Source organism: Halopseudomonas salina, assembly GCF_008641105.1.
On the sequence record NZ_VTTI01000008.1, the window covers coordinates 1 to 186,327 of the forward strand.

Annotated in this window: 140 protein-coding genes, 2 tRNA genes, 1 other RNA gene and 5 pseudogenes; 65 read left to right on the forward strand and 83 right to left on the reverse strand. The window is 58.1% G+C overall.

All coding sequences use genetic code 11. The features are described from left to right. Positions 1 to 395 precede the first annotated feature (395 nt). From pssA to FZF01_RS13375, 4 genes are all read right to left on the reverse strand, one after another. Entirely contained in the window at positions 396 to 1,229 is an 834-nt protein-coding gene (pssA, locus tag FZF01_RS13360) for a CDP-diacylglycerol--serine O-phosphatidyltransferase (RefSeq protein WP_150278704.1), read from the reverse strand. A gap of 129 nt (positions 1,230 to 1,358) precedes the next feature. Continuing rightward, positions 1,359 to 2,375, reverse strand: coding sequence for a ketol-acid reductoisomerase (gene ilvC, locus FZF01_RS13365; protein ID WP_150278705.1), 1,017 nt, complete (start codon positions 2,373 to 2,375; stop codon positions 1,359 to 1,361). Between the two features lie 47 nt (positions 2,376 to 2,422). Continuing rightward, positions 2,423 to 2,914 (reverse strand): acetolactate synthase small subunit, encoded by a 492-nt coding sequence (gene ilvN / locus FZF01_RS13370; protein WP_150278842.1) that lies wholly within the window; start codon positions 2,912 to 2,914, stop codon positions 2,423 to 2,425. Next, the gene (locus FZF01_RS13375; RefSeq protein ID WP_150278706.1) at positions 2,914 to 4,638 is read right to left on the reverse strand and encodes an acetolactate synthase 3 large subunit; all 1,725 of its coding nucleotides are present in this window, start codon (positions 4,636 to 4,638) and stop codon (positions 2,914 to 2,916) included. The genes ilvN and FZF01_RS13375 overlap by 1 nt, the downstream gene beginning before the upstream one ends. Before the next feature lie 426 nt (positions 4,639 to 5,064). Between FZF01_RS13375 and FZF01_RS13380 the strand changes: the two genes are divergently transcribed. Beyond that, a complete protein-coding gene (locus tag FZF01_RS13380; protein ID WP_188434470.1) occupies positions 5,065 to 5,496 on the forward strand; it encodes a DUF4124 domain-containing protein in 432 nt (143 codons plus the stop codon). Between the two features lie 34 nt (positions 5,497 to 5,530). Here FZF01_RS13380 and FZF01_RS13385 read toward each other — a convergent pair whose 3' ends face one another. From FZF01_RS13385 to mrcB, 3 genes are read right to left on the reverse strand one after another with little or no spacing between them, the layout of a single operon-like run. Next, positions 5,531 to 5,863, reverse strand: a complete 333-nt coding sequence (locus FZF01_RS13385) for a YqcC family protein (RefSeq protein ID WP_150278710.1) — start codon at positions 5,861 to 5,863, stop codon at positions 5,531 to 5,533. Then, complete coding sequence (locus tag FZF01_RS13390; RefSeq protein ID WP_444542568.1) at positions 5,860 to 6,483, reverse strand: tetratricopeptide repeat protein; 624 nt, start codon at positions 6,481 to 6,483, stop codon at positions 5,860 to 5,862. The genes FZF01_RS13385 and FZF01_RS13390 overlap by 4 nt, the downstream gene beginning before the upstream one ends. 24 nt (positions 6,484 to 6,507) lie before the next feature. Then, complete coding sequence (gene mrcB, locus FZF01_RS13395) at positions 6,508 to 8,829, reverse strand: penicillin-binding protein 1B (RefSeq protein WP_150278712.1); 2,322 nt, start codon at positions 8,827 to 8,829, stop codon at positions 6,508 to 6,510. Between the two features lie 123 nt (positions 8,830 to 8,952). On the opposite strand from mrcB, the gene FZF01_RS13400 reads away from it, so the two are divergent. From FZF01_RS13400 to FZF01_RS13410, 3 genes are all read left to right on the forward strand, one after another. Further along, positions 8,953 to 10,500 (forward strand): bifunctional aminoglycoside phosphotransferase/ATP-binding protein, encoded by a 1,548-nt coding sequence (locus FZF01_RS13400; protein WP_150278713.1) that lies wholly within the window; start codon positions 8,953 to 8,955, stop codon positions 10,498 to 10,500. A gap of 209 nt (positions 10,501 to 10,709) precedes the next feature. Continuing rightward, positions 10,710 to 10,976: a TfoX/Sxy family protein gene (locus FZF01_RS13405; RefSeq protein ID WP_150278843.1), complete on the forward strand. Its 267-nt coding sequence runs from the start codon at positions 10,710 to 10,712 to the stop codon at positions 10,974 to 10,976. A gap of 194 nt (positions 10,977 to 11,170) precedes the next feature. Beyond that, on the forward strand, positions 11,171 to 11,965 hold the full coding sequence (locus FZF01_RS13410) for a cyclic nucleotide-binding domain-containing protein (RefSeq protein WP_150278714.1): 795 nt from the start codon (positions 11,171 to 11,173) through the stop codon (positions 11,963 to 11,965). A gap of 193 nt (positions 11,966 to 12,158) precedes the next feature. On the opposite strand, the gene FZF01_RS13415 is transcribed toward FZF01_RS13410, so the two are convergent. Genes FZF01_RS13415 through FZF01_RS13425 form a run of 3 tightly spaced genes read right to left on the reverse strand, consistent with a single transcriptional unit; the run spans position 12,159 to position 14,833 of the window. Further along, positions 12,159 to 13,022 carry a ChaN family lipoprotein gene (locus FZF01_RS13415; RefSeq protein ID WP_150278716.1) on the reverse strand — a complete coding sequence of 288 codons (864 nt, stop codon included), beginning with the start codon at positions 13,020 to 13,022 and terminating at the stop codon, positions 12,159 to 12,161. A 9-nt stretch (positions 13,023 to 13,031) separates the two neighbouring features. Beyond that, positions 13,032 to 13,796 (reverse strand): heme ABC transporter ATP-binding protein, encoded by a 765-nt coding sequence (locus FZF01_RS13420; protein ID WP_150278717.1) that lies wholly within the window; start codon positions 13,794 to 13,796, stop codon positions 13,032 to 13,034. Further along, positions 13,796 to 14,833 (reverse strand): FecCD family ABC transporter permease, encoded by a 1,038-nt coding sequence (locus tag FZF01_RS13425; protein ID WP_150278844.1) that lies wholly within the window; start codon positions 14,831 to 14,833, stop codon positions 13,796 to 13,798. Before FZF01_RS13425 ends, FZF01_RS13420 begins: the two co-directional genes overlap by 1 nt. A gap of 86 nt (positions 14,834 to 14,919) precedes the next feature. Here FZF01_RS13425 and FZF01_RS13430 point away from each other — a divergent pair, with 86 nt between their 5' ends. Next, positions 14,920 to 15,258 (forward strand): Rieske (2Fe-2S) protein, encoded by a 339-nt coding sequence (locus FZF01_RS13430; protein WP_150278718.1) that lies wholly within the window; start codon positions 14,920 to 14,922, stop codon positions 15,256 to 15,258. Positions 15,259 to 15,281: 23 nt separating this feature from the next. On the opposite strand, the gene sfsA is transcribed toward FZF01_RS13430, so the two are convergent. Beyond that, on the reverse strand, positions 15,282 to 15,983 hold the full coding sequence (gene sfsA, locus FZF01_RS13435) for a DNA/RNA nuclease SfsA (RefSeq protein WP_150278845.1): 702 nt from the start codon (positions 15,981 to 15,983) through the stop codon (positions 15,282 to 15,284). Positions 15,984 to 15,997: 14 nt separating this feature from the next. Then, complete coding sequence (locus tag FZF01_RS13440) at positions 15,998 to 17,161, reverse strand: pyridoxal phosphate-dependent aminotransferase (protein ID WP_150278719.1); 1,164 nt, start codon at positions 17,159 to 17,161, stop codon at positions 15,998 to 16,000. 243 nt (positions 17,162 to 17,404) lie between these two features. On the opposite strand from FZF01_RS13440, the gene dksA reads away from it, so the two are divergent. The 12 genes and pseudogenes from dksA (at position 17,405) to FZF01_RS13495 (ending at position 31,436) form a co-directional block, all read left to right on the forward strand. Next, positions 17,405 to 17,848 carry an RNA polymerase-binding protein DksA gene (gene dksA / locus FZF01_RS13445; protein WP_150278720.1) on the forward strand — a complete coding sequence of 148 codons (444 nt, stop codon included), beginning with the start codon at positions 17,405 to 17,407 and terminating at the stop codon, positions 17,846 to 17,848. Positions 17,849 to 17,931: 83 nt separating this feature from the next. Beyond that, the gene (gene gluQRS, locus FZF01_RS13450; protein ID WP_150278721.1) at positions 17,932 to 18,828 is read left to right on the forward strand and encodes a tRNA glutamyl-Q(34) synthetase GluQRS; all 897 of its coding nucleotides are present in this window, start codon (positions 17,932 to 17,934) and stop codon (positions 18,826 to 18,828) included. A 130-nt stretch (positions 18,829 to 18,958) separates the two neighbouring features. Beyond that, positions 18,959 to 19,135, forward strand: coding sequence for a hypothetical protein (locus FZF01_RS13455; RefSeq protein WP_150278722.1), 177 nt, complete (start codon positions 18,959 to 18,961; stop codon positions 19,133 to 19,135). Further along, on the forward strand, positions 19,119 to 22,070 hold the full coding sequence (locus tag FZF01_RS13460; RefSeq protein ID WP_150278723.1) for a sensor histidine kinase: 2,952 nt from the start codon (positions 19,119 to 19,121) through the stop codon (positions 22,068 to 22,070). Before FZF01_RS13455 ends, FZF01_RS13460 begins: the two co-directional genes overlap by 17 nt. Before the next feature lie 35 nt (positions 22,071 to 22,105). After that, a pseudogene (locus tag FZF01_RS19785) lies at positions 22,106 to 22,372 on the forward strand (response regulator); the annotation flags it as partial. Between the two features lie 180 nt (positions 22,373 to 22,552). Beyond that, positions 22,553 to 23,542 (forward strand): annotated as a pseudogene (locus tag FZF01_RS13465) (sigma-54 interaction domain-containing protein); the annotation flags it as partial. 820 nt (positions 23,543 to 24,362) lie between these two features. Then, positions 24,363 to 25,742, forward strand: a complete 1,380-nt coding sequence (locus FZF01_RS13470; RefSeq protein WP_150278725.1) for a polynucleotide adenylyltransferase PcnB — start codon at positions 24,363 to 24,365, stop codon at positions 25,740 to 25,742. Then, positions 25,739 to 26,242, forward strand: coding sequence for a 2-amino-4-hydroxy-6-hydroxymethyldihydropteridine diphosphokinase (folK, locus tag FZF01_RS13475; protein ID WP_150278726.1), 504 nt, complete (start codon positions 25,739 to 25,741; stop codon positions 26,240 to 26,242). Before FZF01_RS13470 ends, folK begins: the two co-directional genes overlap by 4 nt. A 175-nt stretch (positions 26,243 to 26,417) precedes the next feature. Next, entirely contained in the window at positions 26,418 to 27,212 is a 795-nt protein-coding gene (gene panB / locus FZF01_RS13480) for a 3-methyl-2-oxobutanoate hydroxymethyltransferase (protein WP_150278727.1), read from the forward strand. Positions 27,213 to 27,217: 5 nt separating this feature from the next. After that, positions 27,218 to 28,069 carry a pantoate--beta-alanine ligase gene (panC, locus tag FZF01_RS13485; protein ID WP_150278728.1) on the forward strand — a complete coding sequence of 284 codons (852 nt, stop codon included), beginning with the start codon at positions 27,218 to 27,220 and terminating at the stop codon, positions 28,067 to 28,069. Between the two features lie 171 nt (positions 28,070 to 28,240). Then, entirely contained in the window at positions 28,241 to 30,181 is a 1,941-nt protein-coding gene (gene acs / locus FZF01_RS13490) for an acetate--CoA ligase (RefSeq protein WP_150278729.1), read from the forward strand. Positions 30,182 to 30,254: 73 nt separating this feature from the next. Then, the gene (locus tag FZF01_RS13495) at positions 30,255 to 31,436 is read left to right on the forward strand and encodes an acetyl-CoA C-acetyltransferase (RefSeq protein WP_150278730.1); all 1,182 of its coding nucleotides are present in this window, start codon (positions 30,255 to 30,257) and stop codon (positions 31,434 to 31,436) included. A 17-nt stretch (positions 31,437 to 31,453) separates the two neighbouring features. Here FZF01_RS13495 and FZF01_RS13500 read toward each other — a convergent pair whose 3' ends face one another. Next, complete coding sequence (locus tag FZF01_RS13500) at positions 31,454 to 31,864, reverse strand: DUF2784 domain-containing protein (RefSeq protein ID WP_150278731.1); 411 nt, start codon at positions 31,862 to 31,864, stop codon at positions 31,454 to 31,456. A gap of 12 nt (positions 31,865 to 31,876) precedes the next feature. Then, positions 31,877 to 32,245, reverse strand: a complete 369-nt coding sequence (locus tag FZF01_RS13505; RefSeq protein WP_150278732.1) for a DUF1622 domain-containing protein — start codon at positions 32,243 to 32,245, stop codon at positions 31,877 to 31,879. A gap of 397 nt (positions 32,246 to 32,642) precedes the next feature. Here FZF01_RS13505 and FZF01_RS13510 point away from each other — a divergent pair, with 397 nt between their 5' ends. Further along, positions 32,643 to 33,962, forward strand: coding sequence for an acetyl-CoA C-acetyltransferase (locus tag FZF01_RS13510; RefSeq protein WP_150278733.1), 1,320 nt, complete (start codon positions 32,643 to 32,645; stop codon positions 33,960 to 33,962). Then, on the forward strand, positions 33,962 to 36,097 hold the full coding sequence (locus FZF01_RS13515) for a 3-hydroxyacyl-CoA dehydrogenase NAD-binding domain-containing protein (RefSeq protein WP_150278734.1): 2,136 nt from the start codon (positions 33,962 to 33,964) through the stop codon (positions 36,095 to 36,097). Before FZF01_RS13510 ends, FZF01_RS13515 begins: the two co-directional genes overlap by 1 nt. On the opposite strand, the gene FZF01_RS13520 is transcribed toward FZF01_RS13515, so the two are convergent. Then, positions 36,094 to 37,530: an MFS transporter gene (locus tag FZF01_RS13520; protein ID WP_150278735.1), complete on the reverse strand. Its 1,437-nt coding sequence runs from the start codon at positions 37,528 to 37,530 to the stop codon at positions 36,094 to 36,096. The two genes, FZF01_RS13515 and FZF01_RS13520, sit on opposite strands and share 4 nt — an antisense overlap. 112 nt (positions 37,531 to 37,642) lie before the next feature. On the opposite strand from FZF01_RS13520, the gene FZF01_RS13525 reads away from it, so the two are divergent. After that, positions 37,643 to 38,659 (forward strand): hypothetical protein, encoded by a 1,017-nt coding sequence (locus FZF01_RS13525; protein WP_150278736.1) that lies wholly within the window; start codon positions 37,643 to 37,645, stop codon positions 38,657 to 38,659. Positions 38,660 to 38,723: 64 nt separating this feature from the next. After that, entirely contained in the window at positions 38,724 to 40,601 is a 1,878-nt protein-coding gene (locus FZF01_RS13530; protein WP_150278737.1) for an acetyl-CoA hydrolase/transferase C-terminal domain-containing protein, read from the forward strand. Positions 40,602 to 40,635: 34 nt separating this feature from the next. Here FZF01_RS13530 and thpD read toward each other — a convergent pair whose 3' ends face one another. Beyond that, positions 40,636 to 41,595 carry an ectoine hydroxylase gene (thpD, locus tag FZF01_RS13535; protein WP_223825528.1) on the reverse strand — a complete coding sequence of 320 codons (960 nt, stop codon included), beginning with the start codon at positions 41,593 to 41,595 and terminating at the stop codon, positions 40,636 to 40,638. 510 nt (positions 41,596 to 42,105) lie between these two features. On the opposite strand from thpD, the gene FZF01_RS13540 reads away from it, so the two are divergent. Then, positions 42,106 to 42,690: a hypothetical protein gene (locus FZF01_RS13540; RefSeq protein WP_150278738.1), complete on the forward strand. Its 585-nt coding sequence runs from the start codon at positions 42,106 to 42,108 to the stop codon at positions 42,688 to 42,690. A gap of 68 nt (positions 42,691 to 42,758) precedes the next feature. Further along, the gene (locus tag FZF01_RS13545; RefSeq protein ID WP_150278739.1) at positions 42,759 to 43,451 is read left to right on the forward strand and encodes a pseudouridine synthase; all 693 of its coding nucleotides are present in this window, start codon (positions 42,759 to 42,761) and stop codon (positions 43,449 to 43,451) included. Here the strand turns inward: FZF01_RS13545 and FZF01_RS13550 are convergent. Further along, positions 43,427 to 44,701: an MHYT domain-containing protein gene (locus FZF01_RS13550; protein ID WP_150278740.1), complete on the reverse strand. Its 1,275-nt coding sequence runs from the start codon at positions 44,699 to 44,701 to the stop codon at positions 43,427 to 43,429. The genes FZF01_RS13545 and FZF01_RS13550 overlap by 25 nt on opposite strands. A 288-nt stretch (positions 44,702 to 44,989) precedes the next feature. Continuing rightward, a complete protein-coding gene (locus tag FZF01_RS13555) occupies positions 44,990 to 46,000 on the reverse strand; it encodes a helix-turn-helix domain-containing protein (protein WP_223825522.1) in 1,011 nt (336 codons plus the stop codon). Positions 46,001 to 46,116: 116 nt separating this feature from the next. Between FZF01_RS13555 and FZF01_RS13560 the strand changes: the two genes are divergently transcribed. Next, complete coding sequence (locus tag FZF01_RS13560; RefSeq protein WP_150278741.1) at positions 46,117 to 47,103, forward strand: sterol desaturase family protein; 987 nt, start codon at positions 46,117 to 46,119, stop codon at positions 47,101 to 47,103. An 18-nt stretch (positions 47,104 to 47,121) separates the two neighbouring features. Here FZF01_RS13560 and FZF01_RS13565 read toward each other — a convergent pair whose 3' ends face one another. Further along, positions 47,122 to 47,535 (reverse strand): PaaI family thioesterase, encoded by a 414-nt coding sequence (locus tag FZF01_RS13565; RefSeq protein WP_150278742.1) that lies wholly within the window; start codon positions 47,533 to 47,535, stop codon positions 47,122 to 47,124. Positions 47,536 to 47,671: 136 nt separating this feature from the next. Next, complete coding sequence (locus FZF01_RS13570) at positions 47,672 to 48,031, reverse strand: hypothetical protein (RefSeq protein WP_150278743.1); 360 nt, start codon at positions 48,029 to 48,031, stop codon at positions 47,672 to 47,674. A 153-nt stretch (positions 48,032 to 48,184) separates the two neighbouring features. Between FZF01_RS13570 and FZF01_RS13575 the strand changes: the two genes are divergently transcribed. Next, complete coding sequence (locus FZF01_RS13575; protein ID WP_150278744.1) at positions 48,185 to 48,361, forward strand: DUF6435 family protein; 177 nt, start codon at positions 48,185 to 48,187, stop codon at positions 48,359 to 48,361. Between the two features lie 241 nt (positions 48,362 to 48,602). Next, a complete protein-coding gene (locus FZF01_RS13580) occupies positions 48,603 to 49,256 on the forward strand; it encodes a DsbA family oxidoreductase (RefSeq protein WP_150278745.1) in 654 nt (217 codons plus the stop codon). 69 nt (positions 49,257 to 49,325) lie between these two features. On the opposite strand, the gene FZF01_RS13585 is transcribed toward FZF01_RS13580, so the two are convergent. Continuing rightward, on the reverse strand, positions 49,326 to 49,616 hold the full coding sequence (locus FZF01_RS13585; protein ID WP_150278746.1) for a hypothetical protein: 291 nt from the start codon (positions 49,614 to 49,616) through the stop codon (positions 49,326 to 49,328). A gap of 217 nt (positions 49,617 to 49,833) precedes the next feature. Between FZF01_RS13585 and FZF01_RS13590 the strand changes: the two genes are divergently transcribed. The 3 genes from FZF01_RS13590 (at position 49,834) to gabT (ending at position 52,537) form a co-directional block, all read left to right on the forward strand. Continuing rightward, positions 49,834 to 50,424: a M23 family metallopeptidase gene (locus tag FZF01_RS13590; protein ID WP_150278747.1), complete on the forward strand. Its 591-nt coding sequence runs from the start codon at positions 49,834 to 49,836 to the stop codon at positions 50,422 to 50,424. A gap of 25 nt (positions 50,425 to 50,449) precedes the next feature. After that, positions 50,450 to 51,004, forward strand: a complete 555-nt coding sequence (locus FZF01_RS13595; RefSeq protein WP_150278748.1) for a pyridoxamine 5'-phosphate oxidase family protein — start codon at positions 50,450 to 50,452, stop codon at positions 51,002 to 51,004. A gap of 255 nt (positions 51,005 to 51,259) precedes the next feature. Next, entirely contained in the window at positions 51,260 to 52,537 is a 1,278-nt protein-coding gene (gene gabT / locus FZF01_RS13600) for a 4-aminobutyrate--2-oxoglutarate transaminase (RefSeq protein WP_150278749.1), read from the forward strand. A gap of 73 nt (positions 52,538 to 52,610) precedes the next feature. On the opposite strand, the gene FZF01_RS13605 is transcribed toward gabT, so the two are convergent. Next, positions 52,611 to 54,101, reverse strand: a complete 1,491-nt coding sequence (locus tag FZF01_RS13605; protein ID WP_150278750.1) for a protein adenylyltransferase SelO — start codon at positions 54,099 to 54,101, stop codon at positions 52,611 to 52,613. Positions 54,102 to 54,303: 202 nt separating this feature from the next. Here FZF01_RS13605 and FZF01_RS13610 point away from each other — a divergent pair, with 202 nt between their 5' ends. After that, positions 54,304 to 55,173 carry an ion transporter gene (locus FZF01_RS13610; RefSeq protein WP_150278751.1) on the forward strand — a complete coding sequence of 290 codons (870 nt, stop codon included), beginning with the start codon at positions 54,304 to 54,306 and terminating at the stop codon, positions 55,171 to 55,173. Positions 55,174 to 55,185: 12 nt separating this feature from the next. Here FZF01_RS13610 and FZF01_RS13615 read toward each other — a convergent pair whose 3' ends face one another. Both FZF01_RS13615 and FZF01_RS13620 read right to left on the reverse strand, forming a co-directional pair. Further along, positions 55,186 to 55,467, reverse strand: coding sequence for a DUF503 domain-containing protein (locus tag FZF01_RS13615; protein ID WP_150278752.1), 282 nt, complete (start codon positions 55,465 to 55,467; stop codon positions 55,186 to 55,188). Positions 55,468 to 55,492: 25 nt separating this feature from the next. Beyond that, positions 55,493 to 56,419: a DUF1853 family protein gene (locus FZF01_RS13620; protein ID WP_150278753.1), complete on the reverse strand. Its 927-nt coding sequence runs from the start codon at positions 56,417 to 56,419 to the stop codon at positions 55,493 to 55,495. Between the two features lie 88 nt (positions 56,420 to 56,507). Between FZF01_RS13620 and FZF01_RS13625 the strand changes: the two genes are divergently transcribed. Further along, entirely contained in the window at positions 56,508 to 56,972 is a 465-nt protein-coding gene (locus FZF01_RS13625) for an EVE domain-containing protein (RefSeq protein ID WP_150278754.1), read from the forward strand. 27 nt (positions 56,973 to 56,999) lie between these two features. On the opposite strand, the gene ylqF is transcribed toward FZF01_RS13625, so the two are convergent. Together ylqF and FZF01_RS13635 are read right to left on the reverse strand one after the other, a co-directional pair. Then, the gene (gene ylqF / locus FZF01_RS13630) at positions 57,000 to 58,010 is read right to left on the reverse strand and encodes a ribosome biogenesis GTPase YlqF (RefSeq protein WP_150278755.1); all 1,011 of its coding nucleotides are present in this window, start codon (positions 58,008 to 58,010) and stop codon (positions 57,000 to 57,002) included. Positions 58,011 to 58,089: 79 nt separating this feature from the next. Next, the gene (locus FZF01_RS13635; RefSeq protein WP_373286453.1) at positions 58,090 to 58,617 is read right to left on the reverse strand and encodes a DUF421 domain-containing protein; all 528 of its coding nucleotides are present in this window, start codon (positions 58,615 to 58,617) and stop codon (positions 58,090 to 58,092) included. Positions 58,618 to 58,888: 271 nt separating this feature from the next. On the opposite strand from FZF01_RS13635, the gene FZF01_RS13640 reads away from it, so the two are divergent. Further along, the gene (locus tag FZF01_RS13640) at positions 58,889 to 59,326 is read left to right on the forward strand and encodes a DUF2231 domain-containing protein (RefSeq protein WP_150278757.1); all 438 of its coding nucleotides are present in this window, start codon (positions 58,889 to 58,891) and stop codon (positions 59,324 to 59,326) included. Next, a complete protein-coding gene (locus FZF01_RS13645; protein ID WP_150278758.1) occupies positions 59,323 to 60,615 on the forward strand; it encodes a PQQ-dependent sugar dehydrogenase in 1,293 nt (430 codons plus the stop codon). The genes FZF01_RS13640 and FZF01_RS13645 overlap by 4 nt, the downstream gene beginning before the upstream one ends. A gap of 36 nt (positions 60,616 to 60,651) precedes the next feature. On the opposite strand, the gene FZF01_RS13650 is transcribed toward FZF01_RS13645, so the two are convergent. From FZF01_RS13650 to FZF01_RS13660, 3 genes are all read right to left on the reverse strand, one after another. Continuing rightward, the gene (locus FZF01_RS13650; protein WP_188434469.1) at positions 60,652 to 61,695 is read right to left on the reverse strand and encodes a hypothetical protein; all 1,044 of its coding nucleotides are present in this window, start codon (positions 61,693 to 61,695) and stop codon (positions 60,652 to 60,654) included. A 122-nt stretch (positions 61,696 to 61,817) separates the two neighbouring features. Then, on the reverse strand, positions 61,818 to 62,738 hold the full coding sequence (locus FZF01_RS13655) for a transglutaminase-like domain-containing protein (protein WP_150278759.1): 921 nt from the start codon (positions 62,736 to 62,738) through the stop codon (positions 61,818 to 61,820). A gap of 160 nt (positions 62,739 to 62,898) precedes the next feature. Next, entirely contained in the window at positions 62,899 to 63,951 is a 1,053-nt protein-coding gene (locus FZF01_RS13660; protein ID WP_150278760.1) for an AraC family transcriptional regulator, read from the reverse strand. A gap of 208 nt (positions 63,952 to 64,159) precedes the next feature. Between FZF01_RS13660 and FZF01_RS19790 the strand changes: the two are divergent. The 5 genes and pseudogenes from FZF01_RS19790 to FZF01_RS13680 form a co-directional block, all read left to right on the forward strand. Further along, positions 64,160 to 64,513: pseudogene (locus FZF01_RS19790) on the forward strand (4Fe-4S binding protein); the annotation flags it as partial. Between the two features lie 1,218 nt (positions 64,514 to 65,731). Beyond that, a complete protein-coding gene (locus FZF01_RS19615) occupies positions 65,732 to 67,876 on the forward strand; it encodes a molybdopterin oxidoreductase family protein (protein ID WP_223825529.1) in 2,145 nt (714 codons plus the stop codon). 134 nt (positions 67,877 to 68,010) lie between these two features. Next, positions 68,011 to 70,119, forward strand: a complete 2,109-nt coding sequence (locus tag FZF01_RS13670; RefSeq protein WP_150278762.1) for a putative bifunctional diguanylate cyclase/phosphodiesterase — start codon at positions 68,011 to 68,013, stop codon at positions 70,117 to 70,119. A gap of 269 nt (positions 70,120 to 70,388) precedes the next feature. Then, positions 70,389 to 71,519 carry a sensor histidine kinase gene (locus FZF01_RS13675; RefSeq protein ID WP_150278763.1) on the forward strand — a complete coding sequence of 377 codons (1,131 nt, stop codon included), beginning with the start codon at positions 70,389 to 70,391 and terminating at the stop codon, positions 71,517 to 71,519. A 58-nt stretch (positions 71,520 to 71,577) separates the two neighbouring features. Next, on the forward strand, positions 71,578 to 72,450 hold the full coding sequence (locus FZF01_RS13680; protein WP_150278764.1) for an MOSC domain-containing protein: 873 nt from the start codon (positions 71,578 to 71,580) through the stop codon (positions 72,448 to 72,450). A 6-nt stretch (positions 72,451 to 72,456) separates the two neighbouring features. On the opposite strand, the gene FZF01_RS13685 is transcribed toward FZF01_RS13680, so the two are convergent. Further along, positions 72,457 to 74,349 carry a putative bifunctional diguanylate cyclase/phosphodiesterase gene (locus FZF01_RS13685; RefSeq protein WP_150278765.1) on the reverse strand — a complete coding sequence of 631 codons (1,893 nt, stop codon included), beginning with the start codon at positions 74,347 to 74,349 and terminating at the stop codon, positions 72,457 to 72,459. Positions 74,350 to 74,513: 164 nt separating this feature from the next. After that, positions 74,514 to 75,212 (reverse strand): nitroreductase, encoded by a 699-nt coding sequence (locus FZF01_RS13690; protein WP_150278766.1) that lies wholly within the window; start codon positions 75,210 to 75,212, stop codon positions 74,514 to 74,516. Between the two features lie 242 nt (positions 75,213 to 75,454). On the opposite strand from FZF01_RS13690, the gene FZF01_RS13695 reads away from it, so the two are divergent. Beyond that, a complete protein-coding gene (locus FZF01_RS13695) occupies positions 75,455 to 76,909 on the forward strand; it encodes a catalase (RefSeq protein ID WP_150278767.1) in 1,455 nt (484 codons plus the stop codon). A gap of 174 nt (positions 76,910 to 77,083) precedes the next feature. On the opposite strand, the gene FZF01_RS13700 is transcribed toward FZF01_RS13695, so the two are convergent. From FZF01_RS13700 to rlmE, 16 genes and pseudogenes are all read right to left on the reverse strand, one after another. Beyond that, positions 77,084 to 78,325: a hypothetical protein gene (locus FZF01_RS13700; protein ID WP_150278768.1), complete on the reverse strand. Its 1,242-nt coding sequence runs from the start codon at positions 78,323 to 78,325 to the stop codon at positions 77,084 to 77,086. Between the two features lie 177 nt (positions 78,326 to 78,502). Beyond that, a complete protein-coding gene (gene pnp, locus FZF01_RS13705; RefSeq protein WP_150278769.1) occupies positions 78,503 to 80,611 on the reverse strand; it encodes a polyribonucleotide nucleotidyltransferase in 2,109 nt (702 codons plus the stop codon). A gap of 87 nt (positions 80,612 to 80,698) precedes the next feature. Then, positions 80,699 to 80,968 carry a 30S ribosomal protein S15 gene (gene rpsO / locus FZF01_RS13710; RefSeq protein WP_150278770.1) on the reverse strand — a complete coding sequence of 90 codons (270 nt, stop codon included), beginning with the start codon at positions 80,966 to 80,968 and terminating at the stop codon, positions 80,699 to 80,701. 400 nt (positions 80,969 to 81,368) lie between these two features. Continuing rightward, entirely contained in the window at positions 81,369 to 82,289 is a 921-nt protein-coding gene (truB, locus tag FZF01_RS13715) for a tRNA pseudouridine(55) synthase TruB (RefSeq protein WP_150278771.1), read from the reverse strand. A 4-nt stretch (positions 82,290 to 82,293) separates the two neighbouring features. Next, positions 82,294 to 82,680, reverse strand: a complete 387-nt coding sequence (gene rbfA, locus FZF01_RS13720; protein ID WP_150278772.1) for a 30S ribosome-binding factor RbfA — start codon at positions 82,678 to 82,680, stop codon at positions 82,294 to 82,296. 123 nt (positions 82,681 to 82,803) lie between these two features. Next, positions 82,804 to 85,350, reverse strand: coding sequence for a translation initiation factor IF-2 (gene infB / locus FZF01_RS13725; RefSeq protein WP_150278773.1), 2,547 nt, complete (start codon positions 85,348 to 85,350; stop codon positions 82,804 to 82,806). 60 nt (positions 85,351 to 85,410) lie between these two features. After that, entirely contained in the window at positions 85,411 to 86,892 is a 1,482-nt protein-coding gene (gene nusA, locus FZF01_RS13730) for a transcription termination factor NusA (protein ID WP_150278774.1), read from the reverse strand. Between the two features lie 53 nt (positions 86,893 to 86,945). Beyond that, positions 86,946 to 87,401 (reverse strand): ribosome maturation factor RimP, encoded by a 456-nt coding sequence (gene rimP, locus FZF01_RS13735; RefSeq protein ID WP_150278775.1) that lies wholly within the window; start codon positions 87,399 to 87,401, stop codon positions 86,946 to 86,948. Positions 87,402 to 87,567: 166 nt separating this feature from the next. Beyond that, positions 87,568 to 87,644, reverse strand: a tRNA-Met gene (locus tag FZF01_RS13740). 101 nt (positions 87,645 to 87,745) lie between these two features. After that, positions 87,746 to 87,830 (reverse strand) — tRNA-Leu (locus FZF01_RS13745). A gap of 12 nt (positions 87,831 to 87,842) precedes the next feature. After that, entirely contained in the window at positions 87,843 to 88,241 is a 399-nt protein-coding gene (secG, locus tag FZF01_RS13750) for a preprotein translocase subunit SecG (RefSeq protein ID WP_150278776.1), read from the reverse strand. Beyond that, positions 88,241 to 88,999, reverse strand: coding sequence for a triose-phosphate isomerase (gene tpiA, locus FZF01_RS13755; protein ID WP_150278777.1), 759 nt, complete (start codon positions 88,997 to 88,999; stop codon positions 88,241 to 88,243). Before tpiA ends, secG begins: the two co-directional genes overlap by 1 nt. Before the next feature lie 82 nt (positions 89,000 to 89,081). Then, positions 89,082 to 90,422 carry a phosphoglucosamine mutase gene (gene glmM / locus FZF01_RS13760; RefSeq protein WP_150278778.1) on the reverse strand — a complete coding sequence of 447 codons (1,341 nt, stop codon included), beginning with the start codon at positions 90,420 to 90,422 and terminating at the stop codon, positions 89,082 to 89,084. Positions 90,423 to 90,470: 48 nt separating this feature from the next. Beyond that, positions 90,471 to 91,343, reverse strand: a complete 873-nt coding sequence (gene folP / locus FZF01_RS13765) for a dihydropteroate synthase (RefSeq protein ID WP_150278848.1) — start codon at positions 91,341 to 91,343, stop codon at positions 90,471 to 90,473. 132 nt (positions 91,344 to 91,475) lie between these two features. After that, a pseudogene (ftsH, locus tag FZF01_RS13770) lies at positions 91,476 to 93,300 on the reverse strand (ATP-dependent zinc metalloprotease FtsH); the annotation flags it as partial. 174 nt (positions 93,301 to 93,474) lie between these two features. Then, positions 93,475 to 94,101, reverse strand: a complete 627-nt coding sequence (gene rlmE / locus FZF01_RS13775) for a 23S rRNA (uridine(2552)-2'-O)-methyltransferase RlmE (RefSeq protein WP_150278780.1) — start codon at positions 94,099 to 94,101, stop codon at positions 93,475 to 93,477. 108 nt (positions 94,102 to 94,209) lie between these two features. On the opposite strand from rlmE, the gene yhbY reads away from it, so the two are divergent. Beyond that, positions 94,210 to 94,524, forward strand: coding sequence for a ribosome assembly RNA-binding protein YhbY (gene yhbY, locus FZF01_RS13780; protein WP_150278781.1), 315 nt, complete (start codon positions 94,210 to 94,212; stop codon positions 94,522 to 94,524). A 4-nt stretch (positions 94,525 to 94,528) separates the two neighbouring features. Here yhbY and FZF01_RS13785 read toward each other — a convergent pair whose 3' ends face one another. From FZF01_RS13785 to carA, 4 genes are read right to left on the reverse strand one after another with little or no spacing between them, the layout of a single operon-like run. Further along, the gene (locus FZF01_RS13785; RefSeq protein ID WP_223825523.1) at positions 94,529 to 94,945 is read right to left on the reverse strand and encodes a DUF4149 domain-containing protein; all 417 of its coding nucleotides are present in this window, start codon (positions 94,943 to 94,945) and stop codon (positions 94,529 to 94,531) included. Further along, positions 94,942 to 95,418: a transcription elongation factor GreA gene (gene greA, locus FZF01_RS13790; protein WP_150278782.1), complete on the reverse strand. Its 477-nt coding sequence runs from the start codon at positions 95,416 to 95,418 to the stop codon at positions 94,942 to 94,944. The genes FZF01_RS13785 and greA overlap by 4 nt, the downstream gene beginning before the upstream one ends. After that, positions 95,418 to 98,633, reverse strand: a complete 3,216-nt coding sequence (gene carB / locus FZF01_RS13795) for a carbamoyl-phosphate synthase large subunit (protein WP_150278783.1) — start codon at positions 98,631 to 98,633, stop codon at positions 95,418 to 95,420. The genes greA and carB overlap by 1 nt, the downstream gene beginning before the upstream one ends. A gap of 26 nt (positions 98,634 to 98,659) precedes the next feature. Next, a complete protein-coding gene (gene carA, locus FZF01_RS13800) occupies positions 98,660 to 99,796 on the reverse strand; it encodes a glutamine-hydrolyzing carbamoyl-phosphate synthase small subunit (protein WP_150278784.1) in 1,137 nt (378 codons plus the stop codon). Between the two features lie 326 nt (positions 99,797 to 100,122). On the opposite strand from carA, the gene FZF01_RS13805 reads away from it, so the two are divergent. Continuing rightward, complete coding sequence (locus FZF01_RS13805) at positions 100,123 to 100,881, forward strand: hypothetical protein (protein WP_150278785.1); 759 nt, start codon at positions 100,123 to 100,125, stop codon at positions 100,879 to 100,881. A 21-nt stretch (positions 100,882 to 100,902) separates the two neighbouring features. Here the strand turns inward: FZF01_RS13805 and FZF01_RS13810 are convergent, their stop codons facing one another. Together FZF01_RS13810 and FZF01_RS13815 are read right to left on the reverse strand one after the other, a co-directional pair. Continuing rightward, a complete protein-coding gene (locus tag FZF01_RS13810; RefSeq protein ID WP_150278786.1) occupies positions 100,903 to 101,547 on the reverse strand; it encodes a response regulator transcription factor in 645 nt (214 codons plus the stop codon). Positions 101,548 to 101,575: 28 nt separating this feature from the next. Then, on the reverse strand, positions 101,576 to 103,042 hold the full coding sequence (locus FZF01_RS13815) for a sensor histidine kinase (protein WP_223825524.1): 1,467 nt from the start codon (positions 103,040 to 103,042) through the stop codon (positions 101,576 to 101,578). A gap of 155 nt (positions 103,043 to 103,197) precedes the next feature. On the opposite strand from FZF01_RS13815, the gene FZF01_RS13820 reads away from it, so the two are divergent. The 4 genes from FZF01_RS13820 (at position 103,198) to FZF01_RS13835 (ending at position 108,455) form a co-directional block, all read left to right on the forward strand. Next, on the forward strand, positions 103,198 to 104,817 hold the full coding sequence (locus tag FZF01_RS13820; RefSeq protein WP_150278787.1) for an acyl-CoA synthetase: 1,620 nt from the start codon (positions 103,198 to 103,200) through the stop codon (positions 104,815 to 104,817). Positions 104,818 to 104,894: 77 nt separating this feature from the next. Continuing rightward, complete coding sequence (locus FZF01_RS13825) at positions 104,895 to 106,280, forward strand: xanthine/uracil/vitamin C permease (RefSeq protein ID WP_150278788.1); 1,386 nt, start codon at positions 104,895 to 104,897, stop codon at positions 106,278 to 106,280. Between the two features lie 25 nt (positions 106,281 to 106,305). Next, the gene (locus FZF01_RS13830) at positions 106,306 to 107,544 is read left to right on the forward strand and encodes an OprD family porin (RefSeq protein WP_150278789.1); all 1,239 of its coding nucleotides are present in this window, start codon (positions 106,306 to 106,308) and stop codon (positions 107,542 to 107,544) included. 44 nt (positions 107,545 to 107,588) lie between these two features. Then, entirely contained in the window at positions 107,589 to 108,455 is an 867-nt protein-coding gene (locus FZF01_RS13835) for an MBL fold metallo-hydrolase (RefSeq protein WP_150278790.1), read from the forward strand. 70 nt (positions 108,456 to 108,525) lie between these two features. Here FZF01_RS13835 and dapB read toward each other — a convergent pair whose 3' ends face one another. The 4 genes from dapB to grpE all read right to left on the reverse strand — a co-directional run bounded on the left by dapB (position 108,526) and on the right by grpE (position 113,206). Continuing rightward, positions 108,526 to 109,332, reverse strand: coding sequence for a 4-hydroxy-tetrahydrodipicolinate reductase (dapB, locus tag FZF01_RS13840; RefSeq protein ID WP_150278791.1), 807 nt, complete (start codon positions 109,330 to 109,332; stop codon positions 108,526 to 108,528). A 13-nt stretch (positions 109,333 to 109,345) separates the two neighbouring features. Further along, positions 109,346 to 110,488, reverse strand: a complete 1,143-nt coding sequence (gene dnaJ, locus FZF01_RS13845) for a molecular chaperone DnaJ (protein WP_150278792.1) — start codon at positions 110,486 to 110,488, stop codon at positions 109,346 to 109,348. A 126-nt stretch (positions 110,489 to 110,614) separates the two neighbouring features. Continuing rightward, on the reverse strand, positions 110,615 to 112,537 hold the full coding sequence (gene dnaK / locus FZF01_RS13850; protein ID WP_150278793.1) for a molecular chaperone DnaK: 1,923 nt from the start codon (positions 112,535 to 112,537) through the stop codon (positions 110,615 to 110,617). Positions 112,538 to 112,627: 90 nt separating this feature from the next. Continuing rightward, a complete protein-coding gene (gene grpE, locus FZF01_RS13855; RefSeq protein ID WP_150278794.1) occupies positions 112,628 to 113,206 on the reverse strand; it encodes a nucleotide exchange factor GrpE in 579 nt (192 codons plus the stop codon). A 176-nt stretch (positions 113,207 to 113,382) separates the two neighbouring features. Here grpE and recN point away from each other — a divergent pair, with 176 nt between their 5' ends. Beyond that, on the forward strand, positions 113,383 to 115,056 hold the full coding sequence (recN, locus tag FZF01_RS13860; RefSeq protein ID WP_150278795.1) for a DNA repair protein RecN: 1,674 nt from the start codon (positions 113,383 to 113,385) through the stop codon (positions 115,054 to 115,056). Between the two features lie 80 nt (positions 115,057 to 115,136). On the opposite strand, the gene fur is transcribed toward recN, so the two are convergent. Next, a complete protein-coding gene (gene fur, locus FZF01_RS13865) occupies positions 115,137 to 115,541 on the reverse strand; it encodes a ferric iron uptake transcriptional regulator (protein ID WP_150278796.1) in 405 nt (134 codons plus the stop codon). 92 nt (positions 115,542 to 115,633) lie between these two features. On the opposite strand from fur, the pseudogene FZF01_RS13870 reads away from it, so the two are divergent. Further along, positions 115,634 to 116,005, forward strand: a pseudogene (locus FZF01_RS13870) (outer membrane protein assembly factor BamE); the annotation flags it as partial. Positions 116,006 to 116,096: 91 nt separating this feature from the next. Here the strand turns inward: FZF01_RS13870 and FZF01_RS13875 are convergent. The 3 genes from FZF01_RS13875 to FZF01_RS13885 are packed head-to-tail and all read right to left on the reverse strand — an operon-like array spanning position 116,097 to position 118,256. Next, positions 116,097 to 116,390, reverse strand: a complete 294-nt coding sequence (locus tag FZF01_RS13875) for an RnfH family protein (RefSeq protein ID WP_150278851.1) — start codon at positions 116,388 to 116,390, stop codon at positions 116,097 to 116,099. 4 nt (positions 116,391 to 116,394) lie between these two features. Beyond that, complete coding sequence (locus FZF01_RS13880; protein ID WP_150278798.1) at positions 116,395 to 116,832, reverse strand: type II toxin-antitoxin system RatA family toxin; 438 nt, start codon at positions 116,830 to 116,832, stop codon at positions 116,395 to 116,397. 20 nt (positions 116,833 to 116,852) lie between these two features. Then, positions 116,853 to 118,256, reverse strand: coding sequence for a sodium-dependent transporter (locus tag FZF01_RS13885; RefSeq protein ID WP_150278799.1), 1,404 nt, complete (start codon positions 118,254 to 118,256; stop codon positions 116,853 to 116,855). Between the two features lie 112 nt (positions 118,257 to 118,368). Here FZF01_RS13885 and smpB point away from each other — a divergent pair, with 112 nt between their 5' ends. From smpB to FZF01_RS13900, 3 genes are all read left to right on the forward strand, one after another. Further along, positions 118,369 to 118,851, forward strand: a complete 483-nt coding sequence (gene smpB, locus FZF01_RS13890) for an SsrA-binding protein SmpB (RefSeq protein WP_150278800.1) — start codon at positions 118,369 to 118,371, stop codon at positions 118,849 to 118,851. 79 nt (positions 118,852 to 118,930) lie between these two features. Continuing rightward, positions 118,931 to 119,319: a transfer-messenger RNA gene (ssrA, locus tag FZF01_RS13895) on the forward strand. A gap of 285 nt (positions 119,320 to 119,604) precedes the next feature. Next, a complete protein-coding gene (locus FZF01_RS13900) occupies positions 119,605 to 120,864 on the forward strand; it encodes an MATE family efflux transporter (protein WP_150278801.1) in 1,260 nt (419 codons plus the stop codon). Between the two features lie 45 nt (positions 120,865 to 120,909). Here FZF01_RS13900 and FZF01_RS13905 read toward each other — a convergent pair whose 3' ends face one another. Further along, positions 120,910 to 121,887, reverse strand: a complete 978-nt coding sequence (locus tag FZF01_RS13905; protein WP_150278802.1) for a potassium channel family protein — start codon at positions 121,885 to 121,887, stop codon at positions 120,910 to 120,912. Between the two features lie 123 nt (positions 121,888 to 122,010). On the opposite strand from FZF01_RS13905, the gene FZF01_RS13910 reads away from it, so the two are divergent. Together FZF01_RS13910 and FZF01_RS13915 are read left to right on the forward strand one after the other, a co-directional pair. Continuing rightward, entirely contained in the window at positions 122,011 to 122,991 is a 981-nt protein-coding gene (locus tag FZF01_RS13910) for an arsenic resistance protein (RefSeq protein ID WP_150278803.1), read from the forward strand. Between the two features lie 3 nt (positions 122,992 to 122,994). After that, on the forward strand, positions 122,995 to 123,648 hold the full coding sequence (locus tag FZF01_RS13915; RefSeq protein WP_223825526.1) for a class I SAM-dependent methyltransferase: 654 nt from the start codon (positions 122,995 to 122,997) through the stop codon (positions 123,646 to 123,648). On the opposite strand, the gene FZF01_RS13920 is transcribed toward FZF01_RS13915, so the two are convergent. Next, positions 123,645 to 124,412, reverse strand: coding sequence for an FCD domain-containing protein (locus FZF01_RS13920; protein WP_150278804.1), 768 nt, complete (start codon positions 124,410 to 124,412; stop codon positions 123,645 to 123,647). The genes FZF01_RS13915 and FZF01_RS13920 overlap by 4 nt on opposite strands. A 319-nt stretch (positions 124,413 to 124,731) precedes the next feature. Here FZF01_RS13920 and FZF01_RS13925 point away from each other — a divergent pair, with 319 nt between their 5' ends. The 3 genes from FZF01_RS13925 to FZF01_RS13935 all read left to right on the forward strand — a co-directional run bounded on the left by FZF01_RS13925 (position 124,732) and on the right by FZF01_RS13935 (position 130,510). Beyond that, positions 124,732 to 126,426: an L-lactate permease gene (locus FZF01_RS13925; protein ID WP_150278805.1), complete on the forward strand. Its 1,695-nt coding sequence runs from the start codon at positions 124,732 to 124,734 to the stop codon at positions 126,424 to 126,426. A gap of 81 nt (positions 126,427 to 126,507) precedes the next feature. Next, on the forward strand, positions 126,508 to 127,653 hold the full coding sequence (gene lldD, locus FZF01_RS13930; RefSeq protein ID WP_150278806.1) for an FMN-dependent L-lactate dehydrogenase LldD: 1,146 nt from the start codon (positions 126,508 to 126,510) through the stop codon (positions 127,651 to 127,653). Positions 127,654 to 127,696: 43 nt separating this feature from the next. Further along, entirely contained in the window at positions 127,697 to 130,510 is a 2,814-nt protein-coding gene (locus FZF01_RS13935) for an FAD-binding and (Fe-S)-binding domain-containing protein (protein WP_150278853.1), read from the forward strand. A gap of 33 nt (positions 130,511 to 130,543) precedes the next feature. Here the strand turns inward: FZF01_RS13935 and FZF01_RS13940 are convergent, their stop codons facing one another. The 3 genes from FZF01_RS13940 to FZF01_RS13950 all read right to left on the reverse strand — a co-directional run bounded on the left by FZF01_RS13940 (position 130,544) and on the right by FZF01_RS13950 (position 149,085). Further along, on the reverse strand, positions 130,544 to 132,178 hold the full coding sequence (locus FZF01_RS13940) for a ShlB/FhaC/HecB family hemolysin secretion/activation protein (RefSeq protein WP_150278807.1): 1,635 nt from the start codon (positions 132,176 to 132,178) through the stop codon (positions 130,544 to 130,546). A gap of 42 nt (positions 132,179 to 132,220) precedes the next feature. Beyond that, positions 132,221 to 148,270 carry a leukotoxin LktA family filamentous adhesin gene (locus FZF01_RS13945; RefSeq protein WP_188434467.1) on the reverse strand — a complete coding sequence of 5,350 codons (16,050 nt, stop codon included), beginning with the start codon at positions 148,268 to 148,270 and terminating at the stop codon, positions 132,221 to 132,223. A 101-nt stretch (positions 148,271 to 148,371) separates the two neighbouring features. Continuing rightward, positions 148,372 to 149,085 carry a SapC family protein gene (locus tag FZF01_RS13950; RefSeq protein ID WP_150278809.1) on the reverse strand — a complete coding sequence of 238 codons (714 nt, stop codon included), beginning with the start codon at positions 149,083 to 149,085 and terminating at the stop codon, positions 148,372 to 148,374. A 358-nt stretch (positions 149,086 to 149,443) separates the two neighbouring features. Between FZF01_RS13950 and FZF01_RS13955 the strand changes: the two genes are divergently transcribed. The 3 genes from FZF01_RS13955 to FZF01_RS13965 are packed head-to-tail and all read left to right on the forward strand — an operon-like array spanning position 149,444 to position 152,724. Next, a complete protein-coding gene (locus FZF01_RS13955) occupies positions 149,444 to 150,076 on the forward strand; it encodes a methyltransferase (RefSeq protein ID WP_150278811.1) in 633 nt (210 codons plus the stop codon). 15 nt (positions 150,077 to 150,091) lie between these two features. Continuing rightward, positions 150,092 to 151,990 carry a DUF294 nucleotidyltransferase-like domain-containing protein gene (locus FZF01_RS13960; protein WP_150278812.1) on the forward strand — a complete coding sequence of 633 codons (1,899 nt, stop codon included), beginning with the start codon at positions 150,092 to 150,094 and terminating at the stop codon, positions 151,988 to 151,990. Next, the gene (locus FZF01_RS13965) at positions 151,987 to 152,724 is read left to right on the forward strand and encodes a 3'-5' exonuclease (protein WP_150278813.1); all 738 of its coding nucleotides are present in this window, start codon (positions 151,987 to 151,989) and stop codon (positions 152,722 to 152,724) included. The genes FZF01_RS13960 and FZF01_RS13965 overlap by 4 nt, the downstream gene beginning before the upstream one ends. Before the next feature lie 91 nt (positions 152,725 to 152,815). Here FZF01_RS13965 and FZF01_RS13970 read toward each other — a convergent pair whose 3' ends face one another. Further along, positions 152,816 to 154,477, reverse strand: a complete 1,662-nt coding sequence (locus FZF01_RS13970; RefSeq protein ID WP_150278814.1) for a BCCT family transporter — start codon at positions 154,475 to 154,477, stop codon at positions 152,816 to 152,818. Positions 154,478 to 154,753: 276 nt separating this feature from the next. Further along, a complete protein-coding gene (locus FZF01_RS13975; RefSeq protein ID WP_150278816.1) occupies positions 154,754 to 154,945 on the reverse strand; it encodes a hypothetical protein in 192 nt (63 codons plus the stop codon). Between the two features lie 89 nt (positions 154,946 to 155,034). On the opposite strand from FZF01_RS13975, the gene ggt reads away from it, so the two are divergent. The 4 genes from ggt to FZF01_RS13995 are packed head-to-tail and all read left to right on the forward strand — an operon-like array spanning position 155,035 to position 159,118. Beyond that, positions 155,035 to 156,789, forward strand: a complete 1,755-nt coding sequence (gene ggt / locus FZF01_RS13980) for a gamma-glutamyltransferase (protein ID WP_150278817.1) — start codon at positions 155,035 to 155,037, stop codon at positions 156,787 to 156,789. Positions 156,790 to 156,848: 59 nt separating this feature from the next. After that, positions 156,849 to 157,850, forward strand: coding sequence for an amidoligase family protein (locus FZF01_RS13985; RefSeq protein ID WP_150278818.1), 1,002 nt, complete (start codon positions 156,849 to 156,851; stop codon positions 157,848 to 157,850). Further along, a complete protein-coding gene (locus FZF01_RS13990; RefSeq protein ID WP_150278820.1) occupies positions 157,847 to 158,518 on the forward strand; it encodes a gamma-glutamyl-gamma-aminobutyrate hydrolase family protein in 672 nt (223 codons plus the stop codon). The genes FZF01_RS13985 and FZF01_RS13990 overlap by 4 nt, the downstream gene beginning before the upstream one ends. A 6-nt stretch (positions 158,519 to 158,524) precedes the next feature. Then, positions 158,525 to 159,118: an IMPACT family protein gene (locus tag FZF01_RS13995; protein WP_150278821.1), complete on the forward strand. Its 594-nt coding sequence runs from the start codon at positions 158,525 to 158,527 to the stop codon at positions 159,116 to 159,118. An 11-nt stretch (positions 159,119 to 159,129) separates the two neighbouring features. Here FZF01_RS13995 and recD read toward each other — a convergent pair whose 3' ends face one another. The 4 genes from recD to FZF01_RS14015 form a co-directional block, all read right to left on the reverse strand. Beyond that, a complete protein-coding gene (gene recD / locus FZF01_RS14000) occupies positions 159,130 to 161,175 on the reverse strand; it encodes an exodeoxyribonuclease V subunit alpha (RefSeq protein WP_150278822.1) in 2,046 nt (681 codons plus the stop codon). After that, a complete protein-coding gene (gene recB, locus FZF01_RS14005; RefSeq protein WP_150278823.1) occupies positions 161,168 to 164,800 on the reverse strand; it encodes an exodeoxyribonuclease V subunit beta in 3,633 nt (1,210 codons plus the stop codon). Before recB ends, recD begins: the two co-directional genes overlap by 8 nt. Beyond that, positions 164,797 to 168,312: an exodeoxyribonuclease V subunit gamma gene (recC, locus tag FZF01_RS14010; RefSeq protein WP_150278825.1), complete on the reverse strand. Its 3,516-nt coding sequence runs from the start codon at positions 168,310 to 168,312 to the stop codon at positions 164,797 to 164,799. Before recC ends, recB begins: the two co-directional genes overlap by 4 nt. 105 nt (positions 168,313 to 168,417) lie before the next feature. Beyond that, complete coding sequence (locus tag FZF01_RS14015) at positions 168,418 to 169,767, reverse strand: glutamine synthetase family protein (RefSeq protein ID WP_150278826.1); 1,350 nt, start codon at positions 169,765 to 169,767, stop codon at positions 168,418 to 168,420. A 177-nt stretch (positions 169,768 to 169,944) separates the two neighbouring features. Here FZF01_RS14015 and FZF01_RS14020 point away from each other — a divergent pair, with 177 nt between their 5' ends. Further along, positions 169,945 to 171,633 (forward strand): VOC family protein, encoded by a 1,689-nt coding sequence (locus FZF01_RS14020; RefSeq protein WP_150278829.1) that lies wholly within the window; start codon positions 169,945 to 169,947, stop codon positions 171,631 to 171,633. A gap of 63 nt (positions 171,634 to 171,696) precedes the next feature. Here FZF01_RS14020 and FZF01_RS14025 read toward each other — a convergent pair whose 3' ends face one another. Together FZF01_RS14025 and FZF01_RS14030 are read right to left on the reverse strand one after the other, a co-directional pair. Then, a complete protein-coding gene (locus FZF01_RS14025; RefSeq protein ID WP_150278830.1) occupies positions 171,697 to 172,935 on the reverse strand; it encodes a saccharopine dehydrogenase family protein in 1,239 nt (412 codons plus the stop codon). A 46-nt stretch (positions 172,936 to 172,981) separates the two neighbouring features. Then, complete coding sequence (locus tag FZF01_RS14030; protein ID WP_150278831.1) at positions 172,982 to 174,079, reverse strand: carboxynorspermidine decarboxylase; 1,098 nt, start codon at positions 174,077 to 174,079, stop codon at positions 172,982 to 172,984. A gap of 307 nt (positions 174,080 to 174,386) precedes the next feature. Between FZF01_RS14030 and FZF01_RS14035 the strand changes: the two genes are divergently transcribed. Continuing rightward, a complete protein-coding gene (locus FZF01_RS14035; protein WP_150278832.1) occupies positions 174,387 to 176,351 on the forward strand; it encodes an alkyl/aryl-sulfatase in 1,965 nt (654 codons plus the stop codon). 61 nt (positions 176,352 to 176,412) lie between these two features. On the opposite strand, the gene FZF01_RS14040 is transcribed toward FZF01_RS14035, so the two are convergent. The 4 genes from FZF01_RS14040 to glnT form a co-directional block, all read right to left on the reverse strand. Next, positions 176,413 to 176,973, reverse strand: coding sequence for a porin family protein (locus FZF01_RS14040; protein WP_150278833.1), 561 nt, complete (start codon positions 176,971 to 176,973; stop codon positions 176,413 to 176,415). A gap of 129 nt (positions 176,974 to 177,102) precedes the next feature. Continuing rightward, on the reverse strand, positions 177,103 to 177,714 hold the full coding sequence (locus FZF01_RS14045) for a TetR family transcriptional regulator (RefSeq protein WP_150278834.1): 612 nt from the start codon (positions 177,712 to 177,714) through the stop codon (positions 177,103 to 177,105). Between the two features lie 60 nt (positions 177,715 to 177,774). After that, positions 177,775 to 178,872, reverse strand: a complete 1,098-nt coding sequence (locus tag FZF01_RS14050; RefSeq protein WP_150278835.1) for a putative urea ABC transporter substrate-binding protein — start codon at positions 178,870 to 178,872, stop codon at positions 177,775 to 177,777. Between the two features lie 100 nt (positions 178,873 to 178,972). Beyond that, entirely contained in the window at positions 178,973 to 180,334 is a 1,362-nt protein-coding gene (glnT, locus tag FZF01_RS14055; protein ID WP_150278854.1) for a type III glutamate--ammonia ligase, read from the reverse strand. A gap of 151 nt (positions 180,335 to 180,485) precedes the next feature. Between glnT and FZF01_RS14060 the strand changes: the two genes are divergently transcribed. Beyond that, positions 180,486 to 181,511, forward strand: a complete 1,026-nt coding sequence (locus FZF01_RS14060) for an alpha/beta fold hydrolase (RefSeq protein WP_150278836.1) — start codon at positions 180,486 to 180,488, stop codon at positions 181,509 to 181,511. Positions 181,512 to 181,588: 77 nt separating this feature from the next. Here the strand turns inward: FZF01_RS14060 and FZF01_RS14065 are convergent, their stop codons facing one another. Genes FZF01_RS14065 through cysP form a run of 5 tightly spaced genes read right to left on the reverse strand, consistent with a single transcriptional unit; the run spans position 181,589 to position 186,116 of the window. Continuing rightward, positions 181,589 to 182,203, reverse strand: coding sequence for a class I SAM-dependent methyltransferase (locus FZF01_RS14065; protein ID WP_150278837.1), 615 nt, complete (start codon positions 182,201 to 182,203; stop codon positions 181,589 to 181,591). Positions 182,204 to 182,243: 40 nt separating this feature from the next. After that, a complete protein-coding gene (locus tag FZF01_RS14070) occupies positions 182,244 to 183,341 on the reverse strand; it encodes a sulfate/molybdate ABC transporter ATP-binding protein (protein ID WP_150278838.1) in 1,098 nt (365 codons plus the stop codon). Further along, positions 183,338 to 184,210 (reverse strand): sulfate/thiosulfate ABC transporter permease CysW, encoded by an 873-nt coding sequence (cysW, locus tag FZF01_RS14075; RefSeq protein ID WP_150278839.1) that lies wholly within the window; start codon positions 184,208 to 184,210, stop codon positions 183,338 to 183,340. Before cysW ends, FZF01_RS14070 begins: the two co-directional genes overlap by 4 nt. Positions 184,211 to 184,214: 4 nt before the next feature. After that, positions 184,215 to 185,078 (reverse strand): sulfate/thiosulfate ABC transporter permease CysT, encoded by an 864-nt coding sequence (gene cysT, locus FZF01_RS14080; protein WP_150278840.1) that lies wholly within the window; start codon positions 185,076 to 185,078, stop codon positions 184,215 to 184,217. Positions 185,079 to 185,090: 12 nt separating this feature from the next. Continuing rightward, positions 185,091 to 186,116, reverse strand: coding sequence for a thiosulfate ABC transporter substrate-binding protein CysP (gene cysP, locus FZF01_RS14085; protein WP_150278841.1), 1,026 nt, complete (start codon positions 186,114 to 186,116; stop codon positions 185,091 to 185,093). Positions 186,117 to 186,327: the final 211 nt, after the last annotated feature.

Below are 186,327 nucleotides of genomic sequence, written 5' to 3' on the forward strand. Positions count from 1 at the left end.
GCTTAACCAAGGTGGCGTATATTACGCTAACCTTCTAATCTGTCAAGCATTTTTGTGAGAAGTTGTTCATCACGTTTATGCTTGCTGGTCCCGAGATCAAAACCCTTTCTCGTGACCGGGAGGCGAATTCTACAGGAGTTTTAAGCCCCGTCAACCGCTTCCTTGAAACTTTTCAGATCTCTCTGACTTACCCGAATCAGCGATCGTGCTGCTGGCCCGGTGAGCGGCGTATTCTACCGCCTCAATCCACCCTGTCAACCCCTAAATTATCGCTAACTTATTGATTGTAAAGCGCTTTATGCAAAGCGCCCTGACTGGGCAGACGCGCATTATAGGGGATAGAAAATAACCGTCAACTGATTTCTGACGGTTATTTCATGCCGGGCGGTAAACCCCTATGCCTCGGAAGCAGGCTTCTGCTTCTGACGCCAGCGCCACAAGGCCTGGGCCGGACCGGACAAGCTGTAAGCGATGAAGATGAACCAGAGTATCCGCGACGGATCGGTTGAAATGATTGCGAACACCAGCACCACCAGGAGAATGACGAAGAACGGCACTCGGCCTTTCAAATCAAAATCCTTGAAACTGTAGTAACGGACATTGCTGACCATCATCAGACCCGCCAACGCGGTAAGCAAACCCACCAGAAAGCTGATATCGCCGCCATCAATACCGAAATCGCTGAGAGCCCAGACCATGCCGGCTACAAAGCCAGCACCTGACGGACTGGCCAGCCCCGTAAAGAATCGCTTGTCTTCATCACCTACGTGAGTATTGAAGCGCGCTAGACGCAACGCCGCTCCGGCGACGTAAATGAAAGCAAATATCCAGCCTACCTTACCCAGATCGCTTAGCGACCAGCTAAAGACAACCAGCGCCGGAGCAACACCGAAGGCGACCATATCGGAAAGTGAATCGAACTCCGCTCCAAAGGCACTCTGCGTATTGGTCATTCGGGCTACCCTGCCGTCCAGTCCGTCCAGCACCATCGCCACAAAGATCGCAATTGAGGCGTTGGCGAAATTGCCATCCATTGCACTGACAATAGCGTAGAACCCAGAAAACAGCGCCGCGGTGGTAAATAGGTTGGGCAGCAGGTAAATCCCCCGGTGCCTGACTTTCTCGCCGCCCGGACCTGGAACTTCCTCGATATGCTCATCAATGGGCAACATGTTATGTGCCGCTTGCATGTCGTCGTCGGTGGAATGCTGCTCTTGCTTGTCCGTCATGTATTTACCCTGAAAACGTTATCGTGAACACAGTGTGGCAACTGATCACGTGGTTTGCCAGTTATGGAGAGGGCAGGCACAAAAAACGCGGCCGTGGCCGCGTTCTTCGTCTGCTGCATCAAGGATGCATCAGTTCTTGCTCTTGTCCACGATCTTGTTCGCGGAGATCCAGGGCATCATGCCACGGAGCTTCTCGCCAACCTGCTCGATCGGATGCGCTGCGTTGATGCGACGGGCAGCAGTCATCGAAGGATAGTTGTGCGCACCTTCGGCGATGAACATCTTGGCATACTCGCCGCTCTGAATACGCTTGAGTGCATTGCGCATGGCTTCACGGGACTCGGCATTGATGACTTCCGGGCCTGTGACGTACTCACCGTACTCGGCATTGTTGGAGATCGAGTAGTTCATGTTGGCGATACCGCCTTCATACATGAGATCAACGATCAGCTTCAGCTCGTGCAAGCACTCGAAGTAAGCCATTTCGGGCTCGTAACCGGCTTCAACCAGCGTCTCGAAACCAGCCTTGACCAGCTCGACTGCGCCGCCACAGAGAACTGCCTGCTCGCCGAAGAGATCAGTTTCAGTTTCGTCTTTGAAAGTGGTTTCGATAATACCGGTACGACCACCACCTACACCTGAGGCGTAAGACAGGGCCAGATTCTTGGCGTTGCCGGAGGCATCCTGGAATACTGCGACCAGATCAGGAATACCACCACCCTTGGTGAACTCGGTGCGAACGGTGTGACCTGGCGCTTTCGGCGCGATCATGATCACGTCCAGATCCTTGCGCGGCACGATCTGGTTGTAGTGGATCGCGAAGCCATGGGCAAATGCCAGGGTGGCACCCTGCTTCAGGTTCGGTTCAATCTCGTCACGGTACAGCTGGGACTGAAACTCGTCCGGAGTAAGAATCATGACAACATCGGCAGCCGCAACAGCTGATGGCACATCGCTGACTTTCAGACCATGGGCTTCGGCCTTGGCGACCGAAGATGAACCTGGACGCAGACCAACGGTCACGTCGACACCGGAATCATTGAGGTTGCAGGCGTGGGCGTGGCCCTGTGAACCGTAACCGATGATGGCTACTTTTTTGCCCTGGATGATGCTCAGATCACAATCTTTATCGTAATAAACGTGCATGAAATTCCCCTGTTTCTAGGCAGACCCTATCCGGACCTGCTGTGTGATTAGATACTCAAGACCTTTTCGCCACGGGCGATACCCGAGACGCCGGTGCGTACCACTTCGATGACGGTGGTTGGCCCAATCGCTTCGATAAAGCTGTCCAGCTTATCGGTGGTGCCCGCCAGCTGCACGGTGTACACGCTGCTGGTCACATCGACAATCTGTCCACGGAAGATATCGGTCGTGCGTTTGACCTCCGCGCGCTGTGCACCAGTCGCTTTTATCTTCACAAGCATGAGCTCGCGTTCGATATGCGCCCCTTCGGACAGATTCACCAGCTTGACCACCTCGATCAACTTGTTGAGGTTCTTGGTGATCTGCTCGATCACCTCGTCGTGCCCAACCGTGGTAAGGGTAAGGCGCGACAAAGTCGGATCTTCAGTCGGCGCTACGGTCAGCGTCTCGATGTTGTAATTCCGCTGAGAGAACAGGCCCACTACGCGGGACAAGGCGCCTGGCTCGTTTTCGAGCAGAACGGATATTATATGTCTCATCATGTGCGCTCCGTCTTGCTCAGCCACATATCGCGCATCGAGCCATCCTTGATATGCATAGGATATACGTGCTCGGAGTCGTCAACCCGGATATCCATGAACACCAGACGCTTGGTGTTGGCAAAAGCCTCTTCCATTGCCGGCTTCAGGTCCTCAGGCTTCTCCACACGCATACCAACATGTCCATAGGACTCGGCCAGCTTGATGAAGTCCGGTAGTGACTCCATGTAGGAATGCGAATGGCGGCTACCATACTGCATATCCTGCCACTGGCGAACCATGCCAAGAGCCTGGTTGTTCAGGGTAATGATCTTTACCGGCAAGTCGTATTGCAGACAGGTCGACAGCTCCTGGATATTCATCTGGATACTGCCTTCACCGGTCACACAGGCAACCTGCGCATCGGGATAATGCAGCTTGATACCCATTGCCGCAGGCAAGCCGAAGCCCATGGTGCCCAGACCGCCCGAGTTGATCCAGCGATTGGGTTTGTCGAAGGGATAATACTGCGCAGCGAACATCTGATGCTGCCCCACGTCGGAGGTAACATAAGCATCACCCCGGGTGACATCCCAAAGGGTTTCGATAACGGATTGCGGCTTGATTATCGAGCCGTCGCCCTCGTCATAGGGGAACATCCGGCCTTCGCCACGCCATTCCCGAATCTGTTTCCACCAACTGGCCAGCGACTCCTTGGCCGGACGCAGGTTGTGCTCCTTGACCATGGCGACCATCTCGGTCAAAACGCTGTCTACCGGGCCGACTATAGGCACATCCGCGCGAATGGTTTTGGAGATGGACGCAGGGTCGATATCCACGTGCACGATCTTGGCATTTGGGCAGAACTTGCTTGCACCGTTGATAACCCGATCGTCAAACCGCGCACCAACGCAGAGAATCAAATCACTGTGATGCATGCTGACGTTTGCGGTGTAGCTGCCATGCATACCCAGCCAGCCGATAAATTGCGGGTCGGTACCCGGATAAGCACCCAACCCCATCAGCGTATTGGTAACCGGCACACCCAGTTCACGGGCCAGCTCAGTCAGTTGCGCCGCTGCGCCACCAAGGATGACGCCACCACCAGAATAGATAATCGGCCGCCGGGCCTCGACCATCAGATCCAGAGCCTTGCGGATCTGGCCGGAATGACCACGTACCGCCGGATTATACGAGCGCAGCTTCACCTTTTTCGGGTAGCTGTACTCGAACTTCTCGGCGGGATTGGTCATGTCCTTGGGAATATCCACAACCACAGGACCAGGTCGACCGGTTTGTGCGATGTAGAAAGCTTTCTTGATCACCTCCGGAATTTCCCGCGGATCCTTGATCATGAAACTATGCTTAACGATGGGACGAGAGATACCGACCATGTCGGTCTCCTGGAAAGCATCAGTGCCGACCATATCGCTAGCAACCTGACCGGACAGGATCACCATGGGAATGGAATCCATGTACGCCGTCGCAATACCGGTAATGGTATTGGTTGCACCAGGGCCTGATGTCACCAGCACAACGCCGGCCTTGCCGGACGCACGCGCGTAACCGTCGGCCATATGCGCGGCTGCCTGTTCGTGGCGCACCAGAATATGTTCGACTTCGTCCTGACGGAAAATCGCATCATAGACGTGTAACAGGGCACCACCGGGATACCCGTAAATATACTTAACACCCTCGTCACGCAATGAGCGGACGACCATCTCAGCGCCGGATAAAAGCTCCACTTTAGAATCACCTCTAGCTCGTCACCCGTCTGGGACGGGCAACAGGGTACCTGTTTACTGCTCGGCAGAGCATTGACAACGGTGGTTGCCATGCATCAGCTTGACTACGTGCAATGGAGGCAGACCCTGTTGGTGCCGGGTCTGACTCACCCAGCGCGAGGTAGCGCGTGCGGGTGCCAGGCCAGGAGCTGGCGGATTTCGCCACCTGGTTTGAGCAACAAAGCAGCCTGATTCGGTAACCTGTTGGGCACCAATACCAGCCTGCTCATGTGAACCACGAATTGTTTACACTCAGGCGCCACAAGTCAAGCCAAGTTGGACGAAAGCATGATATCCGACACGGCCTGGACAGAGACCTCTGGTCAATCATTCGGGGTCGGTTATATTAGGCGAGCCAGAAGCCCTCAACACACGGATGGACAGGATATGCACAAGACGCTAATCGCACTCACTTTCGGCCTGCTGAGCAGCGTCGTTGCTGCCGAACAAATGTATCGCTGGATTGATGACCAGGGCGTACCACAATTCGGGCAGCAGCCACCCGAAGGCAAAGCCTATCAACGGATGGACATCAGCTCACCGCCCCCACCCGGCGGCACATTGCGCGCACCGGCGCCGCTACCGAAAAGCGCTGACAGTGAGGCGCAAGCGGAGGAAGACCCTAGCACCACTGATGAGGCGCTGGCTGCCAAACGCGCCGAGCAGTGCGCCAAGATCCGCCGCAATCTGCAGACCATGGAGCGAAACCCTCGTCTGAGTAAGACAACTGATGATGGTGAAACCGTTCGAATAGGGGAAGAAGAGCGCCAGGAAATGATGGAACAGGCTCGCTCAGACCTGGAAGAGTTCTGCAATTGATAATACTGACACTCCGAGCCATCTATCACTCAGATCACTCCAGGTTGCCTGCCAACTGATCGATGCGTGCGAGAAGTGCCAATAAATCGGCCTGCCTGCGCCCCAGGTGCCGGAACGCTTGCTCGCCCATCGGCGTTACCTGGCAGCCACCGGGTAACGCAAGCCCCTGATCGGCAAGCAATCGCAATCGGGGTATGAACACCCATTGCAGCCACTGCTCGAAAGCCATGGTATCCACGCAAAAAGGCTGGGTACTGGCCAGCTGGATTCGGGAAGGCGCCTGCAGCGACCACAAATCCAGACTATACAGCTCACGTTCCAGCTCTTTCAGAGCCAGACATATTTCCGACCAGACAGCTTCTCTCACAACGCTACGCGTGCCCGCTGGCGAGCTTCGGCCGCACCCGCCCCGTTACCCTGCTGCTCACGCGCTTTGGCAATCAACTCCCACAACCCGGCTTGCAATGCGGGACGGCCGGAAGCGTAACTGAGTCCACGCTGGGCCACCTGTTCGGCCTGAGGAGCATCACCCTGCGCCAACCGCACCTGCGCAAGACGATAGAACACCTGAGGCTCGCGCGGTGCGATACGCATGGCACGTTCGAGACTGGAAGAAGCACCACCCAGATCACCTCGTCCTTCCTGGTCACGAGCAGCGGTCAACAATGCCAGCACCGGGCCGTCAAGTTGCTCGTCCTGCTGTAATGCCGAGCCCGTCGAAGGACTCTGAACACTCCCCTGGCCCTGCGTCTGAATATCGACCGGATACGACTGAATGGCCTGCGACCCCCCGGCCTCATCCGGCACCATGACAACGACACCACTGTCTGCGGGCCGCTCAACCTGCTGTGGAGGCGGCATCCCGGGCGAGTAGGTAATGTCTTCGCTGGATACCGGTCGACCGGAGTCGACCACCGGAACCGTACCTCCGGTACCAGCGCACCCCACCAATATTGTCGCGATGGCCAGCAGGCCGGGAAGTCTCATCTGCATTACTGTTTCCTCATTGTTTTACTGCAACCAGCCACGAATAGTGTCCATCAAGCGGTTGGCTCCGTCCTTCAATCCTTCCTCACTCAGTATCGGGTTGCAACCCGGGCCGGGTAACGGCTGATAGCCTGCCTTGAACGGCATCTGCACGCTGCCTTCACAACTCGGATCACTGCCCATTCCCGTCTCGCTATCTACCCAGGCCATGACCACACCCTGTACCGGGGCACTGCTGAGTCCCCTGGGATTGGCCTGGGCCATAAAGCCGCTCCAGACCTGCAAAGCACCGGACGCCCCGGTCAAGCCGGTATTACTGTTATCGTCTCTTCCAATCCAGCTGACCGCCAGCAGGTCGTCCGAGAAACCGGCGAACCAGCTATCACGCAGATCATTGGTGGTACCCGTCTTGCCAGCCAACCGGATGTTGCGATCAATCTGGTTATAGGCTGATCTGCCGGTACCTTCTGTCATGACCCGGGTCATTGCCTGCTGCAAGAGGTAGATACTGGCAGCATCAAAACGCTGTTCTACCTCGAAGGGATAACGCCGCAGCGGATCCCCCTCCGTCGTCAGTACGTTGCGAATGGCCCGCAATGGCGTATTGAACCCGCCACTAGCCAGCGTCTGGTACATGTCTGTTACCTGCATCGGCGTCATCGACCCGGATCCAAGCAGCATGGATGGAAATGCCGGCCAGTCATGCTGAACGCCCATTCGCCTGATGGTATCCAGCACCTCGGCAACACCTACATCAACGCCCAGGCGCACTGCCGCCTGGTTATAGGAGTGGCTAAGCGCTTCATGCAAGGGTACCCATCCATGGGACTTGCGATCGTAATTCTGAGGCGACCATGTCTGACCAGGTTCGGCCTGCAGGGAAATGGGTGCGTCCTCGACCAGCGTGGTCAGCGCGTACTCCTGAGGCCGCTCTAGCGCGGTCAGATAGATCGCCGGCTTGACCAATGAACCGATGGGACGTGAAGCGTCCAGCGCTCGGTTGAACCCCTGGAAGCGTGGATCAGTACCCCCCACCAGCGCCAGCACCTCGCCGCCCTGGGCACTTGTGACCACCATTGCCGACTCAAGCGGACTGGCCGCATCAGCAGGCGTCAAACGTTTAACTGTCGCCTGGACCGCCTGCTCGGCTTTCTTCTGTAATAACGGATCGAAGCTGGTAAAAATACGCAGGCCTTCGCTGGTCAGATCCTCGTCGCGGTAGTCCTCCCGCAGCTGGCGCTTGACCAGATCCATGAAAGCGGGATAACTGGTATCTGCCATGCTGCCGCGCACAGAGATGTCCAGGGGCTTGGCGATTGCCTCGCTGGCCTGCTCTGCGCTTATCATTCCCTGCTCGGCCAGCATTCCGATCACCAGATCACGGCGGGCCTTAGCGCGCTCTGGATGGCGACGCGGGTTGAACATTGACGGGCCTTTGACCATACCCACCAGCAATGCCACCTGGTGCAATTGCAGCTCGTGCAGGGGTTGAGCAAAATAGTACTGGCTACCCAAACCGAAGCCATGCACCGCTCGGCGCCCATCCTGGCCAAGAAAAACCTCATTCAGATAGGCCTCGAGAATGTCTTCCTTGGAGTAATGCGCTTCAAGCAAGACCGCCATGATCGCTTCGGTACCCTTGCGGATCAGACTGCGATCACTCGTAAGATAAAAATTCTTCACCAATTGCTGGGTCAGAGTGCTACCACCCTGCACCACACCGCCAGCCCGGACGTTGGCATACATTGCCCGGGCAATACCTCTTGGAGAGACACCGAAGTGCTGGAAGTAATCACGATCTTCCACAGCCACCAATGCTTCAACGAGAAAAGGCGGTGTCTGCTCGAGACGAATGAGAATCCGGTCTTCGTTATGAGCCGGGTAGATGCCACCTATCAACAAGGGCTCTAGGCGGCCCATTACCAGCCCCCCGTTACCGGCCAGACTCGTCACCTGACCGCCCTGAAACTGCAACTTCAGCAATTGTGCAGGCTCAGTCCCCTCGAAAAACTGGAAGCCGCGAGTGTAGACATTGACGCTGTTGCCATTGACTGAAATCTGACCAGGCTGCCTGGCAGCCGTGGCCCTGCGATAGCCCAATGCACCCAGCTCAGTAAGAAAATCGTCGCGACTCAGCTTCTGACCGGCAAACAGCTCCAGCGGCCGAGCAAATACCTTGGCAGGAACAGCCCAACGTTTACCCGTAAACTTCTCCTGTACCACCGCGTCCAGGTAAATGGTCAGGCCCGCGAGCAGCACCAGGCCCACCAGCACGAGTTTGATGAACAGCCCGGACCAGCCATGCCAAAGCCCTTTCTTTTTGCTGCTAGCGCGTTTTTTAGCCATAACCCTCTGCACTTAAGTAAACAGCGTCATCGACCTGTATCGATAATCGCATCTGTTTGCGGTTGGCCAGAGCCCGACCAACCCGCATAATGACCTTTTTGCCTTTCAAAGCAAGGATACACCGTGAGCCAGACACTGCTGAAAGCCCTGCAGAACCCCGACCTCTTCGACCACCCGGTTACCAGTTTCACATTGATGGAAACGCATATTTCCTGGGTCTTGCTGACTGGTGACTATGTTTACAAGATAAAGAAACCAGTCAATTTCGGTTTCCTGGATTATTCCACACTCGACCGTCGCCAGCATTTCTGCCATGAAGAAGTACGCCTCAACCGCCGGCTTGCACCTGAACTCTATCTCGACGTGATCAGCGTTCATGGCAGTGAAAACAAGCCCAACCTGCATGGCGAAGGCCCTGTTGTCGAATACATGGTCAAGACCCGGCAGTTCCGCCAACAAGACCTGCTCGGCAACATGCAGCGGGCCGGTCAGCTCGAAGCACGACACATCGACAGCCTGGCTCAAAAGCTGGCTGGCTTTCACCAACACATCGAGCGCGCGCCCCTGGAAACACCATGGGGCGAACCGGACAACCTGCATGCTCCGGTGGCAGAAAACTTTACCGACATTCGCGGCCTGATTTCCGAACCAGCTGACCTTGAACAACTCGAACAGCTGGAGCAATGGGCGCATAGTACCTTCCAGCGCCTGACTCCCAAATTCTCCCAACGCAAAGCTGAAGGCTTTATACGCGAATGTCATGGTGACATCTATCTCGACAACGTCACCCTGATAGACGGAGAGGTAACCCTGTTTGACGGAATAGAATTCAACGATGCGTTCCGCTGGATTGATGTCATGAGCGATGTCGCTTTCATGGCCATGGATCTGGAAGACAGGGGCCTTAACAACCTTGCCCAACGGTTCGTCAATGGCTATCTGGAGCACACTGGCGATTACGCCGGCCTGGCACTGCTCGACTACTACAAGGCCTATCGGGCAATGGTTCGCGCCAAGGTGGCCCTGTTACGCCTGACTCAGCCAGATGTCAGCGAAGTGGAACGCAAGGAAGTGCTCGCCCGTTACCACAGCTATGCTGACCTGGCTGAGCGTTACACCCACGTACCACAGCGGTTCGGCATCCTTACCCAGGGCGTGGCTGGCTCAGGTAAAAGCACCATAGCCCTGCACTTGGTACAACAGCTGGGGGCCATTCGTCTGCGCTCGGATACAGAACGTAAAAGACTGTTCGGCACCCGAGGCAGCGGTAACCTGGATGCAGGGTTGTATTCAACCGATGCCAGCGAGAAGACTTACGCCAGGCTGGCAAATCTGGCCACTCAGGTCCTGGCTGCGGGATACCCTGTGGTTATTGATGCGGCCAACCTCAAGCAGTCCCAGCGCGACGCGCTGCGTCTCGCCATCGAGGATCAGGGTGTACCCTGTCTGATATTGCAGTGCACGGCCGCCCTGGAAGTCCTCGAGGAACGCATCAGCAAACGGCAAAGCGAGGCGACCGACCCCTCCGACGCGGACATCAGAGTCGCACGGCACCAGCTCGAACACATGGAAGAGCTGACAGAGGACGAAAAGCTATGCAGCATGAGCGTTGCCACTGATGTGGAAGACAGTCTGGAGCAACTGGTAAACCAGCTACGCGAGCGGTTCTAGTTGTTCCAGCGACGTGGCTGTACCTATCAGCCACGTCGCACTACACTCCTTGCTGGGAACCAATAAAAAGAAGCCCAGACCATGCATACAGAAAAAGTCCAAGGCCGCGACGAAAACGTCCGTGCCTGCATTACCCCGCCAAGGTGTTTTCGAGCATCTTCCAGATACCATGAGTACCCTGCCCACCAGGCGCAAGGGGGCAGATCATGATCGATGATGAGCTCCTGGCCATGCGCAATCTCGGCAAGACCTCCGCCCAATGGCTGCACGCCACAGGCATCCACGATCGCGACGAACTCGATCGCCGGGGCCCCGTCGGGGCCTATTGCGCCGTGCGTGAAAGAGGCTTTCGGGCATCCAAGTCATTGATGTTCGCCATAGCCGGCGCGCTGCAAGGCGTGCACTGGAATGACCTGGACCCGGAATACAAAGAGCAATTGCTCGAGCAGCTGAAACAACGCCAGGCAAATCATTGATTCGGCGTAAATTGCGCTGGAGCCAAGGGTGCGGCACGCTGAATAGTTGAAGCTGATCACGCTCACGACAATTTATATTGGCAGTAGCAGAACCCACTGCAGTATCTTAATGCCAACGGCCAAGATTTCCCGAGCTCGTGCGACTTTCAGCTGCAGGTCTTGCCGAAAACAGGAAAACAAAAAGGAATTCGCACATGTATCTCATCGGTGACCAACCCCCCTACGCAGAAAAACTCATCAATGCGCTGCAGCTCATACCCGAGCAGCTGCTGGATGGGCTGTCACCGTGCGGGGAGCCCATATCCCTTGATGCAGTAAACGATCTGTACGAACACGTAGGCAATAATCGCATCTATCTGCTTCAATCCGGCCTGCTACATGCGGTTATCGAAGACAAACCCCTGTTCTACATTCAGGAGGGCGACCTGATCGGGTTACGTCAGGGCCTCAATACCGCCCCCTGCACCTACCGCAGCGACGAACCATTGATACTGGTCCCCTACGATCGCGAACTGTTGTTCAAGCACATTCATGGCAACAGCCAACGACAGGAACAGTTCACCCAGTATATCCTCGGCCAGGCGGCCCTGATGTCTGACGCGCTTGCCTACAGCCGCCCCCCTGAGGTACGCCCGGTAACCGGTTTTCAGCATTTCCCGGCCGGCGCCGAACTCATTCGTCAGGGCGACGATGCGGATCATGTATTCATTATTACCGAAGGTCACGCCGAGGCCTTTGTGCAGGGTATAAAGGTAGGTGACGTGCAGAAGGACGAAATTTTTGGCGCGATGGCCCTGTTTACCCGCGAGAAGCGTTCGGCGACCGTAATCGCCAGCGCTCCGACAACGGTAATGATGATCCCCAAGGAACAGTTTCTCGCTCTGATGCAAAGCAATCCGCGAATTGCCCATAGCCTGATCGAAAGCATGGCTCGCAGAATAGATCTGATGAACAAGGAACTCACCCAGTACAAACAGGCTACCCGCTAATTACTGCACAACGCTTGACATGCGAATGAGAATCTATATTATTAGCAACAAGTCGTCGCGAGATGACTTGTTGATAGCAGCTTGCTCCAAGCCGTTATCTCCTCATCAGGCTAATCACGGATTAGGCCCGCTCAATGAGCGGGCCATTTTTTTGGCTGATTAACTGATCAACAGAACAGTGCGATCGCCAGCTCTACTCCCATTGCGCACAGTAATCGGTTTCCGGTAGCGCCGCCGTCAACCAGATAAAATCTGCCTGCGTCCTGTCCGGTAACGGAGCTCCGGCTTCCACCAGGATCACGACCAATGGCACCGCAGGCCCATCTGCCGGCCAATACAGGGGCACGCCGAGGTCCTTGCGCACGTGATAACTACCTGCCAGCAGCAATGCAGGCGTCGGTGCTTCCAGCAACTGCTGCGCCATTCGCTGATCACGACCCTGTTGGATAGCCAGCATCGCGGGCAACTGGTCTTCGGGCATCTTTCCGCAATGGGCGGTAGCGATGGTTTCATTGAGTAGCTGTAGCGCCTCGGTGCTGTAAACGTCAGTCTCTAACGCAGGTTCCTGGTAGATTGCGCGCATCTCCTCTTTGGTAAGATTTGCTCCCAACAGACGCTCCGGGTTAGCCAGGCCCCACTTGACCAGCGGGCCGTATAAATTCCAGTCCCAACCGGGACTCCAGTCCAGTTTATCGTGCAGGACTGTATCGTCATTGTCGGCCCTGCCCTGCAATTCGTCTGCCGCCGCCTGCTGCGAGGGGTCGATCATTTCCATCAGCAGGGCGCCCTGGGAACGATTGCTGTGCAATTTCTGCAGGAGCCACAACTGCAAACGGTGGTGATCGGGATTGTCGTGTTTCTCTCCAACCAGCACATGGGGAGCGGAAGCCAGGCTCTCGACCAACATGGCCGGAGTCAGCCAGATACCGTTCGCTGTATCCAGCACCTGACCCAGGTGCGGGTCATTCAGCCCTTCCGGACTGACCCAGTCAGGCAACTGCTGTGCCTGCACCGCGAAACTGCAAACGCATAACCACACCAGGAGCAAACGGCGCATCGCGATACCTCAGCTGATAATTAATGGGCAATCCAGTTGCGGATGGGGTGCGACCTGTACCTCGACACCAAACACCTGACTGATCCGCTCTGCCTTGAGCACATCCCAGGGGGTACCCACGGCAGAAACCCCTCCACGATCAAGCAGTAGCAACCTGTCAGCGTAGCGTGCCGCCAGATTCAAATCGTGCAATACCAACAATACCGCATTGCCGCGCCCGGCGAGCTCACGGGCTTGTTGCAGAATCAGTCGCTGATGGGCCAGGTCCAGCGAGGCAGTAGGCTCGTCGAGTAGCAGGCAGGCAGGCTCCGCATTACTCCATATCTGCGCCAGTACCCGAGCCAGATGCACCCGCTGGCGTTCGCCACCAGACAAAGCAAGGTAGCTACGCTGACGCAAATGCGTGATGTCGGCTGCATGCATCACCTCTGCGGCTATACGCGCATCCTCGTCCCGCCCGCTGGCGTGGGGCAGCCGACCGAGCAGCACAACCTCCTCAACACTGAAGGCAAACGCGAGCGAGGAAGCTTGCGGCAATACGGCAAGACGCTGCGCGCGCTGGTTGGCGGCCCAGGACTCCAAGGGCCTGTCTGCCAGAAGAATATCGCCAGCAGCGCGGGGCAGCTCGCCGCTCAGGGTAGCCAGTAGCGTACTTTTCCCGGCCCCGTTGGTGCCCAACACCGCCAGCACTTCCCCAGCCTGCAGGCGGAAATCAATACCAGCAACAACCTGGCAGCCACCCCGCGCACAACTGAGCCCCCGAACTGCCAGCATTACCACCCCCGGCGCTGTGAGCGCAGCAACAGGATCAGAAAGAATGGCGCACCCAAAAGCGCGGTGAGAATCCCAATCGGCAGCTCCGCCGGTGCAATCACCAGCCGCGCCACCACGTCAGCCAGCAGCAGCAAACCGCCACCCAGCAGCATTGACCCAGGCAGTACCAGGCGATGATCAACGCCCAGCATCAAACGAATCAGATGCGGCACCACCAAGCCGACAAACCCGATCAGGCCCGCTACCGCCACGCAGGCCCCCACTCCCAGGGCAGTCAGCAGGATCAGCTCACGCTTGACCCGCTCAACGTCGACGCCCAGATGCCGAGCTTCGGACTCACCAAGCAGTAAAGCGTTAAGTGCGCGAGCCTGACGCGGCAATCGCCAACATATCAGTGCGCAACACAGCGCAAGTGCAAGGACCCGTGGATAGCTTGCCGAGCCCAGGCTACCCATGTTCCAGAAGGTGAGCGTGCGTAGCATACGGTCATCGGCCAGATAACCCAGCAGACCGATAAGCGCGCCGCTGATCGCGGCGATTGCGATACCGGCCAGTAACATGCTGGCGACCGAAGTGCCTTGAGCCGTCTGCCCCAATCGATACACCAACAGCGTAGTGACAACCCCTCCGCCAAACGCTCCGATAACGGTTGCGTAGGGCAGTAAAGCATCAGGCATGGCGGAAAACAGCCAGCCCCCCAGCACAATAACGACAGCCGCGCCGAGTGCCGCACCACTGGAAACGCCTATCAGGCTGGGATCGGCCAGAGGGTTGCGAAACAGTCCCTGCATAACAGCTCCGGTCAGCGCCAGCGTTACGCCGACCAGCAATCCCATCAGTGTGCGCGGCAACCGGATCTGTTCGATGATCACTTGAACTTCGCCGGGTGCCTCAGTCAACCCCAGCATGTTCCCCAAAGCCGCGAGGGTATCCAGCGGCGCTACAGTGACCGCCCCCAGCCCGAGTGACAATAGAATAGTCGACAGCAGAAAGATAAAAAGCACTGTGAGAATGGCTGGGCGCATCCGCGCATGCATAATCATCAGCGTTTCACCGACAATCTGCAGGGCCGGAGTAGTCTGCGAGACTGGCGGCGGCATGCGCCGGCGGAGATAATGGATCCATGACTGACAATGATGATTTTCTGCCCGCCCCCCTGTGTCGTCTCGACCAGCTCGCCGACCCCGGCAGTCTGGGAGTGGAACGCGATGGCGAAATGCTGATGGTGATACGCCAGGGCAACCGTGCCTACGTTTACGTCAACCGCTGCCCCCATCGCGGTATCCCCCTGGAGTGGGTCCCCAATCAGTTTCTCGACAGCTCCGGCAGACTGATCCAGTGTGCCAGCCACGGCGCGCTTTTTCTGCCGGAAAACGGCGAATGTGTCGCCGGTCCCTGTGCTGGCGCGTACCTGCAACCGCGCCGCTGCCATATCGGCAATGGTCAGGTCTGGCTTGACTGAACGCCCATGTCCGTCGCTCTGGCTCATATCTCCACCGGCAGTTGACCTGCCACTTCCAGGCCATGCGGTGAGGGGACTACCGACCAGGCGATGACCTCCACACCCTGGGCTACAGCCTGACGCAACAGCCGACCGTATTCGGGGTCTATCTCATCGGCGGGCCTCACCCACTCGATGCCAGAATGCATGACACAGAACAGCAGGCAGGCACGCCTGCCATTGGCGGCCAGGCTGGTCAGCTCGCGCAGATGCTTCTGCCCCCGCAGACTGACGGCGTCCGGAAAAGCGCCGCCGCCCGCACCCACCGCCATGGTTACGCTCTTGACCTCGACCACACATTCCCCCGGATCGCTGAGCAGAAAGTCGAAGCGGCTCTCGCCGCCTGGCAGCCTGACCTCCGGCCGCACCACACGATAGCCCACAAGTGGCGTGATCAGATCCTGCGCCAGCGCGGCAGCCACCACCTTGTTGGCCCGTGCACTGTGAATACAGGCCAGACCACCAAGCGGTGTTTCAACCAGCTCCCAGCTACCCGGCAGCTTGCGCCCGGTCTTCTGTTCCAGGCGCACCCAGACGGAGCTGCCCGGCTCGGCACACCCTTTCATTGATCCCGTGTTGGGACAGTGCACGGTCATTTCGCGGCCATCATCCAGGCGCACATCGGCGAGAAAGCGTTTATAGCGCTTGAGCAGGATGCCGCTGTGCAGGAGGGGTGAAAATGGTATCGATGTTGCGGACATTATCTGAGACCCCGCTCCAGACGCTCGACTGCCTGCCCGAGTCGATCGAGGGATGCGGTGTAAGCGAAACGTACATGCTCATGCTGGCGATAGTCACCGAAGTCCAGACCCGGTGTAATCGCCAGATATTCGCTTTCAAGCAAGCGCCGACACAGCGCGCTGCTGTCTGCGGAATGCCTGCTGATGTCGGCATATAGATAGAAGGCGCCCTGCGGGGTGGTCGGTATCCCGAAACCTAGATCACGCAGCGCAGGAAGAAGAAAATCCCGGCGAGCCTGAAAAGCTTTCCGACGCTCCTCGCAAATGGCTTGAGTTTCCTCTTCGAACGCCGCAAGCGCTGCCCACTGAGCCATGTGGGGCGCACAGATGTACAGATTCTGAGCCAGCTTCTCCAGTTCGGGAATCGCAGCCTCGGGGGCGATCAACCAGCCCAGTCGCCAACCGGTCATGCCGTAGTACTTGGAAAAACTGTTGAGCACGAATGCATCCGGCGCCACCTCAAGCACCGAGCTTGCCTCACAGTCGTAGGTCAGGCCATGGTATATCTCGTCAACCACCAGATGCCCACCCAACCGTCTGACTGTATCGGCCATTCCACGCAACTGGGGCTTGCTCAGCAGAGTACCTGTAGGATTGGCTGGAGAGGCCGCCAGTACCGCTGAACAACTGTCATCCCAGTGCTGCTCGATCAACTCGGGAGTCAGTTGGTAAGCGCTCTGCGGCCCAGTGGGTATCATCTTCGCATTGGCTCCGAGCAGGCGCAGAAAATTGCGATTGCAGGGATAGGACGGGTCGGCCATCACCACACTCTGTCCCGGATCAACAAGCAGCGAGGCTATCAGCAACAGAGCTGCCGAGCCTCCGGGGGTGACGACCACTCTACCTGGATCGACCTGCACACCGTAGCGGTGCGCATAGGAAGCGGCGATAGCCTCGCGTAACGCTGGCAAGCCCAATGCCGGCGTGTAGCCGGTATGTCCGTTGTCCAGGGCAGCCTGCCCGGCGCGAATAATCGGGGCAGGGGTTGCAAAATCGGGCTCGCCGATCTCCATGTGGATCACGTCGCGACCCTGCGCTTGCAGCGTCTTGGCCCGCGCCAGCACACTCATGACATGAAACGCCTGAATATCCCGCGTCCGCTCTGCCCACCCCTGCCTGCGCATGCCTGCTCCTGAATCTGTGATCGTTACCTGCGTCGAGACTGCGGATGATACCCGTCCAGCCCCGGCCCGGCAGCCTGTTTACACTGACTTGCATCAACTGAACCAACCATCTGACGGCAAACAGTAGCGCGGTTGGTCAGGTTCTGGTAGTTTTGCCGCCTTGCATGCCACTGGCTGCACCCTCAGGCCATCCGCGACGTGGGCCTGGCACAGAAAGATAGAGCAAAAAAGTGAGGGGTCCTCATGCCCAGCAATGCCAAAGAAAAAAGTTCAATGTTGATCCGTGGGTTCGCACCCTATAAGGAAAAGAAAGGCGAAGAGTATATGAACGAGCAGCAGCTCGAGCATTTCGCCGCCATTCTCAACGGCTGGAAGCGCGAGCTGATGGAAGAGGTAGACCGCACCGTGCATCACATGCAGGACGAGGCTGCCAACTTCCCGGATCCGGCCGATCGCGCCAGCCAGGAAGAGGAGTTCAGCCTTGAACTGAGAGCCCGCGACCGCGAGCGCAAGCTGATCCGCAAGATCGATCAGACCCTCGAGCGCATCGAGGATGACGATTATGGGTTCTGCGATTCATGCGGTGTCGAGATTGGTATTCGTCGCCTTGAAGCGCGGCCAACCGCCACGCTATGCATCGACTGCAAGACGCTGGCAGAAATCAAGGAAAAGCAGGTAGGCAGCTGATACGCCGCCTGTTAACCAACCCTGCCCGTCATCGGCGCCAGGGTTGGCAGCGTTCCTTTGCCTGCTGAAACAGGCCACCTGCCATGACTTTCCAACAAGAACCCTACGTCGGCCGCTTCGCTCCGACCCCCAGCGGTCACCTGCATTTTGGCTCGCTGCTCGCCGCTCTCGCCAGCTACCTGGACGCACGCCACCAGCGTGGACGATGGCTTGTGCGTATGGAAGATCTGGATACTCCCCGCAACATGTCCGGCGCTGCAGAACACATACTGCAAACGCTAGAGGCCCATGGCCTGATCCGGGATGGCGACGTGCTAGTCCAGAGCCAGCAAACCGAACGTTATCAACAGCAGATCAATAGCTGGGTTGGCCAGGGCCTGGCGTATTACTGTAATTGTTCGCGGGCCGACCTCGCGGTATTTGGGGGCGTGTATCCCGGTACCTGCCGCGGGCGTAACCTGCCTCCCGCCGATGACCATGCGGTGAGGTTACGGGTAACAAATGACCCGATCGTTTTTACCGACCGCTTGCAGGGCAGAGTCACCCAACACCTGGAAAGCGAGATAGGCGACTTCGTGATCCGACGACGCGATGGTGTGGTTGCCTACCAGCTCGCCGTGGTAATGGACGATATAACCCAGGGCGTTACTCATATTGTACGCGGCGCCGACCTCCTCGACTCAACGCCCAGGCAGCTGTGGATTTACCAGTTACTCCAGACTACCGCACCTGAATACCTGCATATTCCCCTCTTGATGACGCGGCGCGGGCACAAGCTCAGCAAGCGCCTGAATTCAGCTGCGATCGAAGACTCTCAGGCACCGGCGAGCCTCTACTCGGCCCTGCTGGCACTCCGGCAACAGCCGCCCGCCGAGCTTCAGAACAGGCCGGTGGCCGAGGTCCTCGCCTGGGCAATCGAACACTGGCAGCCAGGCCAACTGCCCGCCGTGCGTGAAATCATGGTGCAAGACCCGCAATGAGCGAGCTCGCTGAACATCGCGGAGCTTGGCAAGCAAGGCCGGCCTGATTACCCTATTACCTCATTCAACCCGTCGCCGGTGGCGCTCGGGCAACCCACGGCAGTGCGCTGTCGTCGATCTCTGGATGCCCATGTATATCTACCGCCTGGTACTCTTGCTGGTGATCGGCATATACCTGTTCTCGCCCGCCATCATGGATTGGTGGATCGAGCCGCAGGGTGCCTGGTATCGCCCCTATATGCTCTGGTTGATCCTGATCATTGCCGGCATTGTGCTGCAGAGTCCGAAAGATGCCGATGAGCTTTGAGCTGAGCCACCTGCTGCTGGTCAGCATCCTTTATCTACTCACGTTATTTGGCGTTGCCTGGGTAACTGAAAGGGGCATGCTGCCGCGGGCGCTATTGCAGCATCCTGCGGTTTACACCCTGTCGCTGGGGGTTTACGCCAGTGCCTGGGCTTTCTACGGCACGGTCGGGCTGGCCTATGAGTACGGGTATGGGTTTCTTACCTACTATCTCGGCGTATGCGGTGCTTTCCTGCTGGCCCCGGTACTACTGGGACCCATCCTGCGTATCACCCGCACGTACCAGCTCTCGTCCCTGGCAGACCTCTTTGCCTTCCGTTTCCGCAGCACCCTGGCTGGCACCCTGACGACACTGTGCATGCTGATTGGCGTGTTGCCACTGCTTGCGCTGCAGATACAGGCAGTCGCTGACTCGGTACAGATTCTCACCCAGGAGACCGGGCAGAATGCAGTGGCTCTGGGCTTTTGTGTACTGATTACCCTGTTCGCAATCCTGTTCGGCGCGCGTCACATTTCCACCCGGGAAAAGCATGAAGGCCTGGTCATGGCCATTGCCTTCGAATCCCTGGTCAAACTGGTCGCCATCGGCGCGGTAGGGCTGTACGCCCTTTACGGTGTTTTTGGCGGCCCAGCCGGCCTCGAGTCCTGGCTCGCCTACAATCAGCAGGCACTGCAAACATTGCACTCACCTCTGCAAGAGGGCCCCTGGCGCACCCTGCTTCTGGTTTTCTTCGCCGCCGCCATCGTCATGCCGCACATGTATCACATGGCCTTTACCGAAAACCTCAACCCCCGGGCCATGGCCACGGCAAGCTGGGGGCTGCCCCTGTTCCTGTTGCTGATAAGCCTTGCCGTACCGCCGATTCTCTGGGCCGGCCTGCACTTGGGCATCCCCACCAATCCTGAATATTTCACCCTGGGTCTGGGTGTGGCTGCCGGGGCCGACTGGCTGACGCTGCTTGCGTTCATCGGCGGGCTGTCAGCGGCCAGCGGCCTGATCATCGTGGTTACCCTGGCCCTTTCGGGCATGGTACTCAACCACCTGGTTTTGCCTGTCTACCAGCCCAGCGCCGAGAACAACATCTACCGCTGGCTGCTCTGGACCCGCCGCACGCTGATCGCGGCCATCATCATGGCCAGCTACGGCTTCTATCGTCTGCTTGGAGCTGAGCAGGACCTGGCCAATCTGGGTATTGCCTCCTTTGTCGCCACGGTTCAGTTTCTGCCCGGCGCGCTATCGGTTCTTTACTGGCAGCAGGCCAACCGCCGGGGCTTCATCGGCGGACTGATTGCCGGCATGCTGGTCTGGGCAATCACCCTGCTACTACCTCTTGTCACCGAGGTAACCGGACTGCAGATTCTCGGTCAGACACTGAGCTTCAATGCCGACACCTGGCATCTGGCAGCCATTGCCTCACTGGCCGCAAATATCTTCGCATTCACCAGCATATCGCTGTTCACCCAGCGCTCGCGCGAGGAACAGAGTGCAGCCGAAGCCTGTTCGGTGGATAACGTCAGCCGCCCACAACGCAGGGAGCTGATCGCCGATTCACCCCAGGAGTTCGCGCAACAGCTGGCCAAGCCGCTAGGCAACAAGACCGCGCAACAGGAAGTAGAACAGGCCCTACGTGATCTGCAGCTACCCTTCGACGAGCGCCGCCCCTACGCATTGCGGCGTCTTCGCGACCGACTCGAAGCCAACCTGTCTGGACTGATGGGCCCCAGCGTCGCACAGGAAATCATCAGCACCTTCCTGCCCTTCAAGCTGGCCCGCGAGGGTTACATCACCGAAGACATTCACTTTATCGAGAACCGGCTGGAAGACTATCACTCGCGCCTTACCGGTCTGGCTGCGGAACTCGACGGTCTGCGGCGCTACCATCGTCAGACCCTGCAGGATCTGCCCATGGGCGTGTGTTCGCTGGCCAAGGATAACGAAGTGCTGATGTGGAACCGCGCCATGCAGGCACTTACCGGCATCAGCGCGGAGAGCGTAGTGGGCTCACGCCTGGACGATATAGAAGCACCCTGGAACGAGCTGCTCGGACGCTTCGTCAGCGACCAGTCAGCCCATTTGCACAAGCAGAAACTTGTCGTAAAAGGACAGACGCAATGGCTGAACCTGCACAAGGCAGCCATTGACGAGCCTGGTAACGTTGTCAGCAGCGGCCTGGTATTGTTGATCGAGGATCAGACCGAGACGCAAATGCTCGAGGAGGAACTGATGCACTCCGAGCGCCTCGCTTCCATCGGTCGCCTCGCCGCAGGCGTGGCCCACGAAATAGGTAACCCGGTTACCGGTATCGCCTGCCTGGCGCAAAACCTGCGGGAGGAATCGGACCAGCCCGAGGCCAGGGAAATGGCCGACCAGGTAATGGAGCAAACCCGACGCATTTCCCGAATTGTCCAGTCTCTGGTCAATTTTGCACACGTCGGCAGTCGCCACAATAACAGCAACGAGAGAGTCGATCTGGCGAGCTGTACCAGCGAGGCCATTCATCTACTGTCACTCAATCGTCAGGGCCCCGAGGTTATTTATGTTAACCTCTGTAACCCCGAACATGTGGTCGCTGGTGATAGCCAGCGCCTGGTCCAGGTCCTGATAAACCTGCTGGGCAATGCCCGGGACGCCAGCAACAATGCCGACACGATTACCATTTCAACCCGGCAGAACGAGCATCAGGTCCTGCTGCATGTCGAGGATCAGGGCAGCGGAATAGACAAGGCGATCATGGATCGGCTGTTCGAGCCATTTTTCACCACCAAGCAACCAGGGACAGGAACAGGGCTCGGATTGGCACTGGTCTACTCGATTATCGAAGAGCACTATGGACAAATAACCATAGACAGTCCGGCAGATCCCATACTCCAGCGCGGCACGCGATTTATCATCACCCTGCCCCGCTACAGCGTTTTGAGCAACGGTGCCAACGCCTGAAGTCCATTCGGCAAGGCATCGAGCACGAGGAACCTATGTCACATATCTTGGTTGTAGAAGATGAGGCAATCATCCGCTCGGCACTACGGCGCCTCCTTGAGCGGCACCAGTATCAGGTCAGCGAAGCTGGATCCGTTGCCGACGCAGTTAACCAGTTCGATCTCGGCACCTTCGACCTGGTGATCAGCGACTTGCGCCTACCCGGTGAGCCCGGCACGGAAATGATTCGACGAGCGCCCGACACGCCGGTGCTGATCATGACCAGCTACGCCAGCCTGCGGTCAGCCGTCGACTCGATGAAACTTGGCGCGGTGGATTACATAGCCAAGCCCTTCGACCACGAAGAAATGCTGCAGACCGTTGCCCGAATCATCAAGGACAGCCAGGAACGCCGTAACCCGCCCCAGGTCCAACCTGCGACAGACGCGGAGATTTCCAGCTCCTCCGCTACGCAACAACCTGCAGTCGCCAAGGGCTCGAGCATGGGAATCATTGGCACCAGCCCGCCAATGCAGCTCCTGTTCAAACGTATCGGCAAAGTTGCACCTACCGATTCCACTGTACTCATTCAGGGTGAATCCGGCACCGGCAAGGAACTGGTTGCCAAGGCCCTGCACGAGCACTCGCGACGAGCCAAGGCACCGATGATTTCCGTCAACTGCGCCGCCATTCCGGAAACCCTGATCGAGTCCGAGTTGTTCGGTCACGAGAAAGGCTCCTTTACCGGCGCTACTGCCGGTCGCACGGGTCTGGTTGAAGCTGCCGATGGCGGCACACTGTTCCTCGACGAGATCGGCGAACTACCCCTGGAAGCGCAGGCGCGTCTGCTGCGCGTACTCCAGGAAGGCGAGATACGCAGAGTCGGCTCTGTTCAATCTCACAAGGTAGATGTACGCCTGGTAGCAGCGACGCACCGCGACCTCAAGACACTCGCGCGCCAAGGGCTGTTTCGCGAGGACCTGTATTACCGTCTCAACGTGATTGAACTTCGGCTTCCGCCGCTACGCGAGCGAGGCGAGGACATCATGCTCATAGCCGAAGCGCTGCTCGCACGCGCCGCGAAAAACATAAACCAGAGTGGTCTGCACTTCAGCGCAGAAGCCAAACAGGCCATCAGCCTGCATACCTGGCGCGGCAACGTCCGAGAACTGGAAAATGCAGTCGAGCGCGCGGCCATACTATGCGATGAGGACGAAATCTCTACAGAGCTTCTGGGCATAGAACTGGATATCGAGCACGAGCGCGCGTCCCAGGCAGCGAATGCGCTGCAGACCATGAGCCATGAGCAGAGCGTCAGTAGCGAACCAACCGAAGATCTGTCGCTCGAAGACTATTTCCAGCATTTCGTACTCGAGCATCAGGATCGAATGACCGAAACCGAGCTGGCCAATAAACTGGGCATCAGCCGCAAGTGTCTTTGGGAAAGACGGCAACGACTTGGTATCCCGCGTAAGAAAACCGCCAACTCCTGAGCTACCTCCCAGGTTCTGGCAAGCGCTTTGGCTCAACGCTTTTCGCTTGTCAGACAGAGTGTTACCCGTTAACCGATCCTAAACCGGGCAAGTGTTACCCCCAACCCGCCCCGCCGTAACACTTGTACGGGTTGATAGGTAACGTCACCCGCCTATCAAGCCTTGAACAAAACACCATAAAATCCTAAGCTCTTGTTTTATAAAGGATTGCAAAAGTTGGCACGACGAATGCTTTATATCTGGCACAACAAAAATAAAAACCAAGCAAAACACAATAAAAATAAGATCTGACTACACACACAATAAAAACAAGACGTGAGAGTCGCAGCAAACTGATTTTTTTGGAGAATGTGTACTTGCCGTGCGGACAGGATGTCCGTCTGGATAGAAGAATAAAAGTTGCCTGAGCAACCCGACAATCCAGAGCCAATGATAGGCCTCGTGTTTTGACATAAGCTTCCAAAGCAATCCGTTTGTTTTGGGCAACCCGGGATGGGTAACCACTATAGCGGCGTTGCCGCTTCTGCCTAAAAAGAAAATCGCTGTTATAAAAACAAGAATAATAAAACCATTGGGGGGAGTGCATGCTCCCCTTGAGTTTATCTGCTTACCCCCTCCGTTATGCCCCAATTTCCGCACTTAATTTAATTTCCGAACCATTCAGGCTAGAATGCACCAGTCAAGTCAGGCCAAGCGCTGACCCGAGCCTATCTGCGCGTTCAATACAGCGTAGAGCTCCTCTGTCCGTTACCCCTGACATTCATGCTCACTACAGCCCCATGAAACCGGGTTGAAAAATGCCGGTGGAAAGCCTGAACCTATGATTCGTAAGTTGTTGAAGAAACTGCCAACGCCCTTTGGCCGTCAGGTCCACAGGCGCACAACGCCGTCGGTCATCCCCGCCAGTCAGCACAGCCTGCGGCGAGAACGGCTGAGCAAGAACGCAGTCAATGTCGTCGAACGGCTCCAGCAAGCGGGTTATCAGGCATTTGTTGTCGGCGGCTGTGTCCGCGACTCCCTGCTCAACATGTCCCCGAAGGATTACGATGTAGCCACCAGCGCTACCCCGGAGCAGGTACGAGCCACGTTTCGCAACGCACGACTCATCGGCAGGCGTTTCAAACTGGTGCATGTTCACTTTGGTCGTGAAATCATTGAGGTGGCCACCTTTCGCGCCAACCACGCGGATGACGAAGCAGGCGAACCCCAGAGCGACGACAAGTCCCGCCAAAGCGAGTCCGGCCGTCTGCTGCGTGACAATGTCTACGGGAACTTCGAGCAGGACGCCCAACGTCGCGATTTCACCATCAATGCCCTGTATTACGATGTCAGCACAGGTTATATCCATGATTATGCCAATGGCATGCATGATATACGTAATGGATTGATACGCCTGATTGGCGACCCAGAACAGCGCTACCAGGAAGACCCTGTGCGCATGCTGCGCGCCGTACGCTTCGCCGCCAAACTGGACTTCGAGATCGAACCGCACAGCGCCGCACCGATTCCGGACATGACCGATCTGCTGTTCGATATACCGCCTGCACGTCTGTTCGACGAGTCGCTGAAACTACTGATGAGCGGCCAGGGCGAAAAGACGTTCGACCTGCTGCATTATTACTATCTGTTCGAGCCCCTGTTCCCGGATACCGAAGAAGCAATTGAAGCGAATCCGGATTACAGCCTGGCGCTGATCCGCCAAGCCCTGCGCAATACCGATGATCGCATTCGCGAAGGACGGCCCGTCACTCCGGCGTTTCTTTTCGCTGCCCTGCTGTGGCCAGCGCTCGCGCCACGCATCCAGGCTCTGGAAGCCCAGGGCATCCCGACCATACCGGCCCAGCAGCAGGCAGCCCAGGATCTGCTGACCGAGCAATGCCAGCATATTGCAATCCCCAAGCGGTTCAGCGTGCCCCTGCGCGAGATCTGGGATATGCAGCCTCGCCTCGAACGCCGCAGCGGCCGACGGGCCGACCAACTGCTCGAACATCCTCGCTTCCGTGCTGCCTACGACTTCCTGTTGCTGCGCGAAACAGCGGGCGAACAGACCGACGGCCTCGGTCATTGGTGGACCCTTTATCAGGAAGCCTCACCGGACCAGCGCCGCAAGATGATCAGCGCACTGGATGACAAGGCCGCCAGCCCAAAGCGCCCACGCAACCGCAAGAAGCGCAAACCCAGGACCTCGGCAGACTCATGAGCCTGCGCTGTTACGTCGGCCTTGGCAGCAACCAGGCGGAGCCGGCAAAGCAATTGCAGCTCGCCTGCAAGGCGCTGGACGGTCTACCAGAAACCCGTTTGCTGAGCTGTTCGCAGCTATACCGGAGCAAACCCATGGGCCCCCAGGACCAGCCTGATTATCTCAACGCAGTCGCCCTGATCGAGACCAGCCTCGCACCACTGCTCCTGCTGGACAAGCTGCAGCAAATCGAGCAACAGCAGGGTCGTGAACGCAAAGCCGAGCGCTGGGGCCCCCGCTCACTGGATCTGGACATGCTTCTGTACGCAAATCAGCAGATAGACACTGACCGCCTGCGGGTGCCTCACTACCACATGCATGCCCGCCCTTTTGTGCTTTATCCCTTGGCTGAACTGGAGCCTGACCTGATAATGCCTGACGGCACTCCTTTGCAACACCTCTTGAAAAAATGCCCCCCGCTGGGCATAGAAGCCCTTGCTGATATGCCTGCACAAGGGTAAAAGATGTTTCCCGAAAACAGACACCAAGTTGCGCTCCACCATGCGCCTATGCACCAGGACTATACTGCCGGCTATAACGTCAGGATCCTGAGCAACCAGAGCCCAGGCTGTGACACAATCCAGCCCAAGCCCAAACGCCCGACGCCTCGCCGAGGCCGAACCAATGGAATCAGCCATGCCTAACGTAACCCTGACAACGCTGAGCAAGCTCAAGCAGACTGGTGAGAAGATCACCTGCCTCACTGCCTACGACGCCACCTTCTCGCAACTGGTCAACGAGGCCGGGGTGGAAGTGATCCTGGTTGGTGACTCACTGGGAATGGTATTGCAAGGCAATGACAGCACTCTGCCTGTGACCGTGGCTGACATGGCCTACCACACCCGGGCTGTAAAGCGTGGCAACAGTAGTGCTCTGATCATGGTCGACCTGCCGTTCATGTCCTACCCCAACGTAGACCAGGCGTTGGCCAGCAGTGCTCAACTGATGCAGGCTGGTGCCCATATGGTCAAACTGGAGGGGGCCGGGTGGCTTGCACCCATCATCAAGGCCCTGGTACAAAATGGCGTACCCGTTTGCGCCCACCTGGGCCTGACTCCGCAAGCGGTGAACCTGCTCGGGGGTTACAAGGTACAAGGGCGTCTTGATGAGCAGGCCCAGGTAATACTCGATGACGCCAAGGCGCTGGAAGCTGCCGGCGCGAGTATGTTGCTGCTCGAATGCGTTCCCAGCGTCCTGGCCAACGCTATTACCGAAGCGGTATCGGTACCGGTGATAGGTATTGGTGCCGGCAGTGGTACTGACGGGCAGGTGCTGGTAGTACACGACATGCTCGGCCTGACACGGGGTCACCGTCAGCCGCGTTTCGTCAAGAATTTCATGCTCGACCAGCAGGACGTGCCCGGCGCATTGCGCGCCTACGTCGAAGCAGTCAAGAAAGTCGAATTCCCCGCCGCCGAACACGAGTTTTAACGACGATGAACACCCTGCACACTATCGCTCAGTTACGCGCAGCGCTTAACCGGGCCCGCCAGGATGGCAAGCGTATTGGCCTGGTACCCACCATGGGCAACCTGCATGCGGGCCATGTCACGCTCGTTGCCAAGGCGCGGCAGCGTACCGACTTCGTGGTCGTCAGTATTTTCGTTAATCCTCTGCAATTTGGCGTTGGTGAGGATCTGGACAGCTACCCACGCACCCTGGAAGAGGATCAGCGCAAGCTGTTGGATGCTGGCGCGGATCTGGTGTTTGCTCCCAACGTCAAGGAAATGTATCCGGAGGGTATGGCCGGCCACACCCGCATCAGCGTGCCTGTGGTGTCCGAGGGGCTTTGCGGCGCCAGCCGACCGGGGCATTTCGAGGGGGTTGCCACGGTCGTGTGCAAGCTGCTCAACATTGTCCAGCCCGATCTGGCGGTATTCGGTCAGAAGGATTTTCAGCAACTGGCTGTCATCCGCAAGATGGCCCACGATCTCTGCCTGCCCGTGCAGGTTATGGGTGAACCCACAGTACGCGCCGATGACGGCCTGGCATTGTCATCACGTAACGGCTACCTCAGCGAGGAAGAGCGCAAGATTGCTCCTGTTCTGTTCCAGACCCTGCAGGACACAGCCAAGGCCATCCAGGCAGGAGAGCGGGACTATCCAGCTCTGATCGAGTGCGCGCGCCAGCGTCTCGCAGACGCCGGTCTGCGTGCCGACTACCTTGACCTGCGCGATGCCCTCACCCTTGACCCGGTCAATACCGGCACCCGTGACATGGTGATTCTGGCAGCCGCCTACCTGGGCAAGACACGACTCATCGACAACCTTCTGTTCCAACAGGACTGATCTCTCCACTCTCTTGAAGCCCTTTTTTGCCGCTGAACAGGCCACCGCTACACTCCTTGTGGCGACCTCGTATCAGACCAAAGAAGGGTTGAATTGCCTGCGGTAATGGCCGACGCTTAAAGCAAGAATGCTTCCGGCTGTGCCGCAGAAAATAACAAGAGGACCCGAGTCATGTACAAGATTGAAAACCATAAGGTATCCGACGCCGCCCGCTCGAATACACACGTCGATGAAGCCGGTTACAACCGGATGTACAAGCAGTCGATCGAGCAACCGGACCAGTTTTGGGCAGAGCAGGCTGAGCGCTTTCTGACCTGGGACAAGCCCTGGAGCAAGGTGCACGAAAGCGACATGACAAAGGGCGAAGCCGCCTGGTTTATCGACGGCAAACTCAATGTCAGCACCAATTGCATTGACCGCCACCTGGCCACCCGTGGCGACCAGACAGCCATCATCTGGGAAGGCGACGACCCGTCCGAGTCGCTGAATATCACCTACCGCCAGCTGCACGAACACGTTTCCCGACTGGCAAACGTACTGCGCGCCCGTGGCGTCAAAAAGGGCGAGCGCGTCTGCCTGTACATGCCAATGATCCCCGAGGCGGCCTATGCCATGCTCGCTTGCGCACGTATCGGCGCGGTGCATTCCGTGGTATTCGGCGGCTTCTCCCCGGATGCCGTGCGTGATCGTATCAACGATTCCGACTGCCAGGCTGTGATCACCGCTGATCAGGGCGTGCGCGGAGGCAAGAATGTGCCACTCAAGCAGAACGTCGACAAGGCGTTGAAGGAATGCCCTGGCGTACACACCGTGGTGACTGTCAAACGCACCGGTGGCGACATTGGCTGGAACGAGAACCGCGACATCTGGTACCACGAGGCCTGCGCCGCGGTCAGTGCCGAATGCGAACCCGAGCCGATGGACAGTGAAGACCCGCTATTCATCCTCTACACCTCAGGCTCTACCGGCAAGCCCAAGGGCGTATTGCACACTACCGGTGGCTATCTGCTAGGCTCGGCGATGACCCACCACTACGTGTTCGATTACCACGAGGGCGAAGTTTACTGGTGCACCGCGGATGTGGGCTGGATCACCGGCCACTCCTATATCGTTTATGGCCCCCTGTGCAACGGCGCCACTACCTTGATGTTCGAGGGCGTGCCGACCTACCCGGATGCCTCACGCTGCTGGCAGATCGTCGACAAGCACAAGGTCAACATCTTCTATACCGCGCCCACCGCTATTCGTGCACTGATGGCTCAGGGCAACGAGCTGGTTACCGGCACATCCCGTGAAAGCCTGCGCCTGCTGGGCAGTGTCGGCGAGCCGATCAACCCCGAGGCTTGGGAATGGTACTACCACGTAGTTGGCGAAATGCGCTGCCCGATTGTGGACACCTGGTGGCAGACCGAAACCGGCGCGATCATGATTACCCCCCTGCCGGGTGCCACTGATCTCAAGCCCGGTTCGGCCACACGTCCCTTCTTCGGTGTAGAGCCAGCCCTGTATGACCCCGAGGGCAACGAGCTGGAGGGTGCTGCCAGCGGTAACCTGGTAATCAAGCGGTCATGGCCGAGCCAGATTCGCACCGTCTACGGCGATCATCAGCGCCTGGTCGATACCTATTTCAGCGCCTACAAGGGTGTGTATTTCACCGGTGACGGCGCCCGACGCGACGAGGACGGTTATTACTGGATTACCGGCCGCGTGGACGACGTTCTCAACGTATCCGGTCACCGCATCGGCACCGCCGAAGTGGAAAGTGCCCTGGTACTGCATGACTCGGTAGCTGAAGCGGCCGTGGTCGGCTGCCCCCATGACATCAAGGGCCAGTGCATCTATGCCTATGTGATGCCCATGCGTGGAATAACGCCGAGCGACGAGCTGGTCAAGGAACTCAAGGCGTTCGTTGCCGAGCAGGTGGGCTCCTTCGCCAAGCCCGATTTCATCCAGTGGACGCCCGGGCTGCCGAAAACGCGCTCAGGCAAGATCATGCGCCGCATTCTGCGCAAGATTGCCTGTGATGAGCTCGAGACCCTGGGCGACACTTCGACACTTGCTGATCCAGCGGTCGTCGAGGAACTGATCGAGCATCGACTGAATCGCGCATGAGACACATCTTGTCCTGACCTGGCGGGCCCTCTATGCTTGTGCCCTTTAAAGCATTCGCATAGAGGAATCGCCCATGCAAGATGTCGTAATTGTCGCCGCAACCCGCACTGCCATCGGCAGCTTTGGCGGTCAGTTTGCCAATATCCCCGCCCATGAACTGGGGGCGACGGTCATTCGCGCCTTGCTGGAAAAAACCGCTATCGATCCTGCGATAGTCGATGAAGTCATTCTCGGCCAGGTACTCACCGCCGGCTGTGGCCAGAATCCGGCCCGCCAGGCAGCCATTCACGGCGGCCTGCCCTTCAGCGTTCCCGCTCTCAATCTGAACAAGGTCTGTGGCTCCGGTCTCAAGGCGCTGCATCTGGGCGCCCAGGCAATCCGCTGCGGGGATGCAGATGTGATCATCGCCGGTGGCCAGGAATCCATGAGCCTGTCGCCCCATCTGATGCCCGGCTCCCGAACCGGTTTGCGCATGGGTCACGGCAAGCTCATCGACAGCATGATCCATGATGGTCTATGGGACGCTTTCAACGATTACCACATGGGTATCACTGCCGAGAATCTGGTCAACAAGTATCAGATCAGTCGTGAAGAACAGGATGCCTTTGCCGCCGCCTCGCAGCAGAAAGCGGTCGCCGCTCAGGAAGCCGGCCATTTCGATGCCGAGATCACGCCCGTCAGCGTTCCCCAGCGCAAAGGCGAGCCGCTGCAGATAGTGCGCGACGAGAATCCCCGCGCCGGCACCACTGCCGAGTCACTGGGTAAGCTGCGTCCGGCTTTCCAGAAAGATGGCAGTGTCACTGCTGGCAACGCCTCCGGCCTGAACGACGGCGCCGCCGCGGTAATGCTTATGAGCGCAACCAAGGCCAAGGAACTGGGTTTGCCAGTATTGGCGCGCATTGCCGCCTACGCCAACGCCGGGGTGGATCCGGCCATCATGGGGATTGGCCCGGTTTCAGCTACCCAGCGCTGCTTGCAGAAAGCTGACTGGCAGATTGCCGACCTTGACCTGATCGAAGCCAACGAGGCCTTTGCTGCGCAAGCGCTGGCGGTCGGCCGTGAACTCAAGTGGAACGCCGACAAGGTCAACGTCAATGGCGGTGCGATTGCGCTGGGCCATCCGATTGGGGCCTCCGGATGCCGGGTGCTGGTTACCCTGCTGCATGAGATGATGCGGCGCGATGCCAAGAAGGGTCTGGCTACATTGTGTATCGGTGGTGGTCAGGGTGTAGCCCTGGCGCTGCAGCGCGACTGAATGTCCGGCGCTGCTGGCTAGAGCCTGTCGCCCTTGAAACGTGGCGGGAACAGCCAGCAGCAGGCCAGCACCAACGCGCCAAACAGACTGTAAACCAGAATGAAAACCCAGGCCGGCAGGTCAAAATACAACACCGACTGAAGCCAGTATTGGATGAAACTGCCGGCGTAGGTAATCTCTCCTCCCTGTTCACGCAACCACATTTCAAGCGTGGTCAGTGGACAAACTATCCCCAACCAGGCCTCAGCGACCACGATTGCAATAGTCGCCAGATGTGCCAAACGGAACCACAGGTTGTTAACCCAGCGCCAACCGCGCAGGTTCCCACCAATAATGATCACCAGGCCCAGCACAACGAATGCAACCAGTCCAATATGGATAGCCAACACCAGATTGGCCAGGGTCTGGTAGGGAAATGACTCAGTCAAGGATCGCTCCACTCAGAGAGGCTCACTCTTCTCTCTTTCTGGCTGCCATGGCCAACGCCCGGTCAGTTCCACGTCCAGGGTAAAACTCAGGAACGTGCGCACCATAACAATCAGCGCCAAGGTGCCGACTGACTCGAAGGTAAGATCCACCGTCACGGTCATGATAATGTCCGCGGCCACGAGAAATTCAAGACCTAATAGAATGCCTCGCCCCAGCCTCTGTCGTACCTCCTGGAACACACCTCTGGCATCGTATTGCTTGGCTATGTGATAGCCGGCAACCGCGATGGAATACACAGCGGTCAGGGTAATGATTCCAATCCCCAGAAGCTCAATAATGGAAACAGCCCATTGGGCGACCAGGATAACGCTGTCATGCATAAAACCTCCGTGCCCCGCGGGTATTGAATCTGCCCGTAATCCATAACACGAATGTCGGCGGCAGTCATTCAATCCGGCAGTGCAACCATGCCAGGCAGGTTCCAGCGACCTGGGTAGATCTTGAATCAACCAGATACCCTGGGTTGGTTACCAGAATGTACTTCACGTGCGCATCAGCGACTCCTGAGGCGAATCAAACCCGTAAAAAGCCGGCCCTGGCGTTGGGACCAGAGCCAGCCACCTACCTGAATGCTGACTGATCCTGGCGGGAAAAGTTTCAAGCACGGTTCGCTGGGGGCCTATCACTTCTTGTTGCCTCCCAGGAACTTGCTAGCCTTTGGGTAGCCACACTTACAAGAACAGTCCTCCGGATTGGTTAACCTAAAAGGAAAGTTCAATGGCAACTCGCGATCAGACCGCCGCCGCGGAGCCGGTTTATATTATCGACGGTGCTCGCACGCCGTTTCTCAAGGCACGCGGCAGGCCCGGACCTTTCACCCCTGTGGATCTCGCAGTGCAATGCGGCCGACCCCTATTGTTGCGCCAATCCTTCGCGCCGGACGCCTTTGATCAGGTGATCCTGGGCTGCGTCAACGTGATTTCCGAGGAAATGAATCCAGCGCGAGTGGCGGCCCTGCGTCTTGGCCTGGGCGAGGACATGCCAGCGTTCACCGTACAGATCAACTGCGGCTCGGGTATGCAGTCCATCGACACCGCTGCCAGATACATCCGTGAGGGCAGTTCAGATCTGATTCTGGCGGGCGGCGCCGAGGCCTTGAGCCATTCACCTTTGCTGTTACGGCAGGATGCCGTGGAATGGCTAAGTGACCTGCAGCAGGCCAAGAGTGTGGCCGCAAAGATGCAGGCAGCCAGCCAGTTCCAACCAGGCATGTTGAAACCTGTCATCGGCATCGAACGGGGCCTGACCGACCCCATCGTCGAGCTAAATATGGGCCAGACCGCCGAGGTGGTCGCGCACCTGTTTGGTATCACGCGCCAGCAGGCGGACGAATATGCACTGGAAAGTCACCAGCGTTTGGCCCACGCCCAGGATGAAGGCTGGCTGGATGACGAAGTAGTACCTGCCATGTCCAATGACGGGGAGTTCTATCGTGCCGATGACGGGGTGCGCGCGGACAATAGCCTGGGCGCACTGGCGAAACTCAAACCCGTCTTCGAGCCACCCCATGGCCAGGTGACTGCAGGCAACAGCTCCCAGATCACCGATGGTGCTTGCTGGGTCATTCTTGCCTCCGAAAAGGCAGTGAAAGAGCACGGACTCAAGCCTATAGCCAAAATCGTCGACAGCCAGTGGTCTGCCCTGGATCCGAAAATCATGGGCCTGGGGCCCGTACTGGCTGTCACCGAGATGCTCAAGCGCAGCGGTCAGACCAGGGATGATATCGATCTCTGGGAGATCAACGAAGCCTTCGCGGCGCAAGTGCTGGGGTGCCTGGCAGCGTGGGAAGATCCCGAATTCTGCCGCAGCGTATTGGGGCTGGATCAACCCTTCGGCCCGATAGACCGGGAGCGGCTGAACGTCGACGGCGGCGCGATAAGCCTCGGCCACCCGGTAGGTACCAGCGGCAACCGTATCGTTCTTCACCTGGTCAATGCCATGCGCCGCAAGGGGCTCAAACGGGGTATTGCCACCGAATGTATCGGCGGCGGTCAGGCCGGGGCCATGTTGATTGAAATGCTACAGGAGACAAGCTGATGACAGGCAAGGTCTATCCCGCGCTGGCTCAGCGTGATCGAGAGTTGGGTCCTTTCAACGCGGCACCGCTGACGTCGGATGGCGAGCGGCAACATTGGCATTTCAAACGCGATGATCACAACGTCGCCTGGCTCCTGATGGACAAGGCGGATTCCAGCGCAAACGTACTGTCCGAAGAGCTGCTGCGCGAGCTCGACGGGATACTGGATAAGCTCGCAAGCGACAGACCCGCGGCCCTGGTGATTCGCTCCGCCAAGGCCAGCGGCTTCTGCATGGGGGCCGATATTTCCCAGTTTCGCCATCTCGCCAGTCAGGATGAGGCGGTAGCGAAACTGAACGAGGCCCACCGCGTAGTGCAGAAACTCGCCGACCTGCCGTGCCCGACGATAGCTGTTATTCACGGAGCGGCGCTGGGGGGCGGCCTGGAGCTAGCGCTATGTTGCGATTATCGGCTGGCGGTGCCCGGGGCGAAGTTCGGCACACCGGAAATTCAACTGGGTCTGCATCCCGGTCTTGGCGCCACCGTGCGCCTGCCCGCACTGATCCCGCCGATTGATGCCATGACCATGATGCTTACCGGCAAGACGGTACATGATCGCAAAGCCAAGTCGCTCGGGCTGGTAGACCAGTTGGTGGAGGAGCGTCACGTAGCCGCGGCGGTCACTGCCGCGGTGCAGGGCGAGATTGACCCATCCGAGCAGAAGGCCTGGAACAGCAAACCCTTCGAACACGCTATACCTCGCCAGTTGGCGGGCAAGCGAATGCGCTCCCAGGCGGCCAGCAAGGCGCCCCCTGAGCATTATCCCGCGCCAGAAGCGTTGATCGAACTGTGGGAAGAGCACGCAGACAATCCGGAAAAGATGCTGCACAAGGAAGTCGAATCCTTCGCCCGGCTGCTGCAGACCCCCACCTCGCAGAACCTGGTAAGGGTGTTTTTTCTGCGTGAAAAACTCAAAGCCCAGAGCAAGGCGGGCCTTGAGGAAGATCGGGATCTGCCCGAGCTGCGCCACATCCATGTGATTGGCGCCGGCGAGATGGGCGGCGACATCGCCGCCTGGTGTGCCCTGCAGGGTCTGCGCGTCACCCTGTTTGACATGAAACCCGAGGTGATTGCCAAAGCCGTAGGCAAGGCAGCCAAACTCTGCGATAGCAAACACCTCTCCCCCGCACGTACCCGGGATGTGCTCGACCGGCTGATCCCTGATCTGGCCAATCACGGTATCCGCCATGCGGACCTGGTGCTCGAAGCGGTGCCAGAGGATCTGGAGATCAAGCGCAAGGTCTACGCCGAAGTTGAGCCCCAGCTCAAGCCCGGCGCCATTCTCGCGACCAACACGTCGAGCATTCAGCTTGAGCAACTGCGTGAAAACCTGCAGAAGCCAGAGCGTCTGGTCGGGATTCACTTTTTCAACCCGGTAGCCAGCATGCAACTGGTCGAAGTCGTCGCCCATGACCAGGTCAGCGAGAGTACCTTGGCCCAGGCGCGACATTTCGTCGGCCGCATAGACCGGTTGCCGGCACCGGTCGCCAGCGCGCCAGGGTTTCTGGTCAACCGCGCACTGACGCCCTATCTGGTGGAGACCATCTGCCTGCTGGATGAGGGTGTCGACGCAGAGGCCATCGATCAGGTAGCCCTGGATTTCGGTATGCCGATGGGCCCGGTCGAACTGGCAGACCAGGTAGGCCTGGATATCTGCCTGGATGTGGCAGCCATGTTGCGCGAGCGACTGGACACCGAGCAACCAGCCACGCCCGACTGGTTCTCTCGCAAAGTCGAAAAAGGCGATCTGGGACGCAAAACCGGCAAGGGGTTATACAACTGGGAGGACGGCAAACCGCAGAAGCGCGATACATTCGATCCCGCGCCTGAAGACACCCTGGATCGGCTGATCCTGCCGATGCTCAATGCCTGCCAGGCGTGCCTTCGGGAGAAGGTGATAGAGAACGAAGACCTGCTGGATGGCGCGATGATATTCGCCACCGGTTTTGCGCCTTTCCGCGGCGGTCCGATGCACTACGCCCGTGACCGCGGCACCGAGGACATTGCTGCTCGCCTCCGCCATTTGCAGGACAAGCATGGCCAGCGTTTCCAGCCGGACCCGGGCTGGGACCAGCAGGAAACCGCGAGCGCCTAGGGCGCCACCTGTGAGGAGACCGCATCGCGCGCGGCGATGGCCTGCGCGGTGTGTTCCTGCCGGGCCCGGTCAATACCGTAAAAGAAATACGCGCAGACCGAGGCGAAGCCGAACAAACAGGCTGAAAGATTCAGCAACGCCAGCCGCGTGACCTCTGCCAGCGTCACCTGACTGGGCTCGGCCTGCACTGGAAAGGCGATCAGGTCCAGACCCACGCCAGCGACCAGATAGCCCACCGCAGCTGCCAGCTTGCCGGTAAAGGCCACGGCGCTGAACAGGAACCCTTCCTGGCTGCGGCCGGTGCGGAACTGATGCTCCTGCGTCACATCGGCCATCATCGAGGCACCCGAAATCATTGCCAGCCCCGCCGCCACTCCTGAAATAAACAGCACGCAGAAGATCAATGGGACAAAGAGTGCGCTGCCCTGCTCTGGAAAAATCCCAGCCAGACGGGAGACGACCGCAATATTGCCCGCTATCGGCCCGATCAGCGCCGCCACAATGATGGTGCGCTTCTTGTCGAACCGTTTATGCAAAGGCGCCGCGAGCATGATGCCGACCGGCCAGCCAACCAGCAAACCCACTGCAAGAAACGCGATAGACGAGCTCGACAACTGCCAGAAGTAGACGTTGAGATGCATGTTCAACGTCTGCACGATACCGATCGAGATCGCCACCAGCATGGTGCCCAGAAATAACGAGCGAAACGAGGTATTGCCCCAGGCTGCGGCAAGATCCTCGCGGACGGGCGCCCGAGCCAGGCTTTCCGAGGCCTGTGGTAACAAAGCGATGCGGTCTCGGGTGCCCCAGGCCGAGAGCAGGATGGCCAGCGCCATGATGATCGCCCCGGCAAGAGCCACTTTCGGATAACCCGCCGGATTCAGCAGACCGTTCTCGAATTCAGCGCTGTCGGGAAAAAACAGCGATAGCCCCACCACTGCCACCAGCGCTGCCGCCATCACTCCGCAGACGCCCCGCCAGGCCGCTACAGAGGTGCGTTCCTGGTAGTCCCTGGTCAACTCCGCGCCCAATGCCAGGTAGGGAACGTAATAGAGCGTCATGGTGCCGCGTACCAGAATTGCAAAGCCGGCCAGCCACAGGAATAGCCCGGTTTGCGACAGTGACTGGGGAGGCATGAATAACGCGAACCAGGCAACCGCCAGAGGCAAAGCCGCGACAACCATAAAAGGATGCCTGCGCCCATGGCGCGAGCGCCAGTGATCCGAGACGTAGCCGGCCAGAGGGTCCGTTACGGCATCGAAGATCAGGGCAATCATGACCGCTACACCCGCGAGCGTCCCGGACAGCCCCAGCACCTGAGTAAAGTAGAAAAACAGGAATATATCGAAGCCGGTGCCCTTGATGGTCTCGGCGACCTGACCTATCCCATAGGCGAACTTGGTTCTGGCTAGCAGAACAGTATGAGGGTGCATAGATTTCTTCTTGTTATTGGATGTCGATCTGCCATACCGCCCATTCGGGTGGTGCCAGCCAGTCTTTCTTTGTGCTCAACTGCCCTTCGGCTGCCAAGGATCATATAACAACATGGCCACATCAGAGCAACTTGCACACAGTATCGACTGCCGTTGGCTATTGAGCCTCTACGCGTTGATACCCGTATGCCTGCTGGCCATCTTCCTGGACATTCTGCTGCTCGACGGGCAGGCCGTTCATCAGTACCTGCCCGATAAACCGGAACAGTGGCCATTCTGGACGGTCATCTTTGGCCTACCCCACATTATTGCCAGTTTGCTGACCATGGCAGATCGCGAATACCTCAGCTTCTATCGACGCACCCTGCTCTGGCCTCTGTTGGTATTCGCGGGAATTACCACTGCGGGGCATTTCGGGCCGCAACCAGTGAGTTATAACCTGCTTTTCATATTGCTCGCTTTCTACACCATCTATCACGTATTGGCCCAGCAGCTTGGGCTGACTCTCATGATGATGGGCATAGCACCGAGCCGTATATTCAGATACTGGAAATGGACCTTGATCCTTGCCGGCTTTGCGATCTACATCAACGTATACGGTCAGCACTACTTATCCAACATGGCCTTCAGCGTGGGCGGTGTGGTAGTGGATATCTACCAGCTGTTTACCTGGATTGCGGCACTGCTGTGTGCCGCGCAGCTGATACTTGCCTGGCGACTGGCTCCCAGCTCGCGCCACCGCATCGGCGTCTGGTATCTGTGGAGCAACGTGGCGCTTATCCTGTCGGCACTGTTGATCAACCACATCGGCTACACACTTTTCGTCATTCTGATCCCGCGGGTTATTCACGACCTTACCGCTTACACGGTCTACATCACCCACGACCGCAATCGCAACCGGCAGAAGCCGGTAAATCTCTTCTACCGGCTTACCGGGTTTGGCCGGGTTCCACCTTTGCTGCTGCTACCCGCACTCTCGATAGCCATTGCTTTTGTACTGACCAGTCACCAGCAGTACCCGGCTATCAGTATCGCCATCCTGACAGTATCTTTTCTGCACTATTACTTCGAAGGCTTCATCTGGCGCGGGCCCAACCCGCATCGGCATCACGTCAACTTCATCCGCTGACCCTCTCCTCGTAACTCCCGGCATCGTCGCTATACTGGGGGCATCGCTGGCTGTGAGAGTATCGATGTCCAATTCCCCCCGCTATTTCAATAACTGTGACGCCCTGGTTGATGCCATTCTGCAGCGGCTGGGTAGTCGAATCGTCCTCGGCCTGCCTCTGGGCCTGGGCAAGGCCAATCATCTGGTCAATGCACTTTACCGGCGCGCCTGCGCTGATCCGAGCATTTCCCTGAGTATTCTGACTGCTCTGACGCTAGAGCGGCCGCGCGCGGGGAGTGAATTGGAAAGGCGTTTTCTGGAACCGGTTAGCGTCCGACTTTTCGACGACTATCCGGCCCTTGAATACGCCCAGGCCGTGCGTTCGGGCGAACTCCCCGCCAATGTCGAAATCAAGGACTTCTTTCTGCAGTCAGGCCAGTGGCTGGGGGTGCCAATAGCCCAACAGCAATATGCATCCATCAACTATACGCATGCGTTAAACGAGCTTATCGACTCAGGCGTCAATCTGATTCTGCAACTCGTCGCACCACTTAACCGGGATCCGCAAGCAACGGGAAATCGTTTCAGCCTCAGTTCCAATCCTGATATCAGTGCGGACCTGCTCAACCTCCGCAGGACCGGTGAGCTGTCCATACTCAGCGTCGGACAGATCAACTGCGCGCTCCCCTACATGGATGGTGCGGCCGATCGGCCAGCCAGCGATTTCGATATGATCCTGCAGGCGCCCGAGGTCGAGTTCGGGCTGTTCATGCCGCCCAACAAACCCGCCTCGGCTACTGATCATGCCATTGGGCTGGAGGTAGCCAACCTGATCGAGGATGGCGGGAGTCTGCAGATCGGCATCGGCTCTATCGGCGATGCCATTACCCACAGCCTGGTACTAAGACATCGCCAGAGCGCGCTCTACGACAAACTTCTCGACCAGCTGGATCAGGACAGACCGGCAAATAGCAAAGAACACAGACAGCCGTTCAATAAAGGCTTGTACGGCGTAACCGAAATGCTGGTAGAGGGTTTTCTCGAGTTGATTACCGAAGGCATCATGACCCGTGAAGTGGACGGCGCCGTGGTGCATGCCGGTTTTTTTGTCGGCAGCCCTACCTTTTATGAGCGGCTGGCGGACATGCCTACCGACACGCGCAGCAAGATTGCAATGATGCCGGTATCTTTCACCAATGAACTGTACGGCGACGAACCGGGTAAACGCCAGGCGCGTACCGCGGCGCGCTTCGTCAACAGTGCAATGATGGTGACGCTCAGCGGGGCGGTGGTGTCCGATGGCCTGGCCGACTATCAGGTGGTCAGTGGTGTAGGTGGTCAGTACAACTTTGTCGCTCAGGCGTTCGCGCTGGCAGGCGGCCGCTCCATCATCACGCTGCCCAGTACGCGAACCCGCAAGGGCAAGCGCCAGTCAAACATCGTGTGGGACTACCCGCATACCACCATACCGCGCCATCTACGCGACATTGTCGTTACCGAATATGGCGCGGCAGATTTGCGAGGCAAGACCGATGCACAGGTCATCGCTGCCCTCCTGGAAATCACCGACTCTGCGTTTCAGACGCAATTGCATGAACAGGCCCAGAAGGCCGGAAAGTTGCCAGCTGATCACCAGATCAAGCCAGCCTGCCGCGCCAATACGCCCGAGCGCATCGAGCGGGCATTGCGCGGCGCGATAGATGCCGGCGACCTGCCGAGCTTCCCACTGGGCAGCGGTCTGACGGCAGAAGAAGAACATCTTGCGGTAGCCTTATCCAGGCTATCCCCACTGGCGGGCAGCACTCGAGCATTGTTGCCACTGATACTCGCGGGCCTTAAACGCAAACCGGGGCCAACTACCCGAGCATGCCTCGAACGCATGCAGCTTGACCGCCCCTATGGCCTAAAGGAGCGGCTGTATCGAACCCTGCTGCTGGGTACGCTGGAAACCGACCGGACCTGAACACAGGGTGCGATCCAGCCATGCACCTTCGGGGTCAGCCGTACCATTGAAAAGGTGCAACGCCCTGACCGGAGAGCTCCGGGTAGTCATCGTAAATTTCCAACGGATCGGTATTCTTGCGCGCTCCGAGAAACTCCGGTCGTTTTGCCGGGGCCGCATAGGGCTCCTTCAACTGGTTCTCGACGCTGTTGTAAACAAAAAACAGATTCGAACGCGGCCAGGGCGACATATTGCCGTTGGATGCGTGTAACACGTTCGACTCGAATAACAGCAATGACCCTGCAGGTCCCTTCGGCGACTGGATTCCACCACGCTCGGCCAGTTTGGCGAGCACTTCCTGGCTGGGCACACCGGTTTCCTGAGACTTGAGGGAGCTCTGCCAGTTGTCATCCGCGGTTTCACCCACACAGGGAACAAAGTGCTGATGCGAGCCCGGAATAATCATCAAAGGTCCATTGAACTCGTTGTTGTCTGTCAGCATCAGCGAGGCACTGACGGCTCGCATGCGCGGCATGCCGTCCTCGGCGTGCCAGGTCTCAAAGTCGGAATGCCAGTCAAAACCGCTACCCTGGAAACCGAACTTGTCGTTGATACGCGACTGATGGATATATACCTCGCTACCCAGGAGTTGCCGCACCATCCCCAGTAGACGTGGATCGCGGGTCATTCGGCTGAATTTTTCGGACAATTCGTGCATACCGAAGACCGACCGAATCGCGCCGCTCGCCGGGTCGGAAATCACCTGCTCGGATTTCATCAGCTCAGGATCCGCGGCCATATCCTTAAGCTCCCGGAAAAATGGCTGCATACTTTCCTCGGAAAAGAAGCCCTCGAACCACAAAAATCCATCTCGCTCATATCGCGACAACGACACCTCGTCCAAGGGACCGTTCCAGCGGTGCTGGTTACGCGAGTGCACTACCGGATCACGACGGGGCACCATCGGCTGGGCTTCTCTGAGGCGGGAGGGGTATAAATCAAGTGGTTTGGTCATGCTGTTCACGCTGGTAACCTCCTGGGGTCATCTGTCTTTGTCATGGCACGGTCCTGGCCCGGCCTGCTGGAGATTCCCTGCAAATACTGCATGTCAGCTACATGGTGACAACTTCTCGTCTTTTTCCCGTCAGGAAAGTGATCAGTCCTGTCATCCAATCGAGCTGACCAGACTGCGGACGCCATATGAATAACAGGACATCACCGGCCAGAACGACATGGGTGTATACAATTAAAACCGTGCCGTACCGCATGCGACTGAAGAAACTGCAAAAAGTTTTTACCGTTTTCTTTTTTGTCTGCCGCGCCAGCCACCTCGACTGTCTCCCACCCTCTGGCACGCACTTATACGCTACAAGTAATAAACGCCGCTAAGCACTCTAATACTCACCGAAAGGCCCCCCAACAACCCGGGGGAACCGTTACAGGATCTTTATCGTCTATATTGAAGATACAAGGTGTGCAAGGCTGGCTTCCCAGGAAAGCACTCCCGGAGCTGAAAGGAGGACCCATGAGTACAATCATCGCAGGCAGGTTCGAGACACAGGAAGCTGCCGATAAGGCGTGTGCTTCGTTACACGATAGCGGCTTTGGTCAGGACGAGATCTCTCTGTTCTTCGTCAATCCGCACGGCCAGCACGACATGTACCCCATCGGCGGAGACGAGCCAGCTTCGCCAGGCGCCGAAAAGTCTGGTCGTGGTGCAGTCGTGGGTGGCGGCGTTGGCGCTGCTGCAGGCGTCGCCATCGGTGTGGCGGCCGCACCAGTAGTAGGCCCCGTTGGTGCAGTGGTAGGTGGTGGCATCGGCGCGTACACCGGGTCACTGGTCGGCGCCATGAAAAAGACCGATAAGGACTCTGAAGTCGACGAAATGGCTGATGAGACGCCACTCAAGGAGGAACAATTAACCGAGCGCCAATCCGGCATGTACGTTGCCGTCAAGGTGAACGGCGATAACCGCAACGATGCTGTAAGCGTCCTGCGCAAAAACCAGGCTGCCGAGCTTGAGGAAGCTCAAGGCGAACTCACCAATGGTGAATGGGTCGACTTTGACCCCCGCGAAGCCGTCAAGCTGCTGCCTGAAGATCGCCCCTGAACTCAGGGGTTTTCGGCAATAATCCGCGAGAACGAGTCAGAGCGTGTGGGCGGCCGTATAATGCCCGCATGAGACTCGATCGCCTTATAAGCAACTTCCCCGAATATAGTCATCGGTCGGCCCGTCAGTTGATCGCCTGTGGTCGCGTACAGGTAAACGGGCAGACGGTGCGTGACACCCAGGCAACGGTGGATCGCTTCGCCGCAGTAAGCATCGACGCACAGCCACTGCGCGGCGGTTATGCATCAATCTATCTGATGCTGCATAAACCCACCGGGTATCTGAGTGCCACATCTGATGACACCCACCCCACAGTACTCGACCTTGTTTCGCCCGAACTCCACCCGAGGCTCCATATTGGCGGACGCCTGGACCGCAACAGCTCTGGTCTGTTGTTGCTTACCAACGACGGACTCTGGTCTCGACGCGTGACCGAGCCACGGATCAAGACCCCAAAGGTCTATCATGTAACAACCGCCATGCCGATTCGCGATGACGACATAATCCGGTTTGCAGAGGGAATCCACTTCGTTTTCGAAGATCTGACAACTTCACCGGCCCAGCTGGAAAGGCTAGGCGGATGCAAGGCCCAGGTAACGATTTATGAAGGACGATACCATCAGATCAAGCGAATGTTTCACGCTGTAGGTAATCGCGTGACGGCATTGCACAGAATAAGCATGGGGTCCATTTTGCTGGACCCCACTCTACAACCAGGTGAATATCGCTCGCTGACTCAGGCTGAAGTAGCCTCGGTCTGAGGGATGAATATGTCTGCATCAGGGCTCGTGCGCATCTGGACATAATCACTCATATCAGTGGTCTGCATGGCTTTCTTGACCAGCATGCGACTTGAGCTGGCATCCGTCGGGAAGCGACTGGATCCCGCTCGCCACTGAATATCAACCGCACCGTTGGCCAGCGTCTTCGGTAGTTGCTGAAGGCGTTTGATCAGCGCACCCCTGGCGGACAGCTGCTGTTGATTTAACAGAAACATGAAGCCGCCAGAGGCATAGCGCGCGATAAAAATATCGTCCCCCACAAGCTGTTTCAATCCTCGCGCAAGGCTTTGAAGTGACGTTTCACCCAGGTGCTTTTCAATCGAACGAAAATTCGCAATGGACAGAAATTCCAAGCCAAACGATGCCTTGCCACCCTCACAGCGGATAATCAGGTCAAAGACTTCCTTATCAAAAGCTGCGCGGTTAGGCAGCCCGGTGACCGTATCAAAGAATGCCATCTGCTTGAGTTTCTCTTCCTGTTCAATGGCCCGTGTCTGCTCCAGATTACGTAGACGCATATCCGCTATCGCAGATATGACTGCCAAGGCAATAAACGCACTGATCGTCAGGGCCAGAGGTAGGCCTAGCCAACCGCCAGACAACTGATTCCCCGGATGCGGCATGGCATCTGCTGGAAAGCGCACCGCCATCATACCGGTGTAGTGCATACCACAAATTGCTGCCCCCATAACCAACGAGGCACCGCCTTGGAGTTTCATGGCATTACGACCGGTTGCCCCTTTTAATGCACGACAGATAACCATCGCTGCCGCCGATGCAGCTACAGCGATCACAATCGAAAGCACCAGCAGCAGCAGGTCATAACTGGGTGCCGGCGTCAGATTGATCGCCGCCATGCCTGCATAGTGCATTGTCGAAATACCGCCACCCATAACTAGGCTGCTGATAACCACATGCAGAACTCGAACGTGTTGAAGGCTGATGATGAACAGCGCAATAGCTGAAGCGAGCACCGCAGCAAGCCAGGAAAGCACCGTGATACCAAGATCGTAAGTCATCGCCACAGGCGTGATGTGTGCACGCATGCCGACAAAATGCATGGTCCAGATACCAGTACCCATGGTCAACGCCCCCAGCGCCAACCAGAATCTGCCCTTGGCACGGCTGGAAGAAGACAACTGCGAGCCAAAGTGCAGTGCACTGTAGGACGCCAGGATGGCGACCAGGTAAGACAGCAGAACAAGACCTGGATCGTAATGGCCGTTCATTGAAAAAGCCCCCTAGTGGATGGGGCAAAGTACCTCGCCCCTAGGCCCGGAATTTTCCATCACAAACCTGTACGCATTCAATGCACTGATAACTTTATGTACAATTATTTGACGTCAATAGTCTTGCGGCCCCGATCGCGCGACACTCCCCTTCCAGAGCTGTATGCACAATCAAGAAAACCCTAACAATCTGATTAAAATGGGATTTTGTGAAAATCCAACTTGACAAGCTATCCATGCAAGCCCAATTCAACGCACTCAAAAGCTTTGGAAAGCTCTAACAACTCCTTACATTTCCTGTACACAAGCAAGTCGCCGCCGATAGCGTTCGGGGCTGCTGCCGGTCCAGCGTCGAAAGGCTCTGTTGAACGCACTTTGCTCCGAAAAACCAAGCAGAAAGGCTATGTCCGTGGCACTCAAAGACGCATCGGCCAAATACTCGCTAGCCAACTGCTCACGGGTCTGGTCGAGCAACTGGCGCCAGCTAATATCCCGCTCAGCCAGACGCCGCTGCAAGCTGCGAACCGACAGATGCAGCAGAGCAGCGATGCGCTCCAGAGTTACCCGACCCTCTGGCAGGCAGCGAATCAGTGCCTGCTGTACCGAACGGTCTATCTCTCCCGCGTCTGGTGCTGCGCGCAGCAGCGCCTGGGCCTGACTATCCAGCAAAGCGCGCAGATAAGGGTCGCTGCCGGGTAGGCGCCTGTCGAGAGTTGCAACGGGCATGACAACCGCCGTTTCAGGCGCTGAAAAATACACCTGACAGGCAAAAAACGTATCGTAAGCCTGCCGTTCCAGCGGGTTATCCGGTGGCGCGAAGGCAAAGCTGACAGACTCAAGAACAAAGAGATTACCCAGCAAGCGGCGCTGAAAAGCTACCAAGGCTGCTATGGCAACGGTATCAGCGAGCTTGCCTGTGGAGGCCGAGGCCGGCCAACATAAACGGACATGCAATCGGTCCACCTCCACGGTTGCCAGGTTGGCACCATAGAACAGACGCTCATAACGGCGATAGGCTTGCATGGCCTCGCCCAGAGTAGCGCTAGACAGAATCAGATAGCCCAGTACCCCAAGATGGCGCGGCTCCACCAAAGCACCTACAGCCAACGCCGGTGCAGTAAGCTCGGGCCGCATTTGCAGTACCTGTTCGAGTAACTCTGTCCACAGAGCCAAAGGTACTGTATCGGCCGGTCGACGAATGCCGATCAATGCCCGCACACCTGGCGCGTAAAGCCTCTGATCATCTAGCCAGTCCGCCAACAGCTGGACCCATGCCCCGGTTACGCGCAACGGCGTCATGATCAACTCACTGTCCATTTGACGTATTGAGTCAAAATCATGGCATGAAAAGTCAATTTATACAGCCCCATCCGTAGCAGACTATGAACCACTCTTGCCTCCAGAGGGATACTCCCATGAACTGGACTGCCGCCTTTAACAGCGTTTACGTCGATAGTGGTCTGGCCAGTCTGGTCAACCGTTTGCCCGCCTGGCTGGCCATGGATGAGCGTCAGCTGGTTTTCATGCTGGCAACACCGGTCTTCATCGGTGTATTTGCCTGGGAATACTTCAAGATCCGCCATAACCCCCGCCTGGTGGATGGCAAGGAATCAGTGCGTAATTTCATGCTCGGTGCCGGCTATCAGACTACCGAGCTTCTGTTTGCCGGATTGATCGCCTTTCCCGTTTATGCGCTGGCCTATCACCATCGGCTGTGGGACATCCCCCTTACGCCACTGACCGCCGTGCTGCTCTGGGTTCTGACTGATTTCTGCTTCTACTGGATGCACCGTTCATCCCACCGGGTGCGCTGGCTGTGGGCAGCGCATGTCACCCATCATTCCTCCGAACGCATGAATTTCTCCACCGCGATGCGTCAGAACGCCACCAACATCTTCAACGGTGGCTGGCTGTTCTATGTGCCTCTGGCCCTGCTCGGCTTCAACCCGGTGTGGATCGGTGTGTGCTATGCGCTGTCGCTGGTATACCAGTTTTTCATTCACACCACGCTGATCGGTCGACTGCACCCGGCCATCGAATACGTGCTCAACACCCCCAACCATCACCGGGTTCACCATGGACGCAATCCCGCTTACATCGATACCAACTACGGTGGCGTGTTCATCATCTTTGACCGACTGTTCGGTACCTTTGCGACCGAGCGGGCAGACCAGCCCATTCAATATGGCATCACCCGGCCCATTGGCGGCGACGGGCTCCTGATCAGCTGGTTGCATGAATACCGGGACATGTTTCGCGACATGGCTCGCAGCGGCCCACTGAGCCAACGGCTCGGGCATCTATGGATGCCACCTGACTGGGAACGTGAGAGCTCCACGGACAGCTCGTCTGCCGCCCACCCCGAGGAAACCCGGCAGATAAAGCCGTCCCGCCCCGAGTGATAAGAAGGAAAAGCGAATTCAGTCGCGGGGAATCGCGTAGGTACCTGTGGCATGAGCGACAGGCTCATCGGAGCCTTCTGAAAAGAGTGAAACCTCGCCGATCGCCAGGGTCTTGCCCACCTTGAGCAATGTACAGACACCCAGAATGTCCCGCCCCGCGACGGGTTTACGCAGGAAATTGATATTCAGGTTAGTAGTCACAGCCAGTGGGACAATACCGATACTGCCAAGAATTGCGGCGTACAGGGCCACATCGGCGGTTGCCATCATCACTGGCCCGGAGACCGTCCCGCCGGGCCGCAGCTCAGTTACGCCAACGCTGTGCCGCACCCGAGCCGAGCCTTTGCCCAGCTCTTCTACAAAGACCTTGGCCTGGGGAAATTCACGGCGGAAAAAATCGTTGAGTTGTTCGACGCTTGGCTTGCCTGTCATGCTTTACTCCGTGCCTGATTGAGGTAGATCACAGCATGCACAGAGTCCATTCCGCACGCCAGACCCTGCCCCTCTGCTGGCAGATCAGACCTTCTGGCTGGCGGCTATAGCGTGACAATGATTCTCGTCGAGCAGATCACCACCTCGAACAGTCGACGGGGGACGCATCCGGCACATTGGCAAGGGCCTCGAAACCCAGAGCACGGGCGAGCTGTAGATGCTCTGGGGCGATCTGGAAGATACCTATCCTGCCGTCCGGGGAGCCGCACATCGCCGTATACATGTTACCGTCCGTCCCGCAGGTGGCCGCAGAAAACGGAATGTCAGCATCCCCCAGCAGCTGCTGCATTTCCTCAAGCTTCATGCCGTCGTCCCGGCACTGGGTAGATCCCGAATCCAGATAGATTCCGACTTCTCCAACCAAGTCTGTAGACCCCGCCTGGCTGCAACCCGAGAGTGCCAGCAAGGAGCCCGCGAGCAAGGTGCGCATGTGCATGTTCACATCCTCAAAAGGACGTACGCGTCGATACACGTACAGTTAATTTGTAACACATGCCGGCGCGATAGGCTGCGTAGTTCCCTTAAGCTGTCATACCCAGGGTGCTCACCCAGTTTCCTTCCAAGCACCTTCAACCAGAGGAGCGAATCCATGTTCGGCTTGTTCAAGTCAGATCCGGCAAAAAAATTGCGCAAGGAATATAACGCCAAGCTGGAGGCCGCAATGAAAGCCCAGCGTAACGGCGACATCCGCACCTACTCGATGCTTACCCAGGAAGCCGATGCCCTATGGCGCGAGCTTGAACCCCTGGAAAAGGCCGGACGCTGATAAGACCGGCAAACAAGCAATCTGTTCAAGACATCATTATTCACCATCGGGGAACACTTGTGCGTTTAAACTCTGACTGTCGGTCGTGCGTGATATCCGCCCGCGGGGTCTTGCTGTGCAGTGGACATGGCGATGCTTCAGCCACGGCCCTTCGAATTTCCGCCTAGCCGGCAATTAGGTCGAGGCACGGACTTGCGTGTAACCTGACCCAGAACCGCCTTCGACAGACCAGGAGTAACTGATGAAAACCCTGCAGATAGACATCGTATCCGACATTGCTTGTCCCTGGTGCGCGATAGGTTATGCGCGGTTGGAACAGGCAATGTCCAGCCTCGCGGGTGAACTGACGTTTCAGGTGGAGTGGCACGCCTTCGAGCTCAACCCGGACAAGGCATCCGACGGCGAGCCAATCCTGCAGGCCCTAAGCCGCAAGTACGGTCGCAGCGTAGAGGAAATGGAAGCCGCACAACGCAATATGATGGGTATAGCCGAGGGCCTGGGTCTGAACTTCAGCAAGATGCAGGAGCGCTTTACCTGCAACACCTTCGATGCCCACCGTTTAGTGAAATGGGCAGGGGAGCAGAATCGCCAGACGGATATGAAAATGGCGTTGTTTGATGCGTACTTTGGTCATGCTGCAGATATTTCTGACATTCAGGTGTTGATTGACTGCGCAGAATCAATAGGTCTGGACGGTTCCAAGGCCAGAGAAATACTCGCATCAGATGCCTTTGCCGAGCCCGTAAGAGCAGACGAAGCCTTGTACCAACAATCTGGCGTGTCAGCCGTACCTGCATTCATTATCAACAACCGGCACCTGATTTCCGGAGCTCAGGAACCCGAAACACTGGTCAACGCCTTTCGTGAAATCGCAACTCGGGGGCCCGATACCTGAGAAAGGAATCGGGAGGAATTACAAGTTCAGTGAGCATGAAAAAAGTACGGTGAAGAGAAGCGCAGAGAGTCAGTTCAGAGAGTCACTGATCAGCATTCCATGCAGCACATAACACACGCGCGTGTTTCGCTGAAGGGTCAGCGGATTGCGCTTGGCGATCACCCAGCCCTCATCGAGCAAATGGTCAATGTGACAGCGCAGCTCATTCAGTTTCCGCTGTTTACGGTCTGGCAGCTCGACGACTTCAATTCCTTCAACGAGCCCAGTTACCAGCGCTTCGCTGACGTGCAAGGGATCTGTACCAGCTACTCTGGCTTGTGCATTAAAAGGCCCAGCAACCGCCAAAGGTTGATTACGCATCTGCATTGCTCTCTGTGGATTAACTCTGGCCGCATCCTGCGAAAATCAAATATCTTAAGCTTGTAGGTAACTGACAGCATCCTGTTGAAGGCTACACTTGGACTGCAGCTTGATCAATTCCTGCGCCAGCAATCCGGACGGACCGCCTCTTTTTACTGACCAGCAGTATCTGTTCTCACACCGTCTGCCATGGCGCCTACAGGAGTTTCGCGACCTTATGCACAGAATATTCACTTACACTTTGCCAGCCGCGATCGCTGTTCTGGGCCTGTTTGTTTTTATTGCGCAAGACTCGCCAGTCACAGAGACCACCTCAGACCTGCCGGCGCTGTATACGACCAGAGTGTCGCAACAGAAACTGAAGCCGGCCTCACTCCAGATACCGGTTCCCGGCGTCGCCTTTGAGGACTTGCGAGACAGTTATCTGGATCAGCGTGGCGGAGATCAGCCCCATGAAGCCATTGACATAATGGGCTCCACGGGCACACCCGTAGTTGCTGTTGGTGACGGCAAAATCATCAAGCTGTTTGACAGCGTACCGGGCGGCCTGACCATCTACCAGTTCGATGTAGCCGAAGAGCTGGCATACTATTACGCGCATCTGGACCGGTATGCAGCCAATCTGAGTGAGGGGCAGTACGTACATCGCGGAGATCTGATCGGTTATGTCGGCGCCACCGGGAACGCTGATCCCGATGCCCCTCACCTGCATTTCGCCATTTTTGAATTGGGTCCAGAAAAACAGTGGTGGAAAGGCACGCCGGTCAATCCCTATCCCCTGTTCAAACCCCTCGGGTCAGTACCCTAGCAGTCACGCAGACAAGGAGCAGCACATGGAACAATTCAAGGAGCTGAACAATAAACTGATGGATTTCATTCGCGCCCAGCACCTTTTTTTTGTGGGTACAGCCGGCGCTGAAGGACTGGTCAACGTCTCACCAAAAGGGCTGGACAGTCTGCGAATCGTCAATCCTTCTGAGGTTGCCTGGCTGAACCTGACCGGGAGCGGCAACGAGTCCGCCGCCCACGTACTCGAAAACGGCCGTATGACCATCATGTTCTGCTCCTTTGACAAACAGCCCTTGATACTGCGCCTGTATGGCGAGGCAGAGGTCGTACATCCGCGAAACCAGGCATGGAAATCTCTGTCGGAGCTGTTTCCACCCCACCCCGGTGCCCGCCAGGTGTTCCGGCTGCGTATTTCGTTGATAACAACGTCCTGTGGCTATGCGGTACCCCATTATGATTTCCAGGGTGAGCGCGCCACCCTGACCAGGTGGGCGGAGAAGCGCGGCGAGCATGGGGTTGAGCAGTACTGGCGTGAAAAAAACCAGCTCAGTCTGGACGGCAAGATCACCGGAATTCTACCCGGTCAAAGCAATTTGTAAGCATTCAGGCCTGCTGAACTTTTGTTCATTGGCGCCAGTTCGTCCATCATGGGCAATGAATCAAGAGCTTCATAATGCGATGTAGCCGCATTAAAGCCAGCATCAAGCTGCCCCGGCAGGCTGAACTTTCGCCGCCGAGGGCTTTTCACAACAGGAACGAGGCCAGGGTTTACCCCCGAGCAGAGTTGCCTTAAGCAGTTATTCGAGGGCCCACCTCGTCCCGCTGAAACGATTTCAAACGATGGAGACGACACAGTGAACAATGCCGAATTGCAAGCGCTCAAAGAACGTTACGTGGCAGCAGGCGCTGCCAGCCCGAACAAACAGTTCGCCGCCCACGCGACCAATGCTGAGATATGGGATGCTGACGGCAAGCGCATGATCGATTTTGCCGGAGGCATTGGCGTTTTGAACGTAGGTCACCGCCACCCCAAGGTCGTTGCCGCGGTAAAAGCGCAACTGGATTTGCTGATGCATACCTGCCAGACGGTCATGCCCTACGAGGGCTACGTCAAGGTTGCCCAGAAGCTTAGCGAGATCAGCCCGGTTCGTGGCCACGGTAAGGTGATGCTGGCCAACTCCGGGGCCGAAGCCCTGGAAAATGCGGTCAAAATCGCCCGCGCTGCTACGGGACGCACCAACATCATCTGCTTTGACGGCGGCTATCATGGCCGTACCTTCATGACCATGGCGATGAACGGCAAGGTCAAACCCTACCAGGACGACTTCGGCCCCATGCCGGGCACCGTGTTCCGGGCCCCCTACCCGGTCGCCTATCATGGCGTGAGTGAGGAGGAAGCGCTGCGTGGCCTGCGTATGACGCTACGCACGGATAGTGCCCCGGAAAGCACCGCCGCGATTTTCATTGAGCCGGTACTGGGTGAAGGTGGCTTTTATGCGGCCTCCCCCACCTTCCTCAAGGCTATTCGCGAGATCTGCGATGAGCATGGCATCCTGATGGTTGTCGACGAAGTGCAAAGCGGTTTCGGGCGGACTGGCAAGATGTTCGCAATCGAACACAGTGGTGTCGAGCCGGACATGATCACCATGGCCAAAAGTATGGCCGACGGCATGCCAATCTCGGCAGTGGTGGGTACCGACAAAATCATGGACAGCTCCGGACCCAACTCGCTGGGCGGCACCTACACCGGTAGTCCCGTTTCCTGCGCAGCGGTGATGGCCGTCATGGACATTTTCGAAAGCGAGGACATTCTAGGCAGAGCCAACAAGCTTGGCGAAAAGCTGGCCAAACGATTTGCCAAATGGCAGGCAGAGTTCGAGTTCGTCGACAACTCGCGCAACCTCGGCGCAATGGCCGCGTTCGAATTGGTAGCGGACAAGACCAGTCGCACACCCCGTGCAGATCTGGCCGCAGCAATCACTGCCAAGGCCAAGGAAAATGGACTGATACTGCTTGCGTGCGGCATGCATGCGAACTCGATCCGCTTCCTGATGCCTGTCACTATCGAGGATGAAGTGCTGGAGGAAGGCCTGGATATTATCGAGAAGATTCTCGGCGAACTCCCCGCCTGATGTAAGGCAAAACCTGAGAAACCGCGGCGATTGCCGCGGTTTTTTTTGCCCAATGCTTTGCCATCGCCAAAACTCAGGTACCGCAGAACGTCGCATACACCCTTTGCTCCGGCGTGGGTGGCAAGGCGTAGCGGGCATCCTGGCTGCGATATTCAAAGGGACTGGCCAGTCGATCGATCAGATCATGGAACGGTTGTAAATCGCCCTCATCCTCGGCCGCACGAATAACCTCCTCAACCAGATGATTCCGCGCGATGTAAGCGGGATTCAGCGCCAGCATCTGCTGCTGGCGTTCTGTGGAAGATAGCGGCTGCTGCTCAAGCGCCAGCCGCCATTTTTCTTGCCATGGCGCAAACGACTCCGGCAACTGGAAAATATCAGCCACGCTGTCACCCTCGCCCCCTCCCTGGGGACCGACCAATTCGGATAATCGACGGAAAGTCAGTGTGTAATCAGTACCGGCAGCTTTCATTAGTTCAAGCAGCTCTTCAACCAATGCGATGCTGCCTTCGTCGCTCGAAGCCAGCCCCAGCTTGCGTGCCATCAGATCGTGGTAGGCCCTCTGGTAAAGGCTTACATAGTCATCGATGGCCTGCTGCGCAGCCTGCACGGCAATCTCTTCATCCTTGTCGAGCAGCGGTAGCAGTGCCCGGGCCAACCATGCAAGATTCCACTGTCCTATTCCCGGCTGATTCACGTAGGCATAGCGTCCACCCCGGTCGATCGAACTGAAGACCGTTTCGGGGTGGTACGCGTCCATGAAAGCGCAGGGGCCGTAATCGATGGTTTCGCCGGAAACCAGCATATTGTCGGTATTCATCACCCCATGAATGAATCCCAGCTGCTGCCAATGGGCAATGAGCGTTGCCTGACTGGCAATCACGGCCTGCAATAAAGCCACGTAGGGGCGCTCTGCCTCTGCAGCCTCAGGGTAATGCCGCGTGATAACGTGATCGGCCAGAATCTGTACGGCCTCGATATCGTCCATACCGGCAAAATACTGAAAGGTCCCTATGCGAATGTGACTGCTGCATATGCGTGTGAGAACGCCCCCGGGCTGAGGATGGTCACGCATGACCTGCTCGCCAGTCGTCACGGCAGCGAGACTGCGTGAAGTAGGCACACCCAGCGCAGCCATCGCCTCGCTCACGACATATTCGCGCAGTACCGGTCCCAGGGGTGCACGTCCATCGCCCCCACGCGCAAAGGGTGTGCGTCCCGCCCCTTTGAGCTGCATATCATAACGCTGCCCATCGACAGCCATCACTTCCCCCAGAAGCACTGCGCGCCCATCCCCCAGGCGCGGGTTCCAGTTGCCAAACTGATGGCCTGCATAAGCAGTGGCGATCGGCACGGAACCGGGTGCAATTTTGTTGCCTGCCAACACCTGCAACCCCTCTGGCGAGGTGAGCCAGTCTGCGGAAATGCCCAGTTCCGCCGCCAGGGCGCGATTGATACGGATAAGCTCTGGCGCTCGTACCGGCGTCGGTTTCTGCCTGGCGTAGAAGCGCTCCGGCAAAGCCGTGTAGCTGTTATCGAACCTGGGGCTATCGAGCTGACTCATTGGCTGCTCCGCTGACAAAATGAACTGACAGGATACGTGAATGTCGATACCGGGAATAAGTCCGGCTACTGCTGTTTGTGACTGACCCTGATGGCAAGGGTTCATCTGCTCTCAGTCGAGTCGCAAAATCCCCGTGAACTTCCTATGCTCTGGGCAGCGACTTTACTTACCCCACCCCTGACAGCCGGAGATATCCATCCATATGCACGCATTCAGACCCGCCGGCGCTGGAGTAAAAACCGGTCTTTTCCAGATCATCTTCGAATCCGACACGCCCCTGGGCAAGGGTTTTGATATCGCACTGGCCGTGCTGATTCTGATGAGCGTCGGCGTGGTACTGCTAGATAGCGTGGAGAGCTACCATCAGCGATTCGGTGTGTTTTTCTACTATGCAGAATGGGTTGTCACTGTTTTGTTCACACTCGAAATCGGACTTCGCGTCTATTGTCTGGAAAAGCCCCGGCTGTACCTGAAGAGCTTCTACGGGGTAATTGATGTACTGGCGGTACTGCCCACCTGGCTCGCACTCTTCATTCCCGGCGCGCAGACCCTGGTCGTAATTCGCTTACTCCGCACACTGCGCCTGTTCCGGGTACTGGAAATGATGACGCTGGTAGGTGAAGGCAAACTGCTGGTCGATGCACTCAAGCGCAGCCGTGGTCAGATTATCCTGTTCCTGTTTGCCGTGATGATGCTGGTCACTATCTTCTCCTCCCTGCTGTTTCTGATCGAGCCTGCGGAGGCCGGCTTCACCAGCATACCCAAAGCGATTTACTGGGGCATTGTGACCTTGACCACGGTGGGCTACGGGGACATCGCGCCGGTGACTCCGCTAGGCCAATTCATATCCATCATGATCATGCTGACCGGTTACTCCATCATTGCTTTACCAGTTGGCGTATTCTCGGTCGAAGTGATAAATACTCTGCGCGACGAGCGCTACTCGGACGAAGCCTGCCCTGGATGTGGAAAGCACCAGCATGAAAAAAATGCCCGCTACTGTAAATTCTGCGGTACCTGGCTCGATGAGGAATCCCTGGATCCCAACGCCGTGGAGCAGGCTGATAGCTGATCCCTGCCAGCGCTAGAGAATCTCCCGCTCGACATCCATGATCCGGCCATCGACTGTGCGCTGCAGCTTTTCCTCTATTTCACTGCAGATCGACTCCACCTTCTGTGCGGAGGTCGCGGCCACCACAAAGGACCACTCACTAGCCTCGAGACGATCAAGGTCGCCGCTCTCGCAAACTGCGATTGATGGGGTTCGGCCAAAGCGTTCGTGCAGGCCGCCCATGCGTTGACGTTTTTCCTTGAGCGAGCTGCAGCCCGGCAAGGAAAACCCGATTCTCAGAACCCCTATATTCATGCCAACTCCCGTTAAAAAATGTCTCTCAATCTGGCCATCGTGCGGGCACAACAAAGCAGCGCTCGGCTTCCTGCCAGAGCCTTGCCGTTTCGTCCCAATACATTCGGGCGAACAACCGCGGTGTCTGAGTCAGGGCGATTTGCTCAAGAGCGGCCTGCGCCTCTGCCGGGTCAGGCTCATCACTCTGTAGCCACGGACCAAGCCAATGGGGTTTTCGCAGCTGGACCCAGCGCGAAATGTCTTTGCTGCTTACGGCATCCAGATACATCCATGTACCGCGCTGATGATCGCTCGGCACATGGCAAGGCGGAGAAACGGCCTTGGCACAGTCGGTAGCGAGTGGATAGAAAAGATAACCCGGCATGAACACCCGCGACCTCACGGGCGGCTCTATACCAAGTTCGGCTAACGCCATAACACTCTCGGGTAACAGTGAGCGCTGACTCTGATGATCCAGCATGCGTGCGGTTTTCAGATCCAGACGGTCAACCGCATTGGGTCCATACCAGCGCACCTGGTCCATATTCAGCTCCAGATCCGGTATGTAGCCAAGATAGAACTTGATCGCAATCTCGTGATGCTCGATAGCGCCTGTAGCCGGGTTGCGAACCACAAAATCTAGCTCCCCCAGGGTTCTCTCCTGATTGCGGATCGGCAAGTTACGGGCCATCACCTCCCAACCCAGAACGTCCGTTAACAGGCACGCGTAGAGCCGCTCGAAATAGTAGCCCAGGCGGGGTTGGGCTGGCTGGGTCAGCATCGCAGGCGCTGTGTCCGGCATGGCCTCCCAGCTCAACAGCTTTTGCATCGTGCCGGCCGGCAACTGCGCGCGCAGATCAAACGCCAGAGGGCTATCGGTAAGCTGCGCTGCGCCGCACATCCAGGCAAGATGGCGTATCGCCGGAATACGAAAGCCTGTTGGATCAATGGGGGAGTAGCTGTCGGATTTCATGTTCTCAGCGTACCTGAAAAACGGCGAGATACCCCATAGGTGAACGCTCACGTAAACTGACGCATTACTCGCAACCGGGACCTGACCCATGGCCAGATGGCTCGTCAAAACCGAACCTGATGAATGCGGTATCGACGATTTCGCCCGAGACCCGAAGAACCCCATTACATGGGACGGCGTGCGCAATTATCAGGCACGCAACTTTCTGACAGAAATGGCCGAGGGCGATGACGTGTTCATCTATCACTCCAGCTGCAAGCACATCGGCGTGGCGGGTGTGGTTAAGGTTGCCCGCGCCGCTTACCCCGATCCAGCACAGTTCGATCCTGAGTCGCCCTATTACGATGGCAAAAGCACCCGGGAAAAACCCCGCTGGAAGGCCGTAGATATGCTATTTCAACGCAAACTGGAGCGCTTGATAACGCTGGATGAGCTTAAAGGCATTGCCGGTCTCGATGACTTGCCCCTGGTCAGGCGTGGCAGCCGCCTGTCAGTGATGCCGGTAAGTGACGAGCACTGGCAAATCATTCTGCAGCAGGAAAAACGTAACTGAGGAAGACGCCTCAGCTGGCACAAACGGCTATTTCTTCTTGCCAGGCTTGCCGACGCCACGCTGACGAGGCGGCTTGGGCAAATTTTTCTGCTCCTTGCGATCGGCCCGATCGGAATTACGTGAACCTTCCTTGAAGCGTTTCTTGCGCTCGGCGTTCTCGGCTTCCTTTTTGGCCTTCGCCTCGGCTATGGCCTGCTTTTCCCGCTCTACCATCGCGGGTGTCTCAAGCGTTATACGGCCCAACTTGCCGGACCTAAGCTCGTTGATCAGCACCTCGCAGATCTTGTGCAGATTGATCCTGCCCCCGGTTTGCAGTGCACCGCGCCGGGCGCCGGCCATTTCCAGAAAATCCAGTTCGCTGGTAGGCAGCCGTTCCAGCTGGAAATGCGCGGTGATCAATTCCGGGTAAGCCTTTATCAGATACTCGGCCAGGAAAAAGCTGACGTCATCGTATTCCATCGCTGTATTCTTGATGGCACCTGTGGCGGCCAGGCGATAACTGCTGTCAGGGTTCTCGATTTTTGGCCAGAGGATACCCGGTGTATCCAGCAGAGTGACGCCGCTGCCCAGGTTGATTCGCTGCTGATCCTTGGTTACCGCCGGCTCGTCACCGGTCTTGGCAACCATGCGGCCAGCCAGCGTGTTGATGATGGTCGACTTCCCAACGTTGGGAATGCCGACAATCATGGCATTGATGTTTTTTGCCCCGGCATCTTTTTCGGGCAGCATCTTGCGGCACAAATCCACCAGCAGCCTGATCCTGCCGGGCTGTTCGGTAGTGGTGGCAAAGGTTTTTACCCCCCGCTCGCGCTCCAGGTATTCCTGCCACTGGGCGGTCAGCTCCGGGTCAGCCAGGTCGGTCTTGCTCAGCACCTTGATACAGGGCTTGTCGCCCCTGAGTTGAGCAATGGAGGGGTTCTCACTGGAATAGGGAATGCGCGCATCCAGCACTTCGATCAGCAGGTCTACCTGAGGCAGAACCTCCTTTATGGCCTTTTGCGCCTTGTGCATGTGTCCGGGATACCACTGAATTGCCATTGTGCCGCGCCTTGAGTGTGCATGAAGCACCATTGTACGTTAACTGGTCGGCGGTTAAGCACACTCCGGTGGCAACCGCTCACTCATCCTGCGGCCCGGCGACCCCCACAGGGACGGTGGCGATCTGACCATCCTGGCGCTTGATCACACTGAAGGATCCATCGGTTTCCAGAATCACGGATGCTGCCTGAGCCAGATTGGCCATACCGGAAGAACGCACTGCTGCTTCGATTTCGTCGACTGTTACCCGAGCGCCAAGCAGCGCTTGCGGAAGCAATCTGCCCTGGTAATACAAGAGTCGTGGCTCACCCGTGACCAACCGCCTTACCCAGCGCGCCCGCACACTGGACCAGGTGACAATGAACTGAAGACCGATAAGCACCGCAAAGGCCAGCGCGCCCTCGGCCAGGGCAACGTCCTTGCTGAGCAGTACGGTAGCCAATGTCGAGCCCAGAGCAACGGTCACAATCAGGTCGAACGCGTTCATCTTCGACAGAGTGCGTTTACCAGAAATACGCAGGAAAACGATCAACACAACATACGCCATCACGCCCACCACCAGCGTGCGCGCCAGTCCGGCCCAGCCATCGAAAAACACATCTTCCAGCATTAGTCCTCCCACCCTGTTAGCGGCTGAAAAAACCGATCGGCCCAGCCTGATGCTGGTTGGACCCTGGCTGGGGTGGAATTATCCTTTCCTGGTTTGCTTTCCACCAATTGCCTGGTTCCGAGCTGTCTTTCGAGCCACACCTGTTGTCCAACTGACGCTGCTCAGGCTTGTTTGGCGATGTCTTTTTTTGCGAACTTTATGCGCTTTCGACCTCTCCAACACCTTGGAAGGTGCATCCCGTTGCACCAGTAAAATCAAGGAATTCGCCATGACAGCCACTGTCGACCGAAGCCACCAGACGCCCCAAATGACGCTTAGTCCGCTGCATGCCGTGCTATTGGCAGGTACCATACCCTTGTTTCTCGGTGCGCTACTAAGCGACATCGCCTACTTCCAGACTTATCAAATCCAATGGGTCAATTTCTCATCCTGGCTGGTTGCTGGCGGGCTGGTTTTTACCGCTCTGGCTCTCCTGTGCGGGATATCAGGGCTTTTTCGAGCGGAGGGTCACAGCGGCCGTAGCAAGCTATATGTCGTGCTTTTGCTGCTCACCTGGGTGCTCGGCTTTATCAACTCACTGGTGCACGCCAGGGATGCCTGGGCCACCATGCCTTCCGGGCTCATTCTGTCGGTTATCGTCGCATTGCTTGCAAGCATAGCTACCGCAGTTCGCTTCTCCGCCCGCCGCACCGGAGGTGCCCTATGACCCGCCCTGGCCTGCTTTCAGTATTGACCCTTTCCATCCTGCTCACCGCCTGTGGCGCAGATGACGACGCGATGGTGCTCTATGGGCCCGACCCGACACTACCGGAGCCGTCACGTGGCCTGCTTCCCAATATGACCATCGCCAAGCCGACAGGCTGGGGTGATGAACTCCCCACCGTTCCTGAGGGTTACAGCGTAAGCGCCATTGCTACCGACCTGCTCATTCCCCGGCAAACCCTGGTGCTGCCCAATGGAGACATCCTGGTCGCAGAAGGCCGCGGCGGTAATGCATCAGCGCTCAGGCCCAAGCACGTGATAGCCGGCTACATCAAGGCGCAGGGCAACACTTCGGTGAAAAGTGGCAATCGTCTGACCCTGCTGCGAGACAGCGATGGAGACGGTACCTACGAGCAGCAAGGTATTTTCGCCGAAGACCTGAACGCACCCTATGGCCTGGCTCTGATCGGTGATGATCTATACGTTGCCAACCAGGACGCCCTGGTCCGGTTTGACTACGAGGAGGGCCAGACCCGCGCCAGCGCCGCACCAGAAACCCTCACTGAACTCCCCTCGGCGATCAACCATCACTGGACCAAGGCGATGACCGCCAGCGAGGATGGTGACTATCTGTACGTGGGCATTGGCTCCAACAGCAACATCACCGAACGCGGGATGGAGGCCGAAGTGGATCGCGCAGTGATCTGGCAGGTCCAGACTGATACAGGGGCGCATAAAACCTATGCCTCTGGGGTGCGCAACCCCACCGCGTTGGCCATGCATCCGGATACAGGTTCGCTCTGGGCTGTGGTCAACGAACGTGACGAACTGGGTCCGAACCTGACACCGGACTATCTGACCTCAGTCCGTGAGGGCGGCTTCTATGGCTGGCCCTATAGCTACTGGGGCCAGAATGTCGACCACCGGGTACGACCTCAGGACCCGGATAAAGTAGCCGCCAGCATCACGCCAGACTACTCCCTGGGCTCCCATGTGGCGCCACTGGGCGTGGACTTTGCCGATGGCAAGCTAGGCGGGGCATTCGCAGACGGTGCCTTTGTTGGTCAGCATGGCAGCTGGAACCGCAAAGACCTCGCCGGCTACAAGGTGGTCTTCATACCCTTCAACGATGGTCAGCCTGCTGGCGATCCGGTCGACTTTGCGACCGGCTTTATCGATGACGAGGGCAAGGCCCGCGGGCGGCCCGTAGGCGTGACTGTGGACCCCGAGGGTGCGCTGATTATCGCGGACGACCTGTCCAATACCATCTGGCGTGTTACACAGGAGAGGTAGCTGGAGTTCAACCACAAGCGCTGACAGGTATAACCGTCAGCGCCGCGCCTCTGGCGAGCTACCGCGACTTTCCAGCTCTTCATTGAGCCGCTGTTCCCGCTGTCGATCTATGACATTGCCGCTGAAGTACATCTCTAGCCGCAGGCTGAGCGCCCAGCGAGGGTCAAAACTGGCATCACGGGGAAAATGCAGTTCGGGGATGATGTCAGCGAACAGGATGTCCTTGTGCAAGTTTCGACGGTATTGGGTGAGCAGGTAATAGTCGTTGACTTGCGGTCGGGACGCACTGTTTCCCACTACAACGGCCGCGTAACGCATTGCACTGCGACGACTCAATACCTGATTGATTTCCACAGACTCGGAAAACTCCAGCGTGTCTTCGTCTTCTTGCCACTGAATATTGGTCAGAAAACGCAGATGCCGTGTGGCATCCAGCGGCTTGCCAATATCCCAGCGGCTGCGGGCTGAATAGCCATCACTGTTGAACCACGAAAGTCTGTTGTAGGACTCCAGTTGCCAGGGCCCCTCCCCCAGATTCCAGAGGCGCTCGCTACTCAGGCGCATATAGGGATCGAGGGGTAGCCGGAATTTGACCCCTGCGCCTACCCGGGTATCCCAATGTCGGGTCTTGTCCTTTTTACTGAGCCGGCTCAAACCGATGACGGTACTGTCACTGCTGGTCTGGTCATCGCGCAAACGTCCCGAGCCCTGTTCACTGAGGGTGCCGCGTGACTCCTCCGGCTCACTCTCGATGATCAGACGCAGCCGCTCCTTGGTGGTCGGCATATCCAGTTTGAACCGGATACTGGGATCGGTACTGAAACCCTCGGATTCCTCCCAGTCGAAATCGGTGCCGATCCGCAGGTAGGACTTGTTTCTGACTGAAAGGCTCTCGTCATCGCTACCGAAAAAGCCGTCAAGGTTGCGCGAGCTGGAGTCAACCCAGCGCGAGATACCCTCGTGCACTGGTTTTATGCGCTCGATTGTCCAATCAGGCAGGTCGGAATCATCCGCAATCAGACCGCCAGCGTAAGGTAGCAACAGAACCAGGAGCATTGTCGGCAGAGGTATTTTACCCATGGAGTCCCTTTCATTTGCTTCAATACTTTTTCCGACTATAACCTGTTCGGGTAAATTCAGCCTCTTGAAGATCCTGTACTGCACATTCTGACTGCCGCTGGCCTTGCCGCCTCCATACTTTCTTAAACTTGAGCAGAGGCAGCTGCGGACTCATCAGTTGCGATAAACAGTGTTGCTGGTGCACCAGCAGTGGATAATGCATTTGCCTGATGCACAGGCAACTCGAGCCCATGCTGAGGGTCATCGATAGCCTCGATGGCGATCAGGGGCGGCGCAGAAGTCGCCGCTCCGAATAAAGTAGCGAAGGAAACATCGGCCGCGTCCCTGCCAGTGCCGATTCGTAGCAACCCCATTGTGGGCGAGACTCCACTGGGGTCGAACAGGTACCAGCGGCCACTCAGAAACACCTCAACGTAGGCATGGAAATCCGAAGGACCCATTGCAGGGTCAGCACCATAGTCAATCCCGGAGACAAAGCGCGCAGGGATGTTCAGGGCGCGGCAGGTAGCAATCATCAAATGGGCAAAATCACGGCAAACACCAACGTGATCAGTCAGCGTATCCACGGCCGAAGTGCTGCCACCTGAGCAGCCTAAGGTAAACCTGGTTCTCCGGTACACCCAGTCACGAATGGCGAGCACGCGCTGATACCCCGGCGGCATATTGCCGAACTCATGGTTAGCCAGCGCCTGAAAGCGGTCTGACTGACAGTACCTGCTTGGATAGATATAACTGAACAAATCCATCGGCAGATCGGCCACAGCCATTTCCTTGAGGGTCTCTGGCTGAGCTACCCGGTGATGAATTTCTACCAGGCCCTCATAACGAACCAGCAAAGCTCCGTTGTTGGCTCGTATTCTCATCCATCGCGTGCCGTCATCTTTCTGTACGAACAGTTGCTGTTCAACAGGTTGATTGATGGTCACTGTCTCACCGAGGACGCGCTGGCTTTCCGTAAGGGCAGGATGGATGTTGAAGAGAAAATCACAGGATGCATCAAGCACCGTATAAGCCAGCTCTATGGAAAACTTTAATCGAACCATGACGGTGAATTCTCTGGTGATACAGGACAATAGGCGGAGCTGAGCCCCGTGCAGCACTTTGCCATCCGTGACCGAGATAGCGTCCTCAGGGAGAGGAAACACTGTTAAGACTGCACCGCCGGCCCCATGTTCAAACTCTTGCGCGGAAAATGTCTGGTCATCATGGGATAGCTCTTCGCCCCGGATCAGTTGACGTGAAATCCCTTTTCCCTTGCGTCAGATTCCCACGGTATTCACCAGGCGTCATGCCGGTCCAGCTGCGAAAGGCGCGAATAAACGAACTTTGCTCGGAATAGCCAAGCAACAGGGCGACATCGGTCTGCGCCAACGCGGGGTCTGCCAGGTATTGCCGCGCCAGAGTATGGCGGGTGTGCGCCAGCAAGCCTCGGTAGCTGTAGCCCGCACTACTCAGCTGCCGGTAAAAGGTTCGCAGGGAGCAGCCAAGCATCCGGGCGACAGCCTCAGCGCTGACATCACCGTTTTTCATCGACTCGACTATCTGCTCCTGCACCTGCGTAAAGAACGCCCCTGTTTGCCCGCCCTCGATGAGCGGCTGCTGTTTGAGTAGGGCCTGTGCCTGCTGCTCAAGCAGGCGCAGCAAATAGGGGTCCTTACTGAAAATCGGCAACGCCAGTAGATGTGCCGGGAGCACCAACTCAATCGCGTTGCAGTCAAAGTCCACCGGGCAACCAAGGAGCACCGGATAGACAGCAGCATCCTCAGGTCTGGAAAAAGGCAAGCCGGCACGCAACGGGGTAATCGGCCGGCCAACCAATGCCTGACACAGGCTGACAAATACCGCGAGGCTGAACTCGCTGGCCAGCGGTGTATTTGCCACCGATTGCGTCCAGCGCATGAAAAGCACCCCGTCCTTGAGCCAGGCGCGGGAGGAGAGCCCGGCCTGCAAAAGTCCTTGATAGCGGTGGTAACGCGCCAGTGCCTGGCCAAGGGTGCCGCAGGAAGACACCATATAACCCACCACGCCAAACTGACTGGGCCTGACCGCCAGACCCAGGCGCACCCCCAGGGCATTGACCGGATCAAGCTGCCGGACTGACTCCAGCAGGTCGCAGAATCGCAGCGCCGAAACGCTTGGTGACTCAAGCTCCAGGCTCATCTCATCCAGAAGCACAGGCGCAGGCAACCCACGCTCACGCACATAGACTTGCAGCGTCTCGATAAAACCTGAGGGGATGTAATCGGTTTTGCTCATGATTGGCACTATCGGGACGCTGGCACAAAATGTCAATCAGGCACTTGTTGCCAATACGAATCAGCAAATCCCGACATAACATGCGGGTTTTGTTGTCCCATGCGTGGAGAAGATCATGGCGTACGTAGTCACTCAGAGCTGTATCGGCAACAAACACACCAGTTGCGTCGATGTGTGCCCGGTTGAAGCCTTTCGTGAGGCCCCCGAGATGCTGTTTATCGATCCGGATGTTTGCATTGACTGTAACGCCTGCGTCTCCGCCTGTCCCGAAGGGGCCATCTTCCCGCGGAGTATGGTGCCAGAGGACCAACAATCCTTCATTGCCCTGAACGCCGAAGGGGCCAAGACCCATCCGGTGATTCGCGAGAGCATCCAGGCTGGTCAACAAGCGGCTAGCCCACTGGCTCGCCTGCCCGGCCGCTTTGCCATTGTCGGTTCCGGCCCAAGCGGGTTCTATGCCGCTGAGGCACTGATGAAGCAGATGCCTGCCGCGCAGGTAGACATGTTTGAACGCCTGCCCACGCCTTTTGGTCTTGTGCGTTATGGTGTGGCCCCAGATCACCCACGCATCAAGTCCGTCACGGCCGGGTTTGAACGTATCGCCGAGTCGCCACAGTTTCGTTTTTTCGGCAACGTGCAGATCGGTCGCGATCTGACCAGCGCCGATCTGCGCCAGTATTATCATGGCGTCATCTACGCTACCGGCGGCTCCCAGAGCCGCCCGTTGACATTGCCGGGGGCCGATAGCGGCAACATCTTTGGCTCTTCGAATTTTGTCGGCTGGTATAACGGCCATCCAGATGAGGCCGCCCTGGCCCCAGCCCTGACCGGACCCACCGCGGTGATCATAGGTATTGGCAACGTGGCGCTGGATATCGCCCGGTTGCTGGTGCTGCCAAATGATCAGCTAGCCAAGACGGACATAGCCGATGATGCCCTTCGGGCACTGGCAGCCAGCGGCATTGAAGAAGTACAACTGTTAGCTCGCCGAGGACCTGCGCAGGCGGCGTTCACGCCGAAAGAACTGGAACAGCTCATGGCCATAGATGGGCTGCAGTTGTTAGTCGATCCCGCTGACCTCGAACTGGACGACGCTACCGCGCACCAGCTGGAACAACCTGAGTATGCCGAGGCTCGCCTGAACCTCGGCCTGCTTCGCGAAATCGCCGGCCGGCCCCGTGGCCCGGGCAAACGCATCCGGTTCATGTTCTACACCAGCCCTACCTCCTTTAGCGCCAGCGACGGGAAGGTAAGCACCGTGCATGCCCAGCGCACAGAGCTGGTCCGCAACGAAACAGGGCAACTGGTGGCCCAGCCATCGGAACAGACACTGGATATTCCCGCCACACTGGTGGTGCATGCCATCGGCTATCAGGGTTCGGCAATCGACGAATTGCCCTTTGATACCGGCCGCGGAGTTATGCAACACGACCAGGGACGTGTCAGCGGCCATATCGAGAGCCGCGATTACGTCGCGGGCTGGATCAAGCGGGGCGCCAGCGGCGTGATCGGCAGTAACCGTCAGTGCGCAACCGAAAGCGTTCAGCGCCTGCTGGACGACTTGGGCAACAGCCTGCCCGAGCTGGCTAATGCCGCAATCACTACCCTGCTGCAAGCGCGCGATGTGAATACCGTCAGCATGGCTGACTGGCGCCTGCTGGATCAGCACGAACAGGCACGGGGCCGAATCGAGGGCAGAACCCGCCGCAAGATAGTCAAGATCGAGGAGATGCTGGGCGTTATTCATGAGGCACGGGAGCGTGAGGCAGAACAGGCCAGGATGCCGGTCAAAACCCATCACCGTGCATGCACCCTGTGCGAGGCCATGTGTGGCGTCGTCATCGAAACCCGGGGCGAACAGATTCTATCGATCAATGGCGACCCGGATGACCCTCACAGCGAAGGGCACATCTGTCCGAAAGGCTATGCCTTGCAGGATTTGCATACCGACCCGGACCGCCTGCGTACGCCGCTGGAAAAGGTCAATGGCGAGTGGTTGCCCATAGACTGGGACAGCGCTCTGGACAAGGTCGCAGCCAAACTGGTGGATATTCAGCAACGCCATGGCGATGACGCCATTTCCGGCTACTGGGGCAACCCCTCTTCGCACAACCTGGGTCTGATGCTGGCATCCGGCTCCTTGCGCAAGGCAATAGGTACTCGCAATATCTCCTCAGCAGCATCACTGGATCAGATGCCGCACCAGTTGGTGTCCTATCTGATGTTCGGCCACAGCCAGCTATTTACCATTCCAGATATTGACCGCACACAATACATGCTGATGCTCGGTGCCAACCCGGCAGCCTCCAACGGCAGCCTGATGACAGCCGGCGATATTCTCAAACGCCTCGAGCGAATTCGTGAGCGCGGTGGCAAAGTGATCCTCGTCGACCCACGTCGCACAGAGTCCGCGCGCTATGTGGACCAGCACCTGTTTATCCGTCCCGGCACTGACGCTTTCTTCCTGCTCGGCCTGATCCGTCACGTGCTCGACAAGGACCTGACCAAGCCTGGCCGATTGCATGAACTGGCTGATAACTGGGATGCCCTTGCGCCACTGTTTGAGGGTGTAACGCTTGAGCAGGTCAGCACCCGTTGTGGTATTGCTGTCGATGAGATCAAGCGCATAGCTGAAGACTTTGCCGCCGCCGAATGTGCCGTCTGCTACGGCCGCATGGGTGTTTCCACCCAGAGCTATGGCGCGCTAAACCACTGGCTGATGCTGGTACTGAACATCCTCACCGGCAATCTCGACAGCCCCGGCGGCATGATGTTTACCACGCCGGCCTTCAACAAGGCCCAAAGCCGACCCATGGGTAGTTTCAATACTTATCAAAGCCGGGCGCGTGGCCTGCCGGAATTCGATAGCTACTTTCCCGCAGTTACCCTGGCCGAGGAAATGCTCACCCCCGGCGAAGGCCAGGTACGCGGCTTTGTTTGCGTGGCGGGTAATCCGGTATTGTCCACGCCCAACGGACGGCAGATGGATGAGGCGCTGGAACAACTCGAATTCATGGTATCGATCGACTTCTATCTGAACGAAACTTCACGGCATGCCGACATCATCCTGCCACCTACCGGACCGCTGGAGCACGAACAGTACGACATCGTGTTCAACATGCTCGCCGTGCGTAACCTGGCACGCTTCAGCGACCCGGTCTTCGCGCCGGCCGCGGGCGCCCGTTGTGACTGGGATATTGTGCAGGGCCTGGCCGAGCGTATTGCTGCGCTGAAAAACCCCGATGGCGCACCAGGACGCAAAATGCCCAGCCCCGAGCAGATTCTCGATCATGGCCTGAAGACCGGCCCCTACGGTCAGGGCTTCAGTGAATACAACAGTGGCCAGCCAGTAAAGCGTGAAGAGCCCTTGAGCGTCGAGGTACTCAAGCGTTACCCACATGGCCTGGATCTTGGACCCATGCGCGAGTCCTTCCCCGGCTACCTGTTTACCCCTGACAAGAAACTGCACCTGACGCCGGCCGAACTGGTCGCGGACCTGGGCCGTGCCATGGCCGAGTTGCGTGGAGCCCAGAACGGCGAGCTGATGCTTATCGGCCGGCGTGACCTGCGTACCAACAATTCCTGGATGCACAACAGTCAGCGTCTGGTCAAAGGCAACGATCGCTGCGCCCTGCTGATCAACCCCGCTGACGCTGAACGCCTGGGTCTGGCCAATGGCAAACAGGCACGCATCATGTCGCGCACCGGTGAGCTGCTGGTCAGCGTGCAGGTCAGTGACGACATCATGCCAGGGGTAGTCTGCCTGCCACATGGCTGGGGTCACGACCGCGAGGGTGTCAGTCTGCGCGTCGCCCAGAGCAACCCGGGCATCAACGTCAACGACATAACAGATGATCAGGTGGTTGACGTGTTATCAGGTAACGCGGTGCTCAACGGGATACCTGTGTCGGTTGTGGCGGCCTGAGACGCCATCGCCCGGCGCATTCATCACTATCTTGTATCTGGCATGGCAAAGCGCTACTTTGAACAAATAATAAAAAGAGCAAAGAAAATGAATATCTATGGCTTGGTGGCCAGCGCACCCTGGCAGACATCCTGATGAGCGGCCGCGAACAAGACGATAACTTTTTCGTTTTGCTCCAGCGGCTGCCTGTTGCCTGCATGCTTACCCGTATTGAAGACAGCCGCGTTCTGGTGATCAATCCGGCATTCGAGCGGCTGTTTGGCTGGGATGCCGAAGACATCGTCAACCGGCATTCCGCCGAACTTCCGATATGGGTCAACGCTCAACAGCGCGACGAATTCATCGAGCGCTTTTCCCGAACTGGCCGCGTGCAGCAGTGCGAAGCCCGATTCAAATGCCTGGACGGTCAAACCAAACCCTGCCTCGTTTATGTTGAACAGATTGATCTCAATGGTCAGGCCTGCCGTCTGGCCATGGCCCACGACATGTCCGAGCGCAGCAACGCCGAACTGACTCTGAAACAGAGTGAAGCCAAGTTCTCCGCGCTATTCATAGACTCACCCGAACCCTATGTACTCTTTGCCAAGCGCAGCGCGCAAATAGCCGATATCAACCATCGATTTACAGAGGTCTTCGGTTATGTACCTCAGGATGTCATCGGCAAAACCGCAATGGATATCGGGCTCTGGCGTTATCCGGAGAAACGCGCTGCGATCATCGACAAGCTGATGCGCGAGCGCTGTCTGCGCAACGAGCCCATCGACTTCATTGCCAAAGACGGCCGGGTGCTGAATTGCGAAGTATCGAGCAACTTTATCCTGATTGGTGACGATCGTTGCACTCTTTCCTGCTTCAAGGATGTAACCGAACAGAAAAACATCGAAGCACGAATCAAGCATCAGGCCTATCACGACGCGCTGACCGATCTGCCCAATCGAATGCTCCTTCAGGACCGATTACAACAGCACCTGGCCCTTGGCGAACGCCATGGTCTCGGCTGCGCCCTCCTGTTCTTTGACCTGGACCACTTCAAGCGCGTGAACGACTCCCTGGGCCACGGCTGTGGCGATGCCGTGCTGCAGGAGGTAAGTAGACGTCTCCAAGAGGGGGTGCGAAAAGCCGACACGGTCGCGCGGCTGGGCGGCGACGAATTCGTCATCCTGCTCACCGGGCTTTCAGGAGACCACGGGCAAATTGCCGAGCATGCCAGAGCAAGCGCGGCTGATTTACTTGAGGCCGTTTCTGCGCCCATGCGCATCGAGGGCCACGGATTGCAGTTGAGTTGCAGCATTGGCATTGCGCTGTCGTCCGAACATGGCAACACGCCGGAGGATCTGCTCAAGCATGCCGACACCGCGCTCTATGGGGTCAAGGCAAGTGGTCGCAACAACATTGCTTTTTTCGAACCGCAGATGCAGGTGGTGGTGAGTCAGCGTCTGCAACTGGAAACCGAACTGCGCAACGCCTTGATCGCCCAGGAGTTCGAGCTGCATTACCAGCCGCAAGTTGACGCCCGCACGCAACAGATCATCGGCGCGGAGGCTCTCCTGAGGTGGCAGCACCCCGAACAGGGTTTGATCAGCCCCGCCACCTTCATGCATGTTCTGGAGGAAAGTGGCATGATTCTGGAGGCCGGCCACGGTGTCGTTCTCCAGGCGTGCGGCTTTATTGCTCACCTGCTCAAGCAGGGCCTGATCACTGCAGACAGCTTCAGCCTCAGCATCAATATCAGCCCACGGCAATTTCGTCAGGCCGACTTCGTGGCCCGTGTTGCAGCCGCCATTGAGGCCCAGCAAATTCCGACCCAATGCCTGAAGCTGGAAATCACCGAAGGAATCATGATCCACAACATTACCGACACCGTGGAAAAAATGAACGAACTGCGCGATATAGGCATTCGTTTTGCCATTGACGACTTTGGCACCGGCTATTCGTCGCTCAGCTATCTCAAACGCCTGCCCGTGGATCTTCTGAAAATTGATCAGTCATTCATCAACGACTGCACCCACGACAGTAACGATGCAGAAATTGTTCGCGCCATTATTGCCATGGCCCGCAGTCTGAAAATGGAACTGATTGCTGAAGGTGTGGAAACGGCCGAACAGCTGGCCTTCCTGCAACAACAGGACTGCCATATCTATCAGGGCTACTATTTCAGCTGCGCGGTGACCAGTGAGGCTTTCTGCACCCTGCTCGGCCCTTCACCCGGGCCAGGCAATGTACTCCAACAGAACGTCACCTGAGGCAAGCAAGGGAGCATGATGGCTCCGGCAAAACGTATTCGACTCAACTCAGGTGCCCCCCAACAGCAAACAAACTTCGTACGACCAATAATTTTCGGTTTTACGGCTAAAAAGTGGTGGCCCAGTCACTGGCTTTGAGCGATTCGCCGCCGTATAGTCAATAAGCTTCCTGTTGGCACAGCTTTTGACTGAGCCCGCCCGTCGCGGCAATCCGGGCCTAGATATTTCGCCCTGTGAACTTTCATCAATCAGGCCAGAGCCCGCACGCCATGCGACTACACAAGTTTATCTCCTCAAACATGGAAGCCATACTCAAGGAATGGGAGGACTTCGCCCGGATCATCCAGCCGCCTGGCGGGGAAATGGAGGTAATCGAGTTACGCGACCACGCCAGAGACCTGTTGAATAACATTGTCCGAGACATGGATACGGCCCAGACCGAACAGGAACGGAAAAAAAAGTCACACGGTAAAAGCACCGCCACGGATCCTGAAGCAGACACAGCCGCCGAAGTGCATGCCGATGAGCGCTTGGGCGCAGGATTTTCTATCAGCCTTCTGGTAGCGGAATATCGAGCGCTGCGTGCCAGCGTGCTCCGTCTGTGGTTCAAGGGTGAAAGCACACGCCAGCATGAGTATGCCGACGAAATGGAAGATCTTATCCGCTTCAATGAAGCCATAGACCAGGCCCTGGCAGAATCCGTTGCACGATACACGGAAGCAGTGACCGAGAACTCCGATATTTTTGTCGGAATGCTCGGCCATGATCTTCGATCGCCGTTGCAAGTTCTCAGTTTTGGCGCGGCCAAGCTAAAGAATATGGAAGATGCCGATAACAGCCTGAACCAGCTCGGGTCTACCATGATAGCCAGCGTACAGCGCATGAAGGAAATGCTGGACAATCTGATGGACTTCACCGAAAGCCGGATCGGGGAAGGCCTGAATATTCAGCTGGAGCCTTCCGATCTCGCTGAGATTACTCGTCAATTGGTCGAGGAGTTTCGCTCCGCCACGCTCAACCACACCTTGACTCGCGTGGTGACTGGTGACTGCACCGGGAACTGGGATGCCAGTCGTATCGGGCAGATTTGTCAGAACCTGATCAATAATGCCTTGCAGCACGGCGCCGCGGATGGCGAAATAATCGTTAGCTGTGAAGGCAAGGACGACAGCGTGACCCTCGCAGTCAAAAGCCAGGGAGCGCCCATACCGCAATCCCAGCATCAGGAGATCTTCGAGATTTCGAACCGTAAGCATGTCGGTAAAGGCAACCCGAACAAGAATCTCGGTCTGGGACTCTATATCGTCAAGGAACTGGCTCAGGCGCATAACGGCAGCGTTGAAGTGGAGTCCAGCAGCGCAGGAACAGTATTCAGGGTCGAATTACCCAGAGGAGCCTAGGCGACTAGCCTCTAGTACTCCTATCATTGAGGGCTCGGGGCAATAACGGAGGGAACCCATGCAGAAAGTCGGCACAGTTCAATCAATCTGGCGTTACCCGGTCAAAGGCATGGCAGGGGAAAGCATGCAGCAATGCCATCTCTCAGCGAACGGCCTGCTCGGGGACCGTACCTGGGCAGTACAGGACCTGGAGCGCCAGGAAATCCAGAGCTGCAAGTTTCGGCCAGACCTGCTGAAATGCCGGGCGAGCCAACGACTGGATAATCATGGCGATCTGAGTGGGCAGGTAGATGTGAGCTTCCCGGGTGGGATAGTACTGGGCAGTGATGACCCCTCGGTACATAAACAGGTGTCCGACACCATCGGCTACGCTAGTACCTTGCAGTCGTTGCGGCCCTTCCCTGAAAACGCGGCTTTCTTCAGACGTCACAAGGCCGATGCGACCACCTGGCTCAAGGAATTGAAGGCTACCTTTACACGTGAACCTGGCGAGCCGCTGCCGGATCTGGATAACCTCCCCCCGGACATGCAGGAATTTGTATCGCTACCCGGTACTTTTTTCCTCGTCTCGCCATTTCACATATTGACCAGCGCCAGCCTGCAACACATGCAGCAGATCAACAGTAACGCCGACTGGGACGTGGAGCGGTTCCGGCCCAACCTGGTGATTGAGACCTTGCCTGGCATGGAGGGACTGATCGAACAGACCTGGTTGGGTAAACAATTGCGCATTGGCGACACGACCATTCAATGCACCGGGACCGCCCCTCGATGTGGCGCCGTCACCCGCGCCCAGGCCAATCTGCAGACTGACAAAAGTATCCTGCGCAGCATCGTGCAGGCTGCGGAACAGAATCTCGGAATATACGGGGCAATCGACGGGAACAGTTTGCTGAATGTGGGCGAGGAAGTGTGGCTGGAAACGCTCTGACCTGAATCACCCCACAGCCAGCTCGGCAAAATCTTCTGCCACCAGAGGTTTGGCAAACAGATACCCCTGACCCCGGTCACAACCCAGGTCTGCGAGGAGCTGTCTGGTAGGCAGATCCTCTATCCCCTCGGCAATGGTGCGCAAATTTAGGCTGTGAGCCATCTGGATGATGGCATTTACAATGGCCCGATGTTGCTCATTTTCACCGATATTCTGAACAAAAGATTTATCTATCTTCAGGGTGTCGACCTGAAAGCGTTGCAGGTAGGACAGGTTCGAATAACCTGTACCGAAATCATCAATCGACAACTTCACTCCCAGCCCTTTGAGATTCTGCAACAGCACCAGGGAAGCATCCGAGTCCTGCAGCAGCATGGACTCGGTAAGCTCCAGCTCCAGATATTGTGGCGGCAACCCCGAACTTGTCAGCGCTGCGCGCACCACTGCTTCAAGATTTCCCCTGCGCAACTGAACAGCCGAAAGATTGACTGACATGACCAGATCCGGCAAACCCGCTGCGCGCCAAGCCATCGCCTGGCGACAGGCTTCATGCAGAACCCATTCGCCAATTTCGACGATTAGCCCCATCTGCTCTGCCACCCCGACGAACAGGGTGGGCCCGACCAGTCCCCGCTCTGGCTGGTGCCAGCGTATCAACGCCTCCACCGCGATGACGCGATCACCGCTCTGCAGATCGACAATCGGCTGATACTGCAGCTTGAACTCCTCGCGCCCCAGAGCCTGACGCAAATCCTGCTCGATACCCAAACGCTCGTAGGTATTGGTACTCATCTCCTCGCTGAACAGACAATAGGCGTTTCGCCCTGCCGCCTTGGCTTGATACATGGCCAGTTCGGCTTTTTTCAATAGCGTCCCGAAATCCTCACCGTCATCCGGATACACTGATATGCCGATCGACAGCGAGGTCACCAGCTCGATATCGTCAAGCACAAGCGGCCGGGCAACCAGCTCCTGGAATCTGCGTGCGACCAGCTCAAGAGTCTCACGGGTGTCCACATCTCCCAGCAACACCAGAAATTCGTCACCACCTTGCCGGCTGACCGTATCGGAGCCGCGAATCAAGCCCTTGAGGCGCTCAGCGATACGCCGAAGCAACTCATCGCCCGCAGCATGGCCGAGTGAATCGTTGATGATCTTGAAGTTGTCCAGATCGAAACTCATCAGCGCTACCCGTGTACCCTCTTCCTCGGCCAGCATAATGGCTTCTGCGAAACGTTCCTGCATCAGTAGCCGGTTGGGTAGATCGGTCAAGGCGTCATGTCTGCTCAGGTGTGTCAGGTTCGCCTGGGAATCCTTTACCCGCAGCATCTCGTCATCCAGGTGAACCCGCGTCACCTGCAGGTCACGGATCAGGACCCAGACAACCGACGCACACATGAGCAAGAGGCTACTCACCACCACGAAGCGGCCCAGGCCATGGGGAGCTGCCTGATAATCCTGCAGCCCACTCATAGATGACCATGTGACAACCGCCACGGTAGACAGCATGATTACCAGTAAAGAAATAAAGAGCCGGGCCGAGGCGATAATGCCTGCCACTACCAGCAATGCCGGGTAGGCAAGCAAACCACCGCTATACAGTCCCTGGTTGAACCACAGCGACATGCTCACTATCACCGCAAGAATAACCAGAAGAAGCGGAACGGCAATCTCGCTCTCTCTCCTGCACAACAGAAAACGGCATACCAGAGCAGAACCCAAACCAACCCCGATCAACGAGGCGTCCAACCACCCACCCATTGCAATCGCTCGAGCCCCCACAAGCGTCATTACCACACACAGGATGTTGACTAGAACCCTGGCTTGCTTGCCGGCTGCCAGCTTCACTGATGCGCGAGACGTATTGACTTCATCATTCTGATTGGGTGTTAAAGACATGGGCCCTCTATTTCCTTGAGGCAATAACTCCGTCAAGCGGACGTGTGAATGGGAATGCTAACTAGTTCGCTAGTCTACGACATTCGTTCTTCATTCAGGTAGAGGGAGAGGGCTTCATCGCATCGACTTTACTCGTAAGAATGCATCAGCCAGCCACCCTCAACCTACTTGTTCAACTCTGAAACCATCTCGTCAAAACCGACAAAGGTCGCCACCTCATTGACGTCACGACGCTTGGATACCACAGCGTTAGCTGGAAATTCTTCATCCGGGTAGCCCATTGCCACGCAGATCAGAATCACCTGGTCCTCGGGAATACCCGCATGCTCGCGAACCACCGGAGAGTGCATGATGCCCTGACTGTTAACTACACAGCCCAGCCCGCGAGACCAGGCCGCATTCACCAGGCCATTAACCAGAGCACCACAATCGAACTGGGCGATATCGCCCTCCTGCAAGACCCGGTCGTAGGTCACCACAATGGAGACAGGTGCATCAAACTGCCGAAAACCTCGGAGGATCCAATCCTGACGCTTTTCCTTGTCGTCACGGGCGATGCCCATGGCCTTGAACAGCTGCACAGCAATCTCCACCTGCCGGTCACGGTGTTCACCCTCGTAGGCACCCACGCCCCGGCTTTCCTTGGAGGGCGGCACGCCCTTGAGCATTCGCTCGGTATTCTCCGCCCGGATACGATCCAACGGCTCACCGGTGAGCACATGCAGGTGCCAGGGCTGGGTATTCATCGATGAAGGCGCGCGGGAGGCAAGCGCAATGACTTCCTCAATCACGTTACGTGGAACGGCTTGCTGCTTGAAAGCGCGAATACTGCGGCGTCCAAAGACGACATCTTCGTAATTCAAACCCTGTCTCCTCAGTGAGTTTTTGAGAACCAAATGTATAACCGAACATTCGGGTAAATCAATCAAGGTCATGGTTAACCGCAATCAGCCACAACTGGTTACATATTTATTTTTGATTTATACCCAATCCACGAGTCGAACGGATCAGCCAGAGAAAAGAACTGGTGATCATTTTTAGTCCGGGAGCCAAGAGACTGACAGGTTTACTGCCCGGCCCGCAACAAATCGAATGGAGAGCTGATATGTCTGATGACAAGCCGAAACCAACAACCAATGATGCAGGCATTCCCGTATCCAGCGACGAGCATTCGCTGACAATCGGCCCCAACGGCCCCATCATGCTCCACGACCATTATCTGATCGAGCAAATGGCGCAGTTCAACCGTGAGCGCATTCCGGAGCGTCAGCCTCACGCCAAGGGCGGTGGCGGTTTTGGTCACTTTGAGGTGACCCATGACGTCAGTGCTTTTACCAAGGCGGCCGTGTTTCAACCCGGCACCAGAACTGATGTCCTGATGCGTTTCTCGACCGTTGCCGGTGAGCGTGGCAGCCCGGATACCTGGCGAGATCCCCGAGGTTTTTCGGTGAAGTTCTACACAAGCGAAGGTAACTACGACATGGTGGGCAACAACACCCCCGTGTTCTTCGTGCGTGACCCCATGAAGTTTCAGCACTTCATCCGCTCGCAGAAGCGCCGCGCCGACACCAATCTGCGTGACCATGATATGCAGTGGGATTTCTGGTCCCTGTCACCCGAGTCCGCCCACCAGGTCACCTGGCTGATGGGTGATCGCGGCATTCCGAAAACCTGGCGCCACATGAATGGCTACAGCAGCCACACCTACATGTGGGTCAATGCCCAGGGCGAGAAGTTCTGGGTGAAGTATCACTTCAAGACCGACCAGGGCATCGAATGCATGACCCAGGAAGAAGCCGACAAGATGGCCGGCATGGATGCGGACTATCACACCCGCGACCTCTACCAAGCGCTCAAGGGCGGCGATCACCCGAGCTGGACGCTGCACATGCAGATCATGCCGTTCGAAGACGCAGAGACTTATCGCTTCAACCCCTTCGACCTGACCAAGGTCTGGCCGCATGGCGACTACCCGCTCATCCCAGTAGGGAAACTGACACTCGATCGCAACCCAACGGATTACCACACGGAAATCGAACAGGCCGCATTCGAACCCAGTAATCTGGTGGCCGGTATTGGCCTCAGCCCAGACAAGATGCTGCTCGGCAGGGTATTCGCTTATGCCGATGCACACCGTGCGCGCCTGGGCGTCAATTACAAGCAGATCCCAGTCAACCGCCCCAGGAGCCCCGTGAACAGTTACAGCAAGGATGGCGCCATGCGCATGGATAACGTCACCGATCCTGTGTACGCACCCAACTCCAAGGGCGGACCGGCAGCTGACCCGACGCTGAACCCAACCGTAGACACCTGGAGTGCAAGCGGCAACATGGTACGCGAGGCCTATACCCTGCATGCAGAAGATGATGACTTTGGCCAGGCCGGCACCATGGTTCGGGAGGTAATGGACGATGCGGCACGCGAGCGACTTGTCAACAACGTCGCTGGCCACCTAAAAGATGGCGTGACACCTCCGGTGCTGGAGCGTTCACTGCAATACTGGCGCAATATTGACCAGGACATCGGTGATCGCATCGCCTTGAAGATAAAAACCAGCTGAGCCATTTCCTGAAACGAGCAGACCCGCCTTGAAGGCGGGTCTTTTCATTTCAGAGTGATCACTTGAATGAGCGAACTTAGCGCCGTCCTGGGAGAAGCACCTCGTCAAGCTACCAGCCCTACCAACTCATTAATTAATGAGGCCGCCCCCAGACACGCCATACGACCCCGATACTTAACTGAACCAGAACAGCAGCGGCAAGCCAATAACGACAAACACAGACCAGCCCGTGTACACCGCTAAATAGCCAGTCACCGACTCAACCAGTGCCTCACTGGTGACACGTAGCTTCTTATAAGCCAGATAGTCTTTGAGGAGAATCAGCAGGTGGATAAAGACCAGAAGGTTGACGCCAGTAACGGCAACGCGGTTTGGCGTAATACCAAATTCGGCCCAACGGAACACGATAGCGGACAAGGCAAACGCGTCTATAACCAGGGTCAAAGTGATCATGATCATGTTGATCATGTCCGAAGAGCGGCTCCCTGACTCCGTGATTTTCCCGGTTACCGAGTAGATGACGATGGCCAGCACGACCAGCAGCAAACCATTAATCGTGATCAGAAAATCCCGGTCAGAATAAGGAGTCGTACCCTGGAGCAGAATCGCAAGCAGGTAGATACCGATGGTCAGCAGAATCAGGGGCGCGAAGAGATTGGCGATGAGTGTCGCAATCCGACTATCGCGGTTCAGCGGCACGTCGTACAGGTAGGTAGCGACCAGCGGCGAGGCAACCAGGCCATACACAACAACGTATTTCGCATACCACTCATCAATATTGATATTGATAAGCTGGAACAAGCCAAAGGTCAGCAGCGTTAACACTATCCCGCCCAGCAGAATGATGGCGGTATAGATGAGCATCTCGCCCAGATAACGTACGTAAAGCGACCTGGACCAGGAAGATCGCCAGTCATCACCCATAAAAGCCAGAGCCAGTACGGACAACACAACCAGTGGCAGGTGAATGAACGCCATGGTGACTGTATCAGAGCCCTCCGCAGACGGCAGTAACGCCGCTAACGCAACACAGGCTGCCAGACCACTCAATGACATGCGGGAGCTACTACGCGCAGATGTTGCCAGAAAGTAGACAATCAAGGTGCCGATTACGATCAAGGGTACAAAGCGGGGCAGATACCATTCATCCTCCACAAACGGGAGCGCATGAAGCTTCACCAGTGTTCCGGCTATCAACGCAACGACAATAACAAACAGCTTGGTGCCAAAAGCGTCGGCGGAAGGTGCATGCTCAGCAAAGCTGAGCCTCGCTTCCCAGACACGGAGGGTTTCAGAAGCGGGCTGGTGAAAAATCGCCTCGTCCAGCCACTTTCTGAACCGGGCCGGCTCAGCTCGATAAAGGCTTTCAAGTGTCTCGGGCTCACCAAGATCACGAATTACGGGATTATCCTGCACAGCGTTCCTTCCGTTGATTTATCTGTGACGTTTCCCCCGAAGTAGAGTGCTGGCAAGCGGGCTTGGCCAGTGATGTAGATATAGCACGGGGGGTGGCGTTAGCAAAGTTGGGGCGTTTTCTGCAGGCATAAAAAACCCCGGTTTTGAGGCCGGGGCTTGTGTGGCGCGGGGCGTGGTTTAGACGCCGCTGGCCTCGGCTGCTTCAACGTCCTTGATGGATAGCTTGATACGGCCGCGGTTGTCGACGTCCAGCACCAGAACCTTGACCATCTGGCCTTCGGTCAGCACGTCAGTGACTTTCTCGATGCGGGTGTTGGCGAGCTGGGAGATGTGAACCAGACCGTCCTTGCCCGGCAGGATGTTGACGAATGCGCCGAAGTCGACGATGCGCTCTACCTTGCCTTCGTAGATCTTGCCGATTTCCGCCTCTGCGGTGATCTCGTCAACCCGTGCCTTGGCTGCGTTGGCGGCGTCCTTGGTGGGCGCGAAGATCTTGACCGAGCCGTCATCGGTGATGTCGATGGAGGCGCCGGTTTCTTCACAGATACCGCGGATGGTTGCGCCACCCTTGCCGATCACGTCACGGATCTTGTCGGAGTCGATCTTCATGCTGATCATGGTCGGAGCGTTGGAGGACAGCTCCTTGCGTGAGGCTGGCAGTACTTCGTTCATCTGCTGAAGGATGTTCATGCGCGCGTCCAGAGCCTGGGCCAACGCGTTTTCCATGATCTCTTCGGTGATGCCCTTGATCTTGATGTCCATCTGCAGAGCGGTGACGCCCTTGGCGGTACCGGCCACCTTGAAGTCCATGTCGCCGAGGTGGTCTTCGTCACCCAGGATGTCGGTCAGGATCGCGTACTTGTCGCCTTCCTTGACCAGACCCATGGCGATACCGGCTACCGGGGCAGTCAGCGGTACACCAGCGTCCATCAGAGCCAGAGAAGCGCCACAGACCGAGGCCATGGAGCTGGAGCCGTTGGACTCGGTGATTTCCGATACCACGCGGATGGTGTAGGGAAAGTCATCCATGTTCGGCATCACGGCGGCTATACCACGACGCGCGAGACGGCCGTGACCAACCTCACGACGACCGGTGCCGCCCATACGACCGCACTCGCCTACCGAGTAGGGAGGGAAGTTGTAGTGCAGCATGAAGGGATCTTTCTTCTCGCCTTCCAGGGTGTCCAGCAGCTGTGCGTCGCGTGCAGTACCCAGAGTGGTAACCACCAGGGCCTGGGTCTCGCCACGGGTAAACAGTGCCGAGCCGTGGGTGCGGCCCAGTACGCCGACTTCAATGTTCAGCGGGCGCACAGTCTTGGTGTCGCGACCGTCAATACGGGGGTTGCCGTTGACAATGCTTTCACGCACGGTGCGGTATTCGATAACGCCAAAGGCATCTTTGACGTCGCTGGCAGAGGGCTTGCCCTCTTCGTCACCGGACAGGGCTTCGATGGTCTGGTTACGCAGTTCGCCCAGGCGGGTATAGCGGGCCATCTTGTCGGTAATGGTATAAGCCTCGGAGATACCGGCACCAAACTGGCCCTTGATGGCATCCAGTAGTGCGGTATTTTCCGGAGCGGGCTGCCAATCCCAACGCGGCTTGCCCGTTTCAGCAGCCAGCTCCTTGATGGCCTGGACCGCTGGCTGGAATTCCATGTGGGCGAAGAGTACGGCGCCCAGCATCTGATCTTCAGTCAGCTCTTGAGCTTCGGATTCAACCATCAGCACGGCGTCTTCAGTACCGGCAACGATCATGTCCAGACGCGAGGTCTTCTGCTCTTCGTAGGTCGGGTTGAGGATGTAACCGTTGTTGGCGTCAAAGCCAACGCGTGCGCCGGCAATCGGGCCATCAAACGGAATACCGGAAATGGCCAGAGCCGCGGAGGTACCGATCAGCGCGGCGATATCCGGATCAGTGGTCTTGTCGGTGGAGACGACAGTACAGACCACCTGGACTTCGTTCATGAAGCCGTCGGCAAACAGCGGACGAATCGGACGGTCGATCAGGCGCGAGGTCAGGGTCTCTTTTTCGGTAGGACGGCCTTCACGCTTGAAGAAACCGCCGGGAATGCGGCCGGCGGCGTAGGTTTTTTCGATATAGAACACGGACAGGGGGAAGAAGTCGCGACCGGCGTCGGCTTTCTTGGCTCCGACTACGGTACACAAAACGCTGACTGCATCATCGACGCTGACCAGAACGGCACCAGAAGCCTGGCGGGCCATGCGGCCGGTCTCCAGGGTGATGGTGTTTTTGCCTAATTTGAATTGCTTGATAACCGGTTTCACGGTGTCTTCTCTCTCTGTTTTTGCCTTTGGGAAACTCTGGGCACGACCGGGTTTCGGACCCGATCATGTCCAAATGGGGCTTGTCGCTTAGCGACGCAGACCCAGACTGCTGATCAAGCTGCTGTAACGCGGAATGTCTTTCGACTTCAGGTAATCCAGCAACTTACGACGCTGGTTTACCATCCGGATCAGACCGCGACGGGAATGGTGATCCTTCTTGTTTTCCTTGAAGTGACCCTGGAGCTTGTTGATGTTTGCAGTCAACAGCGCTACCTGGACTTCCGGAGAACCGGTGTCACCTTCGCCACGGGCATATTCAGTTACGATTGCAGCTTTCTCTTCGACGCTCAGTGCCATGATAGCTTTCCTCTGAGTGAACAGGCCGGGCACATCACTTGGAGTGACCCGTGTTTTAAATCGAGGTATGACCGTGCCTGTTAACAGCCACCCTCGTCGCGACCCTGATGGGTCAACTTCTTTGCTGCTGACTCGGCGTATTGGCCCAGGTCAACATGGTTTCCCGCGTTCGCGGGAATGACGCTAAATCGGGGCTCAGTGTAGTTCGTCTGAGTCCGCCTGGATTCCCGCCTTCGCGGGAATGACGCTAATTCGGGGCTCAGTGTAGTTCAGCTGAGTCCGCCTGGATTCCCGCCTGCGCGGGAATGACGTTTATTCCGGGCCGGCGTGTTTCTGTTGACCGAGTCAGGTGCTTCCTGACTCCCACCCCGTCATTCCCGCGCAGGCGGGAATCCATTGTCTATCCGTTGAAGCGCATTAACCGCTTCGGTGCTACACGGGCGTCGTCGGTAATCTCGCCGATACCAATAAACTGTCCGGTGTGGTCGCGCAAACGCACCATGCCGAATGCCGGACTGTCCGGAACCATGACCGCTTGACCGTGGTTCAAATAATAGGCCGTCTGCTCGGTGAGCTCGACTGAGGGCCAGTCTTCCAGCCCACTGTCGCTGGGCAGCAGCAAGTGATCCAGTGCCTCATGTCCGCCCTCGGCGTGCAACGCTTCGAGGGTTTCCAGGGTCACGGATTGGCTCAGGTCAAAAGGCCCGGCCTGTATGCGTCGCAGTTCCGACACATGCGCGCCACATCCCAGGGCCTCGGCCAGATCCTCGACCAGCGTGCGAATATAGGTGCCTTTGGTGCAGTGCACTTCAAGCCGCAGGCGGTCGCCTTCCAGGCTCAAAATCTTTAACTTGCTGATGGTAACAGATCGCGCCTTGCGCTCCACTGTTTCCCCCGCGCGGGCCAGCTTGTACAGGGGCTGGCCCTCGTGCTTTAGCGCAGAATACATAGGCGGAATCTGTTCGATCGGACCGGTGAACTGCGGGAGCAATGCCTCGACGTCAGCCAGGGTGACATTCACCGGGCGGGTCTGCAGCACATCGCCTTCGGCGTCTCCGGTGGTGGTGGTCATGCCCAGGCGCGCTTCGGTTATGTAGGCCTTGTCCGCATCCAGCAAATACTGGGAAAACTTGGTAGCTTCACCGAGACACAGGGGCAAAACGCCGCTGGCCAGGGGGTCCAGGCTGCCAGTATGTCCACCCTTGGCCGCGTTGAACAACCAGCGGACCTTTTGCAGGGCGGCGTTGGACGTCATCCCCAAGGGCTTATCAAAAATCAGTACGCCGTCGATATCCCGGCGTTTGCTGCGTGGTGCCGACAAAAGCCTACTCCTCGCCGTCCGATTGGTGCTCGCGATCTTCCGCTACAGCACGTTCGATCAACGATGACAGATGCACACCACGGCGTACGCTTTCGTCGTAGTGAAAGTGCAGTTGCGGAACACTGCGCAGCTTCATGACCTTGCCCAGCTGCATACGCAGAAAGCCGGCCACGTTCTTGAGGATCGCAAGGTTCTCGGCAATCTCCTCATCGCTGTCCTTGTTCATCAACGTGATATAGACCTTGGCATGCGCCAGGTCGCGGCTCACATCGACCGCAGTAATGGTGATCATCCCGAGCCGCGGGTCGCGGATCTCGCGCTGGATCAACAATGCCAGCTCGCGCTGCATCTGATCGGCTACGCGGTGGGTACGACTGTTTTCATTCGCCATAAAATCTGTCTCTGGCTGCCCGCAGGCGGCCTAAAAAAGCGGAACATCGCAAACGTGAACGGCAAGCACCCGGATCAGCTTGCGCTGAGCCCGATGCCTGCCGTGTATCACCGCCTGCAGCTATTACAGGCTGCGTTGTACCTGGATGCGCTCGAATACTTCGATGCGGTCACCGGGCTTGACGTCATTGTAGTTCTTCACGCCGATACCGCACTCCATGCCGTTACGCACTTCGCCGATGTCATCCTTGAAGCGACGCAGGGATTCCAGCTCGCCTTCGTAGATAACCACGTCTTCGCGCAGTACACGGATAGGGCGGTTACGATAGACGGTACCTTCAATGACCATGCAACCAGCAATCGCGCCAAACTTCGGCGAACGGAACACGTCGCGCACTTCGGCAACACCGAGGATCTGTTCGCGAACGTCGCTGCCCAGCATACCGCCGAGGGCTTTCTTGACGTCGTCGATGATCTCGTAAATGACGCTGTAGTAGCGCAGGTCAATGCTTTCGGATTCGACGATCTTGCGTGCAGTAGCATCGGCACGGACGTTGAAACCGAAGATCACGGCATTGGATGCCAAGGCCAGGTTGGCGTCGGTTTCAGTAATACCACCTACGCCACCGGAGATGATCTTGACCTGCACTTCGTCATTACCCAGCTCGCTCAAGGAACCCTGCAGGGCTTCCAGCGAACCACGCACATCGGACTTGAGTACGATGTTGAGGGTCTTCTTCTCGTCCTGTCCCATGTTTTCGAACATGTTCTCGAGCTTGGAAGACTGCTGGCGAGCCAGCTTGATCTCACGGAACTTGCCCTGACGGAACAGCGCCACTTCCCGCGCCTTCTTCTCGTCAGTAACCACAGTGAGTTCATCACCGGCATCCGGCGTGCCATCCAGACCCAGAATCTCTACAGGGATAGACGGGCCTGCTTCCTTGATCGACTTGCCGTTTTCGTCATACATCGCACGAACGCGGCCGTAGTTCACGCCAGCCAGGACGATATCGCCCTGACGCAGGGTGCCATTCTGAACCAGAACGGTGGCAACCGGGCCACGGCCCTTGTCCAGACGCGACTCAACCACAACACCACGGCCTGGAGCTGAAGGCTGGGCCTGCAGTTCAAGTACTTCGGCCTGCAGCAGAACTGCTTCGAGCAGGTCGTCGATGCCGGTACCCTCTTTGGCAGACACATGCATGAACATGGTATCGCCACCCCACTCTTCAGGGATGACGTCCAGTGCGGCCAGGGCGTTCTTGATGCGGTCCGGATCGGCGTCTTCCTTGTCGATCTTGTTCACAGCAACAACCAGCGGTACACCGGCAGCCTTGGCGTGGGCCACGGCTTCTTCAGTCTGCGGCATAACACCGTCGTCAGCAGCAACCACCAGAATCACGATGTCGGTAGCCTTGGCACCACGGGCACGCATTGCGGTAAACGCAGCGTGGCCGGGGGTGTCGAGGAAAGTGACCATGCCGCGATCGGTTTCAACGTGGTAAGCACCAATGTGCTGGGTAATACCACCGGCCTCGCCAGAGGCGACCTTGGCACGACGGATGTAGTCCAGCAGCGAGGTCTTACCATGGTCAACGTGACCCATAACGGTTACAACCGGTGCACGATTGACCATCTCGCCTTCGTGCGCCTGGGACTCGGAAACCAGCGCGTCTTCCAGCTCGCTTTCGCTGGTCTGCTTGACCTTGTGGCCCATGTCCTCGGCAATAATGCTGGCCGTGTCCTGATCCAGCACCTGGTTGATGGTTACCATGTTGCCGGCCTTGAACATGTACTTGATGACTTCGGCCGCCTTGATCGACATCTTCTGGGCCAGTTCGGCCACGGTGATGGTCTCGCCAATTACAACTTCTCGCACTATAGGTCCTGTCGGCTTTTCGAAGCCGTGTACATTGCGTTTCTTGTTCGCCTTGAGTTTGCCACCACCACCACGACGACGGGCACCGCCATCGTCGTCATCGTTGCCACGCGGGGCATTACGGCCCTTGGCACTGTTGCCACCGGCACGTTTGCGGCTACGCTCTTCCTCTTCCTCGGCGCGAGTCGGCTTGCGATGCGCGTCCTTTTTCTTGGAATGGTCAGGCTTGTCTGCCGGCGGTGCGATAACCACAGGGGCGGCTGGCGGCTCGGGGGCTGCAGCCGGCGCTTCAGGTTCGACCTTGGCGGGCTGCTCGGGAGCAGCGGCTGGAGGAGTAGCAGGAGCTGCCGCTTCAGGCGCCTTGGCCGCAGCCTCAGCAGCAATGCGAGCTTCTTCATCAGCCTTGCGCTTGGCTTCAGCAGCCACCGCAGCAATCCGGGCTTCCTCGGCGGCACGCAGCTCATCGGCCTCACGCTGACGCTCAGCTTCGAGATCAACCGGGTCGCGCTTGACGTAGGTCTTCTTCTTGCGCACTTCAACGTTGACCGTCTTGCTACCTGCTACCCGCAGGGTGCTGACCGTCTTGCGCTTGAGGGTAATCTTGCGCGGCTCGCCGGCAGATTCACCACCATGGGAATTCTTGAGAAAGGCCAGTAATGCCTGCTTTTCCTCATCGCTCACACGCTGATCCGCGCTGGTTTGGGGCAAACCGGCTTCCTGCATCTGCTGTAGCAGGCGCTCCAGGGGGGTTCCCACTACCTGGGCCAACTCTTTGACCGTTACTTCCGCCATTCAATTCTCTCCTCAGTCGGGTACCTGCTTACGCGCAGGGTAAAAGTACTAACCGACCGGTTATGCAAACCAGGGTGCCCGTGCGGCCATGATCAAGGCACCGGCACGTTCTTCGTCAATACTTTCAATCTCCAGCAGTTCGTCAATTGACTGTTCTGCCAGATCTTCCATGGTGATGATGCCTTTTGCGGCCAGATGGAACGCCAGTGAGCGGTCCATCCCTTCCATGTTCAACAGATCGTCTGCTGGCTGCACTTCATCCAGCTTCTCTTCACTGGCAAGCGCCTTCGTCAGCAGCAGATCCTTGGCCCGCGAACGCAGCTCGGTGACGATGTCTTCGTCAAAGCCGTCGATCGCCAGCATCTCCTCCATGGGTACGTAGGCAATTTCCTCCAGGGAGGTAAAGCCTTCTTCTACCAGGAGTTGCGCCAGATCGTCTTCGATATCCAGCTCATCGACGAAAGTACGCAGGATATCGCCAGTCTCGGCTTCCTGCTTGGCGCGGATATCATCTTCGGTCATCACGTTCAGGGTCCAGCCGGTCAGCATGCTGGCCAGGCGTACGTTCTGGCCGCTGCGCCCGATTGCCTGAGCGAGATTATCCTCGGCCACGGCGATGTCGATGGTGTGCGCATCTTCATCCAGAATGATCGACGCCACTTCGGCCGGAGCCATGGCGTTGATCACGAACTGGGCGAAGTTGTCATCCCACAATACGATGTCCACGCGCTCGCCACCCAGCTCGCCAGATACGGCCTGTACGCGGGAACCGCGCATACCAATGCAGGCGCCCTGGGGATCAATACGCTTGTCCTTGGAGCGGACGGCGATCTTGGCCCGCGAGCCTGGGTCACGAGCAGCGCCCATGACTTCGATAAGCTCTTCGGCGATTTCCGGCACTTCAATGCGGAACAGCTCGATGATCATCTCCGGACAGCTGCGCGACAATACCAACTGAGGACCGCGGTTCTCGGTACGGATGTCCTTGAGCAGTGCGCGAATACGAGTGCCGGTGCGGAAAGTCTCGCGCGGAATCATCTCTTCGCGGGGCAATACCGCTTCGGCATTATTACCCAGGTCAACGATAACGCTGTCGCGTGTCACCTTCTTGACCGTACCGCTGATAATTTCACCCAACCGGTCACGGTAGGCATCAACGACCTGAGCACGCTCAGCCTCGCGAACCTTCTGGACAATAACCTGCTTGGCGATCTGCGCAGCAATACGACCGAATTCGACCGACTCGATCTTGTCTTCGATCACGTCGCCAAACTTGATGTCGGGATCACGCTCCTGGCCCTGGTCGAGGGTCATTTGCATGCCGGGCTCTTCGAAATCCTCATCGGCAACCACAGTCCAGCGCATGAAAGTCTCGTAGCTGCCGGTGTGACGATCGATCGCCACGCGCACATCTACTTCATCCTCATAACGCTTCTTGGTAGCTGTTGCCAATGCCAGTTCCAACGCTTCAAAAATCACGCCGGGCGGTACGCCCTTCTCATTGGAAACGGATTCCACAACCAGCAGCACTTCTTTGCTCATCGTATGCCTCGCCTAACGCCATCCATTGGGGCCACTGGAGCCCGAAATAATGCTCAAAACCGTGGAATGATATTGCTCTTGTCGATTGTGTCGATCGGCAGCAGGTACTCATGCTCTTCTACCTGCAATATGACCTCATCACCTTCGACTCCACGGATGACACCTTGAAAATTCCGCCGCCCCTCATAGGGGACGCGTAACTTGATCTTGGCCTGCTCACCAACATGACTGGCGAACTGCTCAAGTGTAAACAAAGGCCGGTCCATACCTGGGGAGGAAACCTCCAGGGTGTAATCACCTGAAATCGGATCCTCGACATCCAGTACAGCGCTAACCTGTCGGCTGACCGCCGCGCACGCCTCGACACTCACACCCTCGGGATGGTCGATATACACGCGCAAAAGACTATGTCGCCCCTGGGACAAATATTCCACACCCCAACAACGATAGCCCAAAGCTTCGACAATCGGGACCGCAATGGCCTCCAACTCAGTCACTTTGCCGGACAAATTAACCGCCTCGCTTTCAAAATAATAAACGGCCTGAAAACAGTCTGATTTATACAGCCTGAAAAACATGCACCAATAAAAAATGGGCATTGAAGCCCATCCCGTTTTACACCGCCCGAGCGAACAGGACAGCTAATAAAAAGCCCCTGAAAAGGGGCCTTGAAACTGGTTGCGGGGGCAGGATTTGAACCTACGACCTTCGGGTTATGAGCCCGACGAGCTACCAGACTGCTCCACCCCGCGTCGAATCTAGGGCGCTCATTATACGCCCGGATGCCTGACAAGACAACCGGCGTACTTAGCCCTGAAATATGCAGGGCCTGCAAATGCAGGCCCTGTTTGATTGGTGCGGAAGATGGGACTCGAACCCATACACCCTAAGGCACTACCCCCTCAAGATAGCGTGTCTACCAATTCCACCACTTCCGCAAAACTGTTGGCTTACTCGACCGGAGGTACATCGTCCGTCGCGTCTGCCTGAGGAGTCTGCTCTTCAAGAACAGGTACATCTTCCTGCAATACAGGAACATCTTCTTCAATGCTCTGCGGAGCAAAATCCCGCTGCATTGCCGGCGCAGGCAAACCTGCATCACGAATCACATCCGCCTTGTTGCTGGCATAAAATGCCAAGCCCAGCGAGGTGATGAAGAATACAGCGGCCAACACAGCTGTCAAGCGGCTAAGGAAAGTTGCCGAACCCTGACTGCCAAAAACAGTGCCAGATGCGCCGGACCCGAAGGACGCGCCAGTCTCGGCACCCTTACCCTGCTGAATCAGCACGAGGCCGACCAGCGCGAGCGCTGCCATCAGGTGAATAACCACTACCACGGTCTCAATCATTACACTCGTCCTGCGGCACGTGCTATCGCACCAAATTCATCTGCGTTGAGGGAAGCTCCACCTACCAGCCCCCCATCGATATCCGGCATGGCGAAAAGTGCTTCGGCGTTATCCGCCTTGACGCTGCCGCCGTAAACAATCTGAACCAGCTGCGCCTGCTCATCGTCAAGCATCGCAAGCCGCGCCCGGATCATCGCGTGCACATCCTGGGCCTGGTCAGGCTCGGCTGTCAATCCGGTACCTATTGCCCAGACCGGCTCGTAAGCCACCACACCCTGGGCCAATCCTCCTACGCCAAAGGCATCAAGAATCACTTTCAGCTGAGTACCCACTACTTCGGCGGTCCGCCCGGCATCTCGCTGCTCGAGCGTCTCGCCTACACAGAGTACCGGGCGCAAACCGCAAGCCAATGCTGCAGCAAATTTCTTGCGCACTACCTCGTCAGTTTCACCAAACAGACTGCGACGTTCGGAGTGACCAACGAGTACAAATTCACATCCCGCATCTCGCAACTGGGCTGCCGATATCTCGCCTGTCAGAGCACCAGGCTCAGCCTGATAAGCGCAGCTTTGGCCGCCGACATACAGCGGAGAGCCAGACAGACGCTCCAGACAATGCTGAATGTACAGTGACGGCGGGGCAATCATGAGATCTACGTTATCCGGCCAGTCCTGCTGATTCAGCCCTTTCAGAAGGCTGTCAACGGATTGCCGAGTCCCATGCATTTTCCAGTTACCGGCGACGAGCAGACGACGCATCCTCAACCTCTCAGTTCGAGCGGGCGCCAATGTTAACCAAGTTGCCCCACTGACACAACCGCATTTTCAATATGCCGATGGGTCAGGCAAACAAGGCACGCACTTCAGCCGCCAGGGTTTCCGCCTGAGCTGAAACCAGCGCCGCGTCCTGCCCCTCCACCATCACGCGAATCAGCGGCTCGGTACCAGACAGCCGCAAGAGAACACGCCCGCTGGCACCAAGACGATCCTCGGCGGCTTTAACCGCAGACTGCAGACCAGGGTCAGCCAATGGTGACGCACTGCCACGCTGATAACGCACGTTGATCAGTACCTGCGGGCATTTCTGCATACCCTGTCGCGCCTCTGACAACGTCTGACCAGAGCCCTGCAGGGCCTTCAGAACCTGTAGTGCGGCAATGATGCCGTCACCGGTACTGCTGTGATGCAGACACACAAGGTGCCCGGAAGCCTCGCCACCAAGGACCCAGTCACGCTCACGCAACTCTGCCATGACGTAGCGATCACCGACCTTGGCCCGCACGAAATCAATGCCTTTTTCACGCAACGCCAGCTCGAGCCCCAGATTGCTCATCAGCGTACCCACCACACCGCCACGCAATGCCTCGCGCTGCTGCAATTCCAGGGCAAGGATAAAGAGCAACTCGTCACCGTCGACCTCGACACCCTGGTTGTCGACCATCAGAACGCGGTCACCGTCGCCATCCAGAGCGATCCCGATATCCGCCCCGCGGGACAACACCTCGGCACGCAACGCCGTCAGATCAGTAGAGCCCACGCCATCATTGATATTCACACCGTTGGGCGAGGCGCCAATCACGAACACCTCGGCACCCAGCTCGCGGAAAACACTCGGAGCCACCTTGTAGGTAGCCCCGTTGGCGCAATCAAGCACGATTCTCATGCCTTTGAAGCTGGTACTGGTCGGCACACTACTTTTGCAGAACTCGATATAGCGCCCGGAGGCGTCCTCGACCCGGAAGACCTTACCCAGCGAAGCCGAATCGACCACTTCCATCGGTGTGTCCACCAGTCGCTCTATTTCCAGCTCGAGATCATCAGGCAGTTTGCTGCCCGCAGCAGAGAAAAACTTGATGCCGTTATCATAATAGGGGTTATGCGAGGCGCTGATGACGATGCCAGCGCTTGCCTGAAAGGTACGGGTCAGGTAAGCGATGGCCGGCGTTGGCATGGGCCCCAACAACTGAACGTGGGCACCAGCAGCCGACAGCCCGGCCTCCAGTGCCGACTCGAACATATACCCGGAAATTCGCGTGTCCTTGCCGATCATCACCCGGCACTCGCCTTTCTTCCTGAAGGCAGTACCGACAGCCCAGCCAAGCTTCAGAATAAATTCTGGGGTGATGGGTGCAACACCGACCTGCCCGCGAATGCCATCCGTGCCGAAATATTTCTTTTCCATAATGCGCAAAATCCTGATCAGTTCTTTGTTGGGTGATTTCTTATGTATTTAGGACGAGACGATAGCTTCTTCACCCGCCGCTATCACAGCTTCTGTCATTCTTACCGCATCAACCGTCTGAGCCACGTCATGCGCGCGAATAATTCGCGCGCCAGCCTGCACCGCCATTACGGCCAGCGCCAAACTGCCGGAAAGACGCTGATCAACTGGCCGATTCAACAACTGGCCAATCATGCTCTTGCGTGACACCCCGACCAACAGCGGCAAACCCTGCGGCAGCAGACGCCGCATACCGGCAAACAACTGCAGATTATGCTCCAGTGTCTTGCCAAAGCCGAAGCCAGGGTCAAGCAGCAACCTCTCCTCAGGTATACCAGTCTGCGTAGAAGCTGCCACACGCTCAATCAGAAAGGCGCTGACCTCCTCAACAATCGAATCATATTGCGGGGCCTGCTGCATATCCTGAGGACTGCCCTGCATGTGCATCAGGCATACCGGCAACCCTGTGGCAGCCGCCGCCGCAAGGGCTCCGGGACGGCGCAGAGCGCGAACGTCATTGATCAGCCCGGCGCCCGCTGCAGCAGATTCGGTGATGACCTGTGGGGTGCTGGTGTCTACTGAAACAACGGTATCAAAACGCTGCTTGATCGCCTCGACAACCGGGACCACGCGTTCGACTTCCTGCTCGGCACTGACCGGATCTGCTCCAGGCCGGGTGGACTCGCCACCCACATCGATCAGCGTGGCGCCGTCGGCGAGCATCTGCTCGACATGGCGCATTGCCTGATCGAAACGCATAAAGCGTCCACCATCAGAAAAGGAGTCAGGGGTCACATTGAGGATGCCCATGACATGGGCACTGGAGAGGTCAAGCTCCCGATCGCCGCAAGGCAACCGGGAACCAGATTTTACACTTGGCATCTGCATGCTGGGTATATCCGGATCAGTGCTCTCCTGCCGGCCCACCAATAATGCTGTCGCCACGTTTGTCGGAGGGCTCTTCATCCGGAGAGGACCCTGCTGCTGCGCCTGGGCCCGCCTTGTCATCGGAGTTCCAGTCCTTTGGCTCACGCGCCGGCTTGCCGGTCATGATGTCCTGGATCTGGTCAGCATCAATGGTTTCGTACTTCATCAACGCCTGGGCCATCAGGTCCAGCTTGTCGCGGTTATCCTTGAGCAACTGCTGGGCAGTAGCATAGCAGTCGTCAATGATCCGACGGACCTCCTGATCGATCTGCTTGGCAGTCTCACCGGAGATTCCGCTGGTTCCGCCACCGCCCTGGCGACCCAGATAGCCCTGATCCTCGTCTTCACCGTACATCAATGGCCCCAACTTCTCGGACAGCCCCCACTTGGTGACCATGTTCTTCGCCAACTGGGTGGCGCGCTGGATATCATTGGAGGCACCGGTGGTGACCCCATCAAAGCCCAGAGTCATTTCTTCGGCGATACGCCCACCAAACAGCGAACAGATCTGGCTGGTCAGCGCACGCTTGGACAGGCTGTAGCGGTCCTCCTCGGGGAGGAACATGGTCACACCCAGGGCCCGGCCACGGGGAATGATAGAGACCTTGTAGACCGGATCATGCTCGGGCACCAGACGACCGATAATCGCGTGGCCTGACTCGTGATATGCCGTGTTGAGTTTTTCCTTGTCAGACATGACCATGGATTTGCGCTCGGCGCCCATCATGATCTTGTCCTTGGCCATCTCGAACTCTTTCATCTCGACCAGACGCTTGCCTGCGCGGGCCGCGAACAGCGAGGCCTCGTTTACCAGGTTGGCCAAGTCGGCACCGGAGAATCCGGGCGTACCGCGCGCAATATTGCCGGGCATCACGTCATCGCCGAGCGGAACCTTGCGCATGTGCACCTTGAGAATCTGCTCACGCCCGCGGATGTCGGGCAGGCCGACGACAACCTGACGGTCGAAACGACCGGGTCGCAGCAAAGCGGGGTCAAGCACGTCAGGGCGGTTAGTTGCGGCAACAACGATAATGCCATCGTTTGGCTCAAAACCGTCCATCTCAACCAGCAACTGGTTCAGGGTCTGTTCACGTTCGTCGTGACCACCGCCCATCCCCGAGCCACGGTGACGGCCGACAGCATCAATCTCGTCGATAAAGATAATGCACGGAGCATGCTTCTTGGCCTGCTCGAACATGTCGCGCACACGGCTCGCACCCACACCGACAAACATTTCGACGAAGTCGGAACCAGAGATAGTAAAGAAAGGTACCTTGGCCTCGCCCGCTACCGCCTTGGCCAGCAACGTCTTACCCGTACCCGGCTGACCGACCATCAGTACGCCGCGGGGAATATGCCCGCCCAGGCGCTGGAACTTGCCCGGATCGCGCAGAAACTCAACCAGCTCGCTGACCTCTTCCTTCGCTTCGTCGCAACCGGCAACGTCAGCAAAGGTAGTCTTTACCTGATCTTCCGACAGCATGCGCGCCTTGCTCTTGCCGAAGCTCATCGGGCCGCCCTTGCCGCCCGCACCGCCCTGCATCTGCCGCATGAAGAACATGAAGATGGCGATGATGATCAGGATCGGGAAACTGGCAATCAGCAGCTGGGTCCAGATGCTTTGCTGCTCTGGTTGCTTGCCTTCGATCACCACGTTGTTTTCCAGCAGATCACCGATCAGGCCGCTGTCCTGAATTGCCGGCCGCACAGTCTTGAACTGGCTACCGTCACTCTTGACGCCCGTGATCTCGAAACCATCAACAGTAACCCGTTCTACCTGGCCCTGTTTGACCTGCTCGATAAACTGGGAATAGTTGAGGGAGTTGGTCGTTTCACTGGGACCACTGAAGTTGTTCATCACCGTGACCAGTACGGCCGCGATGATCAACCACAGGATGAGATTCTTTGCCATGTCATTCAAATTGCTACCCTCTTGCCCAGTTGGCTGGTTAGCCAGGGCCTGACTGAGTCTTGATTGCCTCAGGATACATTACACTAAACTGCCATGCCGCTGCAGAGAACCCAGTGTAACGCTCTGTGTCGCCCGTTTGCCGGGGCGACTCCCTCTTTATCTGACAGACCAGAGTCACTCCTGGCCCTTGTAACCTTTACCCAGCAGATAGGTCTCCCTCGACCTGCCCCTCGATGCATCGGGTTTGCGGGTTACCACCTTGTCGAAGCGACTGCGCATCAACTTGAAATATTCATCGAAGCCTTCGCCGTGAAACACCTTGATCAGGAAGTCTCCACCCGGCTTCAACACCCTCTCAGCCATATCCAACGCCAACTCGCACAAATAAATGGCCGCAGGCTGATCTACTTCAGGTGTTCCACTCATATTGGGGGCCATATCGGAAATAACAAGGTCAACCGGCTGTTCGTCAATGGCGGCGAGGATCGCTTCAAATACGCTGTCCTCGGTAAAATCGCCTTCGATGAAGGTCACATCGGCGATACTGTCCATCGGCAAGATGTCGGAGGCAATGATGCGACCCTTCTCGCCGATCAGTCGGCTGGCAACCTGGGACCAACCCCCGGGAGCCGAGCCCAGATCGACAACAGTCATGCCGGGTCGGAACAAGCGATCCTTTTCCTGAACTTCCAGGAGCTTGTAGCTCGCCCGCGACCGATATCCATCCTTTTGCGCCTGCTTGACGAAAGGGTCATCAAAATGCTCTTTCAGCCAGCCCTTGCTGGTCTTGCTCTGTGCCACGGAATACCCCATGCAGCGAAGCGCGCCGCCTGTTAAACTGCTTCCTGTCTATATGGACAGCAGCGTTGCATTTAAATTCTCATCAATACTGGTAAGCACCCGATCATTATGACCCTCAGCTCAGCTCAGAAGAAAGACTACAAACGTATTGGCCATCATCTCAAGCCAGTGGTCATCGTCAGCGACCAGGGCGCCAGCGAAGGCGTCATATCTGAGCTTGACCGCGCACTGACTGATCATGAACTGATCAAGATACGCATCAGCGTTGCTGACCGGGAGACCAAACAGGCTCTGATTCAGCAAGTGTGCAAGGCTACAGGCGCCGAACTGGTTCAAGTCATTGGCAAGATGGCAATTCTGTTGCGTCCCAACAAGAAGGCCAATCCCAACTTGTCGAATCTGGTTCGCTTCAAGGAAATCTGAGCGGTCACCCCTCGTCCGGGCGAGGCTGGAGTACCAGCACTAGCCCGGCGAAGGCAATTATCAGATAACCGAAAATCTGCAGATACTCCGTTCCCGAGAACTGCCGCAGGCCGAAGACAGCCCCCACACTGACCAGCACCAGCAGCAACAACTGGCTGCGCAGGTCACGCCAGATGCGTTTACCAAGCGCCACACCAATCACCAGCAACTGCAAAAGCGCGCACACCCCTGCAAATCCGACCATCAGTGGCCGCATGAAATCGGCGATAGCGTTAACCAGCATCGGCGCCATGCCGAACTGCTCAAGCGCTGGCATCAGGACAAAATGGGTCACCCATACCCCACCAACCCACAGGGTCTGGGTCAGTTGCCAGGCGATGCGACCTCCATGCAATGTCGTACGCCCGGCCCCTGCAGTCACTTGTGGCTCACCTCGAGAATTTCATACTCGACAACGCCGCCCGGCGTCTTGACCGCCACCACATCGTCCACTTCCTTGCCGATCAGAGCGCGGGCAATGGGTGAACTGACCGATATCTTGCCTATCTTGATATCAGCTTCATCGTCGCCGACGATCTGATAGACAACAGACTCGTCGGTATCGACGTTGACGATCTCAACGGTGGTACCGAAGATGATCTTGCCGGTGGGCGGTATGCTGGTCACGTCAATCACCTGGGCATTGGCCAGACGACCTTCGATATCCCGGATGCGTGCTTCGACCATGCCCTGTTGCTCGCGGGCCGCATGGTACTCGGCGTTTTCCTTGAGATCACCCAGTTCGCGTGCCTCGGCGATTGCCTGGGTGATCTGCGGACGCATAGTGCTTTTCAGGTGCTTGAGCTCGGATTCCAGGGCTTCTGCACCCTGCTTGGTCATCGGATATTTCATGATCAGATACCTGCGTGCAAATCCTGGAGGCGGCGAACCGTTTTCTCCGGACCAAATTTCAATGCCATGCAGATGGCTTCACCACCTGCCAGGGTCGTGGTAGAGCAGACCTTGTGCTGCAGCGCGTTACGACGGATCGAATAAGAGTCGGCCATCGACTGGCGACCCTCTGTGGTGTTGATAACCATGCTGATCTCGTCGTTCTTGATCATATCGACAATGTGCGGCCGACCTTCGGTTACCTTGTTCACCCGGCGAACCTGCAGGCCAGCGGCCGCGATCACCTTGGCGGTACCACTGGTGGCGACAATCTCGAAGCCCAGCTCGATCAGTGAGCGCGCAACATCGACCACGAACGGCTTGTCGTCATCGCGCACACTCATGAACGCTGTGCCACCGGTCGGCAGTGTCTCGCCAGCGCCGACCTGGGCCTTGGCAAAGGCTTCAGCGAAGGAGTCGCCCACGCCCATCACCTCACCGGTGGATTTCATCTCCGGCCCAAGGATCGGATCCACACCAGGAAACTTGGCGAATGGGAAGACCGCTTCCTTGACGCTGAAGTAAGTAGGAACGACTTCCTTGGTAAAGCCGATTTCCTTCAGCGTCTTACCGGCCATGACCCGAGCGGCAATCTTGGCCAGGGACTGACCGATGCACTTGGATACAAAGGGCACGGTGCGAGAGGCGCGCGGATTTACTTCGATGATGTAGATCGTCTCGCCCTGCAGCGCGAGCTGCACGTTCATCAGACCGACTACGCCCAGTTCGAGGGCCATCTTCTTCACCTGATCACGCATCTCGTCCTGGATATGCGCAGGCAGCGAGTACGGCGGCAGCGAGCAAGCAGAGTCGCCGGAGTGCACACCGGCCTGCTCGATATGCTGCATGATCGCGCCTATCACTACATCGGTACCGTCACACACGGCGTCGATGTCGACTTCAATCGCACAATTGAGGAAGTGGTCGAGCAACACGGGGCTATCGTTGGAGACTTTCACCGCGTCGCGCAGGTAACGCTTGAGCTCTTCTTCCTGATAGACGATCTCCATCGCCCGACCGCCCAGTACATAGGACGGGCGCACCACTAGCGGGTAGCCGATCTTGCCGGCAGCACGGATAGCTTCTTCTTCACTGCGCACAGTCGCGTTCGGCGGCTGACGCAGATTGAGTCGCTCGACCATCTGCTGGAAACGCTCACGGTCTTCGGCGCGGTCAATCGCTTCAGGGCTGGTACCGATGATCGGCACACCAGCTTCTTCCAGCGCCCGCGCAAGCTTCAATGGGGTCTGGCCACCATATTGCACGATCACGCCCTTGGGCTTCTCGACACGGACGATTTCCAGCACATCTTCCAGGGTAACCGGCTCGAAATACAGGCGGTCGGAAGTGTCGTAATCGGTAGAGACGGTTTCCGGGTTGCAGTTGACCATGATGGTCTCGTAACCGTCTTCACGCATGGCCAGCGCCGCATGCACACAGCAGTAATCAAACTCGATGCCCTGGCCAATCCGGTTCGGACCGCCACCCAGCACCATGATCTTGTCCCGATCGGTCGGGTTGGCTTCGCACTCTTCCTCGTAGGTGGAGTACATGTACGCCGTATCGGTAGCGAACTCCGCCGCGCAGGTATCTACCCGCTTGTAGACCGGAAACACGTTCAGCTTGTGGCGATAGCGACGCAGGCTTTTCTCGCTGACAGCCAGCAATTCAGCCAGACGCGTGTCGGAAAAGCCCTTGCGCTTGAGGCAGAACATCAGATCATGGTCGATATCGGCCAGACCCAGGGTCTTGATACGCTCCTCGTCCTTGATCAGGTCTTCGATCTGGATCAGGAACCAGGGATCAATCTTGGTCAGGTCGAAAATCTCTTCACGGCTCATGCCAAAGCGGAAGGCGTCGGCCAGATACCAGATGCGATCGGCACCGGGTACGGTCAGCTCGCGAGTCAGCTCGGTACGTGCATCGCTGGACTTGAGATCCACCTTGGGATCGAAACCACTGACGCCCACTTCCAGACCGCGCAATGCTTTCTGCAAGGACTCCTGGAAAGTACGGCCGATGGCCATGACTTCACCGACGGATTTCATCTGGGTAGTCAGACGCGCGTCGGCGCTCGGGAATTTCTCGAAAGCGAAGCGCGGAATCTTGGTTACGACGTAGTCGATCGACGGCTCGAAGGATGCCGGCGTGCGACCACCGGTAATATCGTTCTGCAATTCATCCAGGGTGTAACCCACGGCGAGCTTGGCTGCGATCTTGGCAATCGGGAAGCCGGTAGCCTTGGAGGCCAAAGCAGAGGAACGGGATACCCGAGGGTTCATTTCGATCACGACCATACGGCCATCAACCGGGTTAATGCCGAACTGTACGTTCGAGCCGCCAGTTTCCACGCCGATTTCACGCAGTACCGCCAAAGAGGCGTTACGCATGATCTGGTATTCCTTGTCAGTCAGCGTCTGAGCCGGGGCCACGGTGATCGAGTCGCCGGTGTGCACACCCATGGGATCGAAGTTCTCGATCGCGCAGACGATGATGCAGTTGTCCTTCTTGTCACGGACAACTTCCATCTCGTATTCCTTCCAGCCGATCAGCGACTCATCGATCAGCAGCTCCTTGGTCGGCGACAGATCCAGACCCCGGGCGCAGATTTCTTCGAACTCTTCACGATTGTAAGCGATACCGCCGCCGGTGCCACCCATGGTGAACGACGGCCGGATGATGCACGGGAATCCAACCTGATCGAGTACCGCGTTGGCTTCCTGCATGTCGTGGGCAATACCCGAAACCGGACAAGCCAGACCGATGGATTTCATCGCCTTGTCAAAGCGCGAGCGATCCTCGGCCTTGTCGATGGTATCGGCATTGGCGCCAATCATTTCGACGTTGTATTTCTTCAGCACGCCGTACTTTTCCAGATCCAGCGCACAGTTGAGTGCCGTCTGGCCACCCATAGTCGGGAGCACCGCGTCGGGACGCTCCTTGGCGATGATCTTTTCCACCGTCTGCCACTTGATTGGCTCGATGTAGGTCGCATCGGCCATGGCCGGGTCGGTCATGATGGTCGCGGGGTTGGAGTTGACCAGGATGACGCGAAAGCCTTCTTCCTGCAGCGCCTTGCAGGCCTGGGCACCGGAGTAATCAAACTCGCAGGCCTGGCCGATCACGATGGGGCCGGCGCCGAGGATCAGGATACTTTTGATATCTGTACGTTTTGGCATAGTCGTCTACTAAATCCTTGGGGAGTTCAAAGGCGCTCGGCCATGGCCTTGATGAAACGGTCAAATAGCGGTGCCACGTCATGCGGGCCGGGGCTCGCCTCGGGGTGCCCCTGGAAACTGAAAGCGGTCTTGTCGGTACGCTCGATGCCCTGCAGGGTGCCATCAAACAGCGACTTGTGGGTCGCGCGCACATTGGCCGGCAACGTCGCCTCGTCCACGGCAAAGCCGTGGTTCTGGCTGGTGATCATGACTTCGCCGGTATCCACGTTAACCACCGGGTGGTTAGCGCCGTGATGACCGTTGGGCATTTTCACGGTGCGCGCGCCGGACGCCAGGGCAAGCAACTGGTGACCCAGGCAGATGCCGAACACCGGCGTGTCCGTTTCCAGAATTTCCTGGATCGCCTTGATTGCGTAATCGCAAGGCTCCGGGTCGCCCGGGCCGTTGCCCAGCAATATGCCGTTGGGCTTGAGCGCAAGCGCTTCGGCTGCGGTAGTCTGCGCCGGCAGCACGGTGATGCGACAGCCACGGTCGACCAGCATGCGCAGGATGTTGTACTTGATACCGTAATCGAAGGTGACCACGTGATAAGGCAACTCACTGGCCGGTATCTCGACATGGGCGTTGGCTTCAAGGGACCAGACGCTGGAGCGCCATTCGTAGGTTTCCTTGACGCTGACTTCCTTGGCCAGATCCATACCCTTCAGGCCGGGAAACTCGCGGGCCAGTTGCAGGGCCTTTTCCTCGGTTGCATCGTCACCGGCCAGAATGCAGCCATTCTGGGCGCCCTTCTCACGAAGAATGCGAGTCAGGCGGCGCGTGTCGATACCGGCAATAGCAACGGTCCCGTTGTCCTTCAGGTAATCGGGTAGTGACTTGGTGCTGCGCCAGTTGCTGGCCATCAGCGGCAAGTCTCGAATGACCAGACCGGCAGCCCAGACCTGAAAGGACTCGCTGTCATCCGGCACGGTGCCGGTATTGCCGATATGGGGATAGGTAAGGGTTACGATCTGGCGAGCATATGAGGGATCGGTGAGGATCTCCTGATAACCGGTCATGGCCGTGTTGAATACGACCTCACCGACGGTGTGACCGTCGGCGCCGATAGCCTCACCACGGAAGATACTTCCGTCGGCAAGGGCGAGAATGGCTGGCTTGGACAAGAAAACCTCCGATAGGGCTGACACATTTTACCAAACGCGGGCTGCACAAAAGCGGGAATGGAGTGCGTAACACTTCATCCCGCCGCAATGCATTGTCAGATGCGCGCTGAATAGACAGATTAGCGCGCAATTGTAACCACTTGCCTACAGAATATCCAGCGCCCAGACGCTCTCCGGGACAACGCTCGAGGGTCAATGTTCCACAACCAGGGGAACTGTGATAAAACGGCAGTTGCAAAGCCCGCACCCGGCACACGCTTACCAACGGAACGCTCGCCAGGTCGCGAATGGACTAGAAGAACAATAAAGTACTCGGGGAATACACCATGTTATTGCGCCTGAAAGGACTGATCGTACTCACGCTGCTGTTTCTGGCGCCCTTCGCCAATGCAAATCTCGAACGACTGCAAACCGCTCACGAGTTTCGCAGTGAAGGCTACACCGTTGGTACCTATCTGCTGATCGACAACAATCTGTTCGAGCGCATCAGGGAACCGGGCAACCGGGAGACCTATCGCGAAGCCTTGTCGCGTATGGAAAACCTGCTCAGACAGATGGACAGCCCGGCTCAGCTACGGGTGCCCTTCGACACCTTTGTCAATTTGATCCGCGAGCTTGAAGCTCTGCCAGGTGAAGAAGCCCACTACGGCCTGGCAACAGTCAACCGCATCATGAAAGCCCACGGAGATGTGGATAGCGCCGCCGCAGCAATGTATGACGAGCTAAAAGAAGCGGCCAGTGAAGACCTGCTTGCGCTCCACCGCCAGAGCATCGAGACCAGCCAGATTCTGACCCTTTACCAGAACAATATGTTCAGCTCCATCGGAGTGTACTTCCTGGAGAACAAAGAAGGCCTGTTCGACGATCTCGACCAGAGCATCGTCAGCCGCTCCGATGAGCTGAAGAAGCTCTACCCGGATCAGGCAGGCGCCTTCGCCCGGATGGACAAGCAGTATCAGTTCATTCAGCCACGCCTGCAGAACCCCCTGTATGACTGGGTGCCGACCATTGCCGCCTTCTACCTGCAGCGCAATATCGAAACCCTCAATGACATGGCCCGCGAGCAGGTGCAGAGCGGCGCCTGAGCGCTGACACCAGCAACAGGATCAGGCGCTCGGCTCAAGACTGAAGGGCTCAACCAATCCAGCGCCAATGGCCATACCTACGAGCGCAGGCAGACTGGCTGCCTGCATTCGTTTCATTACCCGGGAGCGATACAGATCAACCGTCTTGACACTGACTCCCAGTCGCTCGGCAATTTCACGATTATTGAAACCCTGGACCAGTGGCAGCAAGATGTCGCGTTCACGCGGTGTCAGGCTGTCTAGCCGAGCCTTGACCTCATTCTGCACCCGCTGATTGGTCGCCACCACAGGCTGGCGGCTCAGCGCGCGCTGCACGCTGTCCAGCAGCAGCTGTTCATTGTAGGGCTTTTCAATGAAGTCCAGCGCACCCCCACGAAAGGCACGCACTACAATAGGCACGTCGGCATGACCACTGACAAAGATCACCGGCAAATCGATTCCTTTGGCGCGCATGGCTTCCTGTACCGCCAGACCGCCCATACCCGGCATGCGAATATCCAGCAGAACACAGGCCGGCGCGGCCGGATCGCAGGCGTCCAGAAAGGCTTGCCCACTGGTAAAAGGCTTAGCCTTGAGGCCTACCGACTCGAACAACCATACGGTCGAATCAAGCATGCCCTGATCGTCATCGACCACATAGACGAGTTGCTGAGATAGATCGGGCATTCGCGTTCCTCGTTGTTTCACCTTGCTCCTAATCGGAGCTGACCACTGGCAACCAGCAATGCAGGCACAGCCCTGCGCTGTCAGCCGGCACAGCCTCCAAGCCGCCACCAAAACCCTCTACGATACCCTGACTCATCGAGAGCCCCAAGCCCAGCCCATCCGGCTTACTGGTATAGAAAGGCGTGAACAGGCGCGCCCTCGACGCTTCATCCACACCTGGGCCTTGATCCGAGACCCTTATATGCAGTCTGTTCCCATGCTCACTCAGGCCCAGCCTTACCAGAGAGGGAGTATCCGGATGTTGTTCCCGATTCGCCTCAATGGCGTTACGCAGCAAATTAAGTAACACCTGTTGCAACAGAATCGGGTCGACCATAACCGCCGGCAAGGGCCCATCGACCTGCTCGACAATCTCGACCTGATGCTGCCCCGCCTCCCAGGCGCACAGACCTACCGCCTCACGGGCCAGCTGCAAAGGATCAACACACTGCTGCCGGCGCTGCCCCTTGCGCAGAAAACCGCGCAGCCGGCGAATGACCTCCGCCGCGTGTTGCGCGTGCTCGGCAATGCGCGCCAAGCCCTGGGCAACCTTGTCAGACTCCTCGCCATTACGCCCTTCTTCAGTCTGTGACAAAGCCGCCAGATAACGCTGACTGGCATTGGCATAATTGAGGATGGCGGCAAGCGGCTGATTGAGCTCGTGAGCAATACCGGAAGCAAGCTCACCCAGTGTCGCCAGCCGCGCTGCATGCGCGAGCTCGTCCTGGAGACGGCGGTTATTTTCTTCACTCTGAATCCGCGCAGTAATGTCCCGCGATACGCTGATCACCTCAACAACGCCGCCGGTGTAGGTCTCCCGTATAGCGCGGCTGGCCGTTTCAAACCACAGGTAATGCCCAACCTGATGGCGAATGCGATAGGTCAGCGTCAGGTAACCGTCCTGCTCCAGCGCGCGCTGAAAGCGCTCGATCAGTTGCTCCCGCTCCTGCGGGTGCAACAGCTCGGCCATCGACTCGCCGCGCAACTGCTCTGGCCAATAGCCCAGCAGAGTCCAGGCGGCGGGCGAGGCATCCAGAAAACGTCCATCAGGCGTATGCCGGGAGATCAGATCAGTCGTGTTCTCGATGATCAGTCGGTACAGACGGCTGGCACGCATGGCTTCATGCTGTAAACGCAGGCTCTCACTGGCATCACGCCCGCGCACCAGCACGGCCTGCAGTGCCGGCTGGGGAATGTATGTCCAGAGCAGATAGCGATCGCCGACACTTACCTCGACATCTTCAATGCAGCGCTGCTGACGCTGACAGGCTGCCACCAGGGGCGCATGGTTGGCAGGCAACAACGCTGCCAAGGGCGCCACCTGATCAATCAACTGTTGCATAGCAGGATTGGGTGGCCGCACTTCACCTCGAGCCGGAATCAACAACGCCGGTAGCGGTTCGCTTTCGAGCAAAAGACTGGCTACAGCACAGCGTAGATCAGGGTTTTCAGTCACTGAAACACCTTATAGTAGTTTTACTATAATACCTTAGACATGTTTCTATATCAGTCAACTTTACACTATAGTTCTTCCGATCAAATGCTGAACGCCTTGACCCTCACGGCAAGTATGCACCCAGAGCCAATAAATAATCAGCCACAGGTATTGCCATGTCGATCTTCCAGGAAGGCCTGTCTCCGAACCCGGCCAACCACATAGCCCTCACCCCTCTCAGCTTCATCGAGCGCACCGCCAGCGTCTACCCGCATTATCCCGCCGTCATCCACGGAGGGATTCGTCGTGACTGGCAGCAAACCTATCAGCGCTGCCGCCGTCTGGCCTCGGCGCTGCATGGGCGCGGCGTCAACGCAGGGGATACCGTAGCGGTGATGCTGCCAAATATTCCCGCCATGCTCGAGGCGCACTTTGGCGTTCCGATGATCGGCGCCGTGCTCAATACCCTGAATGTGCGGCTGGATGCGGAAGCAATTGCCTTCATGCTCAATCATGGCGAAGCCCGTGCACTCATCACTGACCGTGAGTTTCATGATGTCGTGCGTGAGGCGCTAACCCTGATCAAACGCCCGATTCTGGTGATCGATGTCGACGATCCCGAGTATGGTGAAGGCGAGGCCGTCAGTGACCTTGATTACGAGGGCTTTCTGGCTGAAGGCGATCCGGACTTCGACTGGCACTGGCCCAGCGACGAATGGCAGGCCATTTCACTCAACTACACCTCCGGCACTACCGGCAACCCCAAGGGCGTGGTCTACCATCACCGCGGTGCATACCTGAATGCCCTGGGCAACCAGGCAACCTGGGGCATGGGCCAGCACCCGGTCTATTTGTGGACACTGCCGATGTTCCACTGCAACGGCTGGTGCTACCCCTGGACCATCACCGCGATGGCCGGCGTACATGTGTTCCTGCGCCGGGTGGATCCGCAAAAAATCCTCAACCTGATCCATGAGCATCAGGTCACTCACCTGTGCGGTGCACCCATCGTACTCAACGCGCTGGTCAACATGCCCGACTCAGCCAAAGCCGCCATCGACCATCCCGTCAAGGCCATGGTCGCCGGTGCAGCACCGCCAGCCAAGATCATCGGCGCTGTTGAAGCCATGGGCATTGCAGTCACTCACGTTTACGGACTGACCGAAGTCTACGGACCGGTAACCGTTTGTGCCTGGCATGACGAATGGAACACCTTGCCACTGGAAGAACGCGCCCGCCTCAAATCACGCCAGGGGGTGCGCTATCTGACGCTGGAAGGCGTCATGGTGGCGGATTCAGAGACGCTACAGCCAGTCCCGCGTGACGGCGAAACCATCGGTGAAATATTCATGCGCGGTAACACGGTGATGAAGGGCTATCTGAAAAATCCGGAAGCAACAGCGGAAGCCTTTGAAGGCGGCTGGTTTCACACTGGCGACCTGGCAGTGTGTCATCCCAACGGCTATGTGGAAATCCGCGACCGTCTGAAGGACATCATCATCTCCGGCGGTGAAAATATCTCCACCATCGAGGTTGAAGATACGCTGTACAAACACCCCGCCGTATTGGAAGCAGCCGTTGTGTCTAGGCCTGACGAGAAATGGGGCGAAACCCCCTGTGCTTTTATCACCCTTAAAAGCGGCCAGCAGGCCAGCGACACAGACATCATGAACTACTGCCGCGAGCACCTGGCGGGATTCAAGGTGCCCAAGACCGTGGTCTTCACCGAGCTGCCCAAGACCTCGACCGGCAAGATTCAGAAATACGTGCTGCGCGATCGAGCCAAGGCGCTCTAGCTCAACCCAGCCAACTTCGCATAACCCTTTTTACAACAACAATAAGCCGGGCTCTGCCCGGCTGACGGAGGCTTATCATGCAAGTTTACAAGCGCGCTGACGGCGCGGAGCAACCCTACTGGCCATGCGGGCCGTTCAAGATTCGTCTGCCCTTTGTACATTACCGCTGGGAAACCGCGGAGATGCTGCAGGCCCTGATCATGTTTGTGGTCAGTTTGGCGATGATTCCCCTGCTGGAAAGATTCCTTGGCCTGCCCTATGACGTTGCCCTGGCCTATGTGGTGGTCGGGGGAATTGGCTTCATGTTACCTGCGCTGCTGGGGGTGCCCATGGTGCCTGGCTGGATTACCCCGGCGATTCCGGTGGTGCTACTGTTTCTGGGCGACTTCGAACCCGGCCCGGAGGCCATTCAAGCGCTGTTCGCGCTGCAGCTTCTGGTCTTTCTGATTTTTCTGATACTCGGTATTACCCGGCTCGGCAGCGTCATGGTACGTATCGTCCCCAACTCGATGAAAGGCGGGATCATCATCGGCGCCGGCATTGCAGCCCTGATGGGCGAGATATCCAGCGGCGGGCGGCTGGCCAATACGCCAATTTCACTGGTACTGGGCAGCCTGATCTGCCTGTATCTGATGTTCTCGGTTTCTTTCAAGGGGCTCACCGAACGCGTGCCGTTCACCCGCAAGATCGTCAACTACGGCATGGTCCCGGGCATGTTGATTGCCATTATCGTGGGCATTGTGGTGGGCGAATACGAGATGCCAGATGTGCGCTGGGGCATTACCACACCCGCCTTCGGCGAACTGTGGAACTACCTACCGCTGGTCATCGGCATCCCGGATGCCAAGGTGTTCATGCTCGCCATTCCCACCGCCGTTATCGCCTACATCATCGCCTTTGGTGACATTATTGTTGGCCAGTCGCTGATGCAGCGAGCCGATGAACTGCGCCCGGATGAAGTGATCGAGAACAACATTGATCGGGTGCATCTGGTCACCGCCCTGCGCAATGGCCTGCATGCCTTCTTCGCACCCTACCCTGGCCTCGCCGGGCCCATCTGGACCGCAGTGGCCGCGACCATGGCCGAGCGTTACAAGTATGGCCGCAAAGCGATGGACTCAATCTACAGTGGCGGCGGCACGTTCTGGATCACCGGCTTTATCGCCCTGTTCACGCTGCCGCTGGTCAGCTTCTTCCAACCGGTGCTGCCGATTGCGCTGTCGCTGACGCTGATCCTGACCGGCTATATCTGCCTGATGGTCGGCTTCGAGCAACTCAACAACAACACCGAACGCGGTATCGCCGGCACCATGGGCGTGGTCCTGGCGGTCTATGGCGCCGGCTGGGGGCTGGCGGCGGGCGCTGCGCTGTACCTCCTGATCGAGCGCACCCACATCCTGCGTTTCCGTAGCATCAAGGACAGCGCAGAGAACACAGACAACGCCTCTGAAAGCCGCGACTGACACAACAACAAGAGACAATACCCCAATGAACATACTGCATACCGCTAGCCTGGCGACCCTGAGCACGCTGCTGGCCCTACCGGCCAGTGCCAGCTTTCTGAAGGACAGCCAGAGCCGCATCGAGTTGCGCAACTTTTACTTCAACCGCGATTTTCGCCAGTCCGATGCACCCCAAAGCAAGGCCGACGAATGGGCTCAGGGCCTTCGTGGCTACTGGCAGTCGGGTTATACCGACGGCCGGGTCGGCGTCGGCCTGGACGCCCTGGCGCTGGTCGGCATCAAGCTCGACTCCAGTCCTGATCGCACCGGCACCGGCCTGCTCAAGCGCGACCGCAGTGACAACCGAGCGATGGATGAATACGGCCAACTGGGCCTGACCGCCAAACTGCGACTGGATCAGCATGTACTGCGTCTGGGCACCTTGCTGCCTCAATTGCCACTGGCCATGCACAACGATTCCCGGCTGCTGCCGCAGACCTTCCGCGGCGGCTGGCTACAAGCCAAGGGCAACGAGGCATTGAGCTTTGACCTCGGACGCTTCGATGCAATCAACCTGCGCGACTCCTCCGACCACCAGCGCATGGCACCGGTGCAGGGCGGCGCGCGCAATGTGATTGTCAGCGGCAAACCAGACAGCAATGCCTTTGACTTCGCCGGAGCCACCTACCGCTTCAGTGACAACACCCGGGCCAGCTACCACTATGGCGAACTCGACGGCGTCTATCGTCAGCACTACCTGGTACTCAACCACAGCCAGCAGCTGAATATCGGCAAGCTGGATACCAACCTGCGCTATGCCGACAGCAACAATGCCGGGCGCAGCAACATCGACAACCGCATGACCAGCCTGACTTTAGCCTGGCAGCACAACATGCACCGTCTGGGTACCAGCTATCAGCAGATGAACGGACGTACCGGCTTCGCTTACCTGAGCGGCACGGATCCGTTCCTGACCCATCTGGTGCAGATCAATGACTTTGCCAATCGCGACGAGCGCAGCTGGCAGGTACGCCACGACTACAGTTTTACCGATATTGGCCTGCCCGGACTGAGTCTGATGAACCGTTACACCCACGGTGACAACATCAAGCTGGTCACGGGGCGTGGCAATGAGTGGGAACGCAATACCGATCTGGCCTATACCCTGCAGAACGGCCCGCTGAAGAATCTGTCCCTGCATTGGCGCAACGCAACCTACCGCAGCAGCTTTGCCAGCGACATGGATGAGAACCGGATTATTGTTGGCTACGCCATGTCGTTTTGATGCATGCCATACAGCCACACTCAATAGAGAAAACAGGAGCCCCAATGCGTACATTCACCACTCTGGAAGGCAACAGCCAGCGGCTCGATGGCGGCGCCATGTTCGGCAACGCGCCCAAAGCTTTATGGTCGCGCTGGGTTGAAACCGATGAACAGAACCGCATCAGTCTGAGCTGCCGAGCGCTACTGGTGCAGGAAGAAGGTCGCAACATCCTGGTGGAAACCGGCATTGGCGCCTTCTTCGAGCCACGACTGAAAGAGCGTTATGGGATAGTCGAAGACCACCACGTACTGCTCGACAGCCTCAGCGAAGTCGGTCTGACCCATGAGGACATACAGGTTGTTGTACTCACACACCTGCATTTTGATCACGCCGGCGGCCTGCTCAGCACCTGGGATCAGGGCCAGCCATCGACGCTTTTGTTCCCCAACGCCACTTTCATTACCGGTCAGCGTCACTGGCACCGCGCCAAGCGCCCACATCCGCGCGATCAGGCTTCATTCATACCGGAGCTGCTTGAGCTGCTTGAAACCAGCGGGCGACTGGAACTGATCGAAGATGGCCGACATTCATCGACTCTGGGCAAAAGCTGGCGATTCCACTTCAGCGACGGCCATACGCCCGGCCTGATGATTCCCGAGTTCGACATGCCTGAGGGCCCCGTGGTCTTCCCCGGAGACCTGATACCTGGCACCCCATGGGTACACCTGCCAATCACCATGGGCTATGACCGATTCCCGGAAACCCTGATCGATGAAAAAGAAGGCCTTTTAGATACTTTGGTGGACCGTCACGGACGACTGGTATTCACCCATGACCCCTTGGTCGCAGTCGCCTATGTCGAGCGCGATAACGATGGACGCTATCGGGTCAGTGCCCCACAAGGCAACCTGAAAATGGTCTGCCGCTAACCAGCAACCTGGCCACATAAAAAGGGCGGCACGCTACACGTGGTCGCCCTTTTCTGTTTTTGCTCGTCACCTAATCCTTGAGCGACAACACATCCTGCATGTCATACAGACCCGGAGCCCGCCCATCCAGCCAGAGCGCAGAGCGCACTGCGCCTTTGGCGAAGGTCATCCGGCTGGACGCCTTGTGGGTAATCTCTACCCGCTCGCCTTCGGATGCGAAGAGCACCGTATGGTCGCCCACCACATCACCGGCGCGCACCGTTGCAAAACCGATGGTCTGGCGGTCACGAGCGCCGGTCTGGCCCTCGCGCCCATAGACGGCAACCTTGCTCAGATCACGACCCAACGCATCAGCTACTACTTCACCCATGCGCAGCGCCGTACCCGAGGGTGCATCCACCTTATGGCGATGATGCGCCTCGATGATTTCGATATCCGCTTCGTCGCCCATGACCCTTGCCGCCATATCCAGCAGCTTCAGACACAGGTTGACGCCCACGCTGAAGTTGGGCGCAAACACGATCGGAATATCAGCCGCAGCCGCCGCCAGCATCTCCTTCTGCTGATCGGTGAATCCGGTGGTGCCGATGACCATCGCCTTGCCGGCCTCCCGACACAACTCCAGATTGACCAGAGTCGTACTCGGATGGGTAAAGTCGATCAGCACATCGAAGTCGCCCAGCACCTTTTGCAGGCTATCCTGCACCTGTACCGAGTTACGCCCGATGCCGGCCAGCTCGCCGGCATCGCTACCGACCAGAGAGCTTTCCGGCCGTTCGATCGCGGCAGTAAGCTCGACACCATCGGTCTGGTCAATTGCTTCAATCAGCGTCTTGCCCATACGTCCGGCCGCACCGATAACCGCTACTCTTCTCATGTCGGCGCTCCGCTCAGAATTTCATGTCTTCAAAGAAGTTCTTCACACCGTCGAACCAGCTCTTGGCCCGTGGTGACTGATTGGAACCCTCTTCCTGCAGCGTCTCGCGCAATTCCTGGATGAGCTCACGCTGACGCTTGGTCAGATTGACCGGCGTCTCGACAGCTACCCGGCAAAGCAGATCACCCGGTGACCCACCCCGGACCGGCGTCACACCCTTGCCACGCAAGCGGAACAGCTTGCCGGTCTGGGTGCCATCGGGAATCTTGAGCTTGACGCGGCCATCCAGCGTGGGCACTTCCAGCTCGCCGCCCAGGGACGCATCGGCAAAACTGATTGGCACTTCGCAGTACAGATTCTTGCCGTCACGCTGGAAGATCTTGTGCTCGCGCACGGAGACCACCACGTAGAGGTCGCCCGCCGGGCCACCATTGACGCCCGCCTCGCCTTCACCTGCCAGACGAATACGATCACCGGTATCAACACCAGCCGGGACCTTGACCGAAAGCGTCTTCTGCTCTTCAACGCGGCCCTGGCCCTGACAGTCCTTGCACGGATCTGTAATCATCTTGCCGGTGCCATGGCACCGCGGGCAGGTCTGCTGAACCGAGAAGAAACCCTGCTGCATACGCACCTGACCGTGCCCACCACAGGTGGTACAGGTAACCGGGCTGGTGCCCTTCTTCGCACCGCTGCCATCACAGGTGCCGCACTCGACCAGGGTCGGTACGCGGATGGTCACTGTGGTGCCGCGTACGGCTTCTTCCAGATCCAGTTCCAGTGTGTATCGCAAGTCACTGCCGCGCTGCACGCTGGAACGGCCGCGACCACCGCCGCCGCCACCAAAAATATCGCCGAACACGTCGCCGAAGATATCCGAGAAATTGCCGCCGGCGAATCCACCCGCGCCAGCTCCACCACCCATACTCGGATCCACACCGGCATGACCGTACTGGTCATAGGCCGCACGCTTCTGCGCATCGGTGAGAATCTCGTAGGCTTCGTTGGCTTCCTTGAACTTCTCGATCGCACCTTCATCGTCAGGATTGCGGTCGGGATGGTATTTCATTGCCAGTCGGCGGTAGGCCTTTTTCAGCTCCGCTTCGCTGGCGCCGCGCTCGACACCCAGCACTTCATAATAATCACGCTTGGCCATCGTTCAGATTTCCTTTACCGGGACTTGTCCCTTTGACACAAACAGCAACGCGGGATGAGCTCCCGCGTTGCCTTGCAATGGTATGTCGTGCGCTTTGTAACGCACGACTGCCTGTCGCTGAAAGACTTACTTCTTGTTGTCTTTCACTTCTTCGAACTCGGCATCGACCACGTCGTCACCGGCGTCCTTCTGGCTGTCGCCCTGAGCTTCTTCGCCCTGGCCAGCCTGCGCCTGCTCGGCATACATCTTCTGTACCAGCGGGCCGGACGCTTCGGACAGCGCGTTGATCTTGGCTTCGATCTCAGCCTTGTCGTCAGACTTGATGGCCGTTTCCAGATCAGCCAGTGCCGCTTCGATTGCAGTCTTCTCTTCCTCGGTAGCCTTGTCACCTGCCTCGGTCAGAGTCTTGCGGGTGGCGTGCACCAGCTGGTCAGCCTGGTTACGGGTAGTTACCAGCTCTTCGAACTTGCGATCTTCATCGGCATTGGCCTCGGCATCACGCACCATCTGATCGATCTCTTCATCGGTCAGACCGGAAGAGGCCTTGATGATGATCGACTGCTGCTTGCCGGTTGCCTTGTCCTTCGCCGACACGTTGAGGATACCGTTGGCGTCCAGATCAAAGCTGACTTCAACCTGTGGCACACCGCGTGGTGCGGGCGGAATGTCTGCCAGGTCGAAGCGGCCCAGTGACTTGTTCTGCGTCGCCTGCTTGCGCTCACCCTGCATCACGTGAATGGTCACGGCGGTCTGGTTGTCATCGGCGGTCGAGAATACCTGCGATTTCTTGGTAGGAATCGTGGTGTTCTTCTCAATCAGCGTGGTCATCACACCGCCCATGGTTTCGATACCCAGCGACAGCGGCGTCACGTCGAGCAGCAGTACGTCTTTCACGTCACCAGCCAGCACGGCACCCTGGATCGCAGCACCTACGGCCACTGCTTCATCGGGGTTAACGTCCTTGCGCGGCTCTTTACCGAAGAAGTCGGCAACGGTCTTCTGTACCAGCGGCATACGTGTCTGACCGCCAACCAGAATCACGTCGTTGATCTCGGAAACATCCAGGCCGGCGTCTTTCATGGCTACACGGCATGGCTCGATGCTGCGCTTGACCAGCTCTTCAACCAGAGACTCCAGTTTGGCGCGGGTCACCTTGACGTTCAAGTGCTTGGGACCAGTCGCATCGGCCGTGATGTACGGCAGGTTGACGTCAGTCTGGTTGCTCGAGGACAGCTCAATCTTGGCCTTCTCAGCCGCTTCCTTCAGACGCTGCAGCGCCAGCGGATCGGTGTGCAGGTCGATGCCGTTCTCTTTCTTGAACTCGTCGGCCAGATAGTCGATCAGGCGCATGTCGAAATCTTCGCCACCCAGGAAGGTGTCGCCGTTGGTCGCCAACACTTCGAACTGGTGCTCGCCATCTACTTCGGCAATTTCGATCACGGAAATGTCAAAGGTACCGCCACCCAGGTCGTATACGACGATGGTGGAGTCGCCACGGGACTTGTCCATACCGTAGGCCAGTGCGGCAGCGGTCGGCTCGTTGATGATCCGCTTGACGTCCAGACCGGCGATGCGACCGGCGTCCTTGGTAGCTTGACGCTGGCTGTCGTTGAAGTAGGCCGGAACGGTAATAACCGCTTCGGTTACTTTCTCGCCGAGGTAATCTTCAGCGGTCTTCTTCATTTTCTTCAGCACTTCGGCAGAAATCTGCGGTGGTGCGATCTTCTCGCCCTTCACTTCGACCCAGGCATCGCCGTTATCGGCTTTGACGATCTTGTAGGGGACGAGCTTGATGTCCTTCTGTACGACTTCTTCCTCGAAGCGACGGCCGATAAGACGCTTGACCGCGTTCAGGGTGTTCTGCGGGTTGGTGACCGACTGGCGCTTGGCCGACTGGCCGACCAGGGTCTCGCCATCATTGGTGTATGCAACGATGGAAGGCGTGGTACGAGTACCTTCCGAGTTCTCAATTACCTTGGCTACACCGTTTTCCATCACTGCAACGCAGGAGTTGGTGGTTCCGAGGTCAATACCGATAATCTTGCCCATATGTAAATCTCCGATTCAGCTTTGCCGCGGCTGGCCGGCGGCAGGGGTTTATCTATCTATGCACCCTAGATGGGGGCAGCAAAATCAATTTCAAGCCTGCTCATCAATCGAGGGAGTGTCAGGCTTGTCCGCCGGAGTCTTGCTCACAACGACCATCGCCGGACGCAACAGACGGCCGCTCAGGGTGTAACCCTTCTGAAATACACGGATGACGGTATTGGGCTCGACATTGTCGCGCTCCTCCATCGCCATTGCCTGATGCAGCTCCGGATTGAAGGGCTCGCCATGGGGGTCAACCGCCACGATCTGGAAGCGCTCCAGGGTTTCACCGAACATTTTCAGCGTCAGCTCCATGCCGTCGCGCATCGGCTTGATCGTCGAGTCATTCGGATCAGCCAGCTCAACACCGCGTTCCAGGCTTTCGAGCACCGGCAGCAGATCGTTGGCAAAGCGTTCTAGCGCAAACTTGTGCGCCTTCTCGACTTCCTGCTCGGCGCGTCGACGGGCGTTCTGCACGTCCGCAGCGGCGCGCAGCGCCTGATCCTTCGCAGCGGCCAGCTCATCCTCGAGGACGCTAACCCGCGCAGCCAGATCCTCGGGAGCCTCCGACGAGAGCATGTCTTCCGTCTCTTCAGGGCCAGCAGGATCCTGTCTGTGTTCGTCTGCCATCTGTGTCTCCTATTCTGACTGCGGGGCGCTCGAGCGCCCGTTGACTGGTATCAGCACCTTATATGGGGTCTTTCCCGCGGGCTTCAAGGGGTAGAAACCGCATGCATGCAGAGTACTTGTCGACAGAACGGAAACTACTGTATAAATAACCAGACCAAACTTGCAGGAGCCTGGCCATGCTCGTCCACCTGGCGGTGAACAACTACGCGATCGTCGACCATCTTGAACTGGAGATCAGCAGCGGAATGACTGCGATCACCGGGGAGACCGGTGCCGGCAAGTCGATCATGCTCGACGCCCTCGCGCTGACCCTGGGTGACCGGGCAGACAGCGGCGCCGTGCGCCCGGGCACCGACAAGGCCGACATCCTGGCGACCTTCGACATCAGCCAGATTCCCGAAGCCACCGCCTGGCTTACCGAGCGCGACCTGGCGGGTGACGACCAGCAGGTGATCTTGCGCCGGGTGATTACCGCCGAAGGACGCTCCCGCGGCTACATCAATGGCAGCCCCTGCCCGCAGCAGGACCTGAAAACCCTGGGCGGCATGCTTATCGATATTCACAGCCAGCACGAGCATCAGTCGCTGCTCAAGCCCGATACCCACCGCCGCTTACTCGACGACTACGCCGGAAGTCGCGAGCTCGCCCGCCAGGTGCAACTGGCTGCGCAGCGCTGCAAGCAGACCGAACAGGCATTGCAGCAAGCCAGTCAACAGGGTGACGAGAAGAGCTCACGGCTTCAACTGCTGACCTACCAGCTTGAAGAGCTGGATAACCTCAGCCTGCAGGAAGGCGAAATCGAGGAGCTGGAAAACGACCAGCGTCAGCTGGCCAACGCCGAGCAGATCATGCAGTCGTGCCAGCAGGTCATCAACCTGTGCAGCGAGAACGACAGTGGTAGCGTGCTACAGGCGCTAACAGCCAGCCAACAGCGCCTGACTGCTTTCAAGAACAACCATCACAGCCTGGATGAAGCCAACGGCATGCTCGCCAGTGCGCAGATCCAGATCGAGGAAGCGGTGGGCGAGCTGACCCGCTACCTGGACCATTTCGAGGCAGACCCCGAGCGCCAGCAACAGGTGGAGGAGCGCCTTGGCGTGATCCATGACCTGGCACGCAAGCACCGGGTCAATCCGGACGAATTACCGGCCCTGCAGCAAAAATTGATCGACGAACTGGAGAGCATGCAGCAACAGGATCTGGACGCCGAGCGCCTGGGTGAGGAGCTTGAGGCATTCCGCGAACACTACCGGCAGCTGGCCGTGGAGCTCAGCGGGGTGCGCCATGAGGCTGCTATTCGCCTGGGTGAAGCCGTTACCGGCCAGATCCAGCAACTGGGCATGCCCGGAGGCCAGGTCAAGGTGCAGCTGCAGCCCCACGCTGCCGAAGCCATAATGCCCCATGGACAGGAGGCGGTTGAGCTCCTGGTCAGCGCCAACCCTGGTCAGCCCGCCAAGCCACTGGCCAAGGTCGCCTCCGGCGGCGAATTATCGCGCATCAGCCTGGGCATCCAGGTCACCACCGTGCAAACCTCACGCGTGCCGACGCTGGTGTTTGATGAGGTCGATGTGGGTATCGGCGGCCCTACGGCCGAAATTGTGGGCAGCATGCTGCGCAAGCTGGGCAGCAATGGCCAGGTCCTCACCGTCACTCACCTGCCCCAGGTGGCCGCCCATGGTCACCAGCACCTATTCGTGCGCAAGGAACAGACCGATGAATCCACCAGTACGCGCATCGACCGGCTAAGCCAGGAAGGCCGGGTGCAGGAGATTGCGCGGATGCTGGGCGGCATCGACATGACCGAGGAATCCCTGGCCCATGCCCGCAAACTGATGTCGGTCGCACAATAAACCAACGCAAAACGAGCGCTCACAAAAAAGCCAGGCTCGAGGCCTGGCTTTTTGATCAGCTGACGCGTTCGCTGTCCGCTTTATTTGGTCTTCTTCACGTACAAAACCAGATTGTGATCAACCATTTCAAAACCGTGTTGTTTCACGATTTCCTTCTGCCGACGCTCAATCTCCGCGTCGAAGAACTCGATCACTTCACCGGTATCGACGCAGACCATATGATCATGGTGCTCGGAGTCGGCAAGTTCGAAGACTGCGTGGCCACCATCGAAGTTATGCCGCTCGACCAGACCGGCCGTCTCGAACTGGGTAAGCACCCGGTATACTGTCGCAAGCCCGACGTCCTCACCCGCCTCCATCAACGCCTTGTACACATCTTCGGCGCTCAGGTGGCGTTCCGGGGAACTGTCCAGCATCTGCAGGATCTTTACACGCGGCAGGGTTACTTTCAGGCCGGCTTTACGGAGTTCTTGATTTTCAACCATGTCAGTTTCTCGTTCAGCGCTTCGCAGGGCGGGATCAGTCGGGTATGATTCTCGGCTATTAACCGCTTCAAGATAATGGATGTTAACACGTCATGCCGAACAGCCTATACCGAATCCTCTGTATCCTCGTGTGTCTCTCGGCGCTCGGCCTTGCTGGCTGCAGCTTCCCCGGGGTGTACAAGATTGATGTGCAACAAGGGAATGTAGTGACCCAGGAAATGGTCAACCAACTGCGCCCCGGCATGACCACCCGGCAGGTGCGTTTCATAATGGGTACACCACTGATTCAGGATACGTTCCACCCTGAGCGCTGGGACTACCTGTACAGCATGAAGGCCGGTCACCAGAAACGCGAGCAGGAACGCGTGGTACTCACCTTCGAAAATGATCTACTGGTCGGTCTGGGTGGCGATTTCGTACCTGGCGCAAGCCGCGAACAACAGATCATGGACAACGGCTCAGCTGCCGAGTCCGATGACGTACAGAGCTACCCGGTTGATCTTGGCGCCCCACTGGGCACAGGCGAATAAGACTCCCGATCACCAGGAAGCCGGCTCAGGTTTCCTTGGCTGCCTTGTTCTTTGCCGCCCGCTGCTTGCGAACCTCCTTGGGATCGGCAATCAGCGGACGATATATTTCCACCCGCTCCCCTGAATTGATACGCCGCTCATCAGGCTTGGGCACCGCCTTGCCAAAAATCCCCACCGGACAGCTCTGCAGGTCTACCTCGGGAAAATGCTCGTTGATGCCTGAAGCCATGACTGCCTGACGCACTGTCGTGCCTTCGCTGACTGTCAGACTGAGAATCTTCTGCTTGTGCGGAAGCGCGTATGCCACCTCCACCATCATCGTCTTATCGACCACCGTACAACTCCTTTGCACGCTGACAAAATGCTTCAACCATATTGTTGGCAGCCTGATTGAACAGCGGCCCCAGCGTAGCCTTGACCACCGGTCCCGCGTAATGGAAATTCAGGTCCAGGGTTATCTTGCAGGCATGCTCACCCAGTGCCTTGAACTCCCACACACCGTTCAGATCACTGAAAGGGCCGTCTTCCAGACGCAACTCGATCCGCTCACCGGGTACCAGGCTGTTACGGGTAACAAAAGCCGAGCTGATACCCGCCTTGGCAACGGTCAAGCGTGCGCGCATCTCGATTTGCGTCTCATCCAGCACCTCTGCCCGGGAGCACCAGGGCAGAAACTCCGGATAATGTTCGACCCGATTAACCAGCTCGAAGAGTCGATGCGCAGGATAGGGCAGCAGGGCCGAGCGATGAATATGCGTCATGGGTGGTAGACAGAGCCTCGTTACTTGAACAGTTCAGTGACAAACACGACCAGCACTCCCAGCGGAGCGACGTAGCGTAGCAGGCAATATACCACCGGAAACAGCCGCGGATGCCGCAGAGCCAGTTCCGCGCGGAATACATCACGGCCCAGCACCCACCCGGCAAATACCGCAAACAGCAACCCACCCAGGGGAAGCATGATCCTGCTGGTCAGGTAATCCACACTTTCGAAGAACGTCTTGCCGCCCTGCTCGGTCCACTTGAACAGGTGCCAACCGGCCTCATCGGTTACGAAGAAGCGGGCATCAGCCAGCAGATTGAAAGACAGCACGGTACCCAGACCAACCACCCAGCACAGGAAAGCTACAAGGCAGGTAATGCGTACACGGGTCCAGCCCGTCCGTTCTACCCAGTACGCCACGGCAGGCTCCAGCATCGAGATAGCCGAGCTCCAGGCCGCCACCGCCACCAGTACAAAGAACAGCAGACCAAACACCTGCCCGAGCATGATATTGCCGAAGGCGATTGGCAGGGTCACGAACATCAGGCCCGGCCCGGCGGACGGCTCCAGCCCGGCAGCAAATACAATCGGAAAGAGTGCCAGCCCGGCGGTCAGCGCTACCGCCGTATCCAGCAACGCCACAGTAATAACGGTACCGCCAATGGAGGACTTCTTCGGCATGTAGGAACCAAACACCATGATCGACCCCACGCCCACGCTCAGGGTAAAAAAGGCATGCCCCATGGCCGCAAGAATGCCGTCCGGCACACTGGCCAGATCAAAATGAAAGAGAAACTCTACACCCTGCATGAAATGCCCAGTGGTCAGGCTGTAGCCCAGCAAAATGATCAGCAGCACAAACAACAGCGGCATCATGATCCGCAGGCTGCGCTCCAGACCAGCTACCACACCCCTGGCGATAATGAATGCAGTCACCAGCATGAACAGCGTATGCCACAGGCTCAGGCGCAGCGGGTCGGCCGTCAGGGCGCCAAAGCGGGCCCCGGCACCCTCACCGTCGATCCCGACAAAATCACCACGCCCCATACCGATGATGTAATCCAGCGACCAACCAGCGACAACGCTGTAAAAAGACAAAATCAGCAAGGCCGCAATCATCCCCATGACCGCCGCCCAGGACCAGCGCGCCGAGGCACCCGCCTGTATGGCCAGATTGCGTAAGGTATTCACCGGACTGCGACGCCCCCGCCGACCCAGCACGGTTTCCGCCAGCATGATCGGCAAACCGACCAGCGCGATACAGATCAGATAAACCAGCACGAAAGCGCCGCCACCGTAGACGCCGGCCATATAGGGAAACTTCCATATATTCCCCAGACCCACCGCCGAACCGGTAGCCGCCAGGATGAAAACCCAGCGGCTTGCCCAGATACCGTGAATGGAAACATTGTCCTGCGACATGGCGAGAAACCTGTGGGGTAGAGAAAAAAGGAACGGCATTGTCCAGATTTTGACCAACACGGACAAGGCCCGTATAGCCGAACCTTCCCCCAACCCCTATAATGCGCCCCCTATGAGCAACCAAAAGAAACCCAAGGCCAACAGCGGCACCATTGCGCTGAACAAGAAGGCCAAACACGATTATTTTGTCGAAGCCCGTTTTGAGGCAGGCGTTGCGCTGACCGGATGGGAAGTGAAAAGTCTGCGCGCGAGCAAGGTGCAGCTGGTCGACAGTTACATTCTCCTCAAGAACAATGAGGCCTTTCTGCTGGGAGCGCATATCACGCCCCTGCAGACTGCCAGCGCTCACGTGGTAGCCGACCCCACCCGCACCCGCAAGCTGCTACTGCATGCCCGTGAGCTGGACAAGCTGATCACCGGCGTGCAGCAGAAAGGCTTCGCCTGCGTACCGCTAGCGCTTTACTGGAAAGGCCACCTGGTCAAATGCGAGATCGCCCTGGTGCGCGGCAAGAAGGAGTTCGACAAGCGCCAGGTCGAGAAGGAACGCGACTGGACCAGGGAGAAAGCCCGGGTGGTTCGCGACAACAGCCGCTGACCAATCACGGGCGTTCTATCAACCAGGGAACTTTTGCGGTACAATCCGGTCTGATCTTGTAAGAGACCTAAACAGTTTTGGGGCCGATTTGGATTCGACGACGGTTACAAAGCTTGAAGGGCATGCCGAGTTGGTAACAGAACTCGTAAATCCACTGTTGCAAACCTATATAATTGCCAATGACGACAATTATGGTGCTCAACTAGCAGCGTAAGCTGCCTAGATAGCACTTCTGGTAGCTTCGGCTCCAGCGATCATTAGAGGATGCCTGTAAACTCGAAGTGATTGTCAGATAGAACAGGATCGCCGCTTAGTATGTCGTGGACGATGCGGCTAAACATTACACGACTCGCTCCAAACACCCTGCCACTCGGGCGGTGCGGAGTTAACTTAATTGAGATGGCTAAGCATGTAGAACTGATAGTGGCGGACTGGCGGACGGGGGTTCAAATCCCCCCGGCTCCACCAAATACCAAAGAAAGACGTCTTCGGACGTCTTTTTTTGTGCCTGCCGTTCGGCGGGTGCCCAGCCCCAAGTGGCTCGAAATCCGATTTAACATGGGCGTCAGGCAGAACAGCCGCTCCTGGGTTACTATCCCAGCAGTGAAAACCGCCGCATTCAGCAGCCCAGACCCTATCAGCCCTGGCCACCCTCATGATTCAGAACTCGCCTTGAAAGGCACCCCTGCTTCAACGTCTCTGACAAGCGGCTCCGTCTCAGCCCACATCATTAGACTGTCTATCCCGGCATCCATGGGGATGGTGTTCAACACCCTCTATAACCTCACAGACATCTGGTTCGCAGGTTACCTGGGTGATGATTCACTGGCCGCCTTGTCCATTGCAGGCAGCGTGTTTTTCCTGCTGCTCTCCATTGGCATAGGTATACAGACGGGTGCGTCAGCCATGATTGCACCTGAGGTCGGACGGGGTGCCATGCATGACGGCACAAGTCAGATCAAGGAGTGGGTCGACAACATAATCGGAATGGCGATTGCCTTCAGTGTCGTATCCCTGTTGCTCGGAGCCGTCGCCGCACGCCCTCTGGTGGTATTGCTCGGTGCAGAGCCTCACATTGAGCCGTTGGCCATGGAGTATCTGTGGGTAACCTTGGCTGGCTCTATCGGTTTCACTCTCTCTTTTGCTGCAGCGGGTGCCTTGATGGCCCTGGGCGATACCCACTCCAATCGCAACGCCCTGGCCATTGGCTTTTTCGCGAACTTTGCGTTGAATCCCCTTTTCACGTTCGGCCTTGGGCTTGGCGTAACGGGCATAGCGTTAGCGACCGTTACCATCAAACTGGCAACCGCTTTCTACTTGCTATACGTGCTTGCCAAGCGGCTGAATATCCGAATAAGACCTGCGTTCGACTGGCCTCGTTGGCAAGCCTTGCTCAAGCAGGTACTGCCCGCCAGCTTCAACATGCTCACCATCGTTCTGGGTGGCTTCATTACCGTAGCCCTCATCGGGCAGTTTGGCAGCCAACACGTGGCGGGTTACACAGTAGGCTTGAGGCTGGAACAGCTGTTATTACTGCCGGCCCTGGGTTTGAACAGTGCGGTCATGGCTATCGCCGGCCAGAATATGGGGGCGGGACATAATTCGAGAGTCGCCGAGACCTACCAGAAAAGCCTGTCGATTGGGCTGGTGATGGCACTGATGTCCGTCCCTGTGATGTACTTTTTATCTCCTCTGATGGTGGGCTTTTTCACCGATGCAGAGGCAATACGACAGACCGGCGTGACCTACCTCAGAATCGATGCCTTGGCGTTTTATGCCTATGTCGTTCTGTTTCAGAGCGTCGCGGTGCTGCAGGCAATACGCAAACCCCTGTTTCCGATGTACCTGGGTATAGCGAGGCAATTGGTGATCCCCGCACTGATCAACTATGTCCTCATCGTGGTTTGGGACTATCCCATGGTGTCAATGTTCTACACCATCGTCGCGGTGGTGATAGGCAGCGCAGTGATAGCGCACTTTTATACCAGACGCGAGATCGGCAGGCTGCCTTGACATACGCCGACATCGGATAAAGCATCCTGATCACTCGTCCGCCTGTTACAGGGTCCAACCGTCCTCCTCACATAGCGAAATCAGCCTACGGCGCAGCGGTGCGTATGCCTCGTAAGCCCGGTCGAACTCAGCGCGGTCAGTAGCCAGCTCGAGTGTTGCTGCCACGCCTGCCAAACGGCTTTTCTCGCTGTCGCCGAGCTCCGCCGATGCGGTGCCTGCTCTGCTGAATTCGGCAAAGTTGTTGATGCTGCTTCGCAGCACCCGTGTGATGCCCTGGAGCGATGTGGAGTCTTCAAGATCAAGCAGAAAAAGCGTGTCGCCCAGCAACAGCATTGCCCTGGCAGGGGAAAGCTCCGCTCTGGTGGCGTGGCAGTATTTGAGCACCGGATAGGCGAGATGGCGCAGCGCCTGCTGATCGATAGCCGAAGACAGGCTGAACAGATAGTTCTTCAAGGAGCCCTCCGGATCACGCAGGCTCGCGTTGCGGATAATGTCCTCTTCGGTTTTCCCCATGGCAAAGATACCGGTGGCCAGACTTCGCCGCTCAACCGCAGCCGATATAACGGAGATCACGTAGGAAAGAGACACGGTAATAACTATGGTCGCCAAAAGAGTCGCCAGCGTGCTGACAAAAGTCCAGGGCGGCCCCGAGGGAACCCAGTCACCATATCCCAGGCTCGACAGTGTGGTGCTGGTAAAATACAGCGTCTCCATGGCATCAGCGGATGCGATGGAGACGTTATTAATGACCGACCCGGGGTGAGCGACAAGGACCAGGAAAAGCGCCAGCACCAGCATGAGATACCAGGTCACAATACTCAGCAAGATCATCGCGGGACCGGCATACTTCAGAACGCGATGGATGGGTTGCCTCCGGTGAATAAGCAGCAGAACATGCCAGAGCCCCTGGTAGGCTCTCTGACTCAGGGGGCCGGCGCCACCTGTACTGAATACAGTGACAAACTGATCCCACAAGGTCACGCCAGCAATCAACCCTGCGAGGAGCGTCAGTAAAATTTCCATGGGTCCTCCGTGCTTACACCCTGGGTATGTGACTCCCGAGACCCTTCATTGTTCGCTTGATATGCGAGTACATCCCCAAAACGACCGGAGCATGCAGCGCTCTGATTGCAGGAGCCGATACTATTGAGCCGAGACTGTCTGGAACGTCATCAGGTGTGGATCTATCTAGCCGCTATCCTCAGTGGCCTGGCGCTGGGCACGGTTGCACCCGTTGTCGCACCGCTGTTCGAGAGCGTGCTCTGGCCCGTTCTGGCTGTGCTGCTGTATGCCACCTTTGTGCAGGTGCCTCTGCTACATGTGCGTGAAGCCTTTCGGGACCGGCGCTTTGTGGTGGCCGTGGTGCTCGGCAATTTCCTGTTTATCCCGCTTCTGGTCTGGATCATGCTGCCGCTGCTACCCGATGATCCCGCCTTGCGTTTGGGCGTACTGCTGGTTCTGCTGGTGCCTTGCACAGACTGGTTTATGACCTTTACTCAGCTCGGCCGCGGCAATACTGCCAAGGCCGTTGCCATCACGCCGTTGAACCTGCTGTTGCAGTTACTGCTGTTACCGGTCTATCTCTGGCTGATGTTGCCTGCGACAGAACTGGGTGCAGCCCTTATAACCGCCGCCATGTTACCCGCGGCCCTAACGCTGATTGCCCTGCCGTTACTGCTGGCAGGGGTGACTGAACGCTGGGTCGAGGCCCGCCGAGGGCGTGAGGTCTGGCGGGAGCGTCTTGCCTGGTGGCCGGTGCCCTTGCTGGGTTTGGTCGTATTCATGATTGCTGGGGCGCAGGTCAACACGGTAATCTCCGCTGGTCCGGCCCTACTGGCGGTGCTACCGGTATTTATCGGCTTTCTGCTGGTTTGCGCCCTGCTGGCGCGCGGCCTTACGCGTTGGTTGCGGCTGCCCCTGGAAACCGGTCGCACGCTGGCTTTCAGCATGGGTACCCGCAACTCCTTCGTGGTATTACCCCTGGCGCTGGCTTTACCCGCCGGCTGGGAAACCACGGTGGTTGTGATCGTGTTCCAGTCCCTGGTGGAGCTATTCGGAATGGTGTTTTACCTGTGGTGGGTACCGCGCCGTCTGTTCAAGCCAGCTATTAACGATTCGATGGATTAAACAATGTCTGCTGATTTTCCCTGCCCCGTTTGCCGCAGCAGCGATTGCACGCATTTCATGCTGGTTGAGTCACTGGATTACTGGCGATGCCAGCATTGCCAGGCCACCTTTCTGGATCCCTCGCAGCTACCGGACGGATCAACCGAGGAGCAGCAATACCGCCTGCACCGTAACGAAGTAGAGGATGAGGGATACCGGCGTTTTCTCGGTCGGGTGGCCACGCCCCTGCTGGCGCGACTGGAGCCGGGGCTATCCGGGCTGGATTACGGTTGCGGGCCCGGCCCCGCGCTGGCGGCCATGCTGACCGATGCGGGTCATGGCATGGCTATTTACGACCCCTTGTTTTTTGACCAGCCCGAGGTTCTGGAGCAGCGCTATGACTTCATTACCTGCACCGAGGTGGCCGAGCATTTCCATCATCCGTTCGATGAGTTCGTTCTGCTGGATCGCCTGCTCAAGCCCGGCGGCTGGCTGGCCATCATGACGATGTTCCAGACCGACGACAGCGCCTTTGCCAAGTGGCACTACCGCCGCGATCCCACCCATGTGGTGTTCTATCGGGAAAACACCTTCCAGGCCATCGCCCGGCAGCGCAACTGGCATTGCGAGATACCCTGCGCCAATGTCGCGTTACTGAAGAAACCTGATAACGCCTAGAGCCCCTGGCGGCGCTGGGCCCGGGCGACGCGGTGACTTTCTTCCAGCACGTCGGCGAGCACTTCCTGAACGTAGTGGATATGGCTGTCGGAGAAAGCGCGCGCCTTTTGCGCTTCGCCGGCCATAATCGCCTGATACAGCTCGCTGTGTTGCTTCATAAGCATGTCGCGGGTTTCGGTACGTTGGGCGTACATGCCGCCTATGTTGGTTACCACGTTGCGCTTGAGCAGATCAAACAGCCCACGGATGGTATGCAGCAATACGGCGTTATGGCTGGCCTCGGCAATCGCCAGGTGGAAGCGCGCATCGGCGGCGCCCTCCTCCGCCCGGCTGACCTCGCCCACCCGTGAGTAACAGTTCTGCAGCGCTGCAAATGCCTCGGTCAGACGCTGGCGATCCGGCTCGGTGGCCCGCTGCGCAGCATAAAAGGCGCAGGATCCTTCCAAAGTATGTCGGAACTCGAGCAGATCACGTTGGGCTTCGGGGTTGTCTTCCAGCAAGGGCAACAGTGGGTCGCTAAAGGTAGAGCCCAGGGACTCGGCAACATAGTTACCGCCGCCCTGACGGCTGATCAGCAGCCCTTTGGCCGCCAGTTTCTGAATTGCTTCACGCAGTGATGGGCGCGATACGCCGAACTGTTCGGCCAATACCCGCTCTGCGGGGAGGCGTTCGCCAGCCTTGAGCGTACCCTCGAGAATCATGCCCTCGAGCTTGGTGACGATGTCATCCGACAAACGGCGTGCCTGTATCTGACCAAAACCCATATTTTTCTCCAGAGCTTCTAAACCCTTGTCGGCGCTCTGATGCGCACTAGCACGCCAGTCTAACCAGCCACCGAAACACCCACAACACGCTTCAAGACAAGCCCCACACGACCAAAGTCGTACATCTGCGGGATTGACACCTTGATCGCACACTTTTAGTCTGGGGCCTGCTAATTGTAAATTGGTCTTACCAATTAAACAAACCTGACAATAATTCCAACAATCAGCCGAGGTTTTCCCATGTTGATCGCATTCATCCATCCTGATCGTGCTGTGGCTGTGTTCTGCCGCTGCGCGGCCCTTTGAGCGGAGAACCGACATGTCTAACGGACTCCTCGCGCTCCTGGCGTTTTCACCCATTCTGTTGGCCGCCATCCTGCTGGTAGGTCTGCGCTGGCCAGCCAGACGAGCCATGCCGCTGGTATATCTGGTCACCGCCGCCGTGGGACTTTTTGCCTGGGACATGAGTTTCAACCGGGTGCTGGCGTCTACGCTCCAGGGCCTGGTGATCACCATCGGTCTGCTGTGGATCATTTTTGGCGCCATCCTGCTGCTCAATACGCTCAAGCATTCCGGTGGTATCACTGCAATCCGCGCGGGTTTCGCCACCATAAGCCCCGATCGCCGCATCCAGGCCATTATCATCGCCTGGCTGTTCGGTTGCTTTATAGAAGGCGCATCAGGCTTTGGTACGCCGGCGGCAATTGCCGCTCCGCTGCTGGTCGCGATCGGTTTTCCGGCCATGGCCGCCGTTCTGATGGGCATGCTGGTACAGAGCACGCCGGTGTCATTCGGTGCGGTGGGCACACCAATTGTGGTGGGTGTGAGTACTGGTCTGGATTCAGCAGCTATCGGCGCACAGCTGATCGAACAGGGTTCTTCATGGGCGCAGTTTCTGCAGTTGATCACCAGTGAAGTAGCGATCATCCATGCCATAGTCGGTACGGCGATGCCACTGATCATGGTGCTGATGCTCACGCGCTTTTTCGGCACTGAAAAGAGCTGGAAAGCAGGCTTTGAGGTATTGCCGTTCGCCTTGTTTGCCGGCCTGGCCTTTACCCTGCCCTACGCGGCGACTGGTATTTTCCTGGGTCCCGAGTTTCCATCCCTGGGCGGCGGACTGATCGGTCTGGCCATTGTTACCACAGCGGCGCGCAAAGGCTTTTTACTGCCAAAGACCACCTGGGATTTTGCTCCCGCAAAAGACTGGCCCACTGAGTGGTTGGGTTCTGTGGAAATGAAACTGGACCAGTTGACTGCCAAATCAATGAGCAGCCTGCGTGCCTGGTTGCCCTATGTGCTGGTCGGCCTGTTGCTGGTGCTCAGCCGCGTGGTGCCTGAAGTTAGTGCGGCACTGAAAGCAGTCATGCTCAACTTCCCTGACCTGCTTGGCGAAACCGGTGTCAGTGCCAACTTCATGCCCCTGTATTTGCCTGGCGGTATTCTGGTTGCGGTGGTAATCGCCACCTTTTTCCTGCACGGCATGAAGCCCCGTGAGCTGGGCGTGGCGATCAAGGAGTCTTCGGGCGTGCTGCTCAGTGCCGGCTTCGTTTTGCTGTTCACCGTGCCCATGGTGCGCATCCTTATCAACTCCGGCGTCAACGAGGCGGACCTGGCCAGCATGCCGATCCTGATGGCGCTCTGGGTGTCAGACAGCGTGGGCAGCATCTACCCATTGCTGGCCCCGAGTATTGGTGCGCTTGGCGCCTTTATTGCCGGTTCCAATACGGTCAGCAACATGATGTTCAGCCAGTTCCAGTTCGGTGTGGCCGACAGCCTGGGTATTTCCACAGCCCTGATAGTCGCGGTGCAGGCGATTGGCGCTGCGGCGGGCAACATGGTGGCCATTCATAACGTGGTCGCAGCCTCCGCTACCGTGGGGCTGCTCGGGCGTGAAGGCAGCATACTGCGCAAGACCATCTGGCCGACGCTGTACTATGTGCTGTTCACCGGTCTGATCGCGCTGTTTGCCGTTTACGTGATGGGCATAAGCGATCCGCTGATGGCCAGCTGAGCGACGCTCGCCCCGGCATGACCGGGGCGGGCAGCAGGCATTCCGGCGTTTCCGGCTTTCTTCTGTTACAGAGTGAATTTCATGATTATCTCAGCCTCTACCGATTACCGCGCTGCGGCAAAACGCAAGCTGCCGCCGTTTCTGTTCCACTACATTGATGGCGGCTCTTACGCCGAGCACACGCTCAGGCGCAACGTGGATGATCTGGCCGGCATCGCCCTGCGCCAGAGGGTGCTGCGCAACATGTCAGAACTGAGCCTGGAAACGCGCCTGTTCAACGAGACCCTGGCAATGCCGGTTGCCCTGGCGCCAGTTGGACTGACCGGTATGTACGCCCGGCGCGGTGAAGTGCAGGCGGCCAAGGCAGCTGCTGCCAAGGGTATTCCCTTCACGCTTTCGACCGTTTCGGTATGCCCCATCGAAGAAGTCGCACCGGCCATCGACCGGCCCATGTGGTTTCAGCTGTACGTGCTCAAGGACCGCGGCTTCATGAAAAACGCCCTGGAACGGGCAAAAGCCGCGGGCGTCACCACCCTAGTGTTCACTGTCGACATGCCCGTGCCCGGCGCGCGCTACCGCGATGCACACTCCGGCATGAGCGGCCCCAATGCACCCATGCGCCGCATGCTGCAGGCTGCCATGCATCCCACCTGGGCCTGGGATGTAGGTTTATTGGGCCGCCCCCATGACCTTGGAAATATTTCCACTTACCGCGGCAACCCGACCGGGCTGGCGGATTACATCGGCTGGCTGGGGGAGAATTTCGACCCGTCCATTTCCTGGAAGGATCTGGAATGGATCCGCGAGTTCTGGGACGGCCCCATGGTGATCAAGGGTATTCTGGATCCCGAGGACGCCCGTGATGCAGTGCGCTTTGGGGCTGACGGTATCGTGGTATCAAACCACGGCGGCCGTCAGCTCGACGGCGCCCTGTCCAGCGCCCGCGCCCTGCCCTCGATTGCCGATGCGGTGAAGGGCGACCTGAAAATACTTGCTGATTCGGGCATTCGTACGGGACTGGATGTGGTGCGCATGCTCGCCCTGGGAGCCGACACCGTGATGCTGGGGCGCGCTTATATCTACGCGCTGGCAGCGGCCGGGGGCGCAGGGGTAAGTAATCTGCTGGAGCTGATCGACAAAGAGATGCGGGTGGCCATGGTGCTCACCGGTGCCAAGAGCATCAGCGAGATCAGTGCCGATTCCCTGGTGCGCGAACTGGGACGCTGAGCCAGGCTTTACCGATACGACCGGAGCTACCATGACCGTCTCAATGCCGTTGCCTGCCCCTTTTCTGACCGCAGTCGCGAGCGTCATTCCCGACGAGCGTCGGTTTGACGATCCGCTCTCGACTCTGGCTTTCGGTACCGATGCCAGTTTCTACCGGCTGATCCCCAAGCTGGTGGTGCGGGTTGAATCGGAGCAGGAAGTCGTCGCCCTGCTCAGGCTGGCCGGCAACCATCAGGTACCGGTCACTTTCCGTGCGGCCGGCACCAGCCTGTCCGGCCAGGCCATTTCGGATTCGCTGCTGATTGTGCTGGGCGAGCGCTGGAACAGCCGTGAGGTACGCGACCAGGGTCGGCAGATCCGTCTGCAACCGGGCGTGATCGGCGCGCATGCCAACTCGGTACTGCTGCCGTTCCAGCGCAAGATCGGCCCCGACCCGGCGTCGATCAACGCCTGCAAGATCGGCGGCATTGTCGCCAATAACGCCAGCGGCATGTGTTGTGGCACCGCGCAGAATACCTACCACACCCTGGCCGGCATCCGCCTGGTACTGGCCGATGGCAGCGTACTGGACAGCGAAGACCCACAGAGCATTGCGGCATTCGAAACCAGCCACGCCGAGCTGCTCGGGCAACTGGCCGAGCTCGGCCGGCAGACTCGGGCCAATACCCCACTGGCCGACAGAATTCGTCACAAGTATCGACTGAAAAACACCACCGGGCTGTCATTGAACGCATTGATCGACTTTGATCAGCCGCTGGATATTCTCAGCCACCTGATGGTGGGCTCCGAGGGCACACTGGGCTTTATCAGCTCGGTCACCTACAACACCGTCCCGGATTTTCCGCACAAGGCCAGCGCACTACTGGTATTTCCCGACGTACAAAGCTGCTGCCAGGCGGTGACGGTACTCAAACCCCAGCCGGTTTCGGCCGTGGAGTTGCTGGACAGGCGCAGTTTGCACTCGGTGGAAAACCAGCCGGGCATGCCTGCCTGGGTGAAGGACCTGTCAGCCGGCGCCTGCGCGTTACTGATCGAATCCCGCGCCGCCAGCCAGTCCCTGCTGCATGAGCAACTGGTGCTGATCATGGCCTCGATTGCCGACTTTGCGCTGGAAAAATGCGTGGAGTTCAGTGAAGACCCCCTGGTCTACAACCAGCTCTGGAAGATCCGCAAGGACACCTTCCCCGCCGTGGGTGCGGTACGTCAGACCGGCACCACGGTGATCATCGAGGACGTGACCTTCCCCATCGAACAACTGGCCCAGGGCGTCAACCGCCTGATCGAGCTGTTCGAGCGTCATGGCTATGACGAGGCGATCATCTTCGGCCACGCCCTGGAGGGCAATCTGCACTTCGTCTTCACCCAGGGCTTTGACGACCCGGCCCAGGTCGCGCGCTACGAAGCCTTCATGCAGGATGTGGCCCAGCTGGTGGCGGTGGAATTTGGCGGCTCGCTGAAGGCCGAACACGGTACCGGGCGCAACATGGCCCCCTTCGTGGAACTGGAGTGGGGCAGCGATGCCTACCAGCTGATGTGGCAGATCAAGCGCCTGCTCGACCCCCAGGGCATCCTCAACCCCGATGTGGTGCTCAGCGAGGATCCGCAGATCCACCTGAAGAACCTCAAGCCGCTGCCGGCTGCCGACGAAATCGTCGATAAGTGCATCGAGTGCGGTTTCTGCGAGCCGGTCTGTCCGTCACAGGGGCTTACCCTGAGCCCGCGCCAGCGCATCGTGATCTGGCGGGATATTCAGGCGAAGAAACGCGCGGGCACTGATACCTCGGCACTGGAGCGCGACTACCGCTACCAGGGCATCGACACCTGCGCCGCCACCGGCCTGTGCGCCCAACGCTGCCCGGTGGGCATCAACACCGGGGATCTGGTACGCAAGTTGCGCGCACAACAGGCCAAGAGCCCGCGGGCAGCCACCTGGATGGCCGATCACTTTCACACCACGGTGAGTGCCGCCCGCGCCATGCTCTATCTGGCCAGCGGCGCCCGCGCGACCCTGGGCGCACCGCTGCTGGCTCGCACCTCGGCCGCGCTGACCAGAGCCAGCAGAGGTCGAGTTCCCCAGTGGACTGCTGCAATGCCCGAGCCGGCCCGCCGCATGCGTCTACCCAACCCGCCTAGCGACTCGCGTCCGCGCGTGGTCTATCTGGAGGCCTGTGTGTCCCGGGCGATGGGGCCGGCGGCTTCGGATGGAGAACAGACGTCGCTGATCGATAAAACCCGGATGCTGCTGGAGAAGGCCGGCTATCAGGTGGTATTTCCTGCCGGGCTAGATAACCTCTGCTGCGGCCAGCCCTTCGCTTCCAAGGGCTATCCCGACCAGGCCGAGCGCAAGAAGCAGGAGCTGATCGCCGCACTGCTTGAAGCCAGCCGTGGCGGTGTGGACCCGGTCTACTGTGACACCTCGCCCTGCACCCTGAGTCTGCTGCAGGAGGGCGCCGATCCGCGCCTGGATGTCTATGATCCGGTACGCTTTATCCGCGAGCATCTGTTACAGAAGCTGGATTTCACGCCACAACAGGCACCCATAGCGGTGCACGTGACCTGCAGCACCCAGCACCTGGGCGAAGCCGAGGGTTTGATCGATATCGTCCGGCGCTGCACCACCGAGGTGGTGATTCCCGAGGGTATTCACTGCTGCGCCTTTGCCGGCGACAAGGGTTTCACTACACCCGAGCTGAATGCCCACGCCCTGCGCAACCTCAAGGACGCGGTGCAGTACTGCGGAGAAGGCATCAGCACCAGCCGCACCTGCGAGATAGGCCTGAGCCAGCATGGCGGCATCGACTACCATGGGCTGGTCTATCTGGTGGACCGGGTGACCAGGCCAAGAATGAGCCGCTAGCCCACCATGGCAGGCAGGCTCAGCGCGACGCTGTCACCTGCCCCAATCCCAGCTCAAACGGGCATAGAGAACCCAGTCATCCTGGTCCGGGAGAATATCGTCCAACGCGCTGGCATAGGTCATGCTCGCCGAGAAGCCCTTCACACCCGTCCAGCCAAGGCCCAGACCTACCGCTTGTGCTGTCTGCGCAGGGTTTTTCGAGCGCACCGTGCCAAAGTCATAGAAAACAAACGGGTCGAGTTCACCGCCCAGCGCGTTCATGCCCCGGTAATGGGTCTCGAGACTGGTCTGGATGCCGTAATCCCCGCTGATCAGACCCGGCGCATAGCCCCGAACCGATGTTGGCCCACCAATGGAGTAGGCCACAGCGCCGGGCAGCGCCTCTTCATTGGTGAATTGATAATCCATCTGCGCCAACCCGTACCAGTCGGACTGGCCGTACTGGTAATAGGCGCTGGCATCGCCATTCAATACCGCAAAGCTCTTGTCACCGTCAGTGGCTGCCTGGTTCTGCGCGGTCACCCATCCGGCCAGCTGCCGGGCGGATATCTGCCAGCCCGAGCCAAGCCAGGTCATTTGAGCGCCGGTACTCAGTTTGCTGATGGTGTAGTCACTGATGTCCTCTCCAAGCACCGAGGTCGAGGAGTTCGAGTACATCGCCGAACCGAGCGCGTTGAGCCAGAAATGGCTGGATGAGATGGCAAGCCAGGACGCATCGAGCGTCATGCTGGTCGAGTCTCCCTCTACCGCCAGATCCTTGAAGTCACCCTCGGTCACCTCTGACCGGTTGACCGCAAGACTGCCGCCAAGACGCCAGCGGCTGGCCTTCACCGGCGCGCTGTAAATCGCCGTGACGGACTGGTTGCCTGCCGATGCCAGCGCATACAGCAGTCCGCGGTCATTCCCTGTAAACACACTCTGGCGGCGGTAGATCGCCCCCACTTCTGCTTCGCCGGAACTGGCATAGCCGTAGTTGTCGACAAACAGCTGCACTGTGTTGCGCAGCGGCTCATCGACGACCACGACAATATCCGTGAGACCAAAGTCCTTGCCCGCGCGTAACTCGGCTTCCAAACGCGCATCATTGACCCGGTTGAACTCCAGGATATTGTTTTCCAGGGCATTCATGTCAACCAGGGTCTTGTCAGCCGCGAATGGCACCCATTCCCGCACGTAGGGTTCGGCAAGGTAACTGTTGCCCTCGATAACCATCTCGCCAAGCTTGCCCTCAACCAGGCGAATGATCACCACACCGCCTGTCACGGCCTGCTTGGGCAACAGGGCGGTCGCCGTATAAATGCCTTTTTCCCGGTAGGCCGTGTTGATCTGCGTAACCATCCGATTCAGATCAGACAAGCGTGTTTGCTGGCCCAGGTAGGGCAGCACAATGGTTTTCAGCTCCTGTGCTGAGAGCAACTCCGACTGGGTAAAACGCACGCTATTGAGAATAAAGGCAGGCCCCTCATCGGGCGTCTCGATAACCTCGGGCGCAATCGGCGACTCTTCACGCTGCTGCAACTCCCTGCGTTCCTGCAGATTCTGCTCCCGACGCAGCAGCTCCCTTTCCCTGCCCGCAGGGCCAGCCACTCCGGGGAGTGATTGAGCCTGGACACTCGGGATGAGCATGCTGAGTAACATCACCTGCCGGCATAAACGCCAATAATTCATTCGATATTCCTGGTTGTGAAACGGCCATCCGTGATCGGCTGGTTATCTGGACGAAATTTCCAGCAACTCCTCATCCGCCGGGGGTAACTCAGCGTCCTCATTAGCGCCTGGTGCACCCGTGTTAACGGCGCCTGGGCCGAAGCTCATCGGGCTCGAATAGGTCGCTGTGTTCGGATACCCGGGCATGCCGAGGCCTGTCTCCCAGAGTCCGGTTTCACTGAGCTGGGTCTGCATGTTGTACTCTGCGCTGAGTCGCTGGAAGGCGAGCATCTGCAGATCCTGCGGCACACCTGGCTTGTAGAGGAACATCACCAGCGGATCGGCATAGCGGGTAGGCAGGGCATTGGTGCGCAACTCAAAGCCCAGCGTATCCAGCCAGAACACTGCATCGGGCGACATCAGTTGCCCGTTCACATTCAGTGGCCGCGGATCATAGTTGTTCATGTTCAACGTCAGACCGGCCGTCTGGATAGCCAGGCTCTCAACCACGAATGCCTCGTCCAGATTCAGCTCGCCGTCCACGCTCAACGAGCCCGTTTTGGATTTGAAACCAGCCACATTGAGTTTGCCGGTGTTGACCACCTGCACATTGATCTGGTCGGCAACGCGCCCCTCGAATCCGCTCAGGGTCATATAGGTGTTGGCGGCGCCCTTGCTGTTTACCCCGACATCAATGGTGGGCGCCTCGAGAATCAACGGCCCGCCCCCATTCAATTCGATCTGACGAACGTTCAGACCCTGACTGGCTGCCAGCTTGCCTTGCTGCATGACAATCAGATCGCCGTCTATGGCGCCGTCTACCCACAGGTAGGGATTACCGATCAGCTCACCAAAGGTCAGGCTGCCATTGACGCGCAATTTTACATTGCCATTGCGAGCCCGCAGGAAGGGTGAGTAGAGACCTTGCTCGGCGACAATATTGATATCGCCATCGAGGGTTTCCGCCGACAACCAGGGCATATCGATTACCAGCGGATCACCAATGCCGGTCACGGCGCTGATGCTGCCCTGGGAATTGGCGCCTGTGGCACGCAGGTGCACCGGTGTGTCACTGCGCCCGGCAATGTTGCCGCCACTGATCAGGCGAACCGCATCGGCGCCGTTCCAGTCGGTCTGCAGGGCCGCCAGTTGCATGTCGCCGGTGGTGGCAATACGCAGCTGGCCGGTCGCATCGAGACGTGAGCCAGCATCCATTGTCAGCCTGGCTGCCTGAACATCGACCTTAGCACCGGATTCAACCAGAGCACCGGTGGCCAGGGCAACGGTGCCCACTGCGCCCACATTCAGGTCGTCAGCGCTGGATACGGCTCTGTTGAACCGAACGCTACCAGCGCTGCTCAGTTCGGTCCGCCCACCGGATTCAACGAGGCCCAGAACGATGTCACCCGATTGGCTGGTGACCTTGAAATCACCCGCACTCTGGACTGTGGAATCGACGTGCAGCGCAATCGCACTGCCGTTCAGGATGATGCCGTCTACAGTCGAGGTCAGGCTCGCAGCCTCGCCCGCCACCAGCATCCCCGTACCACCATTAAGGGCCAGCGAGCTACCTGTCATCGCTGACTGTGCTTCTATACCTGTGGATGCCAGCACGTCGATATCCAGGGCCTTTACCGGGCCCGCGAACAGCACACTGCCGGTAGTCGAGTCGACATCCAGATCGCCACCGAAGGTCAGCGCTTGCATGGAGATGTTGCCGATAGCTGTCAGTACAGCCTCCCCACCTCCCTGCAAGGACGAGCTATCACTCATGCTGATGCTCTGCGCATCGGCAATCAGATCACCCCGGGCAGTAACGACACCCTCTGTTTCCAGCGCGCCTGTAGCCAGTAACGCGAGGTCGCCGTTGGTTGTAGCCAGATTGCCCACGCTCAAGGCACCGGCAGTCGCTTCCAGCCTTGCACTTCCGGCGCTGACTTCCACCGCAGCCAGCTGAATGGCAGACGCGGAGATCTCCAGCTCGTCGGAGACATTAACCTGCGGTGCTCCGCTGGCGCTCAGCGCGCCACCCAGATCGAGGCGCAGGCTGGCGGCAGTCAGGTCGCCGGCCAGATCAACAGCGCCGACCGACTTCAGGTCAAAACGCTGATCTACCGTCACATCACCCAGGGTGAAGAGTGTGGTATCGCGCACGTCCAGCCAGGCATTGGCTGCATCCACGCTGAGTGCGCCGGCCCCGGACACTCTCAGATTCAGCCAATCGACAGAGCTACCCAGATCATTCACGCCTGCATCCAGCTTGATGCCGGAACCCTGCAGGAAGTGGTTGGCGTCGTAACCGAGGATATCGCGATCGTTGGACAACGACAGCATACCGCCGGCACCCACGGAGCCCACCAGCAAGTTGCCGCCACTGTGCCGGAGGTAGAGATCACCGGCGGCTCCGGCCTGACGCAAGGCGCCTGACAGCTGCACATTCATCGCCTGGGCAGCAGAACCTATCTCACCCTGGGTATTGGCCAGGTACAGATCATGCGCCTTGATATTGTTGACCCCGGCTTGCGCCGCTATCGCACCATCCACGATCAGGCGAACGTCTGCATCGGTAGAGACTATTTCACCCACGGTCAGAGAGGCGGCCGACTCGATAAAGATCGCATCCCGCGCGGCAACGTTGAGCGCGCCGGAGGTATCTACCTTGATCGGATCCACCTGCTTGACCGTCAGGGTGACCGCGTTATCGGTAAGCACAGTGGAAATATCCCCTGGCCCGGCCGACAGTAATGCAGATTTCTGTTCATTGGAGATGGTGGCCGTATTGTCACGCGGCACACTGAAGACCAGATCGGCCAGGTTCTTGCCAACGCTCCCGCTGTTGGCTTGCAGATGAATATTCGAGGAGACGATGTTGGCCTCGCGATCGGTCAGCTGCCCCGACGCATCGGCACTCAATGCGGCAGCGGAAATACTGATATCCAGCTGGCTCTGCTTCCAGGTCGACCCTTCTACCATCCTGGCGTACCAGTTGCTGGCGGCATCGATCTCCAGCCGGAAGCTGTCGTCGTAGGCACTGGTCAGGAGCGCGCCGTAGTCGTAGCCAACCAGCGTACCCTTTTGTTCCTTGCCGACGGCATCCGCCACGTTGGCGTAACTGTCCGGCGTGGCCACCTGGTCGATAAACCAGGCGTCCAGGGCCTGATACTCTGCCTTGACCTTGGCTGTCAGCTGCGTGACGTCTGTAGTGCCATAGCGGATTTTCATGGCATCAAGATAAACAGCATCGATCGCAAAGCCGCTGTCACTGGCATCGGTCAGACGCTGCTTGAGCATCCAGTAGGTGTGGTATTTGCTGTTGAACTGATTTTCGTAGGCGGTCACCGCGCGGTCACCGGCGGTGCCGCTGAGCAGGTTCAGGGAATCCCATACCGAGGCCTCGTAGGCCAGTTCCTGCTCCGACTTCTGCTGCTGTTCAAGCGCATTGGTCAGGCTGCCATCGCCGAGCCTGAGTACAACATTGTCGTTGGCCTCGATACGCTCGACCTGCAGATCACCCGTCGCCTGGGAGACCACGATGTCGTTGGCCGCACGCAGGGAGACGGCTCCGGTCGAAGCGATATTGACGAAATTGTAGGTGGCCGGATCACCCAGCGTGCCCAGGCTACCGATACTGCCCGACAGACTGCTGAGATCGATGGTGTTGGCCGAGATCAGGGTGTTGCCATCCTTGGCGACAATGCTCTTATCCACCGTACCGAGGATGCCGTATTTCGCTGACAGTTTATCGATGCTCAAGGCCGAGCCCATGGCCGTGGCGTTGAAAGCCAGTGAGCCGTTATCGGACTGCAAGGCCAGTTCATTGGTGGTGATCGACAGCAGGTTGCCGGTGCTACCTATATCGCCATTGGCCTGAATACGGGTAGTCCCCGAGGTAATAGAGGACGCACTGGATGCGGTGAAGTCGGCATCGGTAACGATATTGGTGACACCGCTCGGGTTATAGATGTTGCCGGTCAACTGAATCGGTGAATGCGAGTCGACACTGATATTACCTTCCGCCACCCCGGTGAACTGGAAAAGGATCGAATGGTCCGCCTTGACGTAGGTGTGCGTATCCATGTCCATCCGCGTGGGGATACGGACAACTGGATCAGCGTTGGTCAGACCGGTGCCATAGTACTTGCTGTAGCTTAGAATCCATTTGAAAGCGGTTGCCGATTGGCTGCCGTAGTCATAAGTCTGCTTCAGATATTGCGCGGCGACACCGCCGGAACAGGCTTCGGGCTTCGACGCACAGGAGGTGTAATAGCTGTCTTCAGTATTCCAGTCGGTGGTGTACACCCACTCGCCGACAGTGGTCGGGTATTTCGACAGGTAGCCGTCCGGCACATCGGTGTAGGTTCGACCGACAGTCGCGCCTTCGCGGATATAGAACAGCTGTCCGGCCAGCGGGTTGTAGGTCATGCTCGATGTGGTGCCGTTGCCACCATAACTGCCCATATCGACCGACGAGTTCGGGTCAAGATGCGACACCGCCCAGGCATCGGTCTGGTACTGACGGATCTGGTTGCCCGGGTTGTGGATATACCACTGCGAGACAGTGTTCGACTTGTTCAGGTCGGTGATCCGAATCACTCCGGTAGCGTCCTCACCGGCGCTCAAGGTGCCTATGTTCAGCTGGGTGTTGGAATCGTTATTGATGGCGATCTGGCCCAGTCCATCCTTGACGATGATCTTGCCGTCCGCCCCGGTCGAGGAAATAGCCGCGCGAATGGCTACATAACCACCGCCGCTGACCGGCACATCGTCAATCCCCAGTGTTCCCGAGCCCACGTCATACTTCAGCTTGATTTCCGAGGTGCCGGCTGCATTGGCGATGTCGAAGGTATAGGTGTTGATCCGGTAGTAGTCTGGATCGTAGTCCGGGCGGAAGAAGACCGGTTGATAATCCGGATTGAGCACCCGCAGGGTTTTGGTTTCTCCGGGCGTCAGGCTGAGGGTATCGCCGGCGGCCAGGCCCGCATCCCTGACATACTGCTCGATCTTGGCGTCAAAACCCGTTCCCACGTTGACCGACCAGCTGTTGTCGGTGCCCACCACGATGGCGCCGTTAATGTCCAGGCGCTTGGCGTTGATAATGACCTTTTCGGCAATAATCGAGGTACCGGTATCGCCCAGCTTGGTTTTAACCTGTGCATAGGTGGCAGTCTGCGACAGTTTATCCTGATAGTTCAGGACTGGCCGGAATCTCCATTGAGAGCCGCCACGTGAGCTGTCATCCGAGTTGAAATAGAAGGTCACAGGATTCGCGCCGGTGTATTCGGCGCTGTCGCTGAAGCCCCAGTTGAAATAGATATTCATCTCGTCATAGCCATAGGGCGACGACTGGTAGTACGGGTTCTGGACGCCGCCGTTGCTCAAGGCGCGACCGACAAACCAGTCATTGAATGCCGGCGCTCCCGTAGCTGTAATCGCCGTCGAATACCTGTCGTTCAGATAGAACTGCACGAAGTCGATGGCGTTCGCGGGCTTCCATTGCTTGGTGAAGTTGATCAGCGCATCAGGGTCGCGACCGTAGGTCTGCTCAAGATTCGGGTTATTCAGCAGCAGGCTGCCGTTGTCCACATTCAGGTTGACTGCATTGGCCTGGATCAACGCCTGCTGGATCAGGTCCCCTTCGGCCACCGAGATATTCACGCTGGACAGCAGGTTGGTCAGGTTGCCATTGACGATAACGTCGGCACTCTTGAAGTTCGCGCCGGTGGGGGCGTGGTTGACGTAAATACCCGACTGGCTGCCCGCCTGCTCGTCGATAAAGGCGCTGTCCAGATTGGCACCCCCGTTGACGAATACATTGCCCCCGGTCTGGTTGGCGATTTCCAGATTCGCCAGCATCAGGTGACGGTCGGACAGGTTGTTGATAGTGATGTTCGCATTACCCTTGGCGGTAAAGGTAGGCGTCACCCCGGTAGCCATGTTGATGGAACCAGCCGTGAGACTCACGTTCCCGGCGGAGGCACGCACATCGGCCACCTTGATAGCGAAGTTTGCCGTTGGCGACAGGTCATTGACGATCGCGGACAGCAGCACCACCTGGGTCCGCAGATCATTGATCTCGTCCGTGTATGGATTGCTACCGACGCTGGTGACGTCCGTGCTCTCTGTACCGGTATTCGTGCCGGTGGCTACGCCATCCCCGTCACCGAGCGTTGTACCATCGGTCACCGCCTCTGTCGTGGTCCAGGCTTGCAAGACCGCGATCTGTGCATTCAGGTCACTGATATAAGTCTGCAGTTCGGCGCGCGAAGAATACTTGGCTGCCTGTTGCTCTGCAGAGCCGTAGCGATAGAGCTGGCGGGTAATGCTACCGGCCTGATTGATGCTCACTGACTGATAGGCATACTGCCCGGCGGTCACGCTACCGCTGCCATTGAAGGCAAGGAGATTGCTGACAGCCTTGTTGCTGGAACCGAAGGTGTTCTCGGTACTGAACAGCGACAGGTAGGGGTTTTTCTCAACGCCGGTACCTCTGGCGCTCAAGGCGCCTTCGATAGCACCGATTGCAATATGCCCGTCACTGCCGATAGCGAAGTTGTCGCCGAATACCACCTTGTTGTCGAGAACGATATCGCCTTCGGCCTTGTTGCCTGCCGGGATCGGTATCGCTGTCCAGTTGTAGATATTGCTGCGGGCATCCGCCACCAACTGGTTCTGATACAAGCCATCAGAGCCCCGACCGGCAAACAGGCTGATCTGATCGTAGGCATCAATAACAATGTTGTTACCCAGCGTCAGGGTATTGTCGACATCAATGTGCACATCGGCTATGCCGCCGGCCACACCGGCGACTGCCCATACGCTGACATTGGCCTCCGCGGCCGCGCTACCACGCGAATAGGTCCCCAGCCCGATCTTGCCCCAGGCATTGCGCAGCTGCACACCGTCGCTCAGGGTGACGTTGGTGCGCGCAGCCACATCCACATCCGACTCCGCACCGGCGCCCTGCAGCGCACCACCGACCTCTATCACCGCCTTGTCATAGACAAAGAACTCGGTGCCGGCGTCCACCGTAATGCCCTTGCGATAGCCTTGGTGCATCCAGGCCAGATCGGAGATCTTCAGCACCGCGTTCTCACCGACCTCTACTGCTGCCAGCAGATGCTTGATGTTCTGGCGGGACAAGGCCGCCGTGCCGTTGGCCCCACCGCCACCCACGCCATAAACGCTGGTGGTGTAACTCGAATCCCAGGGCGTTTGAATCTGCCGGGCCTGGTTCAATGCGTCGATATCGATATCCAGCGCATTCAGACTGACATTCTTGCCCAGGACCACCTTGACGTTGGTATCGACATCCACATCCGAGACCGCACCCGAACCGCCCACCACGGACACCGTGGTCGAATCAGTGCCGGCAAAGAAGTTGACGGCATTGCTTGCACGCATGACCACGTTGCCAGCGTCGATCGGCACGCTGCGGTAGCCGCTGAACCAGTCATCCACCAGCACCGCTGCGGCGTAATTGCCGTTGGCGTGATCACCGGCCTCGACCACGGCTTCCGCCGCACTACCGGAAACGAAACCACCACCACCGGCAGTGGTGAACGCCTGGTTCTGATTCTGACTGCTGGCATCCAGAATAAGATCGCCGGTGCGCTCCAGCGTGGCATTCGGGTCCTTGCCGAACTCGACCCGGGTCGAGCTGAACGACTCCGCCAGACCGACCTGATAACCACCGGCAAAGGCGCCGACAAAGTAACCATCGGCGTCGGCGATCTGTACGCCGGTATGCCGGGCGTAAACTTTGAAGTCGGCATCCGGAATAGTGACGTAGTTGCCTACTCTGGCCACTGACTGCGCATTATTGCTTGCGCGGGCTTCTGCGCCGGCGACACCCAGCATCAAGCCGCCGGAAGCTGCGAAGGCGGCCGCATGCGCTGTTTGATAGTCGGCATCGGAGCCATCGCCAACTTCACTGCGCACCAGTACATCACCGCTGCCGGTGAAGATCACACCGTCAGCTACGGTAGCCCGTGCTTCGGCGTCGGTCATGGCGTAGGCGAAGGAGCCGCCCATGGAGTAGCCACCGGATACGGTCACACCATAGGCGCTCGAATATATTTCCGGCACTACCTGCGCAGACACATTGACCAGTCCGCTGCCGGTACCAATGGTGCCAAACAGCGTGGCATCGGCATGGGAGTTGTCATGGGCGTCGGTGACCACGCCCTGGATACCGGCAGAAATACCGCCGGCCAGGGAAAACGCGGTGCTCTTGACCATGCCCGAACTGTTGGCGCTGACTGTCATGTTGTCGTAGCCGTCGACCAGCTTGCCGGTCTCGCCCAGCAAGGCATCCACGTCGCTGGCCTTCTTCGCATAGCCGTAGCTTACGCCGATGGCGGCGCTACCCAGATTGACGTTAAGCGAACCGTCGGTGGCCGAGTCCGGCCGGCCAGGATCGACATCGCCCAGGCGCAGTTCCGTGGTATCAGTCGCGGTGACGATCAGATCGCCAGTGTCCGAACCGCTGGCCGATGAAACACCTGCCACGACGCGGTTTTCTGCTCGAATATCGACATAGTTGACCACCACGCTGATGCCGCCCAGGCCAACCACCACCGATTTGGCTTCGCCGGCCGCATCGTCATCAGACACATTCTCGATAGTGGCACCGACCACCACATTGTCCGCCGTCAGGTTGCTGTCGACGGTGGCGATGCTCATGTCATACATGCGGGTAATGCCGATCACACCGGCAATACCCGCCGCCGAGATCTGCGCCGCGCCGAGCAATTGGCTGTTGTGCAGCAAAGCGCGGCTGTTCACGTTCAGGGTATCAACGTCGGTCACGCCACCGGAGACCCGCGCGGCGGTCAGACTTTCACCTTTGATTTTAAGGGACTTGCCGGCATCGGTGGTCATGGAGGCCGCCGGTGTTGCCGTGCGTTCAACACTAGCGGCGGGGCCAGCGTCCATGGCGGCGACATCATCGCTGGACAGATGCGTATTGAAGCTGGCGGTGTCCGCCTGCAGAACCGAGTTGGCCACGTCCCGTGACACATCGAATTCGTCTTCGGCGTTGGTGCCGTCATCCGCGGTGGTATCGCCTTGCCCGAAGAGCGCAACACCAATGCTGACCGCCGCGCTGAACTTGCCCGCTGCACCGGCAATACTGGTCAGATCGGTCTGACGTTGCGAGGTGGCATCGATATCCAGCAGATCCGCCTTGATGTCGCTGCCAACCACTTCGCTGACTACCTGAGTGCGTCCCAGCACCACGTTGGCGACGGCGCCAATACCTACCTTGGCCCCCACCCCTACGCCCAATGCGAACTGCCTGGCATCGAGGATTTCCTGGGCGCTTAGAACCACGCTGGTCGCATCGGCAATACCGTTCTTGCCACGGATGCTGGTGCTGTAACCGCCACCTGCAGGCTTGCCGAAAATACCGGCCCGTGTCTCTCCGGTAAATTCACTGACATCAATCATTGCCGCTGCGCCGAAACCGGCACTGATGCCCGCGCCAAAGGCATGACTGTTGACGTTCTCGAGACGCTGGGCATCGACTGTCAGGCTGCCGACATTGACCCGCGTGGTGCGCGTGTCCGTCGGGTCGTCGAGGTCATTGCCGATCAACGCCTGACTGTCACCGCCGATGAGGTTCACGGCAAGGCCAAAGCCCACCCCGACTTTCCCGCCGATGCCCACGGCACCTGCTGCCACGTTGGCTTCCTGACGACGGTCCGAGCTCACCTTCAGGCTGTTGGCCGTAAGAGTGCCGCCAAGCAACCAGGATCGGGTGGTACCCGATTGCTCGGTAATCACCACCGAGGCCGCGCCGCCCAGACCGCTACCACCGGCGCCCACGCCGGCCGAAACCGCCTGGGCAACCTTGGAGCTGTTGGCGTTGATGCTGGCCGCATCGGCCATGACGGTGCTGTCTGCGACGGTAGCTTTGGCCGACTTCTTCTGACTGTTGGTGGCGAAGCCGCCGACGCCCGCATTCTTGCCCGAGATGGCGATGCCTGCCGATACGGCGAGACCGGCCTCATGGGCGTTGGCACGGACCAGCACATCGGCTCCGCTCTGGTTGTTCACGCCGGCGTTGATCACGCTGTTGTTGATGTTTGCGCTGGTTTCACCGGATGAGCTGTTGGTCGCCACATTGACACTGATGGCCAGCGACTCGGCGCCTGCGCCACCCACGGTGATGGCCTGCTGCTTGGTGCGACTGGTGGCGTTGACTGCCAGTCCGTCTACGCTTTGCGTGGATTTGTCCAGGTCGAGCAGGGCAAAACCGGTCGTCAGCGCGTCGCGGTCAACCGGGTCGGCGTTGTTGTCATCGCCGTCATCCTCGGCCTGACCCGAGGTCGACAGGTCCGGCAAGGTGCCGTAGTTGGCCAGCGCGCCGCTGTCCACGATGATGCTCGCGCCTCTGCCTTCGGCAATCACGTTGGCATTGTCTATTGAAGCCGAGGTGTTGCCATACTCCAGTGCAGTCGCTATTGCCACTGCCCCGGCACCATTACCCAGACCGATACCCAGCGCGCCACTGCCGACCAGATTGACGCTGAGCGCGTCGGCGTTGACCGCCACATTATTCCAGGCCTTGACGCGCGCGCCTTCAGCGATACGGGCGCTGACATCACCATCAATAATGCCGCTGCTCACCGATCCGGCGAGTGCGCTCTGCTTGGGCGATGCCGCGACCCCGGCGCTGATGCTCAACAGCCAGTTGTCGCGTACGGCATCGACCATCAGGTTCTGCACCTTCAGCGTGGTGCTGCCCACCGTGACGCCGTCGCCGAGCACTGCCGCTTTGACATCCGAGTCGACTCTATTGGTCGCCACGGCGATGCCGCCGGCAGAGCCGCCACCGGAGCCAGCGCCCATCCAGGCAGTGGAAACGCTGTCGGTGAAGTCATAGGCCTGCACAGTGACCGTGCCGCCAAGGGTGGCGCTGGCATCGGTACTGCGATTGGTGCCAGTATCCTTGATCGCCGCTTCGACCAGTTGATCAACATTGTTGACGCCGATCGCACCGGCAAAGGCCAGTCCGGAACCACCGGTAGCGCCGATGGCAATGGCATTGCCAACCAGCAGATTGTGATCATTGGAAGCGCCGCTGGTGGCCTTGACCAGCACATCGCCGGAGGCCTGCAACGCCGTATTAGCAATATGTGCCTTGGTCGAGTGCTCGTCGGTGCCCACCAGATTCAGTGCGACTGCCAGGCCACCTGCCTTTCCGGTAGAGCCGGATGTACCCACAGCGACTGCACCAGCGACGTTGACCATGTCCATGTCATTGGTGGCGGTAACGGCAACCGTCTCGGCGTTGATGCTGCCGCTGTCTGCCCCGTCCCAATCGCCGATTTCCGCAACGACACGGTTGTTCAGGCGGTTGACCGCAACCGAACCCACACCCGAATATTTTCCGGTACTGACGCCGACGCCAATGGCCACGCTATACAGCAGGGAGTTGTCCCGCGCATTGACTACCACATCTGCCGTGCTGGTTGCGCCCTGATTGATGTTCACATCCGCCATGCGCGCGGAGGTATCGCTCTGCACATCGGCGTGGGCATAGGAGATGCCCAGATTGCTCTTGCCGGCCTGCACCACACCGGCTACGGCGATGATGCGCTTGCCGGCCGAACTGTAGTTGTAGCTAGAGCCTGTACCGTCCTCGTCGGTGAACACCTCGGTGTTGTCGATAGCATCCGCGCCGCTGAAGTCGAAGTCACTGTTGATCGTGCTGCTACCAAGCCCGGCCAGCAGAGTGTCCAGCGTGGCATTGTCTTCGCCACTGGCATTGACGTGCAGCGTCTGCACGCCCTTGATGTCGGTTTTGCTGATCAAGGCCCTGGTGTCGGCACCAATCGAGCCCACCGCAAAGCTGCCGGCAAATCCCTGGGAATTTTCCACGCCGCCGTTGTAGCCACCGCCTGCCGCGCCGATGCCGATGCTGTTCACTGCACTGGCAGAAACAGTCAGGCTGTCGAAGTTGGTCAGGGTACTGCGAGCCCCGTCAACGCCGCTGATGACGGCCTCCGCGGCGCAACCGCTGTACACATCCTCGTTATGGGCGGTGCTCAGCACGTTGTTTGAGTCGGGGTTGATCCCTGCCAGCATGGCGCTTGGGTCATTGATCTCGGCAAAGGTAATCGCCAGCCCGCCGCCCTTCTTGCCGCCCAGATAAAGTGAACCGCCACCGACGCCGATGTCGGCGTTGTTGTGGGCAGAGACTTCCAGGCTGTCGTCACCGTCGTTGTTGCTGGTGATCGAGCTGTTATCGATACGCGCCGAGGTACCGTCATAGATCTGCGCGCCGGAGATCGACAGGGCGCCGTTGTTGCTGTTCTGGGTATTCTGATCCGAGCTGGTGACTGCCAGGGCCAGCGCCACCGACGTGAGCTCGCCACCATGCACTGCCTGCACTTTCACATCGCCGGCATTGCTGATAGTGCTGTTGCGGATATGCGCCAGCGCATCATTGAAGCTGATCTGGTAGGCAATGGCGCCAGCGATGGTGTTCTGGTTGGACGGTGAGTCGGCACCCAGCTTGGCCAGGGCTGCGCCACCCGAAGCCGAGGCGGAAATCACCTTTTCCAGGGCCTGCACCGTGACATCAACGTCTGCAGCACCCTTGCCACTGATCACCGCGTCATCGATAAGGGCCTTGGCGTCCAGGTTATTGACCGACACGGTGAAACTGCCGGCAGCAGCAAGCCCCGTCTTGTCGGGGTCGACCGGGGCATCACCACCCGCGGCAGGATTGCCTTCATCCGTCTTGCCATCCCCGGTGGCATTGCCGATCGAGGCCGCACCCGTGCCTGAAACCGCATCGTTGTGGCTATCTGCCGACTTCTTCCCGAGCTTTTCCCACCAGTTCTCGAACCGCTCGGCTATTCCCGGCTTGTTGTTGGGCTCAGTGACAACGGCTCCCGCCACGGCCAGCGAACCGTTGGTGCCCGCGCTACGGGCCCGAACACGAATGTCGTTGGCCACAATGCCGCGTGGATCCGGCGCAGGCGTTGTCGGCGCGTCGGGGGCAGGCTGCGCACCATTCTTGAAACCGACCTTGGCCGATTCGCTGCTGTTGTCGCCGATGAACGCCTTGGTATCGCCCTGGGCTATGTTGATCGCCACAGACAGGCCCATGGCCGATTCGTCTGACTTATTGAATGCGCCCGCCGCAGCCCAGTTGCCAAAGTCGTGATCAGCCAGCACATCCAGGCCCGTGGTATTGACCTTGGCCTGATTGCTCAGCGAAGCGTGGGTAAGCGACTCACTGTTGAGAATCGCCATGACGCCATTGAATCCCAGCCCTTTTCCCGAACCTGAAGAAGGTGTTATCAGGAAATGCCGTTCGTCAGTGTGCGCCTGGATGCGCACATCCCCATCCACAAGCAATGTGGCATCGCCAATCCCCGACACAGCAGTCGCAGTCTGCTGGACATAACTGATACTGCCCCCAACCGATTTCCCCTTTTCGTTGGTGCCGTTGCCGTTCGGCAGGAGCCCGAGGGTGCCCAGATTGCCGGCCAGGTGAACGCTTTCATTGAGGTTGTAGGCTTGTACATCTACCGAACTGATGAAGTCGAAGCGGTAATCGATGGTCTTGAAGGGAATCGTGGTAGCAAACAGCGTGGGCGCCACCATGTTACCGGCCACTATCCGGCCGGCAGACCAGGCAGCCTTGCCCGTGGTAGTGATCTTGACGTTATCGCCAATCCAGGCCTTGGTGCCCAGATCGTTGATGACCACGTTGAGGGAGCCACCGGTAGCGGAATTGTCTGCTGATGTGCCCGCATTGGCGAAAGACGACAGTATATTGTTCTGCATGCCGCCAATGCCGGTGAACTTGCTCCACAGATCAGAAAAAGAATCCCACTTGTCATAACTGGAAGAAATGGGCACTTTCTGCCGCGCCAGCACACCGACATTGGCCGCTGAAATTTCCACGTAGTTGCCGATTTCGGCCACGGCCTCGCCGCTGTTGATGGCGAAGTTCAGGGCCACCGCCAGGCTCTTTTCCGAGGAGCCAGTCTGGTTGCTGCCATTGGTACGGCTACTCGGCGATGCCACTGCCGCCTCTGCCGAGGTGCGCCAGGCGCCCTGGTCATCGCCATGGGCTGCGTTATTGTTGCCACCGGCGATCGAGGCGTTATCCGTCCCCAGATCAATGGCACTGGCCAGCAGCAGATTACCCGTGGAATGAATGCTCGGTGCTTCAGCCTGGCCGGCCTGGTTGTTGCCCAGAAATGCATAGGCTTCGTGGTCGGACAGGTTCATGGTGAAGGCCAGGCCGCCCTTGAAGGAGATCTTGCCATCGCCGTCTTTGGGTACCTCTGTACCCGCCGGCTTTTTCGTATTGATAAGGTTGTTCACGCCATTCTGCATGGCCGCGAGGCCGGCAACCGGCTTGGCACCGACGCTACGGAAAAGCGTGTTGCTACCCACAGTGACACCCGACTTGACCTGCTGGTGTACGGTGCGGTCCAGCGCAGTGATGCTCACATCACCGGTCTTGTCGGTAGCAGAGCCCAGCGATGCGCCCATCTCCGCGGTGGCATTGGTATTGAAATCACCCACCGCAACGGCAATGCCGTACTCGGTATCCTTCAGACCCATGGCAGTTGCCGAGACCGAGTAATAGTTCTGGTTCTCTGCTGCCAACACCAGGCTGCTCGCGCCGAGCACAGCACCGCTCTCGATCACGGCTGTCGCATCAACATCCGACTCACCCACGGCTATGGCCACAACCACCTTGTTGGCGTCCGCAGCGATCAGATCCAGCGCACTGGCAGCGATGAAGGCTTCGTTATGAGCCGTTACCGTCAGATCACCTTCCGACTGGACTGTTGCACCGCTTTTGATGCGGGTCGTACTGGTCGCATCACTGGTGTTGTATATTGCCGACAAAGATCCCTCGTTGCCGGAGAGGTTGATCTGGCTGGCCTGGCTCAGTGCGTGGGACTCGGAGCCCAGCTTTACATCGCCACTGGCCTGCACATTCGCCGTGCCTTCCACGTTGACCGTGGCTTCGGCGTCGGCGGCCATAAGGTAAAAGCCTGCACCCGTGAAGGGCCCTGCCGCCATGACAGTCAACCCGGCAGTCGGGTCTTCATAGAATGACGCAGTCGCCTTGCTCTGCGCCGAGACGGTCACATCATTGGCATGGACCTGGCCGGCAAGCGTGACGGAGGATTCGGCACGCGCTACGCCAAAGCCTATGTCCTTGGCGCTACTGGCAGTGAGCGTGACATCTCCGCTGGTGTTGGCGGTGACATTGTCGCGGGCATCCAGCAAGCCGGTGCTGGTTATTTCGATACTGGTGGCTTCGATGGTGATACCGCCATCAGCCAGCAGATCGCCGGCGATCAGTGCATCACCGGAACCAGACCCACCGCCCGCCACGATATGAATCGTGCCGCCATCCTTGACCAGCGCGGTGGGCGCGGTGTAATCACCGGTATTAACCGCAGCGGTGGCTACATAATCGGCGTTCAGGGCATTGCCGGCGATCAGCTTGCCACCACTGCCGACATTGACCCCGGCGCCCTGCAGATCGATACCCTCGCTGGCATTGACCTTGCCATCGATGGTAATCAGGCCGTCAGACGAGACGGCCAGAGTTTCGTCAACAGTCTTGGTGCCAGCAATGAGCTTATCGAGGTCACCCTCGGTGGGTGTGCGCACCGTCAACTGACCCACGTTGACTACGCCTGAGGCGCCCACCAGAAATCCCTGGGAGCTGGCGAATACCACGTTGCCACCCAGGGTGCCGTTCTTGTAGCTGTTGAGAACGCCATGGATCTCCGCCTTGCCGTCCTTGACGATGTTCACCAGCTTGCTGGCATCACCCGGCACTACCAGATCGACCGTGTTGAGCTCACCTACGACAAAGTGCTTGAACACATTGACCGGGACGCCTCCCACTCGGTTGGCGTTCTGGATGCTGTGTGTCAGGCCTGTAGTCGACATGGTCGCCGTGCCGGCGTCCACCACGATATTGTGTGGGGATGCGGCCAGTGCCTGCAGCGAGGCACTAGACAGGAATGCTCCCCACGCCGCTGTTCGCGCTGCCAGTGACCGAGCAAAAGGGTTGCAGCGACTAACAGCCAGCGCTAGCGGATGGTGAGGAAAGTCCATTTTTCTGCCCAACTTTTCAAGAGGGAACAACATCATCCGGCTGAGCCGAAGCGAATAACAACAAGCAACTATCCGGTCACCCGGACGCGATATCGGGCATTTCAGGTGCGGGTATCGAGCTTCTCACTCAGGCGCTGGAGCGCGCCCAGAGAATGCAGGTGGGCGTAGGCCCAGGCGAGATATCCCTGTCGAAACCAGTGAGTTACGACCGAGTCGTCCAGAGCCATGAGCTTCTTCTCGTCGATAACGAACAGACCATCAAGGCGCAGAGGCTTCTTGTCTGCAGTGATGATCTGGAGGACAAAGGGTTTGAACACATCCTGCTCGGTTGCTGCCTGACAGAATTCGCGGGTACGGACATGCTCAGCTTCAAAGTTCGTGACGAACTCGATGATTTTGCTCAGCGTGTCGGTATAGGCGCCTTCTTCAGTAAAAAGAAGCTCGCCCTCACCCTCTGTCTCTTGCAGACCAGAGTAGTCGGCATCAAAACAGACATTCTTGTCAGTGCTCAGGACGAACGGATAACGACGGATGAAGGCCGGGGTGTAATTACCCAGCCATACGCCCGCCTCATCGACCTGCTCGTGCCCCTGGTTCTTCAACGAAAGCAAAGCAATGGGAAAGTATTGCCCTTGCTGATCCTGGCTGAACAGCACGGACAGATCACGACTGGCCTCAAAAAACTCGATAGCAAGAAGAGGGACAGAATTGACCTTGTTGGTAAATCTGAAATCTGCCACTGGCGAAAAACGAATGCTCTTGTGGACTTCTTTGTTCAGGACCGTGGGCCGCTGATAGAACAAAAGTTCGGACATTATCGGATCCCTGATAATTGATTTATCTAAACGCCATTCGCTTATAGCCCCTTCCTGTGTAAATAGAAATGAATATTATTTTTCCTGGAAATAGGCACAGTAAGCGTCATGTTCCACGACCATCGCTCAAGATGCACACCCCAAATTGACGCCTGTTTAATGGCACCCGTGTTTCCGATATTTTCAAGGCACGAACGACTGCAGCCGATGATATGAGCCACGTCGGAAAAGCAAGACTCCGCCCGGACGATATTCCGCCTGACATACGAGCCCGTGCACTATAATCAACGCACTAAATCCCGCGCTGCGCCGGAGACTTCGCGTAGCGCAACACAGTGTTCATCCTTACAGGTAAAGCATGAGAGGAAGGTTTCAGGAAAGCAGTCTGCATGATGAACGCCTCGATATCGTCGTTCAGCACTTGTTGGAGACAGATGCCTGTCAGGTCCTGGACCTGGGTTGCGGCGGCGGCGAATTACTGCAGCGGCTGGTGCATCAGAATCAATTTCAGCGGATTGTCGGTATCGACATTGATGAAGTCAGCCTCGGCCAGGCCAGGCGTGTGCTGGGTATCGATCTGCTCGACGAAACAGACCGTATTCAGGTGCGCTACGGCTCCTTTGAGGAGCCCAATTCGCAACTACGCGGCTTCGATGCCGCCACGCTGATCGAAACCATTGAGCATATAGATCCGGGCCGGCTATCACGCGTCGAGACAGCGGTCTTTGGTGGCATGCGACCGGGAGTGGTGCTGGTCACCACGCCCAACGTCGAGTACAACGTGCTGCACGGCATGCCTCCAGGTGAGAAACGTCACCCCGATCATCGCTTTGAATGGAGCCGCGCCCGCTTTCGCCAGTGGGCACGGGGAGTCGCTGAACGTAACAGCTACCGGGTCAGTTTTATCGACATTGGTGAATTCGACCCGCAACATGGCAGTTCGACCCAGATGGCGCGCTTTGTCGCCTTACCCTTGAGCGAGAACAACTAGAACCGGAGGTCCGGCGTGGAAGTCGAGCTGATCGAGATACGAGACCACCTGAAACGTTTTCCGCCCTTTGACAATCTGCCGGATGAAACTCTGGACGATATCGCCAGGCAGGTGGAAATCACCTATTTCAAGGCCGGCACCGAGATCCTGCACTTCAACGAGGATATCCAGTATCTGCATTACCTGCGCAGCGGTGCAGTGGACGTATTCAGGCGCAATGGCGATCTCTACAACCGGCTGACCGAAGGCGATATTTTCGGTCACTTCGGCTTGCTGCGTAACAATAAAGTACGCTTCCCGGCCACTGCGTTGGAAGATAGCCTGGTCTATTTTATTCCAGGCGCCCTGTTCCAGAAGCTGTGTGACGAACACGAAACCTTTGCCGACTTCGTTGAGGCCGAAGGCCAGTCGCGGCTCCAAACCGCTGTTGAGAGTGACAGCAAAGCCGGCGAGATGATGAAGCTGCGCGTGCGCAAACTGATCGAGCGCTTGCCGGTAACCGTGACCGCAGACACAACGGTGATGCAGGCGGCGCAGACAATGAGCGATCACAGCGTCTCGTCACTGATCGTTGTGGGTGCCGCAACCGGTCCGCAGGAAAGCCACCGGGGTGCCGGCTCCATGATCGGTATTGTCACTGATCGGGACTTTCGCAGCCGGGTGGTCGCTGCCGGCCTGCCCGCCGATACCCCCATACGCGAGGTCATGACGGCAGATCCCGTCGTGGTCCAGGCGGACGACTCGATGTTCGAAACCATGCTGTCGATGCTGCGTCACAACATCCACCATCTGCCGGTCATCCAGCGCGGCCGCCCGATCGGCGTGGTCAATCTGCGCGATGTCATCAAGTATGAATCCCAGAGCAGCCTGTATCTGGTCAGCAATATCCACAACAAGCAGAACGTCGAAGCCCTGCAAGCGCTGCTGCCGGATATTCGCGCCACCTTCGTGCGCATGGCCACGGACGAGGTGTCCTCGCACATGATCGGCAGCACCATGGCTGGCATCGGCCGCAGTTTCAGTCAGCGCCTGCTGGAGCTGGCGGAGGCGTCCCTGGGACCACCGCCCGTGCCCTACTGTTTCATGGCACTGGGGTCCATGGCGCGGGACGAGCAGCTGGTGGTGACCGACCAGGACAACGCCCTGGTACTGGATGACAGTTTTGACCCGAAACAACATGACGACTATTTTTTCAAGCTGGCCAGCTTTGTCAGCGACGGTCTTGCGGCGTGCGGTTATACCTACTGCAAGGGTGGCATCATGGCTACCAACCCCAAATGGCGGCAGCCGCTTAGCGTATGGAAAAAATACTTTACCCAGTGGATCACCCGGCCCAATCCCGAGACCCTGCTTAACAGCTCGATCTTCTTTGATCTGGACAGCGTTTACGGCAAGGCGGAGCTCGTCGAGGAGCTAAAGGACCTGCTGGCGACCAGCGCCAGCTCGAATGAGCCCTTTCTTGCCGCCCTGGCCCGCAACGCGCTGAACCGCACACCACCGCTCGGGTTCTTCCGCACCTTTGTGATGGAACAGGATGGCGAGCACAAGAACATTATCAACCTCAAGGGCCGGGGCACCGCGCCGCTGACCGATCTGATCCGCGTGCATGCACTGGCGTGCGGCTCCAAGGCGCAGAACTCATTCGATCGTCTTGATGCCATCGCTACTACGCGCCTGATGCCACCTGACGCCGTGACGCGTTTGCGCTATGCGCTGGAGTTTCTTTCCAGCGTGCGGATCCGTCACCAGGCCCTGGAGCTGGAAGAAGGCCGCGAGCCGAACAACTATATCGAACCGGAAAAGATTTCCACCGCTGAACGGCACAACCTGAAAGAAGCCTTCCAGATCCTCAGCAACGCCCAGAAGTTTCTGCGCTTCCGTTATCCGGCCCTGCAGTCGATGCGTACCCTATGAGCAACAAACGCCATCCGGCCCGCCCTCCCGGCCACGAGACGCCCAATTGGCGAACCCTGTGCGCCAGCCTTGCTCAGACCGCCCTGGATGAAGATCTGAAGCGCTTCTATGAGGCTGGCGCGGTGGGCCCATTAACGCCGATCAGCGATGTGCCCCTGGTCGCCCTGGATGTTGAGACCACTGGGTTGGATCCCAAACGCGACGCCATCGTCAGCGTGGGGCTGATCCCTTTCAACCTGAAGCGCATACGCTGCGCCGATGCACGCTATCAGGTAGTCAAGCCCATCTCCGAGCTGACCCACGAGTCGGTCGCTTTTCATCACATCACTCATAGCGACCTCAAGCAGGCGCCCCGCCTGGACAGCATGCTGACTGAAATCCTGGAAATCATGGCTGGCCGGGTGGTGGTTGTACATTACCGCAACATCGAGCGCGGCTTTCTGGATGAGGCGGTCCGCTATTACCTCAATGAGCACCTGCACTTTCCGGTTATCGACACCATGGAAATCGAGGCACGTCTGCATCGGGGCGCCAATCGCCTCGGCTGGTTCGACCGCCTGCGCGGCAAGAAGGACGTATCCATACGCCTTGCCGAAAGCCGCCTGCGCTACGGACTGCCGCTCTATCACGCCCATCATGCACTGACCGATGCGCTGGCCAGCGCAGAGCTGCTGCAGGCTCAGATTGCCACTCACTTCGATGCAGATACGCCGGTCGCCGACCTCTGGGACTGAACGCGGTGCCGGCGCCGGGTCGCGCCCCCCTATCCTAGGCACAAAAAAAAGCGCGGCCAATAATGGCCGCGCTTTTTATGTTGCGCTGATTCTAGCGCGGTTCGGACATCAGTCCCTTGACGATAGATATGCAGCCCACCAACAGCACGATGGTGAAGGGGAAGCCGGTAGACACTGCCATTGCCTGCAGCGCTACCAGGCCACCACCCAGCAACAGCGCAATCGCGATTACGCCCTCGATGCATACCCAGAACACGCGCTGGGGCACAGGAGCGTTGACCTTGCCGCCCGCGGTGATGGTATCGATAACCAGTGAACCCGAGTCCGAGGAAGTCACAAAGAACACAATCACCAATATGATGCCGATAAACGAGGTGATGGATGCCAGTGGCAACTGCCCGAGCATGGTGAACAACTGGATTTCCAGAGCCGCGTCCTGCACACCGGTGAAGCCATTGGCCAACTGGTCAATGGCAGTGCCGCCCAGGGCTGTCATCCACAGGACCGACACCAGGGAAGGCACCAGCAGGACCGCGATAAGGAATTCACGAACGGTACGGCCACGGCTTACGCGTGCGATAAACATACCGACGAAGGGCGACCAGCTGATCCACCAGGCCCAGTAGAAGGCAGTCCAACCCTGGCTGAAGTTGGCATCCTCACGGCCGATCGGGTTTGACAGCGCTGGCAGGTATTGCAGATAGGCACCCAGGTTCTCGAAGAAACCGGTAAGGATCGCCAGAGTCGGCCCGACGACGATGATGAAGCCCAACAGCAGTATTGCCAGACCCAGGTTAAGCTCGGACAGACGCTTGACGCCCTTGTCCAGACCAGCCAGTACAGACAACAGCGCAATACCGGTAATGCCGACAATCAGCAACACCTTGCTGGTGTTGTTCGCGGTAATGCCGAAGAGGTAATCGATACCCCCGGCAGCCTGCTCAGCGCCCAGACCCAACGAGGTCGCCAGACCGAACAGCGTTGCAAAAACCGCAAGAATATCAATTACATGTCCCGGCCAGCCCCACACGCGCTCGCCCAGAATCGGGTAGAAAATAGAGCGAATACTCAGCGGCAGACCCTTGTTAAAGGAAAACAACGCCAATGCCAGCGCAACAACGGCGTAGATCGCCCATGGGTGCAGGCCCCAGTGAAAGATAGTAGACGCCATACCCAGCCTGGTGGCTGCCTCGACATCGCCGGCCGCGGCGCCCAGCGGTGCCCAGTCAGTCCGCGCGCCAGCTTCTGAGGCGGTACCACCCAGCGCCGCGGAAAAATGCGACATCGGCTCGGATACACCGTAGAACATCAGGCCGATACCCATGCCGGCGGCGAACAGCATCGCGAACCAGCCCAGATAGGAGTAGTCAGGCTTCGCGTCCATCCCCCCCAGGCGTACCTTGCCCAACGGCGAAACAATCAAGGCCAGACACAACACCACAAATATGTTGGCAGCACCAAGGAAGAACCAGGCCAGATTGGCCGTCAGCCAACCGCGCAAGGCGCCGAAAAGCGGAGCCACATCATTCTGCAAAGCCAGGGTCAGAAATACGAAAAGCAGAATGGTTATTGCCGAAATGCTGAAAACCTTGCCGTGGATATCCAGGGCAAAGGAAAACTGGCCCTTGATGTTGTCCTGGCCGATAACATAGTCGGTATCAATAAGGGTGGACTCGCCCGAGGGCGCGGGAATTGCTTGCACGGTTTCCACTACCGGCTTGTCATTCAGATCTTTGAGGGGATCTTTTTCCATCGGAAAACACTCCTGATTTGGTGTCAGGGCTACTCACGAGGCATTGCACAAAAGGGGCGCAATAAAACTCAATGTCCAGCCAGCCAGGTAACTCAGATTTAGGTGACAGAACACCGGCAACAGCATTGCCGATCAACAGCCATTTGATGAAATTTTTCCATCAATTGACGCATATGATAGACATTGGAGGAACAATAGGGAAATCAGATTGCCAAAGGGAGCCGTTCTCGACCTTATATTTTCGGGTTATATCAAGATCGAGAGAAATGACTGAGCTCACTCCGGCGCGGATCGCAGGATAGCCAGAACTTTGGCTGGCGAGTAGTCATAGCTGTCCATCAGGGTGCGCAGCTCCTCATTGAAGGCCATTTCCGCCTGCAATCCGGCATCCTGCTTCATGGTCTCGAGTTGGGCCAGTTGTTGAGCCAATTTGCGCTCTGCAGCGCGAAATTCAGCAAGATTGGTCATAATGTTTCCTGATCTGTAATTGATTGACGAATTCTACACCAAAGATCGCGAATTAGACGCTGGACGGAGTAAGGTCTAAGCTTTCCGGCATGACCCACCAAGCATTCTCCGGCGCTCTGCGCTGCATCTTGATTCCCGCCTTCATCACAACGCTGATCGGCGGGCTTGCCGCCTGCAGCGGCACTGACCCGGCTACCAGTTCAAGAACAGAACAACCCTTGGCAGATCGTCAGGCCACGAACATGATGGTCGCAGCAGCTCACCCTGCGGCAGTTGAAGCGGGCTTGCAGATGCTGCGCCAGGGTGGGCACGCAGTTGATGCGGCCATTGCCGTACAGATGGTCCTGGCCTTTATCGAGGCACCAGAAACCGGCATAGGCGGCGGCGGGTATCTGCTGCTGCACGATGACAAAACAGGGCAAACCCGCGTGTACGACGGCCGGGAAACCGCACCCGCTGCAGCACAGCCCGACCGCTTTCAGGTCCTGGGTATCGACATGCCCCTGGCGCTAGCCATTCCCAGCGGATCGTCTGTCGGGGTACCCGGCCTGATAGCAATGCTTGCCAAGGCCCATAGCGAGCATGGGCGCCTGCCCTGGAACGAACTGTTCGTACCGGCTATCAACTTGGCTGAACGGGGCTTGCCAATGCCCCAAAGGCTCCAGCGGCAGATCCAGCAGGACCTGTCGTTGCGCCTGTTTGCCGATACCCGGGCCTATTTTCGGCGCCAGGCAGAAAGCGAAACACCGACACTTCGCAATCCAGAGCTGGCAGAGACCTTGCGGTCAATCGCTCAGGAGGGGCCTCAGGCCTTCTATCAGGGCCCTGTTGCAGAGGGCCTTCTTGACCGGCTGGAAGATGCACGCTGGGGTGCTACCGATATGACCGCGCAGGATCTGGCCGGCTATCAGGCAATCAATCGAGAGGCCGTGTGCCGCCCCTACCGCCAATGGACGGTGTGTGGCGCCCCGCCGTCTTCGTCCGGCGGCATTACGGTGTTACAAATTCTCGGCATGCTGGAGCATTTCGACATGGGCTCCCTTGAACCGGACAGCGTCGAAGCACTGCATCTGATAGCCGAGAGCAGCCGTCTGGCCTTCGCCGATCGCAATCACCATATCGGCGATCCCGCCTACGTCAACGTTCCGATGGGGCCCCTGCTCGACCCTGACTACTTGCACGAACGCGCGGGTCTGATTCGCACTGAACGGGCCCTTACCGAGGTGCATCCGGGGGAGCCGGGTACACGCACGGAAATCGAAAACATCGAATTTACCCCCGAGGCAGATGAACAGGGCACCTCCCATTTCAGCCTGGTGGATGCAGACGGCAACCTGCTGGCCCTGACCAGCTCGAACGAGGCGCCGTTCGGCAGTCGCATGCTTAGCCAGGGATTTGTATTGAATAATCAGTTGACCGATTTCAGCTTCAGTCCGGAAATCGCGGGCATACCCCACCCCAATGCCGTGGCAGGCGGCAAGCGCCCGCGCAGTTCCATGGCACCGACCATGGTTTTTGATTCCGCGGGCCAACCCCGTCTGATCATCGGCTCACGGGGCGGCAGTCGGATCATCGGCTATGTGGTCAAAACTCTGATCGGCGTGCTGGACTGGAATCTTGACGTCCAAGATGCCATAGCCCTGCCCAACGCACTCGACCGCGGGCTGGGTCTGGAACTTGAGGCGGGCACAGGCCTCGAAGCCCTGGCTCCAGCGCTTGAGACATTGGGACACAACGTCAGCGTGGTACCGATGACCAGTGGGCTGCACGGTATCGAGCGCACAGACGGAGGTTGGCGTGGCGGCGCTGACCCACGCCTGGACGGCGTTGCACGCGGGGACTGAACCGCGGGATCGCGGATAGCCGTGATAAGCTACACAACCTGATTTCAACGGAGGCAGGCATGTCGAACACTGATGCTTTTGCACTGCCGCCCTGGCAGAACACCACCGAAGGCGCCATGCGCCGTGTGGGCATTGAACTGGAAATGAACGGCCTCGAGCTGGATGAGATAGCCCAGCTGGCTGCAGATTTCCTCAACTGTGAAGTCAAAAAGACCAGCCGCTATGAACGCTCCCTGAGTGGCGATCCGGCCGGCGAGTGGATTGTGGAGCTGGACTTCACATTATTGAAAAAGATGGGCCGTGAACACCGCGTCGCCAGTGACCTGGGCGACGAAATCATGAGCGGCGCAGAGGACGTGATCAAGTGGTTTGCCGACGGTCTGGTGCCCCACGAGCTGGTCAGTCCGCCCTTGCCCATGGACCGGCTGCCTGAGGTCGATCGCCTGATCGCCCATCTGCGCAAGGCGGGAGCCAAGGGTACCGGCGACCGTGTCACCAACGCCTTCGGCATGCAGTTCAACCCCGAAGTGCCTGCGTGCGAGGCCAAGTGCATCACCGCCTATCTCAAGGCTTTTCTATGTCTGTTCGACTGGTTGAATACCCGCGCCGATATCAACGTGACCCGGCGCCTGACCAGTTATGTCGATCCCTTCCCGGGCGCCTATGTAAAAAAACTGGTGAAAGCCGACTACTGGCCCGACATGGATCAGTTGATAGACGACTATATGGAAGCCAATCCGACCCGCAACCGGGCCCTGGACATGCTGCCGCTGTTCAAGCATATCGACGAGGATCGGGTACTGGCCAAAGTGGGCGACGAGCGCATCAAATCCCGTCCGACCTTTCACTACCGCCTGCCTGATTGCCTTATCGATCAGCCTGGCTGGGGCGTACACGTAGCCTGGAATGACTGGGTAGAAGTAGAGCGTCTGGCTGCCGATGAGGAACGTCTGGAAGCTTGCTGCAAGGCATATGGTGTTTACCTGGACAGGGGTGTGGGCCGGCTGCTGCATAACTGGGAGGATGAAGTAGAACAGAAGTGGTTGAGCAAGGACGCATGAGCAAACCGGTCATTGCCATCACTGGCCCCCGCCGCGGCGCCTTCGGACCGCGTTTCATGGTGTCCTGCGCGGTGCGCTGGTATGGCGCTACTCCTTTGCAGGTCCGCCCCGGGGAAGATATAACAGAGCTGCGTTATGACGCGGTCGTAGTGACGGGCGGGCACGACATAGACCCGGTGCTCTATGCCGAAGAGCCGGAAGTGCATCCCAAATATGATCCCGAACGGGACACTCTCGAATCGGCCGTCATTGACGACGCACTCATCCGCGGATTGCCCCTGCTGGGCATCTGCCGGGGCGCCCAGCTACTCAACGCCCGACGTGGCGGCAACCTGTTTCAGGACCTCAAATCCAAACGCCAACTGACTTCCAACCGACGCACACTGTTGCCCCTAAAGACGCTATTGCCAGAATCAGGCAGTTATCTGGCCAATCTGCTCAGGACCGAACGCTGCAGGATCAATAGCCTGCACAATCAGGCCATCGACCGGGTGGGCACCGACCTGCTGGTCAGCGCACGCGACCTGGACGGCATTGTTCAGGCCGTGGAGGATCCGGGCCGGGCGTTTCTGATTGGCGTGCAGTGGCATCCGGAGTTTCTGCTTTTCAACGGCCGGCAACGGCGCCTGTTTGGTGCCCTGATCCAGGCAGCCCGGGAACGCTTGTAAATCCCGATGTACAGCCTCGCCCAAGCCGTCACCTGCACCCTGGAGATTCGCAAGAGCCGCTTTATCGGCTGTGTGGAGCCAATTGCTGATCGCCCCGCTGCGCAGGAACGGGTGGCCCGGTTGCGCGCCGAGCACCCAGACGCCGCACATGTGTGCTGGGCGCTGCTGGCGGGCGGACACAGCGCCGCAGTGGATGATGGCGAACCCTCCGGCACCGCCGGGCGACCGATGCTGGAGGTTCTCCGGCACCAGGAACTCGACGGCGTGCTGGCGACCGTTGTGCGTTATTTCGGCGGCACCAAGCTGGGCGCGGGTGGACTGGTGCGCGCCTACACCGACGCCATCGCACAGGCCCTGCAACAGGCTGAACGGATAGAGCTGGTCAGCCAGCGGCGATTACGTTGCCAGCTACCCTTCGCCCAGGAAAGCCAGGCTCGGCGGTTGTTGGAACAGCTGGGTGGCGAACTGCTTGAGGTACAGCACAGCAACAGCGTGCAACTTGAGATTCAACTGACAACAACGGCCGCCGAGGACTTTCTGCAGCAGTTGCAAACCGCCAGCCGCGGAGCCTTGTCCTGGACCGACATGGATCTGGGCTAGCCTGCTCCCGCTCAGCCCAGCGCCAGCCCACTGATACGCCGCACCGGCGTGCGCACTGCCTCTTCGAATACGCCGTCCCGGCTTTCCAGCAGGGTAAAGTGTTTACTGGCGCGGGTTATGGCGGTGTAGACCAGCTCCTTCGTCAGCACCGGGTTACGCGATGGCGGCAGCACCAGTGCTGCATGGGTAAACTCCGAGCCCTGGGATTTATGCACCGTCATCGCAAAGACCGTTTCCACCTCGGGCAACCGACTGGGCAAGACAAAGCGGATGCCCCCACTGCCATCGTTGCGCGCAAAAGCTACCCTGAGCGCCTCCCGCTCTGGCGCGCCTGGCTGCAGAGCAGGCTCGGCAACACGCAGGGCAATCCCGATGTCCCCATTCATCAAGCCCAGGGCGTAATCATTACGGGTTACCAGCACGGGTCTGCCTTCATACCAACCCTGATCGCTACCCAGCAACCCTCGATGACGCAGCAGGCTGGCAACCCGCTGATTCACCGCTTCCACGCCCCAGTCCCCCCGGCGCACCGCGCAGAGCAGCTGGAACTGATCGAAGGTCGTCAGCACCTGCCGCGCCCATTGCTGCCAGGTATCACTGTCGGCTGGCGTGCCCGCGGGTGGACGAGTATCACCCAGTACTTGCAGATAACGCTGATAACCCGGCAATGCGTCGGTGCCCAGCACACAGGCAGCAAAGGCCGGATCAGCCGGCTTGCTCAGGCTACGCTGATGAATATCGGCAAAGCTGCCCGACTGCAACAGACGACGGGCATCCCCGGCAGCACAGCGATTGACCGCACGCGCCAGCTCACCGATACCGCTGTCGCCGCCGAAGCGGTGCGAGTACCGCAGCATCGCCGTCTGCTGCTCCAGCGGATGAGTGGCCTCGCTGCCAGGGTGCAGGCCAGCCGAGGTCAGCGTCTGACCACTGACCCGTTCCAGCCATGCCAGCGTCTGCTCACTGTAGTGACCCTGGTCAGCGCCCCGACACAGGTCACCCAGCACAGCCCCGGCTTCCACCGAGGCCAACTGGTCCTTGTCACCTAGCAGGATCAACCGCGCCGAAGGCGGCAAGGCAGCCAGCACGCACGCCATCATTTCCAGGTCGATCATTGAGGCTTCGTCGATCACCAGCACGTCCAGCGCCAGCGGATTATCCCGGTGATGGCGGAAGTGCCGGCTGTGCGGCAAGCTGCCAAGCAACCGATGCAGCGTCCCTACCTCGCTGGGAATTGCCCCTTTGACCACATCATCCACCGGGAGACTGCCCACCTGCCTGCCAATGGATTCGGTCAAGCGTGCCGCCGCCTTGCCGGTTGGTGCCGCCAGACGAATACGCAGCGGTTTGCCGGCAGCCACTGCCGGCGTCTGCAGTAACGCCAGCAGGCGCACAACGGTCGTGGTCTTGCCGGTACCCGGGCCACCGGTAATGATGCTGAAGCGGCCCCGGGCGGCCAGCGCGCAGGCCAGCTCCTGCCAGTCCGGGTGCTGTTTACTGTCGGCAAAAAGCCCCTGCAAACGCTCTGGAAAGTCGGCCTGCACATCCAGCGGTGCGTTCAGGCGGCGGTGCACATCAGTCACTACCTGCTGCTCGTACTGCCAGTAGCGGCGCAGATACAGGCGCTGGCCCACGAGTACCAGCGGGCGCGTGCCCTGATCGGGCGCCTGGCTGTCCACCACGTCGCTGGCACTCAGGGCAGCACACCAGTATTCGAGGTTATAGCCGCGCAGCAATTGCGAGGGCAGAAGCACATTGCTGTCCTCGGCATTATCCGGTGGCAGGGACAGGGCAAAATCCGGTTCAGCGAGGGTGGCTCCCAGATCCAGGCACACATGACCGTGGCCCAGCTGATGGCTGACCAGGGCCGCTGCGAGCAAGACCGGCGCACTGCAGTCAGGCGCCTGCTCCACCAGAAAACCGGCCAGTGCACGATCCAGCGCCCGCAACCAGCCATGTTGCTGCCAATCATCGAGCAGGCCCAACAAGGCTGCACTACTGTCGAGATAGGCATGTGTGGTGGGCTGCGCGCCCAGCAGATCCAGTTGTTCAGACATGCGCCACCTCCCGGGCCTGACCGGCAAACAGCCGATCCAGGGTTTCGATCAATTCGCGTGGGGGGCGGGTATGCCAGAGGCCGCCGCTGTCGGCGTCGATGCCGCGGATGAACCAGTAGGCGGCGCCGCCCATGTGCTGGTCATAGTCATAGTCGGGCAGGCGCGCGCGCAACTGTCGGTGCAGCGCCAGCACGTAGAAAACGTATTGCAGATCATAGCGATGTTCCAGAATCGCCTTGCCCATCGCCTGCTCGCTGTAGGCGCTGGCATCCGCGCCCAACCAGTTGGATTTGTAGTCCAGCACCCAATAGCGGCCCTGGTGCTCGAATACCAGGTCGATATAGCCCTTGAACAACCCGTTCAACCGGTCGCTGCCGAGCGGCGGCCGCTCGGCAGCCCCCAGGGTATGCGCGCTGACCAGTTGATCAATAGCCTGGGCACTGACCCCGTGGGCCGCGAAAAGAAACTGCATCTCGCTCTGGTACTGCCCCCCCTGCAGGTCCGCCAGACTCAGCTCACTTTGCGGTGCGACGCCTTTGAAGGTCAGCAGACTGACCATCCAGTTGCTCAGGCAGCCGCCCCATTCAGCCCAGTTACGGCGCTGACAACGGGGGTAGACCCGCTCCGCACATAAATCCGGATCGGCAAACTGGGCAAAACCGTCATCCGCGGCCAGCTCGAGCAGACCGTGCAGGAAGGTGCCCGGCTGTGGGCCCCGCGGGAAGCGATGCATGCTTGGCGTCTCGCCGGGCCGCAGGGGGGCAAAGATATCGACCTTGTCATCGGCAAAGTAGTCGGTCTCATGGCCGCCGATCAGCGCGCTGTAGGAGCCGATCCACCAGCGGGCAAAGGTCGGGTGGTCCGGATGCCGTTCGCGCAGTTCGGTGTGTGGAACAGCAATGGGTTGATACTCTATGTCCTCTGCTTTTGGGGCGGCATCGACAACCAGAGTCCCTGGCTGCACCCAGGCGCTCAGCCATTCGCCGAGTTGCGCTGGCTGCTGCAGTACCGCCCCGCCAGTCAGCAGCCAGGCAATAGCGCTGTGATGCAGGACCGAGGATTTGCGATTGCCGCTTTTCAGGTCGGCCAACCCCAGCCAGCAGGCATGTCGGGCTCGGGTCAGCGCCACGTAAAGCAGACGCAGATCTTCACCCAGCCGTTCGCCGTCGGCCTGGGCCACGGCATTGTCGTCCGGCGCCAGATCCAGGCGGCGCGTGTCGCCATCATGCAGCCACAGCGGCTTCTTGCCGTCGGCTGGGCGGCTATGGGCGATAAAGGGCAGGAACACCAGCGGGTATTCCAGGCCCTTGGATTTGTGGATGGTGACGACCTTGACCAGTTCAGCGTCGCTCTCCAGACGCAACACCTGATCGTCTGCGCTGCTGTCTGCGGGGTTGAGCAGCAATTCGCTCAAATGGCGGATCAGGGCCTGCTCGCCATCCAGCTCGCGGGCGGCGCGCTGCAACAGTTCGGCCAGATGCAGCAGGTTGGTCAGTCGGCGTTCACCGTCATTTTGCTTTAGAAGACGGGTGGGTAACTGGAATGCGTGCAGCAGTTGCTGCAGCATGGGCAGCACACCCTGACGCAGCCACAGCCGCCGAAAACCGTGGAACTGATCGACGCGCTGCTCCCAGAAACGCTCGTCTTCATTCAAGCGCTCCAGCTCTGCCCAACTCAACCCGAGGCTGGCGCTGGCCAGGGCGGCGCGCAACAGGCCGTCGTTACCCGGATCTGCACAGGCGCGCAGCCAGCGCAGCAGGTCCTGCGCCTCCTGACTGGCAAATACCGAATCCTTGTCGGAGAGATACACACTGCGCACGCCACGCGCCGCCAGGGCACTGCGGATACATTGGGCTTCGCGCCCCGTGCGCACCAGCACCGCCATGTCTGCGGGCTTGACCCCGGTGAAAGTGCCGTCGGGGTGGGCAAAACCGGCGTCACCCCGTTGCCCGGCGTTGAGCAACTCCACCATGGTTGTTGCACAAATTTCAGCCATCGACTGCCGGTAGTCATCCCCTTTCAGCGGCTCTTCGCCTGGCAGGTGCCAGAGGGTCATGGCCGGAGCTGCTGCGCCCTGCAGTTGCCAGACTTCCTTGCGACCGTTAGCCGCCACAGGAAGAAACGGCAGAGGATTGTCCGCTCCGCGGGCAAAGCGGAAAGCGCCCTGGGCATTGCCCGTTTCCGCCAGTTCAAACACCCGATTAACCGCATCGACCATGGGCTGGCTGGAGCGGAAGTTGGTATCCAGATTTTCATGCCGCCCGGATGTGTCCCGCCGTGCACGCAGGTAAGTATGAATATCCGCACCACGAAAACTGTAGATTGCCTGCTTGGGATCGCCGATCAGCAGCAGCGCGGTGCTCTGATCATTCTCCGCGACCCGGTAGACCGCATCGAAAATGCGGTATTGCAGCGGGTCGGTATCCTGAAATTCGTCGATCATCGCGACCGGAAACTGCGTGCGTATGACCTCGGCCAGACGTGGACCACTTGGGCCTTGCAGCGCGGCATCCAGGCGTTTGAGCATATCGTCAAAGCCCATCTGCGCGAGCCGCCGCTGTTCCTGCTCGAAGCGCTCGGCGATCCAGGCGGCGGCGTGCCTGAGGGCGTCCTGGTGAGGGTCGGGCAGGTCCGCCAATGCCTGCCGCAGCAGCGGCACCTGCTGTGGAGCCGGGTGCTCGGGAGGTATACCATTCTTCCAGGCCGCCGCCAGCCCGTCTTCGCTCAAGCGTTCCCAGGCCGAATCTGTTAGGCCTGGAGTTTGCATTTGTGGGTCTTCGGCCCAGGCGCGCAGGGCCTCGAACCAGGGCGCAAAATAGCGGCGCTGCAGCATGCGGCCATTGACCTCTTTTTGTTCCACCCCCTGCTCGAGCAGCTGTTCCAGCTCATCCGCCCATTGCAGCCAGGGAGCCTTCAACTGCGCCAGATCCTGTTCCCGCTGCGCAAGACTGTTGGCGATCAGTGCATGCAACTGACCCTCAGTCGGGGGCAGCTGATCAGTCAGCAGGGCGTGCAGCGAGCCCAACAAACGCCCGGGGCTTTGCCAGTGCTTGGCCACCCAGTCCAGTGCCGCGCCACTCAGTGGATAACACTGTTCGCGCCAGTAATCCCGGGCAACCTGGGCGCGCAGCTCCCGTTGATCGGTTTCCAGGGTCTGTTCAAACAGGCTACCACTGTCAAAGGCGTGCTCGCGCAGCATGCGCTGGCACCAGCTATGTATGGTGGAAACGGCGGCCTGATCCATCCACTGGGCGGCAATTTCGAGTTTGCGCGCGCAGCCGGGCCACTGATCGGCAGGCGTCTGCTCGCGAAGCTGGGCAATGATCGGGTCGGGCTTGTCCAGCTCGCCACGAAAAGCCATGGCAGCATCGACCAGACGAGCGCGAATACGATCACGCAGCTCCTGGGTCGCAGCCTCGGTGAAGGTCACTACCAGGATGTCCGGCGGTAGCAGCGCGCGCGGATAATCCGCCGCTGCGCCACGACCTAGTACCAGACGCAGATAGAGCGCGGAAATGGTAAAGGTCTTGCCGGTGCCGGCACTGGCTTCGATCAGGCGGCTTCCACGCAGGGGACAGCGCAGGGCCAAAGGCATCTGGCTATTATGAACAGGCGTATTGCTCATGCCTCAACCTCCACTGGCTGCACTGTTAACCATGTATTTTCCAGCATCTGCGCCAGCGGCTGGTAAAGGGATTGCGCCCAGGTCTCAAAGCCTGCTGCCTGCAGGCTGGCGTAATCCGGATAGCTGCGTTGCAGGGCAACACTTCTAAGCATCGCGCCCGGCTTGAAGTCAGTGCCCTCGTAGTGCTCACGTGTCTTGCCATCGTCACCGTGGGCCAGCCAAAGCATGCCGGTTTCCAGTTCGGCAGGCAGGGGCTGCTGCAGGCCAGCCAACCAGGCGGCCAGCCAGGCTTGCAGAATATCCTGAGCCTGCTCGACGGGTACCGGCAGCAGTAACAGATTGGCATCCTCGGCGATCAGGCACCCTTGTATGGCATGCCCGTTGGCACAGGCCAAAAGATGTCGGCAGACCGCCGACAGCACGCGCTTCCAACGTAAGGTCTTGTTCTTGCCGGTACCATCCTGCAGACGTCCCGTTTCCAGCTGCAGCAACATCTGCCCATCAGTCGCGCCGGATTCCCGCAACCCGGTGAGCCAGTCCCGCAGCTCGATCCCCGGAGCGCTGGCCACCAGCGCCAGCGGCTCATCCACGGGACGATCCCATATCTCGGCAAGCTGGCGGTAGCGCGTCAATTGCTCGGCCAGGGGTTCGATCAGCGCCTGCCGACCCAGCTCGCCAAAACCGGCCAGGGGCAAGGTACCGCGCCGACTCAGGCGCGCGGACTCCTGCTTGACAACGGCAGTCCAATCAGCGTATGGCCCACTGGCCAGGGTGCGCTGCAACAACCATTGCCTGAGCTCAAAACGTTGCAGGCCGTCCAGCACGAAGGACTCATCGTCCTCGCTGTGCAAGTCAGCGTCGCGAAACCAGATCTTGAGGCGGCGCGCAAAGAAATGCTCTACCGGGTTACGCAGAAAGCGTTGCAGGGCATTCAGGTCAATAGGCTCGGTCAGGTTGACGGGCGGCAGTGGCGTATCACTGACTGCCTGCAAGGGGCTGTCGTGCAATGCCCGCCAATCGCCGGCATAGCTGAACAGCGCAGGATTGCTGGCATCGAAATACTGACGACTGAACGGCTGCAACGGATGTTCTGTGGACAATGCTGCAAGGAGGTCCACATCCGGTTCGGCGGCCTGCCAGCCAGCGGCAAGATGATCACGTAACTGCCCGATCAATACTGACGGGGGGCGTTCGCCGTTGTCGCGGATGCTGCGCCCGACCCAACTGATGTACAGGGTGTCGCGGGCCGACAGCAGGGCTTCGAGCAACAGATAGCGATCATCCTCGCGCCGGGACCGGTCCCCCGGGCGGTAATCGTTGGCCATCAGGTCGAAATCCAGCGGCGGTTGGGCGCGCGGGTAATCTCCATCATTCATGCCCAGCAGGCAGACCTGGCGAAAGGGAATCGCGCGCATCGGCATCAGGGTGCAGACGTTCACCGAGCCGGCCAGAAACCGCTGACTCAACTGACTCTGGCCGACACTCTCGAGCCAGGCTTCGGCCACCACATTCAGGGGCAGCGCCTCGTTCAGCTCTACGTCGTCACACAGCTCCAGCCATTGATCGAGACTCTCCTGCAATTGCCCGATGAGTACCTGATCCGTCTCGCTGGCAGCCAGGAAGAAATCCGCCAGCAGCGCCCGCAAACGCTCGCCCCAAAGGGCCGGCAACGCGGGCTCGGCAAGCGACCGTTCGTGCCGATCGAGCGTATTGAGCAGTTGATCAAGTGGACCGATAAGCGCCGCATCCAGGCCGCCCACTTCATCGTAGGGTTCGGTCGTGCCCCAGGCAGATCCTCCCCCGCTGGCGTAACCCAGCAGCATGCGCCGCAGCCCGAAGCGCCAACTGTTGTTATCCAGTCCGGCGGGCAGCCCGCGCGCGCTGAGACGCTCCTGATCCAGGCCCCAGCGAATGCCGGCGCCCTCGATCCACCGCTGCAGCGTCGGCAGGTCGGCCTCAGCCAGGCCGAACCGGCTGCGCACGGCGGGTACATCGAGCAGATCCAGCACCTCGCTGACCGGCAGCCGACTGTGCGGCAACTGCAGCAGGTGCTCCAGGGCGATCAACAGCGGCTCGCGGCCGCGTTGGTTCTGATCGGCCAGGGTGAAGGGTATATAGCGCGGGTCATCCGGAGCGTACTGGCCGAAAACCGCCTGTATGTGCGGGGCGTAAGTGTCCACGTCGGGGACCATGACGATGACATCACGGGGGCGCAACTGATGGTTGCGGGCAAAGCCATCGAGTAACTGGTCGTGCAGGATCTCCACTTCCCGCTGCGGGCTGTGGGCGATGTGAAAACGGATGGATGTGTCACTCGCCAATGGCCGTCGCGCATCAGCTGTCCCTGGCTGCAGCGTCAGGGGCGGCCACTGGCTGCGGGTTTCCGCCAGGGGACGCAACTCGAGGATATCCTGCTGCAACTGTTCGAGCAGCGTGGCTCCGGCGTTATCCTCGAACAGGTCGACACGGCCGCCGTTGATCGCGGCAAAACGGACTTCATAGCTGACGCGCTCGTCGTGCACATCAAGCAGATTGATATAGTCGCGACCCTGCTTGCCCCAGGCGGCCAGCAGCGGATGCGCATGCTGATGCAGGGTGCTTTCATCCAGGTGCAGCGGGCTGTCGGGCTTGGCTTTCTGGCGGCGATACTGGTGGCGAAGCAATTCCCGGTCGGCAACGATGTCGCCCCAATAGAACTGGCAGGGATTCAAAACGGCCAGCAGCACCTGGCTGAAGCGTCCCAGTGCGGCCAGGGCTTCTAGGGTCTGCGCTGGCAGGGACGAGATACCAAAGACAATAACGCGCCGCGGCAGGCCGGCAGGCCGCTGGCTGGCAGTCAGTAAACTGTCCAGGGCCCGTGGATGTACTCCGGCGCGACTGTTGCTGACATGCTCACTGCCCACATCCGCCAGCACTGCCCGCCAGAGCGCCGGCTGCCAGAGCTCATGGTCCTCCAGCTGCCGGGTTCCGCTGCGCGCCAGACTGACCCGGTTGTGGCCCTGGGCCCAATCATTCAACCAGTCCGCCCGGTAAACCTGATACTGATCGAACAGGTCGGCCAGACGCTCGGCCAGTTGGTAACGTTTGCGGCAGTCACCATCGTCGGCGAGAAAACGCTCGAGGGGGGCAAAGGCGGGGTCCTGCAGCAGACCCGGCAGTAGACGCAGCAGACGCCAGGTTAGCGGTTGCTTGTCCAGCGGCGAGCTCGCAGGCACGCTGTCGGCGCCGAGCACGCCACGGTAGAGTTGCCAGAGAAACTGGGCAGGTAGCTGCACATCCAGGGCTGCCGCAATGCCGCAGCCACCCTCCTCCCGATCTGCCGCCAGCGCCATTTCCAGCCATTGGCCGATGCCATTGCTCTGGACCAGCACCACCTCGTTCTCGAGCGGGCCCAGGGGGTGCTCGCGCATCCAGTCAACCACCAACTGGCGCAGGGTCTCCAGCCGATTACCGTGCAGAATCATGAATCCGGGGGCGAGGTTGCCGGGGGCAAAACTGGCGCTGTCCTGCATCAGAACTCCTGTATTGACCGGCCTGCACAGGTGCAGCGCAGGTGACGCCATAGTATCAGGGGTTAGCGCGACAGATCAGGTCGCAGCGCGGTCAGTTCCAGGCCTCTAGACTTGCGAGCCAAGAAAGCGGCGCTCCCAGGGCGTTATCTCGTCCAGGAAGTGTTCGAGTTCCAATGTCTTGGTTGCCAGATAGCCATCAATGAATTCGTCATCAAACAGTTCCCGCGCCAGTGTGCTGCGACTCAAGCGATTGATAGCCTCGTGCAGCGAGCCGGGCAGCTTGAGATGATCCGGCGCGACAAACTGGCCGCTGACAGAGGGGCTAGGTTCTATTTCGTTATCAATGCCGTGCAGACCGGCAGCAAGACTGGCGGCTATCGCCAGATAGGGGTTGGCGTCGGCACCGGGCAAACGGTTTTCTACCCTGCGTGCATCCGGCGTACTGGCCGGAATGCGCAAGCCAGCGCTGCGGTTATCCTGCGCCCAGCAGAGATTGTTGGGCGAAGCAAAGATATGGCAGAAGCGCTGATAGGAGTTGATATTCGGCGCCATCAACAACGTCAGGTCGGCCAGGCAAAGCTGCAGGCCACCAATGTAATGCGGGAAGCTGAAGGTCGGTTCGTTGTTGCGCGGATCGGTGAAGATGTTCCGTCCATGGGTTTTCTCGATCACGCTCTGGTGTATGTGCATTGAGCAGCCCGGTACCCGCGCCAGCGGCTTGGCCATGCACACCGCAATCAGACCGTGCTTGAGCGCGACCTCATGCAGCATGTGCTTGAACAGGAAGGTCTGGTCGGCAATCAATAGCGGATCGCCGTGCACGAAATTGATCTCGAACTGACTAACACCCATCTCGTGCATAAAGGTATCACGGGGAATCCCCAGCGCGGCCATACCCACCTTGATTTCATCGAAGAAAGGCCGCAGTCCGTTGTTGGAGCTAACGCTGAATGCGGCATTGCCCGGATCGCGGCGACCATCTATACCGACCGGCGGCTGGAACGGCAGATTAGCATCAGAATGCCGTTCGAACAGGAAGAACTCCAGCTCGGTGGCAACGATCGGTTGCCAGTTGCGTTCGGCGTAACGGCCCACCACCTGCTTGAGCAACGTCCGGCACGAGAGTCCCGACAAGGTACCGTCGAGTTCCACCGCCTCGCACACCGCCAGTGCCCGGGGTGTTTCGGCCCATGGCAATACGTGCACCTGATCGGCCAAGGCGCGCAGCTGCAGATCACCATCATCGTCACCAAAAAAGCGTGGTTCCGGATAGCCGCCCATCAACGCCTGCAACAACACGCCACGGGCCATTTGCAGACGCCGGCCAGCGAGAAAGCCTTCCACGGTCATCACCTTGCCGCGGGGTATGCCGTTGAGGTCGGGGGTCACGCATTCGATTTCAGCGACTCCGGCCAGACGCATTTCCAGCGAGAGGGCAGCTAACGGCGAGGACATGGGCAGACACCTTGTTCTGAACGGGGTAATTGACGTGAGACCGGATGATAGCCTGCCCTAACGCGGCCGTCACCGCTCGAGCTATTCCCCGGTTGCCATCCCTGTAAGCTAAGCGTATCTTGCACTCATGAACGAACGTTCATTCTGTTTGCTCCCACAATAACAAGGATGCTTTCCATGTCCGCTTACCCCTACCTCAAGATTCTGCTGTTGTTGGTAACAATGACCCTTCTATCGGGCTGCCTCGGCGGCGGTGGAGGCAGTTCGAGCGACCTGCCTCCACCGGACGCTGCTGCGCCCCAGGCCAACCTGACGTTCATGAGTGCCGCCGGCATCGGCGTAACTGACCTGGACGCATCGGTTGCTCTCTACACCGACGGCATGGGCATGCGCGAAGTGGGACGGCTTATCCGGGACAACCGCACCGAAGTGGTACTGGAGTCAGCGGATGCACGTGGCTCGAAGGTTGTGTTGATGGATTTCACCGACGGAATAGGCCGTAATTTTCAGCAGAATCCGGGCAAACTGGTGTTCTATGCGAAGGATCCACAAGCCTTTGCTGCGCAGTTTACTGCGCAGGGCGGCCGTATCACCGTACCCCCAGCTCCGCAGCCGGCATTTGGCAATGTGGTTGTGGGCTTTGGCCGGGATCTGGATAACAACCTGATCGAGATTGTGGGTGAGCCGGACGCGACCAACTCCTTCTTCGGCGCCTTCGGAATTGGCGTCAGCGACCTGGAGGCGGCCCGCGATTTCTATGTCGATGTGCTGGGCTTTGAAGAAAGCCAGTTCCTCCGGGTTCCCGGACAATATGACGAGTATATTCTGACCTCCCCGGTACCAGGCAGCTCAGCCGTGGTACTGATGAACTGGACCAACGGCAGCGTCCGCAACTACACGGACAACCCGGTGAAGCTGCAACTCGACGTCGCTTATCCTACTGACCTTGCCGACAATATCCGCCAGGCCGGTGGTGATGTCCCGCGTGCTCCTGCTGCATCCGCGGAGGCTGATCTCGACGGAGCCCTGGTCAGCTATGCCAGTGATGCCGATGGCACCCTGCTGGAGCTGCGTCAGGGCATCCGCGCCTATCTGGGCGCTGCCGGTATCGGGGTAGAGGATCTGGAAGCAGCGGTTGATTTCTACCGTGCCGGCCTGGGAATGACTGAAGTAACCCGCCGCACCCGTGACGATCGCGAGGAGGTGGTGATGCAATCGGCGGACGAGCGTGGCTCGCAGGTTGTGCTGATGGGTTTCACTGACGGCGTGGTCCGCAACTACCGACAGAATCCCGGGAAACTGGTGTTCTATGTAAAAGACCCCGAGCAGTACGCGCGCGACATACTCAATGCTGGCGGCCGGGTCACCGTGCCCCCCGCACTGCAGCCCGGCCTCGGCGTCACCGTGGGCTTCGGGCGGGACCTGGACAACAACCTGATCGAGTTCGTTGGCAGCGATGATGCAGTGGAATCCTATTTCGGCGCCTTCGGTCTCGGGGTGAGCGATCTGGAGGCTGCCCGGGATTTCTATGTTGAAGATCTGGGCTTTCGCGAGGTGTTGTATCTGCCCATCCCCTTCCAGTACAACGAGTACATCCTGCAGGGTCAGGGTGGATCGGCACTGGTGTTGATGAACTGGATCAATGGCAGCCCGCGCAATTACACCGACAACCCGGTCAAGCTGGAAATGCGCAGCATGTCGCCAGAGGGCTTTGCGCAGGCAATCGAGGATGGCGGCGGACAGGTGATTACACCTGCGCAACCGTCCAGCGATAAAGATCGTACTGACGAGACGGTGGGCTACGGCAAGGACACCGATGGCACCCTGATAGAGATACTCCGTGCGCCCTGGGCAAAACAGGAATAACCGGCGCGAATAGAAAAGGCCCGCCTGAACGCTCAGGCGGGCCTTTTTTACTGCTCTGGTGGATCAGAAGCTGAGCGCCCGATCACCCTCTTCATCACGGATGCGTGAGGGCAGACCCATGGTGTTCAATAGATTGATAAACGGCTTGGGCGGGAGCTCCTCGACGTTGACCATCTTCTGCACGTCCCACTCGCCATTGGCGATCAGGATAGCGGCAGCTACCACAGGCACACCGGCGGTATAGGAAATACCCTGGCTACCAACTTCACTATAAGCCTCGGCATGATCGGCGACGTTGTAGATGAATACTTCCTTGTCCTTGCCATCCTTCTTGCCCTTGACCAGATCACCGATGCAGGTTTTGCCCTGATAGTTCGGCGCCAGCGATGAGGGGTCGGGCAGCACGGCCTTGACCACCTTGAGCGGAATGACTTCCTGACCTTCGGCAGTAGTAACCGGCTGTTCAGACAGCAGACCGAGGTTGTTCAGTACAGTAAAGACGTTGATGTAATGCTCGCCAAAACCCATCCAGAAGCGGATGTTGGGCACGTTCAGATTCTGTGACAGCGAGTGCAATTCATCATGGCCGGTCATGTAGCTGGTGTGTTCGCCAACCACGGGCAGATCGTCGGTCCGCTTGACCTCGAACATCCGGTTGCTGACCCAGCTGCTGCTCTGCCAGGACCACACCTCACCGGTAAACTCGCGGAAATTGATCTCCGGATCAAAGTTGGTGGCGAAGTACTTGCCATGACTGCCGGCGTTGATGTCGATGATGTCGATGTCGCTGACACTGTCGAAGTACTCGTTCACCGCAACTGCCGCATAGGCATTGACCACGCCTGGATCAAAACCGATGCCCAGGATCGCGGTGATGTTGTTGGCTTCGCACAGCTCGCGACGCTTCCACTCGTAATTGGCATACCAGGGTGGCGTCTCGCAGATCTTTTCCGGCTCTTCGTGAATAGCGGTATCCAGATAAGCCGCACCGCTCTCGATGCAGGCCTGGAGTACCGACATGTTGACGAATGACGATCCGACATTGATGACCAGTTGTGACTGCGTCTTGTCGATCAGCGCCTTGGTGGCCTCGACATCAAGTGCATCGAGCGCGTGCGCCTGCAATTCACCGGCAACCTTGAGGCTGCCCTTCTCCCGTACGCTGTCGACCAGCTGCTGGCATTTTTCCACCGTACGCGAAGCAATATGGATATTGCCCAACACATCGTTATGCTGCGCGCACTTGTGTGCGACAACCTGGGCAACACCACCGGCACCAATAATCAGAACGTTTTTCTTCATGTCTCTTCCTCGAAACGCCTCCTTGGAAAAGGCTGGGTTATTCGCCTCAAGAGAGGCCGTTTACGAAATCGTCGAAGCTGAACTCACGAACCACTTCAACACTGCCATCAAGCTGACGCACCACAATGGAAGGCATCTGAACGCCATTGAACCAGTTTTTCTTGACCATTGTGTAACCGGCCGCATCAATGAATGAGAGGCGGTCACCAATCTGCAGTTCCTTGTCGAACTGGAATTCACCGAAAATATCCCCCGCAAGGCAGGATTTACCGCACACCATATAGGTGTGTTCGCCATCACAGGGCGCCATCCTGGCGGGTTGCCGGTATATCAGCAAGTCCAGCATGTGCGCTTCGATGGAGCTGTCGACCACAGCCAGATTCTTGCCGTTGAACAGCGTATCCAGCACTGTGACCTCAAGTGAACTACTCATGGTGATAGCAGCCTCGCCGGGCTCCAGATAGACCTGTACGCCGAACCGCTCGGAAAACGCCTTGAGCCGAGCGCAGAAGGCGTCCAGCGGATAGCCATCGCCGGTAAAGTGGATACCGCCGCCCAGGCTTACCCACTCCACTTGCTCCAGCAAGCCACCGAAACGCTCCTCGATCTGCCCGAGCATCTGGTCGAACAAGGCGAAGTCACTGTTCTCACAGTTGTTGTGGATCATGAAACCTGAGACCTGGTCGATCACCTCGGCGACCTTGGCAGCGTCCCACTCACCCAGCCGGCTGAATGGCCGCGATGGATCGGCGATAAGAAATTCGGAACTACTGACCCCGGGGTTCAGACGCAGGCCACGTACGTGATCTGTCGAAGCCGAAGCAAATCGCTGCAGCTGACTGATTGAGTTGAAGATGATCTTGTCCGAATGGGCCAGTACTTCCTCGATCTCGTCATCGGCATAGGCCACGCTGTAGGCATGGGTTTCACCGGCAAACTTGAGGCGGCCGAGCTTTACCTCGTTGAGCGAGGAGGAAGTGGTGCCGTCCATATACTGCTGCATCAGATCGAATACCGACCATGTCGCAAAGCACTTCAGGGCGAGCAGCGCCTTGGCGCCGGAGTGCTCGCGTACGTAGGCAATGCGCTCCATATTGCGCAGCAATTTACTCTTGTCGATCAGGTAGTACGGGGTTTTGATCATGGCCCAACGACCCTCCACTGCTTGCCGATAAACCGGGTTATGCCCAGCCTACGCAAAGCGCGCGATTATAGTGAAAAAAGCGCCGACCTTCGAGGGAAAATACGTTTCCCGAATGACGCCTACGTCCGCACCAGCTTAACTGCCAAATGTGGCAATTGCAGAACAACGCACAAAGCCGAGTAGCAGCAAAGCACTAACTGATGCGCTACGCGCATCAATCAAGCAATAAAAATGCATTAGACATATGAGAGCTGTGCCCTATAAGGTCAATATCAAGCCGATAAAAACAAAACCGGAGTACCCACCCATGCGATACCGTTCCTTTCTGTTGACCAGTATTCTCATTGCGGGCACTGCGCAGGCAGTGCTGGCCGGGCCAAAACCCGCTGAAAGCGTCACCGCCGAGCGCAATGCTGCCGCTCTTGATGCCCTGCCCTTTAGCAACACCCAGGCCTTTGACGATGCCAGGCGTGGCTTTATTGCCCAATGGCCTGAAGGCAAGGTGATTGATAGTGAGGGACATGTCGCATGGAACATGGCCGCCTACGCCTTCCTGAAGGATAAGCCAGCCCCTGACACGGTAAACCCCAGCCTCTGGCGACAGGCGCAATTGAATGCCATTCACGGTCTATTTCAGGTAACCGAGGGCATGTACCAGATCCGCGGCATGGATCTGGCCAATATGACCATCATAGAGGGCGAAACCGGCCTGATTATCATCGACCCGCTACTGACTCCAGCCACGGCCGAAGCCGGTCTTGAGCTCTACTATCAGAATCGTCCACAAAAGCCTGTCGTGGCTGTGCTTTACACGCATAACCATGCTGACCATTTTGGTGGCGTAAAGGGTGTGATTGATGAGGCCGACGTGCGTGCCGGGAAGGTCAAGGTTTATGCACCCTATGGCTTCATGCAGCATGCGGTATCGGAGAACATCATTGCCGGAAACGCGATGAGCCGCCGCGCTATCTACCAGTTTGGCGCGGCGCTGCCAGCGGGTGAGCGCGGACACGTGGACACCGGGCTCGGCAAGGCCCTCGCCAGCGGCCCAATGACCCTGATCGCGCCAACCGACACCGTTCCCGACAATGCGACCCTGACTATCGACGGTATTGAAATCGAATTCCAGATGGCCCACGGCACCGAAGCCGAGTCGGAAATGATGATGTATTTTCCCCAGTTCAAGGTACTCAACACGGCTGAGATCACCAGCCAGCACCTGCATAACATCTACACCATCCGCGGCGCGGCAATCCGCGACGCCAGCGCCTGGTCGCATTATATCGACAAGGCCCTGGAGCGTTTCGGTGACCGGACCGACATCCTCATCGCCCAGCATCACTGGCCGATCTGGGAACGCGAAGGGGCGCAACACTTTCTTGGCGTCCAGCGCGATCTGTACAAGTTCATCCATGATCAGTCTGTACGCATGATGAACAAGGGTTACCTGGCCGGGGATATTGCGGAGAACATCAAGCTTCCAGAGAGTCTGGACCAGGAGTGGTATGCCCGCGGGTATTACGGCACGCTGAAACACAACGCCCGAGCAATATACCAGCGCTATATGGGTTGGTATGACGCCAACCCGGCCAACCTCGACCCCCTGCCGCCACAAGAGAACGCTGCCAAGACAATCAGCTATATGGGTGGTATGGACAGTGTGATCGACCAGGCTCGCAAGGACTTCGCCAATGGCGAGTACCGTTGGGTCGCCTGGGTAATGAGTCAGGCCGTATTCGCCAACCCCGACCATCAGGCGGCTCGCGAACTGGGTGCAGATGCCCTGGAGCAACTGGGCTATCAGGCCGAGGCCGGCACCTGGCGCGGCGCCTATCTGACCGGCGCGCAGGAACTGCGTGAGGGCGTTGGCGAACAGCGCACAGGTACTGGTATTTCTCCTGACCTACTGCAGGCTCTGGAGGCAGGCATGTTCTTCGATTTGCTGGCAGTGCGTCTGGATGCAGAAAAAGCCGCTGGCCAGCACCTGGTAATCAACTGGTCGCTGACGGATATCGACGAGCAATATCGCCTGAACCTGCAGAACGCCACACTCACCTACCGCGCCGGCAGCCTGGCCGAAAATCCCGATGCCAGCGTCAACATGACGCGGAAAACCCTCGACCGGATTTTACTCCGCGAGCTTACGTTCCCCGAAGCGGTCAAAGCCGGTGAAATCAAAGTGGAGGGTGACCCGAGAGCATTCTTTGGTCTGCTGCAAATGATTGAAGAGCCTTCTGCGAACTTTCCGATCATCGAGCCTGTGAAACCGTAAGACCCAAGCCGCAAAAACTAAAAAGCCGGAGCATGAGCCCCGGCTTTTTTGCGCGTATTGGTCAGAAGTTGTAACGCAGACCTGCCGAAAGCATGTCGACGTCGTATTCGTCTGCCACATCAGAATACATTTCGTATTCAGCGAGAATATCAAGATTGGCTGTCAACTCGTAAGCCGCGCCAATGCCGTAAGACATAACCCATTCAGTGGCGTCATCACTTGCCGAGACCCCAAAACCGCTCGCGCGTATTTCAGTTTCCATACGGTGATAGCCGAGCTTACCGAAAAGCTGGAATCGCTCGAAGGGCAGAGTGCCAACCAGGTTCGCTCCAAAACCTTGGGTTTCAGCTTCAGCTTGAAAAGGAACGCCGCCTACCCAGACGTCACCTTCTACTTGGCCCAAGTCCGTATATTGAAGCTCAACACCCCAGTTGTCGCTCAGTTGCAAGCCACCGCCCAGCTTCCAGGCGGTATCTTCAGTATCAGAGGCACCGCTGACGTTGGCGTCGGACTGGCCCAGGCTGCCAAACACATAACCGCTGGACTCCTCCGCGTGGGCAACGGCAGCCATAGTGCTAAAGCTCACAACAACAGCAGCAACAAATAAAGTCTTCTTGAACATTTATACATCTCCAGATGCTTGTTATGACTGTCTTCTGACAGTGATCCCTTTAGACGGGCCTCCTGGCCCGCGCGGGGATATCATAAGGGCATTTTCAGGCCACGCACCATAGGGCGAGATGGTTTCTTTTCAAGGGGCGCGCAGGAGACAGTGCAGCCGTTGCACGAGGAAGGTCTTCTCCTCTTTGAGGCAGAAAAGATCCGGCGCAAACAGCCAGCTCTGGGTGATCCCCATCAGATGGGTGTAAATCAGTAAACCCAGTTTATTAGCAGGCTGGGAGGCAGGGAGCTGCTTGATTTCCTGCGCCTGGGCTACAAGCTGAGAGAGCGTTTCGACAATATGCCGTGTCAGCTCTTTTTCACGCTGAATCGTAGGAGCAATAGCATCGGTCAGCTCCGTCTTGTTCAACAGGATTTCGAAGGATTGGCGGAACCAGACATCCTCAGCGAGCAGTTCAAGCCATTGGTGGGCAAACCTGTCTATGGCAGCAAGAGCATCGGTACCGGACCTCGCCGCATTGCCTACCAGCGCTTCCAACGGTTCTTGAGAGTAAGCCAGAACGGCCTGGTAGAGATCATCCTTGTTTTTGAAATGCCAGTAGATAGGTCCGCGACTGTATCCTGCCTCGGTGCCAATCATCCCCAGCGTGGTGTTGGAATAACCGTTGCGACTGAATAGCGTCAGAGCGGCTTCTATGATTTTCAGACGCGTTTTTTCCGCGTCTTCCTTGGTACGGCGCATGAATTATCCGCTTGCGGCAATCCCCCACGGCCTGATGACCATGGAGGATTCGGGCTGAGATCAGAGTGCGTCGTCCGCCGCCATCTGCATGTAGGCAGGATCGAAACGCAGCTTTATATTAGCGCTGTCGCCCAGCGTCTTGCCACCAGGGAAGGAGATACCCACGAAATCAGCAGAGCTGGCGCCCTCGCCAAGCAAGCCTTTCTGATAAGAGAACTCGCGAACACTGTCCATCGCCTCGATGGCCTGATCGCTGGAGATAAAGGCTATCGCATCTTTTGGCTCCCAGAACATCTTCATACCTGCCAGCTGAGCTTCATAGCCCGCCTGATCAGTGCCTGAAGCCTCACCCAGAAAAGCTCTGGCTTCCTGACCAGCTTCACTGTCGGTACTCATCTCGGCCATGAGCTCGAACCAGGCGCCAACCAGGGCCTTGCCCAGGGCAGGATTCTCCGCAAGCGTTTGCGTGTTGACGATGGTCAGATCCTTGATGTGACCGGGTATCTGGCTTGAATCGAATACGCCGTTGGCGCTAGGCATTTCCAGAACATCCGCCAGCAACGGGTTCCAGGTCACCACGTTCTTGACGCCGTCGGTGCTGAAAGCGGCAACAATATCCGCATCGCCGGTATTCACCACAGTGACATCACGCTCACTCATACCCACGGAGTCCAGCGCGCGCGCAAGCAAATAGTGTGATACGGACAGCTCGACCAGATTGACCTGCTCGCCCTTGAGGTCCTTGATGTCGCTGCTACCCTTCATCACCAGGCCGTCATTACCATTGGAATAGTCACCGACGATCAGCGCCGTAGTGTCGACGCCACCTGCGGACGGGATGGACAGGGCATCCATACTGGTAGCCACAACACCATCAAACTCCCCTGCGGTGTATTGGTTGATCGACTCTATGTAGTCGTTGATCTGCACAATCTCGACTTCAATACCGTACTTGTCGGCCCATTTTTTCATGATTCCGGATTCATCTACGTATTTCCATGGAATCCAGCCCGCGTAGATACTCCAGGCAATCTTGAAGCTGTCACGCTCCTGGGCACTGGCTGCGGGAACGATCAACATGGTCGATACGGCTGCGGTGATAAGCGCACCACCAAGTATCTGCGTGATACGGCGCTTCAATGCAAAAGGCTTTTTCATGTTTCTACTCCTGAAAGAATGTGGCGACTTGCCAGATCATGGGTCCAGATAGGGGTAAAGCGTAGCAAGAGCCGCGCCAGTTTTTGCTGGCGCGGGATCATCAGAAGAATTTGAGGTACCGGCTCAACTCCCAGTCAGACACATGGGTGTGATAGCTGGTCCATTCCTCGCGCTTGTACTGCACGAAGCTTTCGAACATTGCGTCACCAAACACCAGTCTGGAAAGCGGGTCTGCCTCGAAGGCGTCAATGGCTTCACCGAGGTTCTGCGGAAGCATCTCGATATTCATGTCGCGCACCTCCTGATCGGTGTAGCTGTACATGTTTTCCCGATGCGGCTGGCCGGGATCCATTGCCTCGCGAATACCCTCCAGACCTGCCGCCAGGATCATTGCCGAGCCCAGGTAGGGGTTGCAGGCGATGTCCGCAGCCCGACACTCGACCCGCGCGCCCTGGGACGGGATGCGCAACATATTGGTGCGGTTGTTGTTGCCGTAACAGACGAAGACCGGCGCCCAGGTGGAGCCTGACATGCTGCCCTTGCGCACCAGGCGCTTGTAACTGTTAACCGTGGGCGCAATAACCGCACTGATCGCCTTTGCATGCTTCATCACGCCAGCGATGAAGTGATAAGCCATGGCGGTTACGCCGCAGCCATAGGTGTCCTCACCGTTGGCTGTATCAAACAGGTTCTTGCCAGTCTCGAGATCAGCCAGGGACATGTTGTAGTGCGCGCCGCTACCGGTGCGGGTAGCAGAAGGCTTGGGCATGAAACTGGCAAATGCACCGTGCTTGCGGGCAATTTCACCGGCCATCAGACGGAAGAACACCAGCCTGTCGGCCATGCCCAGCGCATCGGTGTAGGTAAAGTCGGTTTCAAACTGACCGTTTGCGTCCTCATGATCGAACGAATACACGTCCCAGCCCATGCTGTTCATTGCTTCGACCAGCTCTCCAACTATGTGCATGTTGTCGCCCAGAGTGCGGGGGTCGTAGCAAGGCTTGGCCAGGGTATCGCGTGCACTTATCGGCTCGAAGCCGCCATCAGCGGAATCCTTGAACAGGAAGAATTCGGTTTCAATGCCCAGGTTGAATTTGTAACCCATGTCTGCAGCATCGGCCACCTGCCGCTTGAGGATGTTGCGCGAGCAGGCCTCGAACGGAGCACCGTCCAGATAGAGGTCGCTGGCAAACCAGGCCAGATCAGGGTTCCAGGGGCACTGGGTCAGGGTAGCGGTATCCGGCATCGCAGCTACTTCATTATCGCTGATCTCCTGGGGTACGCCGTCCAGGGCAGCGCCGGTGAAGAGCTCAGAACCTTTGAGCATCCTGTCCAGATGATCGACAGGGACGAACTTCCCCTTGATGATGCCGTGGATGTCTACATACCCGGCAAGGGCATACTTGACTCCCTTGTCCCTGAGCGTTTGTTTCAAGCTTTCGGCGGATGGCTGTACCGTCATGACTGCACTCCAGATCGTGATCTCGCCGGGAATGGCGAGCTTGGTACGAATCTTCCATTCAACATACATGCCAGCATGCATGTATATGTTCGTTTTATTGACCCCCCAGAACGGCATCTGGCCAACAAACAGGATTAAAGGAGTGGCCAAAATGGTTATAGATCAAGGCGTTGTAAAGCGATTCGAGCTCGGCGAGCTGGTTTTACAAAGTGGCGCTGTATTGCGCGAATCCCAGCTCACTTATCTACAATTCGGTGAATTGAACACGGCGGGCGATAACCTGATTCTGCTACCGACGTACTACGGTGGAACACATTCGGGCATCGCGCCCCTGATTGGTGCACATGGTCCTCTGGATCCGGATCATTACTGCATCGTCATACCCAACCTTATCGGCAATGGTTGCTCCACCTCGCCCACTGACGCACATGGGACACAGACAGCCGGGAATTTTCCCCAGGTCACTATTTTCGACAACGTCATCGCGCAACAGCAATTGATCACCGAGCAGTTCAATGGTGCATCATTGGCATTGATAATGGGCTGGTCCATGGGCGGCATGCAGGCTCTGCAATGGGGCTGCACCTTTCCTGATCAGGTTCGACGCATCATGAGCGTATGCGCCACCGCACGCTGCTGGCCGCATAACCGGGTGTTTCTTGAAGGTGTGAAAGCTGCGTTGACCTGCGACCCGGTTTGGCAGCACGGGTTTTATACTCAGCAGCCGGAAACGGGGCTCAAGGCATTCGCTCGAGTTTATGCGGGATGGGCTTACAGCCAGGCTTTTTTCCGGGAAGAGCTTTACCGCACGCTTGGCCATGACAGCATCGATGCCTTGCTGGCCTATTGGGAAGCAGATCATCTCGAACAGGACGCGAATAACCTGCTTGCGGTTCTTTCCACCTGGATGCATGGCGATATCAGCGCAAATGAGCGATACCGGGGAGACTTCATTGCTGCTCTTCAGGCAATAAAGGCGCAGACGGTAATCATGCCTTCGAGTACTGATCTGTACTTCACCCGACAGGATGCCTGTTGGGAAGCCCAGCACATACCTGACGCACGATGTCTCCCGCTTATCTCGGACTGGGGTCACTGCGCCGGTGCGCCTGGACGCAACCCGGTGGACACTCGCGTCATTCTCGACGCCTGCGCCGAATTACTCGGGCGTGCCTGATCACCGCAGCGCCCTCAACCAACTACAGGCCTTCAAAGGTATGGCTTCCGACCTGGCAAAGGGGCTGACACACAGGCTTATTTATGCGCCCAACCGCTGTAAACAAAGGTCATCGGCCGAGGGCCTGGAAGATACTCGGTGTGCAGCTCACCTATGCTAAACCCGCCCGCTTCAATCAGAGCCGGAATATCCCGATTGAGATGACAGCCACCTGCCAGTGGTTTCCAGAGCGGCGTCAGCCGGTGCTGCCAGCGCTCTACTGAGGCATCGGGTGCAAGCCCATGCTCACAAAACAGCAACCGCCCACCGGGTTTGAGAACGCGGTGCATTTCTTTCATGGCGGGTATCGGGTCGGCAATACTGCACAGGGTAAAGGTCATCACGATCGTATCGAAGCGATCAGTTTCAGCGTGAATGCCTTGCACATCCACCGCCACCATATCAACAGGAATGCCGATTGATGCAGCGCGCTTACGAGCAAGCGTCTGCATCTGTGCAGCGGGGTCAACGCCGATAATAGAGGTTACTTTTTCGGGATTGTAGAACTGCAGATTCAGGCCAGTACCAATGCCAATTTCCAGGACCTCACCTGTCGCTTGGGGCACCACTCTGGATCGGGCTTTCATCACATCACCCATGCCACAGGCAATGTCGATCATCTTCGGCAGTACATAGCGCTCATACGGATTCATTGACTCTCCCAGCGAGCGGTGCAGGCACCGCCGAGAAAGCTCAGCGACCAACCCAGCTCAGCGTGCGGGGCGGTTTACCCTCGCAATTGAACAGATGACCCACGTCCGGGACAGCATAGCACCGGTCACCTCGCTGGGGCTGCCAGCGATTGAACTCGGCGTGACTGATACCAACCTCCCAGGGCTCTTCACTCTGCCAACCGCAGGGCGTAAGCTCCAGGCGAACTTCAGCTCCGATCAGACTGATGGAGTCAATCCGCAGGGGTAAGTGGGCATGAGCTGCGGGCTCATCCTGTAGTCGAAGTTCGTGGGGACGAATATATAACTGTACAGCTTCCCCATCGGTATCCTCGGGCAATTCAATCCAGCCCTCCGATTGCTGCAGACGGCGACCCTGCAGGTCCCCGGAGAACACGTTGACGTGCCCCAGAAAATCAAACACAAAACGGCTTTCTGGCTGCGCATAGAGGGCACGGGGTTCGTCAACCTGCTCGATCTTGCCAGCACTCATGACCACTACCTGATCGGAGAGCTCAAGCGCCTCTTCCTGGTCGTGGGTAACGAACACGCTGGTGAAGTGCAATTCGTCATGCAGAGCGCGTAACCAGCGACGCAAATCTTTGCGCACCTTGGCATCAAGCGCGCCGAATGGCTCATCAAGCAAGAGTATCTGCGGCTTCATTGCCAGTGCACGGGCCAGGGCGATTCTTTGTTTCTGCCCACCAGACAGTTGAGCAGGAAAGCGCTCGGCCAGATGAGCCAGCTGAACCATTTCCAACAGATCCGCAACACGCCTACGTATCTCGGGGGCAGAGGGGCGATCCTTGCGCGGCATGACTTCAAGGCCGAAGGCGATGTTCTGCGCTACTGTCATGTGCCGAAAAAGTGCGTAATGCTGAAATACAAAGCCAACACGGCGCTCGCGTACGTGCAAGGGAGTGACATCCTCGCCATGGAAAAGCACCCGCCCACTCTCGGCATTTTCCAGACCCGCTATTACGCGCAGCAGTGTTGTCTTGCCTGACCCCGAAGGACCCAGCAAACCAATCAACTTGCCATCAGGGATGTCCAGGGAAATGTCCTTGAGCGCTTGAAAGGACCCGAAATATTTATTGATGCGCTCTACAGTAATACTCATCCAAGGATTTCCGACTGATGGTTTTCAGGTTCAGGTTGCCGGCTCTGGCGCCACTCGACGACACTTTTGATCAACAGCGTGAGAAGAGCGATGCCTGCCAGCAGCGATGCAGCAACAAAAGCACCTACTACGTTGTAGTCCTGGTAGAGCAGCTCCACGTGCAATGGCAAGGTATTGGTTTGACCGCGGATATTTCCCGCTACTACCGACACCGCGCCAAACTCACCAACAGCTCGGGCATTGGTAAGCACGACGCCGTATATCAGGGCCCAGCGGATATTTGGCAGGGTCACGCGGCGGAAAAGCTGCCAGCCACTGGCACCGAGGATCACACCTGCCTCTTCTTCCTCACTGCCCTGTTGCTGCATTAACGGGATGAGTTCCCGTGCAACAAATGGACAGGTAACAAACACGGTGACCATGACAATTCCTGGCCAGGCGAACATCAATTGGACATCGTAATCGGCCAGCCAACTACCTAACCAACCGTTGGATCCGTACAGGAGCAGATACAACAGGCCAGCAACCACTGGCGAGACGGCGAACGGGATATCGATCAGCGTGATCAGCGCCTTGCGCCCCGGGAACTCGAACCGCGTGACCAGCCAGGCAAGAAAGACCCCGAACACCAGGTTGATCGGCACTGTTAACGCAGCTACGAACAATGTGAGCCCAATTGCATGCAGCGTATAGGCATCAGTCAGGTTATCCCAAGCCGTCTGCACGCCCCCTGACAGGGCCTGGGCAAAGATCAACACCAGCGGGATAACCAGAATCAGCAGCGTAAGAGTCAAAGCGATGCCAATGAGTGTCCATTTGGTCCATGGGCGCTCGCCGACCCTGAGGCTCGAGTTTCGATGTTTGCTCATGGTCTCACCGCCCATGCAGACGTTTGAGATAACGCGCCTGCCACAGATTGATACCCAGAAGAAGGACGAGAGAAGCCATCAACACCACGGACGCAATGGCGCTGGCGGCCGCGTAATCGAATTCCTGCAGTCTGACAAAAATCATCAGGCTGGTGATTTCGCTTACATAGGGTGTATTACCGGCTATGAATATAACTGCTCCGAACTCGCCGAGACTACGTGTAAATGACAACGCAACGCCCGTCATCAGCGCTGGCCAGAGCGCCGGAAACAGTATGCGGCGGAACACCGTAAGATCTGAAGCTCCCATACTCATAGCCGCCTCTTCGTCCTCCGGCGCTAGATCCTCCAGCACCGGTTGAACCGTGCGAACCACAAAGGGAAGACTGGTGAAAGACATAGCAACAACAATACCCAGTGGGGTGTAGGCGACCTCGATTCCGAGCCGGGCGAGATATTGGCCGTACCAGCCGTTTTCAGCGAAAAGTGCTGCGAGCGTAATGCCTGCTACCGCCGTTGGCAGTGCAAAGGGCAAGTCCATCAGAGCATCGACAAAACGCTTGCCCCAGAACTCATAGCGTACCAGTACCCAAGCCATCAAAAGCCCCACCACCCCGTTGATGAGTGATGCAATTCCAGCAGCCCACAGCGTTACCTTATAGGATGCAACAACCCGTTCGTCGGTGATAACCGCCCAGTATTCTGCCAAGGTCATACCGGACGTCTGAACGATGAGTCCGGTGACAGGGAGCAACAGAACCAGACTGATGAATAAGAGCGAAACGCCCAGGCTCAACGAGAACCCGGGCAACACTCTCTTTGCCTTACCAGCGCTGGCAGGCAAGACTTGTGCTGAGACTTTATTCATGGACTTTATGCATCAACGTCTCTGCAATTGGTCCAGTTTGCCGCCAGGCGCAAAATGAACACGCATGGCTGTTTCCCAATTACCGGCAATTTCTTCGATGGGTAGCAGTTCAAGATCCGGGAAACGGTCAGCAAATTCGGTCTGTACCTTTTCGTTGTGAACCCGGTAATTGAAACCAGCGATCAGGCGCTGTGCTTCCTCGGAATACAGATACTCGAGATAGTTTTTAGCCAAGGCTTCGGTTTCGTTACGCTCAACATTACGGTCGATCCAGGTAACAGGAAACTCCGCAAGGAAACTGATTTTTGGTACAACAACCTGATAACCGGCCTCTGGATTTTGCGCGACGATGTTGTTCACTTCAGACTCGAAAGTAAGCAGCACATCGCCGATTCCCCGTTCGATAAAGGTCGTTGTGGCACCGCGTCCGCCGGTGTCATATACCGCTACATTGCCCAACATGGTTTTCAGGAACTGGTCTATCTTCGCTTCATCACCATCAAAGGCTTTCTGGGCATAGCCCAAAGCGGCAAGATAGGTATAACGACCATTACCGGAGGTCTTGGGATTCGGCAACACGGAGCTGACATCATCCCGAGCAAGATCATCCCAGTTACGAATGTTTTTCGGATTTCCTTCGCGCACCAGAAAGGCCATTGTTGAATAGTAAGGCGAGCTGGCATTAGGTAGCCGCTGACGCCAATCTTCGGGTATCAGATTGCCACGGGTATGCAGAATGTCGACATCAGTCACCTGGTTATAGGTCACCACATCCGCCCGCAGGCCTTGAATTATGGCCTGCGCTTGTTTCGACGAACCGCCATGGGATTGACTGATTTCCAACGTATTGCCCGTTTTCTCTTGCCAGTACTCGGAAAACTGCTGGTTGTAGGCAGAGAACAGTTCTCTGGCAATGTCGTAGGAAGAGTTGAGCAGTTTCTGGTCAGCAGCATGAACCGGAGATAAAGCCGCACTGGCTCCCAGCAATAAAGCACCAGCGATCGCGCTGACGCGAGTACGTATCGATTTATCAGCCATAAATCCTCCAAGGACTTGGGGAAGCACCAGTCGGCTTCCCGAACAGGCTGCACAGGGTATCGAACCGATCGATTTATAACAACTTGCTGGTTATACGGTTTTACTTATTACTTAAGCCTCTAAAGCATAAAGGGAAGCTGCAAGCTGCAAGCTGCAAGCTGCAAGCTGCAAGCTGCAAGCTGCAAGCTGCAAGCTGCAAGCTGCAAGCTGC

Excerpts from the sequence above, each read along its gene's own strand:
- pssA (WP_150278704.1), bottom strand. The coding sequence starts at position 1,229 with ATGACGGACAAGCAAGAGCAGCATTCCACCGACGACGACATGCAAGCG.
- ilvC (WP_150278705.1), bottom strand. The coding sequence starts at position 2,375 with ATGCACGTTTATTACGATAAAGATTGTGATCTGAGCATCATCCAGGGC.
- ilvN (WP_150278842.1), bottom strand. The coding sequence starts at position 2,914 with ATGAGACATATAATATCCGTTCTGCTCGAAAACGAGCCAGGCGCCTTG.
- FZF01_RS13380 (WP_188434470.1), top strand. The coding sequence starts at position 5,065 with ATGCACAAGACGCTAATCGCACTCACTTTCGGCCTGCTGAGCAGCGTC.
- FZF01_RS13390 (WP_444542568.1), bottom strand. The coding sequence starts at position 6,483 with ATGAGACTTCCCGGCCTGCTGGCCATCGCGACAATATTGGTGGGGTGC.
- mrcB (WP_150278712.1), bottom strand. The coding sequence starts at position 8,829 with ATGGCTAAAAAACGCGCTAGCAGCAAAAAGAAAGGGCTTTGGCATGGC.
- FZF01_RS13410 (WP_150278714.1), top strand. The coding sequence starts at position 11,171 with ATGTATCTCATCGGTGACCAACCCCCCTACGCAGAAAAACTCATCAAT.
- FZF01_RS13415 (WP_150278716.1), bottom strand. The coding sequence starts at position 13,022 with ATGCGCCGTTTGCTCCTGGTGTGGTTATGCGTTTGCAGTTTCGCGGTG.
- FZF01_RS13420 (WP_150278717.1), bottom strand. The coding sequence starts at position 13,796 with ATGCTGGCAGTTCGGGGGCTCAGTTGTGCGCGGGGTGGCTGCCAGGTT.
- FZF01_RS13425 (WP_150278844.1), bottom strand. The coding sequence starts at position 14,833 with ATGCATGCGCGGATGCGCCCAGCCATTCTCACAGTGCTTTTTATCTTT.
- FZF01_RS13430 (WP_150278718.1), top strand. The coding sequence starts at position 14,920 with ATGACTGACAATGATGATTTTCTGCCCGCCCCCCTGTGTCGTCTCGAC.
- FZF01_RS13440 (WP_150278719.1), bottom strand. The coding sequence starts at position 17,161 with ATGCGCAGGCAGGGGTGGGCAGAGCGGACGCGGGATATTCAGGCGTTT.
- dksA (WP_150278720.1), top strand. The coding sequence starts at position 17,405 with ATGCCCAGCAATGCCAAAGAAAAAAGTTCAATGTTGATCCGTGGGTTC.
- gluQRS (WP_150278721.1), top strand. The coding sequence starts at position 17,932 with ATGACTTTCCAACAAGAACCCTACGTCGGCCGCTTCGCTCCGACCCCC.
- FZF01_RS13455 (WP_150278722.1), top strand. The coding sequence starts at position 18,959 with ATGTATATCTACCGCCTGGTACTCTTGCTGGTGATCGGCATATACCTG.
- FZF01_RS13460 (WP_150278723.1), top strand. The coding sequence starts at position 19,119 with ATGCCGATGAGCTTTGAGCTGAGCCACCTGCTGCTGGTCAGCATCCTT.
- FZF01_RS13470 (WP_150278725.1), top strand. The coding sequence starts at position 24,363 with ATGATTCGTAAGTTGTTGAAGAAACTGCCAACGCCCTTTGGCCGTCAG.
- folK (WP_150278726.1), top strand. The coding sequence starts at position 25,739 with ATGAGCCTGCGCTGTTACGTCGGCCTTGGCAGCAACCAGGCGGAGCCG.
- panB (WP_150278727.1), top strand. The coding sequence starts at position 26,418 with ATGCCTAACGTAACCCTGACAACGCTGAGCAAGCTCAAGCAGACTGGT.
- panC (WP_150278728.1), top strand. The coding sequence starts at position 27,218 with ATGAACACCCTGCACACTATCGCTCAGTTACGCGCAGCGCTTAACCGG.
- acs (WP_150278729.1), top strand. The coding sequence starts at position 28,241 with ATGTACAAGATTGAAAACCATAAGGTATCCGACGCCGCCCGCTCGAAT.
- FZF01_RS13495 (WP_150278730.1), top strand. The coding sequence starts at position 30,255 with ATGCAAGATGTCGTAATTGTCGCCGCAACCCGCACTGCCATCGGCAGC.
- FZF01_RS13505 (WP_150278732.1), bottom strand. The coding sequence starts at position 32,245 with ATGCATGACAGCGTTATCCTGGTCGCCCAATGGGCTGTTTCCATTATT.
- FZF01_RS13510 (WP_150278733.1), top strand. The coding sequence starts at position 32,643 with ATGGCAACTCGCGATCAGACCGCCGCCGCGGAGCCGGTTTATATTATC.
- FZF01_RS13515 (WP_150278734.1), top strand. The coding sequence starts at position 33,962 with ATGACAGGCAAGGTCTATCCCGCGCTGGCTCAGCGTGATCGAGAGTTG.
- FZF01_RS13520 (WP_150278735.1), bottom strand. The coding sequence starts at position 37,530 with ATGCACCCTCATACTGTTCTGCTAGCCAGAACCAAGTTCGCCTATGGG.
- FZF01_RS13525 (WP_150278736.1), top strand. The coding sequence starts at position 37,643 with ATGGCCACATCAGAGCAACTTGCACACAGTATCGACTGCCGTTGGCTA.
- FZF01_RS13530 (WP_150278737.1), top strand. The coding sequence starts at position 38,724 with ATGTCCAATTCCCCCCGCTATTTCAATAACTGTGACGCCCTGGTTGAT.
- thpD (WP_223825528.1), bottom strand. The coding sequence starts at position 41,595 with ATGACCAAACCACTTGATTTATACCCCTCCCGCCTCAGAGAAGCCCAG.
- FZF01_RS13540 (WP_150278738.1), top strand. The coding sequence starts at position 42,106 with ATGAGTACAATCATCGCAGGCAGGTTCGAGACACAGGAAGCTGCCGAT.
- FZF01_RS13545 (WP_150278739.1), top strand. The coding sequence starts at position 42,759 with ATGAGACTCGATCGCCTTATAAGCAACTTCCCCGAATATAGTCATCGG.
- FZF01_RS13550 (WP_150278740.1), bottom strand. The coding sequence starts at position 44,701 with ATGAACGGCCATTACGATCCAGGTCTTGTTCTGCTGTCTTACCTGGTC.
- FZF01_RS13555 (WP_223825522.1), bottom strand. The coding sequence starts at position 46,000 with ATGACGCCGTTGCGCGTAACCGGGGCATGGGTCCAGCTGTTGGCGGAC.
- FZF01_RS13560 (WP_150278741.1), top strand. The coding sequence starts at position 46,117 with ATGAACTGGACTGCCGCCTTTAACAGCGTTTACGTCGATAGTGGTCTG.
- FZF01_RS13565 (WP_150278742.1), bottom strand. The coding sequence starts at position 47,535 with ATGACAGGCAAGCCAAGCGTCGAACAACTCAACGATTTTTTCCGCCGT.
- FZF01_RS13570 (WP_150278743.1), bottom strand. The coding sequence starts at position 48,031 with ATGCACATGCGCACCTTGCTCGCGGGCTCCTTGCTGGCACTCTCGGGT.
- FZF01_RS13575 (WP_150278744.1), top strand. The coding sequence starts at position 48,185 with ATGTTCGGCTTGTTCAAGTCAGATCCGGCAAAAAAATTGCGCAAGGAA.
- FZF01_RS13580 (WP_150278745.1), top strand. The coding sequence starts at position 48,603 with ATGAAAACCCTGCAGATAGACATCGTATCCGACATTGCTTGTCCCTGG.
- FZF01_RS13585 (WP_150278746.1), bottom strand. The coding sequence starts at position 49,616 with ATGCGTAATCAACCTTTGGCGGTTGCTGGGCCTTTTAATGCACAAGCC.
- FZF01_RS13590 (WP_150278747.1), top strand. The coding sequence starts at position 49,834 with ATGCACAGAATATTCACTTACACTTTGCCAGCCGCGATCGCTGTTCTG.
- FZF01_RS13595 (WP_150278748.1), top strand. The coding sequence starts at position 50,450 with ATGGAACAATTCAAGGAGCTGAACAATAAACTGATGGATTTCATTCGC.
- FZF01_RS13605 (WP_150278750.1), bottom strand. The coding sequence starts at position 54,101 with ATGAGTCAGCTCGATAGCCCCAGGTTCGATAACAGCTACACGGCTTTG.
- FZF01_RS13610 (WP_150278751.1), top strand. The coding sequence starts at position 54,304 with ATGCACGCATTCAGACCCGCCGGCGCTGGAGTAAAAACCGGTCTTTTC.
- FZF01_RS13615 (WP_150278752.1), bottom strand. The coding sequence starts at position 55,467 with ATGAATATAGGGGTTCTGAGAATCGGGTTTTCCTTGCCGGGCTGCAGC.
- FZF01_RS13620 (WP_150278753.1), bottom strand. The coding sequence starts at position 56,419 with ATGAAATCCGACAGCTACTCCCCCATTGATCCAACAGGCTTTCGTATT.
- FZF01_RS13625 (WP_150278754.1), top strand. The coding sequence starts at position 56,508 with ATGGCCAGATGGCTCGTCAAAACCGAACCTGATGAATGCGGTATCGAC.
- ylqF (WP_150278755.1), bottom strand. The coding sequence starts at position 58,010 with ATGGCAATTCAGTGGTATCCCGGACACATGCACAAGGCGCAAAAGGCC.
- FZF01_RS13640 (WP_150278757.1), top strand. The coding sequence starts at position 58,889 with ATGACAGCCACTGTCGACCGAAGCCACCAGACGCCCCAAATGACGCTT.
- FZF01_RS13645 (WP_150278758.1), top strand. The coding sequence starts at position 59,323 with ATGACCCGCCCTGGCCTGCTTTCAGTATTGACCCTTTCCATCCTGCTC.
- FZF01_RS13650 (WP_188434469.1), bottom strand. The coding sequence starts at position 61,695 with ATGGGTAAAATACCTCTGCCGACAATGCTCCTGGTTCTGTTGCTACCT.
- FZF01_RS13655 (WP_150278759.1), bottom strand. The coding sequence starts at position 62,738 with ATGGTTCGATTAAAGTTTTCCATAGAGCTGGCTTATACGGTGCTTGAT.
- FZF01_RS13660 (WP_150278760.1), bottom strand. The coding sequence starts at position 63,951 with ATGAGCAAAACCGATTACATCCCCTCAGGTTTTATCGAGACGCTGCAA.
- FZF01_RS19615 (WP_223825529.1), top strand. The coding sequence starts at position 65,732 with ATGCCGGTCAAAACCCATCACCGTGCATGCACCCTGTGCGAGGCCATG.
- FZF01_RS13670 (WP_150278762.1), top strand. The coding sequence starts at position 68,011 with ATGAGCGGCCGCGAACAAGACGATAACTTTTTCGTTTTGCTCCAGCGG.
- FZF01_RS13675 (WP_150278763.1), top strand. The coding sequence starts at position 70,389 with ATGCGACTACACAAGTTTATCTCCTCAAACATGGAAGCCATACTCAAG.
- FZF01_RS13680 (WP_150278764.1), top strand. The coding sequence starts at position 71,578 with ATGCAGAAAGTCGGCACAGTTCAATCAATCTGGCGTTACCCGGTCAAA.
- FZF01_RS13685 (WP_150278765.1), bottom strand. The coding sequence starts at position 74,349 with ATGTCTTTAACACCCAATCAGAATGATGAAGTCAATACGTCTCGCGCA.
- FZF01_RS13695 (WP_150278767.1), top strand. The coding sequence starts at position 75,455 with ATGTCTGATGACAAGCCGAAACCAACAACCAATGATGCAGGCATTCCC.
- rpsO (WP_150278770.1), bottom strand. The coding sequence starts at position 80,968 with ATGGCACTGAGCGTCGAAGAGAAAGCTGCAATCGTAACTGAATATGCC.
- rbfA (WP_150278772.1), bottom strand. The coding sequence starts at position 82,680 with ATGGCGAATGAAAACAGTCGTACCCACCGCGTAGCCGATCAGATGCAG.
- infB (WP_150278773.1), bottom strand. The coding sequence starts at position 85,350 with ATGGCGGAAGTAACGGTCAAAGAGTTGGCCCAGGTAGTGGGAACCCCC.
- nusA (WP_150278774.1), bottom strand. The coding sequence starts at position 86,892 with ATGAGCAAAGAAGTGCTGCTGGTTGTGGAATCCGTTTCCAATGAGAAG.
- secG (WP_150278776.1), bottom strand. The coding sequence starts at position 88,241 with ATGATTGAGACCGTGGTAGTGGTTATTCACCTGATGGCAGCGCTCGCG.
- tpiA (WP_150278777.1), bottom strand. The coding sequence starts at position 88,999 with ATGCGTCGTCTGCTCGTCGCCGGTAACTGGAAAATGCATGGGACTCGG.
- glmM (WP_150278778.1), bottom strand. The coding sequence starts at position 90,422 with ATGGAAAAGAAATATTTCGGCACGGATGGCATTCGCGGGCAGGTCGGT.
- folP (WP_150278848.1), bottom strand. The coding sequence starts at position 91,343 with ATGCCAAGTGTAAAATCTGGTTCCCGGTTGCCTTGCGGCGATCGGGAG.
- yhbY (WP_150278781.1), top strand. The coding sequence starts at position 94,210 with ATGACCCTCAGCTCAGCTCAGAAGAAAGACTACAAACGTATTGGCCAT.
- carB (WP_150278783.1), bottom strand. The coding sequence starts at position 98,633 with ATGCCAAAACGTACAGATATCAAAAGTATCCTGATCCTCGGCGCCGGC.
- FZF01_RS13805 (WP_150278785.1), top strand. The coding sequence starts at position 100,123 with ATGTTATTGCGCCTGAAAGGACTGATCGTACTCACGCTGCTGTTTCTG.
- FZF01_RS13810 (WP_150278786.1), bottom strand. The coding sequence starts at position 101,547 with ATGCCCGATCTATCTCAGCAACTCGTCTATGTGGTCGATGACGATCAG.
- FZF01_RS13820 (WP_150278787.1), top strand. The coding sequence starts at position 103,198 with ATGTCGATCTTCCAGGAAGGCCTGTCTCCGAACCCGGCCAACCACATA.
- FZF01_RS13825 (WP_150278788.1), top strand. The coding sequence starts at position 104,895 with ATGCAAGTTTACAAGCGCGCTGACGGCGCGGAGCAACCCTACTGGCCA.
- FZF01_RS13830 (WP_150278789.1), top strand. The coding sequence starts at position 106,306 with ATGAACATACTGCATACCGCTAGCCTGGCGACCCTGAGCACGCTGCTG.
- FZF01_RS13835 (WP_150278790.1), top strand. The coding sequence starts at position 107,589 with ATGCGTACATTCACCACTCTGGAAGGCAACAGCCAGCGGCTCGATGGC.
- dapB (WP_150278791.1), bottom strand. The coding sequence starts at position 109,332 with ATGAGAAGAGTAGCGGTTATCGGTGCGGCCGGACGTATGGGCAAGACG.
- dnaJ (WP_150278792.1), bottom strand. The coding sequence starts at position 110,488 with ATGGCCAAGCGTGATTATTATGAAGTGCTGGGTGTCGAGCGCGGCGCC.
- dnaK (WP_150278793.1), bottom strand. The coding sequence starts at position 112,537 with ATGGGCAAGATTATCGGTATTGACCTCGGAACCACCAACTCCTGCGTT.
- grpE (WP_150278794.1), bottom strand. The coding sequence starts at position 113,206 with ATGGCAGACGAACACAGACAGGATCCTGCTGGCCCTGAAGAGACGGAA.
- recN (WP_150278795.1), top strand. The coding sequence starts at position 113,383 with ATGCTCGTCCACCTGGCGGTGAACAACTACGCGATCGTCGACCATCTT.
- fur (WP_150278796.1), bottom strand. The coding sequence starts at position 115,541 with ATGGTTGAAAATCAAGAACTCCGTAAAGCCGGCCTGAAAGTAACCCTG.
- FZF01_RS13875 (WP_150278851.1), bottom strand. The coding sequence starts at position 116,390 with ATGATGGTGGAGGTGGCATACGCGCTTCCGCACAAGCAGAAGATTCTC.
- FZF01_RS13880 (WP_150278798.1), bottom strand. The coding sequence starts at position 116,832 with ATGACGCATATTCATCGCTCGGCCCTGCTGCCCTATCCTGCGCATCGA.
- FZF01_RS13885 (WP_150278799.1), bottom strand. The coding sequence starts at position 118,256 with ATGTCGCAGGACAATGTTTCCATTCACGGTATCTGGGCAAGCCGCTGG.
- smpB (WP_150278800.1), top strand. The coding sequence starts at position 118,369 with ATGAGCAACCAAAAGAAACCCAAGGCCAACAGCGGCACCATTGCGCTG.
- FZF01_RS13900 (WP_150278801.1), top strand. The coding sequence starts at position 119,605 with ATGGGGATGGTGTTCAACACCCTCTATAACCTCACAGACATCTGGTTC.
- FZF01_RS13905 (WP_150278802.1), bottom strand. The coding sequence starts at position 121,887 with ATGGAAATTTTACTGACGCTCCTCGCAGGGTTGATTGCTGGCGTGACC.
- FZF01_RS13915 (WP_223825526.1), top strand. The coding sequence starts at position 122,995 with ATGTCTGCTGATTTTCCCTGCCCCGTTTGCCGCAGCAGCGATTGCACG.
- FZF01_RS13920 (WP_150278804.1), bottom strand. The coding sequence starts at position 124,412 with ATGGGTTTTGGTCAGATACAGGCACGCCGTTTGTCGGATGACATCGTC.
- FZF01_RS13925 (WP_150278805.1), top strand. The coding sequence starts at position 124,732 with ATGTCTAACGGACTCCTCGCGCTCCTGGCGTTTTCACCCATTCTGTTG.
- lldD (WP_150278806.1), top strand. The coding sequence starts at position 126,508 with ATGATTATCTCAGCCTCTACCGATTACCGCGCTGCGGCAAAACGCAAG.
- FZF01_RS13935 (WP_150278853.1), top strand. The coding sequence starts at position 127,697 with ATGCCGTTGCCTGCCCCTTTTCTGACCGCAGTCGCGAGCGTCATTCCC.
- FZF01_RS13940 (WP_150278807.1), bottom strand. The coding sequence starts at position 132,178 with ATGAATTATTGGCGTTTATGCCGGCAGGTGATGTTACTCAGCATGCTC.
- FZF01_RS13945 (WP_188434467.1), bottom strand. The coding sequence starts at position 148,270 with ATGGACTTTCCTCACCATCCGCTAGCGCTGGCTGTTAGTCGCTGCAAC.
- FZF01_RS13950 (WP_150278809.1), bottom strand. The coding sequence starts at position 149,085 with ATGTCCGAACTTTTGTTCTATCAGCGGCCCACGGTCCTGAACAAAGAA.
- FZF01_RS13955 (WP_150278811.1), top strand. The coding sequence starts at position 149,444 with ATGAGAGGAAGGTTTCAGGAAAGCAGTCTGCATGATGAACGCCTCGAT.
- FZF01_RS13965 (WP_150278813.1), top strand. The coding sequence starts at position 151,987 with ATGAGCAACAAACGCCATCCGGCCCGCCCTCCCGGCCACGAGACGCCC.
- FZF01_RS13970 (WP_150278814.1), bottom strand. The coding sequence starts at position 154,477 with ATGGAAAAAGATCCCCTCAAAGATCTGAATGACAAGCCGGTAGTGGAA.
- FZF01_RS13975 (WP_150278816.1), bottom strand. The coding sequence starts at position 154,945 with ATGACCAATCTTGCTGAATTTCGCGCTGCAGAGCGCAAATTGGCTCAA.
- ggt (WP_150278817.1), top strand. The coding sequence starts at position 155,035 with ATGACCCACCAAGCATTCTCCGGCGCTCTGCGCTGCATCTTGATTCCC.
- FZF01_RS13985 (WP_150278818.1), top strand. The coding sequence starts at position 156,849 with ATGTCGAACACTGATGCTTTTGCACTGCCGCCCTGGCAGAACACCACC.
- FZF01_RS13990 (WP_150278820.1), top strand. The coding sequence starts at position 157,847 with ATGAGCAAACCGGTCATTGCCATCACTGGCCCCCGCCGCGGCGCCTTC.
- FZF01_RS13995 (WP_150278821.1), top strand. The coding sequence starts at position 158,525 with ATGTACAGCCTCGCCCAAGCCGTCACCTGCACCCTGGAGATTCGCAAG.
- recD (WP_150278822.1), bottom strand. The coding sequence starts at position 161,175 with ATGTCTGAACAACTGGATCTGCTGGGCGCGCAGCCCACCACACATGCC.
- recB (WP_150278823.1), bottom strand. The coding sequence starts at position 164,800 with ATGAGCAATACGCCTGTTCATAATAGCCAGATGCCTTTGGCCCTGCGC.
- recC (WP_150278825.1), bottom strand. The coding sequence starts at position 168,312 with ATGCAGGACAGCGCCAGTTTTGCCCCCGGCAACCTCGCCCCCGGATTC.
- FZF01_RS14015 (WP_150278826.1), bottom strand. The coding sequence starts at position 169,767 with ATGTCCTCGCCGTTAGCTGCCCTCTCGCTGGAAATGCGTCTGGCCGGA.
- FZF01_RS14020 (WP_150278829.1), top strand. The coding sequence starts at position 169,945 with ATGTCCGCTTACCCCTACCTCAAGATTCTGCTGTTGTTGGTAACAATG.
- FZF01_RS14025 (WP_150278830.1), bottom strand. The coding sequence starts at position 172,935 with ATGAAGAAAAACGTTCTGATTATTGGTGCCGGTGGTGTTGCCCAGGTT.
- FZF01_RS14030 (WP_150278831.1), bottom strand. The coding sequence starts at position 174,079 with ATGATCAAAACCCCGTACTACCTGATCGACAAGAGTAAATTGCTGCGC.
- FZF01_RS14035 (WP_150278832.1), top strand. The coding sequence starts at position 174,387 with ATGCGATACCGTTCCTTTCTGTTGACCAGTATTCTCATTGCGGGCACT.
- FZF01_RS14040 (WP_150278833.1), bottom strand. The coding sequence starts at position 176,973 with ATGTTCAAGAAGACTTTATTTGTTGCTGCTGTTGTTGTGAGCTTTAGC.
- FZF01_RS14045 (WP_150278834.1), bottom strand. The coding sequence starts at position 177,714 with ATGCGCCGTACCAAGGAAGACGCGGAAAAAACGCGTCTGAAAATCATA.
- FZF01_RS14050 (WP_150278835.1), bottom strand. The coding sequence starts at position 178,872 with ATGAAAAAGCCTTTTGCATTGAAGCGCCGTATCACGCAGATACTTGGT.
- glnT (WP_150278854.1), bottom strand. The coding sequence starts at position 180,334 with ATGACGGTACAGCCATCCGCCGAAAGCTTGAAACAAACGCTCAGGGAC.
- FZF01_RS14060 (WP_150278836.1), top strand. The coding sequence starts at position 180,486 with ATGGTTATAGATCAAGGCGTTGTAAAGCGATTCGAGCTCGGCGAGCTG.
- FZF01_RS14065 (WP_150278837.1), bottom strand. The coding sequence starts at position 182,203 with ATGAATCCGTATGAGCGCTATGTACTGCCGAAGATGATCGACATTGCC.
- FZF01_RS14070 (WP_150278838.1), bottom strand. The coding sequence starts at position 183,341 with ATGAGTATTACTGTAGAGCGCATCAATAAATATTTCGGGTCCTTTCAA.
- cysW (WP_150278839.1), bottom strand. The coding sequence starts at position 184,210 with ATGAGCAAACATCGAAACTCGAGCCTCAGGGTCGGCGAGCGCCCATGG.
- cysT (WP_150278840.1), bottom strand. The coding sequence starts at position 185,078 with ATGAATAAAGTCTCAGCACAAGTCTTGCCTGCCAGCGCTGGTAAGGCA.
- cysP (WP_150278841.1), bottom strand. The coding sequence starts at position 186,116 with ATGGCTGATAAATCGATACGTACTCGCGTCAGCGCGATCGCTGGTGCT.